The sequence below is a fragment of the Stutzerimonas kunmingensis genome (assembly GCF_002929225.1).
GTDB lineage: Bacteria > Pseudomonadota > Gammaproteobacteria > Pseudomonadales > Pseudomonadaceae > Stutzerimonas.
In genome coordinates, this window is record NZ_PISM01000021.1 from 222201 (window position 1) to 449003 (window position 226803).

Sequence of the window (226803 nt, forward strand, 5' to 3'; positions counted from 1 at the left end):
ATCTTCTCCCTCTTATCGTACTGATGGCGGCCGCTTCGCTGGCCGCTCAGCTGTCGACGCGTGAGCCGATCGTTATTCTGGCAGGTCTCGGGGGCTTCTTCATTTCCTGGCTATTCGTGCGTATGCGAAGCCGCCGTACCGCAGCTGACCCGAATCTGCAGCCGGTGGTTTTGCGCGCCATGCTCGCGGGGCCTGCGAGTCCCTGAGCTTCCTTGTTTTGTCAGTGGGGAGACTTGTAGTCATGTTCAATCGAAACAGCTGCTTCGCCTTCGTGGCGGGCCTGGCATTGCTGGGCCATGCTGTCGTTGCCCAGGCGGAATTGCCTGATTTCACGCCGCTGGTCGAAAGTGCCTCGCCAGCGGTAGTCAATATCAGCACCAAGCAGAAGGTCCAGAGCCGCGGTGCGACTGCGCAGATGCCGGAACTCGAAGGGCTGCCGCCGATTTTTCGCGAGTTCTTCGAGCACAGCATCCCACAGATGCCGGGCGCCCCGGGTCGCGGCCAGCAGCGTGAAGCGCAGTCGCTCGGTTCGGGTTTCATCATTTCCGAAGACGGTTATGTCCTGACCAACAATCACGTGGTCGCCGATGCCGACGAAATCATCGTTCGTCTGCCGGATCGAAGCGAGCTGGAAGCCAAGCTTATCGGTGCCGATCCGCGCTCCGACGTGGCGGTGCTGAAGGTCGAGGGCAAGGGACTACCGACCGTCAAGATTGGCCGTTCTGATGAGTTGAAAGCAGGGGAGTGGGTGCTCGCCATTGGCTCGCCGTTTGGTTTCGATCATACGGTGACCGCCGGTATTGTCAGTGCGACTGGCCGCAGCTTGCCCAATGAGAGCTACGTGCCGTTCATTCAGACCGACGTGGCAATCAACCCGGGCAATTCCGGTGGTCCGCTGTTTAACCTCGACGGTGAGGTGATTGGCATCAACTCGCAGATATTCACGCGCTCCGGTGGCTTCATGGGGCTGTCCTTCGCCATTCCGATCGATGTGGCAATGGATGTTGCCAATCAGCTGCGAACCGAAGGCAAGGTGAGTCGGGGCTGGCTTGGCGTGGTGATCCAGGAAGTCAACAAGGACCTGGCTGAGTCCTTTGGCCTTGAGCGTCCAGCGGGCGCCCTGGTGGCTCAGGTTATGGATGGCGGTCCGGCAGCGCGCGGTGGTCTGCGTGTCGGTGATGTGATACTGAGCCTCAACGACAAGCCGATTGTTATGTCTGCTGATCTGCCTCATCTGGTCGGAGCACTCAAACCCGGCAGCACCGCACGAATGGAAGTGGTGCGCGACGGTGATCGCAAGATGCTCGACGTCAAGATCGGCGCCATGCCGGAAGAGGGCGAAGCCGTGGCAGCCTCTGGTGGGGGCCAGGAACGCAGCGATAACCGCCTGGGTGTTAAAGTCACTGAGCTGACCGATGAGCAGAAGAAGAGCCTGGATTTACCGGGCGGTGTGGTGATCACTGAGATTCTCAACGGGCCGGCTGCGATGATTGGGCTGCGCCCGGGCGATGTCATCACCCATCTGAATAATCAGGCGATCAATTCGGCGACAACATTTGCCCGAGTGGCTGAGCAATTGCCGAAGAATCGATCCGTTTCGATGCGAGTTCTGCGTCAGGGGCGTGCGAGTTTCATTACTTTCAAGCTCGCTGAATAAGACGCTGGCTGGTGAATCTGGAAGGGCGGTTATTACCGCCCTTTTTCATTTTCAAGACGTAACAGTACGTCCGTTGCGTTGCTCATCAGCTGCGGATGGCTTGTGCGTGGCACTGCAAGGGTTGATCAGTTACACTTCGCGGCTATTTTCGGCGGGCAATCGGCCCGCGACTATTCCGAGTGTTGAGCTGTGAGTGACCTGAGTCATATCCGCAATTTTTCCATCATCGCCCATATCGATCACGGCAAGTCGACCCTGGCAGACCGTTTTATCCAGATGTGTGGTGGTCTGACCGAGCGTGAAATGGAAGCCCAGGTGCTGGATTCGATGGATCTCGAGCGCGAGCGCGGCATCACCATCAAAGCCCACAGCGTCACGCTTTATTACACCGCGCGCGACGGCAAGACCTACCAGTTGAATTTCATCGATACGCCCGGCCATGTCGACTTCACCTATGAAGTCAGTCGCTCGCTGGCCGCGTGCGAGGGTGCGCTGCTGGTAGTCGATGCTGGCCAGGGCGTCGAGGCGCAATCGGTAGCCAACTGCTACACGGCGATCGAACAGGGCCTGGAAGTGATGCCGGTGCTGAACAAGATGGACCTGCCACAGGCCGATCCGGACAAGGTCAAGGATGAGATCGAGCACATCATCGGCATCGATGCGACCGACGCGGTGGCCTGCAGCGCCAAGAGCGGCATGGGCGTGGACGAGGTGCTCGAGCGCCTGGTCGCGGTGATCCCGCCGCCGACCGGCGATGTCGAGGCGCCGTTGCAGGCGTTGATCATCGACTCATGGTTCGACAACTATCTGGGCGTCGTATCGCTGGTACGGGTTCGCCACGGTCGTATCAAGAAGGGCGACAAGGTGCTGGTGAAATCCACCGGCAAGGTCCACCAGGTGGACAGTGTCGGCGTGTTCAACCCCAAGCACACCGCCACGGCAGACCTCAAGGCTGGCGAGGTGGGCTTCATCATCGCCGGCATCAAGGACATTCTCGGCGCTCCGGTGGGCGACACGCTGACACTGTCGAGCACGCCGGACGTGGAGATGTTGCCCGGTTTCAAACGCGTCAAGCCGCAGGTCTATGCCGGTCTGTTCCCGGTCAGTTCGGACGACTTCGAGGATTTTCGCGAAGCGCTGCAGAAGCTGACCCTTAACGATGCCGCGTTGCAATACGAACCGGAAAGCTCCGACGCGTTGGGCTTCGGCTTCCGTATCGGCTTCCTCGGCATGCTGCATATGGAGATCATTCAGGAGCGCCTCGAGCGCGAGTACGACCTGGATCTGATCACCACCGCGCCGACGGTTGTTTACGAGTTGCTGTTGAAGAACGGCGACACCATCTACGTCGACAGCCCTTCGAAGCTGCCCGACATGTCCTCCGTCGAGGACATGCGCGAGCCGATCGTGCGCGCCAACATCCTCGTGCCCCAGGAACACCTGGGCAACGTCATCACGCTATGCATCGAGAAGCGCGGCGTGCAGCGCGACCTGCAGTTCCTCGGCAGTCAGGTGCAGGTGCGTTACGACCTGCCGATGAGCGAGGTGGTGCTGGACTTCTTCGATCGCTTGAAATCGTGCAGCCGCGGTTACGCCTCGCTGGACTACAGCTTCGAATGCTTCCAGTCGGCCAACCTGACGCGCCTGGATATCCTCATCAACGGCGATAAGGTCGACGCGTTGGCACTGATCGTCCACCGCGACAATGCCCACTACAAGGGCCGCATCCTAGTCGAGAAGATGAAGGAGCTTATCCCGCGTCAGATGTTCGATGTGGCGATTCAGGCGGCCATCGGGGGCCAGATCGTTGCCCGCAGTACGGTCAAGGCGTTGCGCAAGAACGTTCTGGCCAAATGCTACGGCGGCGATGTGAGCCGTAAGCGCAAGCTGCTGGAAAAGCAGAAAGCCGGTAAGAAGCGCATGAAGCAGGTAGGCAACGTCGAAATCCCGCAGGAGGCGTTCCTCGCCGTGCTGAAGGTGGACAGCTGATATGTCGATCAATTTCCCGTTGTTGCTGGTTATCGCCGTGGCTGTCTGCGGCCTGTTGGCGCTGAGCGACCTGTTGTTCTTCGCCCCCCGCCGCCGGGCTGCGATCGCCAACTACGAAGGGCGCACCGGGGAAATCGATCCATCGACCCTTGAGGCATTGAACAAGGAGCCGGTGCTGATCGAGTACGGCAAGTCGTTCTTCCCGGTGCTGGCCATCGTGCTGGTGCTGCGCTCGTTCCTGGTCGAGCCGTTCCAGATTCCCTCCGGCTCGATGATCCCCACGTTGGAAGTTGGCGATTTCATTCTGGTGAACAAGTTCGCCTACGGCATCCGTCTGCCGGTAGTGGATACCAAGGTGATCGAAGTCAGCGACCCGAAGCGTGGCGACGTCATGGTGTTCCGCTATCCGAATCAACCGAGCATCAACTACATCAAACGGGTCGTCGGCCTGCCTGGCGACACTGTGCGTTACAGCAGCGATCGTCGGCTGTTCATCAACGATCAGCCGGTTGCCGAGACACTGGTCGGCGAGGAGCCGGGCAGCTTGGGCAGCGCCGTGCTGTATCGGGAAAAGCTGGGCGAGATGGAGCACCTGATTCGCAAGGAAATGGGCCGCTATCGCATCGAGCCGAGCCGCCAGTGGACCGTGCCGGCTGAGCACTACTTCATGATGGGCGATAATCGCGATAACTCGAATGACAGCCGCTATTGGCAGGACGAGTCGATTCCCGCGGAGCTGGCTGGCATGGTCCCGGACCGTAACATCGTCGGCAAGGCGTTCGCCGTCTGGATGAGCTGGCCTGATCCGAAGCTCAGCAATCTGCCGAATTTCTCCCGCGTGGGCCTGATTCACTGAAAGCTGTGAATTGCGGCCGTCGCTGAGCGAACCGGGCTCGCTATATTTGTCCTGCCCCGATCGGTGGGTATCGTAACGACATAGAGGTCGACATGAGTTTTGCGCGTTCGCAAAAAGGGCTGTCCATGCTGAGCTGGATCATGGTCCTGGCAATCGTGGCGTTTGTGGCCAGCACGGGATTTAAAATGTTCCCGCATTACTTCGATTACATGTCCATGGACAAGATCATCCAGTCCGTGGAAACCGACGAAGCGCTTGAGATTCAGAGCGTCGGGGAGTTCTATAGTCATGTCAGCAAGGGGATGCAGGTAAACGGCATCCAGAACATCGACCTGAAGGAAGCGCTGAAGGTCGAGATCCAGAACAACGAATTCAGGGCGCACCTGAAATACGAAAAACGCGAGCCGCTGATCCGCAATCTCGATCTGGTGGCGAACTTCGATAAAGAATATCGCCTAAGGATGCCGTGAGCACTTCGTTAGCCCGTCTCGAGCGCAGGCTCGGTTATCAATTCAAGGATCAGGAGCTGATGCTCCTGGCCCTGACCCATCGTAGCTATGCCGGACGCAACAACGAGCGTCTGGAGTTTCTCGGCGACGCCATTCTCAATTTCGTTGCCGGTGAGGCGCTGTTCAATCATTTTCCGCAAGCCCGTGAGGGGCAGCTGTCGCGTCTGCGCGCCCGTCTGGTCAAGGGCGAGACGCTGGCGGTACTGGCGCGTGGATTCGAGCTCGGCGAATATTTGCGCCTGGGCTCCGGTGAGCTCAAGAGCGGCGGTTACCGCCGCGAATCTATCCTGGCCGACACCCTCGAAGCGCTGATCGGTGCCATTTATCTGGACGCGGGCATGGACGTTGCTCGCGAGCGGGTCGTCGCCTGGTTGGCCAACGAGCTGCAAGGCCTGACACTGGTCGATACCAACAAGGACCCGAAGACCCGGCTGCAGGAGTTTCTGCAATCGCGTGCCTGTGAGCTGCCGCGTTACGAGGTGGTGGATATTCAAGGCGAACCGCATTGCCGCACCTTCTTCGTCGAATGTCAGGTCGCTTTGCTGAACGAGAAAACCCACGGGCAGGGCGCTAGCCGCCGAATTGCCGAACAGGTTGCCGCGGCAGCCGCATTGATCGCCTTGGGCGTGGAGAACGGACATGACTGACGAACAGCTGCAATCCGAGGACGTCAGCCGTTGCGGTTACGTGGCGATCGTCGGCCGGCCGAACGTCGGCAAGTCGACGCTGCTCAACCACATCCTTGGCCAGAAGCTGGCGATCACCTCGCGCAAGCCGCAGACGACGCGGCATAACATGCTCGGCATCAAGACCGAGGGCAGCGTTCAGGCCGTCTATGTGGACACGCCGGGGCTGCACAAGAATGGCGAGACGGCGCTCAACCGCTACATGAACCGCACCGCTGCCTCGGCATTGAAGGATGTCGACGTGGTGATCTTCGTCGTCGACCGCACCCGCTGGACCGACGAAGACCAGGCCGTGCTCGAGCGGGTGCAGTACGTTACCGGACCGTTGATCGTTGCGGTCAACAAGACCGACCGTGTCGAGGACAAGGCCGAGCTGTTGCCGCATCTGCGCTGGCTGGCCGAGCAGCTGCCGAACGCGGAGATCGTGCCGATTTCGGCGCAGCACGGACAGAACCTGGAAACGCTGGAAAAGCTGGTCGCCGATCGTCTGCCCGAGAGTGAGCACTTCTTCCCGGAGGACCAGATCACCGATCGCAGCAGTCGTTTCCTCGCCGCCGAGCTGGTGCGCGAGAAGATCATGCGACAGCTTGGCGCCGAGGTGCCTTACCAGATCACCGTGGAGATCGAGGACTTCAAGCAGGAAGGCCGCGTGTTGCACATCCATGCGCTGATTCTGGTCGAGCGTGACGGGCAGAAGAAGATCATCATCGGCGACAAGGGCGAGCGCATCAAACGTATCGGCCAGGAAGCGCGCAAGGATATGGAAGTGCTGTTCGATTCCAAGGTCATGCTGCACCTGTGGGTCAAGGTGAAGGGTGGCTGGTCCGACGATGAGCGTGCGCTGCATTCGCTGGGTTACCAGTAAGCGCCGACCCGCAATCAATGGTGCGCATCGCGCACCTTCTGGGCTGCCATGCACCAACCTGCGTTCGTTCTGCACAGTCGCTCGTACAAGGAAAGCAGCGCGCTGGTCGACCTGTTCACCCCGCAGGGCCGGCTGCGTGCCGTCATGCGTGCCGCGCGTGGTAAGGCCGGCAGTCTGATCCGCCCCTTCGTATCGCTGGAAGTCGAGCTGCGCGGCAAGTCCGAGCTGAAGACCGTTGCCCGGCTCGAAAGCGCCGGCCCTGCGCACTGGCTCGATGGCCAGGCGCTGTTCAGCGGCATGTACCTCAACGAATTGCTGATTCGCTTGCTGCCTGCCGAAGATGCACATCCCGCGCTGTTCGATCATTACGTCGCGACACTGCCGGCCCTGGCCGCACATCGGCCGCTGGAGCCGCTGCTGCGTGCCTTCGAATGGCGGCTGCTCAGCGAGTTGGGCTATGGTTTTGCCCTCGATGTGGACATCGCCGGCCAGCCGATTGACCCGCAGCGGCTCTATCACCTACTGCCCGACGCCGGCCTGGAGCCGGTCGCGGGATTTCAGCCGGGGCTGTTCAACGGCGCGGAACTATTGGCCATGGCCGAGGCCGATTGGCAGGTTCCGGGGGCGCTGGCCGCGGCCAAGCGGCTGATGCGCCAGGCCCTGGCTCCCCATCTGGGCGGTCGACCGCTGGTCAGCCGCGAATTGTTTATGAATCTGAAGGAGGCCCCGCGTGACTGAAGCCAATCGAATTCTGCTCGGCGTCAACGTCGACCACGTCGCCACACTGCGTCAGGCCCGCGGCACCCGCTATCCGGACCCGGTCAAGGCTGCGCTGGATGCGGAAGAGGCCGGCGCCGATGGCATCACCGTGCACCTACGCGAGGATCGCCGGCATATCCAGGAACGCGATGTGCTGATGATGAAGGACGCACTGCAGACGCGGATGAACTTCGAGATGGGGGTCACCGAGGCGATGCTCGCATTCGCCGAGCAGCTGTGTCCGGAGCACGTCTGTCTGGTCCCGGAAACGCGTCAGGAGCTGACTACCGAGGGTGGGCTGGACGTCCTCGGGCAGGAGGCACGCATTCGTGAGGCCGTCGAGCGTCTACGTGGCTGCGGTGCGGAAGTCTCGTTGTTCATCGATGCCGACCCGCGGCAGATCGAGGCGGCCGCTCGTGTCGGCGCACCGGCAATCGAGCTGCACACCGGGCGCTACGCCGATGCCCACAGCGTGGCCGAGCGGGCCTGCGAGCTCGCGCGCATTCGCGACGGTGTCGAGGCCGGTCTGAGTCACGGCCTGATCGTCAACGCCGGCCATGGCCTGCATTACCACAACGCCGAAGCCATCGCGGCGATCCAAGGCGTCAACGAGCTGAATATCGGCCATGCCATCGTTGCCCATGCGCTGTTCGTCGGCTTCAAGCAGGCGGTCAAGGAAATGAAGCATCTGATCCTGAGTGCGGCGGCGCGGGGCTGAAAGAACCGGGTGTGTTTCAGCCGCGATGACACGCGGCGGGCAGGCTCCGATTGGTGAGGTAGCGCCGGGTGTCATCCGCTGGCAAGCCCGTTCCCACGCTAGTGCGGGGCGCCGTATTCCACCTGCAGAGCCCTCAGCGGCGCAGCAGGTTGATCAGTACGGTCAGCACCAGGCTGAGAATCACCATCGAGGTGATCGGGATGAACACCCGGCTGCGTTCGGACTCGATGCGGATGTCGCCGGGCAATCGACCGAACCAGTTCAGCAGCCATGGGAAGTAGTGCCAGGCGATGCCGAGCAGTAGCAGCGCAGCGCCCGCCACGATCAACCAGCGTGCCATTTGATCTCCTCGTTTCGCTCCAATCGCTTGGCCGGACGTGTGCGGTATTCGACAAAGGCGGCGATCACCTGTGCGGCCAGCACCTCAACGGCTTCGCTTCGATTGCTGCCACGTAGCAGCTTGATCTGATACTCGCCCAGTTGTGGCAACCCATACTGCCCATCGAGACGCTGCAGGGGCGGGCGAATCAGGCTTGATGGATAGGGCGCGATGGCGAGATCGGCAATCATCGCGGCCTCCTGTCCCGAAGTCTGTTCGCTGGAGTAGGCCACTCGGTAGCTGCGGCCGATGCAGTCGAGGGCATCCAGTGCCTGTCGCCGCCAGGCGCAATCAGGGCTGGCCAGCGCCAGCGGCAGCGGCGTGCGCAGCGCGGCGACACCACCGGTGCGACCGGCCCAGACCAGCGGTTCGCTATGAATCGGCTCGCCTCGCGAATCGTCCTGGCCAAGATTGCCGACGGTGACCAGGGCGAGGTCCAGTTCGCCTGCGTCAATGCGCTCGATCATATCGATGCTGCGTGCGACCGACACATCCACTTCGACTCCGGGATGGCTGCGGGCGAACAACGCCAGCAGGCCGGGCAGAATGCGCGTCCCGACATCCGCCGGCGTTCCGAAGCGCACGCGACCCTGCAGCGCTGGCTGGAGGAAGTGCGCAATGGCTTCTTCGTTGAGCTTGAGCAGGCGTCGGGCATAGCCGAGCAGCGTCTCGCCTGCCGGTGTCAGGCGCACCTGCCGCGCCTCGCGGACGAACAGGGAGCGCCCAAGAGTCTCTTCCAGGCGCTTGATCTGCATGCTGACCGCCGAGGTACTGCGATAGATCTGTCCCGCGGCGCGAGTGAAACTGCCGCTTTCGGCAATAGCAACGAAGGTGCGCAGGACATCGCTTTCCAGCAGGGGCGTCGAAGGGGTAGTGGATTGCTCAAGCGGCTCGGACATAAGAGAGGCTTCAGTTTTTCTGAACACAGGCTTTCATATTAGTCGTTTGTTTGAACGACTGATGCCCGCTCATCCTGTAGGCAACCGGTGGCGCCACAGCCCGTGGCCACCGCGAGCGAAGCGGAGGTGAGCATGCCTGGTGAACGACGCAATACGCGTGTACGACAACAATCCGAGCCGCAGTTGCCGGACTTCTACATGCCGGCCATGTGGCCGCTGGATTTGCAGCGTAGCCTGCAGGACTGGTTTCGCGCCTGGCGGCAGCGGCGCCTGTATCGGCAGTTGTTGAAGCTGGATGATCGGCAGCTGGCGTCGCGCGATCTGGATCGGCGCCGGCTCAGTAAAATGGCTCAGGCGCCGTTGCGCCAGTTGGTAGCGCAGCGGCGCAAGCGTCGATGCCCTGCGCGCCACGCTCGCTGAGCACCAACCTACTGTCAGGGCTTGCGGGCGAGGAGCACGGCGCGCATGGGGGCCGGCAGGCCTTCGACCGTTTTGCCGTGGTCTTGCGGGTCGAGGAAGTCGGGCAACGACTGGTAGCGCATCCACTCGGTGCTGCGCTGTTCCTCAATGCTGGTCACGCTGACATCCACGCAGCGCACGTCGACAAAGCCGGCGCGGCGCAACCAGCATTCCAGCGCCTTCACCGAGGGCAAGAACCAGACGTTGCGCATCTGCGCATAGCGGTCTTCCGGCACCAGTGCGGTATTTTCGTCGCCTTCCACCACCAGGGTCTCTAGCACCAGTTCGCCGCCGCGTACCAGGCAGTCCTTGAGGTCGAGCAGATGGTCGACCGGCGAGCGGCGATGGTAGAGCACGCCCATGGAGAACACCGTCTCGAAGCCTTCGAGCTTGGCCGGCAGTTCTTCCAGTGCGAACGGCAGATGCCAGACCGGCAGCTCCTGCAGGTAGCGCTTCATCGCATGGAACTGGCAGAAGAACAGCCAGTTCGGGTCGACCCCGACCACGCTGTCGGCGCCGGCACCGAGCATGCGCCACATGTAGTAGCCGTTGCCGCAACCGACGTCGAGGATGCGTTTGCCGGCCAGATTCAGGTGCGGCGCGACCCGGTCCCACTTCCAGTCCGAGCGCCATTCGGTATCGACATGCACGCCGAACACGTCGAACGGACCCTTGCGCCATGGCGAGAGCCCCATCAGCGCATCGTGGGTGGCCTGGCGCGTGGCGTCGTCACAGGTCGCGTCGAGGCGGAAGCTGTCGCGCAGTTCGACCTGCACGGGCGCCAGCGCAGGCAGCGCATCGACGGCACGCCGCCAGCGCGGCAGATCACCGTGGCCAACTGCGAGTTTGGCGTCCAGCTGCTGCTGAACGCCGTTGGCCCAGGCGGCGAGCGGGGTGCCGGCCAGGCGCCAGGCGAGGGGAGTCAGGTCGAGGTTCATGGCAGGGCGATCAGCGAGGCGAAGTTCAGGCACTGGAACCAGGGCACGACCTTGGAAAAGCCGGCATCCAGTAGCCGTTGGCGATGGGTTTCCAGGCTGTCGGGCTTCATCACGTTCTCGATGGCGCTGCGCTTCTGGGCGATTTCCAGTTCGCTGTAGCCATTGGCGCGCTTGAAGGCGATGTGCAGGTCGGTCAGCAATTGTTGCTCGTCTTCATCCTCGAAGCGCAGCTTTTCCGACAGGATCAGCGCGCCACCGGGCACCAGCGCCTGGCGAATGCGGCTGAGCAGGGCCGGGCGCTGTTCCGGTGCGATGAACTGCAGGGTGAAGTTCAGCGCCACCAGCGAGCTGGGCTGGAACTGCAGAGCCAGGATGTCGCCCTCGATGACGTCGACCGGCAGCAGTTCCTGAAACATCGAGTCCTGCCCGTGGAGGTATTCGCGGCAGCGCTCGACCATTGCCGCGGAGTTATCAACGGCGACGACCTGGCAGTTGTCGGCAGTCACGTGACGACGCAGGGCCTGGGTCACCGCGCCCAGCGAGCAGCCTAGGTCATACAGATGAGTATGCGGCTGTGCGAACTGAGCGGCGATCACGCCGATGTTCTCGACGATGGTCGGGTAACCGGGCACAGAGCGCTTGATCATGTCGGGAAACACCCGCACCACGTCCTCGTTGAAGACGAAGTCCTGAATGCGGGGCAGGGGCTGGGCGAACAGACGGTCGAGATCGTGGCTCACGGTGTCGGGCGGCGTGTGTGAAAACGGGGCGGCATTGTAGCCGAAACCACGCTCGCCGCGGGCTCTGCCCGACTCAGCGCACCTCGATCCGGCAATCGAACATGCCCGCAGGCTCGGCGTCGACCTCCCACGGGCGTTGATAGGTGAGGTACAGCCTGCCGCTGCCTGGCTCCTGTGCCTCGAAGCGCCAGGTGGACAGGCCATCCCCACCGATCATGTCGCCTTTCGGATTGCTGAACACTTCGGGGCCGAGGCTGTGCAATTGCTCCGCGGCGGCTTCGTGCAGAATCCAGCGATAGCCCGTCGCAGGGTTGCTCGGCAGGCTGACGATGAGTTGCTGGCCGCTCTGCAGTGTTTGCGGGCAGCGGTTGTCGTCGCTGAGCACGACGCTGGAGGGCGTCTTGTCGTTGCTTGCGCAGGCAGCGAGCAGGGCGACGCTGGCGGGCAGTAACAGACGGGGGATGTCGAAAGGCATGATCGGCACCGGTCGGAATTGAGTTGGGAAGGATAGCCCAAAAGAGCCTGGTCGCAGGCGGGTACTCCGTCTGCGCCGGTCCGGAGGTGGAAGTGCAGCGCGACTTCCACCCTTCGACTTCAGCTGGTCTGCAGCTCGTCCCGCGTCAGAACAGCACCTTGGCCACATCAGCGAAGCGCTTGGCGAAATGCACGGTCAGACCTTCCTTGAGGTAGTCAGGCAACTCTTCGAAGTCGCCGCGATTGGCTTCCGGCAGGATCAGCTCGAATATCTTCTGTCGCCGCGCCGCGATCACCTTCTCGCGCACTCCGCCGATCGGCAATACGTGACCGGTCAGCGTCAGCTCTCCGGTCATGGCCACGCCTTTCTTCGGCGGCTGGTTGCGCGCAAGGGAGAGCAGCGCGCTGGCCATGGTGATGCCGGCGCTGGGGCCGTCCTTCGGCGTCGCGCCTTCCGGCACGTGCAGGTGCACGAAGGCCTGGTCGAAGAACTCCGGATCGCCCTTGAAGGTTTTCAGGTTCGAGCTGACGTAGCTGTAGGCGATCTCCGCCGATTCCTTCATCACGTCACCGAGCTTGCCGGTGAGCTTGAAGCCGCGGTTCAGCGTGTGGATGCGCGTGGCCTCGATCGGCAGGGTGGCGCCGCCCATGCTGGTCCAGGCGAGGCCTGTGATCACGCCGACGCCGGAGAGCACCTGTTCGCTGCGAAACACCGGTTTGCCGAGGTAGCTTTCCAGATCCTTCGGCGTGATCTTCAGTACCGCTTGGGGGTCTTCCAGCAACTGCACCACTGCCTTGCGGACCAGCTTGCCCAGTTGCTTCTCCAGCTGACGCACACCAGCTTCACGGGCATAGCCTTCGATCACCGCTTTCATGGCGCTGTCGCTGATGGCGAGGCGCTGCTTGGGCACGCCGGTCTTGTCCAGCAGCTTGGGCCACAGGTGACGTTTGGCGATGGCCAGCTTCTCCTCGGCGATGTAGCCGGACAGGCGGATTACCTCCATGCGGTCGAGCAGCGGGCCGGGAATCGAGTCCAGGGTGTTTGCCGTGCAGACGAACAGCACCTTGGACAGGTCCAGGCGCAGGTCCAGGTAATGATCGAGGAATTCGACGTTCTGCTCCGGGTCGAGCGTTTCCAGCAGCGCTGAAGCCGGATCGCCCTGATAGCTGGTGCTGAGCTTGTCGATCTCGTCGAGCATGATCACCGGGTTCATCACCTCGACATCCTTGAGCGCCTGCACCAGCTTGCCGGGCAGGGCGCCGATGTAGGTGCGGCGGTGGCCCTTGATCTCCGCCTCATCGCGCATGCCGCCGACGCTAAAGCGATAGAAGGGCCGCCCAAGAGACTCGGCGATGGACTTGCCGATGCTGGTCTTGCCCACGCCGGGCGGGCCGACCAGCAGCACGATGGAGCCGGCGATCTCGCCCTTGAAGGCGCCGACGGCAAGAAATTCGAGGATGCGGTTCTTGATGTCATCGAGGCCAGCGTGGTGCTTGTCCAGCACCTTGCGCGCACGCTTGAGGTCGAGCTTGTCCTGGCCGAATACGCCCCAGGGCAGGGCGGTGGCCCAGTCGAGATAGTTGCGGGTGACGGCATATTCCGGCGAGCCGGTTTCGAGTATCGACAGCTTGTTCAGCTCTTCGTCGATGCGCTTCTGCGCAGCAGGTGGCACCACCTTGCCCTCAAGACGGGCGCGGAACTCGTCGGCGTCGGCGCTCTTGTCGTCCTTGGTGATGCCCAGCTCGCGCTGGATGATCTTCAATTGCTCCTTGAGGAAGAACTCACGCTGGCGCTCGCCGATCTTGCGATTGACCTCGCCGGTCAGCTCCTTCTGCAGTTTGGCGACTTCCACTTCCTTGCGCAGCAGTGGCAGCACTTTCTCCATGCGCTTGAGCACGGGCACGGTATCCAGCACTTCCTGCAGTTCCACGCCAGGCGCGGTGGTCAGGGCGGCGGCGAAGTCGGACAGCGGCGAGGGGTCGTTGGGGCTGAAGCGGTTCAGGTAGTTCTTCAGCTCTTCGCTGTACAAAGGATTGAGCGGCAGCAGCTCCTTGATCGCGTTGATCAGTGCCATGCCGTAGGCCTTCACCTCGTCGCGCGGGTCGTCATCGCTTTTCGGGTAATCGACTTCGACCAGATACGGTGGTTTGCGCCGCAGCCAGCCGCGGATGCGCACCCGCGCCAGGCCCTGGGCGACGAACTGCAGCTTGCCGCCCTCCTGCGAGGCGTGATGCACGCGGACCATGGTGCCGTGCTCCGGCAGGCTGTCCGGGTCGAAGGTGGCCATGTCCAGCACCGGCGAGTCGACGAAAAATAGTGCCACGCGCTGGTGCGGCGTCTTCGCCACGCGATCCAGGGTCTCGGCCCAGGGATCTTCGTTGACGATCACCGGCAACACCTGCGCCGGGAAGAAAGGTCGGTTGTGCACCGGGATGATGTAGAGCTTGTCCGGCTGCTGTTGATCGGGCAGTACGAGACCGTTGGAGGAGATGATTTCCTGCTCGATATGATCCTGATTGACGTCGTCGTTCATGCGGCACCCGTTGCGAATACGTGCACCTTAGATGGGTGGTGGCCCGGATGATTTCAATCCCGTCGCATGGGGGTGGGCACTTCATGCAGGCTTCGGTACAGTGCTTGCACGCACAGGTGCCCATCATGCTCAACGCCCGTCTGCTTCGCCTGGATGACCAGACTCACCAGCACGCCCACGACTATCACCAGTTGGTGATGTCGCTTTCTGGGCGCGCGGAATTCGAGGTCAATGGCTCCGGTGGCGAAGTCTGCCGGATGCGCGCCTGTCTGGTGCCGGGCGATGCCGACCACGGCTTCGCCGGCATGGGCGACAACCGCATGCTGATCATTGATCTCGACGAGCAGGATGTCGTCACCGAGGACCCCGAGCTGCTGGCCCGGCTGTTCGAAGCGCCACGCTATCCGGCGCTGGATGCCGATTTCCAGAACCTGCTGGCCTACGCCGGTGCCGAGCTGGCGCGCTACGGCAGCGATCCGCTGCTGGCCCGGGCGCTGGGCGGCGTGCTGTTGCGGGCACTGCACCTGCGACTGTTCGGCGAGTCAGTTCAGCGCCCGGCCGGACCGCTCGATCTGCAGCGGCTGGACAGCCATATTCAGGACAACCTGGCGCGACGCATCACGGTCGCCGAGTTGGCCCAGGTGGTCTGCCTCAGCCCCAGCCACTTCCACGCGCAGTTCAAGGATTGCGTCGGCCTCACGCCGCACCAGTACCTGCTCAAGACTCGCCTCGATCGTGCCGCCCGCCTGCTGCGCGAAACGCCGCTGCCACTGGTGCGGATTGCCGAGGAGTGCGGTTTCTCCAGCCAGAGCGCATTGACCACGGCGACCCGCCGCTACCTCGGTCTGACCCCTCGCGGATTGCGCAAGTCGGACTCCTGAGCTTTCTCCTGATTGCCCTGTTTTCGGGCTCTTCAGCTACCAGGGGTATATTCCTGCGCCATCCTGGTGCGCTTTCATTACGGTCGCGTTTCCGCGTCCGGCTTTCGTAGTTTTTCGTAAAACTTCCGTAGTTTTGCGCAAGAACGGCTCGTCTTGCAGACCCTACATTCCGTCTCCCGACCTGGCTCTTCGTCTTGTGCTGCACCATCAGCCTGGCCGTGGACTAGACCTATAAGCAGACACAATCACAAGAGGAGCGGCGCATGTTCAAGGCCGGTCACGTGCTGGAAGGCGCCTTCGCCAACCAGAAAGCCGCGGAATTCTTTCCCGTCATCAGCGCCAACTACGCCGTTGACGAGGCGCAATATCTCACCGAACTGCTGCAGCTTGCCGATCCCGGCGAGGCGGGCATTGCCGCCATTCGCGAGCGCGCGCGCAGCCTGATCGAGGCGGTGCGTGGGCGTGACAATGCCGTCGATACCCTCGATGCGCTGCTGCGCCAGTACAGTCTGGACACCCAGGAAGGGCTGATGCTGATGTGCCTGGCCGAAGCGCTGCTGCGGGTGCCGGATGCCGCCACGGCTGACGCGCTGATTCGCGACAAGCTCAACGCCGCCGAATGGGAGCGCCACCTCGGCCAGAGCGACAACGTGCTGGTCAACTTCGCCGCCTGGGGGCTGGTGATGACCGGCAAGGTGGTCGATCCGGAAACTGCCGATGGCCGTCCGAAGAACGTCATCGGTCGTCTGCTCAAGCGCTCCGGCGAGCCGGTGATCCGCAGCGCGATGAACCAGGCGATGAAGCTGATGGGCAAGCAGTTCGTGCTTGGCCGGACCATCGCCGAAGCGCTGAAGAACGGCCGTCCCGAGCGCGAGAAGGGCTACACCTATTCCTTCGACATGCTCGGTGAAGCGGCGCTGACTGCCGAGGACGCCGCCAAGTACATGGCTGACTATCGTCAGGCCGTGGAGACCGTCGGTGCCGAGCCGCAGGTCGGCAAGGGCCCGCGTCCGTCGGTGTCGATCAAGTTGTCGGCGCTGCATCCACGTTACGAAGTCGCCCAGCGCGAGCGCGTGCTCACCGAGCTGTTCGCCAGTGTGCGCGAACTGGCCGTGCTGGCGCGTCAGCGCAATGTCGGGATCACCATCGATGCCGAGGAGGCCGACCGCCTCGAGCTGTCGCTGGAACTGTACGAAAAGCTCCTGCGCGACCCGGCTATCGCCGGCTGGGGTGAGTTCGGCCTGGTCATCCAGGCTTATTCCAAACGCTGCCTGCCGGTGCTGGTCTGGTTGACGCTGCTCGGTCGTGAGCTTGGCGAACGCATTCCGCTGCGGCTGGTAAAGGGCGCCTACTGGGACAGTGAGATCAAGCAGTGCCAGGTCCAGGGCCTGGACGGCTACCCCGTCTACACGCGCAAGGAAGGCACTGACACCTCCTACCTCGCCTGCGCGCGCTACCTGTTGTCCGAGCACACCCGTGGGGTGATCTACCCGCAGTTCGCCAGCCACAACGCGCACACCGTCAGCTGCATCCTGGCCATGGCCGAGGAAATCTCACAGCCGCGCGAGTTCGAGTTCCAGCGCCTGCACGGCATGGGCGATGCCCTGTACGACACGGTGATCGAGAAGTACGCCCGCAACGTACGCATCTACGCCCCGGTCGGCGCGCACAAGGACCTGCTGCCCTATCTGGTGCGCCGCCTGCTGGAGAACGGTGCCAACTCGTCCTTCGTTCATCAGCTGGTCGACCCGCGCGTGCCGGTCGAATCGCTGATCGATCACCCGGTGAGCCAGCTGCGCAGATTCGCTGCACCGGGCAACCCCCGCATTCCGCTGCCGCCGGCGCTGTTCGGCAACCGCAAGAACTCCCAAGGGATCAACATGAATATCCAGAACCAATGGAACGACCTGGCCAGCGCCTACCAACCTTTCCTCGAGCGCCAGTGGCAGGCTGCGCCGGTCATCAGCGGGCAGTGGCTCGCCGGAACGCCGTCCGACGTGCGCTGCCCCTATGACCTGAGCAAGGTCGTCGGCCAGGCCCAGTTCGCCAGCGCCGAGCAGGCGCGCCAGGCCGTCGATCGCCTGGCCGCCTACTGGCCGACCTGGAATGCCACGCCGGTGGAAGCCCGTGCCGCCGTGCTGGAGCGCCTGGGCGATCTGCTGGAGCAGCACCGCGCCGAGCTGATGGCCCTGTGTACCGTGGAAGCCGGCAAGTCGCTGCAGGACGGCATCGACGAAGTACGCGAGGCAGTGGATTTCTGCCGTTACTACGCTCAGCAGGCGCGGCAGAAGCTCGGTCGCGAAGAGTTGAAAGGCCCGACCGGCGAGCGTAACGAGCTGTTCCATGAAGGCCGCGGCGTGTTCGTCTGCGTCAGCCCGTGGAACTTCCCGCTGGCGATCTACCTCGGCCAGATCACCGCGGCACTGGTGGCCGGCAACACCGTGCTGGCCAAGCCGGCCGAGCAGGCCAGCCTCATCGCTGCGCGTGCGCTTGAACTGATGTTCGAAGCTGGATTGCCGAAAGAGGCAATCGCCTTTCTGCCAGGCGATGGCGCTACCCTGGGCGGCGTGTTCTGTCGCGATCCGCGGGTGGTCGGCGTGTGCTTCACCGGTTCCACCGACACGGCGCGCATCATCAACCGCCAGCTGGCCGAGAAGGAAGGCCCGATCGCCACGCTGATCGCCGAAACCGGCGGGCAAAACGCGATGATCGTCGATTCCACCGCGCTTCCCGAGCAGGTGATCAAGGACGCCGTCGGCTCCGCTTTCACCAGTGCCGGCCAGCGTTGCTCGGCGTTGCGTGTGCTCTACGTGCAGCGTGATATCGCTGACCGGGTGATCGAGTTGCTCAAGGGCGCCATGGCCGAGCTGAACGTCGGCCCGACCCATCTGCGTGAGAACGACATCGGCCCGGTGATCGACCAGGAAGCTCGTGAAGGCCTGCTGGCGCATATCCAGCAGCTCAAGAGCGAAGGGCGCCTGATCGCCGAGGCGACATTGCCGGCTGGTCTGAACGGTCATTTCGTCGCGCCGGTGGCCTTCGAAATCGACGGCATTCACCAGCTCAAGAAGGAGCAGTTCGGCCCCGTGCTGCACGTGGTGCGCTACGACGCGGCGGACCTGGAAAAGGTCGTGGCGGCGATCAACGGCACCGGCTACGGCCTGACCCTCGGCGTACACAGCCGCAACGAGGAAACCGCCGAACGCATTGAGCAACTGGCGCGGGTCGGCAACCTCTACGTCAATCGCAACCAGATTGGTGCCGTGGTCGGCGTGCAGCCGTTCGGCGGCCGTGGCCTGTCCGGCACCGGTCCGAAGGCGGGCGGCCCCAGCTATGTGCTGCGCTTCGCCAACGAGCGGACCACCTCCACCAACACCACAGCGGTGGGCGGCAACGCCTCGCTGCTGTCGCTCGGAGACGACTGAACGCATTCACGCTGTACCACCGAGTGAATGGCCTTGGTCATTCACCTGGTGCATCACGCTAAACCTCCCGGCCGCTCAGGCGGCCGGAACACAACAACAACTGGACAGTTGGCGGACGCTCTTCCGCCACTGACGGGCCCGGGTTGGGTCTGTCACAGGTGATGGCCTTTTCGCTATCGCCCTCTGCCAAGGTGCAGCGTGGGTCCGCTCGCGTTGCGCCGAACAACAACTAACGAGGGACACACATGAGCATCAGTACACCCACGCTGATCACCTTTCTGATCTACATCGCGGCGATGATCCTGATCGGTTTCGTCGCTTACCGCGCCACCAAGAACTTCGACGACTACATCCTCGGCGGTCGCAGCCTCGGCAGCTTCGTCACTGCGCTGTCGGCCGGTGCCTCGGATATGAGCGGCTGGCTGCTGATGGGCCTGCCCGGTGCGATCTTCGTCGCCGGTCTGTCGGAAAGCTGGATCGCCATCGGCTTGATTGTCGGCGCCTGGCTCAACTGGCTGTTCGTCGCCGGACGGTTGCGTGTGCACACCGAGCACAACCACAACGCCCTGACGTTGCCGGATTACTTCTCCCATCGCTTCGAGGACGAGAGCCGCATGCTGCGGATCTTCTCCGCGCTGGTGATTCTGGTGTTCTTCACCATCTATTGCGCCTCGGGCGTGGTCGCCGGCGCGCGACTGTTCGAGAGCAGCTTCGGCGTTCCGTACGAATACGCACTGTGGATCGGCGCCGCGGCGACCATCCTCTATGTGTTTATCGGTGGCTTCCTGGCCGTCAGTTGGACCGACACCGTGCAGGCGACGCTGATGATCTTCGCGCTGCTGATCACCCCGGTGTTCGTCATCCTGGCCCTGGGCGACATGGGCGCCGCGATGGACACCATTGCCACGCAGAATCCGGCCGCGTTCGACATGTTCAGCGGGCTCTCTTTCGTTGCGATCATCTCGCTGCTGGCGTGGGGCCTGGGCTACTTCGGCCAGCCACATATCCTGGTGCGCTTCATGGCGGCCGACTCGATCAAGACCATCCCCAACGCGCGCCGCATCGGCATGGCTTGGATGATCCTCACCCTTGCTGGTGCCGTGGCGGTGGGCTTCTTCGGTATCGCCTATTTCGCCGGCCATCCGGAGCAGGCGGGCCCTGTGAGCCAGAACGGTGAGCGGGTGTTCATGGAGCTGGTGAAGATCCTGTTCAATCCGTGGGTCGCGGGCATCATCCTGTCTGGCGTACTGGCGGCGGTGATGAGTACGCTCAGTGCTCAGCTGCTGGTCAGCTCCAGTGCTCTGACTCAGGACTTCTACAAGGCCATGTTGCGCAAGAATGCCTCGCAGACCGAGCTGGTCTGGGTTGGCCGCGGCATGGTGTTGTTGATCGCGCTGATCGCCATCGGCATCGCCTCCAACCCCGACAGCAAGGTGCTCGGTCTGGTATCCTACGCTTGGGCCGGTTTCGGCGCGGCGTTCGGCCCGGTGGTGCTGATCTCGCTGCTGTGGAAGCGCATGACCCGCAACGGCGCGCTGGCAGGGATGCTGGTCGGTGCCGTCACCGTGGTGGTGTGGAAGGAGTTCATCGGTCTGGGTCTGTACGAAATCATCCCCGGCTTCATCCTCGCCAGCATTGCCATCGTCGTGGTGAGCAAGATGGGCGCCGAACCGGCCCCGAGCATCGTCAAGCGCTTCGAGGAAGCGGACGCGGATTACCACGCGGGTTGAGAAGGGCAGGGGGCATTGTCCGCCACAGGATCATCCGCACCCTGAACGTCTGGCTGACTTAGGCCATTACCTTGCGAGCGCAACCAGAACCCCGGCTAGCCGGGGTTTTGCGTTTCTGCCGCAGATTCAGTCGTCCGCGACCAGATTGGATCGGTCATCCACCGCGCCCGCCGCGATCAGATGCTCGGCTTCGTCTTCCGGCACATGGATGCTGGTGCCGTCGATATTCATCACCGACATGCGTGCCTGGGGATCGGTGGTGATGCGCACGTCCATCAGGGCGCTGCGGTGCGTGTTGCCGTTGATGACCACGGCGCAGGTGCCGGTGGTGGTGTCGATGTCTACGGTCATGATCTATCTCCCGAAGCGGTGCAAAAGCCGCGCGCGGTTCGCCCGGCGTTTCCATGTCGACCACGAACAGGGTGCATCCGTTGTACCTGTTACTGGAAAAACAGGGATAAATGTTACGATATAACATGTTAGATTCTCGCCCCGCGAAGCTGGCTCCGCTACCGGATGCCGGCGCACAGCCGTCTTCGGTTGCCTCGGAAGGCAACCGCCACTGTCTGGAGAGTCACATGAAACTGAAGCGTCATCCCCTGGCCTGGGCGATCAGCCTGGCCCTGGTTCCGGCTGCCTGGGCCGCCGAGCCGGTCGAACTGCAATCCGTCGTGGTCAGCGCCAGCGGCCTGGCCAAGCAGAGCCATGAGATGACCACGCCGGCTGCCGTGATGGAGGGAGATGAACTGGTGCTGCGTCGCGAGGCAACGCTGGGTGAAACGCTGGAAAGCCTGCCTGGCGTACGCTCCAGCAGCTTTGGCGCCGGTGCGGCGCGCCCGGTGATTCGCGGGCTGGATGGCGCACGGGTCAAGGTGCTGAGCGATGGAGTGGAGCTGCTCGATGCCTCGACCATCAGCCCCGACCACGCGGTGACCAGCGAGCCGCTACTGGCCGAGCGCATCGAGGTCCTCAAGGGTCCGGCAACCCTGCTCTACGGCGGCGGCGCAATCGGCGGCGTGGTCAACGTGATCGACAAGAAGATCCCCACCCGCGTGCCGGAGAAGGGCTACGAAGGCGAGCTGGAGCTGCGCACCAACAGCGTCGCTAACGAAGGGTCAGGGGTGTTCGGCATCACCGCTGGCAGCGGCAACTTCGCCGTGCGCGCCGAAGGCACCAAGCGCCAGGCCGACCCTTATGAAATCCCCGGTTCGCCGGACAAGCAGGAAGGCTCCTACAACGACACCGACAGCTTCAATCTGGGTGCCAGCTTCATCGGCGAGCGCGGTTACATCGGCGCCGCCTACGGTGAGCAGAACAATCGCTACGGGCTGCTGGCCCATGAGCACGCCGATTGCCACACCCACGGCAGCGACTGGCACTGCGGTGGCCATGATGATCACGACGATGACGACGTCCATGATCATGACGAGCATGGCAGCGTGCCTTATGTCGACATGCGCCAGAAGCGCTGGGATCTGCGCGGCGAGCTGAGCGATCCGCTGCCGGGATTCGAGCTTGCGCGGCTGCTCATCGGCCACAGCGACTATCAGCACAAGGAAATCGAAGGCGGGGAAGTGGGCACCCGCTTCAACAACGATGCCACCGACGCACGCCTGGAGCTGACCCATCAGCCAATGTTCGGCTGGCGCGGTGTGCTCGGCGCGCAGACGCTGCGGCGTGACTTCGAAGCCCTCGGCGAAGAGGCCTACGTGCCGCAGACGCTGACGCGCAACCACGGCCTGTTCCTGCTCGAGGAATACACCGCCGGCGCCTGGCGCTATGAACTCGGCCTGCGTCACGAATGGCAGGACATCGATGCCGATGGCCGCCCGGATACCGATCACAGCGGCACCTCGATGTCCGCCGGTGCGGTCTGGACCTTCGCTCCGCAGTACTCGTTGGGCTTCTCGCTGACGCGCTCGCAACGCCTGCCCAGCGCCGAAGAGCTTTACGCCAACGGCCCGCATGCCGCGACCCGCACCGTCGAGCTGGGTAATGTCGACCTGGAGGAGGAAACCTCGCATAACGCCGAGATCACCCTGCGCAAGTTCGCCGGCCGCTCGACCTTCAGCCTGAGCGTCTTCCGCAACGAGGTGGATGACTTCATTTATGCCGCTGATACCGGCAACGATATCGGTGGCGGCTACCGCGAGATCGAGTACCGCCAGCAGGACGCCGTGCTCACCGGGGCGGAAGGGGAGGTGCGCTTCCAGGCGACCGACGCCGTCGCCTTCACCCTGTTCGGCGATCACGTGCGCGGCAAATTGCGCGACGGCGGCGGCGACCTGCCGCGTATTCCCGCCGATCGCCTCGGTATGCGGGTGGACCAGAGCTTCACCCCTGCACTCAACGGCCAGCTGGAGTTCTATCGCGTGCAGCGCCAGGACGAGCTGGCCGACTACGAAAGTGAAACCGATGGCTACAACATGCTGGGCGCCAGCCTCGGTTATAGCGGCTCGCTGAACCAGACCGATTACCAGCTCTACCTCAAGGCCAACAACCTGCTGGACGAAAAGGCCCGTCAGCACACCTCCTTTATCAAGGATGAGGTGCTGCTGCCTGGGCGCAATCTGACGGTAGGCGTGCGCCTGGCGTTCTGAGGCGGACAGTTGCCTTGCAGCACTGACGAGGGCCGGCAGCTACTGCCGGCCCTCGTTCATTCCGGCAGGCAAAACCTCGTCGTCACGCGCAAGTACGCGGATGACGCGCTATCCTTGCGCCCCTCGATTGTTCCGTTGCGGGTGCCGGTCGTTGTCCGCGCTGGCGATGGAACGTCAGGACCAACAAGGAAAACAAGTCCCATGAACGTCAGCACACCCACTCTGATCACTTTCGTGGTCTACATCGCGGCGATGATCCTGATCGGTTTCATCGCCTACCGCGCCACCAAGAACTTTTCCGACTACATCCTCGGCGGCCGCAGCCTCGGCAGCTTCGTCACGGCGCTATCGGCCGGCGCCTCGGACATGAGCGGCTGGCTGCTGATGGGCCTGCCCGGCGCGATTTTCGTCGCCGGCCTCTCGGAAAGCTGGATCGCCATTGGCCTGATCGTCGGCGCCTGGCTGAACTGGCTGTTCGTCGCCGGCCGGCTGCGGGTACACACCGAGCACAACCACAACGCCCTGACCTTGCCGGATTATTTCTCGCATCGCTTCGAAGACGAGAGCCGCATGCTGCGGATCTTCTCCGCGCTGGTGATTCTGGTGTTCTTCACCATCTACTGCGCCTCGGGCGTGGTGGCCGGTGCGCGACTGTTCGAGTCCACCTTCGGCATGCCCTACGAGTACGCGCTGTGGGTCGGTGCAGCGGCGACCATTCTCTACGTGTTCATCGGCGGCTTCCTGGCGGTGAGCTGGACCGACACCGTACAGGCCACGCTGATGATCTTCGCGCTGCTGATCACCCCGGTGTTCGTCATCCTGGCCCTGGGCGACATGGGTACCGCGATGGCCACCATCGAAGCGCAGAACCCGGCCAACTTCGACATGTTCCGCGGGCTGTCCTTCGTCGCCATCATTTCGCTGCTGGCGTGGGGCCTGGGCTATTTCGGCCAGCCGCACATTCTGGTGCGTTTCATGGCCGCCGACTCGATCAAGACCATCCCCAACGCCCGTCGCATCGGTATGGCGTGGATGATCCTGACGCTGGCCGGCGCCGTCGCGGTGGGTTTCCTCGGCATCGCCTACTTCGCTGACCACCCGGAGCAGGCCGGTGCGGTGAGCCAGAACGGCGAGCGAGTATTCATGGAGCTGGTGAAGATCCTGTTCAACCCCTGGGTTGCGGGCATCATCCTCTCCGGCGTGCTGGCGGCGGTGATGAGCACCCTCAGTGCCCAGCTGCTGGTCAGCTCCAGCGCGCTGACCCAGGACTTCTACAAGGCGATGCTGCGCAAAAATGCCTCGCAGACCGAACTGGTCTGGGTCGGCCGCGGCATGGTGCTGTTGATCGCACTGATCGCCATCGGCATCGCCTCCAACCCCGACAGCAAGGTGCTGGGCCTCGTGTCCTACGCCTGGGCGGGCTTCGGCGCGGCGTTCGGGCCGGTGGTGCTGATCTCGCTGCTGTGGAAGCGCATGACCCGTAACGGTGCCTTGGTTGGCATGCTGGTCGGTGCGGTCACCGTGGTGGTGTGGAAGGAGTTCATCGGTCTGGGCCTGTACGAAATCATCCCGGGCTTCATCTTCGCCAGCATCGCCATCTATGTAGTGAGCAAGATGGGCGCCGAACCCGCCCCGAGTATCATCAAGCGCTTCGAAGAAGCCGACGCGGACTACCACGCCGGCTGATTTGTGCAGCGCAGGTCGAGCATGGCTGCTCGACCTGCGGTTGGATCCGGTATCCCGGTTCTAACCGTTCCGCCCCATATCGATATTTGCCACTGCCCGGACAGCCTCGAGGCTGTCCGGGCTTCAATTCGTCACTCCCGACAAGTCGATCCGCCGCCAGCGTGCCTCGGCGAAGCTGTACACAGCGAAGGCCAGCAGGCCGACCCCGATTGCCAACAGCAGCGCGCCACCCGCAGGCATGCCCTGAAGCGCTTCGAGCGCTTCCTTGAGGCCCGGTGGATCGGTGGGCTCGTAGCGGCTACCGCCCATGAACAGCACCATCGGCATCGATATCGGTGATGGCGGCGGCGGGCCTCCGCATTGCCCACCAGGTCAGGCCAAGAAGGGTAACTGCTGAGGCGCCAGGCGCCGGCTGCTCACGCTCAGGCAAGGCCGACTACGCCTTGCCTGTCTCTGGAGTCATCTATGTCACGTCTTCTCGTGTTGTTTCTCGGGCTGATCACGCTGAGCGGCTGTACCGTGCATGAGTACGCCGGCCACGGTTATCCCCGCCCCTATTACCACGGCGAATACCGCGAGTATCGCTACGACGGCTATCCAGCCCGCCATTACCGATACGACCGTTCCGATTACCCGCGCCACGCTCCGCCACCGGTGGTTCGGCACGAGCGCTACGACCAGCATCGGAGTCATCGTCACGACCGGCCTTCCCGGCACTCCAGTCAGGGCGGTGACCGTCACTACAAGAACGCCGTGCGCCACCCGGTTCAACACAGGAGCTACCGGCCGGCTAAGTCCCAGCAGCATCACGATCGCCGCCGCCAGTGGTAGCGGGCCGGCGCTGCCGCCGAGAGTGAGCCGTGGCCTGACTCGGCTATGACTTCCCCTTTACGCTGTGGCATTGCCGCTTAGGTAAACGCCCGCCAAATGACCTTGCGGCGGGCTGGCATCTTCTCCGTCGCCGGCCAGGTGCAGCGCTGGCGATTATCGGTCGATGCACCGATAATCGCCCCGATGTCAGCGTCCGGGGTGTCCTGCATGACCGATGATTCACGAGTTCTCCAGCCACCGATGGCGCCGCCCATCGTCGCGTCCCCCGCCAAACGCATCGAGGCGCTAACCGGCGATCCCAACTTCATGACTTCGCTGGCGCGCGGGTTGGCTGTGATTCATGCGTTCCAGGAGCGGAAGCGCCACCTGACCATCGCGCAGATCAGCCACCGCACAGAGATCCCCCGCGCCGCGGTGCGCCGCTGCCTGCATACCCTGATGAAACTTGGCTACGTCACCACCGACGGGCGCACCTATTCGCTGTTGCCCAAGGTGCTGACCCTCGGTCACGCCTATCTGTCGTCCACGCCGCTGGCAGTTACCGCGCAGCCGATTCTCGACCGCCTCAGCGAGCAGCTTCACGAAGCCTGTTCGATGGCGACGCTGGAGGGTGATGAGGTGCTCTATGTGGCGCGTTCGGCCACCCCTCAGCGGCTCATCTCGGTAGATCTGTCGGTGGGCAGTCGGCTGCCTGCCTATTGCACGTCGATGGGCCGCATCTTGCTGGCGGCGCTGGATGACGCGGCGCTCGACGACTACCTGGGGCGCGCCGACCTGCAAGTAAAGACCAGCCGCACCTTGCACAGCCCGGAGGCGCTGCGCGAAAACATCGCCGAGATTCGCCAGCAGGGTTGGGTCATCATTGATCAGGAACTGGAAATGGGCCTGCGTTCGTTGGCCGTTCCACTCAAGGATTCCGCCGGCCAGGTGCTGGCCGCGCTGAACGTCGGCACCCATGCCGGGCGCGTTTCGCGTCAGGAGCTGGAGACCCGATTCCTGCCCGTGCTGCTGGAGGCCAGCCGTGAATTGAGCACACGGCTGTTCCATTGATTGGATGCTCGCAGCATTCGCGACTACGGTGCTCTGGCTAGCTTCAGCGCGCTGATGTCGGCGTCGTTCATCACGCAGATACGGTGTCTAATGCGTTCGATAATCGAACGGTATGTCGATTATCGGATTGTTTGGCTGGGGATGGACCGTTAACGTTTTCACAACGCAATTGGCGTACTGAAAACAACACGAGATCCGACTCATGGCTGAACTCCTCTCGCTCCGCGAAGCGGTCGAGCGCTTTCTCCAGGATGGCGACACCGTCGCCCTGGAAGGCTTTACCCACCTGATTCCCACCGCAGCCGCCCATGAAATCGTGCGCCAGGGGCGCAAGGACCTGACCCTGGTGCGCATGACACCGGACCTGGTCTACGACCTGCTGATCGGTGCCGGTTGCGCGAAGAAGCTGATCTTCTCCTGGGGCGGCAATCCCGGCGTCGGCTCGCTGCATCGTCTGCGTGATGCGGTGGAGAAGGGCTGGCCGCAGCCGCTGGAGATCGAGGAGCACAGCCACGCCGACCTCGCCAATGCCTATGTCGCCGGTGCCTCCGGCCTGCCGTTTGCGGTGCTGCGCGCGTATGCCGGCTCCGACCTGCCCAAAGTCAATCCGCTGATCAAGTCGGTCACCTGCCCGTTCACCGGGGAAGTGCTGGCGGCCGTGCCCAGCGTGCGCCCGGACGTCACCGTGATCCACGCGCAGAAGGCCGATCGCAAAGGCAACGTGCTGATCCAGGGCATTCTTGGTGTGCAGAAGGAAGCCGCCCTGGCAGCCAAGCGCTGCATCGTCACCGTCGAAGAGATCGTCGATGACCTCCAGGCGCCGATGAACGCCTGCGTGCTGCCGACCTGGGCCCTGAGCGCGGTGTGCCTGGTGCCGGGTGGCGCGCACCCGTCCTACGCGCATGGCTACTACGAGCGAGACAACCGTTTCTACCAGGCTTGGGACCCGATCGCCCGTGACCGCGAGGCGTTCAGCGCCTGGATCGACACCTACATTCGCGGCACCGCCGACTTCGCCGCCTATCGCGCGAAGATCGCCCAGCAGGAGGCCAACTCATGAGCGCTTACAACACAAACGAAATGATGACCGTCGCCGCGGCCCGTCGGCTGGGCAATGGCAGTGTCTGCTTCGTCGGCATCGGCCTGCCGTCCAAGGCCGCCAACCTGGCCCGCCTGACCCACGCCCCGGAAGTGGTGCTGATCTACGAATCCGGCCCGATCGGCGCCAAGCCTTCGGTGCTGCCGCTGTCCATCGGTGACGGCGAGCTGGCCGAAACTGCCGACACGGTGGTGCCAACTGGCGAAATCTTCCGCTACTGGCTGCAGGGCGGGCGCATCGACGTCGGCTTTCTCGGCGCCGCGCAGGTGGACAAGTACGGCAACATCAACACCACCGTGATCGGTGACTACCACCAGCCCAAGGTGCGCCTGCCAGGCGCCGGCGGCGCACCGGAGATCGCCGGTAGCGCCAAGCAAGTCCTGATCATCCTCAAGCAGTCGCATCGCACCTTCGTCGACAAGTTGGCTTTCATCACCTCGGTCGGTTTCGGTGAGGGCGGCGATCACCGCAAGCAGTTGGGCCTCCCTGGCAAGGGCCCGATGGCGATCATTACCGATCTGTGCATCATGGAACCGGAAGAAGGCACCAACGAATTCATCGTCACCGCGCTGCATCCGGGCGTGACCCGCGAGCAGGTGGTGGCGAACACAGGCTGGGCACTCCGCTTCGCCGAAACGCTTGGAACTACCGAAGCGCCTCGCGTCGATGAGCTGCAAGCGCTGCGCGCGCTGGAGGCCCGAACCGCTGCCGCTCATGGCCAGCAAGGGGGAGAGGAATGACTCGCGACGTATACATCTGCGACGCCGTCCGCACACCGATCGGCCGCTTCGGCGGTGCGCTGGCAGCCGTACGCGCTGACGACCTGGCTGCGATCCCGTTGCGGGCGCTGCTGGAACGTAATCCGCAGCTCGATCCTGCGGCTATTGATGAAGTGTTCATGGGCAGCGCCAACCAGGCTGGGGAGGACAACCGCAATGTCGCGCGCATGGCCGCGCTGCTCGCCGGCCTGCCGGACACGATACCGGGCGTGACCCTAAACCGCCTGTGCGCTTCGGGTATGGATGCCGTGGGCACCGCGTTTCGTGCTATCGCCTGCGGTGAAATGGAGCTGGCGATTGCCGGCGGCGTCGAGTCCATGTCCCGCGCGCCCTATGTGATGGGCAAGGCCGATACGGCGTTCGGTCGCACCCAGAAGATTGAGGACACCACCATTGGCTGGCGCTTCATCAATCCGAAGATGAAGGAAATGTATGGCGTGGATGCCATGCCGCAGACCGCCGACAACGTCGCCGATGAGTGGCAGATCAGCCGCTCCGATCAGGATGCTTTCGCGCTGCGTAGCCAGCAGCGAGCGGCGGTAGCTCAACAGAGCGGGTTCTTTGCCGAAGAAATCGTTCCGGTGGTGATTAAGGGAAAGAAAAGCGAAACGGTAGTCGATACCGACGAGCACCCGCGCGCCGCTACAACGGCCGAGGTGCTGGCCAAGCTCAAGCCGGTCAACGGCCCTGACAAGACCGTCACCGCCGGCAACGCCTCGGGCGTCAACGATGGCGCGGCGGCGATGATCCTCGCCAGTGCCGAAGCGGTGCAGAAGTATGGCCTCAAACCCCGCGCCAAGGTGCTCGGCATGGCCAGCGCCGGCGTCGCCCCGCGGGTCATGGGGTATGGCCCGGTGCCAGCGGTGCGCAAGCTGTGTGAGCGTCTGAATATCGCGGTTAGCGACTTCGATGTGGTCGAGCTGAACGAAGCCTTCGCCGCGCAGGGCCTGGCCGTGACTCGCGATCTCGGCCTGCCAGATGGCAGCCCGAAGGTGAACCCCAACGGCGGCGCCATCGCCCTGGGCCATCCGCTTGGCATGAGCGGTGCTCGCCTGGTGCTGACTGCAGTCCATCAGCTGGAGAAAACCGGTGGCCGTCTCGGTCTCGCGACCATGTGCGTCGGCGTAGGGCAGGGGCTGGCGCTGGTAGTGGAGCGGGTCTGACCTGGATTTTGCGCAGACTGCCATGGTCGCGATCTCGACCGCGACACGTCGTGCTCCGTCGTGCTCATGCAGCTGAAAGCGCTTGCGTGGGTATCGATTTGGGCTAGACCTCTACCTCTGGCTGCCTGCTGCCGAGGCACCCACAGAGCATCGGCGAAGCCGCCCGTGATCGCTTGAATCTCCGAATCAGGCTGTGCTCGATCGAGCACACTGACCGAACATAATGAGTAGAACAATGCCGAGCGTAAAACTGGCTGATGCAAGCCTGAACTACCGATTCGACGGTGCGAATAACGCGCCGGTGCTGGTGCTTTCTAACTCTCTGGGTACCAGCCTGGGCATGTGGGACGAGCAGATTCCCGCGTTTTCAAAGCATTTTCGAGTGCTGCGCTACGATACGCGCGGCCACGGCGAGTCGAGCGTCACCACTGGCCCCTACAGTATCGAGCAGCTGGGAAGGGACGTGCTGGCCCTGCTCGACAAACTGAACATCGAACGCTTTTCCTTCTGCGGCCTTTCCATGGGCGGGCTGATCGGACAGTGGCTCGGAATCAATGCCGGCGACCGGCTGCAGGGGCTGGTGCTGTGCAATACCGGTGCAAAGATTGGCACCGACGAAATATGGAACGCTCGCATCGACAGCGTCCTGGCCGGCCGCGAGCAAGCCATGCGCGACATGCGTGATGCATCCATTGCTCGCTGGTTCACAGCTGGCTTCGCCGAGGCGAACTCAGCGGCTGTGGCACGCATCACCGAGATGATCGCCAGCACCTCACCAGACGGCTACGCCGCCAACTGCGCGGCTGTGCGCGATGCCGACTATCGCGCACAGCTGGGCGCGATCAAGGCACCGACACTGGTCGTTTGCGGCTCCAAGGACCCGGTGACAACCGTCGAGCATGGCCAGTTCATCCAGTCCAATATCCCCGCCGCCGAACTGGTCGCATTCGAGGCTGCGCATCTATCGAACGTAGAAGCGGGCGACGCGTTCACACAGCGAGTGCTGGCGTTCCTGCGTGGCTGAGAGCAGTCAGTGGTTGGGCCGACGACGCATGAAACCTCTGGCGGAAGGCGAACCATCTGCAGGTAGCTCAGCCGCAAATGAAAAGGCCCCGCGTAAGCAGGGCCTTTAAGACTGGAGCGGGCGAAGGGAACAGCACCCGGTCGCTAACTCGTTTATTACGAACGTTTTTTCCGATCCAAGCGTCACGGAATGGACTCGATTGTGGACTCAAGTCTTCGGCCTGGTCAACGCAGGCCGTTGCGGGTGATCCAAAGCGAGCCAAGCACATCCATCAACAGCCAGAGCATCGGATTTCATACCGAAGTCTATCTGTCCACTGGCACATCACGCCACAGGCCGCTACGGACAGGTGAGCTGCGTCCTCAAAGGATTGACTCATCATCGACAGGCCCGGTCCCGCCCGCCTTTCGCCCGCTCGATGAACCGCTTCATGGGCTCCGAGGGTTCGCCCCGGCGGCGCAGCAGGTAGGTAGAGAGCACCGGTGGGCTGCCGGCCAAGGGACGAATGGAGATGTCCGGGCGCTGTAGCGTCTGCACCTGCGAGGCGATGGCGAAGCCGATGCCGTAGCCGGCACCGACCAGGGTCAGCATCACGCCCAGGCTGGTCACTTCATCGACCAGCTTGAGCGGCGTGCCTGCGTCCTGCAGCAGCGCTTGAATCTGATGGCGGCAGCCCGATCCCGATTCGGGATGGCACAGAACCAGCGGGAACTTCAGGGCTTCGGCCAGCGGCACCTGCACGTGTGCCAGCAAGGGGTGGCGTGCGGGCACGATCACCGACAGCGGATCGGTCCACACCGGCTCGGCGACGAGGCCATCATGTACCGCGTTTGACAACGCAAAGCCGATGTCCAGCAGATCGTCGTGCAGCGTCTTGAGCTGCTGCGCGAACGGCAGCTCGAAGACGCGAATCTCCATCTCGGGCTCCTCCTCGCGGCTGCGTGCCAGCAAGGTGGCGATGCGGGGCTGCGCCAGGCCGTCGCAGATCGCGATGCGCAGATGGCCCTGGTAGCCCTGTGCCGCCGCCTTGGCGCTCTTGACTGCCTGCTCCACGGTGGCCTGCACGCGCCGGCATTCGCCGAGGAACACCTGGCCGGCCCAGGTCAGCCGCGTCAGGCGTGTGCTGCGGTCGAACAACTGCACGCCAAGCTGGCTTTCTAGGTCGCGCATCGCACGTGACACAGGCGATTGCTCGATGCCCAGACGCTCGGCTGCCCGGGCCAGATGCAGTTCTTCCGCGACTGCGATGAAGTAGCGCAGCAATCTGAAATCCAAGGCCACCTCCTGTTCGTCTTCTTCTGGTTCGGCCTCTCGGGCGCCAGCATCTCCATCCACATCCCGCCCACTTACGCCCCGCCAGGCTTGCGATGTGCCGGCGCCCTTCCGCCAATGAGGTGCGGAGGGCGACGTTTGCGCCCGCTAGAAATCGACCGTTGGCAGCCGTCTGAGATAGCAGTTCTGCTGTTCATCGAGACCTCTTTTTCGTGCTTCCCCTCTTGCGGCCTGGCTGCACAGTGGTAAGATAGTAATAGATTACTCACTTTTTGGGATGCAAGCAATGAGCGGACGCTCCAGGCATCTACCGGCTGATGAGAGGCGCGCGGCCACCGTCGAGGCAGTGGTCGACTTGGCTGCCGAACAGAACCCCAGCGACATCACGACCACGGCCATCGCGCAGCGCATGGGGTTGACCCAGGGAGCACTGTTCCGTCACTTCCCGACTAAAGACGCAATCCTGCAGGCGGTGATGTCCTGGGTTACGGAACGCTTGCTGGCTCGAGTAGACAAGGCCGCAGAAGGTGCTACGTCCCCCCTCGCAGCTCTTGAAGCGATCTTCAAGACGCACATCGACTTCGTGGCCGAGCACCCGGGGGTGCCGAGGATGCTCTTCGGCGAATTACAGCGGCCGGGGGAGACCCTGCCCAAGCAAATGGTGCAGACCTTGACCCGTCAATATGGTGAGCGGTTGCGTCGACTGCTCGAAGCCGGTAAGGCGCGAAGCGAGCTGCATTCAGAACTGGATGTGGACGCGGCCGTCGTCTTGTTCATCGGCACAATTCAAGGGCTGGTGATGCAGTCGTTGCTGGCGGGCGATGTAGCACGCATCCGCCGCGACGCGCCAGCCGTGTTTGCCATCTATCTCCGTGGCATCACGCACACCCGATGAAACGCCTTCCATCCTGCCGCCACGCAGTTCCTCGGTCAGCCGAGAGGCACACCACGGTCATGCGATCGCGTTGCGCCTCCAGCGCGAATCCGCGTCATTCAACACTCAGCCCGACCGCCCGGCGGAATGCACACGCACGCCGCGACGACGAAGGCCTGGGAGTTTCCCCGATCAAGTAAAGGCCATGAAGATGACCACTCATCCACAACGCAGCATCTGGCACTGGCTGATCTCCCTGCTTGCGATCGGCTTCGGTCTGCTCACTCTTCGGGAGGGCGGCGCCGTTCTGTTTGTCGACGGCGCGGCGCGCCAAGCCGCCGGCCACTATGTGCCCTTCGTGCTCTGGTTCAATTTTCTGGCCGGGTTCGCCTACATCGTCGCCGGCGTCGGCTTGTGGATGCGCCGGCGCTGGGCCGCGTGGTTGGCGATTGTCATCACGGTGGCGACCGCACTCGTGTTCCTCGCTTTCGGAGTGCATGTGGCTCTGGGTGGCGCCTGGGAGCGACGCACGGTGGTCGCCATGACGCTGCGCACGTTGGTGTGGGCTGGCATAGCGGCCATCGCCTGGCGCCGGTCAGCGGCGAATGCGCCGGTCGCACGCGAGCACTGAGCACCTTTATCCAGCGGAAACCCATCGATGAAAACTCCAAACCTCCTCTTCAAGAAAACCCGTTGGGTCGTGATCGCCGTCGTCGTGCTCGCTCTTGGCGGCGCACTGGCGTTCTGGTTGTCGCGCGACCATGGACAACAAGATGCATTGCGCCTCTACGGCAACGTCGACATCCGCGAGGTGCAACTGGCCTTCCGTCAGCCCGGGCGCGTGATGCAAATGGCTTTCGATGAGGGCGATGCCGTCAGCGCGGGCGCGCGCCTGGCGGCGCTTGACGCGCAACCCTATCGGGAAGCACTTGCGGCAGCACAGGCCCAGGTGCAGGTGGCGCAGGCGGAACTGGCCAAGCTGCGCCGCGGTCTGCGACCGCAGGAAATCACCCAGGCGCGCGAAGCCCTCAGGCAGGCCCAGGCGCTCGCCACCGAGACCGAGCGCAATTTCCAGCGCCAGAGTGGCCTGCTGGCATCTGGCGCCAGCAGCCAGCGCACGGTCGATGCAGCCCGCACGGCGCGCGACCAGGCAGCCGCTGGCGTCGAAGCGGCCAAGGCGGCCCTGTCGCAAGCATCCGAAGGTTTTCGCAAGGAAGACATCGCCGCGGCAGAAGCTCGCCTTGCGGCCGCACAGGCTGCCGCAGCGCAAGCCACGACAGCCTTGGCGGACACCGAGTTGATGGCGCCCAGTAGCGGCACCGTCATCGCACGAGTGCGGGAGCCCGGCAGCATGGTCGCAAGCCAGAGCGCGGTCTACAGCCTGAGCCTGGACAAGCCGGTTTACGTGCGCGCCTACGTGGGCGAGTCGGACTTGGGGCGCATCGCGCCCGGTACTTTGGTGCGCGTCAAAAGCGATTCATCAGAGAAGGTCTATCGCGGCCAGATCGGCTTCATCTCGCCGCGCGCCGAGTTCACCCCCAAGACGGTGGAGACGACGGATTTGCGTACGGATCTGGTCTACCGCCTGCGCATCGTCATCGACGAAGCCGACAGCGACAGTGCCTTGCGCCAGGGCATGCCGGTGACGATCGAGGTCGATGCGAAAGCCGGCACCCGTATCCCGGCGGGGGAGCGTTGAAATGCAGGCAAGCCCTGCTATCGCCGCCGTGCCTGCGGGTGCGGGCGAAGACGCTGCCATCGTCATCGAAGACGTGGACAAGCATTTCGGCGACGTAAAGGCGCTGCGGGGCTTGAGCGCGCGCATCCACTATGGACGGCTGACGGGTCTGGTCGGCCCCGACGGCGCCGGCAAGACGACGCTGATGCGGATTCTGACCGGCCTCCTGGTGCCGAACGCCGGCCACGTCACCTTGGCAGGCTATGACGTGGTCAAGGACAACGACGCCATTCATGTCGCCAGTGGCTACATGCCGCAACGCTTTGGCCTGTACGAAGACCTGTCGGTGATGGAGAACATGCGCCTGTATGCGCAGTTGCGCGGCATGGATGCGGACCGCAACGCCGATCTGTTTGCCGAGCTGCTGGACTTCACGCGGCTCGGACCCTTCACCAAACGCCTGGCCGGCAAGCTCTCCGGCGGCATGAAGCAGAAGCTGGGCCTTGCCTGTGCGCTCATGGCGCGGCCGAAGGTGCTGCTGCTGGACGAGCCGGGCGTGGGTGTCGACCCGGTCAGCCGCCAGGACTTGTGGCGCATGGTGCAGGCGCTGACCGATGAAGGCATGGCCGTGGTCTGGTCCACCGCCTATCTCGACGAAGCCGAGCGCTGCGAGAGCGTGCTGCTGCTGAACCAAGGGCAGCTCCTGTTCGATGGCCCGCCGCAGGAGCTGACCGCGCAGCTCGAAGGCCGCAGTTTCCGTCTGGAAGACGTCGGTGCCGAGCGCCGAGCGGTCCTGACCCAGGCACTCGACCTGCCCAGCGTGAGCGATGGCGTGATCCAGGGCGCCGGCGTGCGCGTGGTGTTGCGCGAGGGCGCTCAAGCGGAGCAGCTCCAGGCCCTGTCCGATCAGGCGCGAGTGGAGCTGGCGCAGGTGCCCGCGCGCTTCGAAGACGCCTTCATCGATCTGCTCGGTGGCGGCCCCGGCGGCACTTCGACGCTGGCCGAGCGTCTGCCGCCGGTTGAGCTGGGTTCCGACATTGCCGTGTCGTGCCGAAACCTCACCAAGCGCTTCGGCGAGTTCACCGCCACCGACAACGTCAGCTTCGAGGTGCAAAAGGGCGAAATCTTCGGCCTGCTCGGCCCTAACGGCGCCGGCAAGTCCACCACCTTCAAGATGTTGTGCGGCCTGTTGAAACCAACTGCTGGCGAAGCGCATGTGGTGGGCCATGATCTGCGCCGCGCCACCGGCGCAGCCAAGAGCCGGCTCGGCTACATGGCGCAGAAGTTTTCGCTCTACGGCCTGCTCTCGGTGCAGCAGAACCTGGAATTCTCGGCCGGCGTCTACGGACTGGAAGGCAACACCCGGCGCGAGCGCATTGCCGAGATGATCGAAACCTTCGATCTGGGCGACTGGCTGTCCGCCACGCCCGATTCCCTGCCGCTGGGCCACAAGCAGCGCCTGGCATTGGCTTGTTCGCTGATGCACCGGCCGCCCGTGCTGTTCCTAGATGAACCCACTTCGGGCGTGGACCCGATCACCCGGCGCGAATTCTGGACCCACATCAACGGACTGGCCCGCAAGGGCGTGACCATCATGGTCACCACCCACTTCATGGACGAGGCCGAATACTGCGACCGCGTGGCCATGCTCTCGCGTGCGCAACTGATTGCGCTGGATACGCCCGACGCGCTCAAACGTTCGGCGGTCAGCTCCGAACGACCCGACCCGACGATGGAGGACGCCTTCATTCACCTGGTGGAGTCGGCGGACCGCGAGCTGGAGGCCGCCACATGAACGGCACCACAAAGCACAAGGACGGGAATGGACCACAGCAGACCGACCTGCGCCATTTTGATCTGCGGCGCTTGATCGCCCTGGTCACCAAGGAAAGCTACCAGGCGCTGCGCGACCCCTCGACGCTGCTGATCGCGTTCGTGCTGCCGGTGGTGTTGCTGCTGCTGTTCGCCTATGCGGTGTCGCTGGATGCGAAGGATGTCCGCGTCGGCGTGGTGCTGGAGTCGCCCGGCGCTGCAGCGCAGGAGCTTGCGGCGGCCTTTGCCGGCACAAAGTTCCTGGATGCCCACTTCGCCCATGACCGGCGCGAAGTGGCCGACCAGCTGGTCTCAGGCGACCTGCGCGGCTACGTGGTGATCCCGCAGGATTTCGAGCAGCGGCTGGCCCAGCGTGGCAGCGAGCCGCTGGTGCAGATCGTCACCGACGGCTCCTACCCCAATACCGCCAACTACGTCGAGAACTACGCCCGCGGCGTGGTCCAGTCCTGGCGTGCCGGACTGGACGTCGGAGCACCAGCGCAGGCCGTCATGCTGGAACCGCGCTACTGGTTCAACCCCGAGCTGGAAAGCCGCCGCGCACTGATTCCCGGTGCCATCGCCATCGTCATGACCATCATCGGCACCATGCTGACTGCACTGGTGGTGGCGCGCGAATGGGAGCGCGGCACCATGGAGGCGGTGCTGTCCACGCCCGCCTCGGTGGCCGAAATCCTGATCGGCAAGCTGCTGCCGTATTTCGTGCTCGGCATGCTATCCACACTGGGTGCGGCGGCGCTGGCGGTGTTCGTGTTCGGCGTGCCGATGCGAGGCTCGCTGGCGGCGCTGCTACTGCTGTCGGCGGTATTCATGGTACCGGCGCTGGGTCAGGGTCTGCTGATTTCCTCATTGGCACGCAACCAGTTCCTGGCCGCGCAGATCGCGCTGTTCACGGGTTTTCTGCCGGCTTTCATGCTGTCGGGCTTTCTATATGAGATCGACGCGATGCCCGCGCCAATCCGGGCCATCACCCGGCTGGTTCCGGCGCGTTACTTCGTCGATTCGCTGAAGACGGTGTTCCTGGCCGGCGACATCTGGGCCGTGTTCCTGCCCAACCTTGCGGCCATGGCGGCGATCGGGGTGCTGTTCTTCGTGATCGCCAAGCGCGCCACGCGCAAGAACCTGGAGTGACGCGATGTTGACTTCCGCATTCTCGTTCACCCGCCTGCGCGCCCAGTTCATCAAGGAAGTGCTCAGCGTCCTGCGCGACCCGCGGAGCCGGATGGTGGTGTTCGTGCCGCCGATCCTGCAGTTGCTGGTGTTCGCCTTTGCTGCGACGCTGGAAGTGCGCAACGTCGATATCGCCGTCTACGATCAGGATGCGGGGCGCTGGTCGCACGAGTTGGAACAGCGCCTGGACAGCGCGCGCTTCATCACCCACGTCCGGCATGTCGACAGCCAGCAGCAGCTGCACGAGCTGATCGACCGTGGCGAGGTGATCGCCGCGCTCGCCATCCCGGTGGATTTCTCGCGCTCCATCGCTGCCGGCGAAAGTGGCCGCGCCCAGGTACTGGTCGATGGCCGGCGCAGCAACTCGGGGCAGATCACCGTGGCCTATCTGTCTACCATCGCCGCCGATGTCGGCGCTGAGGTCGTGCCCGACGCCCAGGCACCGACGCCAGTGGTCGTGCGCCACTGGTTCAACCCGAATCTGGTCTACCGCTGGTTCATCGTGCCCGGCCTCACGGGCATCCTGGCGCTGTTCAGCGCGCTGCTCATCACCTCGCTGTCGATTGCACGCGAACGCGAGCTTGGCACCTTCGACCAATTGCTGGTGTCGCCCACTTCAACGCCGGAAATCATCATTTCCAAATCACTGCCGGCACTCGCAATTGGCACCGTGCTGGGCCTGTTCATGATCAGCGCAGGCGTATTCCTGTTCGGCATCCCGTTTACTGGCTCGTTTGCACTTCTGCTCGCCAGCCTGGTGCTGTTCATCCTGTCGGTGGTCGGCATCGGCCTGATGATTTCCGCGGTCAGCATGACCCAGCAGCAGGCCATCCTGGGTGCGTTCGCCATCGGCGTGCCGGCGGTGCTGATGTCCGGCTTTGCGACGCCTGTGGAAAACATGCCTGTCGTCCTGCAATGGCTGGCCCAGGCCATTCCGCTAACCCACTTCCTCATCATCGTCGAAGGCAGCTTTCTCAAGGCTATGCCGCCCGGTGACATTCTCGCCAGCCTGTGGCCGCTGGCGGTCATCGCCCTTGCCACGCTGACGATGGCCACCGTATTCGTCCGAGGACGCCTGCAATGAAATCCAAGACCCGCACTCCCTTTCTTCGCGCAACCGTCACCGGCCTGACCCCAGGGCGCGTGCGTCCGCTCGCGCTGGCCCTGTCCTGCGTGCTGCTGACTGCCTGTGCGACCGTGGGCCCCGACTACCGCGAGCCGCCGCCGGTCGACGTCGGCAGCGGCTGGACCTTGCCGTTGGCAAGCGAATCCCAGTCCGCAGACTTGAGCCACTGGTGGTCTGCACTGGACGATCCGATCCTCGACCGCCTGATGGCCACGGCGCTGGCACAGAACCTGGATCTGCGCCAGGCTGCGGCACGCATCGATGAGGCACGCGCCCTGCGCGATCGCGTGGCCGGCGAGGCATTGCCCACCGTCGGCGCTGGCACGAGCGTCAACCGGCGCCGTCAAAGCGAGAACGGCCCCTTGCCCATCGGCTCCATCCCCGGTCTTGACGCCACGCAGACCATCTACGATGCGGGCTTCGACGCGGCCTGGGAAGCCGATTTGTTTGGGGCCAAGCGGCGCGCCATGGAAGGCGCCAGCGCCCGCCTGGAGGCGACCGAAGCCGAGGCACAGGGCGTACGCATGCGCATCGTGGCCGAGGTCGCGCGCACCTGGTTCACCGCCGCCGGCGCCCGCTACGAGTTGCACACACAACAGGCCACGCTAGATACGCTGCAGCAGACCTTGGAATTGGTGCGCCTGCGGCATGCGCTGGGCGACGCGTCGGCCGCCGACGTGGAGGCGGCGTACGCCCAATGGACAGCAGCCAACGCGCTTATCCCGGATATCCAGGCGCGCCAGCGCGCCGCGGTGCTCAGCCTGGGCGTGCTGCTGGGCGCACCGCCGGAGCGGGAGCTGGCACTGCTTGATGGCCCCTTGACGCCGAGCACGCTGCGGGCGCTGCCGGTGGGCGAGCGCGCAGATATGCTGCGCCGACGCCCTGACGTGCTGGCTGCGGAACGTCGCCTGGCAGCGAGTTCCGCCGACATCGGCGTGGCCACAGCCGAGTTGTTCCCCAAACTCTCCATCGGTGTCGGCGGCGGGTTCCAGGCGCTCAGTACGGGCAATTGGTTCGATGCATCCAGCTCGCGTTTTTCCATCCTGCCGCTGATTTCCTGGCGCCTGTTCGACGGTGGCCGCGTGCGAGCCGAAATTCGGGCACGCGAGGCAGCCGAGCGGCAGGCTGCGCTGGCCTACGAGCAGGCGGTGCTGGCGGCGCTGGGCGATGCCGAGCGCGCGCTGGGCGACTATCACGGCGGGCTGGACACACTGGAGCGCCGCGGCATGGCACTGGATGCCACGCGCGTGAGCTACGGCCACGCCAAGGCCCGCTACGCCGCGGGCGACATCGCCCTGGTCGAACTGCTGGCAGCCCAGCGCAGCCTGCACGAGGCGGAAACCGCAGCCGCGCGGGCGCATACCAACGCCGCCGTGCAATTGGTGGCGCTGTACAAGGCCCTTGGTGGTGGCTGGGACGTATCCACGACGGCATCGACCGCAACCCATCCGCTGCGGGGCGCTGCCGCCCCCGTCGCGTTTTCAAGCCGCTGATTCAACACAAGGAGACCGTCATGCAAATCAACGTTGGAAATCTCGACCGCATTGTGCGCATCGTCATCGGACTGATTTTGCTCAGTCTCCCATTGTGGCTGGACTCATCCTGGCGTTGGCTGGGACTCATTGGAATCATGCCACTCCTCACCGGCCTGGCAGGCCGCTGTCCTGGCTATCGCCTGCTCGGCCTCAGCACTTGCCCGATGCGAAAACCCGAGTGAACGCCCTATGAAACTCAGTTTTTTGGGCGCAGCCCGAGAAGTCACCGGATCGTGCTTTCTGGTCGAAGCGGCTAATGTCCGCTTCCTGGTCGATTGCGGCATGGTTCAAGGTGGGCGTATAGCAGCAGCACGCAACCACGAGCCGTTCGCGTTCGACCCGGCGTCCATTGACTTCGTCCTGCTGACCCACGCCCACATCGACCACAGCGGGCTATTGCCCAAACTCACGCGCGCCGGGTTCAAGGGGCCCATCTACGCCACGCCAGCGACGGTTGATCTGCTCGGGGTGATGCTGCCCGATAGCGCTCACATCCAGGAAAGCGATGCCAAGCGGGTTGCCAAGCGGCTCAAAGAAAAGACCGTGCCGCCACCCCTGTATACCCTGCAGGATGCACACGAATGCCTGCAGCAAGTACGAGGTATCGAATACGACCGGGAGTTCGCACCCCGCGTCGGAGTGCGCGCCCGCTTTCGTGATGCCGGACACATCCTTGGTTCGGCCATCGTGGAAGTGTGGATTACCGAGTACGGTTACCCCACGAAGATCGTGTTCAGCGGCGATCTGGGTCAGCCGGGACGCCCCATCCTGCGCGACCCGACACCCATTGAGGAAGCCGACATCCTCGTCATCGAGTCCACCTACGGTGACCGCCGGCACAAGGATTTTTCGGCGACCGAAGCGGACATGATCGGCATCGTCGAGAAAACCCTGTTCGAGCGCGGCGGCAATGTCATCGTTCCGGCCTTTGCGGTCGGCCGAACCCAGGAGGTGCTCTACCACCTACATCGTCTCACCTGCGAAGGGCGTCTGCAGCGTCCAATGGTGTTTGTCGATTCGCCGATGGCCACCGAGGCCACACGCATCACGCGTGAACATCTCGAATTGTTCGACGAACAGGCGAAGCGGTTGGCCGGATGGCACGCGCGCGGCGAGAACCTCCCGTACCTGGATTTCACAGCGAGCGCTGAGGAGTCCATGGCGCTGAACCGGATTCGCTCCGGGGCCATCATTATTTCTGCCAGCGGCATGTGCGATGCGGGACGTATCCGGCACCACCTGCGCCACAACTTGCCACGCCGCGAATGCAGCATCTTGTTTCCCGGTTTCCAGGCGCAGGGGACGCTTGGCCGGCGCCTGATCGAGGGGGCCGAACGTGTACGCATCTTCGGCGAGGACATCCCGGTACGTGCGGCGATCCACAGCGTGGACGGCCTCTCGGCGCATGCCGACCAGAAGGCGTTGCTGAATTGGGCTCGGGGTTTTGTTCACCCACCGGCGCAAACCTTCGTGGTGCATGGGGAACTGTCTGCCGCGCAGGCCTTCGCCGAACTCCTGCAACAGCAACTCGGCTGGCAGGTCACGGTGCCCGAGCATGGTCATGCGCTGCGCTGGCCGGAATTTCTGGCGCACGAGTGATGAAGCCCGCCGAAGATCTCGCTGAACGCCTGCGCGCCATCCGCGAGTCGCCAACGTACCGTCTTGCGTACGAAGACATCGAACTGCTTGGCCAGGACGAACTGCGGCCGCTGCGACTGCAGCTCGAACTACTCAAACCTGAGCGCATCCTGCACGAGAAAGGCATCCGCTCGACGGTAGTGGTCTTCGGCAGCGCACGCGTGAGCGATGCCGAGACGGCAGAAGCCCGCCTTGGCGCGCTGGAGCGTCAGGCGCTCGTCACTCCGGAGAATGTCGGGCTGCGGCAAGAGCTTGCGCGAGCCAATCGCCGGGTCGAACAGGCACGTCACTACGAGCAAGCGAGGCGTTTCTCGGGCCTTATTTCGGCGCGTTTCCAGCAGCAAAACCGCCGTGATTTCGTCGTCGTCACCGGAGGTGGGCCCGGCATCATGGAGGCCGCCAACCGCGGTGCTTTCGAGGTTGGCGCACGTTCGATTGGCCTCAACATCACGCTGCCCCACGAACAGGCACCCAACCCCTACATGTGCCCGGATTTGGCGTTCCGATTCCACTATTTCGCGCTGCGCAAGATGCACTTCTTGTTGCACGCCAAGGGCTTGGTGGCATTCCCGGGTGGCTATGGAACGCTCGATGAGCTGTTCGAGGTGCTCACCTTGATCCAGACCGGAAAGATGCAGCGTATTCCGGTAGTGCTGGTCGGCCGTGCATTCTGGCGTCGCGTAGTTGATTTCGACCTTCTGCTCGACGAAGGCTATGTCTCTCCATCCGATCTCGACTTGTTCACCTGCGTAGACGAAGCGGAGGAAATCGTCAGTGCCCTCGAACGCTTTTACGTCAACAGGGCGGCAGGCGATGGGGCAACATGATTGGCATCGACGGGTATCTCTGGAGCCTGCGCGGCACCAAGGTGCGGCAGCCGATGCAGTGCGCCGCCTTGTTGATTACGGGTGCATTGTTCAGCCCGATTGCTGCTTTCGGTTCCGAAGTCTCGCTCTCTGCAAATCCTCCCTCCTGCTCACCAGAGCAATCCCTGCGCTGGCGGGGCGGCACTCTGCGTCTGGAGAACGATTTGTTCACCGGCTCCGATCGCAACTACACCAACGGTGTCGCGCTAACAGCAGTCTCACGCGATCTGCAAGGCGGGCTCCGTCCGGAATGCCTGCCCCAGCCGATTGGCTTGTACGCCCGCTTCATCGGCTGGGCTGATCCAGGCTTCTGGCACGACGCCGGCGCCCACTCGTCGTCGCAAAACCTCGTCGTGCGCTTTGGCCAGTCCATGTACACGCCCGAGAACAAGACGCGCACCGACGTGATTCCAGATGACCGACCGTACGCTGGTTTGCTCTACCTGGGTTTGGCGTGGAATCGCCGCATCCACCCACAAGCCGCCAGCTACGAAATGCTTGACGTGCGTGAGCTGACCCTGGGCGTGATCGGCCCCTGGTCGCTGGCCGAGCAATCTCAGGATCTGGTGCATCGGGCACGCGGCATTGAGCGATTTCGCGGCTGGGACAACCAGTTGCGCAACGAGCCGGCGTTTCAGATGGCCATGGAGCGCAAGTTCAAGCCGTACACGGAGGGTGCGGTCCGCCCTGGATGGGGCAGCGACGTGATCGGCAGCTATGCCCTGCGGGTCGGAAACATCGAAACCGCCGCCAGTACCGGCGTGGAGTTTCGCGCGGGCTGGAACATACCGAACGACTTCGGCAGCTATCCGATCCGCCCTGGCGCAGAGAACCGCCCGCCCTCTGGTGTTGCCGATCTGCGCACGACAACGCCGCAGTCGGTCCTGGCGCCCAAACCTGGGGCACATGTCTTCCTGAATCTGGAGGGTAAAGCCGTCGCCTGGGACTTCTCACTCGACGGAAACATGTTCCGGCATAGCCATCACGTCAGCCGGCGGCCTTGGATCGCGCAAGCAGCTCTCGGCATCAGCAGCCAATGGATCGTTGCTGGACGTGGCGTACGGCTCGCCGTGATGCGCGTTTGGAGAACCCGCGAGTTCGACCAGCAGGCGGGCCATCACGCATTCGGATCGATCGCGCTGAGTCTGGAATTTTGAGGACACCTGCAACCAATCGTTAGACCCAAAGCATTCGTCACAACATCAATGGAGAAATTCGTGAACCAGCCCTTGAAACCCAGATCGTTTTTCACCGTCCCGCTGTCCGTGCTCTTGGCAACCTTCGCCACGGCACTCGGTGCGCAGTCCGTAGAGGCGGCAAAGCCAATGGCGCTTCGTACCATAATGGAAAGACTCGGTCGCGACATGCAAGCCGTCACGGGCGCGATCTCCAAAGAAGACTGGCCGCTGGTCGCCGAGCTAGCACCACGAATCGCCAAGCATGCCGAGCCGCCCATGTCGGAAAAGATGCGCATCCTTGCTTGGCTTGGGGCAGACGCTGGAAAGTTTCGGGGTCTTGATGGACAGGTCCATGACGCCGCGACCGCCATGGGCGAGGCTGCACAGCGGAATGACGGCCAAGCAGTCATCGCGGCTTTCTCCAAGACCCAGCAAAGCTGCCTAGCCTGCCACCAGAGTTACCGTCGCTCGTTCGTGGGAAAGTTCTATGGAAGCCGCTAGCAAGGGATGGCTACACCTGTTGACGGAAGACTAGCTTCTGTCCAATCAATATACCTCGACGCGTTTCAGGTTCCCAGGAAGCCACCCGTGCAGCGATCACGGGTTCCTGCTTCACCCGCGGCAGCACTCGTTGGATCTGACGTTCATGACCCCCGTATGCATGTGGGTCACCAGCACCAGCGGATAACGCAGCACCTCGTCCAGTGAGATACGTTTGTGCTTGAGCAGCGGATGCCATGCCGGCGCCGCGACCATGAGGGGGGGCGCTCCAAAGCGCCTTAGCCACGATGTCGTCACCCACTTCACCAGACTGGGCCCTAGGTCATACAGATCGCCATGCAGCCCCTTGATTTGCTGCGACAGTGACACCTCGAACAGGCGCAACTCGACGTCGGGCTCCTCCTGCCAGCTTAACGCCAGCAAGGTCGGCAAGCGCGACGGGGTGATGCCATCGGACAGCGTAATGCGTTGCTGACCGTGAAAGCCGTTGGCCGCTCCCCTCACGCTGTCGCGGGCTTGCTGCAAGGCAGTGAAGAGGCGCGGCACATGTTACAGGAATTGCTTGTCCGCCCGCGTCAGCCGCTTGCTGCGACTGCTCCGGCCGCAGTGCTTCAGCGGCGCGGTTACAGGTGGCGATCTCGAATTCGCCGAACATGCCCATCGACAGTTCATCCGGCGCGATGCCCGCTGGCGCGAACTTCAGACGCTGCGCTGCCGCCCGTGTCGACAGACCAAATCGCTCGCCCTCGGGGAGTGACGTAAGACGCCGCGACTGTCTTCCTCGGGTCGCTGCGGCCACAGAAGATAGCCGAGGCGCGCTGGCGCGAGTGCTCTAGCTAGCCATCCGCCATGACCGCCGCCCGCGTTCAAGCAGCGTTGCAATAACTCCGGACACCATTGCCCGCGTGCTGTGAGCCGGCGACGGCAGCCGCTGCAAGACATGCCGGCCTCTTCTCCGCACGCATGCGGCTCCCTACGATCATAAGGACTGGTCACGTCACGAGGGACTGCGCATGAACTTACGTCATCTTCGCTGTTTCATTGCTGTAGCCGAGGAACTGCACTTCGGTCGAGCCGCTAGGCGGCTGCATATAGAACAATCTCCCCTATCACGCACGATCCGCAAGTTGGAGACAACTCTAGGCGTGACGTTGCTCAGTCGCACGCCGCGGGGCACAACCCTGACTTGGGCAGGGCGAGTCTTCCTCGACGACGCCCGCCGCATCATGTTGAGCGTTGAGCAGGCAGTGGCCAGCGCGAAGGCTGCTGCCTCCGGTTCTCAGGGCATTTTGCGAATCGCGCTGTCGAGAGACATAGGACGGGCGAGGCTATCAGCACTGCTTGCACTGTGCCGCGAAGAGTCGCCGCAGGTAAACATCCGGCTCTCCGAAGTACCGCTGACCGAACTCGTGCAGGGGCTGAACGCAAATCTGTTCGACGCCGGCTTTGCAATGGTCAATGAAGTGGAGGACGGGATCATTGCTGAGCCGCTGTGGGCCGACCCCTTGGTAGTGATCCTGCCCGCACGGCACCCGCTTGTAGCCTTCAAGGAAGTGCCGTTGCAGGAAGTGGTGAGCTATCCGCTGGTACTTTGTGATCCACGGGCATGCCAAGGTTGCGGTCGGCAGAGCGAACGACTGTTCCGCTCTGTCGATGTCCAACCGATCGTGGCTGAGTATGCCGCTTCTCACGGGCTGATGCTGACGTTGGTGGCCGCAGGGTACGGGCTAAGTTTTTCCACTGCCGCGCACTTGGCAACTTGCCAGCCGGCGGATGTTGTTGTCCGCCCGTTGGCCGGTCAGAGCGCATCGATAACCACCTATCTGTTACGAACCGAGGGTGGCATGACGGAGCCGTTGCAGCGGTTCATCGAACGCGCCGAACGTGTATGTCATCAGGACGCAAGCACATCACGCGCGATCTGACGCAGATCTATCGAAAGGTGCGCGGCTAGTTTTCTCGGATTGCGCGATTCATCTTTGGTCTTGCGGCTGACCCGATCTGCATGGCTCATGCGCTGTACTGATGCCAGTTTCGACGCAATTGCTGCGCCCTTCCGTCCTCCGGCACTCGCCTGCGGGCTCGCCGCCGCGGTCATTTCACTGACGCGGAACGCATGAGCTTTTGCTGGTTGCAAACCGGCTCATCCTGTTGACGCATTGGCACTTTACGCCGTTGGAATTCCTACGGAAAACTTTGGCCAGGTTTCGGGTAAAGCGCGGCACCCATGCTTGACTCCAGGGGAGCGCGACCACCAAGCCGCGTGCCGGTCCAAAGGCAAAGCGCCCGCATCATGGTTGAGGAGTTTCAAGCGTAGCAAGATGTAGTTCGCCCTTAGCCGGCCGTCAGCGCCGATGCAACGCTTCCTTCCACGATCCCGGCCGGTCCTGCGCTTCATCCGGATTTCTGGGCAATCGCCTCGCCCACTTGGGCGGTGCGCGTCTGCCAGAGTTCGATCCGACGATGGGACGCACGCGACATGGAGAAATCGAGTTGCCTTGCCTTTGGCGCCAGGATCTACTACCGCCCGATCGAGGCGGCCGTCCGTTGGGCGGGACTGTTGCGCTTTGAGCCGCGGATTCTGGAAACGCTCGGGCCACGTGCCATGCCTGAGCCGAACGACTTTCCGCGCTGGCCCTTGCTGCGCCTTTTCTCCGAGCGCATCTTCGACGCATTGGCACACGATGAGCTTTCTTACGGCAAGGCAGGCATGGCGCAGGAACCTCAGCGCCCCGCACTCGACGATCCTGCGTTGATCGTGCGCCACGTCGACCTGAAGGCGTGGATGTCGCATTACTACCCCGGTGAGCGGCCTCCATTCCTGTTCGACGGCATCGAGCGCGAACTGCATCCTTCGGTGAGCGTCGCCATGCTGAACGTGTTGCTGGCCGATCGCGAGGCCGCCAAGCTGCAGCTTGCCGAACTCGCACAACTACATGCGGCGCTGAAGGCACAGCACGAAGCGTTGGCGAAGGAGCATGCCAGTAGCATTCGTGAGGGCGATGCGAGTGAACCGGGCCTGCGCAGCGAATCGACTTACCTGAACATCATTGGCGGCCTGCTGACATTGCTGTTGGGCAAGTCCCCCGCGGGCTCTGCCTACTCGTCCTTCCGCAACATGGATGCGGTGATCAGTGCGCTACTGGCCCACCATGAAGGGCGGCCCGGCATCAGCGAGCGAACGCTGTGGAGCAAGCTGGCACAGGCGCGTCGCCACCTGGAGGCATCGCGCTGAGCCTGTAACAGCAGACTGCAATTGCAGTTGCGTGTTCTGCAGTTGCAGTGAATCTCGCAGCAGCAGCATATGGAATGCGAGGCACTTTCTGAACAACGCCATCGAGCGTCAAGGAGTGCCTCTCATGTCTTCGCAGACCATCGCGCCGGCCTTGCCGCCCGAGCACCGCGTCCTGCGCCGCGCCGAGGTCGAAGCCAAGACCGGCTTCAAGCGCGCGCACATCTACAGCCTCATGAAGGAAGGCAAGTTCCCCAAGGCGCTGCGCCTGGGCGTGCGCGCGGTGGGCTGGGACTCGGTGGAGATCGAACAGTGGATCGCCGATCGCCTCAAAGAACGCGCCTGACGCTTCTTCTCGGTTCATGCCATTCGACGAGGAGAAGCCCATGCAGGTGGTGTCCATCATTTCGACCAAGGGCGGCGTGGGCAAGACCACGACGGCGGCCAACCTGGGCGGCTTCATCGCCGATGCCGGGCTGCGCGTGCTGCTGCTGGACCTGGACGTGCAGCCCACGCTGTCGAGCTACTTCACGCTGGACGTTCGCGCGCCCGGCGGCATCTACCAGATGCTGGCCTTCAACGAGCGGCGCATCGAGCAACTGGTGTCGCGTACCGTGATCGCGGGCCTGGACCTGGTGCTCTCCAACGACGACCGCGGCGAACTGAACACGCTGCTGCTGCACGCTCCGGATGGGCGCCTGCGACTGCGCCATCTGCTTCCCGTCTTCCGCACGCACTACGACTTGCTGCTGATCGACACCCAGGGCGCGCGCAGCGTGCTGCTGGAGATGGCGGTGCTGGCGTCCGACCTGGCGCTGTCGCCGGTGACGCCGGAAATCCTCGCGGCGCGCGAGCTGCGGCGCGGCACGCTGCAACTGATCGAGGACATCGCGCCGTATCGGCACCTGGGCATCGAGCCGCCGCCGCTGCGTCTGCTCATCAACCGTGTACATCCTGTGTCGTCGAATGCGCGGCTGGTCCAGCAGGCGCTGCGACAGGTGTTTCAGGAACAGGCCGGCGTGCAGGTGCTGGGCACCGACGTACCGGCCATCGAAGCCTATCCGCGCGCTGCGACACGAGGATTGCCGGTGCACCGGGTGGAGCGCCGGCAGCCGGCTGGGCGCACGGCGCCCGCGGCGTTGGAGACCATGCGCACGCTGGCCGGCGAGCTGTTCCCCGTGTGGCGGGAGCGCTTCGCGCTGGTCACCGGTCGGGCCGATGCGGGAGGGGCCGGCCATGGCGAGCGCGCATGAACTGGCGCGCGGCCGCGAACGGCTGCGCGCGCTGATCGAGTTCGCGCTGGGCGAAGGCTGGCGCGTGGTTCGCACGTCCGGCGGGCACCTGGAATTCACGAAGCAAGGCTGCGCGTCGATCTACACCAGCTCGACGGCGAGCGACCACCGTGCCGACCGCAATGCCCGCGCACAGCTTCGCCGCGCCGACCGGCAAGCGCAGGAGAATGGCCGTGGCTGAGCTGACGCCGCAGGACATGGCTGCCAAGCTGCTGGCCACCGGCTTCGAGCGCAGCGGCCCTTCGGCCGCGACCTTGAGCGACCCCATCGCCGACACGCCGATGGTGGTGACGCTGGACCAGTTGCGGCCCTACGACCACGACCCACGCGTGACGCGCAACCCGGCCTATGCGGAGATCAAGGCGTCCATCCGTGAACGTGGGCTGGACGCGCCCCCCGCGATCACGCGCAGGCCGGGCGAGGCGCACTACATCATTCGCAACGGCGGCAACACGCGGCTGGCGATCCTGCGCGAGTTGTGGAGCGAGACCAAGGAGGAACGCTTCTTCCGCATTGCGTGCCTGTTCCGCCCGTGGCCGGCGCGCGGCGAAATCGTGGCGCTGACCGGGCATCTGGCCGAGAACGAGCTGCGCGGCGGCCTGACCTTCATCGAGCGGGCCTTGGGCATCGAGAAGGCGCGCGAGTTCTACGAGCAGGAAAGCGGCCAGGCGCTGTCGCAAAGCGAACTCGCGCGGCGACTGACGGCCGACGGCTATCCGGTGCCGCAGTCACACATCAGCCGCATGAACGATGCGGTGCGCTATCTGCTGCCGGCGATCCCGACGCTGTTGTACGGCGGATTGGGCCGGCATCAGGTGGACCGGCTCGCAGTGCTGCGCAAGGCGTGCGAGCGCACCTGGGAGCGGCGTGCGCTGGGCCGGCCGCTGACCGTGGACTTCGCTTCGCTGTTTCAGGATGTGCTGTCGCAGTTCGACACGCAGCCGGAGGGCTTCTCGCCCCAGCGCGTGCAGGACGAACTGGTGGGTCAGATGGCCGAGCTGCTGGAAGCGGACTACGACACGCTGGCATTGGAGGTCGATGACAGCGAAAGCCGTCAGCGAGTATTGACCAGCGAGCCGGCCGCGCCGAACCCGGCAACGCCTGTCGCACCTGCGGCGCCAGCCATCACGCCGCAACTGTCGCCCGCGGCGCCAACGCCACGGGACACCTCGCCCGTCGCGCCACCGGCAGAGACACCCTCGGCACCACCTGCCGCTGCACCAAACGCCCGGGACGGGCAGCGCGACGAGCGCCTGCAGGGGCACATCGTGACGCCGGCCCCAACCACCGAGCGCCTGCAGTCCATCCAGAGGATGGTCGCGGATCAGCTCGGCGACAAGCTACCCGACTTCGAGGCCGACGCGCTGCGTGCGATCCCGGTGCAGGTTGGCGGGCTCTTTCCCATCTCGGATGTCTGGTACATCGAGCCGGGCCTGGACGTGCCGGATCGCCTGCGCGTGCATATCGCGCAGTTCGCTCGCGAGATCGCGGGGGAAGCGGCGGTGGGCGACCACATCGAAGCCAGCGATGGCGGCATCGGCTTCGTCTGCGTGACGCCGGCCGTGGGCCAGGCGAAGGCGCTCCCGGCGTTCGCGCGTGCGATGCTGACCCTGCTGCACGCGCTGAGCACCGCGCCGGCACCCGCGACCGGGCTGGACAGCGCGCGGCTGGCCGATGACCTTGGGCCGCTGCTGCATGGTCACGGCGGCTTGGTCACGCGCCTGAGCGATGCCGGGCTGGTAAAGCTGTTCCGTCTGCTGCGCCTGGCGCGCCGGCTGCTGGATCTGGAAGCCGGCGTAGCGAGCCAGGATTCCTGAGCGCAGGAGGCTCCCGTATGTCGGCACCGCACCCGCTCAACCAGGCCGTGATCGCCCAGGCCCTGCATGACCTGCGCAACGGCCAGTTGCGCCGCTGCAAGGCCATGGGCTTCGGTGAGGAGGAGCTGGATGCGCTGAAGCACCCAGAACTCGTGAGCATGCTGGTGAATGCCACGGTGTCGTGGTGTTCGGTGTCGGTGAACCGGGAAGTGTTGAAGCGGCTGCTGAGCCAGGTGCACGACGTGGAGCGGGAGATCGCCACGGTAGACCGCATGCTGCGCCTGGGGGCGAGCACGGAGATGGTCAGCAAGTTCTACGGCCTCACGCATCAGGAAGTGGCGCTGCGCCGCGACATCCTCGGGCTGCCCAAGCGTAAGGGTCGGCATCCGGTGCTCGACGAGGCGCAGGACGTGGCCCTGTGGGAACGCTGGAAGGCCGGCATCACGGAGCGGCACATCGCACTGAACGACGACATGGCGATGCTGGCGCTGACCATGGACCTGGCCGAGGCCATGACCCTGCCCATGTCGGTGATCTGGTCGGCGATACGGAACTGGGTCGACCAGGGGCTGGTGTAGGTCATGACGACGGGCGACGCTCCACGGCGTGATGGCCCGGTTGCGCTGTCGGCGTTGTTCGACGAGGCGCTGCGGCACCTTGAGCCGAAGGAACCGGCGCAGGGCACGGCGCCGAGCCAGGACGGCTTTCTCTACAGCGGCAACCGGCACGAGAGCGTGCCGCGCGCGTTGTTCCTCGACCGGCGCCTGACGCCGCTGGAGCGCAATGCCTGGCAGGTGTTCCGCCTGCAGCTCAACGACGACGGCGTGACCGCCTTTCCCACCTACGACCAGCTCCGCCCATATCTGGCGTCCATGCCCTGTGCGGCGCAAGCCTCGCACGAGACCGTGGCGCGCGCCTTGACGCTGCTGCGGCTGACGCGCTGGCTCAGCCTGGTGCGGCGGCGGCGCGATCCCAAGACCGGCCGTATCCAAGGCAACCTCTACGTGCTGCACGACGAACCGCTGTCACCCTTCGAGGCGATGCAGCTCGACCCGGACTACCTGGGCCTGGTGAGCCAGGCGCTCACGCACGCGGCGAAGGCGGTGCAGGTCGTGGGCATGAACACGCTGCGGGAGATCGCCGAAGACCCGCTGCTCAGCGGGCGCACGCTGCCGACCCGTCTGCAAGTGCTGGCGCAGCGCATGGCGCGGCATGGCTGGACGACGCCAGGTTATCCACAGGAGGGTGCGGACCACGAATCCGAAGAAGGCCAGGAAGCCCTTCTTCGGAATGCTGCGCGCCCGTCTTCGGAATCCGAAGCAGGGCCGAAACCCGCGCCGGACAGCTCTCTTCGGATTCCGAAGGAGGACCGTACAGTACGTAATGATCGTATAAATGAAGTACGTACAGTGCCGCGCGCGAGGGCCTTGCAGAACCTGCGACTGCCCGAGCGTTTCCTGCGCTTGAAGGACGAGCAGCAGGCCGGCGCGCTGGTGGCGCTGCAGCAGGTGGACGAGGCGCAGCGGCAGGCCGTTCTCGACGAGTGGGCGGCACGCTGCCACAACAGCGCGGTACGCAACCCGGCCGGCTACCTGTTTGGCATCATCCAGAAGGCGATCCGCGGGGAGTTCAAGGCCTGGGCCGGAGAAAGTGCATCGGCACCGCCAGCGCCCCCGTCACCTGCGCCCTCGTCACCGCCGGCATCCCGTGCGGCTGACCCCGAGGTCGCACGAGCCTACCTGGCTCAGCTCCGAGAAGCCTTGCGTGATCGCTGATGTTGACTATCCCCAGGGGATAGCTGGAACAGACATCTTTCCGCCGCGCTCGATTGTCGCCCGCCGAATGACAGGCGAAACTGTCGCCTGTGAATCAAACGAGGACAGCCACGCACGAGCCCGGCCAACGATGGATATGACGACTTTCCCCGTCACAAACGCACTGCAACCACTACAGCGAGACGTTCAGCGCTTGCTGGGCAGATGCCTCTTTCGCCTTCAACAATACGAGCGCCTCATGAAAGCCATCGTGGCCCACCACGAGATTTCAGGCCCGGCGCATTCGCTGGAGGCCATTCGCGCAGCGCGGATTGAAGATGCCGCGACCAAGACCCTGGGCACGTTGATCGGACAACTGTTTGGTTCGTATGTCGTCACCGATGGAAATGGCGGCGAGGAACGCGACGACGATCTTCCCGGCGACGTGATCTCCTTTCGCACGCGCGTGCAACTGAGCCTGTCTGCGCAGGACTACGCCAAGACCCAGGCCGACCTCAAAGACCTGGTATCGCTGCGCAACACACTGGTGCACCACTTCATCGACCAGCACGATCTATGGACCGTGGACGGGTGCCGCGCTGCACAGGACGAACTCGGTTCCGCCTACACGCGCATCGATCAACACTTCGAGCAGTTGCGCGGCTGGGCCGAGCACATGGATCAGGCGCGGCGCCTGGCAGCGGAATTCGTCCAGTCGGATGTGTTCCACGACCTGGTGGTCAATGGCATCGCGCCGGACGGCACGGTGGACTGGCCGGCCGCCGGCATCGTTCGTGCGCTACGCGAGGCCGCCGCGCAGTTGGCCGTCGAGGGCTGGACACCGATCGCCGCCGCTGGCCGCTGGATCGCGGACCGGCATCCCGAGCAGCTTCCAGCCAAGTACGGCTGCAGCAGTTGGCGGCAGGTGGTGCACGAGTGCCGCCTGTTCGAGCTTCGCTACCGTGAGGTGGAGGGGCAACGGGCCGCCTGGTACAGACCTCGCGAAGCATAGCCCCGCGACGCGGTCTCACCTCCGCGCGAGTCGCGAACGACTCCGCCGAGCTATCCCCAGGGGATAGCCGGCACACACAGCCTTCCGCGCAGAACAAACCGGGCGCGCATGGGCTGCGGTTTGTTGACTGACAGCCTTCCGGCCGATGCCGATACTGGCGACTCGCCCCTTCACCGCGAGTCGCTCTCATGGCCAACGAACGCATAGAACCCCTGCAACTGAATCTCGGATCGCTGCGCAGCGCGATGTCGCTGACGCTGCACACGCACCACGCTTCGCGCATCTGGCACGGCCGTGCGCCGACCGAGGGGCGCCCCGGCATCATCGGTCTCAACGGCTTCATCGGCGCCATGAACAAGATGAAGCGCGGCGCCGAGCAGGACGACCCGTACTCGGACTGGTGGATGTTGCGGATCGAGGACAAGCTCGCCGACACCAAGACCCGCTTGCAGACCCTGCGCGAACAGGTGGATCAGGCCTTGGCCGACGTGCCAGCGGCGCTGTCCCTGGGCGAGAACATGAACGTGCAGCCGGTGAAGCTGCCGCTGTTCGTGAACGCCCAGCTCGGTTTCATGGCGGTGTATCTGCTGGCCGACTACGACGACCTGGCACGCAAGCTCATCCTGGCGCACCACACGGCGCTGATCGACCGCAGCACCTTGGAGCGCTGGCTCAATGATGGTGCGCACGCGCTGCGCAGCCTGTTCTCGCTGGCCCAGCAGTACCGCTACTCGGGCACGACGCGCGACGACTTCGCGGCGAAGAACGCGGCGGCGCGAGCGGCGCTGGAGAAGTTCGGCGAGTTGCCGCAGGACGTGCTGGAAGGCACGCGCCGCTCGCGCTTCGCGCCACCCATCGCGCGGCGGTCGAACAAGCCCGGCACGCCGCCTGCTGAGCCTGCCATCGTGCCCGATGCGCAGGCTCCCACGGGTGGCGCAGCCGATGGTGCCGCGGGCGATGAGGGTGCTGGCGCATGACAGCATCGCCCCCTATCAGCCACTCCACGCGCTTCGTGGCGCTGGAACAGGCGGACTTCCAGCGGCTGGAACATGCAGGCTACCTAAAAGGCCTTTTACAGCCTTTTAAGGGTAAGGGGAGTCTGGAGACCTGGGCCAGCCAGTGCGCAGCGCTGCGCGACGACGTGATTGGCCTGGCGCAGCGGCGCGTGCTGCCCCAGGCGCGCGCCTATCCATTCAGTCTGCTCGACGTGCAACTGGCCCAGCAGGCCACTGGCGCAGGGACGACCTTCCTGCGCTGGCGCAACCTCGACCGTTCCTCCATGGGCGTGGCGTTGTGGGAGGCCCTGCTGGCCAACCCCGCGACGCCGGCCTCGCTGATCGACGAGCTGTACGCGATCGAACTGCAGCGCATCGTGCTGAACATGCAGATCAGCCTGACCCACAGCATCGCCCGCCAAGCCCTGGAATGCGCCAACAAGGCCGCGCAGGCCGAAGCGGCTTACCTGCGGCGCGTCCACGGGCATACCGCGTCCGTTCCACCCACCACCAAGGAGTCTCCATGAGCACGCACTTCGTCGGCGAGGGCAACATCGGTTCTGCGCCGGACTACCGCGAATTTCCGAACGGCAACGACGAGCCACGTCGGCTGCTTCGCCTGAACGTCTACTTCGACAATCCGATCCCGAAGAAGGACGGCGAGTACGAAGATCGCGGCGGCTTCTGGGCGCCCGTGGAGCTGTGGCACCGCGACGCCGAGCACTGGAAGACGCTATACCAGAAAGGCATGCGGGTGCTGGTCGAGGGCCGCACCGTGCGCGACGAATGGGAGGACGCCGACGAGAACGAGCGCGTGACGTTCAAGGTCGAGGCGCGGCGCGTGGGCATCCTGCCGTACCGCATCGAGTCGGTGGCGCTCAGCACCAAGCCGGCCGGCGGACAGTAATTCGCCCATCGCCGTTCCCCCGAGGGCGACTGTAGCAACCGTCATACGCCCACGATGCACCAGCGAGCTATCCCCAGGGGATAGCTCCAAGGTCGTCCACGGAGTTCCAGCCGCCCTCCCGAAACGACGCTCTTGCTGTGCCAGCTCCTACGATCTATGCACACCGCTGCGGCAACGAACCGCCTGCCGATCACAAAGCGGTGTCTGCATCAATCGACTTCCTTGCTGCCGGCATCTCCTGGCCCCGCCAAGCTGACGCCCATCCGATGAACCGCACATTTCCAAGGAGGCTTCATGCGCGTTTTCCTGTGCGAGAAGCCGTCCCAGGGCAAGGACATCGCCCGTGTGCTGGGTGCCGGTCAACGCGGCAACGGCTGCTACAGCGGCGCGGGTGTCGTCGTGACCTGGTGCATCGGTCATCTGGTGGAGGCGGTTCCGCCCGAAGGCTACGGCGAGCAATACAAGCGCTGGGCCATCGAGCAACTGCCCATTCTTCCTGAGCGTTGGCGTGTCGAGCCCAAGGCGGCGACCGCAGCGCAATTCAAGGTCGTGCAGCAGCTCGTCGCCAAGGCGGGCGAGCTGGTGATAGCGACCGACGCCGACCGCGAGGGCGAGATGATCGCCCGCGAGATCATCGACCTGTGCGGCTACCGCGGGCCGATTCAGCGCCTGTGGCTGTCGGCGCTCAACGATGCGTCGATCCGCAAAGCGCTGGGTGCGCTCAAGCCGTCCGCCGAGACGCTGCCGCTGTATTTCTCCGCACTCGCCCGATCGCGCGCCGACTGGCTGATCGGGATGAACTTGAGCCGCTTGTTCACACTGCTGGGGCGTCAGGCCGGCTATATGGGCGTGCTGTCGGTGGGGCGCGTGCAGACGCCGACGCTGAAGTTGGTCGTGGATCGTGATCGCGAGATCGCGCGATTCGTCTCCATGCCGTATTGGGCCGTGGATGTGCTGCTATCCCATGCCGGCCAATCCTTCACCGCGAGCTGGATACCGCCCGAAGGCAGCACGGATGCAGCGGGTCGCTGCCTTCAGCAGCCGGTGGCGCAGCAGGCTGCGGATCGCATTCGCGCGGCACGCGATGCGCAGGTCGTGTCGGTGGACACCGAGCGCGTGCGCGAGGCACCGCCGCTGCCATTCGATCTGGGCACCTTGCAGGAAGTGTGTTCGCGTCAGCTCGGCCTCGATGTGCAGGAGACGCTGGACATCGCGCAGGCGCTGTACGAGACGCACAAGGCGACGACCTATCCGCGCAGCGACTCGGGATATCTGCCCGAAAGCATGCTCGCGGAAGTGCTGGCGGTGCTCGATGCACTGCTCGCCACCGATCCCAGCCTGCGGCCCTTGATCGGCCAGCTCGACCGCAACCAGCGTTCGCGCGCCTGGAACGACGGCAAGGTGTCGGCTCACCACGGCATCATCCCGACGCTGGAGCCCGCCAACCTGTCGGCCATGAACGAGAAGGAACTGGCTGTCTACCGGCTGATCCGCGCCCATTACCTCGCGCAGTTCCTCCCGCACCATGAGTTCGACCGGACGGTGGCGCAGTTCTCGTGCGGCAGTCAGTCGCTGGCGGCCGTGGGCAAGCAGATCGCCGTCATCGGCTGGCGTGAGGTGCTGGCGACGCCGGGGCCGGACGATGCCGATGGCGAGGATGCGCAGCGCAGCCAGGTGCTGCCCGCCCTGCATGCGGGCCTGTCCTGCCCGGTCGGAAAGGTGGATCTCAAGGCGCTGAAGACGCTGCCGCCCAAACCCTACACGCAGGGCGAGCTGATCAAGGCCATGAAGACCGTCGCCAAGTTCGTGACCGACCCGCGCCTGAAACAGAAGCTGCGAGATACCACCGGCATCGGCACCGAGGCGACACGCGCCAACATCATCAACGGTCTGATCGGTCGCGGCTACCTGGTCAAGAAAGGCCGCGCCGTCCGCGCTTCCGACGCGGCATTCACGCTCATCGACGCGGTGCCCTCGGCCATCGCCGACCCCGGCACCACGGCGGTGTGGGAGCAGGCGCTCGACATGATCGAGGCCGGCCAAATGGCGCTGGACACCTTCATCGAGAAGCAGTCCGTGTGGGTCGGCCAGCTCGTGCAGCAGTACCGCGGCGCAACGCTCTCGCTCAAGCTGCCGCCGGCGCCGGCCTGCCCGCAGTGCGGCGCACCGATGCAGCAGCGCACGGGCAAGAGCGGCGCGTTCTGGTCCTGCTCGCGCTACCCGGACTGCAAGGGTACGTTGCCGATCGAGTCCCCGACGGGCCGGCGCAGCGCACCGCGCAAGCGGCGCGCTGCCTCCAAGGCGTCCTGATCCTCGCTTTCCCCCTGCCGCGCCGGCCACTTCACTGGCGGCGAGGCAAACGTCCCGCACCGCGCGGGACTCCAAAGCGCGCGTCTCCTTCTGCAACGGTGTGCGCGCCCCGTCTGCCCGCCATCGGGCGACGGGGCGAGAAGGTCATTGCTCCCACGAATCGCGCCCGCCGCCATTCCCTTGATCGGTGTGCCTTGCCTCGGTCACGAGGGGCTTCCTGACGCCTTGCCGCCGCGCGAGCCGTGAGGAGGCCCCTTGGGCCGAGGGTATTCCGTGCCGGTGCCCGCCGGCGAAACATCGGGCTCCCTTTGTGTGTGGATGCACGCCAGAGGTTTCCGGCCCCAGCCACGAAACGGGCCGGGTGCGATTGCTGACGCAGCGAACGGCTTTGACGACGGCCTGCGCTGACGCAGCCCACAGGTGGTTTTCCTTTCTCTTCAGCCGAAGGCCCGTGTGGCCTTCGGCGCCCTGGTCTTTGCCTTGTCCCGTGACGCGGGCCATTGCCCTAAAGCGGGCCGTCCGCGATTCGGTTTTCCCTGCGACGGCAGCCATGCTTCGCGCCCATCCTCACGCCATGCGTTGCTGACAGTCGTCAGCGGCATGCCCTGGCAGTCTCGGTCTTCAAGACTGCAACGCGGTTCGCCGCGTCGACCGATCCAGTCCGCTTCGCATCGCCCACCGCGGACGCTCGCCGGCCTGGCGACGATGCACTTTTCTCAACCACCCGAGGGGAACCCCATCCCCTGCGGGATGCGTGCTCCCCGACCCACCAAGGAGCACGGCATGTCTGAACCTTCCGCATCTTCCTCTGCAACCGCAGTGCGCAGTGGTGCGCTGGCGCTGACCTGGACCGGCAAGCGTTTGCCGCTACAGGTGCTGCGCAGCGCGGCCGGCCACTACATCGGCACACAAGACGACGAAGGCCCGGTATCGCGGGAGTCCGTCGAGTATTTCCCGAACCACCTCGCAGCACAGCGCGCCCTGGATACCCATGCCTGGACACAGCGCGCTCACGCCTGATTCCCACCCTTCAAGGAGTTCTCTCATGAATCTGTCTTTACCCGAAGACGTGCTCGATCAGATGGCGCTGGAACAGGCGCACTTCGACGCTGCACCGCAGGCCTTCTTCGAGGCCTGGAAGCGCGGCGCGCAGATCGCCGGTCACGAGTGGTTCGGCGACGGCACACGCGAAGGTCTGCAGCGTGCCACCACCAAGTGGGACCTGCGGCCCAACATGCTGATGCTCAACGACGCCCTGGGCGTGCTGAGCAGCGGTCAACGCATGTTCCTGTCCGCGATGGTGAGCTTCTACAACTCCCGCGAGGGCGGCGCGATGCTCAAGCGTTGCGGCTTCGAGGGGCTGTCCGACTTCGGCGGCCTCGATCTGGAACGGCGCCAGGTCATCGCTGACCTCACGCTGCACTACAACGGCTGGTGAGCCGCGCCTGGCAACCCACCGTCCTTTCATCCCACCCCACGAGGGACATGCGTCCCCGTTCGGGGCCATGTCCCTCCTTCCTTTCGCAGGAGCGGCCATGTCCCGAATCACCATCTTCCACTGACCTGCACCGCCCGCCACCAGGGCGGCCCGACGCCGCGGCCGGCTGACCGGTTGCCACTTCATCCACTCGCTGGGGTTCAATCCCCGGCAGGGGATTGCCTCGGCCATCCTCTGCTGGAGGAATCCCATGTCTCATTCCAAAAACCCCTTCGTCCGCGGCTACGATGGCCTGTCCGTGCAGCGGCTGCTGGCGATTTCCTACGACGACGACTGCCCGCTGAGCTATCTGCCGCTGCACGTCTCGCAGTCGCACCTGCCGGACAGCGAGGTCGAGCGCCATGCCTGCGTCTTCTGCGACGACTTCGCGCTGATCACCGAGGGCCAGGACGTGCCGCCCGAGCTGGACGCGCAGTGCCCCAGCCACGGTCTCGCCCGAAACCTCGTCTACGCCGTCATGGCCGAAGAAGCCGGCCAACCGCTGCACGTCGCCGATACCTACTCCGAGGAAGCCGCGCGCGAGGTGGTGCGGCGCCTGCGCTTCGAGACCGGCTTCTACAGCCGTGCCTGGGAAATCAGTTCGGCGCACATCACCGAAGAGGCCGGCCGCTATCTGGCCAACCTGGCCGACATCGCCACGCCGAGCGGTTTTCTGTTCGTCGCCTTCCGCATCCCGTACAGCCCCGCGATCGGCGTGAAGTTGATCGCCACCCCCTGGACGGATGCGAACCTGCAGCATGTCGAGGGCATCACCGCCGAAGAGCTGCGGCAGGAGCACCGGGCCAAGGGCGTGCCGGAGTCCTTCGTGGAAGTGTTGCACCTGGCTGCGCTCGCTGACGTTCGCATGTTGGTGTTCGATGCCGACGCGCCCGTGCTGGACGGGCTGACGCTCTACGACGACGAGTAACCCGCAACCCATTCGAGCCCCACGTCGGGGCTCTTCTTTTTCGCGGAACGCGGTGCCGGCGCATTGCCGATTCCCAACGGACGGCCGCCGCCATGTGCCGCACGCTGGCCGCATGTTCGCTGGCGTTGCCGGCAGCATGCCCAGGTAGTCGAGACCTTCAAGACTGCGGCGCGGTTCGCCGTGCTGGTTGTTTCGTTCTCCGGGCGCATCCGCGTCCATCCACCTCACCCTCAAGGGACAGACCTCCCTTGCGGGCGGGAGTCCCTTGGTTGCCACAAGGAGTCTCCCCATGGATACCCAAGCCATCCGTGCACAGATGCCAACGCTTGTCGTCGGTCATGTGCCTTCCAACGTCCGTTCGTTCAAGTTCAACATCTTCGACGGCCAGCCCAAGGTTTCGACGCTGGGCTTTCACATCGACCCGAAGCCTTTCGAGGGCAAGGTCATCGCCACCACCGACGAGGCTATCGTCGTCAAGACGGGGCGAGCCGAGTTCGCGGTGCTCGATCGCACGCTCGTGACCCAAGTGCCCGACGAGGGCGCCAAGGTGCAGGTCGAACCCTATGTCAGACGCCGCTTCGACGGTCGGCGGGCGGACACGCCCGAGGAGCACACCGAGTTCACGGGCGACGGCCAGCCCTACACGGTGAAGCGGTTCGTGCTCGGGTCCGCACCGGCGAAGCTGCCGATCCCCGAGCCGCGCTGCCCCGACCTGCAGGAACTGATCGACCAACTGGAGCAGTTGCCCGCTCCCGACGGCTTCCGGCGCATCACCCACATGCTGGTGGACGCCGGTGCTCGGGACATCACCTGGGTCGATCCGCTGCCCGCCGACATCATCCGCACGCCACCGGCCATCGGCTTCACCGTCGCCACGATGAAGTTCCAGGGTCACGTCACCGTGCTGTATGAGCGTGGCCTCGACCTCTACGCGGTGGAGCTGCGCCGCGACGGCGAGCTGATTGAACGGGTCGATGAGGTGTTCTTCGACACCCTCGGCGAGACGCTGGAACGGCTGATCGACGACGGGAGCTGGCGCCGCATCCGAGTGCAGTGCCTGTTGTCGGGTCGCAAGGCTGTCCGGCACTGATCTCCCAGCAGCTTCCCGCCTTCGCGGCGGGAAGCCTCTCTTCCTGCATCCCTGGAGATCACACCCATGACTGTTCGATTCAAAGGCACGGAGCTGCGGCCCGTGCTCGCCGAAGCGGTGGCGAATCAATGCCGCGTCATCCTGGTCAAGGATCAGGGCGTGTACTTCCTGGCCGAGCGCGGCGAGCGCCGACCCGATGGTCGCCAGAAGACCATCGCCTATGCCGCCGGCTGCAACCCGGATGTCGATGCGTTCGATGACTGGTGGGAGCTGGCGCGCGCCGAGTTCGGCGGCGATGACTTTGGCGAGTTCTTCGATCCGCAGGAGGGCGTGTTTGCGCGCATCCTGCACAGCGAGGACGACCTCGACGTGTCCGCCACCACGACACACCTGTCGCTGCAGGCGGTTCCTCCGCCCAGCGGTAACTGACCGCCCATCCCTGGCCCCCGCTCCGGGGGCTTCTTTCTTCCCGGCAATGCGGACAGCCGCGAGTGCCGATTGCCGCTCGCATGCGCGCCGTCCTGGCGCCACGCTTCCGGCCATGTTCCGCTGACGTCCGTCAGCGACATGCCCAGGCAGCCACGATCTTCAAGGCTGCGATGCGGTTCCGACCGCGTTGATCACTCCAGTTCGCACCGGCATCCATGCGCGAACGGCCATCGGTTTTCGATGGCGATGCCACCAAGCTGTTCCATCAACCCACGCGGGGGTTCCACACCTTCCCCGCCTTGGGTCGGGTGTGTCTCCGCCTCTTTGTTCCCAGGAGATTCACCATGACCACTTCCAACGAAAAGTCCTACTTCGATCTGCACATCACCGGCCTCGGGTACCTCAATCGCATCCGCGAAGTGAAGCCCAAGAAAGGCGATGCGTTCCTGGCCTGCGACATCGCGGCTCTGAACGGTCCCAGCGATGACGTCTCGTATGTGCGTTTCGACACGCGCGTATCGGGTTCGGAAGCGCAGCACCTGGTGCGCCGCTGCATTCAGGCCGTCGACGCCGAGAAGAAGGTGATGATCGGCTTCCGCTTGGGCGACCTGTGGACCGACACCTTCACCTACTCCAAGGGCAAGCGTGCCGGCGAGCAGGGGGTGAGCCTCAAGGCCCGCCTGCTGTTCGTCAGTTGGATCAAGGTCGACGGCAAGCTCGTCTACAAGGCCGAACCCAAGCCGACCGAGACCGACGAGCGGGACCCGGAAGTCCCTGTGACGTCCGACGCGCCCGCCGCGCAGCAAGCCTCGGCACCGGAGCCTTCCAAGCCCCTCGCCGATGCTGCCGACGACGCTGCCGATGCCCCCGCATTGGCCGTTGCCGAGTCGTTCTGATCCGCAAGGCCCAATCCCCGGGGCCTTGTCTTCTCTTCGTCCCAGGAGACCTTCATGATCACCATCCCCGGCCAACTGGCCATCAAGACCATCCACGGCAGGAACGGCGACTTCAACGTCGGCCGCCTGGCGACCTCGATCGGCGAGTTCGTCGTGAAGAACGCCGAGCTCGATCAGTACCGCGAGGGCAAGTACGACGGTGATTTCGTCATCGTCGAGATTCGCCCCTCCACGTACAACGCCAACGGCCGCATGGTCATCGAGATCCGCGCCCATCTGGGCGGGATGACGCTGTCCAACATCGACGCCCTGAGCCGCGACGAAGCCCGCCGGCTGAGTCCGCAGGAAGTCGATCCGATCGACGAGGAAGCGCAGGCGCCCGTGCCGGCAACGCCCCCGGCCAAGCCGAAGGCGAAGCCGCGCAGTCCGCGCGATCCCCTGGTCGATACCACGCCGTTCGGCAGCGAACCGGCTCCCGTGTCCGCTGCGGCCTCGGCCGAGGCAGACGACGCGGCGCTGTTCGGTGCCTTGTGGCCCCTGGGCGAGACCGTGAAGCTCGATGCGACCGTGGATCGTCGTGTGCTGCGTCAGCAGCGAGACCGTCTCGACAAGCTGGGCTACGAGTTCGCTCCGTTGTCCCAGGACTGGCACCTCAAAGCTGCCTGATCCATCCGCCGCCTTGCGCGGCATACCGCCACCCGCCGGGGTTCTCCCCCGACGGGGAGGGCTCCGGCCTTTTCTTCAAGGAGACCCTCATGGGCTGGACCTTCGTTCGTCAGACGCGCGATCAGTTGATCCGCGAGCTGATCGCTCCGCAGGCGTCCGAACGCGCTTGCTGCGAAGTCATCGACCACACGCTGGACGGCGACGTTCTGTGGACCGTGGTTCGCGTCACCGCCAGGCAGGCGGGCGTCATGGGCCTCACGGCCGGTGAGTCCGTCTGCTACATCGGCTGCCACCTGCTGGAAAGCTCGGGCGGCGATTGGGGCTACAAGTCCCTCGATGAGTCCGTGCATCCCTACTACTACTCGTGCCCGCTGCGCTATCTCGACATGGCGCCGGTGCAAAGCCCCGAGTGGCGCGAGCGGGTTCACCGCTTCCACGCGGGCCGCGCTGTCTAGCGGAACGCATCTTCCTTCACCCAACCGGGGCGAGCATGGCCCCGCGGGCTGTGGTTGCTCCTTCATTTCCAAGAGGACATCACCATGCCTGCACCTTCTTCCGCGAAACCGCTGTACCGCATCGACGAATGCCCCGACCTCATGGCCGACGGTTGCGTCGGTGACGAGCAGGGCAATCTGGTCTTTCTCTCGATCTGGGCGCGCGACACCGCCGTTCAGGAGTTCCTCGCCCGTCTGACCCTCGGCCGGGATGAACAGGGGCTGGATCAGTTCCACGTCATCACCGAGCAGGGCGCATCCATCCCGGTCTTCGTCGGCAACGTCGAGAACCTGGAAAAGCGCATCACCCGCGCCTACCGGCGAACGCTGTTCGGTTCGCTGACGAATGTGTGGCTGTTCGATCGTCGCAGCGTGAAGCCAGACAAGGCCAACGCCAGCGCGCTGGCGCTTCTGCCCAGGGACTCCGCTCACCGGCTCGACCGGCTGTGGACGCTGGTGCAGGACACCTGCCCGCTGCCACTGCTCGACCACTGGCGCGACACCGTGCTGGAGCTGTTGCAGACACGGCGGATGCTGACCGGTCTTCCCTTGGCCCTAGGGCCACTGGAAGGCCATCGGCTGGCCCTCGATGTCCCGGCGCTGACGAAGGCGCTGGGCGAACTGATTCGCAACGGCACCCTCGGCGCCACGCAGTACGAACTGGCCGCGAACGCACCGCTTCGGCGTGTGGCGTGAGCCATCCCCACGGGCATGCGCGCCGCGCGTGCCCGCCTTCCCTCATCCATCATCAGGAGAAATCCATGGCACTCATGTTTCCGCGCCTGGCGCGCAATTTCATTCGTAACGGCTACTTCCCCACCGACGAGCCGACGCTGGAGCGGGCCTTGTCCGCACTGGCGCCGTCTCCCGGCTCCATGTCCATCCTCGATCCCTGCGCCGGCGAAGGCGTGGCGATTGCCGAAGCCGCCCACGCCCTCGGGCGCGAGCAGGTCCAGGCCTTCGTCGTCGAGTACGACGCCGAGCGTGCCCGCCACGCACGGCAACTGGTCGATCGCTGCATCCACGGTGACCTGATGGACACGCTGATCTCGCGCCAGTCCTTCGGGCTGCTGTGGCTGAACCCGCCGTATGGCGACCTGAGCAAGGACGTGAACGGCAACATCGGCTATCAGGGCCAGGGCCGTGCGCGGCTGGAAAAGCTGTTCTATCAGCGCGCGCTGCCGCTGCTGCAGTACGGCGGCGTGCTGATCTTCATCGTGCCGTCCTACGTGCTCGACCCCGAGCTGGTCGGATGGCTGACGCGCCACTTCGCCGACCTGCGCATCTACCGTGCGGTGGAAACGCAGTTCAAGCAGGTGGTGATCTTCGGTCGCAGGATTCGTCAACGCGACCAGGCGTCGGAGTCGGTCAAAGCCGTGCGCGGTCTGCTGCTGCAGATCGGACAGGGTGACGCCGAAGCCGAGGAACTGCCGCTCGAATGGCCGTTCCTGCCGTACACCGTCCCTGCCAGCCCGGCCGAGCCGGAGCACTTCTATCGCGTGACGATGGAGCCCGAGCAGTTCGCCGATGAAGTCGGCCGGCTACAAGGACTCTGGCCGGCGCTCGATACGCACCTGGGCGCCGCGCAGCAATCGCTGCGTCCGCCCGCGCGGGCCTTGTCGCACTGGCATCTCGCCCTGGCCCTGGCCGCAGGCGCGATCTCCGGCGTGGTGACGTCCAAGAGCGGGCGCGTGCTGGTCGTCAAAGGTGATACCCACAAGGAGAAGACCCTCCAGACGGAGTACACCGAGCGCGACGACGGCTCCGTGGCCGAGACGCGCATCCTCACCGACAAGTTCGTGCCGGTCATTCGTGCATGGGATTTGACGCTGGGCTCGCCCACGTGGGGCGAAGTGCTGACCATCCGCTGATCGCTGTTCCCTGACGGTTCGCCGTCGCTTTCATCCACCCACCGGGGTCACGTTGCCCCGATGGGGTGCCGTGGCCCCTTCTTCCAGAAGGAGATACCACCATGGCACTCGCAGTCCTCAACCTCGCGTCACAAGCACGCTTTTCGCCCGGGCAGGTGGTCATGACCGCCGGCGTCGACGAGCTGGTCCGACAGGGTCGGCTCAACCCCACGCCGTACCTGCGCCGCCATCTTCATGGCGAATGGGGCGATCTGAGCGACAGCGATCGGCGATTGAACGACGCCGCACTGAAGTCCGGTGAGGATCGTCTGTTCTCGTCCTACCAGGTCACGCGCGACCTGAAGCTCTGGATCATCACCGAATGGGATCGCAGCGTCACCACGCTGCTGTTGCCCAGCGAATACTGATCCGCATCCAGCAGCCTCGTGCCGCTTCTTTCTTCCCACCCAGGGGCATGTCACCGCCCCGTGGGGGAGGTGCATGCCCCATTTTTTTGGAGCATCACCATGTCCATCGTTCTCGAAACCGTTCCCTCTACCGCTAATGACGCGTCTGTGCAGGGCGACCTGCTCGAAACGGCCGCTTCACCCCTCACGCTCAGCCTGCAGGACTTCGTGTCCGAGTTCGGCGACGAGCTGCTCGACTCGCTCAACCGCGCCAATCCTCCGGTCTACACCGGCCAGGTGCGGGTGCATCGGCAACTGATCCTCGCCGCGCTCAAGCGCAAGCTGTTCCCGGCGCAAGCCGATGTGGTCCACGCTGTCACCGAGCTGTTGGTCGATCGCGGCGAACGCGCCGCGATCGTCAATGGCGAGATGGGCTGCGGCAAGACGACGGTGGGTATTGCCACCGCCGCCGTGCTCAACGCCGAAGGCTACCGCCGCACCCTGGTGCTCTCGCCACCCCACTTGGTCTACAAGTGGCGGCGCGAAATCCAGGAGACGGTGGCCGGGGCCAAGGTCTGGGTGCTCAACGGCCCGGACACGCTGGTCAAGCTGCTGAAACTGCGTGAGCAGTTGGGCGTGCCGGCGCAGGGCCAGGAGTTCTTCGTCCTGGGCCGCGTGCGGATGCGGATGGGGTTCCACTGGAAGCCTGTCTTCGTTCGGCGGCGCACGCCTCACGGCGACGTGGGGGCCTGCCCGGCTTGCGGGCATGTCATCACCGACCTGGACGGCGAGCCTGTCAACACCATCGATCTAGAAGCGGAAGAGTCCCGCCGTAAATGCAGCCACTGCACCTCACCGCTGTGGACGCTGATCCGTCCCAGAGGTCTGTCCGCCAGCGACCAGTCCTCGACCGTGCTCAAGGCACTGAAGCGTATTCCAACCATTGGCGAAGTGACCGCGCAGAAGCTGATGCAGAAGTTCGGTGACGCCTTCCTCGCATCGATGCTCGGGGACAACATCCACGAGTTCATCAACCTGATGGATGGCAACGGCGAGCTGGTCTTCTCGGACCGGCAAGCCCATCGCATGGAACGTGCGATGGCCAACATGGAGTTCGGCTTCGGCGAGGGCGGCTACCAGCCGTCCGAGTTCATCAAGAGGCAGCTTCCCCAAGGCACGTTCGACCTGCTCATCGCCGACGAGGCACACGAGTACAAGAACGGCGGCTCCGCACAGGGCCAGGCCATGGGGGTGTTGGCGGCCAAGGCACGCAAGACGCTATTGCTCACCGGCACGCTGATGGGCGGTTACGGCGACGACCTGTTCCACCTGCTGTTCCGAGCCCTGCCGGGGCGGATGATCGAAGACGGCTACCGCCCGACGAAGAGCGGCAGCATGACCTCGGCCGCGATGGCGTTCATGCGCGATCACGGTGTCTTGAAGGACATCTACTCCGAGAGCACCGGCACGGCGCACAAGACGGCCAAGGGCACCAAGGTATCGGTGCGCACGGTCAAGGCGCCGGGCTTCGGTCCGAAGGGCGTACTGCGTTGCGTCCTGCCGTTCACCGTCTTCCTCAAGTTGAAGGACATCTGTGGCAATGTGCTGCCGCCCTACGACGAGGAGTTCCGCGAGGTCGCGATGGACACGGCGCAGGCCGCGGCCTACCGCGATCTGGCCGGTCGGCTGACCCAGGAGCTGAAGCAGGCCCTGGCGAAGCGCGACACGACGCTGCTCGGTGTGGTCCTCAACGTGCTGCTGGCCTGGCCGGACTGCTGCTTCCGGTCGGAAACCGTGGTGCATCCGCGCACGCGCAATACTTTGGCGTTCGTCCCCGCTCAGTTCAACGAGCTGGAGGTGATGCCCAAGGAACGCGAGCTGATCGAGATCTGCAAGCAGGAGAAGGCAGAAGGGCGCAAGACCCTGGTCTATTCGGTCTACACCGGCACGCGCGACACCACGTCGCGTTTGAAGGTGCTGCTGGAGCAGGAAGGCCTCAAGGTGGCGGTACTGCGCGCGAGCGTGGATGCCTCCCGCCGGGAAGATTGGATCGCCGAGCAGTTGGACCGCGGCATCGACGTGCTCATCACCAATCCCGAGCTGGTGAAAACCGGCCTGGACCTGTTGGAGTTCCCGACCATCGTGTTCCTCCAGTCGGGCTACAACGTGTATTCGTTGCAGCAGGCCGCCCGGCGCTCCTGGCGCATCGGCCAGAAGCAGCCGGTGCGCGTGATCTACCTGGGCTACGCCAACTCCTCGCAGATGACCTGCCTGGGGCTGATGGCCAAGAAGATTATGGTGTCGCAAAGCACGTCGGGAGACGTACCCGAATCCGGGTTGGATGTGCTCAATCAGGACGGCGATTCGGTGGAGGTGGCACTGGCCCGGCAGTTGGTGCATTGAGCGGTGCTGGACTTGGCGGCCCCTTCGGGGGCCGCTTTTCTTGTCAGGGTTCCTTTGGTGTTCTCACGGCGTACCGTCTTTGCCGCAGGGCAATAATAGTAGGTGCACACGGCGCAGATTTCTAAGCAATATGAACCCGCCGCGAGTGACCGTGAGCGCCAACCCATTATTCAGATTGAGACATCATTGAGCCGATTAACCGCATGTTACGCTCAAGCTCTGCCGTCGATTGATACTCGATCAGCTGAGTTCGTTCGGCGTCTTCTTCGACCGTCAGTCCACTCTGCGCTTGCTTGCGGTTCAGTATCGCCAGACGAAGGCCTCGGTGAACGGGCGTACTTGTGTCGCGAAGCCGACTCCAGAGTCCTTCAGCGGCTTCGACCTCACCAAATCGGATTTCGTATTTGCACCGTAGCCCAACCTGAGCGTCGTGGTTGATGGCACCAAATCGTTTCTGAAGTCGCCCGAGCGTGGTCAAAGCGCCTTCGCACTCTCCTGCCTCGATCTCGCAGTTCGCTAAATTGGCGAGAACCTCAAAGGGAGGGTGGGCTATCTTTTGGTCAGCGATACGGGCGAAGCGTAGTGCATCCTCAGGGCTCCCGTTTGCTTGTTCGAAGGTGGAGCGGCGATGCTCAGCGAATCCACTTGAATCAATGCGGTCAAGGATCTCAAGGGCGCGCTCAGCAGTAGGGAGATCGCCAAGCCTAAGCGCAATCGTGCATTTCAAATCAACTACATATGGGTTATGCGGAGACTGCTGCTCGGCCTGACGAATATACTCTTCGGCGGCTGGAAGATCCCCCGTTTCAAAAAAGCAGCTTGCCAGTTCCCGGTGGATGGCGACGCCTCGGCGGCCATTGGCGAGACTCTTCTTGTAAGCCTCGATCGCTTCAGGATACTCTCGCTTCCGTCGCGCGGCGAAGCCCCGCACGTAGTACGCCTCCTTAAGTTCACCGAGGCGAAGCAGCTCGCTGATATGCTGCTCTGCTTCATCATATCGCTCTTTCCGAATGAGAGCTTGCGCGACATAGCGTCGTACATCAACGCTATCGGGCCGCACGTCCAAGGCAGACGAACCGTACTTGATAGCGAGGTCGTAGTCTTGATCGTGATAGCTCCTAGTTGCTACGTTGATCAGATCTGCGGCAAATCCAATCGCGAATCGAGAGTCAGCCTGGCTTCCTGCAAGGAGGTTGGCTCGGAAAATCGTTTGCCCGAGATCAAGTCGTGCGTCATCGTCAGGCTCATCTGCCAGGTACGCTTCAAGAAGCTCGGCCACTTTCCTGGTATCGACGCGAAGTCCGCCAAATGCTCTGTATGCTGCATCACGGATGGGCTCTGAGATGCGATAGTGCATTCCGGCAGGCATAACAAACGCGAGGTCAAGTAAGAAGTTCAGATCATCGCTTGTATCGTGTGACGTTTGCGCGCAGTACGCCACAATGACCTGAAGTGGGAGAGGGCTGAAGCTTGATAGGATCTGCAGGATCGTCTGCATGCTCGGTGTTAGCGATCTGTTCTCCCTTAAGTGCCGGAGAAACTGTTCGGCATTAAAATTCACCAATGCACGTTGATCAGTTACGACTTGCGAGATTCCGCGAAGCCGAGCCTCATCAAGAATAAATCGTACAGCGGGAGGATAGCCACGAGCGTAGGTTGCGATTGCCGTAAGCGCGGTTCGATCGAATACCAAGCCGACGTCGCGTCCGGCGATACGCAACAGATTCTGCGTTGATGTTTGATCAAGTTCGGGGACGCGCACGGACGGGCACGGGTTTTCGGCAGGTCGATACAGCCTCCTGCTTGAAACGATCATGGCGTCAGTATCCCGATCAGACGAAATCGCGTTGTACAGCGCATCGAACTCGGGTCTCATCACGCCATTCTCGGCGGCTAGGGCGCCTTCGTCGACAAATATCGGCAACGTCCCCGCTTGGCAGGCCTGACGCAACAGAGAGGTTATCTCGTCGACCAAGTTCTCCTTCGCTTTTTGCTCTTGCTGCTTCAGAAAAGCCACCAAGTCGGAGATACCCCCTGGTGAAATCGCTTCGGCGACGCGGATCGATGTCTCAGGCAAGAGATCGCCCGCGTGGAGGTTAATTGGCAATATTGAGGCAAAGGATAGGTTGTCGCGTGCAATCGCTTGGACAAGCGAGCGTCTGCCGATACCCTTTAGGCCGTAAACGATTAGAGGCGGGCGGAAATTGGGATCTGTGAAGCCTGATATGGTTTCGAGCGATTGCTCGATCTCAGCCCTACGTCCGACAAAGTATCTCGGAATGCGCTCTCCAAGACGTTGACTGATGATACGCCGGATGTCGGTGGCGATCAGACCCGGCGATGCCTCTTTCCTGATGAGCGTTGCCCGCATCCATTCAGGAAGGTCGTCGTGGGTTAGCTCCTGATCAACGATATAGGTTGTCACCTTACTGAGTGCATTCTTGATGAGCGCTTCGGAAGCGAGTTCTATTTCTAATTTAACCCAATCTCGTTGGAGCGAGGCCCGGCTTGCAAACAGAATAAATACATCTGATCGATCGATGCCTTTGATGATGGCATCACGGAATTCATCGCCAACCGAAAACTCGAACTCGTCGTAAATGACGGCTGCGCGCCCGAGATTGCGCGCAACTTCTCTCACTATATGTTTGTCAACATGTCCGTGAGATAGAAAGGCTCTTGGGAACTTTGTCATTTTTTAATCTTAGTATATTTGGCTGCATGGCGGACGCTATTCGAAGCGCAAACCAAACAACCCTCCAGTATCGGTCGCATCAGTCAGCTTCGTGTCCATGACATGAGCGCGAATATCGAAGCCCGGCTTGAACCCCTCACGTGGCAGCACGTCCGAGTTCATCGTGACGATGTATTGAAAACCAGCCGCCTCCGCCCGTTCAGCACCAAGTTGCAATGCCTTTGCGATCTGACGCTCATCGACGCCGTCGAACAGATGACTGTCGTGAATCAGGAAGCCGGGGCCGCGCCCATTCTTCAAACTGATCTCAGTCAACATGAGATCGAAGCAGAAAATCTGCATGTTGGTGATGCCCTTGCTTCGCTGTCCATCGATATGGACCTCGAATTGCGGACCACCTCCAGTTTCGGAAATCGTCAGGCTACCGGCCTTTTCGTACAGGGATTCCGATAGCGACTCAAACGCAAGGATCGCTTCGCGGGTGATGTCGCTACGTTCATGGATGTCGTCGCGGAGCGCCTTGGTCAGATTGGCTCGCTTGATATCGAGTTCGGCCTTTGTGCTTTCTATCCGCTCGGCGGTTTCAAGCCGTTGGCGCAATCCTTCGACCTCGGCCTCGGCCCTTCCGGCTTCCTCACGCAAGGACACATAATGCTCAAGTGCCCCGCCGGAGCGCAGGACTCCCATGATCTGCCGGCGCCGACGGTCGCGCTCGGAGATCCTCTGATCCCGCTCGACAACCCGTGCCTCTGCCGAGGCGATCTCGGCATTCAAATGCGCGCGCCGGTTTTCGATGATGGCCCGATGGAAGAGTTCGACCTCATCAAAACGCCGCCGTACCATATCGGGCAGGACGACACCGGCTTCGGCATAGAGCTTCGTTACATCACCCAGATCCGGCGCGTCTTCGTCGGCCAACGATGCTCGAAGCTGTTGCAGGAGATTGCCATCGATCACGTTCTCTACGTTCAGGCTGTCGATCTCGCGCGTGATCTCATTGGCTTCCTGCTCAAGTGCCTTGTATTCAGGCACAACCTCAAACGTTTCGAGCTGGCTGCGGAGTCGTTTGGCGTGGGCCTCGGCGATAGTTAGCCGTGTCCGAAGATCGGCGGCCTTACCGAAGAAGCGGCCGAGGTCGCCGCTGCGGGCAGCCTTCCGTAATTCCTGCGCGACCTTTTCCTGCGCCCTCAGTTCCTGGAACCGGCCAGGAATGCTCCAATCGAGACCGAGCAAATAGCAGATCGAGACCTGCTGGTCCCAGCTTTGCTGCATCGTCGAATGCTGCATCGGCTGCTGGAAACCGCCGCCATTTTGCCGCCTGACAAAGTAGGAGAAGAGCGAACGGAACGACGGCTGGAAGCGCTCGACCTCATCGCCGGCCGAGATGGGCAAGCCAAACCAGAGATGCCCGAGATTGGCCTTCCAATTTTCGTTGGATAGCTCGAACAATCCGGCGCGCTGATCAAATTGCGGCGCGATCGGCCACGATTCCACAGCCCCGTTGACGAGGATGCGGCTAGGCTTGGTGCCACTGCGGGCGGCCGATACGGTCTCGCCGGCGATGTCGACGGTGACGTCGAAGGTCCAAGGTGCCAGCGCCTCCGAGCGGAAAATGTTCTCCTTGCGCACATCGGCTCCGAACAGGAAATGCACCAGTTCGATAAAGCTGGTCTTACCTGCACCGTTTCTCGACTGTCGGTCGTTCGCACCTTCGCTCTTGTCGGCGAGCAGGACGTTCAAGCCGGGCTTTAAGTTCAGCGCCTTGAAGGAAGCGAGATCGCTTCCAAAGCGTCGGATCATGGCCGAGTCCTCCGCACCAAGCCGCGATCGAACTCAAGCGCGCCGATCATGTAGAGCAGGTCCAGCGACAGGACGAACCACTGGTAATCAATTGGGGCATTGGGCGCGTGCAGGGAGCGACGGCCACGCACCTCGTCCCATAGCCGCGACATAGTCAGCGGCCGCTTAAGGATGTCGAGGACTTCTGCACCGACGCCAATGAGTGCGCGGTCGGAACGAACATGCTTCGTCGGCAGAATCATGACGCCTCCACGGAAGCAATCGGGTCTTCGAAGATGTCGCAGCTATCGAAGAAATAGGCGAGAACCGCTAGAGCTGCGCCCTGACGCTTGGGCTCGCCATTGAATCCGGCATAGTCCTGAAGATGCCTGAAGATCGTGTCGGCCGGCAGGTCGAGCGCCTTCAACTCCGCATAACGCAGACGGAAGGCTTCGGCGATGCGCTCACCGAGATCGGGGCGCGGGCTCTTGCGGAAGAAGGCATCGGCGAGAGCAGATTTGCGACGACCAATTCGCAGAAAGAGACCGGACTCATCCGAGAGCGCATTCTTCTCCAGCTTCTCTGACGAGGGCGGTGTCAGGGGTGGATCACCCGGATTAGGTTCCTGCCGTTGAAGCGCCTCGATAATTGGCACCAGATCAGACATGACAAGCCGGTCCACAATGGCGATTGAGGCGGCGGGGCCAAAGAGGGCCTGAAGGGCAGACAGATCAAGGCCCATGGCGAGCGTGAGCAGTTCTGGCTCGGACCAAGTCGCGATCTTGAGCGGCGCGTAGGCATTGCGAAGGCCATCGAGATGCTGAACGGCGTTAGGCGGCAGGCCACGGCCATCATTGTGGACGAGCACCCATTCCTGCATGTTGTCGGCCCAATGCACGCGGGCGCCATGGAAATCCTCATTGATCTTCGCGATAAGCTCGGTTTCCTTCATCGCCTCAGGCGCATAGCACTGGAACACCGAGCCCGTGCTAATCCGAAGTCCATCGCATTTCAGATCCCCATAAAGACCATAGGGGCGAACCTCCTCGAAATCGGGGCCGAAGGCGTAGCCCGCCAGACGCACGAACCAGTCCTGAAAAGCGGTACCCTTCTGGGTATGGAACGCCAAACGGAACCGATCGACGTAGATGGATCGCTGCAGTTCATCCATGGCGCCGCCTTGGCGACGATTCGTCATTTTTTCTCCGGGTCGACAGCTTTGCCGCCATGACAGCCGAAACTGTACCGAGATGATGGATGCGCAGCACCGGCCGTTCTGGCAGCTTGACAGTCAATTCCAGCTCCCCCCCGATGGCTTCGACATAGCTGCGTAACGTCGAGAGATACATGTCGGTTTGCTTCTCGATCTTGGATACCGATGGTTGTTTGATGTTCAGAGCAGATGCGATGTCGGCTTGCCCCTTGCCGGCGAGTTGCCGCAACTCTCGCAAACCTTCGACCTCGTGCGAAACCATAGGCTTGGGCGGCTCGTTCGGATCGCCTGATCCGCGGTTACGAGTAAAAGCCATCAAATTTCCCCATATTCAGAATCGAGGTACCAGCGATACAGAACCGCCACGACCCAGCCATGCAATCGACTCCAGCTCGGCCGGAGAAATATAGCCCGAAAGCTATATTGCAGTCAAAGAAAGAGGCTGATTCAAGTTGGCAATCCACTCTGGCTGCCTCAAATCGTCATCTATTGCTAATCATTAAATAGCGCGCATCATCTGGTTGGTTAGAAAGAAGATGGTTGAGCGCCGGTTCCCTTTCTTTGCTGCCTTCGACTTCTCACGCATCGAAGGTGTCGGCTCCGCTACAGGAGCCGAATCATGCATCGATCTTCACCTTTCCACCCCATTGTTCACCGACTGGCTACTGTCGGTCTACTTTCGGCTGGGGCTATGTTGGCGGCCGGCTGCGCCACCACGGAACAGCCGCAAGGACAGGCAGGGATCATCGAAAGCGCTGCGGACGAGCCTGCTCCGGGCCTGATCCTGATCGCCCGCTACGGCCGCTACACGCTGATCGAGCTGGTACCCGACGCCGCGCAGCGTGACCTGCTGCAGCAGGTCATCGACATCTCCATCCCCACCACGGCGGACGCAACCTTGGGCGATGCCATGCGCCACGTGTTGCTGCGCTCCGGCTACCGGCTCTGCGATGCGGCCGAGGCCGCCACGCTCTACGCGCTGCCGCTGCCTGCCGCACACCTGCGCCTGGGCCCGCTGATGCTGCGCGATGCCTTGCTGACCCTTGCCGGCCCCGCCTGGGAGCTGTCGGTCGATGACTTGACTCGCCAGGTCTGCTTCAGCCGGCGCGGTGCTCCCGCCTTCCTTTCCGCCAACCCGCCCGACACCGCCACGCCCGTGCCGGACGCCGACCGGCCCGACACCGCCACGCCCGTGCCGGACGCCGACCGGCCCGAGGAGCTGCAGCCATGACCTTTCCCCAAGCGTCATCCGAGCGCGATTCCCGCACGCGCTGGCTCAAGATCTCCGCGGCCTTCTGGCTGCTGCTCATCAGTGCCGTGGCACTCATCAACAGCGTCGGCTTGTCGCGGCTCGCCGAACAGACCCAGAGCACCGCACAGGATGCGCAGGTCAATGCGCTGGTCCTGCGCGTGGCCGATCTCGAACAACAGGCCGATGCGGACAAGCGCCGGCCGGCGCCGATCAGCCAGGCCGAATTCGCCACCGCGCGGCAGGCGCTGGACGAGCGGATGACGCGCCTCGAAGAGGCCGACGAGACGAGGGCCTTGGCCGTCGACCTGCAGACGCTGCAGGCGCGCGTGAGCGGAATCGAAACCCGCCTGGAGAAGACCCGGCAGGTGGCATCCGCCGCTCGCGCGCGCGCTCCGGTTGCGACGAAGCCCAAGGTGCCGGAGCCGCCGTTCCGGGTGCTCGGCGTGGAGCTGCGGGGAGGCGAGCGCTTTCTGTCGATCACCTCCACCGCCGCGGCCTCGCTCGCGGGCGCCCGGCTGCTGCGTGAGGGCGATGCCGAGGGCGGCTGGCAACTGCAGTCCATCGAGGCGCAGGCGGGCGTGTTCCAGGTGAACGGCCAGACGCAGCGCATCGCGGTGCCGTAGGAGGTGTCATGACCCCCACGCTCACTTCGTTCGCTGCCCCCCGAGGGGGCTTCAGCCTCCTTGAGGCGGCTCGGCGGAGGCTGACCATGATCCTGCGGTCGTTGCTCGCTGCCGTCGTCCTGTTCGCCGCCTTCGGCGCATCCGCCCAGCCGGCCCCGGTGACGAACTCGCGCATGGTGCCCGCCCAGGTGCAGCCGGGCGCCGATGCCGCGCTCGACGAGAGACAGGCGCGGGAGTGGGGGCTTCGCTCCGAGGAGTGGGCACGTTACCGGCAACTGATGCAGGGGCCGCTCGGGGTCTATTCGCCCCAGCTCGATCCGCTCACGGCGCTGGGCATCGAGGCCCGCAGCGAGGAGGAGCGCAGGCGCTACGCGGAGTTGCAGGTGCAGGCCGAGGCTCGGCGCGTCGGCAAGACGCTGGCCTACCAGCGGGCCTACGACGCGGCGTGGCAGCGCCTGTTTCCCGGCCAGCCGCGCGTGAGCCTGCCCGGCGCCAAGGCGCAGGGTGCCGGCAACACCGGCTCCGGGCGCCTGGCCGTCTTCGTCAAGGCCGACTGCGCACCGTGCGCGCAGCGCGTGCAGCAGTTGCAGGCGGCTGGCACGGCCTTCGACCTCTACATGGTCGGCAGCCGTCAGGACGACGCGCGCATCCGGCAGTGGGCCACCCAGGCGCGCATCGACCCGGCCAGGGTGCGCGCCCGCACCATCACGCTCAACCACGATGCGGGGCGCTGGCTGTCGCTCGGCCTGCCCGGCGATCTGCCGGCCGTGGTGCGCGAGGTGAACGGCCAATGGCAGCGGCAATAGGTACCCCGGGCCGGAAGCGTCGGCCATCCCGCGTCGCCATCCGCTGCGCCAGCGTCGCGCTGCTGCTCGCCACCGGCGGCTGGGCGTTGGCCGCCCTGGCGCGGGAAGTGCCGCCGCCGGCCTATCGACTGGCGGCGCATCGTGCAGACGTGCCGGCGGCGGTGCTTTACGCGGTGGCCTTGCAGGAGAGCGGCGCCATGCTGCGCGGGCGCCTGATCCCCTGGCCGTGGACGCTCAACGTCGCCGGCACGCCGCAGCGCTACGCCACCCGCGCCGAGGCCTGCGCGGGGCTGCACCGTGCGCTCGCCCACACGCCGGCCAATCGCATCGACGCCGGCCTCGGCCAGGTCAATCTCGGCTACCACACGCATCGCTACACGCAGCCCTGCGAGCTGCTGGACCCGTACCGCAACCTCGCCATTGCTGCGGAAATCCTGCGCGAACAGCACACGCCGGGCGAGGACTGGCTGCTTGCCATCGGCCGCTATCACCGGCCCGCCGGCGGAGCACCCGCGGCGCGCTACCGGCGCAGTGTGCATCGGCACCTGACCCGCGTGCTCGACGCCGGCGTTCCCGTTCCAACCCTCCAGGCCACCACGCCATGAACCACATCGTCCTTATCGCCGCCATCGGGCTGCTGCCCACGACCACCGTCTTCGCGCAGACCGCCTCCGCGCCGTTGATCGTCGTCGAAGACCGCGGCGGCGACTCCGCGCTGCCGTACTACCGGTCGCTGAATCCTCAGCCGGATCAGGCCACACCGCCGGCCCCGATGCCGGCCCCTCGCGTGGGCAACGCGGCCGACGCCGAAGCCGCCATGCTGCCGGTGCGCTCGACGCAACTGTCGCCGGGCGAGGTGCAGCGCCGTGTCATCCGGGCGCCGGGCCTGACGGCGCTGTTCCTGATCGGCGACGACGAGCGTTCGCGCGCCTGGCTGCGGCAGCGGCAGACCGCGCTGCGCGAGCTGCAGGCCGTGGGCCTGGTGGTCAACGTGGAGTCGATGGCCGCGCTGACGGCGCTGCGCAGCCTGGCTCCCGGCCTGAGCCTCTCGCCGGCCTCCGGCGACGACCTGGCCCAGCGCCTGGGCCTGCGCCACTACCCGGTGCTCATCACGTCCACCGGCGTCGAGCAGTAGGTGCGCAAATGGCCCAACCGCATGCGGTCGAGGTTCTGCTGCGGCCAGCGGTGGAGCTTCATACCGTGGCGGTCTGCACCGGCGCCGCGATTCTGTGCCTGGTGGCACCGTGGTCGCTCGCGCTGAACCCGCTGCTCGGCCTGGGCTCGGCACTGGCCTTCCTGATCTTCGGCGCGATTCGCCTGCGCGATGCCTGGGCGATCCTGCGCTATCGCCGCAACATCCGCCGCCTGCCGCGCTACGTGATGACCAGCCGCGACGTGCCGGTGAGCCAACAGCGGCTGTTCGTCGGCCGAGGCTTTCGCTGGGAGCAGCGGCACACGCACCGGCTGATGCAGACCTACCGGCCGGGGTTCCGCCGCTATGTCGAGCCGACGGCGATCTACCGGGCCGCCCGGCGGCTGGAGGAGCGGCTTGAGTTCGCGCCGTTTCCCGTCTCGACACTGGCGCGCGCGCTGGCCTGGGACAGCCCGCTCAACCCGGCGCGACCGCTGCCGCCGGTCGGCGGACTGCCACGCCTGCATGGCATCGAGCCGCACGAGGTCGACGTCACGCTGCCGCTGGGCGAGCGCGTCGGCCACTCCCTGGTGCTGGGCACCACGCGCGTGGGCAAGACGCGGCTGGCCGAGCTGTTCATCACCCAGGACATCCGCCGCAAGGTCCGCGGCGAGCACGAGGTGGTGATCGTCTTCGACCCCAAGGGCGACGCCGACCTGTTGAAGCGCATGTACGTCGAGGCCAAGCGCGCCGGGCGCGAAGGCGAGTTCTACGTGTTCCATCTGGGCTGGCCCGACATCTCGGCGCGCTACAACGCCGTGGGCCGGTTCGGGCGGATCTCCGAGGTGGCCACGCGCATCGCCGGACAGCTCTCGGGCGAGGGCAACAGCGCGGCGTTCCGCGAGTTCGCCTGGCGCTTCGTCAACATCATCGCGCGCGCCCTGGTCGAGCTGGGGCAGCGTCCGGACTACCTGCTGATCCAGCGCCACGTCATCAACATCGACGCGCTGTTCATCGAGTACGCCCAGCACTACTTCGCCAAGAACGAGCCGAAGGCCTGGGAGGTCATCGTCCAGCTCGAAGGCAAGCTCAACGAGAAGAACATCCCGCGCAACATGATCGGGCGCGAGAAGCGCGTGGTGGCCCTCGAACAGTACCTGTCCCAGGTGCGCATCTATGACCCGGTGCTCGACGGCCTGCGCAGCGCCGTGCGCTACGACCGGACGTACTTCGACAAGATCGTCGCTTCGCTGCTGCCGCTGCTGGAGAAGCTCACCACCGGCAAGATCGCGCAACTGCTCGCACCGAACTATTCCGACCTGTCCGACCCGCGGCCGATCTTCGACTGGATGCAGGTCATCCGCAAGCGCGCGGTGGTCTACGTGGGGCTGGATGCGCTGTCCGACGCCGAAGTCGCGGCAGCGGTGGGCAACTCGATGTTCAGCGACCTGGTCTCGGTGGCCGGCCACATCTACAAGTTCGGCATCGATGACGGGCTGCCCGGCGCCGCGGCGGGCGCCAAGATTCCGATCAACGTCCACGCCGACGAATTCAATGAACTCATGGGCGACGAGTTCATCCCGATGGTCAACAAGGGCGGCGGTGCCGGCGTGCAGGTGACGGCCTACACGCAGACCTTGAGCGACATCGAGGCGCGCATCGGCAATCGTGCCAAGGCCGGTCAGGTGGTCGGCAACTTCAACAACCTGTTCATGCTGCGCGTGCGCGAGACCGCCACCGCCGAGCTGCTGACGCGACAACTGCCCAAGGTCGAGGTGTACGCCACGGCACTGATGAGCGGCGCCACCGACAGCTCCGACCCGCACGGCAATACCGCGTTCACGTCCAACACGCAGGACCGCATCAGCACGACCAGCGTGCCGTTGATCGAGCCCGCGCATGTGGTGGCGCTACCGAAGGGGCAGTGCTTCGCGCTGATCGAGGGCGGCAACCTCTGGAAAGTCCGCATGCCGCTGCCGGCACCCGACCCCGACGAAGCCATGCCGAAGGATCTGCAGGAGCTGGCCGGCTACATGCGGCAGCACTACGTCGAGGCAGGAGACTGGTGGGAGAACCAAGGCATCCCCGGCTTGCAGGACGAGGCGCTGCCCGACGACCTGCTGGACGACTTCAGGCAGATGGCCGCCGCTGAAGAGGCCGAAGCATGAGCGATCCGGCCGTCGCTGCCCAGCGCCAGCAGCAACGACAGCAGGGGCTGATCGCCGGCCTGGTCACGCTGCCGTTCCGCTTCTTCGGCGTGCTGTGCGGCGCGCTGCTGCTGTGCATCCTGATCGAATGCGTCGGCATGCACTTCTTCTGGCCCGAGCAGGGCTGGCGCCACGCGCAGGGCATGCTGCACTACGAGCTGGATCAGCTCTCCACGCATTTCACGCGCAGCGCGCTGGTGCAGGAGCCGGGGCGCACCGCGCACCGGCTGGTCGAGCAAGGCTACGACTGGTTGTTCGTGAAGAGCGGCCTGCTGGACTGGATACGCGACGCCGCGGCGCAGGCCAGCGCCGGCAGCCATCGCCCGACCAAGGACTTCCGCTACTACATCGGCTTGGTCTACGTGAACGTGGAGAGCTACCTGATCGCGGCGGCCTACACGACGCTGGTCTTCCTCGTGCGGCTGCTGGTGCTGTGCCTGACCCTGCCGCTGTTCCTGATGGCCGCCTTCGTCGGATTGGTCGACGGCCTGGTACGCCGGGACATCCGCCGCTTCGGCGCGGGACGCGAATCGGGGTTCATCTATCACCGCGCCAGGGCCAGCCTGATCCCATTGGCCGTGCTGCCGTGGGTGACTTACCTGGCACTGCCGGTCAGCGTGAACCCGTTGCTGATCCTGCTGCCCAGCGCCGTGCTGCTCGGCGTGGCGGTATGCATTGCGGCGGCGACGTTCAAGAAGTATCTGTAGCTGCAGCACTGCGCCAAGTCAGTTGAACGATTCCATAGTTTCGGTTCTCTGCTTCGTCAAGTACGTCAGCATTGGCGTGAACGAATACGTTTCAAGCAATCTTCTTCTGTCTGTCTCGCAGAGACGCGGCCCAGTCCTTCAAAGCCTGGATGTCCTGAAAGAGATCAGTAGGTGGCGGCGGCGCGGCATTCCTGCCGCTGGATGGGTCGTGTGCGTCAACAATGTCGCAGCACTTCTTGAATCCGGCGGCGAAAGCATCGCAGTCAGCCTCGGTGAGCGTACTGACCTTCTTCAGGTCCTTGGCATTGATGTAGTCCCTGTGGCGTTGAATAACGCGGACGAAAGCAATGTCCTCCAGGCCGCGCTCCCATGTGGCGCGCAGCGCGTTGTAGAGCTTTGCGACCTCGACCGCGTACTCATCTTCCTGGTTGTTGTCATGCAGCAGCTTTGCCGCACGCGCCGCCTTCTCCAGCTTGTCGATGCGATCTTCGACGCTCTGGGCCTTCCAGGGCAGGCCGTCGGCCACCATACCGGCTCCCGCGGCGCCACGACTGAGCGTCGTGAGCCGCACTGCCCGCCCGGTCTTCGTCGCGTGGTCATTCAGATCGTTCACAAACACCAGATCGTGCGTGAAGACGATGACCTGACGGTTCTCCGCTTCTTCCACGAGACGCTTGGCCACCTGCCCACGCCAGCGATGGTCCAACGAGGACACCGGGTCATCGAAGACCAGAGCAGAGCGGTGCATCGCGGTGGCAAGCTCGGTCATGAAGGCGGCCAGCGCCACGCAGGTCTTTTCCCCTTCGCTCAGGATTTCGTGGACCTTGGCATCCGGCTTGGCGAAGAGGCGCACCTGATACTGCGGTGAGCCGTACTTGCCGCCGGAGCGCACGATTTCGACGCGAACCTTCGAGGCCGCAAGCCTGACAATCTCTTCCTGAAATCTGTCGCGCAGCCGAGGCGTAATCACGGTGTCGGCAATGTCATTGCCCATCTTGGTGATGGTGTTCGTCGCCGTATCGCCCGCACACTCGGTCAGAAACCGGATGGTCTTCAGCCGCTGGATTTCGTCAGTGACGACTTGCAGCATGCCGGCGAGCAGCGCGCGGTCGCTCAGCTCGGCGAAATCGGCTTCGAGCTTCTTGCGTTCGTCCGCGTCAGCGGACTTGCGCAGTTCGGCGGCGTAGTTGCGGATCGTGGTCTGAAGCTGGCTGAGATCAGGCAGCGGCGACTGTGGAACGGGCGGAAGCTGTACCTCGCCGTTTCCGCCCAGGGCTTTGAGCAGAACGTGGCGCCGCAGCCGGGCTGCGGCGATGAAGCGGCGCGTCTGCTGCTGCAGCGCCTCATTCTGGAGGCCCAGCTCATCAAGACTGGCCTTCACCGCCCGCGTGCCGATTGCTCCGGCAGCTATGGTCTGACGTGCGGTCTGAGCTGCCTTCTCTGCCTCGCGTGCCAGCTGTTCCGTGTCCTTCTGGATGAAGTCCTCGAAGCGTGCCATTCGTGCACGTGCCTCAGCTTCCAATGGCTGCTGGCAAAGCATGCAATGCGCGTCTTCGGCCCACGGCGGAAACGGCTGTCCGGGGTATGCGATCTCCGTTGAGTAGCGTCGGGCGGAATCCCAAAGCACCCGCCATGTCTCGCCGCCGACCCCGGCAAGGGGTTCGCCCGTGAAGGCCTTCTCCGCGGCAAGACGTGCAGCGTCCCGTTTCGACTGTGCGTCCTTGGCGAGGGCAGCGGCTGCCAGCAGCTCCTCATCGGTGGTTCTGGCTGCAACGCTGTTCACCACGGTAATCAGCCGCATGACGTTGTCGGCTTTGACGGTCTGTTCCGCCGCTGCCTTGGTCGGATTCTTCGACAGGTCTTCCCGCAGACGCTCAAGACGGGCGCTTTCGTCTGCCGAGAGCGCCGCCAGGGCTTCAATCTTCTTTGCGTCTGTGTTGGCGTTCAGCGCGGCAAGCGCCTTCCCCACGGCCGTGGTGGCCTTCCAGGTCGGCGCCGCAAAGATCGGATTGCGGGCCTTCTCAAGCTGCTTCTGTTCAGCTGCGAGAGCATCCTTCACCGCCTGACAGGCTGCAGCAAGCTCATCCGGTACGTCCAGACCAAAGGGCCGGAATGCAACTTCGTTCTTCTCGCGGATATGCACTGAGGCGCAGTCGCTATCGAACACGCTCACTGCAGACAGCGTTGCATGCGGATTTGTGCCGTTCTGCCACTGTTCGACCGGCTGCGGCACACCGCCGACCGCGTACGCGATGTTCGCGCCGACGCGCTTCGGGGGCTGATCGGCATACACATTGGGTTCGATTTTTCCGGCATGCCTTGCACGACATGCACGCTTCAGGATGCGTGCGTAGCCGGACTTGCCCGCACCGTTGTCGCCGTAGATGATCGTAATTCCATTCGGCTCGAAGCCGAGGGTCTGGCCGGCAGCAAGGTTGTTCACGCCGGTCACGTCGGCGATCGACAGAAGCGATACCGCAGCGGTCTGACCGGGGTTGGCCGGGAGGTGGGCCTTCTCCAGCGGTACCGCTTTCAGCGCGCCTACGGGTGCACCTTTGCCCTGTTTGCAAAGGTCCACGAGTTCGCCGATATCGGCGTCCGTCAGACGGCCGTTTGCGATGATGCGGCGCAGGGCGTCACGCTGCCAGAGTGGACGATCCTTTGACCAGTCCAGAATCGTCTCCAGGACGGTCTTCTGCTGTGCGGCGGGTTTCTGCATTTCTTGTTCCTCTTCCCTGCCGGTTCATCATGCCCGCGAAGCGGCGAATCTCCGCCTCCTGGGTGCCGCGCCGGAATCGCTTTTGCTTACTGAACTTGATCGAGGGCAACTCAATTACGCCTTGACCTCAAAGCGCAGGTAATCCGCGAGCCGTTTCGACTCGTTGATATCGTCGTGGGGCACCAGCAGGTACTTCCAGGGTTTGGTGCCTACGCTCGCCGCGTGATCGGACGCGTGCTTGCACCAGCGCATGGCGGCAGCGGCCTTGGCCTGAACTTCCTGGGTGTTGATGTCGGCGCGCGCCTTCGTCTCTACCATGAGGATGGTCGCGTCCGTCTCGGCCACGAAGTCGGGGATGTACTCCGGCTGCTCGGTGCCAAGCTTGTAGTAGATCTGGAACTGCCCCTTCGCAGGCTTGAACCACTTCGTCGCGTCGCGCTCCAGGATGATGGCGAAGCGCCGTTCGGTATCCGAATCGAACTTCTGCAGCGGGTACAGGCAACGCGCGAAGCCGCCGAATAGCATCTGCTTGATGCGACTGGTCTCAGTCACGGTCTCCCGGAAGTGGTGAGCCGTTTGGCCCGCCGTAGCGGTGTAGTTGCACGGCTTGAGTTCGGTGAAGCCGCGACTGACCTGCACTTCGTACTCCGTCGCCTCTTCCCAGAAGTGGGCCATCATCTGCGCGTGGATTTCCCGCGCGATCAGGCGGCGGTCACGATCGAGGACATTGATGGCTTCATCCTCGGACAGATAGCCGCGCAGGTGCTGCACCATCTGGCCTGCGAGGTCGTAGAGCAGATCGGCGTGGGTGAAGTAGTCGATGTCGTCGAAGTCTACCAGCGCGTGGACGATGTAGTCCTCTGGGCGCTGCTCCTTGAGCCCGACCTCGGCGGCAAGGGTGAACTGCTCGTTGGTGCGCAGCATCTGCCCGACGATCTCGCGCTCACCCGGCTGGAGATGGAGCTGGCTCACATCCAGCTTGAAGGCGTGGAAGCCCGTCGTGACCTCACCAGTCGGCACCACAGCGATACGCGGGATGTCGATGGTCTGCTGCACCACGATCTCCGTTGTCTTCGCCACCACGGCGGACAAATCAAGAGCGGAGGCTGATTCATCCAAGCCCGCCAGCAATTCGCCTTGCAGCGGCTTCAACCGCTCCGCGACCTCCGCGAGGATTTCCTTCTGCACTTCGGGTTTCAGCAGCGCGCTGCTGGTGGGCACCAGATCGCGCTTGACCTCGTACTTGCCAATGACGTCCATGACCATACGCGCGGCCTGCTTCTCCGCCTCAGTGCTGAACACCGGTTGGGGCACAGAGACTTCCGCCCCACTGTGAGTGGCTGAAGCCCCCGTGACCACGACCGGGGCTTCCGTCAGACCGAGGCGCGCCGCTGCCCCGGACTGGACCTGCACGCTGACCTTCCTGTCGTCGGTGCTCGGCGCATCGAGGATGACCTGTTTCAGGCGAATCGGCGAGTCGCCGCGGTTGGCCTCGTCAATGATCTCCTGAAACTTGTCGTGCGCGACGATGTTCAAGCGATCCACCGCCGCGACGCCCGTGCGCTTGCCGTAGGGCAATCTCAGGCCACGCCCGATGGACTGTTCGATCAGCGTGCGGGCATTGGCGGCGCGCAGTGGAACGATGGTGTAGAGGTTGGTCACGTCCCAGCCCTCCTTGAGCATGTTGACGTGAATCACGATCTCGGTCGGCTCGTCCACGCTCTCCACTGCCAACAGGCGCGTGATCATCTCTTCTTCTTCCGCGCCGGTGCGGCTGGAATCGACCTGGATCACCTTCCCCTGGTAGCGCCCCTCGTAGAAGGCTTCCGACTCCAGAAGCGCCAGAAGTTGTGCCGCATGGGTGGTATCGCGGGCGATGACGAGCATGAAGGGCTTGACCGGCTTGACGCCGTTCTCGCGGGCATAAGTGAGCAGCTCAACCTTGGTCGTCTCGTGCAGGCGCACGCCATCTTCCAGCTTGGTCTTCTCGATCTCCTCGGGCGTGTGCGCCTTGGCGTCGAAGTTGCGCTGAGTGACCACGGCCGGCTCCTTGACGAAGCCATCCTCCATCGCCCGCGCCAGCGGGTAGTCGATCACCACATTCTTGAACGGCACGGGCCCTCGGCTGGACTCCACGAAGGGCGTCGCCGTCACTTCCAGACCGAATAGCGGCTTGAGTTCGTTGATCGCACGCACGCCGGCGCTGGCCCGGTAGCGATGCGACTCGTCCATCAGCAGCACCAGGTCAGACAGGTTGGCTAGATGGTTGAAGTAGCTGTCGCCCAGCACTTCCTTCATCCGCTTGATGCGGGGCTCCTTGCCTCCGCGTACCTCGGAGTTGATCTTGGAGATGTTGAAGATGTTGATGCGTACGTCGTGGGCGAAGCCGATCGATTGATCGCCCACCGCCGCGCCGGTCTGGTCGTAGTTGTCGCCGGTGATGATCAGCGGCGGTTGCTGCGCGAACTCAGCGATGCCTTTGAACACGTACTTCGGCGTGTTGCGCGTGAAGTCCGTGATGAGCTTGTTGTAGATCGTCAGGTTGGGTGCAAGCACGAAGAAGTTGTTGATGCCGTGCGCCAGATGCAGGTAGGCGATGAAGGCCCCCATCAGGCGCGTCTTGCCCACGCCCGTGGCCAGCGCAAAGCACAGCGACGGGAACTCACGCTCGAAGTCCTCCAGCGTGCTGAACTCTGCCTTCAACGTGGAGAGAATGGCCGAGACATCACGCTCGTGACCCAATAGCTCGGGCGCAGCATCGAGCGCGCGAGCGAGCTTGATGAGGGACTCCGCCTGGGGCGGACGAAGAGACAGACGGCCGGTGACGGCGTGCAGGACGCGGGCGTTCATTATTCGTTCTCCCCAAACAGGCCGCCCTGTCCCGCGTTGGCGAGGGCCGCGTTCTTGTTCTTGATCTTCTTGCTGTTATCGAACGTGGCCGCAGGCTCAGCCTTCTCAATCTCCGCCATCGGCAGGTTGGTCACATTCAGGCTGTAGTCGTCACGGCCCCAATGGCAGCGGGCCAGCACCATCTTCGGGATCTTCTTCAACGTCAGGTTCGGCCACCGCTCCGCCGCTTTGGCCGCCGTGACTCCGTGGAAAGCGGCGCAGCACACCAGCAGGCTCCGCTCCGGGCCGACTTCATCGGACAGGGCTTGCAGTTGCTCAGCGGACAGGTTCTGCGTGGTGACATAGATGAAATCGCGCTCGCTGGAGTGGCCGTGCTGCCACCAGTGCGTTTCTGATGGCGCGTAGGTGAAGCCCTCCAGCTTGGCCAGTGCCTCGGCCAGCATCGCCGCGTTGTACTCCGGATTGATGACCGGATTGCCCCAGCGATCGTTGACGATCAGGCTGGGGGCAAGGCGGTAATAGCGGAAGCCACCGCCACCTTTCCAGTTCACGGCTTTACTGATACCGCCTTGGTCCTCGCCGTCGATCACCTTCTTCAGGCGCGGGATGATGTGCGTATGGCAGTGATCGCCCAGTTCCACCATGATCCAGCGGCGGCCCATTTTGTGGGCCACCGCGCCGGTGGTGCCGGAACCAGCGAAGGAATCGAGTACCAAGTCTCCTGGATTGGTTGCAATCTCTAAAACTCGCTTGAGTAGTCGTTCGGGCTTTGGCGTGCTAAACACATCAGCGTTGTTGAAAGCACGAACTTCCAGCTTTGCCTCGTGGTTGTGGCCAACCTCCTCGTTCGGCCAGAAAGTAGATGGCGGACGAGTTGGGCTCTCCTCAAGGTATTGCTTGACATAGATCTCCCACCTTCCGTCTTTCTGGATGAACTCCAGCTGATCCATATTTGCTGGGACGTTCTCCTTCTTCCAGCGCCATCGACCTTCAGTCCCGTCTGGCTTTACGGGAAAAATATCTTTTCCATCTGGTGCCGGAATTGGATACCACATGGAAGGTCGATCTTGACGCAGCGACTCCGAGCCTTCTTTTCGAAGGGAGCGACGCCGGTAATATTTGTTTGCCTTTTTGTCGAAGAAGCCGAATTGCGCTGCATTTTGCTCTTTGGGCAGCTGGATTGGGAAAAATGCGTCGGTCTTCTGATAAACGAGTAGATGATCGTGGGAGACGCTAAATCCTCTGGCATCCATGCGCTCGCTGTACACCTTTTGCCACAAGCAGTTGGCGACGAAGTTAGCCCTGCCAAAGACCTCATCACAAAGAACCTTCAAGTAATGGGCTTCATTGTCGTCAATCGTGATCCACAGCGAGCCATCGTCCGCCAGTAGTCGCTTAATAAGCTCCAGGCGATCCCGCATTAAACCCAACCAAATGGAATGCTCCAGCCCGTCGTCGTAATGCGTGAACGCACTGCCCGTGTTGTAGGGTGGGTCAATGAAGACGCACTTCACCTTTCCCGAAAACTCCTGCTCCAGCGCCTTCAGTGCCAGCAGGTTGTCCCCGAAGATCAGCCGGTTATCGAAGATGTCGTTGTCGGAGACGCGATGCTTGGCGTGATACGACTTTTCCGGGTCTTCCAGCAGGATACGCGGCTCCAGCTTGGGCCGCTTTTCCTTGCCGATCCAGGTGAGTTCTAGTTTTTGCTTGCTCATGAAGTTGCTCTCACAGTTGCGGTGCCCGGTGCGACAAGTAGTCGATCAGGCGCTTGCGCGGATACGCGTCCGCTGCATTCTGAATATTGCGTAGTGGCGCTATGGCCGGATCAGAACCCAGGTCGAAATGTGTTTCCATCAGATCGACCATAAAGGCCACGACGTTTCCCTGGTTGCGGAAGAAAGCCAACGGGCCTTCACCCAGCAGGCGCTGCTGCCCGAGGTCGAAGGTCTGCTGCCGGAGCTGATCGAGCGGCTGGCTGATCAGCGCGGGAATGGTCGCGGGGTCAATGACGGCCTCCTTGCCAATGCGGCTGCGCAGGCGCTTCATCATCACCGCCGTGATGACATGAATGCCGTGCCGATAAATCAGGCGTTCCTGGCTGCGCGCCGCAGCGTTCTGCTCATATCCGACAACAAGGGTACGGATGGCCCGATGGCAAAGCACAGCGTTGACCAGTGCCACTCCGCTCACCTTGGACGCAAACAGATCCCGGTATTCGGCAGTCTCGGGATTAGCCAGCCGGCCGGGCTCACTTTTTAGCCACACGGCATAACGTGCATCGTTCTGCAGTGAGGTCAAGGCCCTTAATGCTTCTTCCAGCGTGATTATCTCGGTACCGGTACCCGCTGCTTCGGGACGGTAACGGTAGTCCAAACCGAGGTGGGCGATTTCCTGCCGCAGTCGTTCTTGAGTCTCATCGAGCGCAGTGAAGTTGGCGAGCTGTACTGGGTTCTGGTGATTGCGCGCCTTGGTGACAAGCTTGCCGAATGGTCTGTCTGCCGGAGCCTTGATCAAGGTGAGCATTACCTTAGCGTCGTTGATGTCACTGTCCGGATGACGAGCCACAAACTCGGCAGCAGACGCGACCGTCTGCGCGCCGTTGATGATGGATAGGCCACGCACCTTGAACTTCCGAGACCCGTTATCGGAGTTCCTTCCCTTCTGTTCAATCTCGTCGCAAACGGCTGTTACGCCGTTGTTGAGATAAAAGAAGCTGGTGGGTTCGTCTCGTAGCGTTGCATGGATGGCCTGATTAACATCGGTTTGGCTGCCGAGGAAGTAGCGAATATTCCGCTCGTACAGCGCCTTGCCCTCTCTTCTATGCAAATCTATTAGATCATTCAGTCGTGCGATACCAAAGTAAGCCTTACGTGGTTCTTCGATTTTCCCATACTTATGCAAGGTGATTTCGGTGTTAACCGGCTTATAGGCCTTTTCGGCGAGCAAGTCGCGGGTGATCTCAACTGATGTGTAGTAAATCACCTCCTTGTCGAGCCGCTCTTCGTCGAGATCATCGTCATTCAGCAGCTCTTGTAGTTCATCGAGGGCCGACTGCGATACGCCATCTCCGGTATAGGGCACGATCAGCCTGATGCGACTGCATGTATCGAGCGCACTTTCGATTTCAACCTGACGGTTTTGGACGTTCGCGTTGAACCTGTCGAAGGCCTGCTTCAGAAGCAGGCGGATGCCGCTACAGAAGGCCTGCGCATCCTCCTGCTTGAACTGCTCGGACTCCTTGAGTTTGGCTTGCACAAGGTAGAGCGTTTCCGTCGGACCATGGTAGTAAATTGCATCCAACCCCTTGTCGTTGAAATCGTCAACCACGGCAGCAGCGGACGCTTGTGGTGTGATGTCTAGCAGCTTGTGCAGTGCAAAGGCACTGAACGCTCGCGATAGCTGTTTGGTCTGCTGCTGGTCGGCCGGCTTGGTGGTATCCAGCAATGGGGGCAGAAAAGTCACGAAGCGCGCGGCCAACAACTTCTTCAGAATTTCCATGTAGTGAGATTCGAGCGCTGCCATCAGCCCATCCCTCCAATACGAGCGCGCGCGCGCGCCTGAGCACGGGCCTGTAACTTGGCCTGTACTTGCGCATAAAGCTGGGCGTTGGCCTGCTCCCTATCGGCCAGCACCACAGCCAAGGCGTACGGTTCTGCTTCGGCTCGATGCTCATCGTGTGACCACGCACTGTCTTGCCGGGTAACCACGACAAACACTTTGTCGCCCCGCACAGGTACTTGCCTGAACTCCCAACGGGAGACTTGCAACGTGCCATTTTTGCGCGTCTCGTTGGATAGCCAGCGGCCATTGCTGTGCTCCCCCATACCTTCTTCCCGGTTGCGCTGGAAGGCACGAGTCACGTCATCCAGGCTGTCGGCTACCACGAGGTTGAACCAGAGTTTCGTGCGGCGGTAATCCAACCGGGTCGTACGCACATCGGGACTGTAGGCCAGCGCCACCGTAATTTCGCGGGTACGGCGCCCGTTGGCCCAGAAGCTGTCCGGCACAGGCAGCTCGAAGAAGTGATGCTTGTCGTTGTCGATGCGTTCTTCCGCCAGCAAGGTCACCGTGTGATCGAGCGAGCGGTAGAGTGCTGCATCATCCACCCGGCCGTAACCAATGAGTTGCAGGAGCCGGTCACGTCCTTCTGACCTGTCCCCTGGGCCAAGCAAGGTTTCGCAAGCCTCAGGCCAACGCGCGTGTGCGCCGATCAACGCACGCAGCAGGTTCGGCGATGCATCGGGCACTGCGGCCAGCAGGCGCGCGGCTTTGTGGGCCACCAGCGGCGCGGCGTAGCTGGTGCCGATGTCTTCCGAGAAAGGTGACCCCGCGGCAAATCCACCATTTAGCGATATGACTCCAAGCCCCCTTCTTGCGTGGTGAGGTACTGCGCCATTACGCAGCAAAGCGAAGTTGCCAGCATGTTCGACCACATCCGGTTTGATGGCCCCATTGATGGATGGCCCGCGCCGCGTCAAAGGAAAAGGCTGGTTCGCCCGTGCCAGGATGTGATCTTCTATGGTGTCAGGATATCTCTGCGCATCGCGCGTAGCCTCGAACAGGCTGATGCCGCCCACCGTAAGGGCATTGAGCGCCGTGGCGGGGTCCAGAAGCCGTGCTTGCTCTTCAAACAAGTAGTTGGGGTATTGCTCGCGAGCGTCCTGCGGCAGTTGATAGGACTGCAAATTACCCGTCGGCACCACAAACAACACGCCCAGCTCGCGTGTCAGACGGTCCAGGGTATAGGCCAGTCCCCGGACATGCCGACCGTCGTAGACCTTATTCAGGTCGCCATAGCTGAGGTTGAAAATCTTGCAGCCGTACTGTTCGTGCAGATCGCGCACCGCTTCCTCGACCGCTTTTTCGACAAACTCGGTCTGATTCTCCTGTTCGAACACCTTGCCCGAGAACAGGCGCAGCTGCGGCACGAATAGGCGCTGCTGAATGGCACCATGGACATCACCGTACAACGCAAGTCCACCGACGAAGGTGCCATGCCACGGTTCGGCATCATGAACACTTCGATGCGGCTCCAGATAGCCTTGAGCATCGCCGACAGCAGCGGCAAGCAGGGGGTGACCTGAGGTCAAGCCTGAATCGAGAACCGCAATCGCAGGCGCATCGGCAGGCGGTGGATCGACAGCTGGAAACAGGTTGATGTCTGTCATCAACAGCTGAACGGAAACGCCCAAGCGAGGCGGCAAGTCCACCGTGCGAATGTCCCGATGGCGCAGAAGCTGTTCTGCCTGTTGCTGGTTGCAGCGCACGCGCAGCATCACGAGTGAAGGTTGCTGAAGCTCATCCAGCTTCTCGATACCGCGTTCCTGCAACCAGGCCACAAAGGCGCTGAACATGGCCTGACGCTTGTCTTGCCGCTCCTGAGGCCAGAGCTCAATATCAAGCGTGAATGGCGCCCGTGCGGGAAATCCCTGTTCGCGGAGAGCGTTGCCAGTGCGGTCTTCCGGTGTCCAGTGGTCGAAGTCCTCGATGGCGTACAGCAGCTCCTTTCGTGTAACGCTACCGTCGCGCGCCAACGATGCCAAACGCCGTTCGAACTCAGCCAGGCCTTCCTCGGTGGCGAAAGCCAGAACAACCGCCTCGTCTTCTTGACTAACGATCTCGACACCAGGGATGGCATCAAAGGGAGGAACACTCTTATCCCCAGCATGCAACCGGATCTTTAGCAGTTTTCGATTATCGAAGCCGCCGATATCTGCTTGTTCAGGATCCAAAATACGGGATTTTGCATCTCGGAGCTTATTTGAAAGCTCTGCACCATATGCACGCGGATTCTCCGGTTGGAGTCCGCCCCCATACTTTCGCGGATGACGCAGATTGATCGGTGTTTCCCGTTCCAGGCGCAAGTGTTCATAGGCCATGCCGTCGCTCCGTCCTTTCTGTATTTATTTTTAGTCCTTATGCCGGTACTCGCGGGCAAGCGCGTTATTCAGATGGTTTTTTTCCAGAAACTCGCGGCCAGACAAAATCATTTCCTTGACAGCCCTTCGCAGGACACGCTCGATATCCGCGTGCGACATGCCTTTGAACAGCGAAGCTACTTTCGCATCATCAGCTTCAAAGTTGCGCCGTATCCCTGACAACTTGAGCGCGAGCAGACGCTTGATCTGCTCTAAGTTCGGCATCTCGAAGTGCACGACTTCATCAAAGCGCCGCCAAATAGCCTTGTCGAGCAACGTTTCGTAGTTGGTCGTGGCAATGAGGATGCTTTCCCCCCGATAGCTATCCATCATCTGCAGGACTGCGTTGACGGAGCGCTTGAGTTCGCCATGGTCGCCACTGTCACCACGGTCTTTGGACAGTGCGTCGAACTCGTCAAACAGCGCGACGACGGGTTGCTGCGCGATATAGTCGAAGACCTTGCGCAGATTGGCAGCCGTTTCTCCGAGAAAAGATGAAATCACCGAGTCCAGGCGAACCAGAACGAGCGGCATGGACACGGCGTTGGCAATGACCTCAGCAGCCAAGGTCTTGCCGCAACCTGGAGGACCGCAAAACAACAGCTTCTGCGCAGGCTGCAAGCCGTAGGAGCGCAATGTGTCGGCCCGGTTGTGCTCCATTAGGATTTCGTCCAGGGCCGACTGCGTCGCATCGGACAGGACAATGTCTTTCTCCTCTCGCACAACCGCGCGCTCTTCAAGCAGCGCAAGACCGTTGTCCTTGTTTGTTGGCAGACCGGAAAGGCTGTGTGACCTGCGGCTACTGTTCCCGGCAAAGGTCTGATCGCCATAAAGCAGGCGTTCGAGATCATTAGCGAGCAGGTGATGATTCTTTTCTCGCTCCTCCTTGATAACAGCCTCGGATGCCGAACGAAAAGCCGCGGCATCGCCATGAACTCCAGATTTGATAAGTTGCCGCAACAATTTTCCGCTAGCCATATCTCTCCTCAATTCGTGGCGCGCTTCAACCGCGGCTTGGTCATACTCAGGTCTAACGGTGCCAATTGATTATTCACTACACCAGCTCCCATTCGACGACAAACAGCGTGCGTTCTTCAACCTGCTGCTGGAGCTGTACCTCCAACTGGCTGATCAAGTCATTGCGCTGCGCTTCGACTTCGTCCTGCCGGGCAAACAACTCGCGGCGCAGCTTGCTGCGCTTGCTCTCCAGTTCGCGCTGCTTCTTCTGCCATGACAGCTTTTCTTCCAGCGTCGGCGAGGTCGCGGCGGTTCGGCGCACCTCCTTGATCTCGCGGTCGATCTCCTTGATCTCCTGCTCCAGACCGAGCTTCAGGTCGTCCGCCCAGGCATCCAGCTTCTGGACTTCCTGCTCGAAGTAGCCGAGGTTGCGCTCGTTGACGTCGCGCAGGAGTGCGGTCTTGCGGGCTTCCACGTCGGCCAGCAGGGTGGCGTCAGGAGCGTTGAACAGACTGGCCGCCTGCGTGGTCGCGGGCAGGCGCAGCAGCTTTTCCGGGTCTTCTTCCGCGAGCACGACGCCGTCGGTCGTGCCCGCGGCAACCAGCAGATGTTGCTCCTGGTTGCCGAGTGTCTCGACCGAGATCAGCTTCACGGTGAGCCATCCGGCTTTGCCGCGATAGGTTTCGAGGGTGCTGATCTTTGAACCGTAGGCGTTGTAGTCGAAGACGAGACGAGCCCCGTCGAGTGCCCGAGCCTTGGCCTGCTCGATGCCCCATCGCGCCAGCGGATGATTGATGCGGTATAGATGCGCGTCGCCGGAGCGGCGGGGCAATTCGTAGCGCCCCAGCTCGATGCCCGCGAGGCCGCTGTGCTCGATTCCAGTCGGTATGTGGCGAAGATCGAAGCCGTCGTCATCGAACGCGGCGCAATGGACCAGTTCGGCGCGGGTCAAGTCCATCAGCATCCGCTCGAAGCGATTGCGCGCGTTGCGGCTGTCGTCGGCCCGCATGCGCAGCTTCTCCTGCACCTCCTCATCGAAGTTCTCAAGCAGTACCTGGCGCGTCTTGACCATCGCCTCGTTGATTTCGCCGGAGAGGTCGAGCTGGAGTTGCTCGAAGCTGGACTTGATTTCCTCGGGCTCTCGGCAGTTCTGGTAGATCTCGGCGATACGCCGCTCGAAATCGACACCGGAGCCGATGGCACCCAGCACTTCGTCGCTAGCCCCAAACACGCCCTCGAAGAGCTGGAACTTCTGCGACAGCAGCTCGTACACCCGTGCATCGGCCTCATTGCTGCGGTCGACGAAGTTGACCACCACCACGTCGTGCTTCTGACCGTAGCGGTGGCAGCGCCCGATGCGCTGCTCGATGCGCTGCGGGTTCCACGGCAGGTCGTAGTTGATGACGAGCGAGCAGAACTGGAGGTTGATGCCTTCGGCTCCGGCCTCGGTGGCAATCATGACCTTGCCACGCTCCTTGAAGTGCTCGACCAGTGCCGCACGGGTGTCGGCAGTCTTGGAGCCGGTGATGCGGTCGGTGCCTTCGTGGCGCTTCAGCCAGTCCTTGTAAATCGCCTGCGCACGCTGGTCGCTATTGGTGCCGTTGAAGAGCACGATGCCGTCGCCGTATGGCGTGTCGGCCAGCAAGTTGAGGAGGTATTCCTGCGTGCGCTTGGACTCGGTGAAGATGATGGCCTTCCTGGGCGCGCCTAGCCGATCCAGTTCGGCGAAGGCTCGATCCAGCGCGGTGAACAGTGCCTTGCCCTTCGCGTTGTCCCGGATGTTGGTTGCCAGCGTTTTGAAGTGGCGAAGCTCCTCGATCTCCTCCGCGATGGCATCGCGTTCCAAGCGGCTCGGTGCTGCGACGTCTGAGCCTTGGTCGTTCCACTCATCGGCGGTTTCGTCGAGCGACTCGTAGTCCTCATCGAGTTCCTCGGCCAGATCGGGAACCTCGGTGGTTTTGTCGAGCACACCCTGGAGGCGCTTGGCCATTGTCTCCAGCGCACCCGCAATCGCGTGCGTGCTGGAGGCAAGCAGCTTCCACAGCACGAGTGAAATCAGTTGGCGCTGCCCGTCGGGCAGGGCCTTGAGGTTGGGGCGGCGCAGATAATCGGCGACGAGCCTGGAAAGTTCCTGCTCTTCACTCGATGGCGTGAACTCCTCGACGATGGCCCTGCGTGCTGTGTACGAAACGTAGGGCTGAACCTGTTTGCGCAGGGTGCGCTTGCAGATGGGCGCCAGCCGGTCACGCAGGCTGCTGAAGGATTGCTCTCTGCCGGTGAACTGCGAGCGGAAGCTATCAAGGTCTCCGAACACGCGGTCATCGATGAAGCTGACCAGCCCATAGAGTTCGAGCAGCGAGTTCTGCAACGGCGTCGCGGTCAGGAGCGCCTTGGAGTGAACGCGCGACAGCGCCTCCTTGAGGGTCTTGGCGATGACGTTGCTGGTTTTGTAGACGTTGCGCAGGCGATGCGCTTCGTCGAGGACGACCAAGTCCCAGTCGATGCCCTTGACATCGTCAGCCTTGGCCTTCGCGAACTGGTAGGAACAGATGATCGGACCGGAGGCGAACAGGAACGGGTTCCGCTGCTCCTGTTTGCGGATCGCGTTGTAGCTTTTGGCTTCGAGGATCAGCCCTTGCAGGCCGAACTTGTCCTGCAGCTCTTGGTGCCATTGCTTGCGCAGGTTCGCTGGAACGATGATGAGCACCTTCCGCCGCCGTTCCGCCCAGCGTTGGGAGATGACCAAGCCGGCTTCGATGGTCTTGCCTAGACCAACCTCGTCGGCGAGGATCACGCCGCGTGAGAGGGGGTTGCGGCAAGCGAAGAGCGCGGCCTCGACCTGATGGGGATTCAGATCGACCTGCGAATCGACCAAAGTCGAAGCCAGCGACTCCACGGAGTCGCCTGCTGCACGCCTGGTCAGCAGCCAAGCAAAGTACTGGCTCTGGTGCGGCGTCAGAAGCTGCTGTGTCGTCAACGGCGATCCTCCCCTTGTTCTTCCCCGAGCGTGATTCGGCGGCTGGCATGGTCCGCGCTCACTCGGCCTCCGGCTTCTTCTTGTTGATGCTTTCGGCGATCCACCGATCCAGCTCCGAGCGGCGAAAGCGCCAGGTTCCCCCAAGCTTGAACGCTGGAATCTCTCCTTTCTGGGCAAGGCGATAGACCGTCCGTTTGCCGGCTTTGAGGTAGGCCGCGACTTCCTCCAGCGTGAGGATCTCGCTCTCGACTTCACTCATCTGAAAACCATCTGGTTTGGTCTTTCGTGACTTTGGATTGCCAAGTTTGCTCAATTCTACCAAAGGGTGGTAGGCGCTAGCCAACAAGAAATCCACCAGGCATTGCGCGAATGTCGGCCAGCGCGACCAACAAATCCGGTCATGCCGTAGTTCCCATTCCCTGCGGCGCGAAGCGAGGGCGCGCCACAGCATCTGGCCATCCGCTTCAACGGGGAATGGCACGATGGGACAGACCAACCGCCGCACATCCGCATGGCCTGCGCTTGCCGTGGTGTTGGCTGTGTCGTTCTCGGCGCTGCAGCCTGCCGTCGCCGCCGACAGCCTCGCCATGGAGCGTGAGCAGCTCGCCGCGCTCGCCCGCCAACTCGACCTGATCGACCGCCTCGCCGAGCACGCCGCCCATACCGCTCCGCAGGAACGCGCCCGCTACCACTTCGACTACGCCCGGCTGCGCGCCGACCTGAAGCGCGTTCGCGCCGGCCTGCAGGACTACCTCGTGCCCCAGCGCGCCCAGCCGCGCGATCCCGTCCCGATGGCCGGCGATTACGTCCGCCGCGACCGCGCCCACGACGAGGAGCCGTCGCCATGACGCCCTCTGCCGATCAGGTCGCCGCCTTCCAGGCCAACGGCGGCTTTGCGCCTTCGGCCGTCTCTGCCGTGGTGCTCGCTTTCGTGTTCGCCGTGTTGCTGCTGTGGGGCGTGTGGGCCATGCGCACCGCCTACGTCGGCTGGGCCGAGCACCGCATCACTGAACGTCAGTTCCTCGCCGTCGTCGTGCGCTTCGTGGCGATGTACCTGGTGCTGACCTTCTTCCTCCTCTCCTGAACGTCACGAAAGGCCATACGCCATGAACCTGCCATCGACATCCCATCGCATTCCGTCCCGCATCGTCGCACTGCTGCTGCTACCGCTGGCGTTCGCGGGCCTGCCGCTGTCGGCCTTCGCGCAGGGCCTGCCGACCATGGAAGACCCATCGCGCGGCCAGGGCAGCGGCATCCTGCAGACCTTGCAGAATTACGGCTACGACATCGTGCTGCTGATCGCGCTGCTCGTGGTCGCCTCGATGTTCGTCGGTGTCTGCTATCACGCCTACACACGCTACTCGGAGATCCACACCGGCCGCGCCACCTGGGGCCAGTTCGGCCTGACGGTCGCCGTGGGCGCAATCCTGCTGGTGGTCGGCATCTGGCTGCTCACCAAGGCCACCGGCGTGCTGTGAGGGCGGCAAGCGATGGCCGTCCCTTCGGAGACCCCGCGCGACACCCTGGTGACCTTCCTGCCGCACCGGCTGAACCGCCAGCCGGTGGTCGTGCGCGGGCTGACCGCCGACGAGTTGTGGATCTGCGCCGGTCTGTCGGCCGCAGCCGGATTCGTGCTCGGCCTGCCGCTGGCCTGGCTCACGCACAGCATCGCCATGGTGCCCACGCTGATCGTCGTCGGCATCGCGCTGGGCGTCTTCGTCGGCGGCGGTTTCCTGCGCGCACAGAAGCGCGGCCGGCCCGACACCTGGCTGTACCGGCAGCTCCAGTGGCGGCTGGCCCTGCGGCACCCGGCGCTGGCGGCACTCCTGGGCGGGCAGCGCCTCATCACCCGCTCGGGCTTTTGGACTACCCGGCGCAATGCCGATCGAGGTGCGCCATGAGCCGTTTCAAGAACGAGGTTGCGCACTTGCAGGCGCACGTGAAGACGCTGCGTCTGGGGGCCGGCGCGTTGTTCGTGGTGGCGCTGCTGCTCGGCTTCGGTTGGTGGAGTGCGCCGAAGAGTCTGACCATCCATGTGCCGCCGGACTTGCGCTCGGGCAGCACGCGCAAGTGGTGGGACGTGCCGCCCGAGAGCGTGTATGCCTTCTCGTTCTACATCTGGCAGCAGGTGCAGCGCTGGCCCACGAACGGCGAAGAAGACTACCCGCGCAACCTGCGCGCGCTGTCGGCCTACTTCACGCCGAGCTGCCGGGCCTTCCTGCAACAGGACTACGAGTACCGGCGCGCCAGTGGCGAGCTGCGTCAGCGCGTGCGCGGCATCTACGAGATTCCCGGCCGCGGCTACGGCGATGATCCGGCCACGCGCGTCAAGGTGCTCTCCGACCGCGATTGGATCGTCACGCTCGACGTGAGCGCGGACGAATACTACGGCTCCGAGCAGGTCAAGCGCGCCCTGGTGCGCTACCCCATCAAGGTCGTCCGGCTGGACATCGACCCCGAGCGCAACCCCTTCGGCCTGGCGCTGGACTGCTACGCCAGCGCACCCCAGCGCATCGAACCGCCGCCGACGCCGACCCAGGCCGGCGCGCCCGCCAACGCCTCCGGCCACCTGCAGGGAGACTCCCCATGAAGTCCGTTAACTGGTCGGCCCTGGCCGGCATCCTGCTGATCCTCGGTGTCGTGCCGGCCAGCCAGGCCGTGGAAATCCTGCGCTGGGAGCGCCTGCCCCTGCCGGTGCCGCTGGTGGTCGGCGTGGCGCTGCTGTGGACCTTGCTGGTGGTGGCCGCCGCGGTGGTGGTGAACATCGCCGGCATCCACGTGGTCGGCGGCGTCGAGGGCTGGCAGCACTGGCTGCAGGCGCACGCCGGCCACTTCTTCGTGTGGCGGCTGTGCGTCTACGGAGCGACGGCTTACGGCTGGTGGTGGATGCGTCGGCGCCTGCTGCGGCGGGAGCCGTCCCGCGAGACGCATCAGCGCCTGCTGCGCACGCAGATCGCGGCCGTGATCGCCGTGGTCGCGCTGGAAGCCAGCCAACTGTTGCGGCACGGCTGAGACCGGGAGGCAGGGATGACGCTCTACACCACGGACTACCTGGAGTATTACCTGACCCTGGTGGCCTGGGTGGTCAACAACGGCATCTGGAGCATCCTCGTGGCCAGCGGCGTGTTCGCGCTGCCGTTCGTGGCCATCGTGATCCAGGAATGGCTCAAGGCCCGCAGCGAAGGTGCGGACGAGGGCAACAAGGGCGTGCTGTCGTCGATGCGCATCGAGAACCGGGTGTGGGTGGCGATCGTGGTCGTCCTGTTCGCCGGCATCCCGTTCATCCCGGTGGATCTCGCCACGATCAAGTTCGACACGACCCGCTCCGCGCAATGCCAGGTCAACGTCCCGCTGCCCAACGAGACGGGCTGGTCCAACGTCTACACCGCGCTCAACGACCAGAGCGCGCTGGTGCCGGTGTGGTGGTTCTTCATGCACGCCATCTCGAAGGCGGTCACCAGCGCCGCAGTGGCGGCGATTCCCTGCGGCACGGATCTGCGTCAGGTTCGCATGGATGTGGATGCCACGCGCATCGATGATCCGGTGCTGGCTCAGGAGGTCGCCGACTTCACGCACGACTGCTACGGGCCGTCGCGAGCCAAGCTGTTCATGAACCGGCCGACGCTCTCCGACGAGCAGATGAACGACGTCACCTGGATCGGGTCGAGTTACCTCCTCGACACGCCCGGCTTCTATGACACCTACCACTCCCGCACGCCGCGCACGGCCTGGCCCTACGACGCGACCCGCGATGCGGGGCTGGCACAGGTGGACAGCGGCGGCGGCTATCCGTCCTGCCGACAGTGGTGGACCGATGGCGGCCAGGGGCTGCGCAGCCGACTGTTGGCACAGGTCGACCCGGACCTGCTGACCCGCATCGGGCGCTGGGCAGGCTTCCTGTCGCAGAGCGAGGTCAATGACTCGGTGATTCGCGCCGTGGTCTCACCGCGGCAGCAGAAGATGAACCAGGGCGCCGTCTACACCGATTACGGCGGTCAGATCGACAGGACGCTGCCGAACATCGTCACGCGCGACGCGAGCCACCTGGGGCTGACCGTCGGCTCGCTGGCCTTCTTCCCCGCGATGGACGTGGTGCGCCAAGCGCTGCCGATGGTGCTGACGATGCTCAAGATGGCGCTCGTCATCTGCATCCCGTTGGTGCTGCTGATCGGCACCTACGACCTGAAGACGGTGATGACGGTGAGCTGCGTCCAGTTCGCGCTGTTCTTCGTGGACTTCTGGTTCCAGCTCGCCCGCTGGATCGACAGCACGATCCTGGACGCGCTCTACGGCTGGCATTCGCCGCACAGCAACTTCAACCCGCTGATGGGGTTGAATAACGCTTTCGGCGATATGCTGTTGAATTTCGTGATGGCGATGATGTTCATCGTGTTACCGACGTTCTGGGTGATGGCACTCGGATGGGCGGGAGTTCGCGCTGGAAACTTCCTGGGCGGTCTCATCACTGGCACGTCCGATGCAAAGTCGGCTGGAGGTAGCGGCTCTCGTCTTGCGATGACGGCCGTATCGAAAGGTGCAGCGAAGTAAGGAGCACTCTCCTCGCGCTGATGCGGCGGCTACGGCTCGTCGGGATCGCCCATGTCGATCCGCCAGTCATCTTTGTCGTACAGGCCGACGCCCGAGTGTCCGTCTCTAAGTTCCGGCTGCTTCTCGTCATCCGCATCGGCATTTCGCGCGAACCATGTGGCGACCACCGCAAAGGCCAGCAGCAGGACGAGCCAGGATACGGTGTAGAGCAGCATGCCAAGCACGGCCAGCTTGACGATCCAGAGCACCGCCGTCGCCGCGCCTGCGGGCACCCCGCGCGTCACCAGCCGGCCGGCGACACGCTGCTCGCGGCGCTGGTATCCACGCCAGGCACGGCCAGCCCCCCGGCCCAGCCGGTGGCTCCAGCGCCCGTTGTGCGTGTTGGTGGTCATGCTCATGTGCCTCGGTTTCAGTGGTGCCTCACCTCAGGAGCGGCCGGTTGTGGCTTGCCCTCCAGCATAGACCGCGATCAGGAGGGCGGGTGGGTTGCGGCTGGCAGAGCCAGGCTGGCTCGGGTGTCGCCAAGATGATTAGATTTTGCAATAGAAATCAAACCTTATGCTACTTTCCCTGCGAGGTTCTTGCGATACCTCTAGGGGCTGATTGGATTCCGTGCTATTTTTATAGCATGGATGGAAATTCTAGGCACCAGGTAATCAAGCGGCTGCAGGCCGGACTCCCCCGCGGGGCGCCGTTCGACCTCGCCACCCTGAGTCAGTTCGGGGTGTCGCCCCAGCTTGCCGCCCACTATGCCGACGGCGGGTGGCTCGTGCGCCTGGCCCATGGCGTCTATGCCTTCCCGAACGATGAATTCGGGGTCTACAGTGCGCTGAAGTTCCTGCAACAGCGCGTGCCCGGCCTGCACGTCGGCGGCAAGAGCGCCCTGGCCCTGCAGGGCGTGCGGCACAACCTGGGAAGCCGGGAGGCGCTGGTGCTGTGGGGCGACAACCGCTACGCGTTGCCGGGCTGGTTCACCTCGCGCTTCCCGGCCCGCTACGTCCATGCCCGCCTGTTCGACTGGCCAGACGCGGACGCGCCGCTGGCCGACAAGACCCTGACCACGCCGCCGGGCCTGCCTGATCACCTGCGGGCGGCGGTTCCCGAGCGCGCTGTGCTGGAACTGCTGTACGAGTCCGGCGTCAAGCAGAGCCTCGAAGAGGCCCGCAACATCTTTGATGGACTGCGTTCTCCCCGCAAGGACTTGCTCGGGCAACTGCTGTCCTGCTGCGCCAGCGTGAAGGCCGTGCGCCTGTTCCTCACCTGGGCGCGCGAGACCAGCCTCGTGGATGTCGATGCCCTGCTGGAGCAGTACCCGGTTCGCACCGGCAGTAACACGCGCTGGATGAGCCGGCTCGATGACGGCACCTTGCTGAGCCTGAGACCTCATGGATAAGACCTACGCGGACACCGTTCGCCTGCTGCTGGCCGTCGCGCCCGACGTGTTCGCCAACGACATCTTTGCCATGAAGGGCGGAACGGCCATCAACCTGTTCGTGCAGGACATGCCACGCCTGTCGGTGGACATCGACGTGGTGTACCTCCCGTGGCAGACGCCGCGCGACGAAGCGCTGCAAGCCATCAACCAGGAGCTGGCCGCCATCGCCACGCGCCTTGCACCACTGGGTGTGCAAACACGCCTGGTTCGCGCCAAGGCCCCGGGGGACACCAAGCTGATCGTCGAGAACGACGTAGGCCAAGTGAAGATCGAGGTCAATGTCGTGTTCCGTGGCAGCGTGCTGCCCGTCGAGCGGCGACCACTGAGCGCCAAGACCCGCGATCTGTTCGGCGTCGAGTTCGAGCTGCCGATCCTGGCGCCGGATGAACTGTACGCCAGCAAGCTGGTGGCTGCGCTGGATCGACAGCATCCGCGCGATCTGTTCGACGTGTGGCAGCTCTACGAATCAGGCGGCATCAGCGATGGCATGGTCGAGTGCTTCGTGGTCTACCTGGCCGGGCACAACCGGCCGCCCCACGAAGTGCTGTTCGGCAACGACAAGGACATCGCCGGCGAGTACGGACGAGCCTTTGTCGGTATGGCCGAAGTGGACTGCCCCTTGGACACGCTGCTGGACGCTCGCGCGCAGTTGCGACGCGAGTTGCAGCAACGGCTGACGCAGGCGCACAGGCGGTTCCTGAGTGGCCTGGTACGCGCAGAACCGGACTGGTCGCTGGTGCAATGCCAGCACGCCGCGCAACTGCCGGCACTGCGCTGGAAGCTCAACAACCTGGAGACCTTTCGCAAGAAGCGCCCCAAGGACTTCGCCGCGCAAGCCGCTGCGCTCGATGCCGGCCTGGGCCAGATCTGACGCGGCGGCAGCAGTATCCCGGCTTGCCGGGGTTGCCCCATGCCGCATTGATTGCGGCACGCGACACGCGCTGCCCCTATACCCAAAGGCTTCCGAAAAGGCCGCAAGGGCTGGGAAGGGGCAAGGGAATGGGGCCGAGGGGAAAGGCCCTACCCGAAAAGGCCAAAAGGCACCCCTGAGCAGTCCCTCATCCGAGGTTCGCCATGCTCTCGCTGTTTCGCAAACGGATGCTACCGGCCTCCGGCGCACCATCCACTCCCTCCACCGAGACACCCAAAGGGCTGACGCGGCCCGAGTCGGCCGCATCGCTGCTGGCAACACCGCGCCGGCAGAAACTGCTGGAACACATCTGGCAGCGCACCTCGCTGTCGCGCCGCCAGTTCGCCACGCTGTACCTGGCGCCGCTGGAACGCTACGCCGAACTGGTCCAACAGTTCCCTGCGTCTGAAAGCCACCACCACGCCTATCCGGGCGGCATGCTGGACCACGGCCTCGAAATCACGGCCTATGCGCTCAAGCTGCGGCAGTCGCACCTGCTGCCTGCCGGCGTCACGCCGGAGGCACAGGCGGCCCAGGCCGAAGCCTGGACCGCAGGCACGGCCTACGCGGCCCTGCTGCACGACATCGGCAAGATTGCCGTCGATCTGCACGTCGAGCATGCCGACGGCAGCGTCTGGCATCCCTGGCACGGCCCGCTGCGAAAGCCCTACCGCTTCCGTTACCGAAAGGAGCGTGAGTACCGCCTGCACAGCGCCGCCACCGGGCTGCTCTACGCGCGCCTTCTCGATCGGGACATCTTCGACTGGCTCAGTGGCTATCCCGACCTCTGGGCCGCGCTGCTGTACGTGCTGGCCGGCCAGTACGAGCACGCCGGCACGCTCGGCGAGCTGGTCGTGCAGGCCGACCAGGCATCGGTCGCCCAGGAACTCGGCGGCGATCCCAGCAAGGCGCTGGCGGCGCCCAAGCATGCGCTGCAACGCAAATTGCTCGACGGCTTGCGCTACCTGCTCAAGGAAGAGTTCAAGTTGAACCAGGGCGGCCCGGCGGACGGTTGGCTGACCCAAGAGGCTTTGTGGCTGGTGAGCAAGACCGTCTCCGACAAGCTGCGCGCACATCTGCTGTCGCAGGGCATCGACGGCATCCCGGCGAGCAATACGGCAGTGTTCAACGTGCTGCAGGATCACGGCATCGCTCTTGCCACGCCGGACGGCAAGGCGATCTGGAAGGCTACCGTCACCAGCGACGCCGGCTGGTCGCACGCCTTCACCTTCCTGAAACTCTCGCCGGCGATGATCTGGGATGCCGCCGACCGGCCGGCGCCCTTCGCAGGCCGTGTGCAGGTCGAAGAGGAACAAGCGGAGCCGCAGGCGCCGGCGGTGGCTGATGTGCCGCGCGCGGAAGGCATCGATGCTGCACCCGCGAGCACGGCGCCGATTGCATCCGCAGCCACAGACCCGGGCGTGGCCGCGCTGCTCGACCTGCTGGGAGACACCACTCCACCCACAGCACCGGAGATCCCGAGTTGCCCTGTTGCCGAGCCCGAGCCGGCCCCTTTGACCGTGCCACCGCCGCCGATGAGCCTCGCGCCTGCCCCGGATCGCGCGGAGCCCTCCGGGGCGCACTTCATGGCCTGGCTGCGTCAGAGCATCCAGACGCGCAAGCTGATCATCAACGACGCCAAGGCTCTGGTGCATACCGTCGCCGGCACGGCCTACCTCGTCAGCCCCGGCGTGTTCCAGCGCTACGCGCAGGAGTATCTTCAAGTCGCAGCGCTGGCCAAGCAGGAGAAGCTGGAGGGGTGGCAGTGGGTGCAGAAGCGCTTCGAGAAGCTGGGGCAGCACCGCAAGCAGCCCAGCGGGCTGAACATCTGGACCTGCGAAGTCACGGGGCCGCGCAAGTCGCGCCGGCTGCACGGCTATCTGCTCGCCAGCCCGGATACGCTGTTCGAGGAGACGCCGCCAGACAACCCATACCTGCGGCTCCTGCATGAGGACTTCTTACCAAGCGCGAACCTTCTGTAAAACCTGCCACCTATCCAAGCCGGGAATTAGCAATCTAGGTTGAGCAGGTCGTGAGCTGCATTAAGCGCATCCTGAGCGGCATCTCCCCCATTCAGCAACCGATCACGGTTAAGCCCGCCTCCGCGAACCCATGCTGTGGGTAGGTGCCCGTTTTCGGCTCGTCTTATGAAAAAAGGTGAGCGTCCAGCCGTCCCATCGCTACTCAGGTTGAGACGCCGAGGAGCAACAGCTCCTCGATCCGGCTGGTGGGCCAGATGGGCAGTTTTCCCCGGGGTGTCCTTGAGCCAGGCGCCGGACTCGAGCCCGTTCAGTCTGGTGGTGGCCAGCAAGGCCCTGGATGGCGGCGGCGCGGTAGCTGCAGCCGGTCGTGTAGGGCCTGCAGTTTGGGCAGGGCTTTCTGTTCACGCAGCAGCTGCCGGACGGCCGCGTCGAGTGCGCGGGCGCGCCAATCGAGGGCATAGAGATCGGCGATGCGCCGCAAGGCCTCGGCTGTCACTGGGCTCCAGGTCGTTGCTGCGGTAGGCCCAGAGTAGGCTCAGATATAGGGGCGTTTGGTTTTCCCCTCGCCGGGATCGAGTTGCCGCAGAGGGTGTTTCATCGGCATGCAGCACCTGGCGTTGGAGCAATAAGGCGCGCAGCCGATCCACCAGGGGCTGCAAGGCCACGCCACTGCCGGCGGAACCGGCGCGGCGCTGATGCTTTCGCACGGGCGGCAGGCTTATTGCGGGCGACTGTGCCGGTGGACGAAGGACCTGGCCAGGATCAGGTCGAGCTGCTCGCTGATGTCTTCGCCGATCTTGACCAGCGCGGCGCTGCATTCGGCGGCATGGAACTAGCGAAAACGGCCTTGATGCAGACGGCGCTGACCCAACCACACACCGGTGCCGTCCTACTGCAACAGCTTGAGCCGCGAGCCGTGCCGATTGCGAAAGGCATAGGTCGTGCCATCGCAGGGTGGTCGCCCGAGGGCCTGCTGAAGGTGCACCAAAGCCCGTCGATCCCCAAGCGCATGTTGATCGGTCGGCCACCAGCCAAACCTGGGCCGGCATTCGCGTCAGGCCATCCCCCGCAGCAATCCGGCCAACCAGCTTGCATCGACGTCCGCCGGCAACGCCAACCGCCAGCCACTGGCATGCCTGCAGCAGCCACACCCCTGCCGCTGCCACGGGCACCAGGGTAAGCGGCGTGGCCGCCCGCTTGCTGCGCCTGATCCAGTAGGCCAGTGCCTCGGGTTTGAGCGCATGCTACTGGCAATAAGCAACTGCGTCAGCCCGCTGTCCTGCCAGGCCTGAACATGCCGAGCCCAGGACTCGCGGCGCGCGTGCATCGTTTCCATATAAATCCCCTACTGGAAAAGCACAGGATGCAGGGCGGGGTGTTCGAGCAAAAGGGGGGGGGGCGCTTACTGTCGATACGCGGCGGCAGCCGCAAGACCGTCGCCGCGAGCAGCCTGTCCAGCACGCTCGAATACATGGATGAAAAGCGCATGCAGGCTGATACCGGTAGTTTGCGAAACGGCGCGGAGGATCAGCGTGGAGCTGGGCAGCAGCCAGGGTAGTTGGCTGCATGCCGAGAAGATCGGTGGCTTTTGCTGCCTGGTGGGTTCCGCGCGTTCGAGATTCGGGTTAATGAGATGGTCATCCCCACCCTCCGAGGGCACACTTTCGCAGGGTGTTTTATTTCGGAGGCCATCATCACGAGCGCAGTTGCACTGGTAGGGATTGATCCGGGCAAGCAAAGCTTTCATCTACACGGAAAAGACGGTTCTGGCCGGAAGATCTTTCGCACGAAAGCGACACGCCAGCAAATGATGCGATTGCTTGGCATCCTGCCGGCTTGCACGGTGGTGATGGAAGCCTGCGCCGGAGCGCACTTTATGGCGCGCCAACTGACGGCGCTCGGGCATCAAGTGAAATTGATCTCGCCGCAGTTCGTGCGTCCTTTCGTCAAGGGCAACAAGGGGAGCCCGCAGAATTCGGAAAAAATCGTACGCTAAGGTTTTCCAGGCAACCGTAGCGGCCTGAACTTCCCGTCTTCCAGCCTGCGGCTCTGCCGCCAGCCGTAATCGCAGGTCAGGTTGATGTGCTCCCAGCCCAGCGGCGACAGGTATTGCAGCAGCTCGCCGTCCACCGGCTTGCCGGCTTCGACCAGTCCCTGGGTGGCGCGCTCCAGGTACACCGTGTTCCACAGCACGATGGCGGCCGTCACCAGGTTGAGGCCGCTGGCCCGGTAGCGCTGCTGCTCGAAGCTCCGATCCCTGATTTCCCCAAGGCGGTTGAAGAACACCGCCCTAGCCAGCAAGTTGCGAGCCTCACCTTTGTTCAGGCCGGCATGCACGCGGCGGCGCAGCTCAACACTTTGCAACCAGTCCAGGGTGAACAGCGTGCGTTCGATCCGGCCCAGTTCGCGCAGGGCGACGGCCAGGCCATTCTGGCGCGGATAGCTGCCGAGCTTGCGCAGCATCAGCGAGGCGGTGACGGTGCCCTGCTTGATCGAGCTGGCCAGGCGCAGGATGTCATCCCAATGGGCACGGACGTGCTTGATGTTCAGGGTGCCTCCTATCAGCGGGCGCAGCGCCGGGTAGGCATGCACGCCCTGCGGCACATACAGTTTGGTTTCGCCGAGGTCGCGGATGCGTGGTGCGAAGCGGAAGCCCAGCAGGTGCATTAGGGCGAAGACGTGATGGGTGAAGCCGGCCGTGTCGGTGTAGTGCTCCTCGATCCGCAAGTCGGACTCGTGGTACAGCAGGCCATCGAGCACGTAGGTGGAATCGCGCACGCCGACATTCACCACGCGGGTGCTGAATGGCGCGTACTGGTCGGAGATGTGGGTGTAGAACAGCCGGCCCGGCTCGCTGCCGTACTTCGGGTTGACGTGCCGGGTGCTTTCGCCCCGGCCGCCCGCCCGGAAGCGCTGGCCATCGGACGAAGAGGTCGTGCCGTCGCCCCAGTGAGCGGCGAAGGTATGACGGAACTGGTGGTTGACCAGCTCGGCCAGGGCCGCCCAGTAGGTTTCGTCTCGGATGTGCCAGGCTTGCAGCCAGGACAGCTTGGCGTAGGTCAGGCCGGGGCTCGACTCGGCCATCTTGGTCAGCCCGAGGTTGATTGCATCACCGAGGATCGCGGACAGCAGCAACGTCCGGTCTTTGGCCTCGGCCCCGTCCTTCAAGTGGGTAAAGTGGCGGCTGAAGCCCGTCCAGTCGTCAACGTCCATCAGCAGTTCGGTGATCTTGATGCGCGGCAGTAACTGGCTGGTCTGGTCGATCAGCGCCTGCGCACGATCTGGCACCGCTGAATCCAGCGGGGTGATCTTCAGCCCGGACTCGGTGAGGATGGCGTCGGGCAGCTCGTTGTCCTTGGCCAGCTGGGTGACGGTGGCCAACTGTTCGTCCAGCAGCTGCAAGCGCTCTTCCAGGTACTGGTCGCTGTTGGGATTGATCGTCAGGGGCAGGGCCTGTTCCCGCTTGAGCGTGGCGAACTTCTCTGCCGGCAGCAGGAAGTCGTCGAAGTCACGGAACTGCCGCGAGCCCTTGACCCAGATGTCGCCGGAGCGCAGGGCGTTCTTCAGCTCGGAAAGCGCGCAGATTTCATAGAAGCGCCGGTCGTTGCCTTCCAGGGTGATCACCAGCGGCTTCCAGCGGGGCTTGATGAAGGCCGTTGGTGCATCGGCCGCCACCTTGCGCAGGCTGTCGGCGTTCATCTCGCGCAGGGTCTGCACGGCTGCCAGCACGCCTTGCGCGGCCGGCGCAGCGCGCAGTTCCAGCACCTCCAGCAAGGCCGGCGTGTAACGGCGCAGAGTGGCGAAGTTCTCGCCGACCAGGTGCAGATGGTCAAAGCCTTCCGGCCGGGCAAGCAGCTCGGCCTCGCTGACGCTCTCGGTGAACTCGTCCCAAGGTATCACCGCTTCGATGGCTGCATAGGGGTCGCTGCCGCTTTCCTTGGCCTCCAGCAGCGCCTGGCCGATCTTCGAATACAGGCGCACCTTGTCGTTGATCGCCTTGCCCTGTTTCTGGAACTGCTGCTGATGCTTGTGCTTCGCGCTGCTGAACAGCTTGACCAGGATACGGTCGTGCAGATCGACCAACTCATCAATCACAGTCGCGGTGCTCTCCAGCACCACCGCGGCCAGGGTCGCGTAGCGTCGCTGAGGCTCGAACTTGCCGAGGTCCTTGGGTGTCATCTGCCCACCCTCGCGGGCCAGCTTGAGCAGGCGGTTCTGATGGATGTGCCGGCCCAGGCCTTCGGGCAAGTCCACCAGCTGAAATGTCTTCAGCCGCTCGATGTGTTCAAGCATGTGCCGGGAGTTGGGTTTCAGCGGTGCCTGTCGCAGCCAGGTCAACCAGGTGATGCTGCTGCCGGCCTTGAGCGTCAACAGCTCGTCCAGCTTGGCCCGATGCGAGTCCGTAAGTGGATCGACCAGGGCGCGGTAGACCCGCCGATTGGCCCGCGCAATGGCCTCCGAGCAAGCCCGGTCGATCACGCTCAACGCCGGCAGGATGCGTCGCCTCTGCCGCAGGCTCTCCAGCGCCTGACCGGCCAGCAGCAAGCCCTTGTCGGTCTGCTGGGCCAGTTCGGTCAGCTCGCGCACCAGGGCGCGGAAGTCGGACAGGCCGAACGGGGCCAGTTGCAGGTAGGTGCGCAGTTCCTGGGCGTGCTCGCGACGGGTCACGTCGCGCTCGCCGTACTTCTCCCAACTCGCCGGATCGGTCTGGACTTGCTTGGCCACCCACAGGATCACCGGCTCGGGCCGCTCGCTGTCGGTGCCCAACGCATAGCCGGGGAAGCGCAGCAGGCAGAGTTGCACCGCAAAGCCCAGACGGTTGGCGTCGCCAGCGCCGCTGGCGGATCAGCGACAGGTCGGAATCGTTGAAGGTGTAGTAGCGGATCAGGTCATCCTGGCTTTCCGGCAGCGCGAGCAGGGTGTCCCGCTCCGTGGCCGAGAGGATCAAGCGACGCGGCATGTATCAGTCGTCCGTGCGGAGGTACTGGTAGAGGGTTTCCCGGCTGATGTTGAATTCACGGGCGAGCTGCGCCTTGGGCTCGCCGGCCGTCGCTCGCTGCCGCAGGGTAGCAGCCTGCTCATCGGACAGGGCTTTCTTGCGGCCTCGGTACGCGCCGCGCTGCTTGGCCAAGGCGATGCCCTCGCGCTGCCGCTCACGGATCAAGGCGCGCTCGAACTCAGCGAAGGCCCCCATCACAGATAGCATCAGGTTGGCCATCGGGGAGTCCTCGCCCGTGAACACCAAGCCCTCCTTCAGGAACTCGATGCGCACGCCGCGCTGGGTCAGCTTCTGCACCAGGCGGCGCAGGTCATCGAGGTTGCGCGCCAGACGATCCATGCTATGCACCACCACGGTGTCGCCCTCACGGACGAAGCTCAGCAACGCCTCCAGTTGCGGGCGCTGATTATCCTTGCCCGAGGCCTTGTCGGTGAACAGCTTGCTCACCTGGGTCTGTTCCAGTTGGCGTTCCGGGTTCTGGTCGTAACTGCTGAATTTGTCAGGCTGAAATCTATGACTTTGGCAAGCAGAGGTCAAAAAATTAATGATGGACTCTATCTGACGGCGTAGCGCTGGGCTGCCTGACATCCGGTTAGGGTATAGCCCAACCTGACGGCCTTTAGGTCTTGTATTTGATTTGAGTACTAATATTTCCCCCGGCCATATGGCGAGAAGCCTTGAGGGGGAGCCTGACTCAAGATTTCAAATGAACCAGCCGATACAATGAAGGCACATTGAAATATCTAATAATGAGGTGACACGATGAGTGGTTGGCTAGCCCGTTTCTCAATAAAAACCCGTCTCATCGGCTTGCTCGTGCTTCTAGCATCTATGGCTGTCGGCTTGCCAATGGCTGGTCTTAATGGAATGCGCACCAGCAATGCAGTGATTGATCGGCTGTACAACAACATGTTGCTACCGATCGACAAGCTTGGCGACATCAATAACCACATGCACAACGCGCGTGCTCAGCTTTTGCTTGCCCTTCAGCATGAGCCCGGAAGTGCCTTCGAGAAGGCGCATGATCATCCATCGAGTATGCATTTCGATAGAGTGGATAAAAGCGTAAGCATCATCCGTGAGCGCCTTTCTGACTACCAGCGTATACCAATGAGCAAAGAACAGCAGCGCCTTAGCACTGAGCTGCAGAACAAATTGTCTGATTACTTGGATAATGGTGTTCTGCCGACGCTCAATGCGATGCGCCAAGGCGACTATGCGGGAGGGAACCAAATCCTGCTAACCCGCCTTGATCCTGCTTTTATGACTACCTATGCCAGCTTGCGCACTCTTATTGAGTCGGAGGCGTCGGCAGCTGAATTAAGCTTTCAAAACGCGGATAAGCAATTCGAGCGTCTTGTGGCGATGATAGGACTGGCGCTGGTAGTGGCTCTGTCTCTGGTCACAGTCACGGCTCTGGCCACTGTGCCAAGTATCACCAAAGGCGTTCGGGAGCTTCAAGTCGGCGGTCAGCAGCTCGCTGATGGCAATTTGGGCTATCGAGTTACCTATCAGGGGCGTGATGAGCTGGGCGAAATATCTAGCGCATTCAATGAAATGGCTTCGCGTTTTCACCACACCTTTCAAGAGTTGGCAGGTGCCGTGGAGCAACTGGCAGCTGCAGCTGAGCAGACGGCCCAGGCAAGTAGTCAAACCAGTGACGGTATCCGCCGCCAGCAGCTGGAGACAGACCTGATAGCTACTGCGATGAACGAAATGTCCGCTACTGTTCAGGACGTAGCGGGGAACGCTGCCAGTGCGGCACGGGCGGCACAGGAGGCCGATCAGCAGTCTGAAAGCGGCATGCGCGTGGTTCATCAAACAATCGCTTCTATTGACAGCCTCGCCAGTGAAGTTGAACACGCTGCCACTGTGATTCATGAGCTTGAGGCAGACAGTGCTGGTATTAGCTCTGTAGTGGATGTCATTCGAAGCATTACCGAACAAACCAACCTGCTTGCCCTTAACGCGGCTATTGAAGCTGCACATGCTGGTGAGCACGGACGAGGCTTTGCTGTTGTCGCGGATGAGGTGCGCTCGCTTGCTTCGCGCACGCAACAGTCAGCCAACGAAATTCAGGCCATGATTGAAAAGCTGCAGAGCGGCGCAAATCGTGCTGTTGCTGTCATGGAAAGCAGTTGCAGCAAAGCACAAGCTGGTAAGCAGCAGGTTGCCAGTGCAGGCCATATGCTGGAGCAAATCAGTAATGCTGTGGCGACCATTAATGACATGAATGCCATGATTGCTTCTGCAGCTGAGGAGCAAAGCTCTGTCGCGGAGGAGATCAGCCGTAACGTTACCAACGTAAGCCAGATTGCCGAAAAAACTAGCGAAGCCTCACGTCAGAATGTTGCCACCAGTACGCAATTGGCTTCTCTGGCAAGCCAACTTCAGCGTCTGATGCACATGTTCCGTCTTTAGGGAAACTCTGAAAAGCCCCAGCTTCGCGGAATTGATGCGCTGTAACCCGCTCGGCTGCTGGGCTCTTTTTCCCGAGAAAGGACTTCCTCAGGCCATCCTGAGGAGGGTGTTTTTAACTTTGTGTAAACGGTCATTTGGCAGGAGACTGCCAGCCTCAAGGAGTACCCATGACCGTAGTAAAACGCACCAAGCGAGCGAAGCCCGACCCTGAACTCGTTAAGCTCGCCGACAGCCTGCTGGTCAATTACAAGAAACCGGAAGATTTGATTGGCGAAAACGGCCTGCTCAAGCCAGCTCACCAAGATGCTGGTCGAGCGTGCGCTGGAAGCCGAGATGACCGAGCACCTGGGCATGGCAAGAGTGGATCGATCTTCAACGCCGGCGGTAATGCCCGTAACGGTCACAGCGACAAAACCCTCAAGGGCGATTTCGGCGAACTGCCGCTGGCCATCCCTCGTGACCGCCAGGCGCTGTTCGAGCCGCAGCTGGTGGCCAAGCAGCAAACCCGCTGGACGGGCTTCGACGACAAGATCATCTCGCTGTACGCCCGCGGCCTGAGCGTACGAGAGATCCAGGGGCACCTGGAGGAGATGTACGGCACCGAGGTCTCCCCAACCCTCATCTCGACCGTCACGGACGCGGTAAGCGACGAGGTGAAGCTCTGGCAGGGCCGTCCACTCGATCCGCTGTACCCGATCCTTTATCTGGACTGCATCCACGTCAAAGTGCGCGATGCCGGCGCGGTGCGGACCAAGGCGGTGTACCTGGCTATCGGGGTCAATATGGACGGGCACAAGGAAGTGCTGGGGCTGTGGATCGCCCAAACCGAGGGTGCCAAGTTCTGGTTGCAGGTAGTCACCGAGCTGAAGAACCGTGGCGTGCAGGACATTTTTATCGCCTGCGTGGACGGCCTCAAGGGCTTCCCCGAGGCGATCGAAACGGTCTATCCGAAAGCCTGCGTGCAGTTGTGTATCGTGCACATGGTGCGCAACAGCCTGAACTTCGTGTCCTGGAAAGCGCGCAAGGAAGTGGCCGCCGATCTGAAGCTGGTCTACACCTCGGCGACGGTCGAACTGGCCGAGCAACGGCTGACGGAGTTTGAAGAAAAGTGGGGTGGTCAGTACCAGTCAATCGGCCTGTCCTGGCGGCGTAACTGGGCACGGGTTATCCCGTTCTTCGACCATCCGGCCGAGATCCGCAAGGTGATCTACACCACCAACGCCATCGAATCGATCAACATGAGTTTGCGCAAGGTGATCAAGACCCGGGCCTCGTTCCCAACTGACGAGGCCGTGAGCAAGCTGTTTTATCTGGCGCTGAACAACATCAGCAAGAAGTGGACGATGCCGATACGGGACTGGAAAGCGGCTCTGAATCGCTTCAGTATCCAGTTCGAAGATCGATTGATGCAGGATTAATAGAAATCCCGTTTACACATAATCCGGGACACCCTCATCCTTAGCGTACGTTATTTTCCGGATTCTGCGGGCTCCCCAACAAGAACGACTTCATTGATGCCGAAGCGATCTGCGAAGCCGCATCGCGGCCCAGCATGCGCTTCGTCTCGCCCAAGATCGAGGCCCGGCAAACGCTCTCGGTATTGCACCGGATGCGTGATTCGCTGGTGCGTGATCGTACCAAGACGGCCAACCAGGCCCACGGTTTCCTGCTGGAGTTCGGCATCAGCCTGCCCAAGGGACTATCGCTGGTCAGACGACTGCCGAGCACGTTGGATGAGCATGAGCTGCCGCCTCGGCTGGTCGTACTCCTAACGCGCCTGCATCAGCATTCACGCTGTCTGGACGGACAGATCAAGGCACCGGACAAGGAAATGACCACCCAGCTTGAGGAAGATGACCTGGGGAGCCGCTTGCTGACGATTCCCTGTGTCGGCCCGATCACAGCCAGCCTGTTATCGGCCGAAATGGGCGATGGCAAGCAGTATGGCGGCAGCCGTGATTTCGCGGCATCGGTGGGGCTGGTACCCCGCCAGCACAGCACCGGCGGTCGAGCCAATTTGCTGGGTATCAGCAAACGAGGGAGACAAGTATCTGCGGCGGCTTTTAGTGCAGTGCGCCCGGGTCTACCTGCAGCGCCTGGAGCATCAGCAGGGTGCCTTGGCCCACTGGGTCCGCTCGCTACGGCAGCGACGCCATGCGAACATGGTGGTGCGCGCCCTGGCCAACAAGTTCTCCCGAGTCGCCTGGGCGTTCGCCGCCAACCACTCGGAATTCGAAGCAGGGCCAGTCGTCTACGCCGCCTGACCCGGCCATTCAGCTGTACCACGGAACACCCTTCCAGGTTTTGCGATGCTGAACAACCGATGACGTGAACGGCCACCGACCTGGTGAACAACCTGACATAAAAATCGGCTTTCGAAGCCGCCGGCTTTTCAGGATCACCAGGCGCGACTCTCATCGTGGCGCGGGGCATGCCCCAACGAGACGCTGGATAGATTTAGGCAAGCCATACAATCATCGCTGGTCAGTATTGCAGAAACGGGATGACCATAAATTTTTTCTTCAAAAAATCTCTTGCAGCACCCATCAGGCGGCGACAGCCGCCACCACCCTCACTCAAGACGCCAGAATCTTCCCCGGATTCATGATCCCGTGCGGATCGATCGCGCGCTTCACCGTCGCGATCAAGGACAGCTCCGCCGGATTGCGGCTGTAGTGCAACCACGGCCGCTTGTGCAGCCCAATGCCGTGCTCGGCCGAGACCGATCCCGACAGGCTGCGCACGATAGCGTAGAATGCAGCCTCGATGCGCTGTTCGGTCTTGCGGTCGTCAGTCGGCAGCGAACCCACCATGATATGCACGTTGCCGTCGCCGACGTGGCCGAAGTAGATCGCCCGAACGCCGGGGAAATCGCGCGCCAGCGCCTCGCGCATCCGGGCCACGCATTCCTCGATGCCCGAGATGGGCGCGGACACGTCGAAGTTGATGGTGGGCGCGAAGGTGCGCAGCATCTCGGAGATGGCATCGCGCAGTTCCCAGAAGGCTTGGGTCTGCGTGTGAGATTGGGCCACGGCGGCGTCGGCGATCCAGCCTTCGGCCAGCGCGTGTTCCAACATCGCCTCGAAGCGCGCCGCATCCTCTTCGGGTGCGGCCGCCTGCAGGTCCAGCAGCACGTATAGCGGATACGTGGCCGGCAGCGGCGCGGCGATGCCGCCGGCGGTTGTGGCCGCGGCATAGTAGTCCTGCCACATCATCTCGAATGCGCTGACCCGGCCGCCCAGGAGGTGCTGCGCATGGCGCAGCAGCTTGATGGCCGAGCCGAAATCGGGCGCGGCTACCAACGCGGTATTGGCACCCGAGACGCCCGGATGCAGGCGGAGCACGGCCTGCGTGATGATGCCCAGCGTGCCCTCGGTGCCGATGAACAGATGCTTCAGATCGGGGCCGGCATTGTTCTTGACCATCTTGTTCATCATGGACAGCACGGTTCCGTCGGGCAGCACGGCTTCCAGTCCCAGCACCAGGTCGCGCGCCATGCCGTAGCGGATCACGCGGTTGCCGCCCGCATTGGTGGCGATGTTGCCGCCGATCTGGCAGGAGCCGCGCGCGCCCAGGTCCAGCGCGAACAGAAAGCCCGCCGCCTGCGCGGCTTCCTGAACGACCTGCAGCGGCGTGCCGGCCAGGACGGTCATGGTGGCTGAGGCAGGGTCCAGTTCGACCACGCCGGACATGCGCTCCAGTGAAACGAGCACGCAGCCTTCTATCGGCGTGGCACCGCCGGCCAGGCCGGTCAGCCCGCCCTGCGGCACCACCGGGCAGCGTCCTGCATGGCATAATGACAGCACGCGCGCAATTTCGGCGGTGTCGTGCGGGCGCACCAAGGCCAGCGGCCTGCCGCCTTCCTCGCCGCTCCAGTCGTTCAGGTACCGGGCCTCGATGTCGGCGCCCGCCAGCACTTCGCCGATGCTGGCGTCGGCGCGCAGCGCGGCCAGAATTCGTTTAGGGTTCCAGGGCCCGGACGCCGGTTCCGATGCAGTGATGTTCATGAAGAGACTCCTCTTCCAGTTTATGGAACGGCCAGCGTGTCCAGCCTTTATGATGGGCGGCCGCGGATTCTGGGGAAAGAGCGAGTTACTAACCCGAAATTTTGTATCCGGACAGTCAAAAAGTTTTCCGATAAATATCCGTGAAACCCATAACACGCTGATGCTTTTGTGTTTTTATGATGTCAGACAATACCCCGTAATATCATTGCGATGTTCGAATACTTTGTTCCTCATTAGTAACAGGCGAGGAAGTGGGTAGATTGGCAGTCGCTAAACATCCCAACCCCCACACCCTGCTGTCGCCATGCAGCGGCCAGGCGATTCGCCCATTCTTCGAGTGGCTCGGTGAGCACTGCCAGCATATCGAGGCGGTCGCCATGGACATGAACACCGCTTTCGACCTGGAAGTGCAGCGGCACTGCCCTCAAGCCGACGTGGCCTACGACCTGTTCCATGGGGTGGCGCGCTACGGTCGTGAGGTGATCGACCATAGTCGCGTCGACCAGGCCAACCTCCTGCGCGATAACAAAACAGCGCGCAAGGTGGTGGTCAAGCGCAGCCGCTGGCTGCTGCTGCGCAACGCTGAGAACCTCAAGGACGGCCAAGCCGTGCAGTTGCAGGAATTGCTCGCCGCCAACCAGCCATTGGCCCACGGTCTATCTGCCACCGCCAAACTGAACGGGCTTGCCGACCTAGCATCCATCGGCTGATCTGTTTCTCGCTCCGCTTATTACCGAAACCGCCTAAAGAGATCAGAAGGCCAGTCAATGCTGCTGATTTCCTTCTGGAAGCCAGCCGCATGATGCGTTCGGGCGCGAAAGTCGAAATCTACCTCTACCCCAAACTGGATGCCTCATGATGCCCTATGGCCGCCAAGCCTGCTGCCGCGCAGGCTTCGTCCTGCCCCTCGTCGGCCCCAGAGACGCCGATGCCGCCGATGCATTCACCATCGAGTAGGATCGGCAGGCCCCCGCCGAACACCACCAGCCGCTCGCGTCTCGGCAGGCCGATGCGCAGGCGCGGGTTGTCACCCAGCACGTCGAGCCAGTCGCGGGTGGGGAAGCCGAAGCTCACGGCGGTGTACGCCTTGTCTTCGGCAATTTCCCGTGAATGTAGAAAGGCGCCGTTCATGCGCAGATAGGCCAACGGCAGGCCGGAGTGGTCAACCACACAGACGTTAATGCGCACGCCTAGCTTCTCTGCATGTGCCACGGCCGCACGGGTGGCGGCATAGGCGGCTTCCCAGTGCAGCGAGCGTTGATTCGTTGTTCTCATGTGCCGGACTCTGTGCAGGAGGAGGCAGGCTCATCGACCAATGGCCTTGGCGCTCTCGCCGCCGATGCCGAAGTGGACCTTGGGCATCTCGGTGATGATCACCCGCACGCTGGCCAGCGGCGCGTCCAGCGAGCGCGAGATGGCCTGGCTGACCTCGCGGATCAGCGACTCCTTCTGCTCGTCGCTGCGGCCTTCGAGGATATGGATCTGGGCAATAGGCATGGTGTGTCTCCTGAAGAAGAGGCCGCCCGTGCAGGGCGGCCGAATGGCTCAGATGAAGCGCGCGGAGACGCTGCCAAGCCCCTGATAGCGCACGGTGATGTTGTCGCCCGGCTCCACCGATACCGCAGCCGTGATGCCACCGGTCATGATGAATGTGCCGGCCGGTATGTGTTCGCCGCGCTCTGCCAGCAGGTTGGCGAGCATCGCCACGCTGGACAGCGGATGGCCGAGCACTGCGGCGCCGGCACCAAGTTCTACCACCTCACCGTTCTTCTCCATCACCACGCCGAGGGTGCGCAGGTCGACGTCTTCCAGATTGGCCATCTGGCCGCCGGTGATGAAACGCGTCGAGGAGGCGTTGTCGGCCACCACGCTGATCAGGTCGAACTTGAAGTTCTCGTAGCGCGAGTCGATCACCTCGACGGTGGGGATCACGTAGTCGACCGCTGCAATCACGTCACCGATGTGGCAACCGGGGCCTTGCAGCGGCGCCTTGGTGACCACCGAGATTTCCGCCTCGATCTTCGGATGGATCAGCTTGGAGCAATCCACCACGCCACCATCGGGCACGCTGAAGTAGTCGGCGAGAAAGCCGTAGATCGGCGTCTCCACGCCCATCTGCGCCATCTTCGCCCAAGAGGTCAGGCCCATCTTCAGGCCGACGATCTTGTTGCCGCGCGCCTCCTTGCGGCGGCGGATTTCCCACTGGATGTCGTAGGCATCGGCGAAGGTCATCTCGGGATAATCGTTGGTGACCTTGTGAATATCGTGCGCCTGCAATTCGGCGTTCTCGATGTGCTCGGCCAGGGCCAGCACCTGCTCGCGGTTGAGGGTACGGTTCATGCGCTCACCTTCTGGTTCTGGCGGGCCCGGGACATATCCAGGGCGAGGTCTTCGATCATGTCTTCCTGGCCGCCGACGGTGCCGCGGCGCCCCAGCTCGACCAGAATGTCGCGGGCCGGTACGCCGTATTTCTTCTCGGCGCGCTGGGCAAACAACAGGAACGAGCTGTATACGCCGGCATAGCCCAGGGTCAGCGCATCGCGGTCGACGCGGATCGGCTGGTCCATCATTGGCACGACGATGTCTTCGGCCACATCCATGATCTTGTAGAGGTCGATGCCGGTTTCCACGCCCATGCGCTTGCACACCGCGACGAAGACTTCCAGCGGGGTGTTGCCGGCACCGGCGCCGAGGCCGGCGACCGAGCCGTCGATACGCGAGGCGCCAGCTTCGATGGCGGCCAGCGAGTTGGCGATGGCCATGCCCATGTTGTGGTGGCCGTGGAAGCCGATCTCGGTGGCGGGGTTCAGCTCGGCGCGCAGCAGGCCGATCTTCTCGCTGACCTCATCGGGCAGCAGGTAGCCGGCCGAGTCGGTGCAGTAGATGCAGTTAGCGCCGTAGCTTTCCATCAGCCTGGCCTGCTCGAGCACTTTTTCCGCGCTGATCATGTGCGCCATCATCAGAAAGCCGACGGTATCGGCGCCCAGCTTGCGCGACATGCCGATGTGCTGCTCGGAGACGTCGGCCTCGGTGCAATGCGTGGCCACACGAATGGTGGAGACGCCACAGTCGAGCGCCATCTTCAGGTGGTCGACCGTGCCGATGCCCGGCAGCAGCAGGGCGGATACCTTGGCCTGCTTGAGGCGCGGGATTACCGCACGCAGGTATTCCTCGTCGCTGTGCGCGGGGAAGCCGTAGTTGATCGAGCGACCGCCGAGGCCGTCGCCGTGGGTGATCTCGATCAGCGGCATGCCGGCGGCGTCGAGGCCGGTGGCGACCGCGATCATCTGCTCGAGGCTGATCTGGTGGCGCTTGGCGTGCATGCCGTCGCGCAGGCTCATGTCGTGCAGGGTGACGTTCTTGCCTTGCAGATTCATGGTGCTACTCCTCAGGCCAGTGCCGCTTCACGACGTGGCAGTTGAATGGTGCCGCTGGCGATTTCCTCGGCGAACATCTCGCCAGTACGCAGCGCTGCGGCGGTCATGATGTCGAGGTTGCCGGCGTACTTGGGCAGGTAGTCGCCCAGGCCCTCGACTTCCATGAAGATCGAGACGCGGTTGCCGTCGAATACCGGGCCATTCTTCAGCCGGTAGCCGGGCACGTACTTCTGCACCTCGGCGATCATCGCGTGGACCGATGCGGTGATCGCATCCTGGTCCGGTTCGGTTTCGGTCAGGCAGTGGATGGTGTCGCGCATCATCAGCGGCGGCTCGGCCGGGTTGACGACGATGATCGCCTTGCCTTCCTTGGCCCCGCCGACCTGCTCGATGGCGCCGGCGGTGGTGCGGGTGAACTCGTCGATGTTCTTGCGGGTGCCCGGGCCGATGGAGCGCGAGGACACGGTGGCGACGATCTCGCCGTAGGCCACCGGCTGCACGCGCGATACCGCGGCGACCATCGGGATGGTGGCCTGGCCACCACAGGTGACCATGTTGACGTTCATTTCCAGCGTGCCGACATGCTGCTTGAGGTTCACCGGCGGCACGCAGTACGGGCCGATGGCGGCCGGGGTCAGGTCGACCATCAGCACGCCCAGCTCGTTGAGCTTGCGGCTGTTCTCGGCGTGTACATAGGCGGAGGTGGCATCGAAGGCGATGCGGATATCGTCCTCGAGCACGTGCGGCAGCAGGCCGTCGACGCCCTCGGCGGTGGTCTTCAGGCCGAACTCGCGGGCGCGCTTGAGGCCATCGGACTCGGGGTCGATGCCGACCATCCAGACCGGCTCGATCCACTCGGAACGCAGCATCTTCATCACCAGATCTGTGCCGATGTTGCCCGGGCCGATAATGGCGGCTTTCAGTTTCTTGCTCATCAGGCTGTCCTCGATCAGATGAAGCGCACGGAGGCGCTGCCGATGCCGCCGATCTCGACGCGCATGAAATCACCGGCCTTGACCGGTTCCAGCGGAACCAGCGAGCCGGACAGGATCACTTCGCCGGCCTTGAGGCCAATGCCGAAGTGGCCGAGGGTGTTGGCCAGCCAGGCCACGCAGTTGACCGGCGAGCCGAGCGCAGCCGCTCCAGCGCCGGTGGAGAGCAGCTGGCCGTTCTTCTCAACCAGCATGCCGCAGGTGACCAGATCGACCTGGCGCGGTGAGACGGCCTGGTCCCCCAGCACGAACAGCCCGCAGGAGGCGTTGTCCGCGACGGTGTCCTGGATCTTGATCTTCCAGTCCTGGATGCGCGAATCGACCACTTCGAAGCAGGGGATCACGCATTCGGTGGCAGCCAGCACGTCGGCGTTGGTCACGCCCGGCCCCATCAAATCCTTCTTGAGGATGAAGGCGATCTCGCCCTCGGCGCGTGGCTGGATCAGCCGCTCGCTGATCGGCATTGCCTCGCCGCTGTTGTAGACCATGGCATCGGTGAGGTAGCCGAAGTCCGGCTGGTGCACGCTGAGCATGTTCTGCACGGCCTTGCTGGTGACGCCGATCTTCTTGCCGATCACCCGCTCGCCGGCCGCCAGGCGGCGTTCGAGCATGCGCAGGGAGATGTGGTAGGCGTCCTCGACCGTGATGTCGAAGCCGCGGCTGGTCAGCGGCGACACGGTCTCGCGCTGGACCATCGCCTGGTAGAGCTCGTCGCCGAGTTCGTTGATCAATGTCTTGTCCATATCGGTCTCTCTCAGGAATGGAGGGCGTCGGCCTCGGCGAGGAAATTCTCGACCAGGCGGGCGAAACGCTCGGCGTGTTCGATCTGGGTCCAGTGGCCGCAATGGCCAAAGACGTGGAGTTGGGCGTTGGGAATCCACTGCGCGAGGGTCAGCGAAGCCTGCAGCGGGATGATCCGATCCTCGCGGCCATGGATGACCAGGGTTTCGTGGGGCAGGGCGCGGATATCGGCCTCGTTGCTGGCCAGATCGTCGACTCCGTTCTGCCGTGGCGGCGGGAACATCGCGGCGAACGACTCCTGGAAGCCCGGGCGGATGCTGGCTTGGTAGCGCAGCTCGGCCAGCTCGTCGTTGACCAGGGTGCGGTCGTGGGCGAACAGATCGAGCAGCCTGCGCATGTTGGCCAGCGACGGCGTGTAGCCCCACGCCATTTCCAGCCCCTCGGTGATCGGAAAGGCCACGCCGACGCTGCCCATCAGCACCAGCCGGCGCACGCGCTCGGGGTGACGGATGGCCAGTGCCAGCGCCAGCCCGCCGCCGAACGAGTTGCCGACGATGTCGCCCTGCTGGATGCCGAGGGCGTCGAGCACGCCGATGGCATGCTCGACCCAGCGCGCCTGGCTGTATTGTCCATCGGCCGGACGTTCGCTGTAGCCGAAGCCGAGCATGTCCGGAGCGACCACCCGGCGCGTCTGCGCCAGCTGCGGAATGATCCCGCGCCAGTTGGCCCAGGCGGTGACGCCCGGCCCGGAGCCGTGGATCAGCAGAACCGGGAAGCCTTCGCCCTGATCATGCAGGTTGGTGCGGTAGCCAGCGGCGAGGATTTCGCGACCGATTTCAGGGCTTTGCTGCGGTGCGTTCATGGCCAGCTCCTCAGAGTTTCACACAGATGTTTTTCAGCTCGGTGTAGAATTCCAGCGAGTGCACACCCCCTTCGCGCCCGATGCCCGACTGCTTGCTGCCGCCGAAGGCGGTGCGCAGGTCGCGCAGGAACCAGCTGTTGACCCAGGCGATGCCGGCCTCGATCTGCCCGGCGACGCGGTGGGCGCGCGAAGCGTTCTCGGTCCAGATCGCCGAGGCCAGGCCGTAAGGCAGGCTGTTGGCCAGTTCAATGGCTTCCTCCTCGCTGTCGAACGGGCGGATATGGCAGCAGGGGCCGAAGATTTCCTCGGTGACCACCGCCGAATCGTCGGTCAGGCCGGTCCAGATGGTCGGCTGCACCCAGGCGCCGCCGGCCAGGTGCGCCGGCATCTCCGGCACGCCGCCGCCGGTGACAACGGTGGCGCCGTCGTCGACTGCCTGCTGGTAGTAACTGAGGACTTTTTCACGGTGCTTGTGGCTGATCAGCGGGCCGAAATTGGCCTCTGGATCGTTCGGTTCGCCGATCTTCAACGCTTCGGCGCCGGCCTTCAGGCGGGCGACGAACGCGTCGAAGATCGGCCGCTCGACATACACCCGCTCGGTGCCCAGGCAGACTTGGCCGCAGTTGGCGAAGGCCGAGCGCAGGGTGCCCTCGATGGCCTTGTCCAGGTCACAGTCGGCGAAGACGATGCCGGCGTTCTTGCCGCCCAGCTCCAGCGACACCTGGCGCACGCCCTTGGCCGCGGCGCGCATGATGGTTTCGCCGGTGCCGGTCTCGCCGGTGAAGGTGTAGGCGTCGACGTCCGGGTGCTCGGTGAGGAAGGCCCCGGCCGAATCGCCGCCGAAACCGTGCACCACGTTGTACACGCCGGCCGGCACACCGGCGGCCTGCATCACCTCGCCGAGCAGGGTGGCGGTCAGCGGGGTTTCCTCGGATGGTTTTACCACCACGCAGTTGCCGCAGGCCAGGGCCGGGCCGACTTTCCAGGTCATCAGCAGCAGCGGCAGGTTCCACGGGCTGATCACGCCGATCACCCCCTTGGGCCGGCGCACGCCGTAGTTGAGTGCACCGGCGCCGTCCGGGGTGGCCATCTCGAAGGCTTCGGTCGGCACGTTCTTGATCAGGTCGGCGAACACCTTGAAATTGGCCGCGCCGCGCGGAATGTCGATGTGGCTGGCCAGGGATTTGGGCTTGCCGGTGTCCAGGCATTCGGCCTCGAGAAACTCATCGAAGCGCGCCGTGACGCCATCGGCCACGCGATGCAGAATCTCAGCGCGCTCGGCCACCGTCATCTTCCCCCATGGTCCCTTCAGCGCAGCGCGTGCCGCCCTGACCGCGGCGTCGACCTCGGCGCGGCCGGCCTCGTGCACGCGGCCGATCACCTGGCCATTGACCGGGTTGATGTCCTCGAAGGTGCGGCCGCTGGCCGAATCGACGAAGGCACCGTTAATGAAATGCTTGATCTCTTTCATCTGCGCAATCTCTGCAATAAGTCGAACCGAACCATCAGGTCAGCACGGTCATGAATCGTTCGTTGAGCACACGGTCGTGATAGAAGATCGCCTTGCCCAGGTCCTTAGCCAGCCAGGTCACCGGCTTGTGATCCGGATAGCTGTAGTTGCCGCCGCAGAACACCTCGCTGCGGTTACCGGACGGGTCGAAGAAGTAGATGGTCTTGCCGTGGGTCAGGCCATGACGGGTCGGGCCGATGTCGATAGAGGTGTCGGTCATGGAGATCAGGTCGGCGGCGCGAAGCACGTCTTCCCAGGTTTCGAGGTGAAAGGACACATGATGGAGGCGGCCTTTTTCCGGATGGTGAATGAAGGCCACGTCGTGGGCCTTGGTCGACAGACTGAGGAACTGGGCGACGCGCGTGCCATTTTCGTCCAGCACCTGTTCGGCCAGATAGAAGCCGAGCACCTTGGTGAACAGGTCATAGGTCGCCGGCAATTCGTCGCCATACAGTAGGCAATGATCGAAACGCACAGCCGCCATGCCTTTCAGATCGCGCGGCCATGCCTCGGGATTGACCTCATTCACACCCCACTTTCCAGTATATTCCTTGTCTGCATACAACTCGAAGTGATGCCCGGAGGGTGCCTGGAAGCGCACGCGCCGGCCACAACTGTTCAGCTCACCTGCGGGTAGCTGCTCAACGGCACAGCCATATGCCGTCAGATCCCGCTCCAGTTGCCGGAGAGCATCCTCATCCACAACCTTGAAACCCATAAAATCCATACCAGGTTCGTCGGCTTCGCGTAGCACCACGGAGAATTTGTCAACTTCGGTCCAAGCCTTGAGATAGACACGGCCCTGATCGTCACGGTCCATCTCGATCAGGCCCAGCAACTCGACGTAGTGTTCCAGGGCCTTGCTCATGTCCAGTACACGCAGCTGCACATGGCCGGGGCGCATTATACCTTTGTTCATGACGTCACCTTTTCTCTTTGTTGTGGGTCGACCGTATTTTCATAGCACGGCTTTGAATAACGCTCGATACATAGATCGCTACGGGCAAACAGTCGGCAGGCCAGGGCGTAGCCTTGTTCGCGGGCCTCTACCGGTACGTGCTTGCAGCTCATACGCCCGCATTCGTAATCACCGGTCAGCACCCGCACCTTACACAGGCCGCACCCGCCGCCGCGACAGCCAACTGGTAGGCAGTGCTTGTTCTGGGCCTCCATAGCACGAAGCACTGACTGCTGCGGCTGGCAGACGAAGCTCTCCCCATCAGGCCGTACAGTGATTTCAAAGACCGTTGGCATCCCGCCTCCGTCGACATGTGCGTCAGTGGGCACCGCTGCAGGACCTCCAAATACAAGTCCTGACCAGTTTGGCGATCGCTAGGGAAGTATTGATTGTCATCGCGGGAGCGCTGATTATTAAGGTGTAACGGAACGAACTCTTGTTATTGGTTTGCATTGTTCTCTCTAGCGATGCTCTTTGGCGCAGCATGTATGAAATCCTAATGGGTTACCGTGGTATCTGCGGTCCACTGGCACCAATGCGGTGGCTGCCTGTGCTTAGATCAGAATCTAACTATATTTACAGATCCAACGGCTCCCATGGGCGTCGGCCTAGCGGCTGAAACAAAGTGATATTTTGCACCTAGCACTAAACGCAAGCCTATGTGCATCACGTAACCCGTTCGCAGAAAACACTTCAATTACTCGCCTTCGAAACCTTAGCCACTATCGACACGGCCTCTTACCCTTGACGCAGCGCAATTTGCTCATGCGCCTCCCAGCCCATGCGCAGTCGGGCCTCAGCCACATCGGCATCGAGATCATGGTTCCATAGCCAGTCGAAACGAGTCGCCAGTATTTCCCCCACCAGCTGTTCGTCCGCACCTACAATGGGGTCGCGCAACTCGTATAACTCGCCGGTTTCCACAGTGGTTCGTTGCACACGACAGGCATGAGGGCGGCGCAGGTCGTCGTAAGCTCCAAGCAGCTCGGGGAGGTTGCCTGTTTCGGTCCGACTATCGCCCAACAGCCGGGCGAGGAAATAGGCGTCCTCAAGCCCTTGCCCTGCACCGGCCCCTTGGTGCGGCAGCATGGCGTGCGCTGCGTCGCCGATCAGGGCAACCCGACCGTGTACGTAGCCTGGCAGTTCCGGCAGGTCATGCAGTGCCCAGAGAGTTGGCGCCGGGATGCACCCCAGTAAGGCGCGCGGGGCATCGCCCCAGCCCGCGAACGCATCGAGCATCTCGCGCTGGCTCGCTTCCCGTACCCAGGGAGCGTCCGCGGGCCAAGTCGGTTCCGGCTGGCTACGGTCGGAGGTGAACGCTACCACGTTGACAATGCGGCCTTTTCTCACCGGGAAGGTAAGAATATGGCCATCGAGCCCTAAGTACATCTGCGGGACATCCACCAAGTGCTCGTCAATGCCCTTTATTCTAAAGGCTTCGCGCAGTTGCAGGCTATCTACCATGCCCCGGTATGCACAGGTACCGCTAAAACGTGGTTCTAGATGATCCAGCCCCTGACCTTCCAGCACATAGCTACGAAGCGCTGACTTAATGCCGTCGGCGCCGATTAGAAGATCGCAGCGGTACTCTGTGCCGTCGGCGAATAGCACTTGCAGTTCATCACCCTGCTGCTCGATTTGGGTGGCACGCTTCCTAAATTGGGCGATACCTTCTGGAAGGTGTCTTACTAGGGCGTCAAGGAAATCAGCCCGGTGTACAGAGGACTGACCTACGCCCGGCGCAATGGTGGCGCCTAGATAGCTAGCATCGCTACCGCGCCGCCATTCAAACCAAATATCCTCCCAAGGCTGCGGAGTCCGATCAGCAACCTGAAAGTAGGATTGACCCAAACCCAAACCGACAATGGCGCGCACTGCGTTAGGCCCGAAGGACACACCAGCACCGACTTCACCGAACGCCGGGGCAGCCTCGAATAGCTGCACATTAAGATGGGAGTGTTTGCACAAGCTCAATGCCAAGGCAAGGCCTGAAATTCCGCCGCCGACTATAGCGACGCGCAAGGCTGGTTTCTTAGCGTTCATGTCGTTCATGCAATACCTGTCATGACTTTATTATTGGGATATCTCCAACAGTAGCGAAGCCATAACTATTGATAAATACACTAATCCCTATATTATATATTCATAGTGAGAATGTCCGATGCTGCCGCTCTGGCAGGACCACGTCAACAGCATAGCGAGGCTCCATGGAACTGCATGACCTGGATTTAAACCTGCTGGTAGTATTCAACCAGTTGATGGTCGACAAGCGTGTCTCTATCGTCGCGCAAAGCCTAGGCCTAACCCAACCTGCCGTAAGCAACGCCCTGAAGCGCCTGCGCACCGCACTGCAGGACGAACTATTCGTGCGTACCCACCAAGGCATGGAGCCTACGCCCTATGCTGCACATTTAGCTGAGCCTATCGCCCATGCCATGCACAGTCTGCGCGAAGCGCTACATCACGAAGAGCGTTTCGATCCTTTAACCAGCGAGCGTACCTTCACCTTGGCCATGACCGACATTGGTGAGATATATTTCATGCCGCGGTTAATAGATGCGCTCACTCGTAAGGCCCCCCATTGCACAATCAGCACGGTACGCGGCAGCTCGGTGAGTTTGGGACAGTCGTTACTAGACGGTACAGTAGATTTGGCCGTAGGCCTGCTACCCAACCTACAGGCCGGCTTCTTACAGCGTCGGCTTCTCCATAACCGCTACGTGTGCTTGTGCCGTAAGAACCACCCGGCCACCAGAGAGCCACTGACCTTGGAGCGCTTCTGTGCCTACAGCCATATACGTGTCATCGCCGCCAGCACTGGCCACGGCGAAGTAGATTCCCATATGGCGCGAGCTGGCATCCGGCGGGACATTCGCCTAGAGGTTCCGCACTTCGTCGCCGTCGGCCATATCCTCCAGCATACGGAGCTACTCGCCACCGTACCTGAGCGCTTCGCTGACTGCTGTGTAGAGCCCTTCGGTTTGAGCGTGCTGCCAATCCCCATCGACCTACCAGAAATCCCCATTAACATGTTCTGGCACGCAAAATATCACAAGGACCTAGCCAACATCTGGTTGCGACAACTGATGTTCGAGCTGTTTTCGGATTGAGTGACAATCCGGGGTGATCGATACGTAAGCGTACGCCGAACTCACCTTGCGTGATTCAGGCAGGTACCCACTGATGCGGCAGCAGTTGGCCGATCTTACTGGCCCGCTGCGTAGGCAGTCGTGTCAGCACGTCCTTGAGATAGGCATACGGATCATGTCCGTTCATGCGGGCCGACTGGATCAGGCTCATGATCGCCGCCGCTCGTTTGCCGCTGCGTAGCGACCCGGCAAACAACCAGTTCGATGGACTTGCCCCTACCAAACCGGACACCAACTCCCCGTTGATGCTACTGCCAAGCGCCTGAATTCCCTCGGCGAGCGATATTTCAAAGCGCTGTGCGGATGCTGCTCGTTCTAATCAACATAAGCAGCCTCGACAAGGCCGCGACGTTAGCCCAGGTGGGTCAGTTTTACATCGGCCTTGACACATGCAGCTGCATACTTTCCCCTCAATATTCATGCCGGCGATGATATCTATACAAATTCGCTTATTTACTTATATAACAGCCTTCTCTATTTTTCACCCAACGGCATCATTAATGGGAGCGTGGTCAGAGCGGGCTCTCACGCCACGGCATGAGACGCTGCAACTCACCGCCCCTGTTAAGGAAACTCTGAAGAAGACTTCCTGATTTGGCAAAATGCCCAGACTCTCCACCCGCCCGAGTTTCCGATGAAGCAGATGACCTTCGCCGACGCCGAGTACGCCGGTAAGCGCAAGCAGACCCGCAAGGAATTGTTCCTGATCGAGATGGATCGGGTTGTGCCATGGAAGGGTTTGATTGCCTTGATCGAGCCGTATTACCCCAAGGGCGAAGGCGGCCGACCCGCCTATCCGCTGATGGCGATGCTGCGCGTACATCTGATGCAAAACTGGTTCGGCTACAGCGATCCGGCGATGGAGGAAGCGCTGTACGAGACCACCATCCTGCGTCAGTTCGCCGGGTTGAGACTGGAGCGCATTCCGGACGAGACCACCATCCTCAATTTCCGCCGGCTGCTGGAGAAGCGTGAGTTGGCGGCCGGTATCCTTGGCGTGATCAATGGCTACCTGGGAGATCGCGGCCTGTCGCTGCGCCAAGGCACCATCGTCGATGCCACGCTGATCAATGCGCCGAGTTCGACCAAGAACAAGGACGGCAAACGCGACCCGGAGATGCACCAGACCAAGAAGGGTAACCAATATTACTTCGGCATGAAGGCCCACATCGGAGTGGATGATGAGTCGGGTCTGGTACACAGCGTAGTCGGTACGCCAGCCAACGTGGCGGATGTCACTCAGGTCGACAAGTTACTGCACGGCGACGAAAACGTCGTTTGCGCCGATGCCGGCTACACGGGCGTCGAAAAGCGCTCCGAACATGAAGGCCGGGCGGTGATCTGGCAGGTCGCGGCACGCCGCAGCACTTACAAGAAGCTTGGCAAGAGCAGCCCGCTCTACAAAGCCAAGCGCAAGGTCGAGAAGGCCAAGGCGCAGGTGCGGGCGAAGGTCGAGCACCCGTTTCGGGTGATCAAGCGCCAGTTTGGTTACACCAAAGTTCGCTTTCGAGGGCTGGTGAAGAACACGGCGCAGTTAGTGACGCTGTTCGCCCTGTCGAACCTGTGGATGGCGCGCCGACATTTACTGGCGAATACAGGAGAGGTGCGCCTGTAATGTGGGAAATGGCCGGCGCGAGGTGCTCGCGGCGGCTAAAAATCCAGAAAAAATGGATGATTCGATCGTTTTTTAGACGAATCGCCGCTTTTAAAATTGGCAGGGCTGAAGTCAGCCAGAAATACGTGACTACTTCAGACCATCCTTATAAGAAAGAGATAATAATTATGAATGAAAAAGAAACCAATAAAATACGCCGCATTGCTGTGGTCGGTGGCGGCATCGGTGGCTTGACCTTTGCGATTGCGATGCGCCACCACGGTATCGACGTTGATATATACGAGCAAGCGGAGGAGTTGCGTGAGGTGGGTGCCGCGGTCGCATTATCCGCCAATGCCACGCGTTTTTATTATAACCACTGGGGTTTGGGCGAGGAGTTTGACGAGGCTGCGTTTGAAATCTCTGCTTTGATCTACCGGGACGGAAAGACTGGCCGTGAAATCGGCAGGCACGCCGGCGGGCTGGCGTATCGAGACCTTTTCGGCGGCCCATATCTCGGCATCCACCGGGCCGAGTTGCAACGAATCCTCTCCACCAAGGTGGGTATGGAACGCATCCACCTGAATAAACGCCTAGTAAATATCGATGACACTGGCGAACAGGTAGTGTTACATTTTAAGGATGGCAGCAAAGCGGAAGCCGATATAGTCATCGGTGCTGACGGGATGCGTTCCACCGTACGGAATTTGATGCTCGGCTATGAAGATTACATATACGCGGGGTACACAGCATTTCGTGGGATTGTTCCAATCGATAAAATACCGAGCATGCCTGATCCGACCGCTATTCAATTCTGGATGGGTGAGTCCGGCCACTGTCTTCACTACCCGATCGGCGGAGACAGAAAAGGAGACATCAATTTCTTTCTCGTAGAGCGCACTCCGACGACTTGGCCACTAAAACAGTCGACTGCGCCTACAGACGACGGTGAACAGCTACGCCTCTTCAAGGACTGGCATCCTGCTCTCGTCGAGATGATCGCTTCGAACACCTTGAAGACAGTAAATCAGCGATGGGGAATGGTTTATCGTATGCCCCTTGGCCGCTGGAGCAAAGGTCGGGTAACGCTGCTCGGTGATGCTGCACATTCCCTAGTACCGCACCATGGACAGGGTGCCAACCAGTCGATCGAGGATGCCGTGGTCCTTGCTGACTGCATTGCCGCTGCGGGTTCCGCGTCGATTGCAGAAACCTTTGAACGTTACGAGCGACTGCGTCGTGGCCGGGCGCGCAAAGTTGTGTATGCGTCCGTGACCACTGGCGATATGTTGCACTTGCCACCGGGTGAAGAGAGGGATCGGCGCGATGCACGTCTTGCATCTCATGATGCCATGGTGCATCACCTCGATTGGATCCACGGCTTCGATGCTAGCGATCTCAACGAGCCGGATGAACGCCAGGGCGGCACCTGGTTGTGATGCGGGCTTTCTACGTCACCTCGGAATGTAATTTACCGTAGAAGACCTGTGGTGCAATGCTACTCACCTAAGCGGAGCAGCATTGCGATTAACCGGGAAGCGAGTTGTGGAAATCTTTACCATCCTGGGTCTTGATGGCCTAAGCCTCTTGGGGCACCTCTAAAAACACTCATCCGGACTGAGCCAGGATTCGAAAGTGCAGCTCCTTGGCATCCGAACGCCGACTTGGGCGCTCGCAGAGCATCGTGAATGGCCGGTTGCATCACGCAACCGGTGCCCGGTTCAGGTCATTTCCAGCAGGCTCGACACTATGACGACGTTTATATGAGGTTCACTTGTGTTAGCCGTACCCGCTCATCCCTAGCTAATCTCCGCCTTGATGCTGGCAGATTCAGTCTGGCCTCGCGGTTCGACCTACCGAAATATCGGCGGTAACATTGTCCCAGAGCTTCAGACCCGGCTGTTACCGGCCACGCCTGTCTGGGTAGGGAACGAGTGGTGGAACAGTCGGTTCCGTCGGGCGTTAACCTGCGGAACAGAAACCCATGCGACTTTCGGGTCGCACTGCCGAAGTAATATTGGTTACCCTTCTTGGTCTGGTGCATCTCCGGGTCGCGTTTGCCGTCCTTGTTCTTGGTCGAACTCGGCACATTGATCAGCGTGGCATCGACGATGGTGCCTTGGCGCAGCGACAGGCCGCGATCTCCCAGGTAGCCATTGATCATGCCAAGGATACCGGCCGCCAACTCATGCTTCTCCAGCAGCCGGCGGAAATTGAGGATGGTGGTCTCGTCAGGAATGCGCTCCAAGCTCAACCCGGCGAACTGACGCAGGATGGTGGTCTCGTACAGCGCTTCTTCCATCGCCGGATCGCTGTAGCCGAACCAGTTTTGCATCAGATGTACGCGCAGCATCGCCATCAGCGGATAGGCGGGTCGGCCGCCTTCGCCCTTGGGGTAATGCGGCTCGATCAAGGCAATCAAACCCTTCCATGGCACAACCCGATCCATCTCGATCAGGAACAATTCCTTGCGGGTCTGCTTGCGCTTACCGGCGTACTCGGCGTCGGCGAAAGTGATCTGTTTCATCGGAAACTCGGGCGGGTGGAGAGTCTGGGCATTTTGCCAAATCAGGAAGTCTTCTTCAGAGTTCAGAGCCCAACATGTGCCGTATTGTTATTCAGCAGATCATGGCAGGGAGCCCGCCCAGCATGGTGAGCGAAACCCTGGAAGGATTGGCAGAGGATTTACGGCAATTTCACGCGCAAGGCTTGCTCAAATTCTGTCCGAAGGACACCGCTCAGTTGCTCTGGATGTCCGCCCTTGGTGCACTGACTTTTGCTGTCAGTGTGGAGAGTACCGCTCTGGAAGGCTCGGATGAGCCTTCCTTACAAAAAGCGCTGCTCGATATAACGCTGGATGCGTTATTCCAGCAATGATGAGATTCGGCAGCCCGGCCGCTTTGCTTGTTATGGCGCCGATGCCGAGTCTACTTCGACTGGCGAAAACTCTGCGGGTACCCACGAATAGCCGTTGCCTGTGCCCCGTACATGCCCCAGACCGGGGAAGGGGAGATGCGCGCCAGCCACCCAGAATTTTTCCTCGGAACTGAGAGCCAGCATCCTCATTCTGGAAGATCGGGCTTGTTCCTTGTCCCAGTCAGCCTCTATGACCACCTCAGGATGCTTGAACTGTACTGCATGGTTATGCAGCACGTCGCCCCAGACCATCAAGTTGTCATCACCAGCGCGGAAAAGATAACCGGTATGTCCCGGGGTGTGACCGTGGCTGGGCACACTTTCCACACCGGGGAGAATATCGGTTTTGAAACGCTGGAGTTTTTCCTCAACATATGGCGCCACTGCTGCACGCGCCATATTGAAGAACGGCTGGTCGGCTTCGGCGACATCATCCAATGAGGTATCCAGCCAGAATTCCGCTTCAGCCTGGGGAATATGAATGGTTGCATTGGGAAACACTGCGGCACCTTCAGCATCTGCCAGACCGCAGGAGTGATCAGGATGAAGATGCGTAAGAAGAACAGTGTCGACCTGCTCCGTCGTGTAACCCGATGCCTGGAGGTTTTCTTTCAGAAAGCCCATGGTCGAACCGAAACATGCTGCCGCCCCGGCATCCACCAGAATCAGATTATTGCCCGTATTGATGAGGTATCCATTTACAGCTGTCTGTATGCCGCTTTCGGCATCGATGAACATCGCATCCAGCAGGCTATCCAGACTCTCGGTGCTGATCCCCTGCAGCCATTCCGGATCAAGACGAACATAGCCGTCATACAAAGCGGTGACCTCTAGATCGCCCATATTCATCCGATAGTAACCGGCGACCTGCTGCGGCTGTGTGGCGACCGGCTCTGCGGTCACCGGCGATAATGCGATGCCGTTCATGAGGCTCGCACAGCCGACCGCTGCAGCGAACCGGTATAGGGTGCGTAACGTGGACATGAATTATATTCCCGGTTTGATGAATAATAATCATGAACGAGTGTATCGGCGATATAAGCGCGAATCAACGTTAGTGATGAAAACAGAGAGGCAGGCTCATTACTCCCGTAACTCAACCCGGTCGCGAAACTCCTCCAGCGCCTCCGGGTTGGCTAATCCCTCGGTATTTCGCACTGGCTGGCCGTGCACTACATTGCGCACGGCCAGTTCCACTATCTTGCCGCTGCGTGTGCGCGGTATGTCCTTTACCGCCAGAATGCGTGCCGGCACATGGCGCGGTGTGGCGTGTTGGCGGATTGCCGATCTGATCAGTTGTTGCAGCCCCTCATCCAATTCCACGCCGTCGCGTAACAGTACGAACAGCACTACCCGCACATCGTCCTGCCATTGCTGGCCGATGGCGACCGATTCCAGCACCTCCTCGATACGTTCCACCTGCCGGTAGATTTCCGCCGTGCCGATGCGTACGCCGCCCGGGTTGAGCACCGCATCCGAACGGCCATGGATGATCAGCCCGCCATGCTCGGTCCGCTCGGCATAGTCCCCATGCGCCCAGATGCCGGGGAAGCGTTCGAAGTAGGCGGCGCGGTAGCGGCTACCGTCGCTGTCGTTCCAGAACCCCAACGGCATGGACGGAAAATGCCGGGTACAGACCAGCTCGCCTTTCTCTCCGACTACCCGTTGGCCGGCCTCGTTCCATACCTCCACGGCCATGCCCAGGCCCGGGCCCTGCAATTCGCCACGCCAGACCGGCAGCAGTGGGTTGCCGAGGGCGAAGCAGGAGACGATATCGGTACCGCCGGAGATGGAGGACAGGCGCAGATCGCTTTTGATGTCGCGATAGACATAGTCGAAGCTCTCCGGGGACAGCGGCGAGCCGGTGGAGAGAATGCTGCGCAGACTGCCCAGGCGGTGGCTGCGTGCCGGTTGTATGCCGGCCTTTTCCAGGGCAGCGAGATACCGGGCGCTGACACCGAAGGCATTGATGCCCTCGGCGTCGATCAGGTCGATCAGCCGGGATTCATGCGGATGAAACGGCGAGCCATCGTAGAGCACCAGTGTGGCGCCGACCGCCAGGCCGGAGGCCAGCCAGTTCCACATCATCCAGCCGCAGGTGGTGTAGTAGAACAGCCGGTCACTGGCTTGCAGGTCGGTATGCAGGCCAAGCTCCTTGAGGTGCTGCAACAGAACACCGCCGCTGCGATGGACAATGCATTTGGGCGCGCCGGTGGTGCCGCTGGAATACAGGATATACAAGGGGTGATCGAAGGGCAGAGCGCGGAACTGCGGTGCGCCACCGGGCTGATAGAACTCCGCCCAATGCTGAACCGCCTGGATACAGTCGGGATGCGGTCCCTGAGCCCCGGCCGGGCCCGGCACGAGGATCAGTTGCTCGACCGTAGGTAGTTGGCGCAGCACTTCGGTGAGCCGGTCGGTCAGATCGATGGACTTGCCGGCATAGTGATAACCGCTGCAGGCGATCAAGACCTTGGGTTCGATCTGGCCAAAACGGTCAATAACACCCTGCGCGCCGAAGTCCGGCGAGCAGGATGACCACACCGCACCCAGGCTGGTGGTGGCAAGCATGGCGACTATCGCTTGCCACCCGTTGGGCAGGATGGCGGCAACACGGTCGCCGGGCATGATGCCGGCAGCTTCCAGGCTGCGCTGCAAGCCAGCCACATGGGCATTCAGTTCGGCAAAACTCAGTTGCTCGTGCACGCCGGCTTCGCTGATGCTGATCAATGCCGGCTGGTCATCCTTGCGCCGTAACAAATGGGCCGCATAATTCAGTGTGGCACCGCGAAACCAGCATGCATCCGGCATGGCAGGGCCTTCCTCAAGCACCTGCTGGGCGGGGGTGTGGAACTCGACCGCAAAGAAATCCGCCAACGCCTGCCAGAAGTCGGCGCGCTCATGAATGCTCCAATCATGCAGCTCGTCATAGCCCGCTAGGTGCAACCCGCAGCGCTGATTCACCTGGATGCGGAAGGCTTCCATGCGGCTCCGAGCGACGGCATCTCTGCTCGGTGACCATAGCGGTTGTGGCATGGCCATTTCTCCTTACTCCTGTTCGTGGGCCAGCAGGGCATGGGCTACCTTGGAGCCGTTGGGACGGCCTAACACATCACAAATGCGCTGGCCGGCCGCAACCAGTCGTTGCAAATCGACACCAGTGTCGATGCCCATGCCCTGCAGCATGTACAGCACATCCTCACTGGCGACATTACCGCTGGCGCCAGGGGCATAGGGGCAACCACCGAGCCCGGCGACCGAGCTGTCGAATACGCTGACGCCTTCCAGCAAGGCGGCATAGATGTTGCTCAATGCCTGCCCGTAGGTATCATGGAAATGCCCCGCCAGCTGCCGCCGGGGCACCTGTGCGGCGACCCGGTCGATCAGTCGGCTGGTGGCGCTGGCCACTCCCACGCCGATGGTGTCACCGAGGGATACTTCATAGCAGCCCATGGCGATCAGCTCGGCGGCGATGCTGGCGACCTGGCTCGGAGCGACGGCGCCGTCATACGGGCAACCCAGCACACAGGAAATGTAGCCGCGTACACGGATGTCCTGGCGCTCGGCTGCAGCCATGACCGGTGCGAAGCGCTGCAGGCTCTCGCTGATCGAGCAGTTGATGTTGCGTTGGGAGAAGCCCTCCGAAGCGGCGGCGAATACCGCCACTTCCGTCACGCCGGCGCCGATAGCTGCCTGCAGACCCTGCAGATTGGGTACCAGCGCGGTGTAACGCACGCCAGGACTGCGTTGGATGCCGGCGAACACCGTTGCGGAATCAGCCATCTGCGGCACCCACTTCGGCGAGACGAAGCTGCCGGTCTCGATATGGCTGACGCCGGCCTCCGTCAGATCGTTCACCAGCCGGACGCGATCCGTCACGCTGATCGGGTGGCGCTCATTCTGCAGTCCGTCCCGTGGGCCGACTTCAACCAGGCGTACGTGGTGGGGTAGGGGCATCGTTATCTCCGGCAGCCAAGCATGTCGAAGAGTATAGCGGCGCCCGGCGGTCCGGGCGGCTATTGAAAGTGTGCGGTTATCGAACATCACATCTGTTGGTCAGCAAGTGGATCTCCTATGCTGCGCTCGTCCAGTGATGGCGGGTCTAGGCCGATGCCTGGCTTGCCTACTCGCTAACAACAACAAAAGTAACAAGGAGAAAAATATGAAGGCAGCCGTCTATTACGGACCGCAGGACATCCGCTGCACCCAGGTGCCTGATGCTGCGATCAAGGCCGATCACGAAATGCTGGTGAGAGTAGTCGCCACCTCCATTTGCGGTTCGGACCTGCACCTGTATCGCGGAGCGCTGGACCCCATCATGGAGAAAGGGGTATCCCAGACCGGCCATGAACTCGTCGGAGAAGTGGTGCAGGTGGGCAGGGCAGTCGGGCGGTTCAAGCCCGGCGACCGAGTCAGCATGGCCTATTCGGCCTCCTGCGGTCACTGCTATATGTGCGAGGTGGGTCAGACGGCGCATTGCGAGACCACGCACAATGCCGTTTATGGCTTTGGGCTTCCCTTCGGCAATCTGAACGGCACCCACGCCGAGGCGCTGGTGCTCCCCTACGCCGATACGCACACGATCAAGGTGCCCAAGGAGATTCCCGACGAGGCTGCACTCACGCTGTCTTGCAACCTGCCTACGGCGGTGATCGCCAATCGCCTCGCGGATATTCAGCCCGGGGAAACCGTGGCGCTGGTGGGCTGCGGTCCGACGGGGTTGATGACCCTCGACATCGCCATGCAGCGCGCCCCAGGCCGGATGGTCGCGCTGGACAAGATCGCCCACCGCCTGGAATACACCCGCAAGCAGGGTGCGGTCGCGATCAATGCAAGCGAGGAAGGCTGGAAGGAGAAGGCCCTCGCCGAAACGGGCGGCCGCGGCTTCGACAAGGTGATCGAAGTGGTTGGCTATCCCGAAGCCTTGCAGATGTGCCTCGACCTGGTACGCCCCGGCGGGACGGTGGTTGCTATCGGCGTGTTCTGCGATGACAAGTTCAACCTCAATCTGGCTGATGTGTTTCTACGCAACATCACGCTGCACATGAATGGTTTCGCCAACGCTCAGCCTTACATGTGGGAAGCCTTGAGGATGATGGAGACTGGAGTGGTGAATCCGGCAACCCTGTTCTCGCATCAGTTCAAGCTGGATCAAGTGGACGACGCGTTCAAGACATTCCACGAGAAAACGGATGGTGCCATGAAGATGCTGATCCGGCCTTGAATACGGCTCTTGGGGTAGCGATAGGGTGCGCCTGCCGCGCAGGCGAGTATTGGCAGTCGTATTTCTGGAGAACTTGAGCAGCGCGCTGGTGACCGACGACCGTGCCCGCCGGAGCCATGAGGTGGGCATCTCTACCAGGAAGCGTTTGCGAGCATGTTCCCGCCGCCGCGCCAACGCGGGATGGACATGCTGGCGAGTGACGAGTCGGACATTCAACAGCAAGGAGACCTTGATTGCCCAGGGGCGAGAGGATCGCGTGATTCTCCTCTCGAGTTCTTATCGCCTGTTTGAGCTGATTGATCGCGTCCCGTAGTATGTCTTCGGTCACTGCGGCCATTGGACGAAAACCAGCATGCCGCGACCTTCAATCGCCTGGTGAGTTTTTTTATTGCCGAGTAGTGACTCGGCTTGTCACCGGAGAAACCAGCGCCGCGTGGCAGTTTGCGGCGGCCCCGCGTAGGGCTGCAATTTGTAGCATGACCCAAAGGAGAAGCAACGATGAAGCTTTACTACAGCCCGGGAGCCTGTTCCCTGTCCCCTCATATCGTCCTCAATGAGGGGGGATTTTCCTTCGAGACGGAAAAGGTCGACCTCGCCACCAAGAAGACCGAAAGCGGTGGCGATTACACCGCCATCAACCCGAATGGCTACGTGCCAGCATTGGTGCTGAAGGACGGTGAGGTGCTGACCGAAGGGTCGGCCATCATCCAGTACCTGGCCGACCGCGTGCCGGAGAAGAAACTCACGCCGCCCGCTGACACGATGGAGCGTTACCGGCTGCAGGAGTGGCTCAACTTCATTTCCACCGAGCTGCACAAAGCGTTTGCCCCGCTATTCAACCCGAACGCGCCGGAGGAATGGAAAACGCAGATGAAAGACCTGCTTGCCCGGCGTTTTGACTACGTGTCAAAGAAACTCGACGGCAAACAGTATCTGATGGGTGACACCTTCACGTCAGCTGACGCCTATCTGTTTACCGTCCTAGGCTGGGGGCAGTGGGCAGCGGTTGATCTTTCACCTTGGCCAGTGCTGACCAGCTATGTCAGCCGCGTTGCCGCTCGGCCGGCCGTGCACGCAACGTTGAAAGCCGAGGGGCTGGTTAGCTGACGGATTTCAGAGCACGCCTTCTGTGAGGGCGAAGCCCCGCAAGTTAGACCTGTGGCGATGTAGAGGAAAAATATGGTTGGACACGGCTGTGGGCGCGACAGTTTGCGCCCACAGCCATGCCCACAAAGACAAACCTGTCTGTGTAGATTCAGACTCGCTCACCGTAGAAATGTATCCGTTAACTAAAAGTATCCATTTGATCATTACCGGATACGCGTCTTGCGCACTTAGCGAGAGGCCACATTTTAACAATGAGGGAAATCATGAAGATATTGATCGTATTGACGTCCCATGACACGTTGGGTGACACCGGCAAGAAAACAGGCTTCTGGTTGGAGGAGTTTGCAGCACCCTATTATGTCCTCAAGGATGCTGGCGCGGAAATCACGCTAGCCTCCCCGAAAGGTGGGCACCCCCCACTCGACCCGAAGAGCGAAGAGCCGGACTTTCAAACTGCAGCAACCGCTCGTTTCAAGCAGGACAAAGAAACACAGGCGGCCCTTGCCAACACCTCGAGGCTTTCAGCCATCAGAGCGGATGAGTACGACGCAGTTTTCTATCCCGGTGGGCACGGGCCGCTGTGGGACCTGTCTGGGGATGCCGACTCGGTCGCGCTGATCGAGGCAATGTATGCCGCCGGCAAACCGGTTTCCGCGGTCTGTCATGCGCCTGGCGTGTTGCGGTATGCCCGCAAACCGGATGGGAGCCCGATAGTCCAAGGCAAACGGGTGACCGGTTTCTCCAATAGCGAAGAGGCCGCAGTCCAATTGACTAATGTCGTGCCATTCCTGGTAGAGGACGAGTTGAAAAAACACGGCGGTGACTATTCCAAAGGACCCGACTGGCTCCCCTTTGCTGTAGTGGACGGAAATCTTGTTACCGGCCAGAACCCTGCCTCATCGGAGGAAGTCGCACATGAAGTGTTGAAAATGCTGCGATGATCTCTGGCGGTTCAAACTTGACAGTCTGGCCTGTGCCTTTCTCCGCCCTCGAAGGAGTTGCGCATCCGGCGACGGCGCTCCAATGAATGTTGTAGTGGTCAACTAATTCCGGACACCTCGATAGGTGGTTTCGACGCCATCGCCCGCTCGTAAACGGTCGGTGGCAGATATCCCAGTTTCGAGTGCAGCCGCTCGTTGTTGTAAAACCCAACGATGTATTCCACGATGTCACGTATCGCTTCTGCGTGATTGGCGTAGTCGCGGCGCCATACCCGCTCCATTTTCAAACTCAGAAAAAAGCGTTCCATCACTGAGTTGTCCCAGCAGTTACCTTTACGGCTCATGCTTTGCTGCATGTCATTTCGCGCCAGCAACGCTCTGTAGCTTGCGCTGGCGTACTGGCTACCGCGATCCGAGTGGGCGATCAGGCCAGGTGGCGGTTGACGCTGAGCAATTGCCAGCTGCATTGCACTACACACCAGCTCGGCAGGCATGTTCGGGGCCATGGACCAACCCACGATCTTGCGTGAGAACAAATCCAATACCACAGCCAGGTACAGCCAGCCGCTGCGGGTCCGGATGTAGGTAATGTCCGCTACCCAGGCCTTGTTTACCGCCTCAGGCTCGAATTGACGATTCAGTACATTGTCGGCAACTGGCAGGTCGTGCTTGCTATCGGTCGTGTGCACAAACTTACGCTTCCAAGCCGAACGCAGGCCGTTGGCACGCATCAAGCGACGAATTTTATAAACGCCGATTTCCATACCCTTGGCGCGCAACGCTTTACGTAACGGACGGCTCCCATAGCAGCCGCCACTCGCATCAAACGACGCTTTGAGCTGCACGGTCACGGGGCAAACCGATGCTGGCGTGTCGGCACGCCTGTTTGCCTCGTAGAACCCCGATCGGCTGACCCCCAGCAGCCGACAGACATACGCCACCGAATAAGCCTTCTGTTGCAGCTGCCGAACCAGGCGATACGTTACTTCAGCTCGCGGGCAAAGAAGGCGGTGGCTTTTTTCCTTAATGAGCTTCCCCCGTTGCCAACCAATGTGCAAGCGGGCTGCGCAAGATCACTGCCGGTCGTATCGATTGCGGCACTCGGCTTGATCGAGCGTCTCTACGTGCTGTCACCGGACCGCCTATCGCGAAAGTACGCGCACCAGGTTCTTCTCATCGAGGAACTGTCGGCGTTCGGCGTCGAGGTCGTGATTCCTCAATCACGCCATCGGCGCGACCCCGGAAGAGGCGCTGTTGCTGCAGATGCAGGGCATGATCGCTGAATACGAGCGCGCCAAGATCATGGAGCGCAATCGTCGCGGCAAGCTTCATGGCGCGAAGCGCGGCAGTGTCAATGTGCTCTCGACGGCGCCCTATGGGTGATCTGGCAGGTCGCGGCACGCCGCAATACTTACAAAAAGCTTGGCAAGAGCAGCCCGCTCTACAAAGCCAAGCGCAAGGTCGAGAAGGCCAAGGCGCAGGTGCGGGCCAAGGTCGAGCACCCGTTTCGGGTGATCAAGCGCCAGTTTGGTTAGTAAGCGCTCCATAAACCCCATCTTCAAACGAACCGATAGCCAGACGATGCTGCGCTCCTGATTTCTTTTCAGGAGCAGCTGCCATGATGCGTCCCGACGCCAAGGTGCAGAAGGTCTATCTCTATCCCAAGCCTGTCGACTTTCGTAAATCCATCAACGGCCTGGCGGCACTCGTCGAGTTGGATATAAAGGTGGAAGTGTTCAACCCGGTACTGTTCGTGTTCCTCAATCGCAGCCGCAACCAGGTGAAGATCCTCTATTGGGAGCGTAATGGTTTCTGCCTGTGGCTCAAACGCCTAGAGGCCGAGCGCTTCAAGACCAAGCCCGATGCCGGCGATGAGCCCATCGAGCTGACGGTCGACGAATTGAACTGGCTGCTCGACGGCATCGACCTCTGGCGAAACCGCCCTCATCAAGTCCTGACGCCGCGTTACGTGGCCTGAGCCGGTATAATCCACGGCCATGATTGCCGTGCCCGATACCCTTCCTGACGATCCCGACGCGCTCAAACAGTTGCTGTCGCAAGTGTTGCTGGCACGTCAATCTGATCTGAACAAAATCAGTCAACTTCAGGAACAGGTCGCTCTGCTGCGCCACAAACTGTTCTCGCCGAAGTCAGAGCGCAGCCCCGAGGATGCGCGACTCGCCGCAGTTGGCCATGTTCAACGAGGCCGAAGAGCTGGTCGAAGAGGGTGCTTGCACTGACGAGCCAGGCGGTGATGGAGCTGAGGCAGAAGAGGTTATGGTGCCGCTCAAGCGCCGTGGCAAGCGCAAGCCGCTGCCGGCCAAGCTACCGCGTATTGACGTCATTCACGAACTGCCCGAGCACGCGCTGACCTGCGAGTGCGGCTGCCGCAAGCAGGCCATCGGCGAAGAAACCAGCGAGCAGCTGGAGATCATCCCGATGCAGGTGCGGGTGATCCGCCATATCCGCAAGACCTATGCCTGCAAGGCCTGCGAAGCGGCACCGGTCACCGCCGACAAGCCAGCCCAGCTGATCGAGAAAAGCCTGGCCAGCCCCAGCGTGCTGGCGATGCTGCTGGCCACCAAGTACGCCGACGGCATCCCGCTGTACCGCTTCGAGAGGATGCTCAGCCGGCACGGCATCGACATCTCTCGCCAGACCCTGGCGCGCTGGGTAATCCAGTGCGGCGAACAGCTGCAACCCGTGATCAACCTGATGCGCGACCGGCTGCTCGACTACCCGGTGCTGCACTGCGACGAAACCCGGCTGCAGGTACTGCATGAGCCGGGTCGTGACCCCACCACGCAATCCTGGATGTGGGTGCAAAGCGGTGGGCCACCCGACAAACCGGTGATCCTGTTCGACTACTCATCCAGCCGTGCGCAGGAAGTACCGCTGCGCCTGCTCGCAGGCTACCGCGGCTACCTGATGACTGACGACTATGCCGGCTACAACGCCGTGGCCGCACAAGAGGGCATCGAACGCCTGGCCTGCTGGGCGCATGCGCGACGCAAGTTCGTCGAAGCACAGAAGGTGCAGCCCAAGGGCAAGACCGGGCGCGCCGACATCGTGCTGAACCTGATCAATAAGCTTTACGGCATCGAGCGTGAGCTGAAAGAAGCCGACGACAGCGGGCGCCTCGCCGCCCGCCAGCAGCGCAGCCGACCGATCATCGACCAACTTAAGACCTGGCTGGACAAGACCCAACCACAGGTCGCCGGACAGACCGCCCTGGGCAAGGCGGTGAACTACCTGGCCAGCAACTGGAGCCGCTTGGTGCGCTACCTCGAAGGCGGCCACCTGCCAATCGACAACAACCGCGCCGAGAACGCCATCCGCCCGTTCGTCATCGGCCGCAAGAACTGGCTGTTCAGCGACACCCCGAAAGGCGCCAGGGCCAGCGCGCAGATCTACAGCCTGATCGAAACCGCCAAGGCCAACGGCCAGGAACCTTACGCCTGGCTGCGCCACATCCTCGAACGCCTGCCGACCGCCAGCAGCGTAGACGACTGCGAAGCACTGCTGCCATGGAACTGCTCGCCAGCAACTGCATCCTGACTTGCGAACCTTGTTAGCGGTAGGTGGGTTTATGGAGCGCTTACGTCGCGGCACGCCGCAGCACTTACAAGAAGCTTGGCAAGAGCAGCCCGCTCTACAAAGCCAAGCGCAAGGTCGAGAAGGCCAAGGCGCAGGTGCGGGCGAAGGTCGAGCACCCGTTTCGGGTGATCAAGCGCCAGTTTGGTTACACCAAAGTTCGCTTTCGAGGGCTGGTGAAGAACACGGCGCAGTTGGTGACGCTGTTCGCCCTGTCGAACCTGTGGATGGCGCGCCGACATTTACTGGCGAATACAGGAGAGGTGCGCCTGTAATGCGGGAAATGGCCGCCGCGAGGTGCTCGCGGCGGCTAAAAACCCAGAAAGAATGGATGATTCGATCGTTTTTTAGACGAATCGCCGCTTTTGAAATTGGCAGGGCTGAAGTCAGCCAGAAATACGTGACTACTTCAGACCGTCCTTAGCGGTAGGTGGGTTTATGGAGCGCTTACTTTGGTTACACCAAAGTTCGCTTTCGAGGGCTGGTGAAGAACACGGCGCAGTTGGTGACGCTGTTCGCCCTGTCGAACCTGTGGATGGCGCGCCGACATTTACTGGCGAATACAGGAGAGGTGCGCCTGTAATGCGGGAAATGGCCGCCGCGAGGTGCTCGCGGCGGCTAAAAACCCAGAAAGAATGGATGATTCGATCGTTTTTTAGACGAATCGCCGCTTTTGAAATTGGCAGGGCTGAAGTCAGCCAGAAATACGTGACTACTTCAGACCGTCCTTAGCGGTAGGTGGGTTTATGGAGCGCTTACTTTGGTTACACCAAAGTTCGCTTTCGAGGGCTGGTGAAGAACACGGCGCAGTTGGTGACGCTGTTCGCCCTGTCGAACCTGTGGATGGCGCGCCGACATTTACTGGCGAATACAGGAGAGGTGCGCCTGTAATGCGGGAAATGGCCGCCGCGAGGTGCTCGCGGCGGCTAAAAATCCAGAAAGAATGGATGATTCGATCGTTTTTTAGACGAATCGCCGCTTTTAAAATTGGCAGGGCTGAAGTCAGCCAGAAATACGTGACTACTTCAGACCATCCTAGTCAACCAGATCGCTATTGCCCCCGAAGATCGAGCCAACAAAGACAGCGGCTAAAATTAATTAGTACGAACTTCAGATGCTCACGATAGCGATTTAATCAGAATGAATAATTATAGGCTAAGACGAAATTATCTTGCGACATGGACGATCTCACGGGCGACGAGGTGTTGTAAGCCGATCGATTGGTCATACTTTGCTCGAAGGCATGCGAATACGCAGCATCGAACCTACCCGATTTTGATACTTGGTAGCTGAATCCCAAGGAAGCGTGTTTCCGCAAAATACCCGGAACTAGCGCCAACAATCCCTCATCATTAAAGGGCTGCGTCGCCTGACGGTAACCTGCTCGCACTGTTAAATTCGGGGTAGCTGCATACGAAGCCCCAATCGCCACTATTGTTTGATCCTTGGCATTTTGAGGAAGTCTTAAGTCGACATCACCAACATCACTAGAAAACCCTACCTTTATATCCTTCCAGGCATCCTTCCAAAAAACGCGAGACACATCAACAGCAACGAGTAATTTGTCCGTAACTTGGTGGCTCAGACCCACGTCAAGTTTGGCAGGGGTATTAAAGTCTAAAACACGAACCTCGCCCTCGATAGGCACATTACCGATGAGGCCATCTACCGCGGTAATAGTCCCCTTCCCTTTCAAATCGTTCATATGGCTTTTGAGCATGTAGGAGATACCCAACTTGGTCGTTGGCGTAATCTTATATAGCAAACCTAACCTACCCGAGTATCCCCAACCCTCGACACCACTCGCAAGTTCCTTGTTTTGGCTAACGCTCAAATGCACACCCCGCGGGTCGGGTAAAGTGCCGATCAAGCCCAACAGCGAACCGGACACACGCCCATCACCGGCGAGACTACCCAACTGGTTCGTTCCCAGCAAATAATCGAGATTCAAACCAGTCCATTTTGCATCTAGCGATCCACCGATAACAAGACGATCGTTAATCTTAAAACTCACGGCAAAAGGTATGTCAAGTACAAACAAGCGACTGGCGTTCTCAAGGCCGGTATCAGCATCGGCGGCATAGCCCATTCCGCCAATATCGCCGCGGGACAAAAAACTGTCCTTCCCATACTCGACCCCTATCCCCGCTTGTGCGAATATGCCCGCGCCAAAGGTCCAGTTAGAAACTTTACGGATAAAAGCAAGCTGAGGGGCAACATAGGGGCCTCTATTATTAGAATGCCGACTTGATGACGCTTTCTCGCCTGTACCAAGATTAGTGGCGCTGATATCTGTGGTAATCAGATCTAGCCCTAGCAGTATTTCACCTGTCGCATCAGACAAGTCCATTGTCGCTGGGTTGACCATCATTGACGCGGGCCCGACATAATGAGCAACAGCCGTACCGCCCATGCTTCTGGAAACCGCGCCAAAGCCCTCCAAAAACACACCATCCGTCGCTACCGCATGGCTTGACGCAATACCCAAGATCGCAGCACTAATTGTTTTATTGAGTAAATTTGTTTTTTTAATCATATGTTCCACCGTTTATTAATTTTGTTTTTGGGATACAACATCACTAAAAGCAAACTGCCCGCAACCTTAGAAAAGCCCACACGAGCCGCGTAATTCTACCAGCACGTTTCAACCAATATGGAGCACCGGCTTGAGCGTGACCCCTTCTTCCGAGTCTTCGGCGGCTCGATTGATTTCCTCAAAAGGATAAAACTTAATTAGCTTGTCAAATAGAAACTTCCCCTGGCGATAAAGTTCTACCAACCTCGGAATAAAAATATCTGAAATCGACTGATCTTCGACGATTCCACGAAGCTTACGATTGAATAGCAGGAACTACACCAGGCCCTTCATGCCCTAAAACCATCGGGAGCGGAACCGGATAATGCTGATCGCGACAAATCAGATCCGTATGACACAACCCGGTCGCAACCAATATAACGAGAACTTGATCTTCTGCAGCTCATTAAGAGCTACATGCCCGAATAAGAATGGGCCGTTTTTTTACGGACTATTGCCGCTTTGATTTCCATCTCCTTCTGTTACCGGTTTTACTCCGGTTTCCCCCGCGGCGGCTATTCCAGCACTACAGCCGCACCTCAGTGTGTTCTCGAGCATAAATAGACGGTCGTTGCCCCACCACATTTGATCGCCCAAAAACATCGTTGGTACACCGAATACTTTACGTTCGATGGCGGCCTGGGTATGCTCATCATACGCATTTGTTGCAGCGTCGCTGCTGAGAAACTCCTCGAAAGCAGCGCGATCCCACCCTAGAGTCCCGCACACTAGGGCAAGCAGGCTTTCCGAGTCCAGAGCTATACCTTCCCCCCAAACTGCATTGAATACTGTATTCACGTAAGCAGCAGTCTGCGTTTCGGCACCCGAGTAATAGAGCCCAGCATTCATCCGTTGGCTATTGTAATTGGCAGGAAATAAAAACGGTAATCCGTACAGCTCGGCCCAGCGTTTTAAATCCACCATCAAATAGGCAAGTTTGACTTTCAGATCGCGATTGGAGGGGCCTACGTTTCCGATGGCGATTTTGGCTCGCGCCAAATCAATCGAGTGATAGCGAATGGAAAAGCTATAATCGTGGGCTAGCTTCGACAAGCGATGGTTAGCCAAGTAAGAAAAAGGGCTCAAAAAGTCGAAATAGAAATCAACAATCACAATCAAACACTCCAAAAAACTAAGCCAACCAACAGTGGGTTGCCTCATCAAGGATGGCACCCATCGTCGGCTTGATATGCTGGCTTCATTCGGTATTCCTAAAGCCTGACTTCACACCCGAGTCTGCGAGACTAGCAGTCTTAGCTAAATTTGCCGAACTGGCGACGCCTACTAGTAGCGCAAGAAATATGATTAATCTAATATATTTCAAATCGTTCAGCGTCTTTTCCAGCATTTCGCCAGACCAATCGAGTTGGACTACTTCAATTCCTTGCTGTATTTAGCATGCAGTGCGGCCCAAGCTTTGCCTGACTTAAGGGCGCCAGCAATATAGTCTTCTGGGACGATGTTATAGGGCGGACGGCATGGTCCAGCTGTGAGCCAGCCAGCTGCATCCATGCGTGCTTTTTCAAGTCCGATGTTGTATTTCGAGAACTCCGAAAAGTCGCCACGCGGAAACAATGTCGAATCGGCTGCGCGCATGTCATCGGAGATGGCTTTGGCCTTGATCCAGTCACCGCTGCTCTTGGCCTGATCCACTGCATCACGCAACATGATGGCGGTAGCCGGGCCGCACATGGAGCCGCTTGACCAGAACGCGGTCATGCGCTCAGGATTGATGCGTGCGGCCGCGTAATAGTCATCCTCGTGTGGAAGGAAGCGGATGTTGGGTGCCAATTTCAGGTCCAAGTCAAGCATTCCGATGCCTAGATATTTGGCAGTTACTACCTGCGGAATTTTGGACATTTCTGCCCAGAAGGGGCGAGGGAAGTCGAACTTGAAGGCTTCAGGGTTAGCGTAAATCGCAATGGCAGCCTCCGGTACCGCCTCTGCAACATCACGATAGAACTGGACCGCTGTGGGCAGGTCCATCTTCACCCACATTGGGACACCGAGCATGGTACCGCTGGCGCCCATATCCATAAACTCACGAGTTTGGCGGATGACTTCGCGGGTATTCAAGGCCGTGGTGCCGCAGAAATAAGGCACGCGACCACGAATGGTTTCGACAATCGTCGAAACATAGTCACGTTTTTCCTCCCAGGTCAACGTAGCGCACTCGCCAAAAGTGCCCATACTTAAAATTCCGTTGACACCAGCCGCAATCAGTTCTTCAACTATGCGAGCAGTCTCGTTTAAGTCAACTGTGTTAGTGCTGCGCCAGTTAGAAGCATCCGGAGTAGCCGGCGTTGGCATAATAGCCCAGACACCATGGATATCCTCGGCAGTAAGACGCGCTGGTTTCATAGTTTTATTCGACATGGAGACACTCTTGGTTAGGTAAAAAAGCTGGAACTAGGTTAGTCAGAATCGTTGTCCAATCGCGACCGACTCCAAATTACGGATCTAGAGTTACCGTAGCTGTAGCCTCTTGGAGCCCAATCACCTTTATACGTTCGGTTTAAGGAACAGCTTCCGGATATCAATACTAACGAGCCAGTCGCTCGTTAAGTCAACATGAACTTGCAGTGCTGGGCCCCATGCATGATCTGCATCGAACGACTGAGACTAGCATCCTCATTCGCCACGATCCTTGCATAATCTATTACAGCCCCGATGTGAGGGTGAACCGGAGCAAAATCGGGAAAATTAATACTGCAGGAGCATAAGTAATTTTCCCCAACGCATATCTGGAAGAGAGCCTGCGCCTGTAACTTTGGTTGTAGTTTTAACTCAATTTTACATCCATGCCGTAGCCAGTGGTCTCGATACCATGGCCAAAGATGTCTCCAACGTAGTACTCCGCTTCGTCTATGGCCTTGGCACCTCGCCAGCCGGGCTCAATGAGCCAGCCGGAAGGTGTTGCGCCATAGAACGTCAGCGCCTTGTCGTTAGCATGAATGCCAAGTTGCAAGGCAATGTCAATGTCGTTCTTTACAAACTGTTGATGGGTGTATCCCAGATCCTCTATGTCGGTGTACTCAAGCATCACATGATTGAGCCTCTTTTCAGCGGGCATGGCACCAAACCCAATGGAGTGGTCCCGACCATTGCAATGCATGAACGTTAGTTCGCCAGTCATGCCGTTGGGCAGCGGGATCCGGTATTCGACGTCCCCACGCAATCCCAGAAGACTATAGAACTTGTGGGCAGCTTCGACATCGGTCTGGCGAACGATGCAATGACCCAGGCCTTGGTCACCAGTCACAAACTTGCCGTGCAGGGGGCGGCCAGGATGGAACGGGTTGTTCATGTCGATCCGGGGGCCCCAGAATATCTCGGTCGGGTTGCCGCCTGGATCTACTGTCTTCATCAGGCCCAACACCATTCGTTCCTGAGCCTCGGCTTTATCGCAGACGCGAACATCGTAACCGGCGTCAATGAGTTTTTGACCGAGAGCCTCGAACTCCGGTTTTCCGGACACACGCCAACCCAGGTATTCCAGGTCGTCCTGGCCGTTATGATGGATCACGATTCGATGATGCCAGTAATCCATCCGTAGATAGAAGCGGTCCTTCTCACCTTCATCAAGAACTTGCAGGCCCAGCATATTCGTGGCGAATGATTTCCACGCATCAGGATCCTTGACCGAGATGCCCATGTATCCGAGTTCAATAACTGCAGGTTGCTTACTCATAGTTTGATTCCATGGAGTTAGTGCTTATTAGAAGGGATACTGCTGCTCGAAAGGCTCGATGGTCAGCCACTTGAGCTCTGTGAACTCATCGATCACAGCACGGCCGTCGAAGCGTCCGTAGCCAGTGTTCTTAGTGCCTCCGTATGGAGCCTGCGCCTCGTTTTGGACAGTCGAGCCGTTAATGTGCACTGAACCATATTCGATGGACATGCCCACGCGCAAAGCACGGTTGATGTCGCGGCCAAATACGCCCGACGACAGGCCATAGGCGCTGTCGTTGGCAATGCGAATGGCCTCTGCTTCGCCGTTGCAACGGATCACCACAGTGATGGGACCGAAGGTCTCCTCATCGTAGATCCGCATGTTGGATTTGACGTGATCCAGGATCGTGGCCGGCATGACCGCACCTTGGGCCATGCCGCCGCAGGCAACTGTGGCTCCTTTGTCGATCGCGTCCTTGAACAAACCATTGATCCGCTCGCCTGAATTTGGCGAGACCATTGGGCCGATGATGCAGTCGCCAGTTACGCATGGGTCGCCCGCGCTCAAACGCTTGGTCTTTTCGGCAAATTTGGCGACAAATTCGTCGGCAATCTTCTCATCAACCACCAAGCGCTCAGTGGACATGCAGATCTGACCTTGGAACAGGAAGCTACCGAATACCGCTGCCTTGACAGCTGCGTCGATGTCCGCGTCATCCAGAACAATAAGTGGGGACTTGCCACCGAGCTCCAGCAGGCAGCGCTTGAGGTGTTGCGCGGCCTTCTGCGCGATAATACTGCCCACGCGGGTGGAGCCCGTGAAGTTGATGCGGCGGATCTCCTTGGCCGAAATCAATGCGTCCGCGATCTCGGGCGAACGGTCAGGCGAAGAATTGAGATAGTTGAGTACGCCAGCAGGCAGCCCGGCTTCCTGCACGCACTGGGTGATCAGGGCATGCGTCGCGGGACTAAATTCGGAACCTTTGAATACCACCGTGTTGCCGCAGACCAGCGGATAAGCGATGGCTCGTGCCGCCAGCACTGCGGTGCCGTTCCACGGCACGATGCTCAGGATCGGACCGACCGGCTGACGTAGCGTCATTGAGAGCGTGTCAGACTTGTCTGTCGGAATAGTTTCCCCCTGAATTTGTGTAGCCAGCGATGCCGCTTCACGGAACACATTGGCTGACATCTGGACATTGAAGCCGGCCCAAAGAGCGGAGGCTCCCACCTCCTTGGCCATCACTTCGATAAACTCGGGTGTTTTACTTTCCATAACCTCAGCGACCCTCAGCAGAAGGCGGCGACGCTCCGAAGGTCCAACAGTCTTCCAGGTCTGGAAAGCCTCTTGGGCAGCTTGCGCGGCCTTTAACGCATCCATCACCGTGGAGTTTGCACACTCCGTCATCACCTCACCACTGACGGGGTGCTTTCGCTCGAAGGTCTGTTGGTCACTGGAATTGACCCAGACATTGTTGATAAACAATTTTGTATTCATGCGGTTTGACCAGAAATTTAGTTATTATTTCAAGATAGGCGACAAACCTACTTGCGACCGAGCGCCATCCCTCCATCTATATTAATGACAGTCCCGGTAATGAATTTCCCTTGATCTCGCGACGCCAACAACAAATAGGGTGCCACTACGTCTTCGGCCTTGGCTGCAAATCCAAGAGGCGTTAGACCCTTGATCATGTCCTCGATACCGGGCATGTTTTTCATGTGAGTTTTGTCGAAGCCGGCGCTTGCGGGACCGCTCAGAGACGTCACGGTGCCGCCCGGTGCAACGGCGTTGACGCGAATGTGGGGAGCCAATTCGTAAGCCAAAGCCTTCATCATGCCCAGGACCGCATGTTTGCTGGCGATGTAGCATGAACCACCAGCACCGACCGTATGGGACGACACTGAAGCGGTCATCACCACTGATCCGCTAGTCTTTTTCAGTTCCTGCAGGGCGGCCCTGATACCGCTGAAATAGCTCTTGACATTGATGTTGAATATCTCATCAAAACTGCTCGATATTTTCTCCCAAGGCTCTTCGATGCCAAGCATGTAATCCCAAATACCGGCATTTGCAATGAAACAATCGAGATGGCCGAATCTATCGGTTGTTTGCTTTATCAGCTTCTCATTTGTTGCGTGGTCCCGGACATCGCCCACGACGATCTCGAGTGCGTCCTTGAACTCATTGCAAAGGCTCGCCTTTTGCTCCTCGTTTTGTACGAGAGCGGATACGCAATAACCGGCGGACTTAAAGGATCGAACCAGTGCGAGACCAATTCCTGAGCCAGCACCGGTTATCGAAACGACTTGTTGATTGCTCATACACACAAATTTCCTTTTGAACAATGGGACAGCTTGTAGCTGTCACCATTTTTAAAGGCGATTATTGGGTCACAAAAAGATCATCACATTGTGCGTCTGGAATGTGCGCTCTGGATAATCAATCAATCGTTGGACCAACTTACGCGCTCCATCTTCGCCGCGCTTCCATTTATCCTCCCGAGTGGCATAGAAGACATCGACTTGATTGCCGCGTCGTGCTCGGTGAACAATGAGGTTGGAGCGAATGTGAAGCAAATCTTCATTTTCGTCCATTGCAGCCTGGATATTTGTGATGAAACGAGTAAAGCGCACCTTTGGACTATTGCCCCAGTTTTGCGGATCCAGTTGATGCGCTACGCGAACTTCCAGTTGTTCATAATTCTCGTTGAAAATGTTCATGGTTTCATTGAGCTGGTAACGGCGCTCGGAAGCTGAGCGCAGTTCGCGTGAGATAATCTGATATTTCACCTCTGAGTCCACGCAGTGCTCTAACCAGGCGCGGTAAGCCTGAATGTCTAAAAGATGCGCTTCCCGGGTTAGCAACGTGGTAGCTTCTTGTTGCAAAGCCTCGTCGCCGGAATTGAAGAAACGAAGAAACTCTTCGGCGTCGTGGGCGGAGACAAGCTTGTCTTCCTGAATATTAATCATCATGGTCCCTCTCGTCTGTTAGCGATCAGTAGTCTTTGTCAGTTCGGTATGCCAATTTTTAGAGACATCCTCGAATTCAGCCCAGCTAGAGCTGCTGATGTGCGCGCCGTAAGCCCGATAGAAGCCACGATAACTGGTCTCGCCAATCGCCGATTTGCCGACGATGCCAGGATAAACCTCGTCGCCGTATACGTCCCCGCCGAAACCCAGGTTGGAAACCAGATCGCCATCTCTGGACTGATATTTCTTGGCGTTTTGCGATGCCGTTTCCATATTGTCGTTGTCGTCGCTTTCCCAGAAGCCAGCAGGCCCAAACGTTCTCTGAACCGCGTCGACCAAGCGGCGCTTGAGATCCTCGGGCATGTCTTTTTCGACCATGGCGTAGGTCCATACCTCAGTGGTATTTGCGTCGATCGGGTGCCATACCTTGAAGACACCCGAGCAGGTCAGAAAACTGTTGTTCGGGAAAACGGTGCCGTTGAGGTGGCTACGATAGATTCGTGCGCGAACCTCGCCAATTTCTTTGTTCAGCCGTTCCTGCTTAGCACCGCCGAAGGCCATCAATTCCGGAACCAGGTCTGCGCTGTGCACGCCTGAATATCCGTCCCACAACACACCCATGCCGCTGCCGTATTTGGAGGTCATTTGCAGACCTGCACCTTCTGGGGGCAAAGCTGCGTTGCCAGCTAACGACGAGAAGACCGACTGCCCTGAGCGAAGCGAAGACGCATGCGTCCAACCCACGTGGTACGCATCCCCCGCAAAGTTTTCCGCGGGCGCTTTCCAGTTAGCCTTGATTATGACCTTGCCTGGAGGACCGATCAGTTCTAGCCCTCCGGAATGCTTAAACATAGGCTCCAGGTACCAGCCAGCGTCCCCCATGTAGTCTTTGAGAGAAGGGGCTTCCTCATCGAAGCAACCATAGATGAAGCCATGGAAGCTCTCTACACGAGCGACTTCTTTCAATCCCATACATTTCTTGTCGAGCGCCTCGCCATACAGTTCTTTTTCAAACGGGACGCTCTGCAGTTCACCGTTAGCGCCGAAGCCCCAGCCGTGATAGCTGCAAACGAAACCTTTAGCATTACCTGCTTCTGCGTGTACCAGCGTCTTGCCACGGTGACGACAAACGTTCAGGAAAGCACGAATCGAACCGTCGTTCTGCCTGGAGACGATAACCTCATCAACCCCCATTTTTGCCGTAACATAGTCGCCAGGGGATGGAATCAGGCTGTCATGAGTCAGGAAAAGCCAGTTCCGAGCAAAAATGGTTTCCAGTTCGCGCTGGAAAAGTTCTTCGTCGCCATGAATCAGGTGTTTTTGGGTCAGCCCAGATTCAGTCACCAAGGTTTTATTTTTGTAATTCATATTTTCACCTAAAAAAATCGAATGGGGGGGATTACGCTCTAGGGTCCGGGGTGCCTCCTATTAAAATTCTCAGCTCAAATCAATCATCACACGCTGGCCCTCAATCTTCACCGGGTATGTTTTGATGTTCTGTGTCACAGGGGCGCACAAGGCCCTGCCTGTGCAAACATCAAATCGACCTTGATGCAAAGGACATTCAATTTCTCTGCCTTCTAGAAAGCCATCACTCATGCGGGCAGCACCATGTGTGCACAGGTTGTCGGTAGCGTAGATTTCGCCTTCCACTTCATACAGCGCTAGTTCCTTGCCTTCGACTGTCACGCCGAGGACGTCACCTTCAGGGATTTCATAAAGAGCGACTGCGTCAATCCATTTTTCTGTCATAAAGCTATCTTCAAATGGGGTAATGATGGAGTTAGAGATCATCCAGCTGTCCTAAATATTCAGACGCGGCTGTTGTTAGTGATGCTCATTTAAGTGTCTTCCTGATGAATTCTCGATGTACAGAGGTGCAGGGTCGGGGCAATTCAGACCCCGCTGGGATAGAAGGCGTCGGCATAAATATGCTCGGGCGATATTCCAAGATCTTTGGCGACGGTGCATAGAGCGTCAACCATCGCTGGTGCGCCGCACAGGTAGGCTCTCCACCCAGCCAGCGAGGGAATGTCTTTTTCAATCAAATCGGTAATTAGGCCGGCCCGCTGGCCCTCATTAATCGGGCCCGTCGCGATCACTGTATGGACAGTCAGTTGAGGGTGGATAGCCGCGAGTTGGTTCAATCGGTCTGCGTCGTAAAGGTCTTGCTGACTGCGCACCCCGAAATAAAGGTGGATGGGGTTCGTCATTCCCGACTTCAGCGCGCCGCGAACAATCGACAGCACCGGTGCGAGTCCGGTCCCGCCGCCCACACACAGCATCGGCCCGGTGTGAGCCTGACGCAGATAGGCCGTACCAAGAGGCCCACTCAACTTAATGCTTGTACCTTCGCGGACGTGCTCGAAAATATACTCCGTGACACGCCCGCCCGGCACTTTGCGGATATGGAACTCCATTTCTTGGTCATCTGGCAGACCAGCCATTGAATATGGACGCACATGTTCGGGACTGAACTGTAGCATCGCGTACTGTCCGGGTGAGAACTCGAAGGGCTTGGCGAGGCGAATGCGGATGCGGCGAATATCGTGAGTGGGCGACTCGACGGCGACAACCATGCCTTTGATGATTCGCGCCGGGTGAGTGACTATGTCGTCTGAGTCTATGATCTCAATTGCGCAATTGCTGGTGAGCACTGACTGACAGGCGAGTACATAATGCTCTTCGATGCGATTTGAGTCACCGCTTTTCGCCGCCGAACTAATGACGCTGCCATCTATAACTCGGCAGCGGCAAGTACCGCATCGTCCAGACATACAGCTGTAGGAAATACCCACACGGTGCTCACGGAGCACTTCCAAAAGGTTGGCACCGGAATCAAAAGGCAAGCGGCGATTGTTCGGTAGTACGAGAAGTTCCATAGATCTAGCTTCTTTATTTATATGTTTTATGGTTCCATGGTCATTGACTGTATTCTAATAGTCAATAAACCATAAATGAATATTAGTATCACTAATATGAATAATGTCCAGGCCATCCCTTACCGGCCCGTTGTTTGACTACACGACCCCGACCCGCAGCGGGGTCCATTCGCTTTCCTTCACCGCTGTGCTCACGGCCATGACGAGCTTGTCGAGATTGCTGGCAGTCACGCCCTCCAGTGCCGAGCGCCCCCGCAGCATCGAGCGCGGCTGCAGCAGTGCATGGTAGATCTGCCAAGGGTCCGCACCCCTGGTCAGCTTCAGGACAGACTGGATCAGCTCGTGCTTGAGCGGGTCGAGGTGCCAGTCCGGCACGCGCTGGCCGCGGTTGCCCACGTTCAAAGCCAGCAAGTTGCCCGCCTGGATCTCATAGCTGATCCACCTGCGGGATTTGCCCGCTATCTTGGCAAACGCAGCGACGGGAAGGTTGTGCGGCGCTTCGAAGACATCGAACAAATCCATTCTCTCGCGCTGAATGTCCGAAGGTACCAGCGGCGCGGCCGATCGCTGGGGCGGCACTGCCGGCAGCCGATGTGCGGCGGCAGAAACCAACGGCATGGCGTCACCCGGCTTCGTCACGAGCAGGCTTGGCGAAGCGGCAACCGGCGTAGAGGGCGCGCTTGCGGTTTGCTCAGTGGGGAATGCGGGCACGCCTTCCAGATGCACGGTGAGCGGCATGCTGGCCGCCTCGACCTGGTTCTGCTCGAAGAGGTCGAGGCGATCGGCCCAGTCCTGCATCATGCGTCGACGCTGCTCCACGTACGCGGCATGGTTGTAGGTCGCGCTGACCTTGTTGGGATCGACATGCGAAAGCTGTGCATCCACCCAGACTTTCGGGTAGCCGATCTCGTTGAGCGCAGTGGACATCGTGCCACGGATACCGTGTCCGGTCAGGCGTTCCTGATAGCCCATGCGTTTGAGCGCACCATTGAGCGTGTTCTCGCTGATGCGCTTCTTCAGGTCGCTGTCGTGCCGGAACAGGTAGCGCTGGGCCGGCTTGAACTCATCGAGCAGGTGCCGGACGATCTCCATGGCCTGAATCGACAGCGGCACGATGTAGGGCGGGATGTCCTTCGGCTGCTGCCGCTTCTTGCGCATATCCACCTGGAGTTGCTTCACGACGTCGGGCGGGATGATCCACAGCCCTCGGTCCAGATCGAATTGATCCGGCATCGCCTGCCGCAGCTCTCCGGTTCGCACGCCGGTCAGCAGCAATAGCCGCAGCCCGAGCTGGGTCTGCCGCCGGCCGCGATAGCTGCGCAGCCGCTGCAACAGCCTTGGCAGCTCGGCCATGCGCAGGAACGGGTTGTGGTTGACGGGTGGCAGCGGCAGCGCCACCACATCGAGATCGAAGGCGGGGTTCTGCTCCAGGCCCGGCACGATCACCAGCGCGTAGCGGAACAGTTGGTTGAACCACGTCCTGACTTTCTCGGCGACGGAGAGCGCCCTGCGCTTCTCGATCCTGGCGATCACCTCCAGGAGGTCGGGCCGCTTGATCTCATAGATCGACTGCTTGCCCAAGGTCGGCAGCACATCCTTGTCGAAGATGCGCGGAAGGATCGAGAGAGTCGTCTGCCGGCCTTCCTTGAGGCTGAGCCCGCGATGCTTGAGCCACTTGCGATACACCGCCTCGAAGGTGTTTTCGTCGGCGAGCCGGACAGCGGTGCGCTTCTGCTTGCGGTGATCGCGAGGATTGGTGCCTTTGGCCAGCAGGGCGCGCGCTTCATCGCGCAGGCTGCGGGCCTCGCGAAGCGTCACCTCCGGGTAGGTGCCGAGCGACATCCGCTTCTGCTTGCCCGCCCAGTAGTAGCGGAAGTGCCAAGTCCTGCCACCGGCAGCGGTGACGGCCAGGGAGAGGCCATCCAGGTCAGGGAGGGTGTATGCCTTGCCAGTCGCCTTGGCCTGTCGAACGGCCAGGTCTGAGAGTGCCATGCTCTTGCTCCGAACATGAGTCAGGAACCAGATGCTGGTCACGTCGACCTCGCCTCTCCATCAACAATCCGGAATCAGCCGCGCCCGCAAAAATGGACTTGTTTGTGGACTTAAAAGTCCCGGCTGTAGGCGGATCGCAGTGGACCACAGCAGAACGTCAAAGAGAGAAAAAGTCTTTGTGTGGCAACGACTTGCAGACTCTCTTGGACTTCTGCGGAAGTCCGCAGAATGATGCAGTGGAGCGGGCGAAGGGAATCGAACCCTCGTCATGAGCTTGGGAAGCTCAGGTAATGCCATTATACGACGCCCGCTCAGGGGTGCCTTTGTACCAGAAGGTTTGGGTGAAATGAAGGGCGACCCCGGGTTTTTCTGGCTGGCAGGCGAAAACGGCCTAGATTTGCGCGATCTCGTGGTCGGTCAGCGATCGATACCGGCCCGGCTCAAGTGCTGGGTCCAGCATCAGAGGGCCCATGCTTTCGCGGTGCAGGGCGGTAACCTTGTTGTTGAAGTGGCCAAACATGCGCTTGACCTGATGGTAGCGGCCCTCGTGCAGGGTGAGGCGGGCCTTGTTTGAAGCGAGTATCACGAGCTCGGCGGGAAGGGTGGTGAGATTTTCGAAACGGAAGTACATGCCTCGGGCAAAAACGTCGACGCACGCTGGGTCAATTTCGTTTTCGGTTTCAAGCAGGTAGACCTTGCCCTGCAGGCTGGTTGGTTGAGTCAGGCGGCGGGACCACTGACCGTCGTTGGTGAGCAGCATAAGGCCGGTGGTATTGAAGTCGAGACGGCCGGCGATGTGCAGGTCCTGCTTGTCCGGTTCGTCGATCAGGTCCAGCACGGTGCGATGCGCCGTATCCTTGGTAGCGCTGACGCAGCCTGCCGGCTTATGCAGCATCAGGTAACGGGCCGGCTTTCCAGCCTGCAGCGATTCTCCCTCCAGCTCGATGCGATCAAAGACACGAATTTCCTGGTCCATGGCCTGGCTGACTTTGCCGTTCACCATCACTCGGCCTTCGGCCACTAGGCGCCGGACATCCTGACGGCTTAAGCGCGCGCGGTTGCCGAGGTAGCGGTCAAGGCGCATCGGGGTTTGCGGTTTCGCTGCGGGCGCAGCGGGGGCAGATGCAGGCGCGGTTCCGCAGGGCTGCAGGCACGCGCTCAAGTGCATCGTCGGCAATATCTGCGCTGAAGCACCAGCACGGCTGAGCCGCGGACGGGTTACATTCGCCGCACTGGTTGGGCTGACCGCAGAGTGGGCAGCGGGAAGAATCTACAGGCTCGCTCATGGCGTTTCCGTTAAGCGTCGGGCTATTGCGTGCCGGTCGCGAGGCCGGCACGCAAAAGCCGGTTTACATGACGCGTTGGCCCGGCTTGGCGCCGTTATCGGGGCTCAGCAGGTAGATCTCGCTGCCGCCAAGGCCTGCCGCCAGGACCATGCCTTCGGACAGGCCGAACTTCATCTTGCGTGGCGCTAGGTTGGCAACGTAGAGCGTCAGACGACCTTCCAATTTGCTCGGATCTGGATAGGCGCTCTTGATGCCAGAGAACACGTTGCGCTTGGCATCACCGATGTCCAGCGTCAGACGTAGCAGCTTGTCGGCGCCTTCGACGAACTCGGCCTTCTCGATCAGGGCAATACGCAGATCGACCGCGGCGAACGCATCGAAGTTGATTTCCGCGGCGATCGGTTGCTTGGTCAGTTCGCCATTGCCTGCCGGGGCAGCTGCGGCTTCGCTGGAGGCGAGGTCTTCTTTGGAAGCTTCGATCATGGCTTCGATCTTCGCCGGCTCGATACGAGTCATCAGTGGGGTGAAGGCGTTGAGTTGGTGATTGGCCAGCAGCGTTGCGTGATCGTTCCAGCGCAGTGGCTCAACATTGAGGAACTGCTCGGCAGCGGCGGCAAGGTTCGGTAGCACCGGCTTGAGGAAGATAACCAGCTGGCGGAACAGGTTGACGCCGAACGCGCAGATTTCCTGCACCTCGGCCTGCTTGCCTTCGACCTTGTTCAGTGCCCAGGGCGCCTTGTCGGCGATCCAGGCGTTGGCACGGTCAGCGAGCGCCATGATTTCGCGCATGGCCCGGGCGAAGTCGCGTGCTTCATAGGCTTCGGCGATACCCGGTGCAGCTTCCTGAAAGGCGGCCCAGAGCTCGGGCTCAGGGTTGGCATCGACCATCACACCGCCATTGCCCTTGTGGATGAAGCCCGCGCAGCGGCTGGCGATGTTGACCACCTTGCCGACCAGGTCGGAATTGACCTTTTGCACGAAATCCTCGAGATTCAGGTCGAGATCGTCCACGCCACGGCCGAGCTTGGACGCATAGTAGTAGCGCAGGTACTCGGGATTGAGATGGTCGAGGTAGGTGCGCGCCTTGATGAAGGTGCCACGGGACTTGGACATCTTCTGCCCATTCACGGTCAGGTAGCCGTGGACATTGACGGCGGTGGGCTTGCGGAAACCGGCGCCTTCGAGCATGGCGGGCCAGAACAGGGTGTGAAAGTTGATGATGTCCTTGCCGATGAAGTGGTACAGCTCGGCAGTCGAGTCCTTGCTCCAGAAGGTGTCGAAGCTCAGCTCGGGGCGGCGCTTGCACAGGTTCTCGAAGCTGGCCATGTAGCCGATCGGCGCGTCCAGCCAGACGTAGAAGTACTTGCCCGGCTCACCCGGAATCTCGAAGCCGAAATAAGGCGCGTCGCGGGAGATATCCCATTCCTGCAGCCCGCCGTCGAGCCATTCGGCGATCTTGTTGGCAACGGACTCCTGCAGCGCGCCGCCGCGGGTCCATTGCTTGAGCATGGCCTCGAAGTCCGGCAGCTTGAAGAAGAAGTGCTTGGAGTCCTTGAGCACCGGCGTGGCGCCGGAAATCGCCGAGCGCGGATCTTTCAGCTCGGTCGGCTCGTAGGTCGCGCCGCATTTCTCGCAGTTGTCGCCGTACTGGTCCTCGGCCGCGCACTTCGGGCAGGTGCCCTTGATGAAGCGGTCGGCGAGGAACATGCCTTTCTCAGGGTCGAAATACTGGGTCACCGAGCGGGTGGCGATGTGGCCAGCGTCGCGCAGGCGGGTATAGATCAGCTCGGCCAGCTCGCGGTTTTCTTCCGAATGGGTGGAGTGGAAGTTGTCGAAATCCACCAGGAAGTCGGCAAAGTCGCCACTGTGTTCGGCCTGCACGTTGGCGATCAGTTGTTCGGGCGTTATGCCTTCCTTTTCAGCGCGCAGCATGATCGCCGAGCCATGCGCGTCGTCGGCGCAGACGTAGATGCACTGGTTGCCGCGCAGCTTCTGGAAGCGCACCCACATGTCGGTCTGGATGTACTCGAGCATGTGGCCGAGGTGGATCGAACCGTTGGCGTAGGGCAGGGCGCTGGTAACGAGAATCTGGCGAGCTTCGGACATGGGGATCTGCAGTCGGAATTGCGAAGGAAAGTCTGCAACTATAAAGGTCCGGCGCGCATTTTTCATCCGCGCTGCCCGATCGCCCCGCTATAGCAGTGTCGTCCGGTCGTCGGTGGGCTCGGAACTCGCGGGCGGGGTAAGATGCCTGTCTGATTTGCTCGGTCTTTCTAGGAGTAACCATGTCCGTCACCCGTGAAGCTGTGGAAACCGTACTGCGTCAGTACACCGATCCCCATTTGAATCAGGATCCGGTAAGCGCCGGTTGCGTGCGTTCGATTGACGTACAGGGTGATCGGGTCAGCGTGCAGCTGGAGTTGGGTTATGCCGCTGGGTTGTTCCGCAGCGGCTGGGCGCAGCTGTTGGCGATGGCAATCGAGCAGCTGGAAGGTGTAAGCCGCGCGGATGTACAGGTCGACTGCGTAGTCCGAGCGCACAAAGCGCAGGATCAGGTGCCCGCGTTGGCGAATGTGAAGAACATCATCGCAGTGGCATCGGGTAAGGGGGGCGTCGGCAAATCCACCACGGCGGCCAATCTTGCTTTGGCGCTGGCGCGGGAAGGTGCGCGGGTGGGGGTGCTGGACGCCGATATCTATGGCCCGAGCCAGGGCATCATGTTTGGCATTGCCGAGGGCACTCGCCCAGAGATTCGCGATGGCAAGGCATTCATTCCGCTGGAAGCCCATGGCGTGCAGGTCATGTCGATGGCGTTCCTGTCTGACGACAAGACTCCGATGGTCTGGCGCGGACCGATGGTGTCTGGGGCGCTGCTGCAGTTGATTACCCAGACTGCCTGGAACGATCTCGATTACCTGGTGGTGGACATGCCGCCGGGAACGGGCGACATCCAGCTGACGCTGGCGCAGAAGGTCCCGGTGACCGGTGCGGTGATCGTAACCACGCCGCAGGATCTGGCACTGCTCGACGCGAAGAAGGGCGTGGAGATGTTCCGCAAGGTGAACATTCCGGTGCTTGGTGTGGTGGAGAACATGGCCATCCATATCTGCTCCAATTGCGGCCATGCGGAGCATCTGTTCGGCGAGGGTGGTGGTGAGAAGCTGGCAGCGCAGTACAACGTCGATCTGCTGGCATCGCTGCCGCTGTCGATGGCGATCCGCAGCCAGGCGGATGCAGGCAAGCCGACGGTGATCGCTGATCCGGAAAGCCAAATCGCGATGATTTACCAAGAGGTGGCGCGTACCGTCGGTGCCCGTATCGCCCAGAGTGGGCAAATCATCGCGCAGTCGATGCCGAAGATCGTCATTTCCGAGGACTGAGCCTAGAGGCGGTGATGCCATGCGTCACCGCCCGCGCCCGGCGATAAATTGCAGGCACAAAAAAGCCCCGCCGAAGCGAGGCTTTTTCAGAGAAGACTCAGGTTAGATAACCTGAACTTCCTCAGCTTGCATGCCCTTCTGGCCGCGGGTAGCGACGAAGGAAACTTGCTGGCCTTCTTTCAGGCTCTTGAAACCGTCGCCCTGGATGGCGCGGAAGTGTACGAAGAGGTCGTCACCGGATTGCGGAGTGATGAAGCCGAAGCCTTTCTCATCGTTGAACCACTTAACGGTACCGGTTTGGCGATTGGACATTTGATGTCTCCTTGAACCAAGTTTTGAAAAATAAAGTGCGGACTGAAAAGGTCCGAACATCACTGTGTGCAAGGAGATAGGAGTCGTATCGATATTTGGATCGAAATCTAAACATGTAGCGATTCACGGTGACACATGCAGCAGCAGCCCAGTAACAATACCTTTTTTCTGGAGCAAAGCGAGCTTTATTTTGGATTTCTTCTCCGAGCGGCGCGGTCGAGGTGTGACCTGCTCTGCGGCGCGCATCGCGGCCATGCTTTTACACGCGCACGAGGCTCGGTAAGATGCGCGTCTTCGCACGCCCATTTCATCTAATCAGGACGCCAGCCATGAGCATCAAATCGGACAAGTGGATTCGCCGCATGGCCCAGGAACACGGCATGATCGAACCCTTCGTCGAGCGCCAGGTGCGCACCGAGGGTAACGATCGGCTGATTTCCTATGGCGTCTCCAGCTATGGCTACGACGTGCGCTGCGCCGATGAATTCAAGGTGTTTACCAACATCAACTCGGCGACGGTCGATCCGAAGAATTTCGACGAGAAGAGCTTCGTCGACATCAAGAGCGACGTCTGCATCATTCCGCCTAACTCCTTCGCCCTGGCGCGCACGGTCGAGTACTTCCGCATCCCGCGCAACGTGCTGACCATCTGCTTGGGCAAGAGCACCTACGCGCGCTGCGGCATCATCGTCAACGTGACGCCGCTGGAACCGGAGTGGGAAGGGCATGTGACCCTGGAGTTCTCCAACACCACGACGCTGCCGGCCAAGATCTACGCGAACGAGGGGGTTGCGCAGATGCTGTTCCTCGAGTCCGACGAAGAGTGCGAAGTGTCCTACCGTGACCGCGGCGGCAAGTACCAGGGCCAGCGCGGCGTGACGCTGCCCAAGGCCTGATGGCAAAGAGCAATACGAAAAAGCCCTGACCAATGGTCAGGGCTTTTTTTTTGCAGCGGTGGAGCGTGCAGGGTGCTTGGCCAGTACACCTGGCGAGCACTCGTTACCAGCCCGGTACGCCTCTCATGTCCGGCAGCTTGTGTGCGATGCCCTTGTGGCAGTCGATACAGGTCGCCTCGCCGCTGGCCAGGGCGGTGGAATGGAACTCCGATGCCCGTTTGCCTTGGCGAGTGAAGTCCATGTAGCCGAAGTCGTGACAGTTGCGGCACTCGAGCGAGTCGTTGGCTTTGAGTCGCGCCCATTCGTGCTCGGCCAGCTCACGACGCTTGTCGAGGAATTTCTCGCGCGTGTTGATCGTGCCGAAGATCGTGCCCCAAACCTCCTTGGACGCCTGCATCTTGCGCGCGATCTTATCGGTCCACTTGTGCGGTACATGGCAATCGGGGCACGTGGCGCGCACACCGGAACGGTTGCTGTAGTGGATGGTGTCCTTGATTTCCATGTACACGTTGTCTTCCATCTCGTGGCATGAAATGCAGAACGCTTCCGTGTTGGTGACCTCCAAGGCGGTATTGAAACCGCCCCAGAAGATGATCCCGGCGATGAACCCGCCGAGGGTCAGCGCCCCCAGACTGTAGTGGACGCTGGGCCGGCGGAGAACGGCCCAGTAGCGTTTGAAGAATGACTTGATCGACTTCATCCAGGCCCCCTCAGTTTCCGTTGGTGGATGGTGAGGTTTCCCGGTACAGCAGTTCGTCGATGGTCTTGAAGCGATTTTCCACCAGCGGCTTCACATCGTGCTGCGGTACATGACATTGCGTGCAGAAGTACCTGCGCGGTGCGACTGCCGCCAGGGTCTGCTGGTCGCGATCGGTGTAGTGGGTGATGCTGATCATCGGCGCCTGCGCGCGGGCACTATTGGCCCGGCTATGGCAGGTCAGGCATTTGTTGGCATTCTTGTCGACATGATACCCACGGATACTGTGTGGAATGGTCGGCGGCTGTTCCGGATAGTTGCGCTCGCGCCGGGCATCCTTGTTTTCCTCGTCGTGCAGTTTCGGCGGGGTGAATTCCTGAGTAATGGTCCCGCCTGGACGGCGACCGTCCGGGGCTGGTGCATCCAGCGGGTAGTTGGTTTCGGCGGCGACGGCCAGTCCGAATACCGCGAGCAGTGTCAGCGGCAGTAGGCGAAATTTCATGGCGGTTCTCCTCAGGCGATGCTGACCACTTCGATCTTCACGGCGCATTTCTTGTAATCGGTCTGCTTGGAGATCGGGTCGGTGGCGTCGAGGGTGACTTTGTTGATCAGCTTGTTGGCGTCGAAGAACGGCACGAAGATCAACCCCATCGGCGGCTTGTTGCGCCCCCGTGTCTCCACCCGTGCCTGCATCTCACCGCGCCTGCTGATGACTTTCACCACGCTGCCACGGCGCGCGTTGAGCTTGCGGGCGTCCTCCGGATGCATGTAGACGAGTGCGTCGGGCACGGCCTTGTGCAGCTCATCGACCCGCTGCGTCATGCTTCCAGTGTGCCAGTGCTCGAGCACCCGTCCGGTACTGAGCCAGAAGGGGTAATCCTCGTCCGGGACTTCGGCAGGCACGTCGTAGGGCAGGGCGAAGATGATCGCCTTCTTGTCGCCGTAGCCGTAGAACTGCACATCGCTGCCGGCTTTGACATAAGGGTCGTAGCCCTCGCGGTAGCGCCACTGGGTTTCCTTGCCATCCACCACCGGCCAGCGTAAACCGCGGGTTTCGTGGTAGGTGTCGAAGGGCGCCAGATCGTGTCCATGACCGCGACCGAATTCGGCGTATTCCTCGAACAGGCCCTTCTGCAGATAGAAGCCGAATGCCTCGGCCTCCTGATTTACATAGCCTTCGGCAATTTCCTCGTTGGGGAAGCGATCAACCTGACCATTCTTGAACAGTACGTCGTACAGGGTCTTGCCCTTGAGTTCCGGTGACTTGCTCAGCAGCTCGGCCGGCCATACCTCGTCGACGTTGAAGCGCTTGGAAAACTCGACCAGCTGCCAGAGGTCCGAGCGTGCATCGCCAGGTGCCTTGACCAGCTGGTGCCAGAACTGGGTGCGTCGCTCGGCGTTACCGTAGGCGCCTTCCTTCTCCACCCACATTGCGCTGGGCAGGATGAGGTCGGCCGCCTGGGCTGAAACGGTGGGGTAGACGTCCGAGACGATGATGAATGTTTCCGGATTGCGCCAGCCCGGCAAGATCTCCTGCATGACGTTGGGGCCGGCCTGCATGTTGTTGGTCACCTGCGTCCAGTAGACCTTCAGTACCCCGTCCTTGAGCTTGCGGCTCTGCTCGACGGCATGAAAGCCCGGCTTTTCCTGAATGGTGCCTTCGGGCAGTTTCCAGATTTTTTCGGTGATGGCCCGATGCTTTGGATTGGCGACTGCCATATCCGCCGGCAGGCGGTGGGAGAAGGTGCCGACTTCCCTTGCCGTGCCACAGGCGGACGGCTGTCCGGTCAGGGAGAACGGGCTGTTACCCGGCTCGCTTATCTTTCCGGTGAGCAGGTGGATGTTGTAGATCATGTTGTTCGCCCAGACACCGCGGGTGTGCTGGTTGAAGCCCATGGTCCAGAACGACATCACCTTGACCTTCGGGTCGGCATAAAGCTCGGCTAGCGCCTGGAGCCGCTCGGCCGGCACGCCGGATTCCTTGGTGGCGTATTCCAGGGTGTAGGTTTTCAGGAACTCGGCGTAATCCTCGAAGCTGATGTCGCTCCAGGTATTGGCCACCGCCGCATTCTCGGCTTTGAGTTCGAGTGGGTCGGTCGGACGCAGGCCGTAGCCGATGTTCGTTGCACCTTTGGCGAACTTGGTGTGTTTCTCGATGAAGTCCTTGTTTACCGCGCCGCTCTGAATAATGTGATTGGCGATGTAGTTGAGGATGACCAGGTCAGTCTGCGGGTTGAAGATCATCGGGATGTCGGCCAGCTCGAAGCTGCGATGCTCGAACGTCGACATGACCGCCACCTTGACGTTCGGCGCGCTGAGACGGCGATCGGTCACGCGGGTCCAGAGCACCGGGTGCATCTCAGCCATGTTCGAGCCCCAGAGCACGAAAGCGTCGGCCGCTTCGATGTCCTCATAGCAGCCCATGGGTTCGTCCATGCCAAAGGTGCGCATGAAACCAAACGCTGCCGAGGCCATGCAGTGACGTGCATTGGGGTCGATGTTGTTCGAGCGGAAACCGGCCTTCATCAGCTTGTTCGCCGCGTAGCCTTCCCAGATCGTCCACTGCCCCGAGCCGAACATGCCGATGGCTTCCGGGCCGCCCTGCTTGAGCGCCGCCTTGTACTTTTCCTCCATGATGTCGAAGGCCTGTTCCCAGCTGACGGGCTGGAACTCGCCCTGCTTGTCGAACTTGCCGTCCTTCATGCGTAGCAGCGGTTGGGTCAGGCGATCCGAGCCGTACATGATCTTCGACAGGAAGTAGCCCTTGACGCAGTTGATGCCGCGGTTCACTTCCGCCTTGACGTCGCCATGGGTGGCGACGACGCGGCCCTCTCGAGTCGCCACCATGACGCCGCAGCCGGTGCCGCAGAAGCGGCAAGGGGCCTTGTCCCATTTCAGATTGGTGGCGTCCGCTTCGGTAATCAGGTTGCTTGCGCTGGAAGCGATCGGCATGCCGGCCACGGTTGCGGCGATGGCCGCAGCGTTGGCTTTGGCGAATTGGCGTCGGGTAAGGCTCATCAGGCGTCTCCTTCGAGGAGTTCTTCGTGATAGATCAATGCGGCATTGAGCACGCCGGGCAATTGCTGGATATGGTCGATCGAGGCAAGGATGCGTGATTCGTGCTCGGCTTCCAGCACCACCACCAGCTTGCCGCTGGCATTCTCCTGGTGCATTTCCAGCCCGGGTAACAGTTGCAGGTTGGCTTTTACCGCGGCCAGCCATTCGGGGCGGCAGTGCACCAGCAGGCTGGCGATATGCAGAGGGTGTCCCATCAGCGATTCCATTTCCGTTGGCAGCAGGGCGTAGGCCCGATTAGATCGGCAGGGCGGCTTAAGCCGGACCTGGCGGCCCGAAGATCATTTGCACGATCCAGACGATGAAACCGTAGCCACTGACCAGCGCGACGCTGAGGATGGGAAACAGGAAGACGATCAGGAATATGAAGAGGCGGGTTTCGTCCCGCTTGATCGAGGTATCCGCGGGGCGGGTGTCATTCGGCGTTACTGTCATTGTTCTACTCCGACTGGCATATAGGGAGTCTAGTCACAGACCAGCATAGGGCAATGTTCGTTTCGGTTCTTTGCGGTGGCTTGGGGTTAGGCCGATCAGCGGACCGCTTTTCTGTCCGGCAAGCGGCAGAGCGAACAGCCGTGCTAGCCTGCGCGGCTTTTTCTCAGGTCAGCGCATGAGACGAGGGCGCCGATGATCGCCGAACACGCACACCTCTCAAGAGGCACGCCAGCCTACCGGCGCGCCACGTTTGCACTCTTCTGCGCTGGCTTCGCCACGTTCGCATTGCTGTATTGCATTCAGCCGTTGCTGCCCATGCTCGCCGCGCATTTCTCCGTATCGGCTGCCAGCAGCAGTCTGGCGTTGTCGCTGACGACGCTGTCGCTCGCCGTCTGTCTGCTGATCTCGGGTGCGCTTGCCGAAAGCTGGGGACGCAAGCCGGTGATGGCCGCGGCGCTCGGTCTGGCCAGCCTGCTCGGGCTGGCCAGCGTACTGGTCGATTCCTGGCAACTATTGCTGGCGCTGCGCGCGCTACTCGGGCTGGCACTCAGTGGATTGCCGGCACTGGCGATGGCTTACGTCGGCGAGGAGTTCGAGCCCGAGTCGCTGCCTGCCGCAATGGGCCTGTATATCGGCGGCACGGCGCTGGGTGGGATGCTCGGGCGTCTGCTTTCGGGCCTGCTGAGTGACCTGGGTGGCTGGCAGCTGGCGCTCGGTGGCATTGCCTCGCTGGGACTGCTGGCGTTGGTGGCGTTCGTCTGGCTGTTGCCGCCATCGCGACATTTCACGGCGCAACCGCTCTCGCTGCGCATTCTGCTGACGAACTTCCGGCTGCATCTGGGCAATCCGGTGCTACGTGGACTGTTCCTGCAGGGCTTTCTGCTGATGGGCGGCTTCGTCGCGCTGTTCAACTACATTGGCTTCCGCCTGGCAGGCGAGCCGTTCGGCTTGTCCTCGACGCTCATCGGCCTGCTGTTCGTCGTCTATCTCGGCGGGATTTTCAGCGCCGGCTGGGCCGGGCGTCTGGTGCCGCGCTTCGGTGCGCGGCAGGTGCTGCGCGGTGGGGTCGCTCTGATGCTGATTGGTGTGGGGCTATGCGCAACGTCGTGGCTGGTCAGCATCGTGCTCGGTCTCGGGTTGTTCACCCTCGGCTTCTTCGCCGCGCATGCCGTGGCCAGCGGGCAGGTCGGCAGCCATGCCAAGGGTGCTCGAGCGCAGGCATCGGCGCTGTACCTGTGTGCCTACTATCTGGGATCGAGTGTGGTTGGCTATGGCGCCGGTTATGTCTGGGATCACGCGGGCTGGTTGCCGTTGATGACTCTGCTGGCGGCGTTGTTCGTCATCGCCGGTTGGCGGGCGAGGGCGCTTTAGCCGGCGCTGCCGTCATTCGATGCGTTGCTCGCCGCTGAAGGCGAGCGTCGTCTTGCAGTGGCGGCAGTAATAGCGGCGACCCTTCGCCACCAGCGCGTGGCGCTGGGGTGTGAAGGCGAAATCCTGATCCACGCAGCTGCAGCGATAGACATAACGGGTAACGGACCTGCGACGAATCGCATAGGTGTGGCAGCGATCCGGCGGCAGCTCGTACACGCCACGCATGATCAGCTGCCATTCCTCGCCGTGAGGCTGGATCCGTGAGCCAAACATCTGATGGGCGATCAGGTGCGCGACCTCATGGGCGACGGTCTGGCGCAGAAAGTGCTCGGTGTTTTCCCTATATAGCTGCTCATTGAAGCGCAGGAGATTTTCCTGCAAATGCGCTACACCAGCTTTCTGCCCGCGCAGCTTGAGGCTTATCTGGGGGCGGGTGAAGCGTCGCTTGAAAAACTGCTCGGCCAGCTCGTAACAGGCTTCGACGCGGGCATTGAGGCGCTCGGGCATTGGGGTACTCCTGCAAGCGCCGCATTATGCCAAACCGTTTCTGGCCAAACAGCTTCGTTGGTCACTCGTTCGGGCGTTCGTTGAAGCGCCGTTCGTTGTCGATGCCGCCCGGTTCTTCCTGCGGGCGATTCTCCTCGAAGCCATAGCTCTGGTTCTGTGGGGTATCGCGCTCGTAGGTTGGGTCGAGTGCGAGCATCCAGAACAGGATCATCGGCACCTTCAGGTTCACTAGCACCAACAGGCCGACGCCCCAGGTGCAGGCGCCGTAAAGAAAGGTGTTGCGGTTACTGATGCGCATGAACGTCGGCAGGCCGACGAATAGCAGATAGGTCGAGTATGCCCCGGCCGCCACCAGAACCAGGATGGCCAGCCAGCGCGACGGGTAGAGCGCACCCAGTCCGGCCAGGAAGAAGGGTGTAATGACATAGGCGATGAAGCCCACGCATTGATTGAAAGTCGGGCGTGCATCGAAGGAGCGCGACATCCAACGCAGGAAGAACCCCATGATGAAGGTGCCGGCGACGATGGTGATGTAGATCAGCGCGCTGAGCTGGAAGGCACTGCGGGTGTCGAGCCAGATCCGTTCGTCTTCGACCAGGCTCCAACCCACATAGCGCGTGCCGATGAACATGCAAACCGCTGGCAGCAATGCCCAGAGCAGCAGATGGACAAGGTAGTTGGAGCTGTTCTTTTCTTCGTCGCGGCGAATGTCCGCCCACGCCCGATCCGGGCGGGTGAGCAATGTTACAAAGTGCGGGATCATACCGAGTCTCCGTCTGCCTTGAGGGCCGCTCAGGAATGCTGTTGCAGCGGCGTTATCGCTTTAGAACGGCAGATGCGGTGAGGGTTTCCCTTATCGGTCCAGACGATTCGTCGTGGGATGATGCGCGGGCATACGAAAAGGCCGCCCACAGGCGGCCTTTTGAGGTGAGGATTGGGTTAACGGACGTAGACCGGGCCGATGCCCATGCCCCAGGTTATGACCGACAGGGCGATGATCGCGACCAGCACTACGAGGCCGACCGCAAGTACCGAACTGGAGAACATGAATCCCTCGTCTTCGTGGATGTTCATGAACTTAGGCAGCCCCACGTAGAGCAGATAGGCCGTGTAGCAGACTGCCGCGGTCCCCACCAGCATGCCGAGCCAGAGGTGCGGATAGAGACCCGCCAGCCCGCCGATGAACAGCGGCGTTGCGGTATAGGCGGCGAAAACGATGCATTGGGTAAGGGTTGGGGTAGCGTCGTAGGTACGTGCCATCCAGTGAATGAAGCCGCCCATCACGGCGACGCCGGCCAGCATGGCGAAGTAGGAAAGTATCGCCAGCTGCATGCAACTGGCCTGGGTCAGCTTGACCGGCTCTCCACCGCCGATGCTCCAGCCCACCTGGGTCGCGCCGATGTAGGCCGATACTGCCGGTATCGCGGCGAGCAGCAGCACATGCGTGAGGTACATGTGGCTGACGGTTTCTTCCTCGCCGCGGATTTCGTTCCACTCCTGACCGGGGTGGGTGAACAAACCCCAAACGTGATTGATCATGCCAGCGTCTCCTCAGTTTATGGAGGTCGCCTCGCCTGGCGGTCGTCATCGAGGACGGCGCGTGCGACCTTACGTCGCAGTATAGAAATGCCGATCGGCAATGCATCAGCGGGGTTAGAGCGTTTCGAAGCTATGTCGTCAGCGGTAATAGCGCTCGAGTATTTCCATCGCCAGATTGATTGACTGCAGGCGCTGCGTGCTGCCACCTCGATCCGGATGGTGCAGGCCGACCAGCTGACGGTAGCGGCGCTTGATCAGCTCCAGCGTGAGCGGCTGCGCGGAGCGATCCAGTTCGAACAGTTCGAGAGCGGCACGCTTCTCGTCGCTGCCCTGCATGCGCGTCCAGAAGCTCGCCAGCAGGCGTTCGACATCGTCTTCGTCGGTATCCCGCAGGTTGGAGAGATCCAGGTAATACGCGCGCAGGGCGTCCTGCTCGGCGAGGCCGGCGTTGGCGCCGGCATATGGCAGCAACTGAACGTGCAAGGGGCTGATCTGCAGATGGCCGCTGCCCTCGGCCCAGAGTCGGTCGCGCAGCAGATAAAGCGCGTTGAACACCAGAAAATGCGTACGGAACAGCACCAGCTTGTCGGTCAGCGGCAGGTTGGGCACATGCGTGCTGTGCCGGCGCTTGAGCTGTTGAATCAGCTCGTACTCGCTGCAGCCTTCGGGTTTTTCCTGCAGCAGTACGAGCAGGTGGTCTGGCAGATCCAGTGCGGGGGAGAGGTCGTCCATCGGGCGAGACTAGCACAGCACTGCGGGTGTTCATTCAGTGCTGGTTCACATCGGAGCAGGCGGCGAACGGGCTGCGGTCAGGCTTGCTTTGCGCGTAAAATGCGCGCCTTTCGCATCTCACCCGGACACCTGACATGGGCAACCTCTCGGTCAACCAGAACAAACTGCAGAAGCGCCTGCGCCGCCTGGCCGGCGAGGCCGTTACCGACTTCAACATGATCGAGGACGGCGACAAGGTCATGGTCTGCCTGTCTGGCGGCAAGGACAGCTACACCATGCTCGATGTGCTGCTCTATCTGCAGAAGGTCGCGCCGATCAAGTTCGAGGTGGTCGCCGTCAACATGGACCAGAAGCAGCCAGGCTTCCCCGAGCACGTGCTGCCCGAGTACCTGAAGTCCATCGGCGTGGAGTACCACATCATCGAGAAGGACACCTACTCGGTGGTGAAGGAGAAGATTCCGGAAGGCAAGACCACCTGCTCGCTGTGCTCACGTCTGCGCCGCGGCACGCTGTACACCTTCGCCGACGAGATCGGCGCGACCAAGATGGCGCTCGGGCATCATCGCGACGACATCCTGGAAACGTTCTTCCTCAACATGTTCTACGGCGGCACGCTGAAGGCCATGCCGCCCAAGCTGCTCTCCGACGATGGACGCAACGTGGTGATTCGTCCGCTAGCCTACTGCAACGAGGCGGACATCGAGGCGTACTCGAAGATGAAGGAGTTTCCGATCATCCCGTGCAACCTCTGTGGCTCGCAGGAGAACTTGCAGCGTCAGGTGGTCAAGGAAATGCTGCAGGAGTGGGAGCGCAAGTCGCCAGGGCGCACCGAAATCATGTTCCGCGCGCTGCAGAACGTGGTGCCTTCGCAGCTGGCCGACCGCAACCTGTTCGATTTCAAGAGCCTGCGTATCGATGACAGCGCCACGCCGCGCTTCGTCGATGTGATGAGCCTGTAATCGGGCGCACCCGGCCGAGCCAGCCACTTTCTTTTGCCGTGCCGGTTGAAAGCCGCAGTCCCGGCAGAGTATGGTTCGGTCATCTTCTGGAGATCAGCATGTCCCTGAACCCTGTAGTCCTCAACGTTGTCGATGCCGGTGCCATTCGCGCCGTGTTCGCTCGTGGGCAGCAGGTTGTAGCCGCTGGTTATTACTTTGGGTATTGGTTTAGCCGCAGGCGCGCCTGATACCCCACAGGCGCCCTAGCAAGCAGGGTCGCCACCAGAGCAGTTTTCGAACCCCCGGTCGGCCACCCGACCGGGGGTTTTGTTTTTTCGGCCACTCGATGGCCCAACGCAACGAGGAACATGCCATGACCACTTACCGCACCGACCGTTATTACCGCTACGACTGGCGATTTAGCCGCTTCGACGCCGAACACAAAGCACGCGAACGAACACCCGACTAGCGCCGCCGCGGACCACCCGCGCCGGCAGAAGGAACCGCCAGATCATGAATGCATCCGCCACCGTACTTGCTCAACAACCCGTCGCCACCGCCGAAGCCAGCGTCGCCCGCCGCAGCGCGCAGCCGCTGCCCAGCCCCGCGGTATTGCGCCAGCGTCTGCCCTTGAACGACGCCCTTGCCGCACGCATCCATAACGACCGCAACGCCATCCGCGCCGTGCTCGACAGTCGTGATCCGCGCCTGCTGGTCGTCGTCGGGCCCTGTTCCCTGCACGATCCTGTCGCCGCGCTCGAGTACGCCGAGCGTCTCGCCGCGCTTGCACCTGACGTCAGCGATCAGCTGCTGCTGGTGATGCGCGCCTATGTGGAAAAACCGCGTACCACCGTCGGCTGGAAAGGCCTGGTCTACGACCCGCATCTGGACGGCAGCGGCAACATGGCCGAGGGACTGCACCTGTCGCGCCGCCTGATGCTGGATATTCTCGAAACCGGTCTGCCGATTGCCACCGAACTGCTGCAGCCGCTGGCTGCCGGGTACTTCGACGATCTGCTGGGCTGGGCCGCGATTGGCGCGCGCACCAGCGAGTCGCAGATCCATCGCGAGCTGGTCAGCGGGCTGGACCTGCCGGTGGGCTTCAAGAATGGCACCGATGGCGGCCTGGGCATCGCTTGCGACGCCATGCGTTCAGCGGAACATCCACACCAGCACTTCGGCATCGACGATCTCGGCCATCCGGCACTGCTGCAGACGCGCGGCAATCCGGATACCCATCTGGTCCTGCGCGGCGGCCACGGCGCACCCAACTACGACGCGGCCAGTGTCGCTACTGCCCGTCGCGCGCTGGAAAAGCAGGGGATCGCTCCGCGCATCATGGTCGATTGCAGCCACGCCAACAGTGGCAAGGACCCACTGCGCCAGCCCGCGGTGCTGGAGTCGGTGATCGAGCAGCGCCTGGCTGGCGACATGAGCCTGCGTGGCGTCATGCTGGAGAGCCATCTGTTCGATGGTTGCCAGCCGCTGTCCGGCGAGCTGCGCTACGGCGTGTCGATCACCGACGGCTGCCTGGGTTGGACGGCGACCGAGCAGATGCTGCGTCAGGCGGCGCAGCGTCTGCGCGGCTGATACCGGGAGCCCGCTGCACGTCTGAGCCGGCTCGCATGCAAACGACGTTCTGCTCGTAGGGTGGACAACGCGAAGCTTGTCCACCGTTTGCGCCTGGTGTCAGGGCAATGGGACGCGTACCAAACGGTGCCACCCGGCTTGCGCCGGCTTCACAGTGGAAGTGGGCTTGCCTGCGAATATTCGTTCAGGCCAGCCTGCGCGAACGCCACCCGACCGCTGCCGCCCAGCTGCGTCGATGGCGGCGGACTTGCGAGGCCGGCTCGTCACCGGCACCCTGTGCCGCTGCCGTCACCATCGGATCTGAACCATGCAAGACTACAAATGGCTGCACGAATACTGCCTCAACCGCTTCGGCTCGGCCGCGGCATTGGAGGCCCGCTTGCCGCAACCGCGCAGTGCCGATGAATTGCGCAACGTTTCCGATGATCGCTATCTCTCGCTGATCAGCCTGCGCATTTTCCGCGCTGGCCTCAAGCACAGCCTGGTGGATGCCAAGTGGCCGGCGTTCGAGCAGGCCTTCTTTGGCTTCGATCCGGAAAAGGTCGTGCTGATGGGCGGTGAGCACATCGAACGATTGATGCAGGACACCCGACTGATCCGTCATCTCGGCAAGCTCAAGAGCGTGCCGCGCAACGCGCAGTTCGTGCTCGACGTGGCCAAGGAAAGGGGCAGCTTCGGCAACCTGCTGGCCGATTGGCCGAGCAGCGACATCGTCGGCCTGTGGCGTTACCTGATCAGGCACGGCAGCCAGCTCGGTGGCCTGTCGGCGCCGCGCCTGTTGCGCATGGCCGGCAAAGACACCTTCGTGCCCAGCAATGACGTGGTAGCCGCGCTCAAGGCGCAGGAAATCGTCGACAAGGTGCCCAGCAGTCAGCGCGATCAAGCCGCGGTGCAGGCTGCATTCAACCAGTGGCACGCGGAAAGCGGCCGTCCGCTGTGTCAGCTCTCGGCGATGCTAGCGTTCACCGTCAACCACTGAGGCCGCTGCGACGGTTTGGCGCAGCGCCGTCCAGAGGCGTGCGGTGTAAAGTCGAAACATGACCATCGTCAAAGACAAGCGTGCGCAGATCGTATGGGTGCTCTTCACCTGCATCCTGCTCAATGCCTTTGTCTGCAGTCTGAACCACGCCACCCATGTGGGCTTCGGACTGGCCATGGGGCAGGACGCGTTCTGCGTCACCGGCGACGATGGTGGCACCGGCCTCGGCGCGCTCCCCTCCGATTTACATGACCTGTCGCAGCATGCCCTCGACTGCCCACTGTGCAGTTCGGTTTTCCTCGCCATCGTTGCACTGTTCGCCTTGGCCTGGCTGGGGCGGCGCACGACAGGCGCGACTCCGCTACCACCGATTGAGCGTCATGGCCCGCGCCGCCACTGGCCGGCACTGAATCCGCGCGCGCCCTGAGATTTCCTGATTGACGTGATTCGCCGTCCTTCCGCCCGTAGCAGCGGACGAGACGGCTACCTGTCGGAGCCTTCCGACGGCCCAGTCGATTCAGGGGATTTCACCATGACCATGATGGAACGATTCACCCGCGCCGATAGCCGCGTGAGCTATCGGCTGCCTTTTCCCGATTATCCCAGCAACGCCCGCAGCTTCGTGCATCTGGATGCCAAGTTGCTGCCGTACTGGCATGCGCTGTTCGATGTCTGCCCGCGGCTGCTCAAGCTTGACCCGCCAGAGGGACTGGAGATCTTTCGTCAGTTCATGACCTGGGCCTACGGCTGCCAGCTGGCGCTGGACTGGACCTTCCACCTCGGCGTCTGCCGCTGGTTGCTGGCCTCCGACTACCGCGAGCTGGTCGAGCCGGAGCATATCGAGGCCATGATGCTCGCCGCCGCAGCGCGTTGGGTCGCCAGCGATGACAGCCCGGCAATCGGCATCGTGCTCGGCTGGCGAGGCGACAGCGAGCATGTATTCGACTGGAAGCCACGGGTGCGCCAGGGCGGCCGCCCGCTCGCCGCCGAGGCGGAGGAGCTGCCACCGGCGCCCTGGGACTTCGCCTGGAGCCCGCTCTCGAGCACGGCCGGCAACGGATTTCGCCGCTGGCTGCGTGTGCCATGACTGCGACAGGGCGCCGCAGCGTGGCGATCGCGTCGCACCTGACCCGGCGTCGCTCGCCGGTGTCACTGCTTGTTTGGAGCGCAGCGCCGCTCTGGCACAGATTGCCGCGAGTGGGTGGGGCAGGCTGTCGCAGTTGTCCGCTTGCAGGGTGCGCCGGACACTTTGCCTGCCTCGAACCAGAGCAGCTTCCACGGGTGGTTCGGGGCACCGCGATTGAGTCCAGGCGTCGCGCCCGGATGTCGGCCCTCACCCCAAGGGGGCCTTCAATCGCAACATGCTGCCGGAGCATCAGGTGCTCGGGTGGTCACGCAAGGAGGTAGGCATGTTCAAGTCATCGCTCAGGCGAGACGTCGTGCTGGTAGTGCTGGCCAAGGTCGCGATCCTCATGATCATAAAAAACGTCTGGTTCGATGCCCCCAGCATTCCCGAGAACGGTTCGGTGCGCGTTGCCGACCATTTGCTTGATTCGCGGGGTTCGATCCCCGAGGGAGGGCCGAGATGATCTCGGAAAGCGTTGTCGATCTATCACGCCTGCAGTTCGCCATGACGGCGATGTATCACTTTCTCTTCGTGCCGTTGACCCTGGGGCTGGCGTTCCTGCTGGCGATCATGGAATCGGTCTACGTGATGACCGGCAAGCAGGTCTATCAGGACATGACCAAGTTCTGGGGCAAGCTGTTCGGCATCAACTTCGCCCTGGGCGTCACCACCGGACTGACCATGGAATTCCAGTTCGGTACCAACTGGGCCTACTACAGCCATTACGTCGGCGACATCTTCGGCGCGCCGCTGGCCATCGAGGGGTTGATGGCGTTCTTCCTCGAATCCACCTTCATCGGCCTGTTCTTCTTCGGCTGGGACCGGCTCTCCAAGGTGCAGCATCTGGCGGTCACCTGGCTGGTGGCGCTGGGCTCGAATCTCTCGGCGCTCTGGATCCTCATCGCTAATGGCTGGATGCAGAACCCGGTTGGCTCTGAGTTCAACTTCGAGACCATGCGCATGGAGCTGGTGGATTTCGGCGCGCTGCTGTTCAACCCGGTGGCGCAGGTCAAGTTCGTCCACACCGTGTCCGCGGGCTACGTCACCGGGGCGATCTTTGTGCTGGCGATTTCTTCCTTCTATCTATTGAAGAAGCGCGACCTGGGCTTCGCCCGTCGTTCGTTCGCCATCGCCGCAGTGTTCGGTCTGGCTTCTACCATCTCGGTGATCATCCTCGGCGACGAGTCCGGCTATGAGATTGGCGATGTGCAGAAGGTCAAGCTGGCCGCCATCGAGGCTGAGTGGGAAACCCACCCGGCACCTGCGGGCTTCACACTGTTCGGCCTGCCCAATCAGCAGGAGATGCGCACCGATTACGAAGTGAAGATCCCCTACGTGCTGGGGCTGATCGCCACCCGCTCGGTGGACGAGGAGGTCAGGGGCATCAAGGACTTGATCGCCGAACACGAGCTGCGCATCCGCAACGGCATGCTCGCCTACGAGCGGCTGCAGGTGCTGCGTAGCGGCGACAAGTCGGCCGAAGCCATCGCCGCGTTCAATGAGGTCAAGCAGGACTTGGGCTACGGGCTGTTGCTGAAGAAGTACACCGCCGATGTGGTCGATGCCAGCGAGGAGCAGGTCAAGCTCGCCGCTCTGGACACCATACCCAACGTGTTCAGCCTGTTCTGGACCTTTCGCGTGATGGTCGCCGCCGGCTTTCTGATGTTGCTGCTGTTTGCCCTGGCGAGCTGGGCATCGATCAAGCGCAATGCCGAGACCAAGCCCTGGCTGCTGAAGTTTGCGCTGTTCAGCCTGCCGCTGCCGTGGATCGCCGCGCAGACCGGCTGGTACGTCGCCGAGCATGGCCGTCAGCCATGGTCGATCGCCGAGGTACTGCCGACCCATCTGTCCACCTCGACGCTGGCGGCCGGCGATATCTGGGGCTCGCTGATCGCCCTGGTGGCCTTCTACAGCCTGCTGCTGGTGATCGAGATGTTCCTGATGATCCGCTTCGCACGGCTTGGGCCGAGCAGTCTGCACACCGGTCGTTATCACTTCGAACGGGACGTACGTGAAGCACGGGTGGCGTCGGCGCAGCCGAGCGGCCTGTCTTCCCAACCTGGCAGCGTCTGAGGGAGATACGAGATGTTCGATTACGAAGTGCTCAAGCTCATCTGGTGGGTGCTGATCGGCGTGTTGCTGATCGGCTTCGCCCTGACCGATGGCTTCGACATGGGCGCCATGGCACTGATGCCCTTCGTCGGCAAGACCGACAACGAGCGACGCGTGGCGATCAACACCATCGCGCCACACTGGGATGGCAACCAGGTGTGGTTCATCACCGCCGGTGGTGCGCTGTTCGCTGCCTGGCCGATGGTCTATGCGGTGGCATTTTCCGGCCTGTACTGGGCGATGCTGCTGGTGCTGTTCGCGCTGTTCTGCCGCCCGGTGGGCTTCGACTATCGCAGCAAGGTGGAAGACCCGCGCTGGCGCAGCGCCTGGGACTGGGCGTTGTTCGTCGGCGGTGCTGTGCCGGCGCTGGTGTTCGGCGTGGCCTTCGGCAACCTGTTCCTCGGCCTGCCGTTCCAGCTGGACGAGCTGATGCGCTCGACCTATCAGGGCTCGTTCTTCGCGCTGCTCAACCCGTTCGCGCTGCTCTGCGGCATCGTCAGCCTGAGCATGCTCAGCGCCCACGGTGGCGCCTGGCTGATGCTGCGCACCGACGGCGCGCTGGCTGAGCGCTCGCGGCAGGCCACGCGCCTGTGCGTGCTGGTGTTCCTGTTCGGCTTCGTCGCGGCGGGTGTCTGGCTGGCGCTGGGCATTCAGGGCTTCAGCCAGCTGTCGGTCAGCGATCCGGGCGCCGCGCTCAATCCGCTCCTGGACAAGCAGGTGGCCCAGGACAATATCGGCTGGCTGGCCAACTACGGCCTCTATCCGGTCACCCTGATCGCGCCGGCCGCGGGCATCCTCGGGGCGTTGCTGGCGCTGCTCGGTTCCAGTCGCAACAGCGGCGGGGTGAGCTTCGTCGGAACCAGTCTGATGATCGTCGGCAGCATCTGTACCGCGGGCTTTGCGCTGTTTCCCTTCGTCTTCCCGTCGAGCCTCGATCCGGCCTCGAGCCTGACCATCTGGGATGCGGTCTCAAGTCAGAAGACGCTGGGCATCATGTTCGTTGTGGCCTGCATCTTCGTGCCGCTGATCCTCTGCTACACGCTGTGGAGCTACGTGCGCATGTGGGGCCGGCTCACCCAGAAAACCATCGAAGCCAACCCCCACGGGCTGTACTGACCGCGCGGGCGGGCCGCCGCGCCCGCCCGCCAAGGAGAGACGACTATGTGGTACTTCACCTGGATTCTCGGCGTGCTGCTGGCCAGCAGCTTCGGCATCATCAATGCGCTGTGGCTGGAAGCCACTCAGGACCTGGACGCCGAGCCGTGAGCAGTCGCGCGCAGGGGCGCTGCTACGGCGCGTTCGGTCGCGTACTTTCTCTAGTGCTGGCCGCGCCGCTGGCGCTGGTCCTGCTGATCCATCCGGCGGCGATGCTGGACGGGCAGGGAGGCTACAGTCACCCGCAGCTGATGCTGGTGATGTGGGGTATTTCCGCCGGCTTCGTGCATGGCGTCGGCTTCGTGCCGCAATGGTGGGGCTGGCGCTGGCTGCTCGGCCCGCTGCCGGCCTGGCTGTTGTGTGCTTTGGGCTACGCGGTGCTTTTTCAGGCCCAGCTGGACTGAGCGGGGGCGAATGCCTTTGCAGGCAGGCGCGGCGATTCGTAGGCTGATGGCCGTGGTCGCGACGCGGCCATCGGTTCCCCGCACGATCGGGGGAGTGCCACCGAAACGGGTTCGCGACATTCATGGATATCGACAAGGCCGCCCAGGCGCTGAGCGGCGCCGAACGCATTCTGATCATCACCGGGGCCGGGCTGTCGGCCGACTCCGGGTTGCCCACCTACCGCGGCCTCGGCGGCCTCTATAACGGCGAAACCGAAGACGGCCTGCCGATCGAGGTGGCGCTATCCGGGCCGACGCTGCGGCGTGATCCGGCGTTGTGCTGGAAGTACCTGGCCGAAATCGGCCGGGCCTGCCTGCAGGCCGAACCCAATGCCGGCCACGTCGCCATCGCCGAGCTGCAGCGGCGCAAACCCGGGGCCTGGGTGCTCACGCAGAACATCGATGGCTTCCACCGCCGAGCCGGCAGTCCGCCTGATCGCTTGATCGAGATTCACGGTCAGCTGTCGCCGCTGTCGTGCATGGGCTGCGGCAAGGTCGATGAACGTCCACTGCCTTCGCTGCTCGATCAGCCATTGCCGCCGCGCTGCCTGAGTTGCGACGGGGTGTTGCGTCCTGCCGTGGTGCTGTTCGAGGAGATGCTGCCGGACTCCGCCCTGACTGCATTGCAGCAACAGGTGCAGCTCGGCTTCGACGCCGTGCTGGTGGTTGGAACCACGGCGAGCTTCGGCTACATCCTCGAGCCGCTATGGCGGGTGCGTCAGGCCGGCGGCTCGGTCGTCGAGGTGAACCTGCAAGCCACCGAAATCAGTCCGCTGGCGGACGTACTTCTGCAAGGAAGGGCCGCAGACGTTTTGTCGCAGCTGGTTCGTCACATTTCGTCCGATTGAATTTGATCATCGAAGCGATAGAGGGCATAGTCGCCGGCACTTTGAAATCACCGACACGGCTGTGCCCATGCGCCAACGCTTCGCACCCCTCGTGCCTCTCGCACTCATCGCCCTGCTGACCGCCTGCGCCGGCCAGCCTGTACAGACCGAGCAGCAAGCCGACGCGCCTCGTCTGTCGCAACACCATCCCCTGGCCGGATTCGACTTCGACGCGCTCGAAAAGAGCGAAGAGCAGTCGCTGGCAGAGCTTACCGATGAGCACGACTACCAGCTGCCGCAGCTGGCTGACAGCATTCTCGAGCGCGGCTTCACCCTGGTCGGCACCCCGTATCGCTACGGTGGCAGCTCGGTGAAGAGCGGTTTCGACTGCAGCGGCTTCGTCGGCTTCCTGTTCCGCAAGGAGGCAGGTCTCGAGCTGCCGCGCTCCACTCGCGAGCTGATCAACCTCGACGCACCGGTGGTCAAGCGCAACGAGCTGGAACCCGGTGACGTGGTGTTCTTCAACAACCGTGGCCGTGGCCGGGTCAGCCATGCCGGCATCTACATCGGCGATGACCAGTTCATCCACGCTTCCAGCAGCCGCAGCGGTGGCGTGCGCGTCGACAGCCTGGATGACCGTTACTGGCGCGCCAGTTACATGGAAGCAAAACGCGTGCTGGCCCTGGCGTCCGATCTGGCTTCGCACACGTCCCAGCACTGATCCCGCGACCTGCGGGGGTTGCGTCTTCCCGCACATGCCGGCAGAGTGATGGCTCATTTGCCTGGACCGCTCTGCCATGCACTATCCGGCTCGTCTCACGCTCGTTGTTCTGACTGTGCTGCTGACCGCCTGTGCCGGAAAGGCACCCACGCCGCCTGTCGTGCAGACACCCAGGGTCCACCAACAGCCCGTGCCTGGCGCCGCTGAAGACGTGCTGTTCAGTGCGATTGGTCTGGTCGGCACGCCTTATCGCTGGGGCGGCAACACGCCGGATAGCGGTTTCGACTGCAGTGGCCTGATCGGCTACGTCTACCACGGCGCAACCGGCATCCAGCTCCCTCGCACCACTCAGGCCATGAGCAATCTGCGCGGCCCCTCCGTACGGCGCGACGCATTGCAGCCCGGTGATCTGGTGTTCTTCGCTACCAGCGGTGGGCGCCGGGTCAGCCACGCGGGCATCTACGTTGGCGAAGACCGCTTCGTTCACGCGCCATCTTCTGGCGGCACGGTACGCCTGGACAGTCTTACCGCCGGCTACTGGCAGAAGAGTTATCTGGGCGCCAAGCGCGTGCTCGACCAGGAGCAACTGGCCCGCAATCACTGAGCGTCATCCGCATAGAACCCCCGTCGTAGACGTCCTGTCTTTAGTCGTACTCACATGCTGAAACATTCTCCGTTTGACATGCGGTGATTTCGCTCGCCTGGCGCTTTGGCTACCATGCGCATCCCCAATTCCTCCCCGTGCGTCGTTCGGTCGCGCACAGCCCCTTTTTCCCCACTTCCATTAGGTGAGATATGCCTGAATTGCTGACGTACGTGCTGATTGCACTGGCGGTCGCGGCGCTGCTTGGCGTCGTGCTCGAAGAAATTACCCACGTGAACAAGGCCAAGGTGACGCTGTTCTTCGGCACCCTGGCCTGGCTGCTCTTGTTCATCTTCACACCGGTGGGCGAGGCGCGCGAAACCGTGCTGGAAAGCCTCAACGAGAACATCGCCGAGATCGCCGGGCTGTGGATCTTCCTGGTGGCGGCCATGACCTTCGTTGCCTACCTGAACAAGAAGGGCATGATCGAGAACCTGATCTATCTGGTGTTGCCCAAGCGGATCAGCGAGCGGGCCTTGCTGTTTCTCACAGCGACCTTCTGCTTCGTGTTCTCGTCGCTCGCCGACAACATCACCGCGACGCTGGTCTCCATCACCCTGATTCTCTCGCTGCAGCTGGATCGGGCGAAGACCATCAAGTTCGCTACCTTGGTGGTTTTCTCCGTCAACTCCGGTGGGGTCGCGCTGATTACCGGCGACGTCACCACGCTGATGATCTTCCTCGCTGGCAAGGTAGCGATCCTCCAGCTGCTGGCACTGGCCGTGCCGGCATTCGTCGCGGTGATGGTGCTGGCCGCCATGCTGTCGATCGGCATGAAGGGCGAGGTGGTGGTGCAGGGCCAGCGCAACGATGTGCGCGGTGTCGACGTGGCGATTGCACTGATCTTCCTGTGCACCATCCTCAGCACCATTGTCGGCAACTTCCTGTTCCAGATCCCGCCGGTGCTGACATTCCTCGCCGGCCTCTCGGTGATGTTCCTGGTTGCGCGCTTCTTCAGCGACGACAACGACTCCGATCCGATTCTCGAATACGTGCGCCAGGTGGAGTTCGAGACGCTGTTCTTCTTCCTCGGCATCCTCCTGCTGGTAGGCATGCTCAAGGAGATTCGCGTGCTCGACGGGCTGGTGCACATCTATGACCAGGTGCCTGCAGTGATGGCCAACTACCTGATGGGTGTGATGTCGGCGGCCATCGACAACGTGCCGCTGACCGCAGCGCTGCTGAAATCAGGGCTGGAAATGGGTGTCGCCGAATGGATGGTGCTGACCTATGCGGTCGGTGTTGGCGGCTCGCTACTGGTGATTGGTTCGGCGTCGGGCATCGTCGCCATGAGCAAGGTGCCGGGGCTGACCTTCGGCAGCTACCTGCGCTACATGCTCTACCTGTTCATCGCCTTCAACATCGGCTTCGCCGGTGTCTATCTGGTCGGCCTGTCGGTGGGCTGACCGCGGTTCGCGTGCGAGCGCGGGTCACCAGCTCAGGTTGAAGTGCGAACCCAGCACGAAGCGACCGTCGAGCAGGTCCCAGCGCTCGACGCAGACCTTCTTCTGTTCGCCGGGATGCAGCTTCAGCCGGTTGAAGGAGTTTGGCGAGGTGCCACGCAGGCGGGTCGAGAGCGTGGTGCCGGCCTGCACCATCCAGATCTCCCGCGCGAGACCGCTGTACTGCTTGGACAATGGCAACACGTAGGGCAGGTGGATGTGCCCGCCCATGACCAGATCCAGCCCGTGCTCGGCCCAGCGCTGCAGCGCGGGTTCGGCGCCGTGCTGCAGGTTGCTCAGATCGCTTGGCACCATCGCGCCGAATGGCTGGTGGGCGACCACGATGCGAATCTTGTGCGGGTTGCCATCGGCCAGCCGCTGCGCCACCCGCTCCACTTGTCGCCCCGTCACCACGCCGTCCTTGTGCCGGCGCGGATGGGTGGTATTGAGCCCGATCACCAGCATGTCGTCGTTCTCGAATACCGGCTCCAGCTCATCGCCGAAGTGTCGCCGGTAGTTGCCGTATGGCGTGAACAGGCGGGCAAAGAGGTTGTACAGCGGGATGTCGTGATTGCCCGGAATCACCAGCGTCTCACCGACGCCATCGGCCTGCACGCGGCGCACGAAAGCGGCGGCACTGGCGAACTGCCCGCGACGGGCGCGCTGGGTGATGTCACCGGAGAACACCAGCAGGTCGGCCCGGTGTTCGCGTACATGGTCCTCCAGGGCCTGGACCACGGAAGGTTGTTCGGTACCGAAATGGGTGTCGGAAATCTGCACGATGCTGGTCATGGGCGTCGGATATGGGTCCTGGCTGATTGCTGGCATTGTTGCATTCGAAGCCTTTTGGCGTCCGCCGTTCCGAGCGCCGAGATGCAAGCGGAAATTGCAGGGCGCTGTGACAACCCCGCGGTTGCGCCAAGCCCGGCCTTGGACTAACCTCCGCGTCGCCTCAGGTGCCCCCTCTTCAGCGAGGGGGTGAAACAGGGAAGCCGGTCCATTCTCACGAAGATTCCGGCGCTGCCCCCGCAACGGTAGGCGAGTCGAGAAACCCTAATAGCCACTGTGCTCAACGCATGGGAAGGCGCGGTTTCGGGACGCCGCAAGGCGTACGCTCGCAAGCCCGGAGACCGGCCTGTCGCATTTCACTGACAGTGCGGCGGGCGCTGGGCGGGTGCATATCCCTCGCGGTATTCACTTCCTTTTGCGGTTCCTCCGTCTGTCTTCGTCGACTTTCAGTCGTGCGGGTGGGCACGACGGAGACCTGTACCTTGACTTGCAAGCCCCGTTTCAAGCCAGCGGCCTATGTGCTGCTCGGCAGTTTTCCCCTTTCCATTGGCCAGCTGGCCGCAGCCCCGCTGGATCTCCAGCAACAGGTGGTGACCGCCACCCGCACCGCGCAGACGGCTCAGCAGAGCCTGGCCGCGGTGACCGTGATCGACCGCGAGCGGATCGAACGCAGCCAGGCCAGTTCGCTGCCCGAGCTGCTCAAGCAGGTGCCTGGCGTTTCGCTGGCCAACAACGGCGGGCCCGGCAAGTCCACCTCGCTGTTCATGCGCGGCACCGAATCCGATCACGTGCTGGTGATGATCGACGGCATCAAGATCGGCTCGGTCTCGGGCGGCGGCGCGGCCCTGCAGGATCTGCCGCTGGAGCTGATCGAGCGCATCGAAGTCGTACGCGGCCCACGTTCCAGCCTGTATGGCTCGGAAGCCATCGGCGGGGTGATCCAGATATTCACCCGCAAGGGCCAGGGGCAGGGCGTCAAGCCGTTCTTCTCGGCCGGCTACGGCACCCATGACACCTACAGCGGCAGCGCCGGCGTTTCCGGTGGTGATGGCCGTGGCTGGTACAGCCTGGGCGTCAGTGGCTCGGACACCGATGGCATCAACGTCAAGTCGGCGGACACCAGCGGCTACGAACGTGATGCCGATGGCTATCGCAACCTGTCCGCGACGCTGAGCGCCGGATACCGCTTCGACAACGGCCTGGAGCTGGACGCCAACCTGCTACAGGCCAAATCCCATAACGATTACGACAGCGTAAACCGGGCCCGCACGTCCGGTTTCGGCGCCAATGCCGATGGTGAGTCGAGGGTCTTCGGCACCCGTGCGCGCTTCAGTCCGCTGGAACCCTGGCTGGTGACGCTGCAGGCCGGGCGCAGCGAAGACAAATCCGATGCCTATCAGGACGGGCAGTTCTATTCACGCTTCGACAGCCGTCGCGATACGTTCAGCTGGCAGAACGATATCGAGCTGGCCGCGGGGCATACGCTGATCCTGGGTGCCGACCACCAGCGCGACGAGGTCAACGGCACCACGCTGTATGCCGAGGATTCCCGGGACAACGACGGCTATTTCGCTCAGTACCTGGGCGAGGTCGGCCGCCATGACTGGCAGCTGTCGCTGCGACGTGATGATAACGAGCAGTTCGGCCAGCACGACACCGGCAACATCGGCTACGGCTATGCGCTGACCGACTGGTTGCGCGGCACCATCAGCTATGGCACGGCATTCAAGGCGCCGACCTTCAACGAGCTGTATTTCCCCGACTACGGCAATCCCGAGCTGGACGCGGAAACCTCCGAGAGCCTCGAAGTCGGCCTTGCCGGGCAGCATGGTTGGGGCCACTGGGCGGTGAATGCCTATCGCACCGTGGTCGATGACCTCATCGCCTATGACGCCAGCATTTCCGCGCCGGCCAACGTGCAGGAAGCGCGTATCCGCGGGGTCGAGCTGGTGCTCGGCAGCCAATTGTTCGGTTGGGACTGGAACGCCAACTACAGCCTGCTGGAGCCGGAGAACCGCTCCGCCGGCGCCAACCGCGGCAACGAGCTGGCGCGCCGGGCCAAGCAGCTGTTCAACCTTGACCTCGACCGCCGGCTCGGTGCCTTCAGCGTCGGCGCCAGCCTGCACGCCGAGGGGCAGCGTTACGACGACCTGGCCAACACCCGCGAGCTGTCCGGCTACGCCACCCTCGACCTGCGTGGCGAATACCGCATCACCCCGGAGTGGCGCCTGCAGGCGCGCGTCGCCAACCTGCTGGACGCCGACTTTGAGACCGCCGAGGGCTACAACCAGCCCGGCCAGGCCGCTTACCTGACCGTGCGCTACCAGGCGCTGTAAGACCGCGGCGCGGGCATGTCGCCCGCGCCCACCAGAGGAGATTGCAATGATCAAGCTTGCCCCGAGATACCAGCTGCTGGTCGGCCTCGCGCTTGCCGCGCTGCTGGCCATGACCCGCGGACAGCACTTCGCCAGCGTGAACCTGCCCAGCGCGTCCTGGGCGGTGTTCTTCCTCGCCGGCGTGCTGGTGCGGCCGAAGTGGGTGTTTCCGGCACTGTTTCTCGAGGCTTCGCTGCTGGATTTCGCCGCCATCCAGTGGGCCGGTGTCAGCGACTGGTGCATGTCGCCGGCGTACTGGATGCTCGTGCCGGCCTACGGTTCGCTGTGGCTGGGCGGTCGACTCTATGCACGTCTGCATCGTGACCATTTCAGCAGCCTGGCGACCCTGGCGCTATGCGTGATGGCGAGCGCCTTCGTTTGCTACCTGTTCTCCGGCGGCGGCTTCCTCTATTTCTCCGGGCGCTATCCCGAGCCGACCCTGGCGCTGCTGGCCGAGCGCATCGCCACTTACTACCCGCGCTACCTGTCGACCCTGGCGCTGTATGTCGGCGTCGCCGCGCTGCTGTTCGTCGGCCTGCGCGCCTGGGCCGTGCAGCGTGACGAGGCCCGCGCATGAGCGAGTCCAGCGAACGCGACGATCGCCACAAGGCACGCATGCAGCGCAAGAAGGCGCTGATCGACGAGAAGATTGCCGAGGCGCAGGACGAGTACGGCCTGCTGCTGGTGCACACCGGTAATGGCAAGGGCAAGAGCAGTTCGGCTTTCGGCATGGTGGCGCGTGCGCTCGGTCATGGCATCAAGGTCGGCGTGGTGCAATTCATCAAGGGCGCAGCCAGCACCGGCGAGGAGGCATTCTTCCGGCGTTTCCCGGACGAGGTGCGCTACCACGTGATGGGCGAGGGCTTCACCTGGGAAACCCAAGATCGCCAGCGTGACATCGCCAAGGCCCGCGAAGCCTGGGCGGTCGCAGCCGAGCTGCTGGCCGATCCCGAGATCGGCCTGGTGGTGCTCGACGAACTGAACATCGCCCTGAAGTACGGCTACCTGGAGCTGGCGCCAGTGCTCGCCGACATCGAGTCGCGGCCGCTGCTGCAGCACGTGGTGGTCACCGGCCGCGGCGCGCCGGACGGGCTGATCGAGGCGGCGGATACCGTCACCGAGATGGCGTTGGTCAAGCATGCGTTCAAGGCCGGCGTTAAGGCGCAAAAAGGCGTCGAATTTTGATGCCGGCGCTCAAAACATTCACGGACCGTTGCATAGGGTGGATGACGTCTGTTTCATCCACCACCGGCGTGGTCGGTGGATGGGTGAAGCGTCATCCACCCTGCGATGCTGATGAGAAACCGCGATGACCAGTAGAAACTGCCCGGCGCTATTGATCGCCGCGCCGGCCTCCGGCCAGGGCAAGACCACCGTCACTGCCGCCCTGGCGCGGCTGCATGCTCGGCAGGGCAAGCGCGTGCGGGTGTTCAAGTGCGGGCCGGACTTCCTCGACCCGATGATTCTCGCCCGCGCCAGCGGGCGGCCGGTCTATCAGCTCGACCTGTGGATGGTCGGCGAAGAGGAATCGCGGCGCCTGCTCTGGGAAGCGGCGGGCGAGGCCGACCTGATCCTGATCGAAGGGGTGATGGGCCTGTTCGATGGTTCGCCCTCGGCGGCTGATCTGGCGCGGCGCTTCGGCGTGCCGGTGCTGGCGGTCATCGATGGCTCGGCCATGGCGCAGACCTTTGGCGCCATGGCGCACGGGCTGAGCAGCTTCCAGCCGGACCTGCCGTTCGATGGCGTGCTGGCCAATCGGGTCGGCAGCGCCCGGCATGGCGAGATTCTGCGCGACAGTCTTCCGGAGTCGATCCGCTGGTACGGCGCCTTGCCGCGCAGTGCCGAGGTTGAACTGCCAAGCCGGCACCTGGGGCTGGTGCAGGCCGAGGAGCTGGCTGATCTGGACGCCCGTCTGGATGCCGCGGCCGATGCCCTGGCACTCAGTGCGGACACCGAGTTGCCTGCCCCGGTCACTTTCGCCGCGCCGGCCAGTGCGCCGCTCGAACCGCTGCTGGCGGGTGTGCGCATCGGCGTTGCACGCGATGCGGCCTTTGCCTTTCTCTACCAGGCCAATCTCGACCTGCTGCAGGCGCTCGGTGCTGAGCTGCTGTTTTTCTCGCCGCTGCGCTTCGCCCGCTTGCCGGCCGTGGACAGTCTCTATCTGCCGGGCGGCTATCCCGAGCTGCACCTGCGCGGCCTGTCGCGCAACCGTGCCATGGCCGACGCCATCCGCGCACATCATGAGGCGGGCAAGCCGATCCTCGCCGAGTGCGGCGGCATGCTCTACCTGCTCGACGGGCTGACCGACCGTGGCGACGAGCGCGCGCAGATGCTCGGCCTGCTGCCCGGCGAGGCGCGCATGCACAAGCGCCTGACCGCGCTGGCGCTGCAGGAAGTGGAGCTGCCGGAAGGGCGGCTGCGCGGCCACACCTTCCATCATTCGGCGCTGGAGTCGCCCCTCGAGCCGCTGGCTCGCGGCGAATGCCCGAACTACAAGCGCACCGCCGAAGCGGTCTACCGCCGGGGGCGGCTGACGGCGTCCTATATCCACCTGTACCTGCCGTCCGATCCGGCAGCCGCCGCGGCGCTGTTCCGGCCATGAGCGCGCATGCCTTCAGCCCGCAGGAGCGCGCGGCGGTCTATCGGGCCATTGGCGAGCGCCGCGACATGCGCCATTTCGCCGGCGGCGAGGTAGCGCCGGAGCTGTTGTCGAGACTGCTCAACGCTGCGCATCAGGCACCCAGCGTCGGCCTGATGCAGCCGTGGCGCTTTGTCCGCATCACCCGCCCCGAGTTGCGCACGGCCATCGCCGATCTGGTCGGTGAGGAGCGCCAGCGCACGGCTCAGGCGCTCGGCGAGCGTTCCGCCGAGTTCATGCGGCTCAAGGTCGAGGGCATCGAGGATTGCGCCGAACTGCTGGTCGCCGCGTTGATGGATGGCCGCGAACAACATATCTTCGGCCGCCGCACGCTGCCGGAGATGGATCTCGCTTCGCTGGCCTGCGCGATCCAGAATCTCTGGCTCGCGGCACGAGCGGAAGGCCTGGGGATGGGCTGGGTGTCACTGTTCGATCCCGACGCGCTGGCCGCCTTGCTCGGCATGCCGGGCGGTGCCAAGCCGGTGGCGATCCTCTGCCTCGGGCCGGTGCAGGAGTTCTATCCGGCACCGATGCTGGCACTGGAAGGCTGGACCACGCCGCGACCGCTGCACGAACTGGTTTTCGAGAATGCCTGGGAGGCGAAATGAGCAAGGGGCCGCAGCGCATCGTCTGCCTGTCCACCGAGACCTGCGAAACGCTTTACCTGCTGGGCGAGCAGGCGCGCATCGTCGGCATCTCCGGCTTCACCGTGCGCCCGCCGCAGGCGCGCAAGGAAAAGCCCAAGGTCAGCGGCTTCACCAGCGTCAAGCATGAGCAGATTCTCGCCCTCGAGCCGGACCTGGTGCTCGGCTACAGCGACCTGCAGGGCGACATGCTCGCCGAGCTGGCGCGCGAAGGACTGGAGGTGCACCTGTTCAACCAGCGCGATATCGCCGGCATCCTGCGCATGATCGAGACGCTCGGTGCGCTGGTGCATGCCGGCGAGCGTGCGCGGGCGCTGATCGCCGAGCTGCAGGCCGGGCTGGACGTCATCCGCGCCAGCGCCGCCGCCTTGCCGCGCCGGCCGCGGGTGTACTTCGAGGAATGGAACGAGCCGCTGATTTCCGGCATCGCCTGGGTCAGCGAGCTGATCGAACTGGCCGGTGGCGAGGACTGCTTCGCCGAGCTGGCGTCGTTCAAGCGCGCCAAGCAACGCATCATCGAGGACCCGCAGGAAGTGGTGCGCCGCGCGCCAGAGCTGATCGTCGGCTCCTGGTGCGGCCGCCGTTTTCGCCCGGAACAGGTGGCTGCACGGCCTGGCTGGCAGGCGATTCCGGCGGTGCGCACGGGCCAGCTGCACGAGATCAAGTCGCCGGACATTCTCAACCCCGGCCCGGCGGTGCTGACCGACGGCGTACGCCAGCTGCATGCGCTGATCAGTGCCTGCGCGCAGAGGGCCGAGTGAGTCTGTTCCTCACCGTTAGCGCGGCGCTGCTGCTGGATGCATTGCTCGGCGAGCCGAAGCGGGCGCATCCACTGGTAGCCTTCGGTCGCCTGGCCGATCGCCTGGAGCAGCATTTCAACGGATCTGCGGCGCGCGGCTGGCGCAGCCACGGGGTGACCGCCTGGTGCCTGGCGGTGCTACCGCTGACCTTGCTGGCCTGGCTGCTCAGCCTGTTACCGACCGTCGGCTGGCTGGTGGAGATCGTTCTGCTCTATCTGGCCCTGGGCCTGCGCAGTCTGGGCGAGCATGCACTGCCGGTGGCGCAGGCGCTGTGGCGGCATGATCTGCCCGAGGCACGCCGCCGCGTCGGCTGGATCGTCAGCCGCGACACCACGCAGCTGGACGAGGAGGGCGTGGCCCGTGCGGCCACCGAGTCGGTGCTGGAGAACGGCAGCGATGCGGTGTTCGCCGCGCTGTTCTGGTTCATCGTCGCGGGCGTGCCGGGTGTGGTGCTGTATCGCCTGAGCAATACGCTGGACGCCATGTGGGGCTATCGCAATGCGCGCTTCGAGCGCTTCGGCTGGGCCGCGGCGCGCATCGACGACGTGCTCAATTACGTGCCGGCACGGCTGGTCGCGCTGACCTATGCATTGCTCGGGCGAACCCGCCGCGCGCTGCGTTGCTGGCGCACCCAGGGGCCGCTGTGGGACAGCCCCAACGCTGGTCCGGTAATGGCCTCCGGAGCTGGAGCGCTGGGTGTGGTGTTGGGTGGCGCCGCCATTTATCACGGTGAAGTGCATGCGCGGCCCGAGCTGGGCCGGGGCAAGGCCCCACAGGCCCGGCATATTGAGCATGCGCTGGACCTGGTCTGGGGTGGCGTCGGCGTCTGGCTGCTGACACTGCTGTTTGGTGGCTGGCTCTATGCTTGAGCACGGTGGACGTTTGCGCGCAGCCGCACAGCGCTACGGCATTCCGCTTTCGGATTGGCTCGACCTGTCCACTGGCATCGCCCCTTATCACCCGCCGTTGCCGAGCATTTCCAGCTGCGCCTGGACACGTCTGCCAGAGCCTGAAGATGGCCTGGAAGTAGCGGCCCGGCAGTACTACGGTGCGCGCGCGGTGCTGCCAGTGGCCGGTTCGCAGAGTGCCATCCAGGCCCTGCCGCGCCTGCGCGGGTCGGCGCGGATCGGCATCGTATCGCCCTGTTATGCCGAGCACGCCGAGGCCTGGCGTCGCGCCGGCCACCGTGTCGTCGAGCTCTGCGAGGCCAGCGTGCCGCGTGCACTGGATCAGCTCGACGTGCTGGTGGTGGTCAACCCGAACAATCCCACCGGCCAGCTGGTCGCACCGCAACGCCTGCTCGAATGGCGCAGCGACCTGGCAGCCTATGGCGGCTGGCTGGTGGTGGACGAGGCGTTCATGGATTGCACGCCGCAGCACAGCCTGGCTGCGCACAGCCACCTGCCGGGACTGGTCGTGCTGCGCTCGTTCGGCAAGTTCTTCGGCCTGGCTGGCGCGCGACTGGGCTTCGTGCTGGCTCATGCCGGCCTGTTGCGTTCCCTCGCCAGGCTGCTCGGCCCCTGGACGGTGAATGGCCCGACCCGGCAGCTCGCTGCCGAGCTGCTGGCCGATCAGCCCGCTCAACAGCGCCAGCGCGAATGCCTGCACTGCGACGGCCAGCGCCTGGTTGATCTGCTGCGGCGCCACGAGCTGGCGCCGCTGGGCGGCTGCGCACTGTTCCAGTGGTGGGTCAGCGCCGACGCCGCGCTCTTGCATGACTTTCTTGCCCGTCACGGCATTCTCACCCGTCTTTTCGCGCAGCCTTCCAGCGTTCGCTTCGGCCTACCGACGGATGTTGGCTGGGCGCGCCTGGATCAGGCTCTGCAATTTTTCAGGGAGCAACATCCATGACGACGCTGATGGTGCAGGGCACCACCTCCGACGCCGGCAAGAGCACGCTGGTGACGGCACTGTGCCGCTGGTTGGCACGCCAGGGGGTTGCCGTCGTGCCGTTCAAGCCGCAGAACATGGCGCTCAACAGCGCGGTGACTGCAGATGGCGGCGAAATCGGCAGGGCTCAGGCCGTACAGGCGCAGGCGGCGAACCTTGCGCCGCACACCGACATGAATCCGGTGCTCTTGAAGCCCAACAGCGACATCGGCGCCCAGGTGATCATCCATGGCCGCGCGGTGACCAGCATGGATGCCGCCGCCTACCACGACTACAAGCGCGTGGCGATGCAGGCGGTGCTCGACTCGCACCAGCGGCTGTCCGCAGGTTATCGCGTGGTGATGGTCGAGGGCGCCGGTTCACCTGCGGAGATCAATCTGCGCGCCGGCGATATCGCCAACATGGGCTTCGCCGAAGCGGTGGATTGCCCGGTGATCCTGATCGCCGATATCGACAAGGGCGGGGTGTTCGCCCATCTGGTCGGCACCTTGGCGTTGCTCTCGGAAAGCGAGCAAGCGCGGGTTCAGGGCTTCGTCATCAACCGTTTTCGTGGCGACATCGCGCTGTTGCAGCCCGGTCTCGACTGGCTGGAGCAACGCACCGGCAAGCCGGTACTGGGCGTGCTGCCGTACCTGATGGATTTCCATCTGGAAGCGGAGGATGCCATCGACGTGCGCCAGTCCGGCAAGGCCGACGACGCGCTGAAGGTGGTGGTGCCGGTGCTGCCGCGCATCAGCAACCACACCGACTTCGACCCGCTGCGCCTGCACCCGCAGGTCGACCTGCAGTTCGTCGGTCCCGGGCAGCCGGTGCCGCCTGCCGATCTGATCATCCTGCCCGGCTCGAAAAGTGTACGCGCCGACCTCACCTGGCTGCGCGCCAACGGCTGGGAAGCAGCAATCCAGAAGCACCTGCGCTACGGCGGCAAATTGCTGGGCATCTGTGGCGGCCTGCAGATGCTCGGCACGCGCATTGCTGATCCGCTCGGGCTGGAAGGTCCGGCGGGGGAGAGCGAGGCGCTCGGGCTGCTGGATTTCGACACGGTTCTTGAGGCGGACAAGCAGTTGCGCAACGTCACCGGCCGGTTGCTACCGGGCGGCGTGCCGGTCAGCGGCTACGAGATACATGCCGGCGTCAGCCGCGGCCCGGCCCTGGAACAGCCTGCGGTACAGCTCGACGATGGCCGCTTCGATGGCGCCATCAGCACCGACGAGCGGGTGCTCGGCACCTATCTGCACGGCCTGTTCGAAGGCCCCGAGGCCTGTGCCGCCCTGCTGCTCTGGGCAGGCCTCGATGCGGTGGAAACTGTCGACTACCACGCGCTGCGTGAGCGCGACATCGAGCGCCTCGCCGACCTGGTCGAGACACAACTGGATACCGCGCGGTTACGTGCGCTCTGCGGGCTGGAAGACTGAGCATGCTGGAACTGATTCTTGGCGGCGCCCGCTCGGGCAAGAGCCGCTTTGCCGAGCGTCTGGCTGCCGATAGCGGCCTGGCGGTTACCTATATCGCCACCAGCCAGCCGCTGGACGGCGAGATGACCGAGCGCATCGCCCATCACCGTGAGCGGCGCCCGGCGCACTGGACACTGGTCGAAGAACCCCTGCAACTGGCGCGGGTGCTGCGCGAGCAGGCTGCTGCGAATCGCTGCCTGCTGGTCGACTGCCTGACCCTCTGGCTAACCAACCTGCTGATGCTGGACGACGCGGCGCGCCTCGCCGAGGAGCGTAATGCCCTGCTCGAATGCCTGGACGGGCTGCCAGGGCGGATCCTGCTGGTCAGCAACGAGACCGGCCTCGGCGTGGTGCCGCTGGGCGAGCTGACCCGTTGCTATGTGGACGAGGCCGGCTGGCTGCACCAGGCCGTGGCGGAACGGGCGCAGCGGGTGACCTTTATGGTCGCCGGGCTGCCCATGACATTGAAGGACGCACATTGAAGGAAGCGCATTGATGCACGATTGGTGGAACGAGCCATGCCACATGCTGGATGAATCCGTGCGCGCCCAGGCATTGGCGCGCCAGGATCAGTTGACCAAGCCACGTGGTGCGCTCGGCCAGCTCGAAGCCCTGGCGGTGTCGCTGGCAGCTATGCAGGGCAGCGAGCGGCCGCAGGTCGAGCGCCTGCATGTCAGCGTGTTCGCCGGCGATCACGGCGTGGTGGGAGAGGGTGTTTCGGCTTATCCGCAATCGGTGACCGGGCAGATGCTGCGCAATTTCGTCGGCGGCGGGGCTGCACTGAGCGTGTTGTCAAAGCGCCTGGGCGCGCCGCTGGAGGTGACCGACCTGGGCACGGTGGAACCGCTACAACTGGATGGCGTGAGCCATTTGCGACTCGGCCCCGGCACGGCCAACCTGGCTCGCGAAGCGGCGATGAGTGACGAGCAAATGCGTCTGGCCCTGGCAGCCGGACGCGACAGCGCGCAGCGTGCCGCGCAAGGCTCTGCCCAGCTGTTCATCGGTGGCGAAATGGGCATCGGCAACACCACCAGCGCCAGTGCCTTGGCTGCCGTGCTGCTGCCGCGCTCGCCGTTGACCCTGGTCGGGCCGGGCACCGGGCTCGATCTGGCCGGTGTTCGCCACAAGGTTCAGGTGATCCAGGACGCGGTTCGGCTGCACGCCGAGCATTGTGTCGCGCCGCTTGAGGCCCTGCGCCGACTGGGTGGTTTCGAGATCGCGGCGCTGGCGGGTGCCTATCTGCGCTGCGCGCAGCTGGGCATTGCGGTACTGGTCGACGGCTTTATCTGCAGCGCTGCCGCGCTCTGTGCGGTGCGGCTGAACCCGGCATGTCGGCCCTGGCTGATCTTCGCCCATCGTTCTGCCGAGCCTGGTTACCTAGCGGTCCTGGAAGCGCTCGGTGCCGTTCCGTTGCTCGATCTCGGCTTGCGCCTGGGTGAGGGCAGCGGGGCGGCGCTGGCGGTGCCCTTGTTGCAGCAGGCCTGCGCGCTGCACAACGAAATGGCGACGTTCGCCGAAGCCGCAGTTTCGGACCGAACTGCATGATTACGAGCATCGATCTGCTGCGCCATGGCGAGACCGAGCAGGGCGGTGGCTTTCGCGGCAGCCTCGACGATGCGCTGACTGAGCGTGGCTGGCAGCAGATGCGCGATGCGGTTGCTGGCGCCGGTCCCTGGGACGCGCTGGTCAGCTCGCCGCTGCAGCGCTGCGCCACCTTTGCCCGGGAGCTGGCCGCGCAGCACGGCTTGCCGCTGCAGCTGGAGCCGGACCTGCGCGAGCTGCATTTCGGCGACTGGGAAGGCCGTAGCGCCGCCGATCTGATGCAGCACAGTGCCGAGGTGCTCGGCCTGTTCTGGGCCGATCCCTACGGATTTACGCCGCCTGGCGGTGAGCCGCTGGTGCAGTTCGAGGCGCGCGTGCTGAATGCTATCGACAGCCTTCGGCAGCGCTTTGCCGGCCAGCAACTGTTGGTCATCTGTCATGCCGGCGTCATGCGCCTGCTGCTGGCGCGCGCGCGGGGCTTGCCAAGGGAGCGGCTGCTGGAGGTTGTCGTGGCCCACGGCGAACTGCTGTCGCTCTCCGTCGAGGAGTAGGACCTGCCGATGCTGCCACTATTGATCGCCCTGCAATTTCTCACCAGCCTGCCGATCCGCTTGCCGGCAATGCCGGAGCCAGAGCAGCAGGGGCGCTCATTGCTGTATTACCCCGTGGTCGGTCTGTTGCTCGGCGCGTTGCTCGGTTTGGCCGCGTTTGTGCTGGATGGGGCTGCACCGCTGTTACAGGCGGTCTTGCTGCTCACCCTCTGGGTCGCGCTGACCGGCGCCTTGCACCTCGATGGTCTGGCCGACAGCGCCGACGCCTGGCTGGGTGGCTTCGGCGACCGCGACCGCACGCTGCAGATCATGAAGGACCCGCGCAGCGGCCCGGTCGCCGTGGTGGTTCTGGTGCTTTTGCTGTTGCTTAAATTCACCGCGCTGTTGGCGTTGCTCCAGGCGCAACAGTACTCCGCACTGTTGCTGGCGCCGGTGCTAGGGCGGGCCGCGCTGCCAGCGCTGTTTCTCTGCACGCCATACGTGCGGCCCGGCGGCCTTGGTCATGCGCTGGCGGCGAATCTTCCACATGGCGGGGCGCGCGGCGTACTGGCACTGGTCGCGGTGGGTTGTTTGCTGTTCGGCAGCAGCGGGCTGATCGCCCTGTCATTGGCTGCCGTGACATTCCTGCTGGCGCGTCGCGCCATGCTGCGCCGGCTCGGCGGCACCACCGGCGATACCGCCGGCGCGCTGCTGGAACTGGTGGAGTGCACGGTATTGATAGGGCTGGCGCTGCAGCTCTAGCGGTCGGCCACCGGTCGGCGGTCGAGCACGGGCGCATGCTGCGCCATAAGTTCGATGACCCAATCGATGAACACGCGCAGCTTGGCGCTGACATGCCGATTCGGTGGGAATGCCAGGTACAGCGGCATTTCATCGAGCCGCCAGTCTTCCAGCAGTGGCAACAGCTCGCCGTTGGCCAGGTGCGTTCTGACCATGTACTCCGGTAGCCAGATGATGCCCAGCCCGGCCAGGCCCGCGGCCAGGCAGGCGTTGCCATCGTCCACGGCAAGTGCATAGCGGCCGTGCACCTGAACCTGCTCGTTCTGCCGCTGCATGATGTACGCCGTCGGTTTGCCGGTGCGCGCCCAGAGAAAGCCGACGACACGGTGGTGGCTGTTTTCCAGCTCGCTCGGATGTGTCGGCACGCCGGCGCGTTCGAGGTAACCAGGGGCCGCGTAGACGCCAAGGCGCAGGTCGCCGACGTGGCGGGCGATCAGTGACTGGTCGGTGATTTCCCCACCGCGCACGACGCAGTCCACGTTCTCCCCGATCAGGTCCACCCGCCGGTCGCTGACGCCCATGTCCAGCTGGATGTCCGGATACTTCGCATAGAAGGCCGGCAATGCCGGAATCAGGATCATCCGCGCCAGTGGGCTGGGGACGTCCACGCGCAAGCGTCCTCGCGGCACTGCTGCTGCGGCGGACAGGCTGGTTTCGGCGTCGTCCAGATCGGCCAGCAGGCGCAGGGCGCGCTCGTAATAGGCCGCACCGTCGGCGGTGACGTTGACCTTGCGCGTGGTGCGGTTGAGTAGCCTGACGCGAAGCCGCGCCTCGAGTTGCTGGACCTGCTGGGTGACGCTGGTCTTGCTGATGCGCAGGGTCTCGGCGGCCTTGGTGAAGCTGCCGGTTTCCACCACGCGAACGAAGGCCTGCATCGCATCGAAACGGTCCATCTGAACTCCCGCGGATTGTTTGGATTACGCAAATAGTGTTGAGCGACCTGGCGCGTTTATCCAGTGCTTTGCGACTTCTACAGTGAGGCCTTCATTCAACGGGTCGCTCCGACCCTTATTGGAGGTTGCACATGACACCGCGTGATGTTGTTTTTCCGCCTGGCCGCCAGGCGCTCTACGAGCGCAATCGCTATTCCCCGGCCATCCGCGCCAATGGCTTGCTGTTCGTCTCCGGACAGGTCGGCAGCCGCGAGGACGGCTCACCCGAACCGGAGCTGGAGGCGCAGGCCCGGCGTGCGTTCGATAACCTGAACGCAATCCTGCAGGCGGCTGGCTGCACCTTCGACGATGTCATTGACGTCACCGTGTTCATGGTCGATCCGCAGGCGATCTTCGAGCGGGTCTGGAGCGTCGTGCCCGAATACTGGGGCGCAGCGCCGCATCCGACGCTGACGGCCGTTGGGGTTACCTGGCTGTACGGCTTCCAGTTCGAGATCAAGGTGATCGCCAAGCTGCCGGAACCGGCTGCGGCTTGAGCCCGCTCAGCCCAGCAGCGCCACCGTCTTGATCTGCGCCCAAAGCGCCTGACCGGGCGTAATGGCCAGCTGATCGGCCGAGCGCCGGGTGATGCGTGCCAGCAGTGGCGTGCCGCCGGCATCGAGGCGGATCAGTACGTGGGCCGGCGTATCGGCCGCGACCATCGCCTCGACCCGAGCGGGGAGCAGGTTGGTGATGCTGCTGCCTTCGGCGCGCTGCAGCGCCAGGCTCACGTCGCGGGCGTGCACACGAAAGCGCAGGCGTTGGCCCAGGGCTTCAGGGCGCTGCGATACCAGCACTTCGCCGCCGGGAAAGGTCAGCCGGGTGAGGTGGTAGTGGGCGTCGTGCCCAGCGATCTCACCCTCTACCACGACGCCGGCGTCATCGCTGAAGGCCGTCGGCAGGTCCAGTCGGGCCAGCGTCTCACGCAGCTCGCCTTGGGCGATGGCCCGTCCCTGCTCCAGCAGCACGACGTGATCGGCCAGCCGCGCCACTTCGTCCGGCGAGTGGCTGACGTAGAGCACGGGGATATCCAGCTCGTCATGCAGGCGTTCCAGATAAGGCAGGATCTCACTCTTGCGCTTGAGGTCGAGCGCGGCCAGCGGTTCGTCCATCAGCAGCAGGCGCGGGCTGGTCAGCAGTGCGCGGGCGATGCCGACGCGCTGGCGCTCGCCGCCGGACAGCCGGTCGGGCATGCGCTCGAGCAGATGGTCGATACCCAGCAGCGCTACCGCCTGATCCAGCGCCACACGGCGCTCCGCCGCCGCCACGCGACGCATGCCGAACTCCAGATTGCGCCGCACCGACAGGTGGGCGAACAGGTTGGCCTCCTGAAACACATAACCGATTGAGCGGCGATGCGGTGGTACGAACAGGTTCTGCGCGCTGTTCTGCCAGTGTTCGCCATTGACGGTCAGCTGGCCCTGACCTGAGCGCTCCAGGCCCGCCACGCAGCGCAACAGGGTGGTCTTGCCCGAGCCGGAATGGCCGAACAGCGCGGTCACTCCACGGCCGGGCAATTGCAGATCGACATCCAGGCTGAAGTCGGCGTAGTCGAGGCGAAAACGTGCCTGGATTCCGCTGTGGGTTGCAGCGTCGCTCATCCGCGCCACCCTTGCTTTAACCGGCTGCCATAAAGCACCAGCAGCACCAGAAATGAGAACAGCAGCATGCCGCCAGCCAGCCAGTGCGCCTGGGCGTACTCCATGGCTTCGACATGATCGTAGATCTGCACCGACACCACGCGTGTCTGCCCCGGAATGTTGCCGCCGATCATCAACACCACGCCGAACTCGCCGACGGTGTGGGCGAAACCGAGGATGCTTGCGGTAATGAAGCCGGGACGGGCGAGCGGCAGAACCACACTGAAGAAGGTGTCCCAGGGGCCGGCGCGTAGTGTGGCGGCGGCTTCCAGCGGGCGCTCGCCAATGGCTTCGAAGGCGTTCTGCAAGGGTTGCACCACGAACGGCAGCGAGTAGAACACCGAGCCGACCACCAATCCGGCAAAGGTGAACGGCAGGGTGCCGAGCCCAAGACTCTGGGTGAACTGGCCGATGAAACCGTTGGGGCCCATGGCCACCAGCAGGTAGAAGCCGAGCACAGTCGGCGGCAGTACCAGCGGCAACGCGACCACGGCCCCGATCGGGCCCTTCATGCGCGAGGTGGTGCGCGCCAGCCACCAGGCGATGGGTGTGCCGATCAGCAGCAGGACCAGCGTGGTCACGCTGGCCAGTTTGACGGTCAGCCAGATTGCTGCCAGGGCCACGCTGTCCAGCGGCATGCTGCTACTCCAGCCCGTAGCCATAGGACTGGATCAGCGCGCGGATCTGCGGCTGCGCCAGGTAATCCAGCAGCGCTTTGGCTGCAGGGTTGTCTTGCCCTTTGGTCAGCAGCACGGCTTCCTGGCGGATGGCCGGGTGGATGTCGGTGGGCACAACCCAGCCCGAGCCGGTAGCGATCCGGCCATCCTTCGCCACTTGGGACAGCGCGATGAAGCCCAGCTGCGCATTGCCGCTGGCGACGAACTGGTGGGTCTGCGCGATATTTTCGCCCTGCACCAGGCGGCCGCGCAGGGTGTCGTCGAGCCCGAGATGTTCCAGTGTGGCCAGGGCGGCAGCGCCATAGGGCGCAGTTTTCGGGTTGGCCATGGCGAGGTGGCGGAAATCGCCCTTGCGCAGCAGGTCAGGGCCGTCCTGCACCAAGCCCGCAGTCGGCGACCACAACACCAGGCGGCCAACGGCATAGGTGAAGCGGCTACCGGGTATGGCCGCGCCTTCCTGCTCGAGCCGCCCTGGCGTGGTGTCATCCGCTGACAGCAGGACCTCGAACGGTGCGCCATTGCGAATCTGCGCATAGAACTTGCCGGTAGCGCCGAAGGAGAGTCTGGCCTGATGGCCGGTGTCGTGCTCGAAGCGGCCGGCGATTTCCCGCATCGGTGCCGTGAAGTTGGAAGCGACCGCCACCTGCACCTGTGCCGCGAGGGCATTGCCGAACGGCAGCAGGAGGAGAGTCAGTGCGTAGCGGAGTGCTCGAGATGGATGCATGCGGCCTCGTTCGGTGCAGAGCGGCTGGGGCGCATCATATTGCAGTTTGGGCGAGCTGTGATTGACCGGACGCGCTTCGGCCTGCGCGGGCATTGTCGCGGGCACGGCGGCGGAGTAGCGTTGTGATCCCGCGACCGGAGAACTGGCCATGAATATCACTCGTCCCCTGGCGGCACTGACGCTGGTTTTCGCCAGCGCCTCGGTGATTGCCGCCGAATGCCCGGCACTGCTGCAGCATGAGTTGCCCAAGTTGCGCTCCAAGGAAACCGTCGATCTGTGCAGCCAGTTCCAGGGCAAGGCTCTGGTGGTGGTCAACACCGCCAGCCATTGCGGCTTCACCGGGCAGTTCAAGGGGCTCGAAGCACTCTATCAGCGTTACAAGGACGACGGCCTGGAGGTGATCGGCGTGCCCTCGGATGACTTCTTCCAGGAGGCCGATGACGAGGCCGAGACGGCCGAGGTCTGCTACGTGAATTACGGTGTGACCTTCACCATGACTCAGACGCAGCCGGTGCGGGGGCGCGATGCGACGCCGTTGTTTCGCCAGCTGGCCGAGCAGGCCGGAGCAGCGCCGCGCTGGAACTTTTACAAGTACGTGGTCGACCGGGAAGGGCGCGTCGTCGCGCATTTTTCCAGCAAGGTCGCGCCGGATGACCCGCGTCTGATCGCAGCGGTGGAGAAGGCGTTGGAAAGGTAGAAACAAAAAAGCCCCGGCGGACCGGGGCTTTTTCGTTCTTTCGCTACATCAGAAGCGGTAGCTCAGAGCAGCGCCAAAGCCGTGGGCGCGGTTCTTGAACGTCGCGTCATAGTTGGCCTCGAGCGCACCGCCCTGGTAGGTGCGGCTGCGATTGATGTCCACTTCTTCCTCTCGCAGATAGGAATAAGCGAGGTCGACGGTGACGTCGTCAGTCGGATTCCAGGCCAGGCCGAAGCTGATAGCCGTGCGGTCGCCGGTCGGGATGCGCGGAGAGCGATGTACGTTGTTGGTCGGGCTCTGGTCGAAAGCCAGGCCAGTACGCAGGGTCCACTCACGGTTCAGCTTGTAGGCTGCGCCGATGGCATAGGACCAGGTGTCATGCCAGTCCTGCTCTTCGACGATGGGCGCGAGGTTGCCTTGCAGCGGGCCTGGAATTCCATCGTTCTCGATGATGATCGCTTCGAAGCGGCTCCAGCGGGTCCACATCGCACCACCGTACAGGGTCCACTGATCGTTGAGCTCGTGGGTCAGCGAGATATCTACCGATTCTGGTGTGTCCAGATCAAGGGATGCTTCGTATTTGCCGGCCGCTCCGGTCAGATCGAAGCTGCCGCCGGAGAGCTTTGTGTCACCCTCCAGCTTGTAGGCGACCTTGGAATGGTAGGTGACACCAGCACGGGTTTGCGGGGTGAACTCGTAAAGGACACCGGCGTTGAAGCCCAGCGCCGTGTCGTTACCGGTAACTTTCACACGCCCGTCGTTGGAGCCCAGCGGGCCGGCAGGGTTTGGCGAAGTGCTTTGCAGTTCACCTTCGATACGGTTGATAGTCGGCCCGAAACCTACCGACAGCTTGTCGTTGAAACGGTAGCTGATGGTTGGTTGCACAGTGATCACGCTGACTTCGCTGTAGTCGCCGAAATAGCGTCCCTGGTAGCCGCTTTCATAATCGGAGACCAGGCCGAACGGGACATACACGCCCACACCAACAGCCCACTTATCGTCGATCGGCTTGACGTAATAGCCCATCGGGACGGCCGTGAACGGGACCATGTCGCCGTCGTTGCTACCGTCGTAGGGCAGATTGGCGCCGCCCAAGGCAGGGCCGGAGAACGATCCCTAATTATTCTTGATATCCGTCTTCGCATGAATCGCCGCCATGCCGAAGCTGACTTCCTCACGCTTCAGGCGGGACATGCCGGCAGGGTTGCCGAACAGGGTGGTGGCGTCGTCGGCGGAAGAGGAGCGACCTGCAAACGAGGTGCCCATGCCGCTGATGCTTTGTTCGTTGAGGGCAAAACCGGCGGCCATGGCCTGGGTGGACAAGGCGCCTACGGCTACCGCGAGCGCGGTCTTCAACCATGTTGTTTTCATTGTTCTACTACTCCGGGATGAAAGCGGGTCGGAACCTAGCAACTTTCTCCGACAGGTAGCAAGACAATGAATTGCAATTTTTCGTAAAGATGACGACTAACGGTCGTGAAAACAAATGTAACTTCGGTGAAAACCCCGTGGACGTATTCTGACTGGCGAGCCACGCTGCGCGTTGGGCGCAGCGGGTCTCGTCGGTATCAGGCGCGTGGCCGGCTTGGGTCGGTGATCCATTCGCTCCATGAACCTGGGTACAGCGTCGCCAACGGGTAGCCTGCCAGACAGAGCGCGAACAGGTTGTGACAGGCGGTGACACCGGAGCCGCAATAGGCCACTGCAACTTGCGGTGACTTGCCGTCCAGCAGCTGATCGAATCGGCCGCGTAGCTGCTCGGCATCGAGAAAGCGACCATCACTGCCCAGGTTCTCGCTGAAGGGCGCGCAAACGGCACCGGGAATATGCCCGCCGATCGGGTCTATGGGCTCGACCTCGCCGAGGAAACGCGGCAGGGCGCGTGCGTCGAGCAGTGCCAGCTCGGGGCTATGCAGGCGTTCTTGCAGTCGCGCTGCATCGACGACCATGCTGTCGTCTGCGTTGCCGTCGAAATGGCCCGCCTGCATCGCGGGCGTGGTGCTTTCCATGGGCAACCCCGCTTCTCGCCAAGCGTTTACGCCCCCGTCCAGCAGGTAGACGCCCTCACGCTTGCCCAGCCACAGCAACAGCCACCACGCCCGAGCGGCAAACGCGCCGGGGCCGTCGTCATAGAGCACCACTTCGCTGTCGCCATCGAGGCCCCATTGGCGCAGGCGAGTCAGCAACTGCTCAGGATCCGGCAGTGGGTGGCGTCCGGTGGTGCCGGGGATCACCGGGCCGGACAGGTCTTTTTCCAGATCGGCGAACTGCGCGCCGGGAATATGCGCCTTCCTGTAACTACTCTCGCCATAGGCCGGATCTTCCAGGGCGAACCGGCAATCCAGAATCAGCAGGTCGGGGGTGTGCAGGTGCTGGGCAAGCTCAGCGGCGGTAATGAGTTGGGCCAGTGGCATCGGTGCGGCTCCAGGCGGATTGATCGGTCAACACTACCAGCGCGCGTGGCGGTCATGAATGCCCCGGCCGCTCGGATGCTCGATATATACTGCGCGCCTCGTTCGGCCGTGCGCCGGTCGTCAGCCGAAAAGGAGGGCCGTGTGGCCATCGAAACTCAATGGGTTCTGGATGATGAACATCTGACCCGCCTGTGCGCCGAATGGCGCCAGCTGCCCTATGTGGCAGTGGATACCGAATTCATGAGGGTCGATACCTTCTACCCCATCGCCGGGCTGATACAGGTCGGTGACGGGCGGCGTGCCTATCTGATCGACCCGCTGAGCGTACGTGACTGGTCCGCGTTTGCCGTGTTGCTGCAAGACCCGGCGGTGGTGAAAGTGCTGCACGCCTGCAGCGAAGACCTCGAAGTACTGCTGCGTCTGACCGGTAGCCTGCCGCAGCCGCTGTTCGACACCCAGCTGGCGGCCGGTTACCTGAATATCGGTTTCTCCATGGGCTACTCGCGGCTGGTCCAGGCGGTACTCGGCATCGAGTTGCCCAAGGGCGAAACGCGCTCGGACTGGTTGCAGCGGCCTCTGAGCCACATGCAGGTGCAATATGCCGCCGAGGATGCCCAGCATCTGGCCGAATTGTACGAAGCACTGCTGCCGAAGCTGTCCGAGGACAAGCGTGCCTGGGTACTGGAGGATGGTGCCGAGCTGGTGGCCAACCTGCAGCGCGAATCCGATCCCGATGAAGCCTACCGTGATGTGAAGCAGGCCTGGCGGCTCAAGCCGCAGCAGCTCGCCGTGCTCAAAGTGCTGACGGCCTGGCGCGAGCGTCAGGCCCGTGCGCGCAACCAACCGCGCAATCGCGTGCTGCGTGAAGCCAGTCTCTGGCCGCTGGCGCGCACCCAGCCGCGCGATCTGGTGACGCTGGCCCGGATCGAGGACATGCATCCGCGTACCGTGCGCCAGGATGGTGAATTGCTGCTGGAGATGATCCGTGAGGCCGCGGCGACGCCCGAACAGGATTGGCCGGCACCGCTACCGGAGCCATTGCCGCTGGAGGTGTCGTCCGTACTGAAAAAGCTGCGTGCGGTCGGCCAGCGCGAAGCGCAGGCGCTGGATATCGCACCGGAGCTGATGTTGCGCAAGAAAACGCTCGAGGCGCTGCTCAAGAGCGGCTACCCCGATGGACCCTATGAACTGCCCGAATCGCTGCGCGGCTGGCGCCGTGAGCGGATGGGGCAAGCCCTGCTCGATGCTCTGGAAAAACGACCATGAAAGTCATCTGTTCCATCTACAAAAGCCCACGCAAGGACGGAATGTACCTTTACGTCGAAAAGCGCGATGCGCTCAAGCGTGTCCCCGAAGGTCTGATCGCGGCGTTCGGGCCGCCGCAGCTGGCCTTCGAAATGGTGCTGACGCCCGAGCGCCAACTGGCACGCGAAGACATCACCAAGGTGCTCGCCAATCTCCAGGCACAGGGTTATCACCTGCAGATGCCGCCCGCCGAGGACGATTACATCGAGCATCTTCCCGAAGAGCTGCTGCGCATGAATGATCCGATGTAAACACCTGCTCGATCCTGACGCTGGACAAGATGCGTCGGCCGGATCGGAACTACGCTCTTCTGACCGTACATGCATAAGGAGACGACGATGAAAACGCGTTCTTTGGTGATCGGTTCGGTAATGGCGGCTCTGGCGATGTCGGCCGGCGCGCAGACGCCCTCCAGCGATAACGAAGCCTGGCAGCAGCATTGGCAGAAGATGCAGGAGTACCGGCAGGCCTGGCAGTCTGCGAAGACCCCGCAGGAGCGACAGAAACTTCGCGAAGAGCATTGGCAGAGCATGCAGTCCGGTATGGGTGGCATGGCCGGGTGCCCGATGGGCGGGCCCGGCGGCGGAATGGGCAAGCAGGGTGGCAAGCCGATGCAGGGCGCCATGGGTGGCGGCATGATGGGCGCGCCGTCGAAGGAGATGCTCGACATGCGTATCCAGCACATGGAGCAGATGCTCGAGCAGATGCGTAGTCACCGGCAGATGCTCGACAAGCAGTAGCGCTCGATGTAGCCGCCGGCTCCTACCGGCGGCATCCGCCTGGCGGCTCTTGGCCGGATATCCGACAGTGGCTAGACTTGCCGGTTTTTACCGGTAGTGACAGTCATGGCGGCCAAGGTCGAACCCTTCTGGATGCGCAAAACCCTTGCCGAACTCGATGCGGCGGAATGGGAGTCGCTGTGCGACGGATGCGGCCTCTGCTGCCTGCAGAAGCTTGAGGACGAGGAAGACGGCGCCGTTTACTACACACGTATCGCCTGCAAGCTGCTCGACCTGAAGACCTGTCGCTGCAGCGATTATCCCAACCGGCGCGCCAGTGTGCCGGACTGCATACAGCTGAACGCTTCCGATGCTGCTCAGTTCAAATGGCTACCGCCCACCTGCGCCTACCGCCTGGTGGCCGAGCGCAAGGACCTGCCGCTCTGGCATCACCTGGTCTGTGGCGACCCTGAAGCGGTGCACGTCGAGCGGATTTCCCAGTCGGGCCGGATGCTCGCCGAAGGCAGCGTTGCCGAGGAGCACTGGGAAGACCACCTGATTTTCCGTGCCGGTTGAATCTAAGCCTCGTTTGCATCGTCTCAAGATCAGCACACCCCGCGCGTTTCCGATGGAGTTCTCCTTGATGCTTGTTCGACTGCTGTCGCTGTTCGCTCTTGTTCTTTTCGTCAGCACCGAGGCCCACGCGGCCAAGCGGGTCGACCTGGACTATCTCGTGCGTTTTCTGCCCGACGAGGATCAGGCCGAGGTGCAACTGATCCTGGAGAAAGGCGAAGCGGTTCGTAGCCTGGAGTTCAATCTGGGCGATGACGGCTACTACAGCGATTTCGTAGCGGATGGCGAGTGGTTGCAGGCGTCGCCGGAGCGTGGTGCCTGGCGACCCGCCGAAGGCAAGGCGCGTCTCAGCTACCGCGTGCGTATCAGCCATCCGCGCGACAACGGACGCTACGACGCACGGATGACCAGTGATTGGGCGCTGTTCCGTGGCGATGATCTGGTGCCGCCGGCCCGGCTCGATCAGGTCGACGGCGTGAAACTGGTTTCGCGCATCACCTTCGAGCTGCCCGAGGGTTGGAAGAGCATCGAAACCGGCTGGCCGCGTGTCGGCAAGAATCGCTTCCGCGTGGATAACCGTGAGCGGCTGTTCGACCGGCCGACCGGCTGGATGCTCGCCGGCAAGCTCGGTACCCGTCGCGCCAAGCTCGGCGAAACGGACGTCACCATCGCGGCGCCGGTTGGCGAGGGCGTCCGGCGGATGGATATTCTGACGATGCTGACCTTCGTTTGGCCGCAGGTACAGAATGTCTTTCCCCGCGACCCGGCGAAGCTGCTCATCGTCGGTGCCGGCGACCCCATGTGGCGTGGCGGGTTGTCCGGTCCGAACTCCCTGTACATGCACGCCGACCGGCCGATTGTCAGCGAGAACGGTACAAGCTCGCTGGTGCATGAGCTTGTTCACGTCTTTAGCCGCATCAAGGACAGCGACCGCAGTGACTGGATCACTGAGGGGCTGGCCGAGTACTACGCCATTGAGCTGGTGCGTCGCGCCGGTGGCATGAGCGAAGACCGCTACCAGGCGGTACGTGAGCATCTGACCAAGTGGAGTCGCAAGGTCGACAGCTTGCGCACCGAGCGCTCGACAGGGCCGATCACCGCCCGTGCCGTGCTGCTGTTGCAGGAGCTGGACAAGGAGATCCGTCAGCGCAGCAAGGGCCGCCATTCGCTCGACGACGTCAGTCGTGGCTTGATGCGCATGGATACGGTCAGCACCGACGCCTTCATCGAAATGACCGAGACGCTGCTGGGTGGTGGCTCGAAGGTGCTCGATACTCGCCTGCTGCGCTGATGGCGGCCGCGGAGCGTCGTTGGCCTTGTCCTGAGCCCGAGGAGATCTCATGTCCGTGATTGATCTACGAAGCGACACCGTTACCCAGCCCACCGCAGCAATGCGCGAAGCGATGCTTGCCGCCGAAACCGGTGACGATGTCTATGGCGAAGATCCAACGGTCATTCTGCTCGAACGGCGCCTCGCAGCCGACCTAGGCTTCTCTGCGGGGATGTTCGTGCCGTCCGGCACCATGAGCAATCTGCTGGCGCTGATGGCGCACTGCGAGCGTGGCGATGAATACATTGTCGGGCAGCAGGCCCATACCTACAAATACGAGGGCGGCGGAGCGGCCGTGCTCGGCTCGATCCAGCCCCAGCCGATCGAAATGGAAGCCGACGGAACGCTGGATCTGGCGCGTGTCGAGGCTGCGATCAAACCAGACAATTTTCACTTCGCCCGCAGTCGCCTGCTCGCGCTGGAAAACACCATGCATGGCAAGGTTCTGCCGCTGGACTACTTGGCCGCGGCTCGCGACTTCAGCCATCGTCACGGGCTGGCGCTGCACCTCGATGGCGCGCGGCTGTACAACGCTGCGGTGAAGCTCGGCTGCGATGCGTGCGAGATCACCCGGCATTTCGATACGGTGTCGGTCTGCCTGTCCAAGGGCCTCGGCGCGCCAGTCGGCTCGGTGCTGTGCGGCAGCGAGGCGTTCATCGCCAAGGCCCGGCGTCTGCGCAAGATGGTCGGCGGCGGCATGCGCCAGGCCGGCATTCTCGCCGCCGCTGGCTTGTACGCGCTGGAGCACAACATCGGGCGATTGGCCGATGACCATCGTCGTGCACTACAGCTCGGCGATCAGTTGGCAGCCCTCGGCTTCGCTGTGGAGCCGGTGCAGACCAACATGGTCTATGTCGAGATGGGGGGAAAGGCAGCGGCGCTGACGGCCTTCTGCGCGCAGCGTGGCATTCGCCTGACGCCTGCGACTCGGCTGCGGCTGGTTACCCATATGGACCTGCATGACGAGCATCTTCCGGTAGTGGTGAATGCATTCGCCGAATTTGCCGAAAACATGGGCCGTTGCTGACGTCGAATTGCTTGATTCAATCGCCTTTATCCCCTATACCCGGCGCGCAGGCCCGATATAATGCGGCCCTTTGCCGGCTATCCGTTGGGTAGTTGCGAACCGGTTTTGGTAGTCTCGCCTCGCCGTGTCGTTTTGCAGCCGTTCGGCCGCAGTCCTCTGGAAGAAATCTATGAAAAGCGCAGAAATCCGTGAAGCCTTCCTCCGCTTCTTCGAAGAGAAGGGCCACACACGCGTGGCCTCAAGTTCGCTGATTCCGGCGAACGACCCAACCCTGTTGTTCACCAACGCCGGCATGAACCAGTTCAAGGACTGCTTCCTCGGCCTGGAAAAGCGCGCCTACACCCGCGCCACCACCAGCCAGAAGTGCGTGCGGGCGGGCGGCAAGCACAATGACCTTGAGAACGTCGGCTACACCGCGCGTCACCACACCTTCTTCGAGATGCTCGGCAACTTCAGCTTCGGCGACTATTTCAAGCGCGACGCCATCATTTACGCCTGGGAGTTCCTCACGTCCGAGAAGTGGCTGAACCTGCCCAAGGAGAAGCTCTGGGTCACCGTCTATGCCAGCGACGATGAGGCCTACGACATCTGGACCAAGGAAGTCGGCGTGCCGGCCGAGCGCATGGTGCGAATCGGTGACAACAAGGGCGCCCCTTACGCGTCGGACAACTTCTGGGCGATGGGCGACACCGGCCCATGCGGTCCCTGCACCGAGATTTTCTTCGACCACGGCGAGCACATCTGGGGCGGCCCGCCCGGCTCGCCGGAGGAAGATGGCGATCGCTACATCGAGATATGGAACAACGTCTTCATGCAGTTCAACCGCACGGCCGATGGCGTCATGCATCCGCTGCCGGCGCCGAGTGTCGACACCGGGATGGGCCTCGAGCGCATCAGTGCGGTCCTGCAGCACGTCAACTCGAACTATGAAATCGACCTGTTCCAGAGCCTGCTCAACGCAGCAGCGGATGCCATCGGCTGCGCCAACGAAGGTCAGGCTTCACTGAAGGTCGTCGCCGACCATATCCGCTCCTGCGGCTTCCTCATCGCCGACGGCGTGACCCCGTCCAACGAAGGCCGCGGTTACGTCCTGCGCCGCATCGTTCGCCGTGCCTGCCGTCACGGCAACAAGCTGGGCGCCAAAGGCAGCTTCTTCCACCGTATCGTCGCCGCACTCGTTGCGGAAATGGGCGATGCGTTCCCTGAGCTCAAGCAGCAGCAGGCGCATATCGAGCGTGTGCTGAAGAACGAGGAAGAACAGTTCGCCAAAACCCTGGAGCAGGGCCTGAAAATCCTCGAGCAGGATCTGGCTGGCCTGACCGGCAGCGTCATACCCGGCGATGTGGTGTTCAAGCTGTACGACACCTACGGCTTCCCGGTCGACCTGACCGGCGACATCGCCCGCGAGCGCAATCTGACCCTCGACGAAGACGGTTTCGAACGTGAAATGCAGGCGCAGCGTGAGCGTGCGCGTTCGGCCAGTGCCTTCGGCATGGACTACAACAGCTTGGTAAAAGTGGAAGGCGAAACGCGCTTCCTCGGTTACCAGGGCACATCCGGTGCCGGTAAGGTGCTTGCGCTGTTCAAGGAAGGCATGGTGGTCGACAGCCTGAGCGCTGGCGAGGAAGGCGTCGTGGTGCTCGATCAGACGCCGTTCTATGCAGAGTCCGGCGGCCAGATTGGGGACTGTGGTTATCTGGCGGCAAAGGGCTTGCGTTTCGATGTCCGCGATACCAGCAAGGCCGGCAGCGCATTCCTGCATCACGGCATCGTCGACAGCGGCACGCTGCACGTCGGTGCGGATGTCGAGGCGACTGTCGATGCGTCCGTGCGCCAGGCCACTGCGCTCAACCATTCGGCAACCCACCTGCTGCATGCCGCGCTGCGCGAGATTCTTGGCGAGCACGTCAGCCAGAAGGGCTCGCTGGTGGACAGCCAGCGCCTGCGCTTCGACTTCAGCCACTTCGAGGCGATCAAGCCAGAGCAGCTGCGCGCGCTGGAGGATCGGGTCAACGCCGAGATTCGCCGCAACTCCGCGGTGGAGATCGAGGAAACCGATATCGATACCGCCAAGGCCAAGGGAGCGATGGCGTTGTTCGGTGAAAAGTACGGTGACTCCGTGCGGGTGCTGACCATGGGCGGTGGCTTCTCGGTCGAGTTGTGCGGCGGTACTCACGTAAACCGCACTGGCGATATCGGGCTGTTCAAGATCACCAGCGAAGGCGGCGTGGCGGCTGGTGTTCGGCGGATCGAGGCGGTCACTGGCGCACCTGCATTGGCCTACCTCAATGCAGCCGAGGAACAGCTGAAAGAGGCGGCGAACCTGGTCAAGGGCAGCCGTGACAATCTGCTCGACAAGCTCGGTGGGATTCTTGAGCGCAACCGTCAGCTGGAGAAGGAACTCGAGCAGCTCAAGGCGAAGGCGGCCAGCGCAGCAGGCAACGACCTGGCGACCTCCGCCTTGGACGTGAAGGGCGTGCGCGTGCTTGCTGCGCGCCAGGACGGGCTGGACGGCAAGGCGTTGCTGGCGCTGGTCGACCAGCTGAAGAACAAGCTGGGCAGCGCCGTCATCCTCCTGGGTGGTGTTCAGGACGATAAAGTGGTGCTGGTCGCGGGCGTAACCCAGGACCTGACTGGTCGTTTGAAGGCCGGCGACCTGATGAAGCAGGCCGCGGCAGCGGTTGGCGGCAAGGGGGGCGGTCGTCCGGATATGGCGCAAGGCGGCGGCAGCGAGCCGGCCAAGCTGGATGATGCGCTGGCACTGGCGGTGCCATTTACCGAGCAGGGGCTTTGATTCAGTTACCGTGCTGCGTCCCGCCGGCGCCGTCGAGCGGGTCTGGTTGAGCCGGTGCTTGGCAGGTTTCGGGGTTGTTTGATTAATGATCGCCCTTCAGGGGCTCTAGGCGGCTAACAATGGCTTTGATCGTACAGAAGTTTGGAGGCACCTCGGTCGGCACTGTCGAGCGGATCGAGCAGGTGGCCGAGAAGGTCAAGAAGTTCCGCGACGGTGGAGACGATATCGTCGTGGTCGTCTCGGCAATGAGTGGCGAAACCAACCGCCTGATCGATCTCGCCAAGCAGATCAGTGATCAGCCGGTCGCCCGAGAATTGGATGTGATGGTTTCCACCGGTGAGCAGGTGACCATTGCCCTGTTGGCGATGGCGCTTATCAAGCGCGGCGTACCGGCGGTGTCCTACACTGGCAATCAGGTTCGTATCCTCACCGACAGCGCCCATACCAAGGCACGCATCCTGCAGATCGATGGCCAGCGGATCCAGCGCGACATCAAGGCTGGGCGGGTTGTTGTGGTGGCTGGCTTCCAGGGTGTGGACGAGAAGGGCAATATCACTACCTTGGGTCGTGGCGGCTCGGATACCACAGGCGTGGCGCTGGCCGCTGCGCTGAAGGCCGACGAATGTCAGATCTATACCGATGTGGATGGCGTCTATACCACCGATCCTCGGGTCGTGGCCAAGGCTCAGCGACTGGACAAGATCACCTTCGAGGAGATGCTGGAAATGGCCAGCCTCGGCTCCAAGGTGCTACAGATTCGGGCGGTTGAGTTCGCCGGTAAGTACAGCGTCCCGCTGCGCGTACTGCACAGTTTTCAGGAGGGTCCGGGTACCCTCATTACCCTTGATGAAGAGGAATCCATGGAACAGCCCATCATTTCCGGCATCGCCTTCAACCGCGACGAGGCCAAGCTGACCATCCGTGGGGTCCCGGATACGCCCGGTGTGGCGTTCAAGATCCTCGGGCCGGTCAGCGCGGCGAACGTTGAGGTGGATATGATCGTGCAGAACGTCGCGCACGATAACACCACCGACTTCACGTTCACTGTGCATCGCAACGACTACAACAATGCGTTGCAGGTATTGCAGGGCATTGCATCCGAAATGGGCGCTCGTGAGGTCATCGGCGATACGGATATCGCCAAGGTGTCGATCGTCGGCGTAGGCATGCGTTCGCATGCCGGCGTAGCCAGCCGCATGTTTGAGGCCCTGGCGAAGGAAAATATCAACATTCAGATGATTTCGACGTCGGAAATCAAAGTGTCGGTAGTGATCGAGGAGAAGTATCTCGAGCTTGCCGTGCGTGCTTTGCATACTGCGTTCGAACTTGATGCGCCCGCCGGCAATACTGCGGAATGATTCGCAGAAGGCGCGCTAGTCCGCGCCTTCTGTCGTATTGGGTCATGCGAAAAGGAACTTTAGGCTCCTGCGCGCGGGTCAATACCTGTTGAAAGGCTCTAGCTTCATGTTTTACGGACATTTTCCGTATTTATCTTTGCAGACTGTTTACTGAACTGAATCCGTTTAAGGAGAAAGGAATGCTGATTCTGACTCGCCGGGTTGGAGAAACCCTGATGGTGGGTGACGATGTGACTGTCACCGTGTTGGGTGTGAAAGGAAACCAAGTACGTATCGGCGTCAATGCGCCCAAGGAGGTGGCGGTGCATCGCGAGGAGATTTACCAACGGATCCAGAAAGAGAAGGATCAGGAACCAAGCCACTAATTTTTCTGTAATTTTCGGCTTTGCAAACGGGGCAAAGATGGGTATTATGCGCCCCGTGTTGCGGAGAGGTGGCCGAGTGGCCGAAGGCGCTCCCCTGCTAAGGGAGTACACCTCAAAAGGGTGTCGGGGGTTCGAATCCCCCCTTCTCCGCCATTTTGCATTCTAGGGTTCAGGGTTCTCGCGGCAGCCTGCTTTCATATAAGAAAGCGCCACGGCAAAGTGCTTGACCGTCAATGTTTACTCCCTATAATGCGCACGCTCAGCGCACTCATAGCTCAGCTGGATAGAGTACTCGGCTACGAACCGAGCGGTCGGAGGTTCGAATCCTCCTGAGTGCGCCACACTTCGAATGATCGGCAGAAATGCGGATCACTCAAGCCACCAGCGGTGATCTGGTCTAACAAGCACTTACGCACTCATAGCTCAGCTGGATAGAGTACTCGGCTACGAACCGAGCGGTCGGAGGTTCGAATCCTCCTGAGTGCGCCAACCAAGAGAAGGGCCTGCAGCGATGCAGGCCCTTTTTCGTTTTCGAGCGTTAGCGTCTGCCAAGAACGCAGCCGAACTCGTCGAAGCTGACGGTGCGTACCTGGCCGCTGCTGCTGCGAAAGCGCAGGCGTTCCCGCCCGTTGCTACTTGTGATGCTCTCCGGTCGCCCGAATGCGCTTTCGACGTCACTGCGAGTCATGCCGGTGCGGATCTGTTTGTTGATGATTGCGCTGCGCCGTTCGCTGCTGGTTACTCTGTTGCCGCAACCGTCATCTCGTTCGGCGACTATCGCCAGGCTTTCGCCTTCACTGCCGGCGGGGCTTTTCCTGGTCTTGAGGGTCGCCATTGGCACGGCTTTCCCTGAACTGGGTGTTGGATTGGTTGCGCGCTGCCGTTGCTGTCTTTGGTTTTCCGGGCAGCCTTGCTGGCTGAAGGTGACATGCCCGGATTGGTCGACGCAGCGAAATACGCTTGCTGAAAATGCGGGGGTGGATAGCAATAGCAGGCTCACACCTATGGACAGTGCTCTCATTCTCGTCCTCCATGACTGAACAACTGTCCATTCAGGCTACTCAATAAAAGCTGCTCGTACATTCGTGTCTCTTCGCAGCGTGAAGGCGTCGACAGAATGTCGGCTTCTCCGTCGCAAGCTTTTCTGCATCTTTGACGCAGCCCTTGTGATGGCCGTGTTTGAGCGCGTCGGGCCGCTGATTGCGATGTTATGATGCCCGCATCTGCCCCTCAGGGTTTGTGGAACAACCTTTCTTTATGGACTTACCCAGTAGTCGTTCACGTTTCCAATTTGCCAATCACGTACTGATTGATTGATTTTCCCTGGCGTGCTCCCGGCCAGGGTGGAGTGCGCCATGACAGAAGTAGAAGCAAAAAAGCCCCAAGAGACCCTGCAAGATCGCCTGGCGCAGGTGGTCGATCTGCTGCAGCGCCGTCGCCTCGGTGAGGACGGGGAGTACCGGCAGGACGGCGAGCAGGGTGAGATCTACGACGAGAGTCAGATTCTCGCCGAGCTGCAACGCAAGCTCGACGAATTGCATCCTGCTGACGTCGCTCACATTCTCGAAGCGCTACCGCTCGAAGAGCGACTGACAGTCTGGCAACTGGTCAAGGCCGAGCGAGACGGCGATATCCTGCTCGAGGTGTCCGACGCAGTTCGGGAAACGCTGATCGCCGATATGGACGATCACGAACTGCTTGCCGCGGCGAAGGAAATGGACGCCGACGAGCTGGCAGACCTGGCGCCGGAGTTGCCGCGCGACGTCGTTCATGAGTTGATGGAAAGCCTCGATGCGCAACAGCGCGAGCGCGTGCGATCAGCGCTGTCCTACGAAGAGGATCAGGTCGGGGCACTGATGGACTTCGAGATGGTGACCATCCGTGAGGATGTCAGTCTCGAAGTGGTGTTGCGTTATCTGCGCCGCCTCAAGGAGTTGCCGGGCCACACCGACAAGCTGTTCGTGGTCGACTACGACGGTGTGCTCAAGGGCGTGCTCCCGATCAAGCGTTTACTGGTTAACGATCCGGACAAGCAGGTCGCGGAGGTGATGGCCAGCGATCCCGTCACCTTTCACCCGGATGAAGACGCCTATGACGCGGCGCAGGCCTTCGAACGTTATGACTTGGTATCGACGCCGGTCGTCGACAAGGGTGGCAAGCTGATCGGGCGTCTGACCATCGATGAGATGGTTGACCTGATCCGTGAGGAGAGTGAAAGCGAAGTTCTCAACATGGCCGGTCTGCGCGAGGAGGAAGACATCTTCGCCTCCGTTTGGAAATCCGTCCGTAACCGTTGGGCCTGGCTCGCGGTCAACCTGGTCACTGCATTTATCGCCTCCCGGGTAATCGGCCTGTTCGATGGCTCGATCGAGAAGCTGGTGGCCCTCGCGGCCCTGATGCCAATTGTCGCAGGCATTGGCGGAAATTCGGGTAATCAGACAATTACCATGATCGTGCGCGCAATGGCGTTGGATCAGGTGGGTACCGGTAATACGACCCGACTGTTGCGCAAGGAGGTCGGGGTTGGCCTGGTCAACGGGCTGGTCTGGGGTGGTGTGATCGGTGCGGTGGCCTGGTGGCTGTATGGCAGCTGGTCTCTGGGGGTAGTCATGACGGCGGCTATGACACTGAACCTGCTGCTCGCTGCGCTTATGGGCGTGCTGATTCCTATGACGCTGGCGCGCCTGGGGCGCGATCCGGCAATGGGGGCAAGCGTCATGATCACTGCCATGACAGACAGCGGCGGGTTCTTCATTTTCCTTGGATTGGCGACCATTTTTCTGCTGTAGCGGTACTTTTCGCGCTTTATTGGGGTTTGCCTTATTTCGCTGTTTCGGGCTAAGGTTCGGCCGTTTCGTGTGTCGCGAAACGTGTCCGAACCCACGCAGCGAATAACAAGCAGCTTGAGCTGCTGACAAGGGAACTCCCGATGACCCCCAGCCAACTCCTGCTCGAAGGCGTCGAACTCATGCTGTTCGGCATCGGTTTCGTCTTCGCCTTTCTCGTTCTGTTGATCCTCTGCATTCGCTTGATGTCCTACCTCGCCGGCCGCTTCGTCACTGAGCCGGCGCCTCGAGTAGCGGCCGCTCAGGTTGCGAGCGCTGAAACAGATGCGGATATTCTTGCAGCCATCCAGGCCGCGATTCATCAACACCGCGCGCGACGCGGTTGACTCTGGAAAGGGAGTTCCTTCCATGACCATTGCTAAACAGCCGCTCGGCATAACCGATGTGGTGCTGCGTGATGCGCACCAATCCATTCTAGCCACCCGTGTTCGCTTGGAAGACATGTTGCCGATCGCTGCCAAGCTCGATCAGGTTGGTTTCTGGTCGGTGGAAAGCTGGGGCGGTGCGACCTTCGATGCCTGTATCCGCTACTTGGGAGAAGACCCTTGGGAGCGCATTCGCGAACTCAAGAAGGCCATGCCCAACACGCGCCAGCAGATGCTGCTGCGAGGCCAGAACCTGCTGGGCTATCGGCACTACGCCGATGATGTCGTGGAAAAATTCGTCGAGCGCGCCGCTGTAAATGGCGTCGATGTCTTTCGCGTATTCGACGCTATGAACGATCCGCGCAATCTCGAAACTGCCCTGCGTGCCGTCAAACAACAGGGCAAGCATGCACAAGGCACCATTTCCTATACCACCAGTCCGGTGCATACGCTGGAGATGTGGGTCGATCTGGCAAAGCAGATCGAGGATATGGGCGCCGACTCGGTGGCGATCAAGGATATGGCAGGCATCCTTACGCCGTACATGGCGTTCGAGCTGGTGTCGCGCTTGAAGTCCAGCCTTGCGATTCCGATCCATATGCAGTGCCACGCTACAGCCGGCCTGTCGACGGCCGCCATCCTCAAGGCAGTAGAAGCGGGTATCGACAATGTCGATACAGCCATTTCGTCGCTATCGATGACCTACGGACATTCTCCGACGGAATCGGTGGTGGCTATTTTCCAGGGTACGGAGCGCGATACCGGCCTGAACCTGGAGCTGCTCGAGGAAATCGCGGCGTACTTCCGCGAGGTTCGCAAGAAATACGCGAAATTCGAGGGCACCCTGCGCGGTGTCGACTCGCGAATCCTCGTGGCTCAGGTGCCCGGCGGCATGTTGACCAATATGGAAGGTCAGCTGAAGGAGCAGGGCGCTCTGGACAAGTTCGACGACGTGCTTGCTGAAATCCCTCGCGTTCGTGAAGACCTCGGCTTCATCCCGCTGGTGACGCCCACGTCGCAAATCGTCGGTACCCAGGCGGTGATCAATGTGCTGATGGGAGAGCGCTACAAGTCGATCACCAAAGAGACGGCAGGCGTGCTCAAAGGTGAATACGGTGCGGCCCCTGCGCCTTTCAATTCCGAGCTGCAGGCTCGTGTGCTGGAGGGGGCCGAGGTGATCACCTGTCGTCCCGCAGACCTGCTGCAGCCGGAAATGAATCGACTTACTGCCGAACTGAAAGGGATCGCAAAAGAGAAAGGCATCAAGCTCGCTACGGATTCGATCGATGATGTGTTGACCTATGCACTGTTCCCCCAAATCGGATTGAAGTTTTTGGAGAACCGTGGAAACCCATCCGCGTTCGAGCCGGCGCCAACCGGAGGCGATCTACTACCGCGAGAGGCGGGCAAGCCGGAGGTCTACACCGTTGAAGTCAACGGCAAATCTTTCGTCGTACAAGTGAGCGATGGCGGCGATATCGAGGGCATCAAGCCTCTCGGCGCTGGTGGCGGCGCTACCAGCGCGGTGGCTGGTTCTGCCGCCGTGCCTGCCAGCGGTGAAACCCAGGCGGCGCCGCTGGCGGGCAACATATTCAAAGTGCTGGTGCAGCCCGGACAGTTGGTCCAGGAGGGCGATCTGGTGATGATTCTCGAAGCCATGAAAATGGAAACCGAGATCCGTGCGTTCAAGGCCGGCACCGTCGCCTCCGTCAGCGTTAAGGTGGGCGACGCGGTTTCGGTCGGTGACAGTCTGCTGAGCATCGGCTAAGGGGAGTCCCATGGAAAAGTTGCTCAAGCTGTGGCACGGAACCGGCCTGTACCATCTGGAGCCAGGGCAGGCGCTGATGATCTTCGTCTGTCTGGGGCTGATCTATCTGGCGATTCGGAAGGGATTCGAACCTTTGTTGCTGATCCCTATAGGGTTCGGTGGCATCCTGGCAAACATCCCGGTTGCCAACATGGGCGAGGGTGCCGGAATTCTGCATCTGTTTTATGAAGTAGGGTTACCGACCAGCGTCTTTCCGCTGTTGATCTTCATGGGCGTTGGCGCGATGACCGACTTTGGCCCCATGCTTGCCAACCCAAAGACCCTGCTGCTTGGTGCAGCGGCGCAGTTCGGAATCTTTGCGACCCTGCTAGGCGCTCTTGCTCTGACCGCTGCCGGGATTCCTGGTATGGAGTTCACGCTGCGCGAGGCAGCGTCGATCGCTATCATTGGGGGGGCAGACGGTCCAACGTCGATCTTCGTGACATCCAAGCTTGCCCCAGAGTTGCTCGGTCCGATTGCGGTTGCCGCGTATTCCTACATGGCCCTCGTGCCGCTGATTCAGCCGCCGATCATGCGTGCGATGACCACAAAAGAGGAGCGTGCAATCGTCATGATGCAACTGCGTCATGTCGGGCAGGTCGAGAAGATAGTATTCCCGCTGGTGCTCTGCTTGCTGGTCGGCTTGCTACTGCCGGATGCCGCACCGCTGGTGGGTATGTTCGCCTTCGGTAATCTGCTGCGCGAATGTGGTGTGGTGGATCGCCTGGCGGATACTTCACGAAATGCCCTGATCAACATCGTCACCATTGCTCTTGGTCTGACAGTCGGTTCGAAGCTATCGGCCGAGGCCTTCCTGCAGATGAAAACCTTGGGGATTCTCGTGCTGGGTATGGTTGCCTTTTGCGGTGGTACCGCAGCGGGTATTTTCATGGCCAAAGTGATGAACCGTTTCAGTGAGAACAAGATCAATCCGTTGATCGGTTCCGCAGGAGTCTCTGCTGTGCCGATGGCTGCACGTGTATCGAACAAGGTGGGGCTGGAGGCCAATCCTCAGAACTTCCTGCTGATGCATGCCATGGGGCCCAACGTGGCAGGTGTCATCGGCTCTGCGGTTGCGGCCGGGGTGCTGCTCAACTTTGTAGGCTAGTTGTATAGGCGCCTCTGCAGCGGGGGCGCCTTGCTGCATCCAAGTTCTAACTTCTTATCGAGCGCGGATCTTGGGTCGACCATGGATTCGGCGCAACCCGTGTGTCCGAAGCGCATTCGTGCCTGTCTTGATTGGCTAAGACGATGATGAAGGGGTGAACTGATGCGGCTGGCTGACTTGTTGGCCGCCTGAGAGTGGCAGCCGGAAGCAGGGGGTAATCAGAGACAGCGTTAGCTGGAGCCAGTCACCTGTCTCCAGCTGGTGGCTGGTCCGAGGTCAATCTTCTTTGGCGAGCTCGGTGTCCTGAGCGATCAATGCAATGAGCGCGTTCTGCTGGCGGTGAGCGAGCTGGCGAAAGCGCTGCAGAAGCTCTCGCTCGTGAAGAGACAGCTCTGGGCTGTCGAGACGCATGCTCAGATCTTCATCCAGTGCGCCTTCCTGCAACAGGCTCTGCTCCAATCTGGCGATGATTTCTGAGTTCATGCTGCGGTGATGATTCCGCGCTACCTCGGCGATGCGTTCACGCATGCCGTCGGGAAGCCGAACAACGAATTTGTCAGCCGTACGGCTGGAATAAACTGCCTGTTTCATAGGGCGCATAATTAACCGGTTAGTCAGGTGGGCGTGCTGGCGTATTGCCGGGGTAGTCACCGGTCTGACAACCACCAGTACTCGCTGTTCCGTCAGCCAGGTTAAAAATTAGGAGACGGCTTCATGACGCCAATTGTACGTCGATATTCTGATTAGTAAAGTGCTCGTGCTATCAAAATGCCTTTACTGTGAACCAGTCTAATTATCGTCCGACTGTGGGGTCTTAGCGCAGCACTGGATCGAACTTGATCCTGCGTCCGATCATGAGTGCGATCAGGGATAAGCTTCCGAATATGCCAAGTCCTGCCTTGCACAAGGTATCCAAGGTCGCCAGGCTTTGGGGGGCCAGGAAGGCACCGTAGCCGCACGCTGCGGTAAGAAGCAAGCAAGTCAATGCAAATCTGGACATGAGTAACTCCTTTTGCGGAACCATCCGCGCTCAACTAAATCCTTAGAATACCCAGCGTTGCGGTTGAGTGAGCACGCTCGCCTCGCCTGAGTTGAGGGTGGTGATCTGTGCGCGTTCCGAATTACTCGTGCGCTGAATTGAGAACTGGGAAGAGGGCTCGTATCGCTGTTGCTGCGGTTCGGTGGATGGCAGCTGCGAGGCTGTCAGGGCGGCAAATGTAAGGCCTGTAGTAAGAAGAAAAGCCGACTTGATCATGAGCGTTATCCTTCGCGTCACGTTAACTTTGCCTAGCTATTGCAGTAGCTGTGCCAAAGTTTATCTGGATAAAAACTGTTATAAATCAATAAGTTGGCGTTATGTTGGGGCGAGTGTTGCTTGCGCTTTGCACGGACGGCTGATAGCGGTCATGCAATTTGCATTGCTATGTGTGAGAGGCGTATTCGGCTGTAGGAGGCTGCATGGCATCAGGTTTACGATGCGCATGACAAATCATGCTTGGCTCGTTACCATGCCCGCCGCGTGATGTCCCAGTAGCTCAATTGGATAGAGCATCCCCCTCCTAAGGGGAAGGTTGTGAGTTCGAACCTCGCCTGGGACGCCATCAAATCAAGTAGTTACGTCTGATTGCTCGCTGTGGTTACCGCTATTTAGCGATTAAGGGACCACTTCGAGGACCACTACTCAGAAGTGCCTACGTTATGCCCAAGTCCTGATCGCCAAGCTCAGTTTTTATCCGCTCGGCCGAGGGTTCGCCCTTTCCAGGCAGAAGCACTTCCTCAGAGCTGCTGGGCACCCACCTCACGTTTCCGAGCCGAACGATAGTCATCTATGATCGAGATGTTCTGGGTAGTGGCTGTAGGCTATCTGTGGTTTCGGTAGCGCTACATTCGAATCGGCTCTGGCATGCATGCGATGGATCGAGTTTCATCTTCTAGACGTACCGTTGCTCTGTGGGCTACGCAAGCGGCTGGTCGGTGGTAATCAGCCGATCTTGAGGATAAACGGCTTAATCTGTGTCCGCAGAGTTGCTATCGAATCGCTACCGCATCGATAGCAGCGGGCAACGTTCACCCGAGTCCCCTCCGCGACGCTCCGAGCACAACCGTGCGTAACACGTGAACAGTAGCCACTCGGTTTTGCGATCCTGTTGATGGCCTCGCGGTCACCAGAAAAAATACGCAGGCGGCACCATCATTACAGCGAAACCAGGGCGCTTCATCGGACCAACGGGATGTAGCTCTATCCTGAGCTCCCAGGAGAGGCCTTCCCAAAGCCGACGGCAAGGCCAAAAAATAGCGACTTTTTCTGTAATCGGCTGTGCAGGTCAGTAAGGTTGGAGGGCTTGGTCAGTAGATGCTGGCTTCACGAAAAGCAATTCCTGACCTCGGTTGAGAACAAAAGGAATTCCAGCTTCGTTGTGAGTGTACTCTGGCCCAAAGTAGATAAACGCCCAGTCGGGCAGTGCAGCCGATAAGCGACGATAGAACGCTGCGTGGTCGAACCCAGCCAACGGCTCAGTTTTCACTTGATGCCAGTGCCCGGAAATCATTCCCTTTTCGTCATATTCCTCAATGACTTTATCCAACACGACCCCGCCCAGTCCGCGCAATCGATAAGAGATACTGTCACCATTCCTAATAAAGGAAGGGGTTTCGACAGCGACCATGCGTGCGTTGAATGATTTCTCCGGCCGTTCGGAGCTAGATAAGCTGCCACGGAGAACGCAGGACCAGTTCTCACATAACGGGCCATCCACTCGAAGCATCCGGTAGCTTGATTCGGCGCCAAAAATAGCCTTATTGGTCCACTCGAAAGGCTTATATCGATACTCATCAGGCAGCGCATCGGCAGCTGCCTGCTCGAAAATCTCTGTCAGCTTCTGCTGAGCTTCTAGAGGATCCCGGGCCAGGCGTTGAGGCATCCATACAGGCATCCACATTCCATGACGTGGCAGGTATGTTTGGTCGTTGAAGAGCTCAAGCACAAAAAATGCTGACATCGCAGGGCTCGGTACACCGGGGAGCGGGGTGGCGCGCCCCAGCAAATGCTCCCTAAGCAGAACCGCATCTAGCGTTTGAGCGAGACCGCCTGGACCACTCTCTATCTGCGTATTGACTTCCACATCTTTTAAGCCCGAAGAGTATCCGTTGGTATTCATCACCTGCAGCGCCAAGGAATCTGAGCTATGCCCCTCCTTGATTGCTGCTGGGGTGGAAGGCGTTGGCGCTGCACAGCCGGCCATAATCAGCACGCTGACAGTTAGCAAGAAAACTCTGATCACTACGTATCCCTAATAGATCCTGATTTATCGACCGCGCCGGTATTGCGGAGCAGGTGATGCCTCAATGATATCATTGAGAGTGCTTGCGCCAAGCGTTTCCTGGTCTTGCTTCTTCGCTTCGGTGAGTGACCATTGCACGGGGATACATCGTGAAGTGAGTTACAGCATGCACTTGATGTTGGTTCTGGACAAAGAATGGGCAGGCTTTCAGGTGCCGCGTTCCTGTGCCGACCAGTAAGATATTTCAAGGGGCCATATGATCAGCTTCTTCCGGAAGCGCCTAGGTGGACAGAACTTCAATAATGGATACATCACCATTGTTTATCCTGCCAGAGGGCAAGGGATAGTGGTTAATGACTCGCTCTCTGCTGAGTCGCTAGAAGTGCCACTGCCTGGAGCTTTCGCAGAAAATATACTTATTTTAGATTTTGAGAAAGAGGATGACGACCTCAGTGGGGAGGATGCCTTTAACAGGGAGCCGTTATTCTGCATAAACCCCGGAACAGGGCTCCTTATGGTGGATGACTTTATTGACTGTGGTGGAAATCTGTTTGGTTGCTCTGACGACTAGTTGTTAGAGTCGTGTTGCGCTCTTCATGCTTTGGATTCGCCAGCTTCGCGCTGGCGTCGTTTATTATCATGTCTGTAGCGGAAAATCTGCTGTCTAGATGCAATAATGATTATTGGCGATACTCGAAGACTCTAAGCAAGAGGTGCAAGGCTCTTCGCAGTCGCAGACGAAATACTCTTCATAGGTTTTGTGTGGGAGACGTTCGCTAGACCGGACGTCGAGAAGCCTCATTTGGGGAATGTTGTTTATAGTGTTCGAAAGTCCCGAGACCTGTCTGCAGAATTTCCTGACTTCGGAGAATGCGTTCTCTGCCTCTTTGATTGCCTTGGACTCTGCAGCTGAGCAGCTTTTGAATTTGCTCGCGGGAATCCTCAGGAGTCCTTCGCTACGAATACCCTCGGAGTAACACTGATCACCGTAGCGCCCTTTGTAAGCAAACCACTCGATGTGTGCTCCGCTCACAATATTCTTTATTCTCACATCGTGGACCCAGGCCTTCCCGCGTTTAAAGTCCTTCTGATATTCGTCGCGCGCTTTTCTGTATACGAGCTGAATTCTTAAGGCCTCCTCCTGCGCGAGCGTGGCCATCGAGTCACGTACTTCACGCAGTTGGGGAAACTTTTCCGCTATCAGCCAAGATAGTTGGATGCCCAGTTTGCTTTCTGTGATGTCTTCCATGACTGTGCCGGGCTCAAGGATCCATTTTTTCAAAACTTGAGAGAATGGTGTCCAGCGTTTTGAGTTGCATTCTCAAATCATGCATCTTTTCTTCAGTGTCCAGGAAGACCACCATTTCCTCTTCGCTCATACCAAAGGTCAGTTCACTCAAAAAGCACTCGATAGGCGAGGAAGGCATATCAATCACAAAGTCTCGCTCGCAACCAATCTGCACCCAGGTAGGAATACTGCGCCCGTCGATAACTGCTACCACGGGAACGACGTCCTTGTTGCTGAGCTCGTCATCCAGGTAAGTGTTACGAATTTCCCCGATGCTCTGAAGCAACTGGTTTTTCCGCTCTTCCAAGTTTTGTACAGTAAACTCAATATTCATGGGTGTCCCCTTTGTTGGATCTGGGGTAATTGTCCACGATAAAAAGAGCTTGTGATCCGCGCAAAATGCATAAAAAAATGATTAACTCATAAAAATGCTGGAAGCAGTTAATAAGAGAGTGCTTGAGCATGTAATGAGCACTGGGATCATTCAGGCTACATCGTGCGGGTCCGCTGGCAGATTATGGCTGCTGAAATTTTTGGATAATAAAAGCCCGCGCAGTATTGAACGGCGCGGGCTTTTGCCCTAACGCGGGCCGCGGCGAACCCCCGAGACGGAGGCAGTGCATAAGCACATTTTCGTGATTCGCTGCCGGCGTTTTCGGCCACCACCGGCTGGGCCGCTCTAGTTAGGCTCCCAGAGCAGAGCTGCAAATCTATGGTGGATGATCGCAGAGTCGCCTCGACTAGCAAGTTTGCCTACTGGCTCGGGCGCAGATGAGGGGGTAAGGTTCGTCACCCGATCAAGCTATCTCGTAGGGCTTGGGCTTCAGGCTCCTCCTTGGTTTCGAGCAAGGAATATTTGCGTGCATCAACAGACACTGGCCCCCTTCATTTGGAATATCGCAGATCTGCTGCTGGGCGCGTTCAAACCCTCCGAGTACGGCCGAATCATCCTGCCCTTCACGGTGCTGCGTCGCTTGGAGTGCGTGCTGGAATCTACCCGAGACAAGGTGTGTAGCCAGTACGAAGCTATGAAAGCAAGCGGCGTGGACATGGACCTGATACTGCCATCCACCGCCGGTGCGACCTTCTATAACGTTTCGCAGTTCTCCCTGGCCAGCGTCGGCTCCACCAGTACGCGCGCCAACTTGGAAGACTACATCGCGAAGTTCTCAGCCAATGCCCGCCAGGTGTTCGAGCACTTCGCCTTTGATCGGTGGCTGGAAAAATTGGAGAAGGCCAACCTTCTCTATCTGGTTACGCAGAAATTTGCCGCAGTCGACTTGCACCCGAGCCGACTCAGCAACCACGAAATGGGCCTGGTGTTTGAGCACCTCATTCGCAAGTTCGCCGAGTCTTCCAATGATGACGCAGGCCAATTCTTTACCCCGCGTGATGTTGTGCGTCTGGCCACCACGCTGGTATTTGCCCCCGATCACCAGGCACTCAATGGCGAAGGCGTGGTGCGCACCGTATATGACTGTGCCGCCGGCACGGGCGGTTTCCTGTCCTCTGCCATCGAGCAGGTGTACGAGTGGAACCCCAATGCCCGCCTGGTGCCCTATGCCCAGGAACTCAACCCAGAAACCTATGCCATCTCCGTGGCGGACAAGCTGATTCAGGGGTTTGAAACCAAGAACGTCAAGCTCGGCAACACCCTGTCCAACGACCTGTTGCCTCACGAGCAGTTCGATTATTGCCTGGCCAATCCGCCCTTTGGTGTGAAGTGGGAAAACGTCCAGAAGCAGGTGCAGGCTGAGCACCGCCAGCAGGGCTTTGCCGGTCGCTTCGGTCCCGGCCTGCCGCGTGTGGGCGATGGCTCGCTGCTATTCCTCATGCACCTGCTGTCCAAGCGCAAACCCGTGGACCTGGGTGGCAGCCGCATCGGCATCGTGCTATCCGGTTCGCCACTGTTCAACGGCGGTGCCGGCTCAGGAGAGTCGGAAATACGCCGTTGGATTCTTGAAAACGACTGGCTGGAGGCGATCATCGCTCTGCCTAACGACCTGTTCTACAACACCGGCATCGGCACCTATATTTGGGTGTTGTCCAACCACAAGGACACGCTGCGCAAGGGCATGGTGCAACTGATCGATGCCACTGCCATGCATGCCCCCATGCGCAAGAGTTTGGGCAGCAAACGTAAATACCTGTCGGATGAGCAGATAGCCGAGATTGCCAAGCTGCATGAAGCCTTCGTGGAAAGCGCGAACAGCAAGATTTTCGCCACCACTGACTTCGGTTACCGGCGTATCACCGTTGAGCGCCCGCTGCGCCTGCGCTTCTCGGTCACCCCGGACAAGCTCGCCGCTTACCAGAACACCAAGGGCGCCG

At 61.9% G+C, this 226803-nt stretch carries 211 protein-coding genes, 5 tRNA genes, 16 pseudogenes and 1 riboswitch (2 of these 233 running past the window's edge); of the genes and pseudogenes, 145 read left to right on the forward strand and 87 right to left on the reverse strand.

The window, feature by feature from the left end; all coding sequences use genetic code 11:
- The 9 genes from CW305_RS17595 to pdxJ all read left to right on the forward strand — a co-directional run.
- Nucleotides 1-206 carry the 3' portion of a SoxR reducing system RseC family protein gene (locus CW305_RS17595; protein ID WP_014819519.1) on the forward strand. Its footprint begins 247 nt before the window's first position, so only the last 206 of its 453 coding nucleotides appear in the window; its start codon lies beyond the left edge, outside the window; it ends in the stop codon at nt 204-206.
- 35 nt (nt 207-241) lie between these two features.
- Nucleotides 242-1657, forward strand: coding sequence for a DegQ family serine endoprotease (locus CW305_RS17600; RefSeq protein WP_104098525.1), 1416 nt, complete (start codon nt 242-244; stop codon nt 1655-1657).
- Between the two features lie 189 nt (nt 1658-1846).
- A complete protein-coding gene (gene lepA, locus CW305_RS17605; RefSeq protein ID WP_045665403.1) occupies nt 1847-3646 on the forward strand; it encodes a translation elongation factor 4 in 1800 nt (599 codons plus the stop codon).
- Between the two features lies 1 nt (nt 3647).
- Nucleotides 3648-4502, forward strand: coding sequence for a signal peptidase I (gene lepB, locus CW305_RS17610; protein WP_003293584.1), 855 nt, complete (start codon nt 3648-3650; stop codon nt 4500-4502).
- Between the two features lie 92 nt (nt 4503-4594).
- Entirely contained in the window at nt 4595-4972 is a 378-nt protein-coding gene (locus CW305_RS17615; protein ID WP_041014721.1) for a DUF4845 domain-containing protein, read from the forward strand.
- Complete coding sequence (gene rnc, locus CW305_RS17620) at nt 4969-5658, forward strand: ribonuclease III (RefSeq protein WP_003302298.1); 690 nt, start codon at nt 4969-4971, stop codon at nt 5656-5658. Before CW305_RS17615 ends, rnc begins: the two co-directional genes overlap by 4 nt.
- Nucleotides 5651-6562, forward strand: coding sequence for a GTPase Era (gene era, locus CW305_RS17625; protein ID WP_014819523.1), 912 nt, complete (start codon nt 5651-5653; stop codon nt 6560-6562). Before rnc ends, era begins: the two co-directional genes overlap by 8 nt.
- A gap of 48 nt (nt 6563-6610) precedes the next feature.
- On the forward strand, nt 6611-7300 hold the full coding sequence (gene recO, locus CW305_RS17630; RefSeq protein ID WP_104098526.1) for a DNA repair protein RecO: 690 nt from the start codon (nt 6611-6613) through the stop codon (nt 7298-7300).
- Nucleotides 7293-8039: a pyridoxine 5'-phosphate synthase gene (gene pdxJ, locus CW305_RS17635; RefSeq protein ID WP_104098527.1), complete on the forward strand. Its 747-nt coding sequence runs from the start codon at nt 7293-7295 to the stop codon at nt 8037-8039. The genes recO and pdxJ overlap by 8 nt, the downstream gene beginning before the upstream one ends.
- A 133-nt stretch (nt 8040-8172) precedes the next feature.
- Here the strand turns inward: pdxJ and CW305_RS17640 are convergent, their stop codons facing one another.
- Nucleotides 8173-8379 carry a DUF2905 domain-containing protein gene (locus tag CW305_RS17640; protein WP_014819526.1) on the reverse strand — a complete coding sequence of 69 codons (207 nt, stop codon included), beginning with the start codon at nt 8377-8379 and terminating at the stop codon, nt 8173-8175.
- A complete protein-coding gene (locus CW305_RS17645) occupies nt 8364-9317 on the reverse strand; it encodes a LysR substrate-binding domain-containing protein (protein WP_104098528.1) in 954 nt (317 codons plus the stop codon). Before CW305_RS17645 ends, CW305_RS17640 begins: the two co-directional genes overlap by 16 nt.
- Nucleotides 9318-9449: 132 nt before the next feature.
- Between CW305_RS17645 and CW305_RS17650 the strand changes: the two genes are divergently transcribed.
- Nucleotides 9450-9737 (forward strand): hypothetical protein, encoded by a 288-nt coding sequence (locus tag CW305_RS17650; protein WP_181063906.1) that lies wholly within the window; start codon nt 9450-9452, stop codon nt 9735-9737.
- A gap of 14 nt (nt 9738-9751) precedes the next feature.
- Here the strand turns inward: CW305_RS17650 and cmoB are convergent, their stop codons facing one another.
- The 4 genes from cmoB to lon all read right to left on the reverse strand — a co-directional run bounded on the left by cmoB (nt 9752) and on the right by lon (nt 14462).
- Nucleotides 9752-10714 carry a tRNA 5-methoxyuridine(34)/uridine 5-oxyacetic acid(34) synthase CmoB gene (gene cmoB / locus CW305_RS17655; RefSeq protein WP_104098529.1) on the reverse strand — a complete coding sequence of 321 codons (963 nt, stop codon included), beginning with the start codon at nt 10712-10714 and terminating at the stop codon, nt 9752-9754.
- Complete coding sequence (cmoA, locus tag CW305_RS17660; protein WP_044315214.1) at nt 10711-11454, reverse strand: carboxy-S-adenosyl-L-methionine synthase CmoA; 744 nt, start codon at nt 11452-11454, stop codon at nt 10711-10713. Before cmoA ends, cmoB begins: the two co-directional genes overlap by 4 nt.
- Nucleotides 11455-11527: 73 nt before the next feature.
- Nucleotides 11528-11929, reverse strand: a complete 402-nt coding sequence (locus CW305_RS17665) for a protease inhibitor I42 family protein (protein WP_044315213.1) — start codon at nt 11927-11929, stop codon at nt 11528-11530.
- 145 nt (nt 11930-12074) lie between these two features.
- A complete protein-coding gene (lon, locus tag CW305_RS17670) occupies nt 12075-14462 on the reverse strand; it encodes an endopeptidase La (RefSeq protein WP_104098530.1) in 2388 nt (795 codons plus the stop codon).
- A 125-nt stretch (nt 14463-14587) separates the two neighbouring features.
- Here lon and CW305_RS17675 point away from each other — a divergent pair, with 125 nt between their 5' ends.
- From CW305_RS17675 to putP (CW305_RS17685), 3 genes are all read left to right on the forward strand, one after another.
- Nucleotides 14588-15343 carry an AraC family transcriptional regulator gene (locus CW305_RS17675; RefSeq protein ID WP_041014735.1) on the forward strand — a complete coding sequence of 252 codons (756 nt, stop codon included), beginning with the start codon at nt 14588-14590 and terminating at the stop codon, nt 15341-15343.
- Between the two features lie 263 nt (nt 15344-15606).
- Nucleotides 15607-18768: a bifunctional proline dehydrogenase/L-glutamate gamma-semialdehyde dehydrogenase PutA gene (putA, locus tag CW305_RS17680; RefSeq protein WP_104098531.1), complete on the forward strand. Its 3162-nt coding sequence runs from the start codon at nt 15607-15609 to the stop codon at nt 18766-18768.
- A gap of 245 nt (nt 18769-19013) precedes the next feature.
- A complete protein-coding gene (putP, locus tag CW305_RS17685) occupies nt 19014-20498 on the forward strand; it encodes a sodium/proline symporter PutP (protein WP_104098532.1) in 1485 nt (494 codons plus the stop codon).
- 126 nt (nt 20499-20624) lie between these two features.
- Here the strand turns inward: putP (CW305_RS17685) and CW305_RS17690 are convergent, their stop codons facing one another.
- Nucleotides 20625-20849 carry a DUF3203 family protein gene (locus tag CW305_RS17690; protein ID WP_014819536.1) on the reverse strand — a complete coding sequence of 75 codons (225 nt, stop codon included), beginning with the start codon at nt 20847-20849 and terminating at the stop codon, nt 20625-20627.
- A gap of 227 nt (nt 20850-21076) precedes the next feature.
- On the opposite strand from CW305_RS17690, the gene CW305_RS17695 reads away from it, so the two are divergent.
- Together CW305_RS17695 and putP (CW305_RS17700) are read left to right on the forward strand one after the other, a co-directional pair.
- A complete protein-coding gene (locus CW305_RS17695) occupies nt 21077-23098 on the forward strand; it encodes a TonB-dependent receptor (RefSeq protein ID WP_104098533.1) in 2022 nt (673 codons plus the stop codon).
- 201 nt (nt 23099-23299) lie between these two features.
- Complete coding sequence (gene putP, locus CW305_RS17700) at nt 23300-24784, forward strand: sodium/proline symporter PutP (protein WP_104098534.1); 1485 nt, start codon at nt 23300-23302, stop codon at nt 24782-24784.
- Between the two features lie 123 nt (nt 24785-24907).
- On the opposite strand, the pseudogene CW305_RS17705 reads toward putP (CW305_RS17700), so the two are convergent.
- Nucleotides 24908-25102, reverse strand: a pseudogene (locus tag CW305_RS17705) (DUF1206 domain-containing protein); the annotation flags it as partial.
- Nucleotides 25103-25249: 147 nt separating this feature from the next.
- Between CW305_RS17705 and CW305_RS23275 the strand changes: the two are divergent.
- The 6 genes from CW305_RS23275 to pcaD all read left to right on the forward strand — a co-directional run bounded on the left by CW305_RS23275 (nt 25250) and on the right by pcaD (nt 30730).
- A complete protein-coding gene (locus CW305_RS23275) occupies nt 25250-25615 on the forward strand; it encodes a hypothetical protein (protein WP_146067164.1) in 366 nt (121 codons plus the stop codon).
- A gap of 207 nt (nt 25616-25822) precedes the next feature.
- Nucleotides 25823-26665: an IclR family transcriptional regulator domain-containing protein gene (locus tag CW305_RS17715; RefSeq protein WP_014819543.1), complete on the forward strand. Its 843-nt coding sequence runs from the start codon at nt 25823-25825 to the stop codon at nt 26663-26665.
- 202 nt (nt 26666-26867) lie between these two features.
- Nucleotides 26868-27725, forward strand: a complete 858-nt coding sequence (locus CW305_RS17720) for a CoA transferase subunit A (protein WP_023443942.1) — start codon at nt 26868-26870, stop codon at nt 27723-27725.
- Complete coding sequence (locus CW305_RS17725) at nt 27722-28504, forward strand: CoA-transferase subunit beta (RefSeq protein ID WP_102831906.1); 783 nt, start codon at nt 27722-27724, stop codon at nt 28502-28504. Before CW305_RS17720 ends, CW305_RS17725 begins: the two co-directional genes overlap by 4 nt.
- Nucleotides 28501-29706 (forward strand): 3-oxoadipyl-CoA thiolase, encoded by a 1206-nt coding sequence (gene pcaF, locus CW305_RS17730; protein ID WP_104098536.1) that lies wholly within the window; start codon nt 28501-28503, stop codon nt 29704-29706. Before CW305_RS17725 ends, pcaF begins: the two co-directional genes overlap by 4 nt.
- Before the next feature lie 235 nt (nt 29707-29941).
- Nucleotides 29942-30730, forward strand: coding sequence for a 3-oxoadipate enol-lactonase (gene pcaD, locus CW305_RS17735; protein WP_023443939.1), 789 nt, complete (start codon nt 29942-29944; stop codon nt 30728-30730).
- A 378-nt stretch (nt 30731-31108) separates the two neighbouring features.
- Here pcaD and CW305_RS17740 read toward each other — a convergent pair whose 3' ends face one another.
- Nucleotides 31109-32005 carry a LysR family transcriptional regulator gene (locus CW305_RS17740; RefSeq protein ID WP_010792197.1) on the reverse strand — a complete coding sequence of 299 codons (897 nt, stop codon included), beginning with the start codon at nt 32003-32005 and terminating at the stop codon, nt 31109-31111.
- A 283-nt stretch (nt 32006-32288) separates the two neighbouring features.
- On the opposite strand from CW305_RS17740, the gene CW305_RS17745 reads away from it, so the two are divergent.
- From CW305_RS17745 to CW305_RS17800, 12 genes are all read left to right on the forward strand, one after another.
- A complete protein-coding gene (locus CW305_RS17745) occupies nt 32289-32897 on the forward strand; it encodes a TetR/AcrR family transcriptional regulator (RefSeq protein WP_014819566.1) in 609 nt (202 codons plus the stop codon).
- Between the two features lie 184 nt (nt 32898-33081).
- Entirely contained in the window at nt 33082-33507 is a 426-nt protein-coding gene (locus tag CW305_RS17750; protein ID WP_014819567.1) for a hypothetical protein, read from the forward strand.
- Between the two features lie 27 nt (nt 33508-33534).
- Nucleotides 33535-34575, forward strand: a complete 1041-nt coding sequence (gene hlyD / locus CW305_RS17755; protein ID WP_014819568.1) for a secretion protein HlyD — start codon at nt 33535-33537, stop codon at nt 34573-34575.
- A 1-nt stretch (nt 34576) separates the two neighbouring features.
- The gene (locus CW305_RS17760) at nt 34577-36349 is read left to right on the forward strand and encodes an ATP-binding cassette domain-containing protein (protein ID WP_014819569.1); all 1773 of its coding nucleotides are present in this window, start codon (nt 34577-34579) and stop codon (nt 36347-36349) included.
- Entirely contained in the window at nt 36346-37515 is a 1170-nt protein-coding gene (locus CW305_RS17765) for an ABC transporter permease (RefSeq protein ID WP_014819570.1), read from the forward strand. Before CW305_RS17760 ends, CW305_RS17765 begins: the two co-directional genes overlap by 4 nt.
- Nucleotides 37516-37519: 4 nt before the next feature.
- On the forward strand, nt 37520-38638 hold the full coding sequence (locus CW305_RS17770) for an ABC transporter permease (protein ID WP_014819571.1): 1119 nt from the start codon (nt 37520-37522) through the stop codon (nt 38636-38638).
- The gene (locus CW305_RS17775) at nt 38635-40173 is read left to right on the forward strand and encodes an efflux transporter outer membrane subunit (protein ID WP_014819572.1); all 1539 of its coding nucleotides are present in this window, start codon (nt 38635-38637) and stop codon (nt 40171-40173) included. Before CW305_RS17770 ends, CW305_RS17775 begins: the two co-directional genes overlap by 4 nt.
- Before the next feature lie 20 nt (nt 40174-40193).
- Nucleotides 40194-40397 (forward strand): YgaP family membrane protein, encoded by a 204-nt coding sequence (locus CW305_RS17780; protein WP_010792188.1) that lies wholly within the window; start codon nt 40194-40196, stop codon nt 40395-40397.
- Nucleotides 40398-40404: 7 nt separating this feature from the next.
- The gene (locus tag CW305_RS17785) at nt 40405-41814 is read left to right on the forward strand and encodes an MBL fold metallo-hydrolase RNA specificity domain-containing protein (RefSeq protein ID WP_014819573.1); all 1410 of its coding nucleotides are present in this window, start codon (nt 40405-40407) and stop codon (nt 41812-41814) included.
- Nucleotides 41814-42680 (forward strand): LOG family protein, encoded by an 867-nt coding sequence (locus CW305_RS17790; RefSeq protein WP_014819574.1) that lies wholly within the window; start codon nt 41814-41816, stop codon nt 42678-42680. The genes CW305_RS17785 and CW305_RS17790 overlap by 1 nt, the downstream gene beginning before the upstream one ends.
- On the forward strand, nt 42677-43876 hold the full coding sequence (locus CW305_RS17795) for a lipid A deacylase LpxR family protein (RefSeq protein ID WP_010792185.1): 1200 nt from the start codon (nt 42677-42679) through the stop codon (nt 43874-43876). The genes CW305_RS17790 and CW305_RS17795 overlap by 4 nt, the downstream gene beginning before the upstream one ends.
- A 60-nt stretch (nt 43877-43936) precedes the next feature.
- Entirely contained in the window at nt 43937-44398 is a 462-nt protein-coding gene (locus CW305_RS17800; RefSeq protein ID WP_010792184.1) for a cytochrome c, read from the forward strand.
- 111 nt (nt 44399-44509) lie between these two features.
- On the opposite strand, the gene CW305_RS17805 is transcribed toward CW305_RS17800, so the two are convergent.
- The gene (locus CW305_RS17805; RefSeq protein ID WP_014819576.1) at nt 44510-44944 is read right to left on the reverse strand and encodes a LysR substrate-binding domain-containing protein; all 435 of its coding nucleotides are present in this window, start codon (nt 44942-44944) and stop codon (nt 44510-44512) included.
- Nucleotides 44945-45411: 467 nt separating this feature from the next.
- Here CW305_RS17805 and CW305_RS17810 point away from each other — a divergent pair, with 467 nt between their 5' ends.
- Nucleotides 45412-46323: a LysR family transcriptional regulator gene (locus CW305_RS17810; protein ID WP_010792183.1), complete on the forward strand. Its 912-nt coding sequence runs from the start codon at nt 45412-45414 to the stop codon at nt 46321-46323.
- Here the strand turns inward: CW305_RS17810 and CW305_RS23280 are convergent.
- On the reverse strand, nt 46293-46535 hold the full coding sequence (locus tag CW305_RS23280) for a hypothetical protein (protein WP_134280909.1): 243 nt from the start codon (nt 46533-46535) through the stop codon (nt 46293-46295). The genes CW305_RS17810 and CW305_RS23280 overlap by 31 nt on opposite strands.
- A gap of 342 nt (nt 46536-46877) precedes the next feature.
- Here CW305_RS23280 and CW305_RS17815 point away from each other — a divergent pair, with 342 nt between their 5' ends.
- The 24 genes from CW305_RS17815 to CW305_RS17935 all read left to right on the forward strand — a co-directional run bounded on the left by CW305_RS17815 (nt 46878) and on the right by CW305_RS17935 (nt 68357).
- On the forward strand, nt 46878-47633 hold the full coding sequence (locus CW305_RS17815) for a hypothetical protein (RefSeq protein ID WP_010792182.1): 756 nt from the start codon (nt 46878-46880) through the stop codon (nt 47631-47633).
- 124 nt (nt 47634-47757) lie between these two features.
- Nucleotides 47758-47976 carry an AlpA family transcriptional regulator gene (locus CW305_RS17820; RefSeq protein WP_010792181.1) on the forward strand — a complete coding sequence of 73 codons (219 nt, stop codon included), beginning with the start codon at nt 47758-47760 and terminating at the stop codon, nt 47974-47976.
- Nucleotides 47977-48016: 40 nt separating this feature from the next.
- Nucleotides 48017-48883, forward strand: a complete 867-nt coding sequence (locus tag CW305_RS17825; protein WP_014819578.1) for a ParA family protein — start codon at nt 48017-48019, stop codon at nt 48881-48883.
- On the forward strand, nt 48867-49103 hold the full coding sequence (locus CW305_RS17830; protein WP_003294162.1) for a hypothetical protein: 237 nt from the start codon (nt 48867-48869) through the stop codon (nt 49101-49103). Before CW305_RS17825 ends, CW305_RS17830 begins: the two co-directional genes overlap by 17 nt.
- On the forward strand, nt 49096-50739 hold the full coding sequence (locus tag CW305_RS17835) for a ParB family protein (RefSeq protein ID WP_023125208.1): 1644 nt from the start codon (nt 49096-49098) through the stop codon (nt 50737-50739). The genes CW305_RS17830 and CW305_RS17835 overlap by 8 nt, the downstream gene beginning before the upstream one ends.
- Nucleotides 50740-50756: 17 nt before the next feature.
- Nucleotides 50757-51317 carry a DUF2857 domain-containing protein gene (locus CW305_RS17840; protein WP_010792177.1) on the forward strand — a complete coding sequence of 187 codons (561 nt, stop codon included), beginning with the start codon at nt 50757-50759 and terminating at the stop codon, nt 51315-51317.
- Nucleotides 51318-51320: 3 nt separating this feature from the next.
- A complete protein-coding gene (locus CW305_RS17845; RefSeq protein WP_014819580.1) occupies nt 51321-52514 on the forward strand; it encodes an STY4528 family pathogenicity island replication protein in 1194 nt (397 codons plus the stop codon).
- Between the two features lie 238 nt (nt 52515-52752).
- Complete coding sequence (locus CW305_RS17850) at nt 52753-53505, forward strand: OST-HTH/LOTUS domain-containing protein (protein WP_014819581.1); 753 nt, start codon at nt 52753-52755, stop codon at nt 53503-53505.
- A 188-nt stretch (nt 53506-53693) separates the two neighbouring features.
- Nucleotides 53694-54482, forward strand: a complete 789-nt coding sequence (locus tag CW305_RS17855; RefSeq protein ID WP_014819582.1) for a PFL_4669 family integrating conjugative element protein — start codon at nt 53694-53696, stop codon at nt 54480-54482.
- Complete coding sequence (locus CW305_RS17860; RefSeq protein ID WP_004362273.1) at nt 54479-55027, forward strand: DUF3158 family protein; 549 nt, start codon at nt 54479-54481, stop codon at nt 55025-55027. Before CW305_RS17855 ends, CW305_RS17860 begins: the two co-directional genes overlap by 4 nt.
- Entirely contained in the window at nt 55024-55407 is a 384-nt protein-coding gene (locus tag CW305_RS17865; protein WP_003141056.1) for a single-stranded DNA-binding protein, read from the forward strand. The genes CW305_RS17860 and CW305_RS17865 overlap by 4 nt, the downstream gene beginning before the upstream one ends.
- Before the next feature lie 294 nt (nt 55408-55701).
- A complete protein-coding gene (locus tag CW305_RS17870; protein WP_104098537.1) occupies nt 55702-57717 on the forward strand; it encodes a DNA topoisomerase III in 2016 nt (671 codons plus the stop codon).
- Nucleotides 57718-58500: 783 nt separating this feature from the next.
- A complete protein-coding gene (locus tag CW305_RS17880) occupies nt 58501-58737 on the forward strand; it encodes a hypothetical protein (protein WP_011805444.1) in 237 nt (78 codons plus the stop codon).
- A gap of 25 nt (nt 58738-58762) precedes the next feature.
- On the forward strand, nt 58763-59155 hold the full coding sequence (locus CW305_RS17885; RefSeq protein WP_003141051.1) for a hypothetical protein: 393 nt from the start codon (nt 58763-58765) through the stop codon (nt 59153-59155).
- Nucleotides 59156-59405: 250 nt separating this feature from the next.
- Entirely contained in the window at nt 59406-60122 is a 717-nt protein-coding gene (locus tag CW305_RS17890) for a DUF5983 family protein (protein ID WP_003294150.1), read from the forward strand.
- A gap of 289 nt (nt 60123-60411) precedes the next feature.
- The gene (locus tag CW305_RS17895) at nt 60412-61212 is read left to right on the forward strand and encodes a hypothetical protein (protein WP_003294149.1); all 801 of its coding nucleotides are present in this window, start codon (nt 60412-60414) and stop codon (nt 61210-61212) included.
- A 66-nt stretch (nt 61213-61278) separates the two neighbouring features.
- Nucleotides 61279-61641, forward strand: a complete 363-nt coding sequence (locus CW305_RS17900; protein ID WP_003294147.1) for a DUF3085 domain-containing protein — start codon at nt 61279-61281, stop codon at nt 61639-61641.
- A gap of 344 nt (nt 61642-61985) precedes the next feature.
- Nucleotides 61986-62537, forward strand: coding sequence for an STY4534 family ICE replication protein (locus tag CW305_RS17905; RefSeq protein ID WP_024162449.1), 552 nt, complete (start codon nt 61986-61988; stop codon nt 62535-62537).
- Nucleotides 62538-62591: 54 nt separating this feature from the next.
- A complete protein-coding gene (locus CW305_RS17910) occupies nt 62592-63203 on the forward strand; it encodes a DUF3275 family protein (RefSeq protein WP_003294141.1) in 612 nt (203 codons plus the stop codon).
- Between the two features lie 89 nt (nt 63204-63292).
- Nucleotides 63293-63658, forward strand: coding sequence for a hypothetical protein (locus CW305_RS17915; protein WP_003294139.1), 366 nt, complete (start codon nt 63293-63295; stop codon nt 63656-63658).
- A gap of 84 nt (nt 63659-63742) precedes the next feature.
- On the forward strand, nt 63743-64393 hold the full coding sequence (locus tag CW305_RS17920; RefSeq protein WP_003294137.1) for a hypothetical protein: 651 nt from the start codon (nt 63743-63745) through the stop codon (nt 64391-64393).
- 65 nt (nt 64394-64458) lie between these two features.
- Nucleotides 64459-65568 (forward strand): DUF6094 domain-containing protein, encoded by a 1110-nt coding sequence (locus CW305_RS17925; RefSeq protein WP_054093709.1) that lies wholly within the window; start codon nt 64459-64461, stop codon nt 65566-65568.
- A gap of 101 nt (nt 65569-65669) precedes the next feature.
- Complete coding sequence (locus tag CW305_RS17930; protein WP_014819587.1) at nt 65670-65975, forward strand: hypothetical protein; 306 nt, start codon at nt 65670-65672, stop codon at nt 65973-65975.
- 99 nt (nt 65976-66074) lie between these two features.
- Complete coding sequence (locus tag CW305_RS17935; RefSeq protein WP_020308049.1) at nt 66075-68357, forward strand: helicase-related protein; 2283 nt, start codon at nt 66075-66077, stop codon at nt 68355-68357.
- A 166-nt stretch (nt 68358-68523) separates the two neighbouring features.
- On the opposite strand, the gene CW305_RS17940 is transcribed toward CW305_RS17935, so the two are convergent.
- Genes CW305_RS17940 through CW305_RS17960 form a run of 5 tightly spaced genes read right to left on the reverse strand, consistent with a single transcriptional unit; the run spans nt 68524 to nt 74360 of the window.
- Nucleotides 68524-71052 (reverse strand): toll/interleukin-1 receptor domain-containing protein, encoded by a 2529-nt coding sequence (locus tag CW305_RS17940; RefSeq protein ID WP_011805432.1) that lies wholly within the window; start codon nt 71050-71052, stop codon nt 68524-68526.
- A 36-nt stretch (nt 71053-71088) separates the two neighbouring features.
- On the reverse strand, nt 71089-72852 hold the full coding sequence (locus CW305_RS17945) for an ABC-three component system protein (RefSeq protein ID WP_003294130.1): 1764 nt from the start codon (nt 72850-72852) through the stop codon (nt 71089-71091).
- Nucleotides 72849-73094, reverse strand: a complete 246-nt coding sequence (locus CW305_RS17950; RefSeq protein ID WP_003294127.1) for an ABC-three component system middle component 6 — start codon at nt 73092-73094, stop codon at nt 72849-72851. Before CW305_RS17950 ends, CW305_RS17945 begins: the two co-directional genes overlap by 4 nt.
- Complete coding sequence (locus CW305_RS17955) at nt 73091-74002, reverse strand: ABC-three component system protein (protein ID WP_011805431.1); 912 nt, start codon at nt 74000-74002, stop codon at nt 73091-73093. Before CW305_RS17955 ends, CW305_RS17950 begins: the two co-directional genes overlap by 4 nt.
- A complete protein-coding gene (locus CW305_RS17960) occupies nt 73995-74360 on the reverse strand; it encodes an XRE family transcriptional regulator (protein ID WP_023124346.1) in 366 nt (121 codons plus the stop codon). Before CW305_RS17960 ends, CW305_RS17955 begins: the two co-directional genes overlap by 8 nt.
- A 303-nt stretch (nt 74361-74663) precedes the next feature.
- On the opposite strand from CW305_RS17960, the gene pilL2 reads away from it, so the two are divergent.
- The 7 genes from pilL2 (at nt 74664) to CW305_RS17995 (ending at nt 80771) form a co-directional block, all read left to right on the forward strand.
- Entirely contained in the window at nt 74664-75275 is a 612-nt protein-coding gene (gene pilL2, locus CW305_RS17965) for a PFGI-1 class ICE element type IV pilus protein PilL2 (RefSeq protein ID WP_024162450.1), read from the forward strand.
- A complete protein-coding gene (locus tag CW305_RS17970) occupies nt 75272-75919 on the forward strand; it encodes a hypothetical protein (protein WP_003294122.1) in 648 nt (215 codons plus the stop codon). The genes pilL2 and CW305_RS17970 overlap by 4 nt, the downstream gene beginning before the upstream one ends.
- 86 nt (nt 75920-76005) lie before the next feature.
- A complete protein-coding gene (locus tag CW305_RS17975; protein ID WP_104098538.1) occupies nt 76006-76725 on the forward strand; it encodes a TIGR03759 family integrating conjugative element protein in 720 nt (239 codons plus the stop codon).
- Nucleotides 76710-77330, forward strand: coding sequence for a lysozyme family protein (locus tag CW305_RS17980; protein ID WP_104098539.1), 621 nt, complete (start codon nt 76710-76712; stop codon nt 77328-77330). The genes CW305_RS17975 and CW305_RS17980 overlap by 16 nt, the downstream gene beginning before the upstream one ends.
- The gene (locus CW305_RS17985; protein WP_104098540.1) at nt 77327-77860 is read left to right on the forward strand and encodes an integrating conjugative element protein; all 534 of its coding nucleotides are present in this window, start codon (nt 77327-77329) and stop codon (nt 77858-77860) included. The genes CW305_RS17980 and CW305_RS17985 overlap by 4 nt, the downstream gene beginning before the upstream one ends.
- 8 nt (nt 77861-77868) lie before the next feature.
- Nucleotides 77869-80025: a type IV conjugative transfer system coupling protein TraD gene (traD, locus tag CW305_RS17990; RefSeq protein WP_104098541.1), complete on the forward strand. Its 2157-nt coding sequence runs from the start codon at nt 77869-77871 to the stop codon at nt 80023-80025.
- Nucleotides 80022-80771, forward strand: coding sequence for a TIGR03747 family integrating conjugative element membrane protein (locus CW305_RS17995; protein WP_019751248.1), 750 nt, complete (start codon nt 80022-80024; stop codon nt 80769-80771). The genes traD and CW305_RS17995 overlap by 4 nt, the downstream gene beginning before the upstream one ends.
- Nucleotides 80772-80862: 91 nt before the next feature.
- Here the strand turns inward: CW305_RS17995 and CW305_RS18000 are convergent, their stop codons facing one another.
- The 8 genes from CW305_RS18000 to CW305_RS24000 form a co-directional block, all read right to left on the reverse strand.
- A complete protein-coding gene (locus CW305_RS18000; RefSeq protein ID WP_104098542.1) occupies nt 80863-83490 on the reverse strand; it encodes an AAA family ATPase in 2628 nt (875 codons plus the stop codon).
- 114 nt (nt 83491-83604) lie between these two features.
- A complete protein-coding gene (locus tag CW305_RS18005) occupies nt 83605-86340 on the reverse strand; it encodes a DEAD/DEAH box helicase (protein ID WP_104098543.1) in 2736 nt (911 codons plus the stop codon).
- On the reverse strand, nt 86340-88055 hold the full coding sequence (locus CW305_RS18010) for a site-specific DNA-methyltransferase (protein ID WP_104098544.1): 1716 nt from the start codon (nt 88053-88055) through the stop codon (nt 86340-86342). Before CW305_RS18010 ends, CW305_RS18005 begins: the two co-directional genes overlap by 1 nt.
- Before the next feature lie 10 nt (nt 88056-88065).
- Complete coding sequence (locus CW305_RS18015) at nt 88066-89862, reverse strand: AIPR family protein (protein WP_104098545.1); 1797 nt, start codon at nt 89860-89862, stop codon at nt 88066-88068.
- Nucleotides 89862-92219, reverse strand: a complete 2358-nt coding sequence (locus CW305_RS18020) for a S8 family peptidase (protein ID WP_104098546.1) — start codon at nt 92217-92219, stop codon at nt 89862-89864. Before CW305_RS18020 ends, CW305_RS18015 begins: the two co-directional genes overlap by 1 nt.
- 30 nt (nt 92220-92249) lie before the next feature.
- A complete protein-coding gene (locus tag CW305_RS18025; RefSeq protein WP_045786216.1) occupies nt 92250-93236 on the reverse strand; it encodes an AAA family ATPase in 987 nt (328 codons plus the stop codon).
- 76 nt (nt 93237-93312) lie between these two features.
- Nucleotides 93313-96192, reverse strand: coding sequence for an SNF2-related protein (locus CW305_RS18030; protein WP_104098547.1), 2880 nt, complete (start codon nt 96190-96192; stop codon nt 93313-93315).
- A gap of 58 nt (nt 96193-96250) precedes the next feature.
- Nucleotides 96251-96643, reverse strand: coding sequence for a helix-turn-helix domain-containing protein (locus CW305_RS24000; protein ID WP_425444919.1), 393 nt, complete (start codon nt 96641-96643; stop codon nt 96251-96253).
- Nucleotides 96644-96674: 31 nt separating this feature from the next.
- On the opposite strand from CW305_RS24000, the gene CW305_RS18040 reads away from it, so the two are divergent.
- The 7 genes from CW305_RS18040 to CW305_RS18070 are packed head-to-tail and all read left to right on the forward strand — an operon-like array spanning nt 96675 to nt 100740.
- Nucleotides 96675-97040, forward strand: a complete 366-nt coding sequence (locus tag CW305_RS18040) for an integrative conjugative element protein, RAQPRD family (protein WP_016851981.1) — start codon at nt 96675-96677, stop codon at nt 97038-97040.
- Nucleotides 97037-97276 (forward strand): TIGR03758 family integrating conjugative element protein, encoded by a 240-nt coding sequence (locus CW305_RS18045; RefSeq protein ID WP_003140997.1) that lies wholly within the window; start codon nt 97037-97039, stop codon nt 97274-97276. Before CW305_RS18040 ends, CW305_RS18045 begins: the two co-directional genes overlap by 4 nt.
- Nucleotides 97277-97298: 22 nt before the next feature.
- The gene (locus tag CW305_RS18050; protein WP_009397207.1) at nt 97299-97670 is read left to right on the forward strand and encodes a TIGR03745 family integrating conjugative element membrane protein; all 372 of its coding nucleotides are present in this window, start codon (nt 97299-97301) and stop codon (nt 97668-97670) included.
- Nucleotides 97671-97682: 12 nt separating this feature from the next.
- Nucleotides 97683-98093 (forward strand): TIGR03750 family conjugal transfer protein, encoded by a 411-nt coding sequence (locus CW305_RS18055; RefSeq protein WP_009397206.1) that lies wholly within the window; start codon nt 97683-97685, stop codon nt 98091-98093.
- Nucleotides 98090-98782 carry a PFL_4703 family integrating conjugative element protein gene (locus CW305_RS18060; protein WP_104098548.1) on the forward strand — a complete coding sequence of 231 codons (693 nt, stop codon included), beginning with the start codon at nt 98090-98092 and terminating at the stop codon, nt 98780-98782. The genes CW305_RS18055 and CW305_RS18060 overlap by 4 nt, the downstream gene beginning before the upstream one ends.
- A complete protein-coding gene (locus CW305_RS18065) occupies nt 98779-99204 on the forward strand; it encodes a DUF3438 family protein (protein ID WP_245891006.1) in 426 nt (141 codons plus the stop codon). The genes CW305_RS18060 and CW305_RS18065 overlap by 4 nt, the downstream gene beginning before the upstream one ends.
- 15 nt (nt 99205-99219) lie before the next feature.
- The gene (locus tag CW305_RS18070; RefSeq protein WP_014819613.1) at nt 99220-100740 is read left to right on the forward strand and encodes a conjugal transfer protein TraG N-terminal domain-containing protein; all 1521 of its coding nucleotides are present in this window, start codon (nt 99220-99222) and stop codon (nt 100738-100740) included.
- A 29-nt stretch (nt 100741-100769) separates the two neighbouring features.
- Here the strand turns inward: CW305_RS18070 and CW305_RS18075 are convergent, their stop codons facing one another.
- Nucleotides 100770-101138: a DUF3742 family protein gene (locus CW305_RS18075; RefSeq protein WP_009397194.1), complete on the reverse strand. Its 369-nt coding sequence runs from the start codon at nt 101136-101138 to the stop codon at nt 100770-100772.
- A 230-nt stretch (nt 101139-101368) separates the two neighbouring features.
- On the opposite strand from CW305_RS18075, the gene CW305_RS18080 reads away from it, so the two are divergent.
- The 3 genes from CW305_RS18080 to mobH all read left to right on the forward strand — a co-directional run bounded on the left by CW305_RS18080 (nt 101369) and on the right by mobH (nt 105067).
- A complete protein-coding gene (locus CW305_RS18080; protein WP_104098549.1) occupies nt 101369-102133 on the forward strand; it encodes a type IV toxin-antitoxin system AbiEi family antitoxin domain-containing protein in 765 nt (254 codons plus the stop codon).
- On the forward strand, nt 102126-103046 hold the full coding sequence (locus tag CW305_RS18085; protein WP_104098550.1) for a nucleotidyl transferase AbiEii/AbiGii toxin family protein: 921 nt from the start codon (nt 102126-102128) through the stop codon (nt 103044-103046). Before CW305_RS18080 ends, CW305_RS18085 begins: the two co-directional genes overlap by 8 nt.
- 203 nt (nt 103047-103249) lie before the next feature.
- A complete protein-coding gene (mobH, locus tag CW305_RS18090; RefSeq protein ID WP_104098551.1) occupies nt 103250-105067 on the forward strand; it encodes a MobH family relaxase in 1818 nt (605 codons plus the stop codon).
- Between the two features lie 401 nt (nt 105068-105468).
- Here the strand turns inward: mobH and CW305_RS24005 are convergent, their stop codons facing one another.
- Entirely contained in the window at nt 105469-105774 is a 306-nt protein-coding gene (locus CW305_RS24005; RefSeq protein WP_181063908.1) for an IS66 family transposase, read from the reverse strand.
- Nucleotides 105775-105788: 14 nt separating this feature from the next.
- Nucleotides 105789-105866 (reverse strand): annotated as a pseudogene (locus tag CW305_RS24010) (hypothetical protein); the annotation flags it as partial.
- A gap of 894 nt (nt 105867-106760) precedes the next feature.
- Between CW305_RS24010 and CW305_RS18115 the strand changes: the two are divergent.
- Nucleotides 106761-107054, forward strand: a pseudogene (locus tag CW305_RS18115) (IS110 family transposase); the annotation flags it as partial.
- A 5-nt stretch (nt 107055-107059) separates the two neighbouring features.
- Here CW305_RS18115 and CW305_RS18120 read toward each other — a convergent pair.
- Nucleotides 107060-110027 (reverse strand): annotated as a pseudogene (locus tag CW305_RS18120) (Tn3 family transposase).
- A gap of 3 nt (nt 110028-110030) precedes the next feature.
- Nucleotides 110031-110603: a recombinase family protein gene (locus CW305_RS18125; protein WP_011078028.1), complete on the reverse strand. Its 573-nt coding sequence runs from the start codon at nt 110601-110603 to the stop codon at nt 110031-110033.
- A 225-nt stretch (nt 110604-110828) separates the two neighbouring features.
- On the opposite strand from CW305_RS18125, the gene CW305_RS18130 reads away from it, so the two are divergent.
- The 3 genes and pseudogenes from CW305_RS18130 to CW305_RS18140 form a co-directional block, all read left to right on the forward strand.
- Nucleotides 110829-112487: a HAMP domain-containing methyl-accepting chemotaxis protein gene (locus CW305_RS18130; RefSeq protein ID WP_011078029.1), complete on the forward strand. Its 1659-nt coding sequence runs from the start codon at nt 110829-110831 to the stop codon at nt 112485-112487.
- 167 nt (nt 112488-112654) lie between these two features.
- A pseudogene (locus CW305_RS18135) lies at nt 112655-113905 on the forward strand (IS256 family transposase).
- Between the two features lie 77 nt (nt 113906-113982).
- Nucleotides 113983-114751: pseudogene (locus tag CW305_RS18140) on the forward strand (IS110 family RNA-guided transposase); the annotation flags it as partial.
- Nucleotides 114752-115063: 312 nt separating this feature from the next.
- Here CW305_RS18140 and CW305_RS18145 read toward each other — a convergent pair.
- Nucleotides 115064-116494, reverse strand: a complete 1431-nt coding sequence (locus CW305_RS18145; RefSeq protein WP_009397186.1) for an FAD-binding oxidoreductase — start codon at nt 116492-116494, stop codon at nt 115064-115066.
- A 308-nt stretch (nt 116495-116802) separates the two neighbouring features.
- Here CW305_RS18145 and CW305_RS18150 point away from each other — a divergent pair.
- Nucleotides 116803-117141, forward strand: a pseudogene (locus CW305_RS18150) (ISL3 family transposase); the annotation flags it as partial.
- Between the two features lie 187 nt (nt 117142-117328).
- On the opposite strand, the gene CW305_RS18155 reads toward CW305_RS18150, so the two are convergent.
- The 11 genes from CW305_RS18155 to salA form a co-directional block, all read right to left on the reverse strand.
- Nucleotides 117329-117769: a GlcG/HbpS family heme-binding protein gene (locus tag CW305_RS18155; protein WP_003292104.1), complete on the reverse strand. Its 441-nt coding sequence runs from the start codon at nt 117767-117769 to the stop codon at nt 117329-117331.
- 30 nt (nt 117770-117799) lie between these two features.
- The gene (locus CW305_RS18160; RefSeq protein ID WP_370737501.1) at nt 117800-118036 is read right to left on the reverse strand and encodes a 2-hydroxymuconate tautomerase; all 237 of its coding nucleotides are present in this window, start codon (nt 118034-118036) and stop codon (nt 117800-117802) included.
- 3 nt (nt 118037-118039) lie between these two features.
- On the reverse strand, nt 118040-118834 hold the full coding sequence (gene dmpH / locus CW305_RS18165) for a 2-oxo-3-hexenedioate decarboxylase (RefSeq protein ID WP_009397184.1): 795 nt from the start codon (nt 118832-118834) through the stop codon (nt 118040-118042).
- Nucleotides 118831-119871 carry a 4-hydroxy-2-oxovalerate aldolase gene (gene dmpG, locus CW305_RS18170; RefSeq protein WP_104098552.1) on the reverse strand — a complete coding sequence of 347 codons (1041 nt, stop codon included), beginning with the start codon at nt 119869-119871 and terminating at the stop codon, nt 118831-118833. Before dmpG ends, dmpH begins: the two co-directional genes overlap by 4 nt.
- Before the next feature lie 11 nt (nt 119872-119882).
- Complete coding sequence (locus CW305_RS18175; protein ID WP_003292099.1) at nt 119883-120806, reverse strand: acetaldehyde dehydrogenase (acetylating); 924 nt, start codon at nt 120804-120806, stop codon at nt 119883-119885.
- Nucleotides 120807-120820: 14 nt separating this feature from the next.
- Nucleotides 120821-121606 carry a 2-oxopent-4-enoate hydratase gene (gene dmpE / locus CW305_RS18180; protein WP_003292096.1) on the reverse strand — a complete coding sequence of 262 codons (786 nt, stop codon included), beginning with the start codon at nt 121604-121606 and terminating at the stop codon, nt 120821-120823.
- 11 nt (nt 121607-121617) lie between these two features.
- On the reverse strand, nt 121618-122466 hold the full coding sequence (locus tag CW305_RS18185; RefSeq protein WP_003292095.1) for an alpha/beta fold hydrolase: 849 nt from the start codon (nt 122464-122466) through the stop codon (nt 121618-121620).
- 10 nt (nt 122467-122476) lie between these two features.
- Nucleotides 122477-123937, reverse strand: coding sequence for a 2-hydroxymuconic semialdehyde dehydrogenase (locus CW305_RS18190; RefSeq protein ID WP_104098553.1), 1461 nt, complete (start codon nt 123935-123937; stop codon nt 122477-122479).
- A 34-nt stretch (nt 123938-123971) separates the two neighbouring features.
- Nucleotides 123972-124895 carry a catechol 2,3-dioxygenase gene (locus tag CW305_RS18195; RefSeq protein WP_003292092.1) on the reverse strand — a complete coding sequence of 308 codons (924 nt, stop codon included), beginning with the start codon at nt 124893-124895 and terminating at the stop codon, nt 123972-123974.
- On the reverse strand, nt 124892-125230 hold the full coding sequence (locus CW305_RS18200) for a 2Fe-2S iron-sulfur cluster binding domain-containing protein (RefSeq protein WP_003292091.1): 339 nt from the start codon (nt 125228-125230) through the stop codon (nt 124892-124894). The genes CW305_RS18195 and CW305_RS18200 overlap by 4 nt, the downstream gene beginning before the upstream one ends.
- Nucleotides 125231-125672: 442 nt before the next feature.
- On the reverse strand, nt 125673-126986 hold the full coding sequence (gene salA / locus CW305_RS18205) for a salicylate 1-monooxygenase (RefSeq protein WP_014819623.1): 1314 nt from the start codon (nt 126984-126986) through the stop codon (nt 125673-125675).
- 155 nt (nt 126987-127141) lie between these two features.
- Here salA and nahR point away from each other — a divergent pair, with 155 nt between their 5' ends.
- Nucleotides 127142-128044 (forward strand): HTH-type transcriptional activator NahR, encoded by a 903-nt coding sequence (gene nahR / locus CW305_RS18210; RefSeq protein WP_003292087.1) that lies wholly within the window; start codon nt 127142-127144, stop codon nt 128042-128044.
- A gap of 55 nt (nt 128045-128099) precedes the next feature.
- Here the strand turns inward: nahR and CW305_RS18215 are convergent.
- A pseudogene (locus tag CW305_RS18215) lies at nt 128100-128288 on the reverse strand (transposase domain-containing protein); the annotation flags it as partial.
- Between the two features lie 429 nt (nt 128289-128717).
- Between CW305_RS18215 and CW305_RS18220 the strand changes: the two are divergent.
- Nucleotides 128718-129698, forward strand: a complete 981-nt coding sequence (locus CW305_RS18220) for an IS5-like element ISAch1 family transposase (RefSeq protein WP_014819624.1) — start codon at nt 128718-128720, stop codon at nt 129696-129698.
- Entirely contained in the window at nt 129698-131116 is a 1419-nt protein-coding gene (locus tag CW305_RS18225) for an FAD-dependent monooxygenase (RefSeq protein WP_104098554.1), read from the forward strand. The genes CW305_RS18220 and CW305_RS18225 overlap by 1 nt, the downstream gene beginning before the upstream one ends.
- Nucleotides 131117-131682: 566 nt before the next feature.
- Here the strand turns inward: CW305_RS18225 and CW305_RS18235 are convergent.
- Nucleotides 131683-132204, reverse strand: a pseudogene (locus tag CW305_RS18235) (IS5 family transposase); the annotation flags it as partial.
- A gap of 122 nt (nt 132205-132326) precedes the next feature.
- On the opposite strand from CW305_RS18235, the gene CW305_RS18240 reads away from it, so the two are divergent.
- Nucleotides 132327-132554, forward strand: coding sequence for a hypothetical protein (locus CW305_RS18240; protein ID WP_003292082.1), 228 nt, complete (start codon nt 132327-132329; stop codon nt 132552-132554).
- Nucleotides 132555-132584: 30 nt separating this feature from the next.
- Here CW305_RS18240 and CW305_RS18245 read toward each other — a convergent pair whose 3' ends face one another.
- The 3 genes from CW305_RS18245 to CW305_RS18255 all read right to left on the reverse strand — a co-directional run bounded on the left by CW305_RS18245 (nt 132585) and on the right by CW305_RS18255 (nt 136550).
- Nucleotides 132585-133520 (reverse strand): MBL fold metallo-hydrolase, encoded by a 936-nt coding sequence (locus tag CW305_RS18245; RefSeq protein ID WP_003292081.1) that lies wholly within the window; start codon nt 133518-133520, stop codon nt 132585-132587.
- Between the two features lie 156 nt (nt 133521-133676).
- The gene (locus CW305_RS18250) at nt 133677-135629 is read right to left on the reverse strand and encodes an acetoacetate--CoA ligase (RefSeq protein ID WP_003292079.1); all 1953 of its coding nucleotides are present in this window, start codon (nt 135627-135629) and stop codon (nt 133677-133679) included.
- A 12-nt stretch (nt 135630-135641) separates the two neighbouring features.
- A complete protein-coding gene (locus CW305_RS18255) occupies nt 135642-136550 on the reverse strand; it encodes a hydroxymethylglutaryl-CoA lyase (RefSeq protein WP_003292078.1) in 909 nt (302 codons plus the stop codon).
- A gap of 205 nt (nt 136551-136755) precedes the next feature.
- Between CW305_RS18255 and CW305_RS18260 the strand changes: the two genes are divergently transcribed.
- The 3 genes from CW305_RS18260 to CW305_RS18270 all read left to right on the forward strand — a co-directional run bounded on the left by CW305_RS18260 (nt 136756) and on the right by CW305_RS18270 (nt 139865).
- A complete protein-coding gene (locus tag CW305_RS18260) occupies nt 136756-137817 on the forward strand; it encodes an alcohol dehydrogenase (RefSeq protein ID WP_003292076.1) in 1062 nt (353 codons plus the stop codon).
- Between the two features lie 498 nt (nt 137818-138315).
- Nucleotides 138316-138924: a glutathione transferase GstA gene (gene gstA / locus CW305_RS18265; protein ID WP_003292074.1), complete on the forward strand. Its 609-nt coding sequence runs from the start codon at nt 138316-138318 to the stop codon at nt 138922-138924.
- A 263-nt stretch (nt 138925-139187) separates the two neighbouring features.
- Nucleotides 139188-139865, forward strand: a complete 678-nt coding sequence (locus CW305_RS18270; RefSeq protein ID WP_003292072.1) for a type 1 glutamine amidotransferase domain-containing protein — start codon at nt 139188-139190, stop codon at nt 139863-139865.
- A 98-nt stretch (nt 139866-139963) separates the two neighbouring features.
- Here CW305_RS18270 and CW305_RS18275 read toward each other — a convergent pair.
- A pseudogene (locus CW305_RS18275) lies at nt 139964-140887 on the reverse strand (IS3 family transposase); the annotation flags it as partial.
- A gap of 250 nt (nt 140888-141137) precedes the next feature.
- On the opposite strand from CW305_RS18275, the gene CW305_RS23800 reads away from it, so the two are divergent.
- The 7 genes and pseudogenes from CW305_RS23800 to CW305_RS18320 all read left to right on the forward strand — a co-directional run.
- The gene (locus tag CW305_RS23800) at nt 141138-141248 is read left to right on the forward strand and encodes a recombinase family protein (RefSeq protein ID WP_238537205.1); all 111 of its coding nucleotides are present in this window, start codon (nt 141138-141140) and stop codon (nt 141246-141248) included.
- Nucleotides 141245-141397: pseudogene (locus CW305_RS18285) on the forward strand (transposase); the annotation flags it as partial. The gene CW305_RS23800 and the pseudogene CW305_RS18285, both read left to right, overlap by 4 nt.
- A gap of 86 nt (nt 141398-141483) precedes the next feature.
- Nucleotides 141484-141843 carry an IS66 family insertion sequence element accessory protein TnpB gene (gene tnpB / locus CW305_RS18290; protein WP_003292067.1) on the forward strand — a complete coding sequence of 120 codons (360 nt, stop codon included), beginning with the start codon at nt 141484-141486 and terminating at the stop codon, nt 141841-141843.
- Nucleotides 141844-141862: 19 nt separating this feature from the next.
- Nucleotides 141863-143423, forward strand: a pseudogene (gene tnpC / locus CW305_RS18295) (IS66 family transposase).
- Nucleotides 143424-143467: 44 nt separating this feature from the next.
- Nucleotides 143468-143734 (forward strand): annotated as a pseudogene (locus CW305_RS18300) (transposase); the annotation flags it as partial.
- 176 nt (nt 143735-143910) lie between these two features.
- Nucleotides 143911-144042: pseudogene (locus CW305_RS18310) on the forward strand (IS5/IS1182 family transposase); the annotation flags it as partial.
- A gap of 176 nt (nt 144043-144218) precedes the next feature.
- Nucleotides 144219-144350, forward strand: a pseudogene (locus tag CW305_RS18320) (IS5/IS1182 family transposase); the annotation flags it as partial.
- Nucleotides 144351-144594: 244 nt separating this feature from the next.
- Here the strand turns inward: CW305_RS18320 and CW305_RS18330 are convergent.
- The 16 genes from CW305_RS18330 to metG form a co-directional block, all read right to left on the reverse strand.
- Nucleotides 144595-145995, reverse strand: a complete 1401-nt coding sequence (locus tag CW305_RS18330; protein WP_104098555.1) for an OmpP1/FadL family transporter — start codon at nt 145993-145995, stop codon at nt 144595-144597.
- Between the two features lie 295 nt (nt 145996-146290).
- Nucleotides 146291-146410, reverse strand: coding sequence for an alcohol dehydrogenase catalytic domain-containing protein (locus tag CW305_RS24015; protein WP_157763227.1), 120 nt, complete (start codon nt 146408-146410; stop codon nt 146291-146293).
- A 68-nt stretch (nt 146411-146478) separates the two neighbouring features.
- On the reverse strand, nt 146479-147147 hold the full coding sequence (locus tag CW305_RS18345) for a 2-hydroxychromene-2-carboxylate isomerase (RefSeq protein ID WP_003292062.1): 669 nt from the start codon (nt 147145-147147) through the stop codon (nt 146479-146481).
- A 258-nt stretch (nt 147148-147405) separates the two neighbouring features.
- On the reverse strand, nt 147406-148410 hold the full coding sequence (locus CW305_RS18350; RefSeq protein WP_003292061.1) for a dihydrodipicolinate synthase family protein: 1005 nt from the start codon (nt 148408-148410) through the stop codon (nt 147406-147408).
- A gap of 406 nt (nt 148411-148816) precedes the next feature.
- The gene (gene nahC, locus CW305_RS18355) at nt 148817-149725 is read right to left on the reverse strand and encodes a 1,2-dihydroxynaphthalene dioxygenase (protein ID WP_104098556.1); all 909 of its coding nucleotides are present in this window, start codon (nt 149723-149725) and stop codon (nt 148817-148819) included.
- Nucleotides 149726-149752: 27 nt separating this feature from the next.
- Complete coding sequence (locus tag CW305_RS18360; protein WP_104098557.1) at nt 149753-151204, reverse strand: aldehyde dehydrogenase; 1452 nt, start codon at nt 151202-151204, stop codon at nt 149753-149755.
- 47 nt (nt 151205-151251) lie between these two features.
- Complete coding sequence (gene hcaB / locus CW305_RS18365; protein ID WP_104098558.1) at nt 151252-152031, reverse strand: 3-(cis-5,6-dihydroxycyclohexa-1,3-dien-1-yl)propanoate dehydrogenase; 780 nt, start codon at nt 152029-152031, stop codon at nt 151252-151254.
- Between the two features lie 69 nt (nt 152032-152100).
- Nucleotides 152101-152682, reverse strand: coding sequence for an aromatic-ring-hydroxylating dioxygenase subunit beta (locus tag CW305_RS18370; protein WP_104098559.1), 582 nt, complete (start codon nt 152680-152682; stop codon nt 152101-152103).
- A 15-nt stretch (nt 152683-152697) separates the two neighbouring features.
- Nucleotides 152698-154047, reverse strand: coding sequence for an aromatic ring-hydroxylating dioxygenase subunit alpha (locus tag CW305_RS18375; RefSeq protein WP_104098560.1), 1350 nt, complete (start codon nt 154045-154047; stop codon nt 152698-152700).
- Nucleotides 154048-154116: 69 nt separating this feature from the next.
- Nucleotides 154117-154431, reverse strand: coding sequence for a naphthalene 1,2-dioxygenase system ferredoxin NdoA (ndoA, locus tag CW305_RS18380; protein WP_009399901.1), 315 nt, complete (start codon nt 154429-154431; stop codon nt 154117-154119).
- A 143-nt stretch (nt 154432-154574) separates the two neighbouring features.
- The gene (locus CW305_RS18385) at nt 154575-155561 is read right to left on the reverse strand and encodes a 2Fe-2S iron-sulfur cluster-binding protein (protein WP_009399900.1); all 987 of its coding nucleotides are present in this window, start codon (nt 155559-155561) and stop codon (nt 154575-154577) included.
- Between the two features lie 138 nt (nt 155562-155699).
- A complete protein-coding gene (locus CW305_RS18390; RefSeq protein ID WP_043223221.1) occupies nt 155700-157553 on the reverse strand; it encodes a tyrosine-type recombinase/integrase in 1854 nt (617 codons plus the stop codon).
- Between the two features lie 237 nt (nt 157554-157790).
- Nucleotides 157791-157864, reverse strand: a tRNA-Gly gene (locus tag CW305_RS18395).
- Between the two features lie 80 nt (nt 157865-157944).
- Nucleotides 157945-158637: a pseudouridine synthase gene (locus CW305_RS18400; RefSeq protein ID WP_104098561.1), complete on the reverse strand. Its 693-nt coding sequence runs from the start codon at nt 158635-158637 to the stop codon at nt 157945-157947.
- Nucleotides 158627-158839, reverse strand: coding sequence for a cysteine-rich CWC family protein (locus CW305_RS18405; protein ID WP_104098562.1), 213 nt, complete (start codon nt 158837-158839; stop codon nt 158627-158629). The genes CW305_RS18400 and CW305_RS18405 overlap by 11 nt, the downstream gene beginning before the upstream one ends.
- Nucleotides 158840-158902: 63 nt before the next feature.
- Nucleotides 158903-160945: a methionine--tRNA ligase gene (metG, locus tag CW305_RS18410; protein WP_104098563.1), complete on the reverse strand. Its 2043-nt coding sequence runs from the start codon at nt 160943-160945 to the stop codon at nt 158903-158905.
- Nucleotides 160946-161124: 179 nt separating this feature from the next.
- Here metG and apbC point away from each other — a divergent pair, with 179 nt between their 5' ends.
- Nucleotides 161125-162219, forward strand: a complete 1095-nt coding sequence (apbC, locus tag CW305_RS18415; protein WP_104098564.1) for an iron-sulfur cluster carrier protein ApbC — start codon at nt 161125-161127, stop codon at nt 162217-162219.
- 102 nt (nt 162220-162321) lie between these two features.
- Here apbC and CW305_RS18420 read toward each other — a convergent pair whose 3' ends face one another.
- Nucleotides 162322-162531 carry a cold-shock protein gene (locus CW305_RS18420; RefSeq protein ID WP_003282211.1) on the reverse strand — a complete coding sequence of 70 codons (210 nt, stop codon included), beginning with the start codon at nt 162529-162531 and terminating at the stop codon, nt 162322-162324.
- 329 nt (nt 162532-162860) lie between these two features.
- On the opposite strand from CW305_RS18420, the gene dcd reads away from it, so the two are divergent.
- Nucleotides 162861-163427: a dCTP deaminase gene (gene dcd / locus CW305_RS18425; RefSeq protein WP_003302346.1), complete on the forward strand. Its 567-nt coding sequence runs from the start codon at nt 162861-162863 to the stop codon at nt 163425-163427.
- 103 nt (nt 163428-163530) lie between these two features.
- Here dcd and CW305_RS18430 read toward each other — a convergent pair whose 3' ends face one another.
- From CW305_RS18430 to napE, 5 genes are read right to left on the reverse strand one after another with little or no spacing between them, the layout of a single operon-like run.
- Nucleotides 163531-164127 (reverse strand): cytochrome c3 family protein, encoded by a 597-nt coding sequence (locus tag CW305_RS18430; RefSeq protein ID WP_014819698.1) that lies wholly within the window; start codon nt 164125-164127, stop codon nt 163531-163533.
- Nucleotides 164128-164137: 10 nt separating this feature from the next.
- The gene (locus CW305_RS18435; protein ID WP_102831902.1) at nt 164138-164626 is read right to left on the reverse strand and encodes a nitrate reductase cytochrome c-type subunit; all 489 of its coding nucleotides are present in this window, start codon (nt 164624-164626) and stop codon (nt 164138-164140) included.
- Between the two features lie 11 nt (nt 164627-164637).
- Nucleotides 164638-167142, reverse strand: a complete 2505-nt coding sequence (gene napA / locus CW305_RS18440) for a nitrate reductase catalytic subunit NapA (protein WP_101274295.1) — start codon at nt 167140-167142, stop codon at nt 164638-164640.
- Nucleotides 167142-167396, reverse strand: a complete 255-nt coding sequence (locus tag CW305_RS18445) for a chaperone NapD (RefSeq protein ID WP_014819701.1) — start codon at nt 167394-167396, stop codon at nt 167142-167144. Before CW305_RS18445 ends, napA begins: the two co-directional genes overlap by 1 nt.
- Nucleotides 167397-167454: 58 nt before the next feature.
- Nucleotides 167455-167634, reverse strand: coding sequence for a periplasmic nitrate reductase, NapE protein (gene napE / locus CW305_RS18450; RefSeq protein WP_014819702.1), 180 nt, complete (start codon nt 167632-167634; stop codon nt 167455-167457).
- Nucleotides 167635-167826: 192 nt separating this feature from the next.
- On the opposite strand from napE, the gene CW305_RS18455 reads away from it, so the two are divergent.
- Nucleotides 167827-169005 (forward strand): MFS transporter, encoded by a 1179-nt coding sequence (locus tag CW305_RS18455; protein ID WP_104098565.1) that lies wholly within the window; start codon nt 167827-167829, stop codon nt 169003-169005.
- A 12-nt stretch (nt 169006-169017) separates the two neighbouring features.
- On the opposite strand, the gene CW305_RS18460 is transcribed toward CW305_RS18455, so the two are convergent.
- The 4 genes from CW305_RS18460 to CW305_RS18475 all read right to left on the reverse strand — a co-directional run bounded on the left by CW305_RS18460 (nt 169018) and on the right by CW305_RS18475 (nt 171783).
- Nucleotides 169018-169512 carry a SprT family zinc-dependent metalloprotease gene (locus CW305_RS18460; RefSeq protein WP_104098566.1) on the reverse strand — a complete coding sequence of 165 codons (495 nt, stop codon included), beginning with the start codon at nt 169510-169512 and terminating at the stop codon, nt 169018-169020.
- A gap of 61 nt (nt 169513-169573) precedes the next feature.
- Nucleotides 169574-170275 (reverse strand): Yip1 family protein, encoded by a 702-nt coding sequence (locus CW305_RS18465; protein ID WP_104098567.1) that lies wholly within the window; start codon nt 170273-170275, stop codon nt 169574-169576.
- A 176-nt stretch (nt 170276-170451) separates the two neighbouring features.
- A complete protein-coding gene (locus CW305_RS18470; RefSeq protein ID WP_023443856.1) occupies nt 170452-171051 on the reverse strand; it encodes a Yip1 family protein in 600 nt (199 codons plus the stop codon).
- Nucleotides 171052-171189: 138 nt separating this feature from the next.
- Entirely contained in the window at nt 171190-171783 is a 594-nt protein-coding gene (locus tag CW305_RS18475) for a DNA-J related domain-containing protein (RefSeq protein ID WP_044314973.1), read from the reverse strand.
- Nucleotides 171784-171917: 134 nt separating this feature from the next.
- On the opposite strand from CW305_RS18475, the gene ttcA reads away from it, so the two are divergent.
- The 14 genes from ttcA (at nt 171918) to nhaD (ending at nt 183723) form a co-directional block, all read left to right on the forward strand.
- The gene (gene ttcA, locus CW305_RS18480) at nt 171918-172742 is read left to right on the forward strand and encodes a tRNA 2-thiocytidine(32) synthetase TtcA (protein ID WP_014819708.1); all 825 of its coding nucleotides are present in this window, start codon (nt 171918-171920) and stop codon (nt 172740-172742) included.
- A gap of 492 nt (nt 172743-173234) precedes the next feature.
- Nucleotides 173235-174311, forward strand: a complete 1077-nt coding sequence (locus tag CW305_RS18485; RefSeq protein ID WP_104098568.1) for a 3-deoxy-7-phosphoheptulonate synthase — start codon at nt 173235-173237, stop codon at nt 174309-174311.
- Nucleotides 174312-174618: 307 nt separating this feature from the next.
- A complete protein-coding gene (locus CW305_RS18490; protein WP_104098569.1) occupies nt 174619-175290 on the forward strand; it encodes a DNA-3-methyladenine glycosylase I in 672 nt (223 codons plus the stop codon).
- A 58-nt stretch (nt 175291-175348) separates the two neighbouring features.
- Nucleotides 175349-175717, forward strand: a complete 369-nt coding sequence (locus CW305_RS18495; protein WP_101274290.1) for a DUF2946 domain-containing protein — start codon at nt 175349-175351, stop codon at nt 175715-175717.
- Nucleotides 175718-175822: 105 nt separating this feature from the next.
- Nucleotides 175823-176377 (forward strand): putative natural product biosynthesis protein, encoded by a 555-nt coding sequence (locus CW305_RS18500; RefSeq protein WP_014819712.1) that lies wholly within the window; start codon nt 175823-175825, stop codon nt 176375-176377.
- Nucleotides 176378-176699: 322 nt separating this feature from the next.
- Nucleotides 176700-176879 carry a cytochrome oxidase putative small subunit CydP gene (cydP, locus tag CW305_RS18505; RefSeq protein WP_003283920.1) on the forward strand — a complete coding sequence of 60 codons (180 nt, stop codon included), beginning with the start codon at nt 176700-176702 and terminating at the stop codon, nt 176877-176879.
- Nucleotides 176876-178489, forward strand: a complete 1614-nt coding sequence (locus CW305_RS18510) for a cytochrome ubiquinol oxidase subunit I (protein ID WP_023443848.1) — start codon at nt 176876-176878, stop codon at nt 178487-178489. The genes cydP and CW305_RS18510 overlap by 4 nt, the downstream gene beginning before the upstream one ends.
- Nucleotides 178490-178501: 12 nt before the next feature.
- Nucleotides 178502-179644 (forward strand): cytochrome d ubiquinol oxidase subunit II, encoded by a 1143-nt coding sequence (gene cydB, locus CW305_RS18515; RefSeq protein WP_014819714.1) that lies wholly within the window; start codon nt 178502-178504, stop codon nt 179642-179644.
- Between the two features lie 45 nt (nt 179645-179689).
- A complete protein-coding gene (gene cydX, locus CW305_RS18520) occupies nt 179690-179794 on the forward strand; it encodes a cytochrome bd-I oxidase subunit CydX (protein ID WP_003297956.1) in 105 nt (34 codons plus the stop codon).
- On the forward strand, nt 179791-180087 hold the full coding sequence (locus CW305_RS18525; RefSeq protein ID WP_023444386.1) for a cyd operon YbgE family protein: 297 nt from the start codon (nt 179791-179793) through the stop codon (nt 180085-180087). The genes cydX and CW305_RS18525 overlap by 4 nt, the downstream gene beginning before the upstream one ends.
- Nucleotides 180088-180209: 122 nt before the next feature.
- Nucleotides 180210-180974, forward strand: a complete 765-nt coding sequence (locus tag CW305_RS18530; RefSeq protein ID WP_104098570.1) for an NAD-dependent deacylase — start codon at nt 180210-180212, stop codon at nt 180972-180974.
- Between the two features lie 67 nt (nt 180975-181041).
- Nucleotides 181042-181674: a C40 family peptidase gene (locus CW305_RS18535; protein WP_104098571.1), complete on the forward strand. Its 633-nt coding sequence runs from the start codon at nt 181042-181044 to the stop codon at nt 181672-181674.
- A 76-nt stretch (nt 181675-181750) separates the two neighbouring features.
- Nucleotides 181751-182278, forward strand: coding sequence for a C40 family peptidase (locus CW305_RS18540; RefSeq protein WP_104098572.1), 528 nt, complete (start codon nt 181751-181753; stop codon nt 182276-182278).
- 191 nt (nt 182279-182469) lie between these two features.
- Entirely contained in the window at nt 182470-183723 is a 1254-nt protein-coding gene (gene nhaD / locus CW305_RS18545; RefSeq protein WP_003297950.1) for a sodium:proton antiporter NhaD, read from the forward strand.
- A gap of 24 nt (nt 183724-183747) precedes the next feature.
- On the opposite strand, the gene CW305_RS18550 is transcribed toward nhaD, so the two are convergent.
- Nucleotides 183748-184551, reverse strand: coding sequence for a metallophosphoesterase family protein (locus CW305_RS18550; protein ID WP_003297948.1), 804 nt, complete (start codon nt 184549-184551; stop codon nt 183748-183750).
- Between the two features lie 145 nt (nt 184552-184696).
- Nucleotides 184697-184912, forward strand: a riboswitch (cobalamin riboswitch).
- A gap of 118 nt (nt 184913-185030) precedes the next feature.
- Here CW305_RS18550 and btuB point away from each other — a divergent pair.
- The 13 genes from btuB to CW305_RS18615 all read left to right on the forward strand — a co-directional run bounded on the left by btuB (nt 185031) and on the right by CW305_RS18615 (nt 197183).
- Nucleotides 185031-186884, forward strand: coding sequence for a TonB-dependent vitamin B12 receptor (gene btuB / locus CW305_RS18555; RefSeq protein ID WP_104098573.1), 1854 nt, complete (start codon nt 185031-185033; stop codon nt 186882-186884).
- 46 nt (nt 186885-186930) lie between these two features.
- Entirely contained in the window at nt 186931-187500 is a 570-nt protein-coding gene (locus tag CW305_RS18560; protein WP_104098574.1) for a hypothetical protein, read from the forward strand.
- A complete protein-coding gene (gene cobO / locus CW305_RS18565; protein ID WP_104098575.1) occupies nt 187497-188108 on the forward strand; it encodes a cob(I)yrinic acid a,c-diamide adenosyltransferase in 612 nt (203 codons plus the stop codon). The genes CW305_RS18560 and cobO overlap by 4 nt, the downstream gene beginning before the upstream one ends.
- Before the next feature lie 124 nt (nt 188109-188232).
- On the forward strand, nt 188233-189525 hold the full coding sequence (locus CW305_RS18570) for a cobyrinic acid a,c-diamide synthase CobB (RefSeq protein WP_104098576.1): 1293 nt from the start codon (nt 188233-188235) through the stop codon (nt 189523-189525).
- On the forward strand, nt 189522-190169 hold the full coding sequence (gene bluB / locus CW305_RS18575; protein ID WP_003297940.1) for a 5,6-dimethylbenzimidazole synthase: 648 nt from the start codon (nt 189522-189524) through the stop codon (nt 190167-190169). Before CW305_RS18570 ends, bluB begins: the two co-directional genes overlap by 4 nt.
- Nucleotides 190166-190966 carry a cobalamin-binding protein gene (locus tag CW305_RS18580; protein WP_104098577.1) on the forward strand — a complete coding sequence of 267 codons (801 nt, stop codon included), beginning with the start codon at nt 190166-190168 and terminating at the stop codon, nt 190964-190966. Before bluB ends, CW305_RS18580 begins: the two co-directional genes overlap by 4 nt.
- The gene (gene cbiB / locus CW305_RS18585) at nt 190963-191874 is read left to right on the forward strand and encodes an adenosylcobinamide-phosphate synthase CbiB (protein ID WP_104098578.1); all 912 of its coding nucleotides are present in this window, start codon (nt 190963-190965) and stop codon (nt 191872-191874) included. The genes CW305_RS18580 and cbiB overlap by 4 nt, the downstream gene beginning before the upstream one ends.
- Nucleotides 191867-192856 carry a threonine-phosphate decarboxylase CobD gene (gene cobD / locus CW305_RS18590; protein WP_104098579.1) on the forward strand — a complete coding sequence of 330 codons (990 nt, stop codon included), beginning with the start codon at nt 191867-191869 and terminating at the stop codon, nt 192854-192856. Before cbiB ends, cobD begins: the two co-directional genes overlap by 8 nt.
- Entirely contained in the window at nt 192853-194310 is a 1458-nt protein-coding gene (locus tag CW305_RS18595; protein WP_104098580.1) for a cobyric acid synthase, read from the forward strand. Before cobD ends, CW305_RS18595 begins: the two co-directional genes overlap by 4 nt.
- Before the next feature lie 2 nt (nt 194311-194312).
- The gene (gene cobU / locus CW305_RS18600) at nt 194313-194831 is read left to right on the forward strand and encodes a bifunctional adenosylcobinamide kinase/adenosylcobinamide-phosphate guanylyltransferase (RefSeq protein WP_104098581.1); all 519 of its coding nucleotides are present in this window, start codon (nt 194313-194315) and stop codon (nt 194829-194831) included.
- Nucleotides 194832-194844: 13 nt separating this feature from the next.
- Nucleotides 194845-195894, forward strand: coding sequence for a nicotinate-nucleotide--dimethylbenzimidazole phosphoribosyltransferase (gene cobT / locus CW305_RS18605; protein WP_104098582.1), 1050 nt, complete (start codon nt 194845-194847; stop codon nt 195892-195894).
- Nucleotides 195891-196442 carry an alpha-ribazole phosphatase family protein gene (cobC, locus tag CW305_RS18610; RefSeq protein WP_102840747.1) on the forward strand — a complete coding sequence of 184 codons (552 nt, stop codon included), beginning with the start codon at nt 195891-195893 and terminating at the stop codon, nt 196440-196442. Before cobT ends, cobC begins: the two co-directional genes overlap by 4 nt.
- A 9-nt stretch (nt 196443-196451) precedes the next feature.
- On the forward strand, nt 196452-197183 hold the full coding sequence (locus CW305_RS18615; RefSeq protein WP_104098583.1) for an adenosylcobinamide-GDP ribazoletransferase: 732 nt from the start codon (nt 196452-196454) through the stop codon (nt 197181-197183).
- On the opposite strand, the gene CW305_RS18620 is transcribed toward CW305_RS18615, so the two are convergent.
- Complete coding sequence (locus CW305_RS18620; protein ID WP_104098584.1) at nt 197180-198115, reverse strand: LysR family transcriptional regulator; 936 nt, start codon at nt 198113-198115, stop codon at nt 197180-197182. The genes CW305_RS18615 and CW305_RS18620 overlap by 4 nt on opposite strands.
- A 131-nt stretch (nt 198116-198246) precedes the next feature.
- On the opposite strand from CW305_RS18620, the gene CW305_RS18625 reads away from it, so the two are divergent.
- A complete protein-coding gene (locus CW305_RS18625) occupies nt 198247-198651 on the forward strand; it encodes a RidA family protein (protein WP_104098585.1) in 405 nt (134 codons plus the stop codon).
- 6 nt (nt 198652-198657) lie between these two features.
- On the opposite strand, the gene modC is transcribed toward CW305_RS18625, so the two are convergent.
- From modC to modA, 3 genes are read right to left on the reverse strand one after another with little or no spacing between them, the layout of a single operon-like run.
- Nucleotides 198658-199755, reverse strand: coding sequence for a molybdenum ABC transporter ATP-binding protein (modC, locus tag CW305_RS18630; RefSeq protein ID WP_104098586.1), 1098 nt, complete (start codon nt 199753-199755; stop codon nt 198658-198660).
- Nucleotides 199752-200456, reverse strand: coding sequence for a molybdate ABC transporter permease subunit (modB, locus tag CW305_RS18635; protein WP_181063910.1), 705 nt, complete (start codon nt 200454-200456; stop codon nt 199752-199754). The genes modC and modB overlap by 4 nt, the downstream gene beginning before the upstream one ends.
- Nucleotides 200437-201195 carry a molybdate ABC transporter substrate-binding protein gene (gene modA / locus CW305_RS18640; protein ID WP_104098664.1) on the reverse strand — a complete coding sequence of 253 codons (759 nt, stop codon included), beginning with the start codon at nt 201193-201195 and terminating at the stop codon, nt 200437-200439. Before modA ends, modB begins: the two co-directional genes overlap by 20 nt.
- Before the next feature lie 148 nt (nt 201196-201343).
- Between modA and CW305_RS18645 the strand changes: the two genes are divergently transcribed.
- Nucleotides 201344-201892: a glutathione peroxidase gene (locus tag CW305_RS18645; RefSeq protein ID WP_104098588.1), complete on the forward strand. Its 549-nt coding sequence runs from the start codon at nt 201344-201346 to the stop codon at nt 201890-201892.
- A 48-nt stretch (nt 201893-201940) separates the two neighbouring features.
- On the opposite strand, the pseudogene CW305_RS18650 reads toward CW305_RS18645, so the two are convergent.
- Together CW305_RS18650 and CW305_RS18655 are read right to left on the reverse strand one after the other, a co-directional pair.
- Nucleotides 201941-203263 (reverse strand): annotated as a pseudogene (locus tag CW305_RS18650) (OmpP1/FadL family transporter).
- Nucleotides 203264-203460: 197 nt separating this feature from the next.
- Nucleotides 203461-204306, reverse strand: coding sequence for a sulfurtransferase (locus CW305_RS18655; RefSeq protein ID WP_104098589.1), 846 nt, complete (start codon nt 204304-204306; stop codon nt 203461-203463).
- 141 nt (nt 204307-204447) lie between these two features.
- Here CW305_RS18655 and rnd point away from each other — a divergent pair, with 141 nt between their 5' ends.
- The 12 genes from rnd (at nt 204448) to CW305_RS18715 (ending at nt 214266) form a co-directional block, all read left to right on the forward strand.
- A complete protein-coding gene (gene rnd, locus CW305_RS18660) occupies nt 204448-205572 on the forward strand; it encodes a ribonuclease D (RefSeq protein WP_045665866.1) in 1125 nt (374 codons plus the stop codon).
- A complete protein-coding gene (locus tag CW305_RS18665; RefSeq protein ID WP_014819737.1) occupies nt 205569-205862 on the forward strand; it encodes a YcgL domain-containing protein in 294 nt (97 codons plus the stop codon). Before rnd ends, CW305_RS18665 begins: the two co-directional genes overlap by 4 nt.
- A gap of 87 nt (nt 205863-205949) precedes the next feature.
- On the forward strand, nt 205950-206351 hold the full coding sequence (locus tag CW305_RS18670) for a hypothetical protein (RefSeq protein WP_014819738.1): 402 nt from the start codon (nt 205950-205952) through the stop codon (nt 206349-206351).
- A gap of 105 nt (nt 206352-206456) precedes the next feature.
- Nucleotides 206457-206906 carry a YcgN family cysteine cluster protein gene (locus CW305_RS18675; RefSeq protein WP_023444358.1) on the forward strand — a complete coding sequence of 150 codons (450 nt, stop codon included), beginning with the start codon at nt 206457-206459 and terminating at the stop codon, nt 206904-206906.
- 67 nt (nt 206907-206973) lie between these two features.
- The gene (locus tag CW305_RS18680; RefSeq protein ID WP_104098590.1) at nt 206974-208194 is read left to right on the forward strand and encodes a M61 metallopeptidase family protein; all 1221 of its coding nucleotides are present in this window, start codon (nt 206974-206976) and stop codon (nt 208192-208194) included.
- Nucleotides 208195-208243: 49 nt separating this feature from the next.
- Nucleotides 208244-209260: a low-specificity L-threonine aldolase gene (ltaE, locus tag CW305_RS18685; protein WP_104098591.1), complete on the forward strand. Its 1017-nt coding sequence runs from the start codon at nt 208244-208246 to the stop codon at nt 209258-209260.
- A gap of 169 nt (nt 209261-209429) precedes the next feature.
- The gene (gene alaS / locus CW305_RS18690) at nt 209430-212054 is read left to right on the forward strand and encodes an alanine--tRNA ligase (RefSeq protein WP_104098592.1); all 2625 of its coding nucleotides are present in this window, start codon (nt 209430-209432) and stop codon (nt 212052-212054) included.
- A gap of 119 nt (nt 212055-212173) precedes the next feature.
- Nucleotides 212174-213412, forward strand: coding sequence for an aspartate kinase (locus CW305_RS18695; RefSeq protein WP_014819743.1), 1239 nt, complete (start codon nt 212174-212176; stop codon nt 213410-213412).
- A gap of 179 nt (nt 213413-213591) precedes the next feature.
- Nucleotides 213592-213777, forward strand: coding sequence for a carbon storage regulator CsrA (gene csrA, locus CW305_RS18700; protein ID WP_003283978.1), 186 nt, complete (start codon nt 213592-213594; stop codon nt 213775-213777).
- A 62-nt stretch (nt 213778-213839) separates the two neighbouring features.
- A tRNA-Ser gene (locus CW305_RS18705) sits at nt 213840-213930 on the forward strand.
- A gap of 111 nt (nt 213931-214041) precedes the next feature.
- Nucleotides 214042-214118: transfer RNA gene (locus CW305_RS18710), tRNA-Arg, on the forward strand.
- Nucleotides 214119-214189: 71 nt separating this feature from the next.
- Nucleotides 214190-214266: transfer RNA gene (locus CW305_RS18715), tRNA-Arg, on the forward strand.
- A gap of 49 nt (nt 214267-214315) precedes the next feature.
- On the opposite strand, the gene CW305_RS18720 is transcribed toward CW305_RS18715, so the two are convergent.
- Nucleotides 214316-214798, reverse strand: a complete 483-nt coding sequence (locus CW305_RS18720; protein ID WP_031297717.1) for a DUF4124 domain-containing protein — start codon at nt 214796-214798, stop codon at nt 214316-214318.
- A gap of 334 nt (nt 214799-215132) precedes the next feature.
- On the opposite strand from CW305_RS18720, the gene mgtE reads away from it, so the two are divergent.
- The 4 genes from mgtE to CW305_RS18740 all read left to right on the forward strand — a co-directional run bounded on the left by mgtE (nt 215133) and on the right by CW305_RS18740 (nt 219903).
- Complete coding sequence (mgtE, locus tag CW305_RS18725) at nt 215133-216566, forward strand: magnesium transporter (protein WP_014819745.1); 1434 nt, start codon at nt 215133-215135, stop codon at nt 216564-216566.
- A gap of 140 nt (nt 216567-216706) precedes the next feature.
- On the forward strand, nt 216707-216949 hold the full coding sequence (locus CW305_RS18730; RefSeq protein WP_041013465.1) for an OadG family protein: 243 nt from the start codon (nt 216707-216709) through the stop codon (nt 216947-216949).
- A 22-nt stretch (nt 216950-216971) separates the two neighbouring features.
- Nucleotides 216972-218756 (forward strand): sodium-extruding oxaloacetate decarboxylase subunit alpha, encoded by a 1785-nt coding sequence (gene oadA, locus CW305_RS18735; protein WP_104098593.1) that lies wholly within the window; start codon nt 216972-216974, stop codon nt 218754-218756.
- Nucleotides 218757-218766: 10 nt separating this feature from the next.
- Nucleotides 218767-219903 carry a sodium ion-translocating decarboxylase subunit beta gene (locus tag CW305_RS18740; RefSeq protein WP_023445481.1) on the forward strand — a complete coding sequence of 379 codons (1137 nt, stop codon included), beginning with the start codon at nt 218767-218769 and terminating at the stop codon, nt 219901-219903.
- Between the two features lie 276 nt (nt 219904-220179).
- On the opposite strand, the gene CW305_RS18745 is transcribed toward CW305_RS18740, so the two are convergent.
- From CW305_RS18745 to CW305_RS18755, 3 genes are all read right to left on the reverse strand, one after another.
- Entirely contained in the window at nt 220180-220503 is a 324-nt protein-coding gene (locus tag CW305_RS18745) for an Arc family DNA-binding protein (protein ID WP_003301308.1), read from the reverse strand.
- A 214-nt stretch (nt 220504-220717) separates the two neighbouring features.
- Nucleotides 220718-220903 carry a PA3371 family protein gene (locus CW305_RS18750; RefSeq protein WP_014819749.1) on the reverse strand — a complete coding sequence of 62 codons (186 nt, stop codon included), beginning with the start codon at nt 220901-220903 and terminating at the stop codon, nt 220718-220720.
- 42 nt (nt 220904-220945) lie between these two features.
- A complete protein-coding gene (locus CW305_RS18755; protein ID WP_023445479.1) occupies nt 220946-221158 on the reverse strand; it encodes a hypothetical protein in 213 nt (70 codons plus the stop codon).
- Between the two features lie 269 nt (nt 221159-221427).
- Here CW305_RS18755 and CW305_RS18760 point away from each other — a divergent pair.
- Nucleotides 221428-221504: transfer RNA gene (locus CW305_RS18760), tRNA-Arg, on the forward strand.
- Between the two features lie 723 nt (nt 221505-222227).
- Here the strand turns inward: CW305_RS18760 and CW305_RS18765 are convergent.
- Complete coding sequence (locus tag CW305_RS18765) at nt 222228-223184, reverse strand: cupin domain-containing protein (RefSeq protein WP_146067166.1); 957 nt, start codon at nt 223182-223184, stop codon at nt 222228-222230.
- Between the two features lie 256 nt (nt 223185-223440).
- Here CW305_RS18765 and CW305_RS18770 point away from each other — a divergent pair, with 256 nt between their 5' ends.
- Entirely contained in the window at nt 223441-223755 is a 315-nt protein-coding gene (locus CW305_RS18770) for a hypothetical protein (protein ID WP_104098595.1), read from the forward strand.
- Nucleotides 223756-223848: 93 nt separating this feature from the next.
- On the opposite strand, the gene mobI is transcribed toward CW305_RS18770, so the two are convergent.
- Nucleotides 223849-224433: a conjugative transfer protein MobI(A/C) gene (gene mobI, locus CW305_RS24020; RefSeq protein ID WP_104098596.1), complete on the reverse strand. Its 585-nt coding sequence runs from the start codon at nt 224431-224433 to the stop codon at nt 223849-223851.
- A gap of 13 nt (nt 224434-224446) precedes the next feature.
- Complete coding sequence (locus tag CW305_RS18780; RefSeq protein ID WP_104098597.1) at nt 224447-224806, reverse strand: hypothetical protein; 360 nt, start codon at nt 224804-224806, stop codon at nt 224447-224449.
- A gap of 526 nt (nt 224807-225332) precedes the next feature.
- Here CW305_RS18780 and CW305_RS18785 point away from each other — a divergent pair.
- Nucleotides 225333-226803 carry the 5' portion of a type I restriction-modification system subunit M gene (locus tag CW305_RS18785; protein WP_104098598.1) on the forward strand. 449 nt of this gene lie beyond the right edge of the window, so only the first 1471 of its 1920 coding nucleotides appear in the window; it begins with the start codon at nt 225333-225335; the stop codon falls past the right edge of the window.

Coding starts and splice junctions, on each gene's coding strand:
- CW305_RS17600 (WP_104098525.1), top strand. CDS start 242: ATGTTCAATCGAAACAGCTGCTTCGCCTTCGTGGCGGGCCTGGCATTG.
- lepB (WP_003293584.1), top strand. CDS start 3,648: ATGTCGATCAATTTCCCGTTGTTGCTGGTTATCGCCGTGGCTGTCTGC.
- CW305_RS17615 (WP_041014721.1), top strand. CDS start 4,595: ATGAGTTTTGCGCGTTCGCAAAAAGGGCTGTCCATGCTGAGCTGGATC.
- era (WP_014819523.1), top strand. CDS start 5,651: ATGACTGACGAACAGCTGCAATCCGAGGACGTCAGCCGTTGCGGTTAC.
- recO (WP_104098526.1), top strand. CDS start 6,611: ATGCACCAACCTGCGTTCGTTCTGCACAGTCGCTCGTACAAGGAAAGC.
- CW305_RS17640 (WP_014819526.1), bottom strand. CDS start 8,379: ATGGCACGCTGGTTGATCGTGGCGGGCGCTGCGCTGCTACTGCTCGGC.
- CW305_RS17645 (WP_104098528.1), bottom strand. CDS start 9,317: ATGTCCGAGCCGCTTGAGCAATCCACTACCCCTTCGACGCCCCTGCTG.
- CW305_RS17650 (WP_181063906.1), top strand. CDS start 9,450: ATGCCTGGTGAACGACGCAATACGCGTGTACGACAACAATCCGAGCCG.
- cmoB (WP_104098529.1), bottom strand. CDS start 10,714: ATGAACCTCGACCTGACTCCCCTCGCCTGGCGCCTGGCCGGCACCCCG.
- CW305_RS17665 (WP_044315213.1), bottom strand. CDS start 11,929: ATGCCTTTCGACATCCCCCGTCTGTTACTGCCCGCCAGCGTCGCCCTG.
- lon (WP_104098530.1), bottom strand. CDS start 14,462: ATGAACGACGACGTCAATCAGGATCATATCGAGCAGGAAATCATCTCC.
- CW305_RS17675 (WP_041014735.1), top strand. CDS start 14,588: ATGCTCAACGCCCGTCTGCTTCGCCTGGATGACCAGACTCACCAGCAC.
- putA (WP_104098531.1), top strand. CDS start 15,607: ATGTTCAAGGCCGGTCACGTGCTGGAAGGCGCCTTCGCCAACCAGAAA.
- putP (WP_104098532.1), top strand. CDS start 19,014: ATGAGCATCAGTACACCCACGCTGATCACCTTTCTGATCTACATCGCG.
- CW305_RS17690 (WP_014819536.1), bottom strand. CDS start 20,849: ATGACCGTAGACATCGACACCACCACCGGCACCTGCGCCGTGGTCATC.
- CW305_RS17695 (WP_104098533.1), top strand. CDS start 21,077: ATGAAACTGAAGCGTCATCCCCTGGCCTGGGCGATCAGCCTGGCCCTG.
- putP (WP_104098534.1), top strand. CDS start 23,300: ATGAACGTCAGCACACCCACTCTGATCACTTTCGTGGTCTACATCGCG.
- CW305_RS23275 (WP_146067164.1), top strand. CDS start 25,250: ATGTCACGTCTTCTCGTGTTGTTTCTCGGGCTGATCACGCTGAGCGGC.
- CW305_RS17715 (WP_014819543.1), top strand. CDS start 25,823: ATGACCGATGATTCACGAGTTCTCCAGCCACCGATGGCGCCGCCCATC.
- CW305_RS17720 (WP_023443942.1), top strand. CDS start 26,868: ATGGCTGAACTCCTCTCGCTCCGCGAAGCGGTCGAGCGCTTTCTCCAG.
- CW305_RS17725 (WP_102831906.1), top strand. CDS start 27,722: ATGAGCGCTTACAACACAAACGAAATGATGACCGTCGCCGCGGCCCGT.
- pcaF (WP_104098536.1), top strand. CDS start 28,501: ATGACTCGCGACGTATACATCTGCGACGCCGTCCGCACACCGATCGGC.
- pcaD (WP_023443939.1), top strand. CDS start 29,942: ATGCCGAGCGTAAAACTGGCTGATGCAAGCCTGAACTACCGATTCGAC.
- CW305_RS17745 (WP_014819566.1), top strand. CDS start 32,289: ATGAGCGGACGCTCCAGGCATCTACCGGCTGATGAGAGGCGCGCGGCC.
- CW305_RS17750 (WP_014819567.1), top strand. CDS start 33,082: ATGAAGATGACCACTCATCCACAACGCAGCATCTGGCACTGGCTGATC.
- hlyD (WP_014819568.1), top strand. CDS start 33,535: ATGAAAACTCCAAACCTCCTCTTCAAGAAAACCCGTTGGGTCGTGATC.
- CW305_RS17760 (WP_014819569.1), top strand. CDS start 34,577: ATGCAGGCAAGCCCTGCTATCGCCGCCGTGCCTGCGGGTGCGGGCGAA.
- CW305_RS17765 (WP_014819570.1), top strand. CDS start 36,346: ATGAACGGCACCACAAAGCACAAGGACGGGAATGGACCACAGCAGACC.
- CW305_RS17770 (WP_014819571.1), top strand. CDS start 37,520: ATGTTGACTTCCGCATTCTCGTTCACCCGCCTGCGCGCCCAGTTCATC.
- CW305_RS17775 (WP_014819572.1), top strand. CDS start 38,635: ATGAAATCCAAGACCCGCACTCCCTTTCTTCGCGCAACCGTCACCGGC.
- CW305_RS17780 (WP_010792188.1), top strand. CDS start 40,194: ATGCAAATCAACGTTGGAAATCTCGACCGCATTGTGCGCATCGTCATC.
- CW305_RS17785 (WP_014819573.1), top strand. CDS start 40,405: ATGAAACTCAGTTTTTTGGGCGCAGCCCGAGAAGTCACCGGATCGTGC.
- CW305_RS17790 (WP_014819574.1), top strand. CDS start 41,814: ATGAAGCCCGCCGAAGATCTCGCTGAACGCCTGCGCGCCATCCGCGAG.
- CW305_RS17795 (WP_010792185.1), top strand. CDS start 42,677: ATGATTGGCATCGACGGGTATCTCTGGAGCCTGCGCGGCACCAAGGTG.
- CW305_RS17810 (WP_010792183.1), top strand. CDS start 45,412: ATGAACTTACGTCATCTTCGCTGTTTCATTGCTGTAGCCGAGGAACTG.
- CW305_RS17815 (WP_010792182.1), top strand. CDS start 46,878: ATGGAGAAATCGAGTTGCCTTGCCTTTGGCGCCAGGATCTACTACCGC.
- CW305_RS17820 (WP_010792181.1), top strand. CDS start 47,758: ATGTCTTCGCAGACCATCGCGCCGGCCTTGCCGCCCGAGCACCGCGTC.
- CW305_RS17825 (WP_014819578.1), top strand. CDS start 48,017: ATGCAGGTGGTGTCCATCATTTCGACCAAGGGCGGCGTGGGCAAGACC.
- CW305_RS17830 (WP_003294162.1), top strand. CDS start 48,867: ATGGCGAGCGCGCATGAACTGGCGCGCGGCCGCGAACGGCTGCGCGCG.
- CW305_RS17840 (WP_010792177.1), top strand. CDS start 50,757: ATGTCGGCACCGCACCCGCTCAACCAGGCCGTGATCGCCCAGGCCCTG.
- CW305_RS17845 (WP_014819580.1), top strand. CDS start 51,321: ATGACGACGGGCGACGCTCCACGGCGTGATGGCCCGGTTGCGCTGTCG.
- CW305_RS17850 (WP_014819581.1), top strand. CDS start 52,753: ATGAAAGCCATCGTGGCCCACCACGAGATTTCAGGCCCGGCGCATTCG.
- CW305_RS17855 (WP_014819582.1), top strand. CDS start 53,694: ATGGCCAACGAACGCATAGAACCCCTGCAACTGAATCTCGGATCGCTG.
- CW305_RS17860 (WP_004362273.1), top strand. CDS start 54,479: ATGACAGCATCGCCCCCTATCAGCCACTCCACGCGCTTCGTGGCGCTG.
- CW305_RS17865 (WP_003141056.1), top strand. CDS start 55,024: ATGAGCACGCACTTCGTCGGCGAGGGCAACATCGGTTCTGCGCCGGAC.
- CW305_RS17870 (WP_104098537.1), top strand. CDS start 55,702: ATGCGCGTTTTCCTGTGCGAGAAGCCGTCCCAGGGCAAGGACATCGCC.
- CW305_RS17880 (WP_011805444.1), top strand. CDS start 58,501: ATGTCTGAACCTTCCGCATCTTCCTCTGCAACCGCAGTGCGCAGTGGT.
- CW305_RS17885 (WP_003141051.1), top strand. CDS start 58,763: ATGAATCTGTCTTTACCCGAAGACGTGCTCGATCAGATGGCGCTGGAA.
- CW305_RS17890 (WP_003294150.1), top strand. CDS start 59,406: ATGTCTCATTCCAAAAACCCCTTCGTCCGCGGCTACGATGGCCTGTCC.
- CW305_RS17895 (WP_003294149.1), top strand. CDS start 60,412: ATGGATACCCAAGCCATCCGTGCACAGATGCCAACGCTTGTCGTCGGT.
- CW305_RS17900 (WP_003294147.1), top strand. CDS start 61,279: ATGACTGTTCGATTCAAAGGCACGGAGCTGCGGCCCGTGCTCGCCGAA.
- CW305_RS17905 (WP_024162449.1), top strand. CDS start 61,986: ATGACCACTTCCAACGAAAAGTCCTACTTCGATCTGCACATCACCGGC.
- CW305_RS17910 (WP_003294141.1), top strand. CDS start 62,592: ATGATCACCATCCCCGGCCAACTGGCCATCAAGACCATCCACGGCAGG.
- CW305_RS17915 (WP_003294139.1), top strand. CDS start 63,293: ATGGGCTGGACCTTCGTTCGTCAGACGCGCGATCAGTTGATCCGCGAG.
- CW305_RS17920 (WP_003294137.1), top strand. CDS start 63,743: ATGCCTGCACCTTCTTCCGCGAAACCGCTGTACCGCATCGACGAATGC.
- CW305_RS17925 (WP_054093709.1), top strand. CDS start 64,459: ATGGCACTCATGTTTCCGCGCCTGGCGCGCAATTTCATTCGTAACGGC.
- CW305_RS17930 (WP_014819587.1), top strand. CDS start 65,670: ATGGCACTCGCAGTCCTCAACCTCGCGTCACAAGCACGCTTTTCGCCC.
- CW305_RS17935 (WP_020308049.1), top strand. CDS start 66,075: ATGTCCATCGTTCTCGAAACCGTTCCCTCTACCGCTAATGACGCGTCT.
- CW305_RS17940 (WP_011805432.1), bottom strand. CDS start 71,052: ATGACAAAGTTCCCAAGAGCCTTTCTATCTCACGGACATGTTGACAAA.
- CW305_RS17945 (WP_003294130.1), bottom strand. CDS start 72,852: ATGATCCGACGCTTTGGAAGCGATCTCGCTTCCTTCAAGGCGCTGAAC.
- CW305_RS17950 (WP_003294127.1), bottom strand. CDS start 73,094: ATGATTCTGCCGACGAAGCATGTTCGTTCCGACCGCGCACTCATTGGC.
- CW305_RS17955 (WP_011805431.1), bottom strand. CDS start 74,002: ATGGATGAACTGCAGCGATCCATCTACGTCGATCGGTTCCGTTTGGCG.
- CW305_RS17960 (WP_023124346.1), bottom strand. CDS start 74,360: ATGGCTTTTACTCGTAACCGCGGATCAGGCGATCCGAACGAGCCGCCC.
- pilL2 (WP_024162450.1), top strand. CDS start 74,664: ATGCATCGATCTTCACCTTTCCACCCCATTGTTCACCGACTGGCTACT.
- CW305_RS17970 (WP_003294122.1), top strand. CDS start 75,272: ATGACCTTTCCCCAAGCGTCATCCGAGCGCGATTCCCGCACGCGCTGG.
- CW305_RS17975 (WP_104098538.1), top strand. CDS start 76,006: ATGATCCTGCGGTCGTTGCTCGCTGCCGTCGTCCTGTTCGCCGCCTTC.
- CW305_RS17980 (WP_104098539.1), top strand. CDS start 76,710: ATGGCAGCGGCAATAGGTACCCCGGGCCGGAAGCGTCGGCCATCCCGC.
- CW305_RS17985 (WP_104098540.1), top strand. CDS start 77,327: ATGAACCACATCGTCCTTATCGCCGCCATCGGGCTGCTGCCCACGACC.
- traD (WP_104098541.1), top strand. CDS start 77,869: ATGGCCCAACCGCATGCGGTCGAGGTTCTGCTGCGGCCAGCGGTGGAG.
- CW305_RS17995 (WP_019751248.1), top strand. CDS start 80,022: ATGAGCGATCCGGCCGTCGCTGCCCAGCGCCAGCAGCAACGACAGCAG.
- CW305_RS18000 (WP_104098542.1), bottom strand. CDS start 83,490: ATGCAGAAACCCGCCGCACAGCAGAAGACCGTCCTGGAGACGATTCTG.
- CW305_RS18005 (WP_104098543.1), bottom strand. CDS start 86,340: ATGAACGCCCGCGTCCTGCACGCCGTCACCGGCCGTCTGTCTCTTCGT.
- CW305_RS18010 (WP_104098544.1), bottom strand. CDS start 88,055: ATGAGCAAGCAAAAACTAGAACTCACCTGGATCGGCAAGGAAAAGCGG.
- CW305_RS18015 (WP_104098545.1), bottom strand. CDS start 89,862: ATGGCAGCGCTCGAATCTCACTACATGGAAATTCTGAAGAAGTTGTTG.
- CW305_RS18020 (WP_104098546.1), bottom strand. CDS start 92,219: ATGGCCTATGAACACTTGCGCCTGGAACGGGAAACACCGATCAATCTG.
- CW305_RS18025 (WP_045786216.1), bottom strand. CDS start 93,236: ATGGCTAGCGGAAAATTGTTGCGGCAACTTATCAAATCTGGAGTTCAT.
- CW305_RS24000 (WP_425444919.1), bottom strand. CDS start 96,643: ATGCTGTGGCGCGCCCTCGCTTCGCGCCGCAGGGAATGGGAACTACGG.
- CW305_RS18040 (WP_016851981.1), top strand. CDS start 96,675: ATGGGACAGACCAACCGCCGCACATCCGCATGGCCTGCGCTTGCCGTG.
- CW305_RS18045 (WP_003140997.1), top strand. CDS start 97,037: ATGACGCCCTCTGCCGATCAGGTCGCCGCCTTCCAGGCCAACGGCGGC.
- CW305_RS18050 (WP_009397207.1), top strand. CDS start 97,299: ATGAACCTGCCATCGACATCCCATCGCATTCCGTCCCGCATCGTCGCA.
- CW305_RS18055 (WP_009397206.1), top strand. CDS start 97,683: ATGGCCGTCCCTTCGGAGACCCCGCGCGACACCCTGGTGACCTTCCTG.
- CW305_RS18060 (WP_104098548.1), top strand. CDS start 98,090: ATGAGCCGTTTCAAGAACGAGGTTGCGCACTTGCAGGCGCACGTGAAG.
- CW305_RS18065 (WP_245891006.1), top strand. CDS start 98,779: ATGAAGTCCGTTAACTGGTCGGCCCTGGCCGGCATCCTGCTGATCCTC.
- CW305_RS18070 (WP_014819613.1), top strand. CDS start 99,220: ATGACGCTCTACACCACGGACTACCTGGAGTATTACCTGACCCTGGTG.
- CW305_RS18075 (WP_009397194.1), bottom strand. CDS start 101,138: ATGAGCATGACCACCAACACGCACAACGGGCGCTGGAGCCACCGGCTG.
- CW305_RS18080 (WP_104098549.1), top strand. CDS start 101,369: ATGGATGGAAATTCTAGGCACCAGGTAATCAAGCGGCTGCAGGCCGGA.
- CW305_RS18085 (WP_104098550.1), top strand. CDS start 102,126: ATGGATAAGACCTACGCGGACACCGTTCGCCTGCTGCTGGCCGTCGCG.
- mobH (WP_104098551.1), top strand. CDS start 103,250: ATGCTCTCGCTGTTTCGCAAACGGATGCTACCGGCCTCCGGCGCACCA.
- CW305_RS18130 (WP_011078029.1), top strand. CDS start 110,829: ATGAGTGGTTGGCTAGCCCGTTTCTCAATAAAAACCCGTCTCATCGGC.
- CW305_RS18145 (WP_009397186.1), bottom strand. CDS start 116,494: ATGAACATCACTGCATCGGAACCGGCGTCCGGGCCCTGGAACCCTAAA.
- CW305_RS18155 (WP_003292104.1), bottom strand. CDS start 117,769: ATGAGAACAACGAATCAACGCTCGCTGCACTGGGAAGCCGCCTATGCC.
- dmpH (WP_009397184.1), bottom strand. CDS start 118,834: ATGAACCGTACCCTCAACCGCGAGCAGGTGCTGGCCCTGGCCGAGCAC.
- dmpG (WP_104098552.1), bottom strand. CDS start 119,871: ATGAATCTGCAAGGCAAGAACGTCACCCTGCACGACATGAGCCTGCGC.
- CW305_RS18175 (WP_003292099.1), bottom strand. CDS start 120,806: ATGAGCAAGAAACTGAAAGCCGCCATTATCGGCCCGGGCAACATCGGC.
- dmpE (WP_003292096.1), bottom strand. CDS start 121,606: ATGGACAAGACATTGATCAACGAACTCGGCGACGAGCTCTACCAGGCG.
- CW305_RS18185 (WP_003292095.1), bottom strand. CDS start 122,466: ATGAACGCACCGCAGCAAAGCCCTGAAATCGGTCGCGAAATCCTCGCC.
- CW305_RS18190 (WP_104098553.1), bottom strand. CDS start 123,937: ATGAAAGAGATCAAGCATTTCATTAACGGTGCCTTCGTCGATTCGGCC.
- CW305_RS18195 (WP_003292092.1), bottom strand. CDS start 124,895: ATGAACAAAGGTATAATGCGCCCCGGCCATGTGCAGCTGCGTGTACTG.
- CW305_RS18200 (WP_003292091.1), bottom strand. CDS start 125,230: ATGCCAACGGTCTTTGAAATCACTGTACGGCCTGATGGGGAGAGCTTC.
- salA (WP_014819623.1), bottom strand. CDS start 126,986: ATGAACGACATGAACGCTAAGAAACCAGCCTTGCGCGTCGCTATAGTC.
- nahR (WP_003292087.1), top strand. CDS start 127,142: ATGGAACTGCATGACCTGGATTTAAACCTGCTGGTAGTATTCAACCAG.
- CW305_RS18220 (WP_014819624.1), top strand. CDS start 128,718: ATGAAGCAGATGACCTTCGCCGACGCCGAGTACGCCGGTAAGCGCAAG.
- CW305_RS18225 (WP_104098554.1), top strand. CDS start 129,698: ATGTGGGAAATGGCCGGCGCGAGGTGCTCGCGGCGGCTAAAAATCCAG.
- CW305_RS18240 (WP_003292082.1), top strand. CDS start 132,327: ATGGTGAGCGAAACCCTGGAAGGATTGGCAGAGGATTTACGGCAATTT.
- CW305_RS18245 (WP_003292081.1), bottom strand. CDS start 133,520: ATGAACGGCATCGCATTATCGCCGGTGACCGCAGAGCCGGTCGCCACA.
- CW305_RS18250 (WP_003292079.1), bottom strand. CDS start 135,629: ATGCCACAACCGCTATGGTCACCGAGCAGAGATGCCGTCGCTCGGAGC.
- CW305_RS18255 (WP_003292078.1), bottom strand. CDS start 136,550: ATGCCCCTACCCCACCACGTACGCCTGGTTGAAGTCGGCCCACGGGAC.
- CW305_RS18260 (WP_003292076.1), top strand. CDS start 136,756: ATGAAGGCAGCCGTCTATTACGGACCGCAGGACATCCGCTGCACCCAG.
- gstA (WP_003292074.1), top strand. CDS start 138,316: ATGAAGCTTTACTACAGCCCGGGAGCCTGTTCCCTGTCCCCTCATATC.
- CW305_RS18270 (WP_003292072.1), top strand. CDS start 139,188: ATGAAGATATTGATCGTATTGACGTCCCATGACACGTTGGGTGACACC.
- CW305_RS23800 (WP_238537205.1), top strand. CDS start 141,138: ATGATCGCTGAATACGAGCGCGCCAAGATCATGGAGCGCAATCGTCGC.
- tnpB (WP_003292067.1), top strand. CDS start 141,484: ATGATGCGTCCCGACGCCAAGGTGCAGAAGGTCTATCTCTATCCCAAG.
- CW305_RS18330 (WP_104098555.1), bottom strand. CDS start 145,995: ATGATTAAAAAAACAAATTTACTCAATAAAACAATTAGTGCTGCGATC.
- CW305_RS18350 (WP_003292061.1), bottom strand. CDS start 148,410: ATGTCGAATAAAACTATGAAACCAGCGCGTCTTACTGCCGAGGATATC.
- nahC (WP_104098556.1), bottom strand. CDS start 149,725: ATGAGTAAGCAACCTGCAGTTATTGAACTCGGATACATGGGCATCTCG.
- CW305_RS18360 (WP_104098557.1), bottom strand. CDS start 151,204: ATGAATACAAAATTGTTTATCAACAATGTCTGGGTCAATTCCAGTGAC.
- hcaB (WP_104098558.1), bottom strand. CDS start 152,031: ATGAGCAATCAACAAGTCGTTTCGATAACCGGTGCTGGCTCAGGAATT.
- CW305_RS18370 (WP_104098559.1), bottom strand. CDS start 152,682: ATGATGATTAATATTCAGGAAGACAAGCTTGTCTCCGCCCACGACGCC.
- CW305_RS18375 (WP_104098560.1), bottom strand. CDS start 154,047: ATGAATTACAAAAATAAAACCTTGGTGACTGAATCTGGGCTGACCCAA.
- ndoA (WP_009399901.1), bottom strand. CDS start 154,431: ATGACAGAAAAATGGATTGACGCAGTCGCTCTTTATGAAATCCCTGAA.
- CW305_RS18385 (WP_009399900.1), bottom strand. CDS start 155,561: ATGGAACTTCTCGTACTACCGAACAATCGCCGCTTGCCTTTTGATTCC.
- CW305_RS18390 (WP_043223221.1), bottom strand. CDS start 157,553: ATGGCACTCTCAGACCTGGCCGTTCGACAGGCCAAGGCGACTGGCAAG.
- CW305_RS18400 (WP_104098561.1), bottom strand. CDS start 158,637: ATGCGCCTTGACCGCTACCTCGGCAACCGCGCGCGCTTAAGCCGTCAG.
- CW305_RS18405 (WP_104098562.1), bottom strand. CDS start 158,839: ATGAGCGAGCCTGTAGATTCTTCCCGCTGCCCACTCTGCGGTCAGCCC.
- metG (WP_104098563.1), bottom strand. CDS start 160,945: ATGTCCGAAGCTCGCCAGATTCTCGTTACCAGCGCCCTGCCCTACGCC.
- apbC (WP_104098564.1), top strand. CDS start 161,125: ATGTCCGTCACCCGTGAAGCTGTGGAAACCGTACTGCGTCAGTACACC.
- CW305_RS18420 (WP_003282211.1), bottom strand. CDS start 162,531: ATGTCCAATCGCCAAACCGGTACCGTTAAGTGGTTCAACGATGAGAAA.
- dcd (WP_003302346.1), top strand. CDS start 162,861: ATGAGCATCAAATCGGACAAGTGGATTCGCCGCATGGCCCAGGAACAC.
- CW305_RS18430 (WP_014819698.1), bottom strand. CDS start 164,127: ATGAAGTCGATCAAGTCATTCTTCAAACGCTACTGGGCCGTTCTCCGC.
- CW305_RS18435 (WP_102831902.1), bottom strand. CDS start 164,626: ATGAAATTTCGCCTACTGCCGCTGACACTGCTCGCGGTATTCGGACTG.
- napA (WP_101274295.1), bottom strand. CDS start 167,142: ATGAGCCTTACCCGACGCCAATTCGCCAAAGCCAACGCTGCGGCCATC.
- CW305_RS18445 (WP_014819701.1), bottom strand. CDS start 167,396: ATGGGACACCCTCTGCATATCGCCAGCCTGCTGGTGCACTGCCGCCCC.
- napE (WP_014819702.1), bottom strand. CDS start 167,634: ATGACAGTAACGCCGAATGACACCCGCCCCGCGGATACCTCGATCAAG.
- CW305_RS18455 (WP_104098565.1), top strand. CDS start 167,827: ATGATCGCCGAACACGCACACCTCTCAAGAGGCACGCCAGCCTACCGG.
- CW305_RS18460 (WP_104098566.1), bottom strand. CDS start 169,512: ATGCCCGAGCGCCTCAATGCCCGCGTCGAAGCCTGTTACGAGCTGGCC.
- CW305_RS18465 (WP_104098567.1), bottom strand. CDS start 170,275: ATGATCCCGCACTTTGTAACATTGCTCACCCGCCCGGATCGGGCGTGG.
- CW305_RS18470 (WP_023443856.1), bottom strand. CDS start 171,051: ATGATCAATCACGTTTGGGGTTTGTTCACCCACCCCGGTCAGGAGTGG.
- CW305_RS18475 (WP_044314973.1), bottom strand. CDS start 171,783: ATGGACGACCTCTCCCCCGCACTGGATCTGCCAGACCACCTGCTCGTA.
- ttcA (WP_014819708.1), top strand. CDS start 171,918: ATGGGCAACCTCTCGGTCAACCAGAACAAACTGCAGAAGCGCCTGCGC.
- CW305_RS18485 (WP_104098568.1), top strand. CDS start 173,235: ATGAATGCATCCGCCACCGTACTTGCTCAACAACCCGTCGCCACCGCC.
- CW305_RS18490 (WP_104098569.1), top strand. CDS start 174,619: ATGCAAGACTACAAATGGCTGCACGAATACTGCCTCAACCGCTTCGGC.
- CW305_RS18495 (WP_101274290.1), top strand. CDS start 175,349: ATGACCATCGTCAAAGACAAGCGTGCGCAGATCGTATGGGTGCTCTTC.
- CW305_RS18500 (WP_014819712.1), top strand. CDS start 175,823: ATGACCATGATGGAACGATTCACCCGCGCCGATAGCCGCGTGAGCTAT.
- cydP (WP_003283920.1), top strand. CDS start 176,700: ATGTTCAAGTCATCGCTCAGGCGAGACGTCGTGCTGGTAGTGCTGGCC.
- CW305_RS18510 (WP_023443848.1), top strand. CDS start 176,876: ATGATCTCGGAAAGCGTTGTCGATCTATCACGCCTGCAGTTCGCCATG.
- cydB (WP_014819714.1), top strand. CDS start 178,502: ATGTTCGATTACGAAGTGCTCAAGCTCATCTGGTGGGTGCTGATCGGC.
- cydX (WP_003297956.1), top strand. CDS start 179,690: ATGTGGTACTTCACCTGGATTCTCGGCGTGCTGCTGGCCAGCAGCTTC.
- CW305_RS18530 (WP_104098570.1), top strand. CDS start 180,210: ATGGATATCGACAAGGCCGCCCAGGCGCTGAGCGGCGCCGAACGCATT.
- CW305_RS18535 (WP_104098571.1), top strand. CDS start 181,042: ATGCGCCAACGCTTCGCACCCCTCGTGCCTCTCGCACTCATCGCCCTG.
- CW305_RS18540 (WP_104098572.1), top strand. CDS start 181,751: ATGCACTATCCGGCTCGTCTCACGCTCGTTGTTCTGACTGTGCTGCTG.
- nhaD (WP_003297950.1), top strand. CDS start 182,470: ATGCCTGAATTGCTGACGTACGTGCTGATTGCACTGGCGGTCGCGGCG.
- CW305_RS18550 (WP_003297948.1), bottom strand. CDS start 184,551: ATGACCAGCATCGTGCAGATTTCCGACACCCATTTCGGTACCGAACAA.
- CW305_RS18560 (WP_104098574.1), top strand. CDS start 186,931: ATGATCAAGCTTGCCCCGAGATACCAGCTGCTGGTCGGCCTCGCGCTT.
- cobO (WP_104098575.1), top strand. CDS start 187,497: ATGAGCGAGTCCAGCGAACGCGACGATCGCCACAAGGCACGCATGCAG.
- CW305_RS18570 (WP_104098576.1), top strand. CDS start 188,233: ATGACCAGTAGAAACTGCCCGGCGCTATTGATCGCCGCGCCGGCCTCC.
- bluB (WP_003297940.1), top strand. CDS start 189,522: ATGAGCGCGCATGCCTTCAGCCCGCAGGAGCGCGCGGCGGTCTATCGG.
- CW305_RS18580 (WP_104098577.1), top strand. CDS start 190,166: ATGAGCAAGGGGCCGCAGCGCATCGTCTGCCTGTCCACCGAGACCTGC.
- cobD (WP_104098579.1), top strand. CDS start 191,867: ATGCTTGAGCACGGTGGACGTTTGCGCGCAGCCGCACAGCGCTACGGC.
- CW305_RS18595 (WP_104098580.1), top strand. CDS start 192,853: ATGACGACGCTGATGGTGCAGGGCACCACCTCCGACGCCGGCAAGAGC.
- cobU (WP_104098581.1), top strand. CDS start 194,313: ATGCTGGAACTGATTCTTGGCGGCGCCCGCTCGGGCAAGAGCCGCTTT.
- cobT (WP_104098582.1), top strand. CDS start 194,845: ATGCACGATTGGTGGAACGAGCCATGCCACATGCTGGATGAATCCGTG.
- cobC (WP_102840747.1), top strand. CDS start 195,891: ATGATTACGAGCATCGATCTGCTGCGCCATGGCGAGACCGAGCAGGGC.
- CW305_RS18615 (WP_104098583.1), top strand. CDS start 196,452: ATGCTGCCACTATTGATCGCCCTGCAATTTCTCACCAGCCTGCCGATC.
- CW305_RS18620 (WP_104098584.1), bottom strand. CDS start 198,115: ATGGACCGTTTCGATGCGATGCAGGCCTTCGTTCGCGTGGTGGAAACC.
- CW305_RS18625 (WP_104098585.1), top strand. CDS start 198,247: ATGACACCGCGTGATGTTGTTTTTCCGCCTGGCCGCCAGGCGCTCTAC.
- modC (WP_104098586.1), bottom strand. CDS start 199,755: ATGAGCGACGCTGCAACCCACAGCGGAATCCAGGCACGTTTTCGCCTC.
- modB (WP_181063910.1), bottom strand. CDS start 200,456: ATGGCTACGGGCTGGAGTAGCAGCATGCCGCTGGACAGCGTGGCCCTG.
- modA (WP_104098664.1), bottom strand. CDS start 201,195: ATGCATCCATCTCGAGCACTCCGCTACGCACTGACTCTCCTCCTGCTG.
- CW305_RS18645 (WP_104098588.1), top strand. CDS start 201,344: ATGAATATCACTCGTCCCCTGGCGGCACTGACGCTGGTTTTCGCCAGC.
- CW305_RS18655 (WP_104098589.1), bottom strand. CDS start 204,306: ATGCCACTGGCCCAACTCATTACCGCCGCTGAGCTTGCCCAGCACCTG.
- CW305_RS18665 (WP_014819737.1), top strand. CDS start 205,569: ATGAAAGTCATCTGTTCCATCTACAAAAGCCCACGCAAGGACGGAATG.
- CW305_RS18670 (WP_014819738.1), top strand. CDS start 205,950: ATGAAAACGCGTTCTTTGGTGATCGGTTCGGTAATGGCGGCTCTGGCG.
- CW305_RS18675 (WP_023444358.1), top strand. CDS start 206,457: ATGGCGGCCAAGGTCGAACCCTTCTGGATGCGCAAAACCCTTGCCGAA.
- CW305_RS18680 (WP_104098590.1), top strand. CDS start 206,974: ATGCTTGTTCGACTGCTGTCGCTGTTCGCTCTTGTTCTTTTCGTCAGC.
- ltaE (WP_104098591.1), top strand. CDS start 208,244: ATGTCCGTGATTGATCTACGAAGCGACACCGTTACCCAGCCCACCGCA.
- alaS (WP_104098592.1), top strand. CDS start 209,430: ATGAAAAGCGCAGAAATCCGTGAAGCCTTCCTCCGCTTCTTCGAAGAG.
- CW305_RS18695 (WP_014819743.1), top strand. CDS start 212,174: ATGGCTTTGATCGTACAGAAGTTTGGAGGCACCTCGGTCGGCACTGTC.
- csrA (WP_003283978.1), top strand. CDS start 213,592: ATGCTGATTCTGACTCGCCGGGTTGGAGAAACCCTGATGGTGGGTGAC.
- CW305_RS18720 (WP_031297717.1), bottom strand. CDS start 214,798: ATGAGAGCACTGTCCATAGGTGTGAGCCTGCTATTGCTATCCACCCCC.
- mgtE (WP_014819745.1), top strand. CDS start 215,133: ATGACAGAAGTAGAAGCAAAAAAGCCCCAAGAGACCCTGCAAGATCGC.
- CW305_RS18730 (WP_041013465.1), top strand. CDS start 216,707: ATGACCCCCAGCCAACTCCTGCTCGAAGGCGTCGAACTCATGCTGTTC.
- oadA (WP_104098593.1), top strand. CDS start 216,972: ATGACCATTGCTAAACAGCCGCTCGGCATAACCGATGTGGTGCTGCGT.
- CW305_RS18740 (WP_023445481.1), top strand. CDS start 218,767: ATGGAAAAGTTGCTCAAGCTGTGGCACGGAACCGGCCTGTACCATCTG.
- CW305_RS18745 (WP_003301308.1), bottom strand. CDS start 220,503: ATGCGCCCTATGAAACAGGCAGTTTATTCCAGCCGTACGGCTGACAAA.
- CW305_RS18750 (WP_014819749.1), bottom strand. CDS start 220,903: ATGTCCAGATTTGCATTGACTTGCTTGCTTCTTACCGCAGCGTGCGGC.
- CW305_RS18755 (WP_023445479.1), bottom strand. CDS start 221,158: ATGATCAAGTCGGCTTTTCTTCTTACTACAGGCCTTACATTTGCCGCC.
- CW305_RS18770 (WP_104098595.1), top strand. CDS start 223,441: ATGATCAGCTTCTTCCGGAAGCGCCTAGGTGGACAGAACTTCAATAAT.
- mobI (WP_104098596.1), bottom strand. CDS start 224,433: ATGGAAGACATCACAGAAAGCAAACTGGGCATCCAACTATCTTGGCTG.
- CW305_RS18780 (WP_104098597.1), bottom strand. CDS start 224,806: ATGAATATTGAGTTTACTGTACAAAACTTGGAAGAGCGGAAAAACCAG.